A 230,686-nucleotide genomic window follows, 5' to 3' on the forward strand; every position below is an offset into this window, starting at 1 on the left:
GGTAGCTTCTGACCCGCTGCGACACGAGCCCAGTAGCCTCTCTCAGGGGCCGGGATATCCATCCTGCGGCAGATCTTTGCCAGCGCGACATCGGAGACCCCATAACGCGTGGAGACCTTCGTCATCGCTTCAGACCAAACCTCGGCATACAGCTGATCTCGATCGAGTGTGTGACCTTTTGCCATGCCGGTACGCTAACAGGGAGAGAGCGTGCAAAGCATGATCGATAGAAGAGGGTTCTATCGATCACTTTCGTGACTGAAGTTGATCGATAGGTGGCTCACAAAAGAATTGGCGGGATGACGATTTCGGCTGACCGGAGGCACGCCGTTGCACAGAGACGCATCGCGGCAGAAATGGAAATCCCAAAAACAAACAGCCACCAAAACAGCCACCAAACGATTTTTGCCTCTCGATTTTCGAGAGGCAAAATGAGCATAAGTCCTTTGTTTTGTTGGTGCCGGGAGGGGGGGTCGAACCCCCACGACCGCAAGGGTCGGCGGATTTTGAGTCCGCTGCGTCTGCCAGTTCCGCCATCCCGGCTCTATTCAAATAACAAGTTATCGAGAAAGAGCATGCAAAGTGCACTGCCAACTTGTCTTTTTCAGTATCGCATAACCAAGCCGTCTGGGGTGTCTAACGAACAATAGGCCATAACCACGCGGCGCCACGTACACCACTCGAATCACCAAATTTCGCCTGTAGAATCGGAGTGTCCACTTCTCCTCCGAACACATACGTCGGAAGACGTTTCGGCAGACTTTCATAAAGGTGCTTCGTGAGCGAGAGCCCTCCTCCAAGCACAAAGACATCAGGATCGAGAATATTAATAACATTAGCCAGACCGCGTGCAAGGCGATCCTCCAGGCGTTCGACAACCGCTAACGCCTCTTTTTCTCCTGCTTCAAATGCCGCGATCACCTCTCGCGCCGTGCGTTGCTTTCCTGTCGTCGCCTGATAGTCCCGTGCCAACCCTGTTCCAGAGACCCACATCTCCATGCAGCCAGGTTTTCCGCAATAGCAAACAGGGCCCGGATTTTCTTCTGCGCTCGGCCAGGGTAGAGGATTATGTCCCCACTCCCCACCAGTTCCATTTGGCCCTGCATGTACACGGCCGTTCACCGCCACGCCACCGCCACATCCGGTCCCCAGGATCACCCCGAAGACAACACGCTTTCCTGCAGCCGCTCCATCCGTTGCTTCTGAAACCGCAAGGCAGTTCGCGTCGTTGGCAATCCGTACCTCGCGCCCTAACACGGCAGAAAGATCTTTATCTAAAGGACGTCCATTCAGCCACGTCGAGTTCGCGTTCTTCACCAGACCAGTCTTCTCCGAGATACTTCCTGGAATTCCCGCGCCCACGCTTCCCTTTTTGCCCGTCTTCGACTCCAAAAGGTGAACCAACCCTGTAATCGCGGCGATCGTTCCTTTGTAGTCGTCTCTAGGGGTATCGATGCGATGCCGGGCAAGTTCTACACCCTTAAAATCAAGGGCCAGCGCTTCAATCTTCGTTCCACCTAAATCGATCCCGATACGCATCTCCGGCTCAACCGCCGAAGGCAAATTGTTCTGCACGTCCTCGTTTTCCTCCTGCTCTCTGACTCCAAACATCCAGAACGCCCTGTTTACTGCACCTTTCCTGAAGGCCGTAACCGCCTAAGTTCTGCGGCACAGGCAATGGCGTGATCGGCTGCCAGCTTAAGATTATCGGCGGCCAACCACAGCCAGAAGCGGGTCCCTTGCTCAGCTCCTTCAGACTCTCCTGTAACACGAACCATAATCTCTTCCTGTCCTGCCGCGCTCAGGTTGCTCGGAGGCTCAGATTCCCTGGTGACGACATCAATGTGCTCACCTGTCAGCGCTTCTTCAACCTGGGCCACAGTTGCCGCCTTCTCTGTCTCTACAAACACAGACGCTACATAACCATGAAAAACCGGCGCCTGCACCATCTGCATCGATAATTCAGGAAGAACTCCGTGCGAAAGCGCCTTGTACTGACGACGGATTCGACTCTCGATTGCATCAAGGTGAACCTTCGCCACTCCACCTAAGGATGGCAGCAGGTTAAACGAAACCTGGGCATCATATTGTTCCCTGGGGAGCGTCTGGAAAGATAACAGACTCACCGTCTGCTGATGCATTTCGTCCATAGCATCCCGACCATGTTCTGAAGCCGGCTCCATCACCGTTGCCGTCAACACCCTAACAGGGAGCTTGGCCTGAACCCTCGCTGCCACCAGCGCCAGCATCATCGCCACAGGATGCGCGGGAACCACAGCTTGGGTCCCCAGATCCACTCCCGGAGCAGCAGGCGCCTGCCTGCCCTCAACTTCGCTCACCCAGGGCGACATCACCACAACGTCCTTTTCGCCTTCAAGCACGTACGTCAAGTCAAGAATACTTGCGCCGGCCTTCCGGGCCTCCTGCCAATGCCTTCTGGTCTCATCCGGAGTGCCCACAAAAAAGACAAAGTCCATCTGCTCAAACGAGGTGCTGTCGATCTTCTGGATGAACGCCGCCTCATCTCCTGCAGCAGTCAGCTGCCCCGCAGTCTCTTCTTCCTCTTCCAGCAAGGAGATATTCGATGCAGCCAGCAAAGACTCATTCAGCTCTCCGCTCAGCTCTTTGCCCAGCAGCGATGAAGCTCCAACAATTGCAATTCGATAAATCCTGCTTGTCATCTCCACCTGCATGACCAATAGATTTCATCCCTTCATCGGGACGCGCCCGCTTGCCGCCTTTTCTGTCCCCACGAATACGCCAACCGAGCCAGAACTCCTGAAACCAGATAACCCAATGCAACCACAATCAACAGATACTCTGAATAAAGCGCGATCAGCGCTCCTACGGCAACGATCACTGCCACAAGCTGGAAGGGATGCCGCTGCCCCAGGCTGATCTCCTTGCCGCTCCAAAACCTCCATGTGCTCACCATCAGAAACCCGGTAAACAGGATCAGACACAGCCAAACAATTGACCATCGCGGATCCGTAATCGGCGAGCCATTTTCAAAGTGCACCACCGAAGCAATCACACCAGCCCCCGCTGGAATCGGCATCCCGACAAAATATTTCTTCCCTGGCCTTCCCGGATTCCTTGGCTGAGGGTTAATGCTGATATTGAATCTCGCCAGCCGGCTTGCCCCACAAATCAGAAACAGGAAACAGACAAAGACTCCAAGATGAATGATGCGGTCCCGCAGTTGCGGAAAGTCCGTCATTGGAAGCATCCGGAAACCCCAGCTATAGGCCAGCAGGCTAGGAGCAACTCCAAACGTAATCACATCTGCAAGTGAATCCAGCTCGCGTCCAAAGTCGCTCGCAGTATTCGTAAGCCGTGCAATCATTCCATCCACGCCATCGAACAACACCGCCAGACCAATCGCAATCGCGGCGCGGTCAAAAAAGGCCGGGGCCGCCTCAGAACCCTGGATGCTCTGCATAATCGCGTAGTATCCAGCAGCAATATTCCCAGCCGTAAATAGCGAGGGCAACACATACATTCCCCGGCTGGGGCGACGCTTCTCACGGGCGTTCGTCCCCATCGGCTCTATTCCCGACATTCCCGCCATCAGATCACCGCAGCCGTGTTCGAAGGATTCGCATTCCCGGTGAACTCCGCAAGTACGGTAGACCCACCCCGAACCCGCATTCCCTTCTTCACCATCAGGTTGACCTCTGCCGGCAGCAGTACATCCACTCGCGATCCAAATTTAATCAGTCCAATCCGCTGTCCGCGCTCGACTCGGTCTCCCGCTTTCAGATTGCATACGATACGCCGGGCCAACAGACCGGCAATCTGCTTGAAACTCACCTCGTAGCCACCTGCATCCACCACAATCAGCGTCTGCTCATTATTAAGAACGCACTCCGCATTCATAGCGTTCAGAAACTGCCCTTTGCGGAACTCTACCAGCCGAACTGTTCCAGATACAGGAGAGCGGTTGACATGCACATTAAACACACTCAGAAAGATGCTCAGTCTCAGTCGGCTTCCCGACACTGTTTCAATCCACTCAGCATCCGTTACCACGCCGTCAGCGGGAGATACGATGGCACCGGAACCAGAGGGAATTCTCCGCTCAGGATCCCGGAAAAACCACAGAAAGAAAGCTGCTAGAAGAAGCGGAAGCGCCACCAAAAGATAGGAATGGGTAAGCAGCCAGACCGCAGCCGCCACGACTCCCAGACCCAGCGCATAAAAGTATCCATCTCGAACCATAAGTGACTCGATTATACGGCCATGCGCACACGAAGCCTTCAGCCTTCTCCCATCCTCTGTACGGAGCCGTATGTACCCGGATCAGTGTTGCGTTTCTACAACATCATTCTTCGCAACCGCTCCATCTCATCTTTCAAGCTCAGCTTTAGCTTCTTCAGCCGAACTTCCTCCACCTTCTCCTCTTCGGTGAGAAACAGCTTCGATCGCAGCGTGTCCAGCCGACGATCATATAAGCTGTGTTCCTGGGCAAGCTGTTGCATGGATGGATGCGGGGCGGTCTTCGGGAGCTCCGTGAATTTGGCAGTCTGCATGAGACAGGCACCTCCAGCTCAAACGACATCCCAACTTGGCTCAACAAGCTAACACAGCCAGCTGAACGGAGGCAAAGCAGTTTTTCCACTCTTTCCGTAGGAGAACGAGGGGATAGCCTTGATCTCTATCCCCCCTTAGCCAAAGTCGCACTAAAATGACTCTCCTACCAACTCTTCACTCTTCTTCCAGAGAGCCTCCGCACTGTCGGAATCCAGGGCATATCCACGCACTCCCTCGTTAACCGGACTAAGAACAACATCATCCGGGACGATGTCACTGACATGGCAGTTCTCGCAATAGCGGCCTCCAATCTCCTCACCCCGAGCAACAACTCCAGCCCACACCGAAGTTGCTGATCCCTGCGCAACCGTCTTCCATTGCAGCTCCTTACCCTCTGCAGCTAGCTGCTGAGCGATCTGATCCAGCCTTGCCTGAAACTGCGCAGGGTCCATATAACGAGTCAACTCTGTTCGTATGACTCCCGGATGCACCGCCGCTGCGCGCACGCCGCGCTCTCGATGACGTTTATCGAAGGCGACCGCAAAGAGAATGTTGGCCGTCTTTGAACGCCCATAAGCGACATAGGGTTCGTATGGCGTTCGCTCAAAGTTGGGATCATCAAGATTGACATTAGAAAATCGGTGGCCTCCCGAGGACAGGTTGATTAACCTCCCGCCTGCGCGAAGAAGTGGCGCAATCCGATTGACAAAAACAAAATGTCCCAGATGGTTCGTGCCAAACTGCCTTTCAAAACCGTCCTTCGTATGTTCAAAAGGAGTAGCCATTACTCCCGCATTGGCAATAATTACATCGAAAGGCTCTCCCTTCGTTAGCAGATCATCAGCGGCAGCGCGCACGCTCTTCAAGCTACCCAAATCGAGTGTGACGATCTCGAACCCTCCAGCATTGGCCGCCGCATCTTTTCGTACCTGAGCAGTCGCTGCTTCTGCCTTCGCCAGATCCCGTGCCGCGCCCACCACATGCGCTCCATGCTCTGCAAGCGATCGCGCCGTCTCTATTCCGAGTCCTGCCGAAACACCCGTTACCAAGATCCGCTTGCCTTTAAGATTTACCCCGGACAAAACATCTTCCGTGGTTGAAGTTGCGCCAAATACCTTCGCCATTTCTCTTCCTCCCTGGATTGACCAGTTATTACGGCTGTACTAAAACGGAGAGTGTCTCCGTCATAGAAAGAGATAAGCGGAGATAGTCTCCGGTTGCAATATTTTCGGATGGTCACGAAGCCTCCACAACCCGCACATCGCAAGCAGCGCGCCGATGCGCAACAAAATCGTGAGCGCATCCTGGAAATCGCCCGAAGAGCCTTCACCCTCTCTGGTGCAAATATCAGTCTGGACGAGGTCGCCAGGCAAGCAGGTGTGGGGCCAGGAACTCTCTATCGTCATTTTCCTACCCGAGAAACTCTGCTTGAAGCCGTCTATCGCTCCGAAGTAGAAAAACTAGCCGCCGCAGAGCGTGAGCTTTCTACAAAGATGCCCCCAATCGAGGCGTTGCGGGCATGGATGCTGCTCTTTGTCGATTACATCGCAGCAAAACATATCATCGCACCTGCCCTGAATTCGCTCGTTGGTGACTGCTCGAAGGTCTTCGAGTCATCCCGTGATCATATCTGGCGTGCAAGTCATGCGCTGGTCGGTCGAGCCATCGAGAGCGGCGATATACGCGACGATCTTGATCCAATCGATCTGCTTCGAGCCCTTATAGGCGTCTCTAACGTAGCCTCTGGGACAGACTGGCAACAGAGCGCAAAGAGACTGGTCGATATCCTCATCCTCGGCTCACGCCCCATCTCCTAAGCCATATTGAGATTCATCAACACCGCATCATCCCCGGGCGAGTGATAATACCTCTTCCTCACACCCACCTCGACAAAGCCCAAGTTCCTATAAAGAGCCCTCGCAGGAGCATTCGCAGAACGTACCTCCAGCTCCACGTCTACCGCTCCCTCACCTCTAGCCCAGGCAATCACCTCTTCGCACAGCGCCCTCCCCACTCCCATGCGGCGAGCCTCTTGGGCAACCACCACACTTTCCAACTCTGCAACAGCACTAGCTCCCGTGTCGATCACCTTGCCCACAGCCAACCCCACTAATTCGCCTGCGTGCTCTGCAATCACAAGCAATCTACGAACAACACCAGGTTCATCGCGAATAGTAGACGCATATTCCTCCTCATTCCAGTGTGGAGCTTCCTCTACACCTCGCTCCAGCGCCATCACCGCTCCCAGGTCGCTCATTTGACCCCGCCGGATCTTTACCTCGCCACTCACCGTGAAGCGCCCTTCGCTACCTTTGCAAAGATCTCCAGGTCCGTCCGGCGAAGGTAGTTCGCATCGATCGTCGCCGGATCATCAAACTCTTCTCGCGCAATCTTCTCCAGCGCAAAGGGCAACGCATCGTCTGCCTTCGGCTCCCCGACCAGGTGCGGGCCCAGAGCGCTCAACACCTCCACCACCTTCGGCTCACAGGACACTAACGCACTCACTCCTTCAGCAGCTCTTGCCACCTCCTCGGCCGTAAGAAGAGACTCACTGATCTTCCGCTGCCCCGCATAGACTCCGCAGTAGAACTCCCCCCGGCCGGCATCCAGCACCGCGCAGACCTCGCCTTCCATCTTTCCCACCGCATTCGCTATAAGTGCCAGTCGCGAAACCGCAATCAGCGGAATCCTGCCTGCCTCGCATAGCCCTTTGGCTGCGCTCAGCCCTACGCGCACTCCAGTAAACGATCCTGGCCCATGCACCACCACAATGGCCATCAGATCGCTCAGCCTCCAGCCCTTGTCCTCCATCTCCTGCCGGATCGCCGGAATTAGCCTCTCCGAGGCGCTTCGCCCAGGCAACACCTCCGATGCCACCACCTTCGGAGATTCACCCTCTGCCAGGGCCACACTCCCCTCGCCTCCACACGTATCGATCAACAACAGCCGCATCATCCCTTGCCTACAATCTCCATCAGCACGCCTCCAGTGCTCGCCGGATGCACAAAGAAATACCTGTGCCCACCTGCACCCACGCGGACCTCGTCATTCACTAACCTCACTCCATTCTCCTTCAGTCGCGCAAAGGTCGCATCCACATCCTCCACCTTCAGGGCGATGTGATGCAGCCCCTCCCCTCGTTTGGCCAGAAATCGTCCGATCACCGAATCCCCATGCGTAGGTTCCAGCAGTTCCAATCGGCTCTCCCCCATTGCAAGCATCGCTACACGAACCTGCTCATGTTTCACCGTCTCTTCATGGGAGACTTTCATCCCCAGCATCTCGTAAAAATCGCGCGCGCCGGCGATACTCTTCACCGCCACTCCCAGATGATCGAGTCGCAACTGCGCGCCTGTAATACCAAAAGATGTCTCATCTTGAGCGACTCCAAGCGCAGCTGAGGCGGAGTCAAAGAGCCTGTCCTGAGCTTGTCGTAGGGATCTGCGGTCTGCCGCGGAAGCACGTTTCACCTCCGCGCATCTCTGTACTGTCTCCATCAGCCCGGCAATCCCCTCACCCGTCGTCGCCACCGTCCGCACTACGGGAGCAACCCAGCTATCTTGCCTCTCAGCCAGTCCTTGCATGGCGACGATCTCTGCCTCCACCTGCTCCGCACCACCGCAGTCGCTCTTATTCACCACGAAGATATCGGCAACTTCCATCACACCGGCCTTCAGAGCTTGTACCTCATCCCCCATCCCCGGAACCAGCACCAGGACCGTCACATTCGCCAGCTGGGCCACCTCCACCTCGTCCTGCCCCACGCCCACCGTCTCAATCAGTACGATCTCTCGTCCCGAGGCCGCGATCACATCGCAGACCCCTCCCACGGCATGGGCTAATCCGCCCATCGCACCTCGCGATGCCATGCTCCGCACATAAACATCCTCATCTGTCGCAAGCGACTGCATCCTGATTCGGTCGCCCAGCAACGCGCCTCCGGTATAAGGACTCGTCGGGTCTACTGCCACGACACCCACTCGCTTCCCCTGGTCGCGTAGCCATCGCGCCATCTGGTCCACCAACGTGCTCTTCCCCGCCCCCGGAGAACCCGTTACCCCCACCCTCAGAGCATTACCAGTAAATTTTCTGCACTCCGCCAGAAGTTCCCCGGCTCCTTCCACGCCATCCTCTACGAGAGAAACAGCGCGCGCCAAAGCTCGGGCATCCCCCGCGCGCAATCGTTCCACCATCCGCCGCGCGTCCATCGCCCTCCCCTCTACGCTCACCAGAGCGATCATACCCGCACGCCCACCCCTCTCTCCATAACTCCCGCTCCTCCGTCATTCTGAGCCGCAGACGAAGAATCCCCGTATTTTGATGAAGCAACATACCTCGCCGCGCGTCCAGATGTGTCATTTCGAGCGGAGTGCAAAGCACGGAGTCGAGAAATCCCCCGCATTATCCAGAACAGAAAATCGGGTGCCCCATCTTCCGACCGGCCGCGAAACCGTGGTTTCCCTGAGAGCTTGCTCGCTGGGCTGGAGAAATCCCACATATCGCCTCCCTCTCGACTTGTATAAAGCCCGAGGAAATCGAGAAATAAATTTCCAAGCATGAATATAACCTTTCACCTATAATTCCTTCCTGTCGTAAATCAACCGAGAAAGGTGATTCTGTGAAGCTCCTGCACCGTAGCATTGCCACTGGTCTTCTCTTCGCATCCGCATCCCTCAGCTATGCTCAGCTGCAGGGTTCCAAGCCTGACGAAACTCCCACTCGTCATCCCGTTCCCTCTATTCAGGACACCGAAACTCCCGCGCAGCGCGACGCACGCATGGCCTGGTGGCGTGAGGCCCGCTTCGGCATGTTCATCCACTGGGGGCTCTACTCCATCCCCGCCGGCGAGTGGAAGGGGCAGCGCACTCCGCACAATAACGGCGAGTGGATCATGAACGACCTCTCCATTCCCGTCGCTGACTATAAAGCCTTGGCTAAGCAGTTCAATCCCACCGGATTCTCCGCACACGACATCGTCGCTCTCGCCAAGAATGCCGGCATGAAGTACATCGTCATCACCTCAAAGCACCACGACGGCTTCGCCATGTTCGACTCCAAGGCCGATCCTTTCAACATCGTCGACGCAACTCCTTTCAAGCGCGATCCCCTCAAGGAGCTCGCCGAGGAATGTCGTAAGCAAGGCGTCAAGCTTGGTTTCTATTACTCGCAGTCACAGGACTGGACCGCTCCAGGTGGCGGGGCCGCAGTCCGTCCCGGCCACAATCAGGACACTGGTCATTGGGATAAAGCTCAGGACGGCTCCTTCGACGAGTATCTCCACAAGAAGGCGATCCCCCAGATCAAGGAGTTGCTTGAGAACTACAAAGGCTATCCCGTCGTCGTCTGGTTCGATACCCCCGGCAAAGCAATGACGCCAGAGCGCGCCGCCGAAATCGTTAAGGTGCTCAACAAATACCCCAACCTCATCTGGAACAACCGTCTCGGTGGAACCTATAAGGGCGACACCGAAACCCCCGAGCAGTACATCCCCGCCCAGGGCTTCCCCGGCCGCGACTGGGAGGCCTGCATGACCATCAACGACACCTGGGGTTACAAGTCCTTTGACATGAACTTCAAGTCCTCTGAGACCCTTATCCGCAATCTCATCGACATCGCCTCCAAGGGCGGAAACTACCTGCTCAACATTGGCCCCGACTCCAAGGGGATCGTCCCTCAACCCGAGGTTGATCGCCTGCACGACATGGGCAAGTGGATGAAGGTTAACGGCGAAGCCATCTACGGAACCTCCGCGACCATCTTCGATGTCTCCACCGGAACCTTCAGCCAGACCGAAAAGGACCGCCGCGGAAATCCGAAGTTCACTCCCACCTGGGATTGGCGCTCCACCACCAAGGGCAACAAGGTGTACGTCGAGATCTTTGACTGGAAAGGGCATTTCCACGTCGACAAGATGCCTCGCAAGGTCACCGGAGCCTACCTGCTCGCGGACCCGGCCCACAAGGCGCTCAAGTTCACTCAGAACGGCAGTGCTCTTGATGTCGAGCTCCCGGCCAAAGCTCTCGACCCCATTGCCACCGTCCTGGTGCTCAACACCACCAAATAGCCTCGCTACCAGGGTGCCGAGTGAAGCTCTCTTCATTCGGCATCTTTATTCCATCTGCAAAGTTACAAGAGATCTAACTCTAAGCAACGATTGGACAGACCAAATTTCCACCTGTTGCTCTCGTTTGTGCCTTGACATACCTGACCTTCCAACAGCTATCCTCATCCAGAACATCAATACATTCACCTCAAACGGCCTTCGTGGCCCATACCCGGCAATGGTCAGACCAACGTTGCCGCCGGAGCTTTGATTTCATGTCGACGAATTCCGCTACCAGTCCCTCCACGGGCTTCACCGCAACAGCTCCGGACAAGTCCAATGTCCGTTGGTTTGTGTGCTTCCTTCTCTTTCTGGCCACAACCATCAACTACATGGACCGGTCGGTCTTCTCGCTTATCGAGCCTCTGCTTCACCTCAACTTCATGGGCTGGGTTCCCGGCGTCGATGCCGCCCACCAGACCGTTTACAACATCAACTACGGTCGCATCCTTATCTGTTTCCAGATCGCCTACGGCGTCGGCTTCCTCTTCGCCGGCCGTCTCATCGACAAACTCGGCACCAAGACCGGATACGCCATCGCCATCCTCGTCTGGGGATGCGCCTCCATGAGCCATTCCATCGTCGGCAGTGTCGCCGGCTTCTGCATAGCACGTGTCTTCCTCGGGCTTGGAGAATCCGGAAACTTCCCCGCCGCCATCAAGGCCACCACCGAGTGGTTTCCTTCCGAAGAACGCGCCCTGGCAACTGGCCTCTTCAACTCTGGCTCCAACGCCTCAGCTTTTATCGCTCCGGTCCTCATCGCCGCCGTCACTCTGCGCTGGGGATGGAACGCGGCCTTCATCACTACCGGCTCCATGGGCCTCATCTGGTGCGTTATCTGGCTGCTCTTCCCCTATAACAAACTTCGCCGCGGCACGACCCAGACCCAGGAAAATCTCGCCCCCGTCACCAGGGACAAGCCCATCTACTCTGTCCTGCTTCGTCACCATGGCTTCTGGGCCTTCTGCATCGGCAAAGGGCTCACCGACCCTATCTGGTGGTTCTATCTCTTCTATCTCCCCAAATTCCTCAACGACAACTACGGTCTCGATCTCAACCACGTCAAATATCCGCTCATCGTCATCTACACCATGGCTAGCGTCGGCTCCATCGCGGGCGGATGGCTCTCCGGCTTCCGCATGAAGCACGGACACAGCGTCAATTCAGGCCGCAAGTTCGCCATGCTTGTCTGTGCCCTCTGCGTGTTGCCTATCATGTTGGTGCCCCACATGCACGACCTCTTCCCCAACAATGCATGGCCGGCGATCGCGCTCTTCTGCCTCGCTACCGCCGCGCACCAGGGATGGTCGGCAAACCTCTTCTCGACTCCAACCGATATGTTCCCCTCCACCAGCGTTAGCACCGTGGTGGGGATTGGCGGTGCAGCAGGAGCCGCCGGAGGAGCCATCTTCACCTGGATCGTCTCTCACTACTTCTCCCTTCACCCATTGCCGATCTTCGCGATGGCAGGTTTTGCCTACGTTACTGCGTTGCTGATCTTCCAATTCCTCGTTCCTCAACTAGGCCAGCCACGCACTGCGTAAGCGCAAACATAGAAACGCCGCCACTCCTTTTGGAGTGGCGGCGTTCTTCCGTTTTGCCCTAATTGTGCAGGTACATCGGCCATCCCAGGTACTTCTGGGCTGCTTCTTTCACTGCATCGGCCACGTGTGAGAAATTTGCGGCTACATGATGCTCGAATCCGTTCTCGCAGATATAGTGCAGTAGCTTCTGCATATTCGGAATCTCGACAACCCCTGCACCACCAAAGGTCTGCAGAGGATCATCCGTAAAGCTTCCCTGTCCCGCATATCCCTTGATCGTTCCTTCAAACTCATCTGTCGAGAACCGAACAAAGCTCATCGCCCCCGACTTCACTCGCCCATCCAGCGTGCCGAACGTATTCTCTTTCCCAACCGTTCCCGCAATGATCTGCTGGAAATCCATCTTCACTCCCTGACGGAAGAAGTGCTTCGGCAGGTTCGAACAATGGAAGCAGACTGCCTTGTTCGGGTCCGCTCCATAGTTGTTGTTCCAGTCCAACAGAGCCGAGGGGGTCTCGCTCGCCAGCGAAAGCGCATGCATCGAGAGCGTTCCCATCGTATCCACCTCGCAGGCGCTGGGCAGCAGCTTCTCGCTCATCATGCTCATCACCGTACACGGCACCACACCAAAGAACTCTTCCATCGAAGTCCAGCACTGCACGGAAGTCACATCCAACGCATTCGACTTCATCCAGTCGTCGATCACCACCCCCAGCTTCGACATCTTCAACAGCGCTGCCTCAGGAGTCTCGTTCACCGGCAGATAACTCTTGATCGCACTCAGCTTCTCCTGAACCTTGGCTTCACTATCCGCAAGCCGTTGAATTCGCCCCATTACCTCGCTCAAATCCAGCGTATCCACTGTGATGCCGCTCTTCTCCAACAGCTTCTCTGAGTAGCGCACCGTATTGAACGCCGCAGGCCGTGCTCCAATCGCACCGATGCGAAGATTCCTGAATCCGCGCACAATTCGGCAGGTCGCAGCAAAGCTTTGCAAATCCTTCGCAAACTGCTCCGAGTCCGGAGCCTCCGTATGCAGCGTTGTCAGCGAATACGGAATCCCATACTGGCGCAGGTTATTGCAGATCGACATCTTTCCGCAGAAGCTGTCACGCCGGAATGCAATGCCCATCTTCCCTGCATCATCTGGCGTCGCCTGAATCAGAATTGGCACCTGCAAATTCGCCAAACGGATCGCATCGGCAATGCCGCGTTCCTCTCCGAAATTCGGCAGCGTGACGATAATGCCATCGATCTCGTTTGCATGCTCGCGAAACAACTCCGCACAGATCTTCGCCTCTGTGTATGTCTCCACCGCTCCAAAAGCCGTCTGCTCCGCAGTCGTTACAACTGCTCGGTGTCCCTGCCGCTCCAGTGCGGCGATCATCTCCGTACGCCCTGTAGCCGCCAGGTGGCTTGGAAAAAATCCACGATTCCCTACAATGACGCCAAAAGTCATCTGCCTTCCCATACTTCCACTTCCCCCATTCCTTCAAAACCGCTCGCAGCGGCAGTAAGTTAATTCAGCCTTTCCCCGGCCGAAAACGAATTACATAAAACGCTCCGAAGAGCAGCAATAGAATTCCCCACCACAGCGTCGGATGTAGTTCGTGCAACACCGTCGGAGCCTCATGCCCCAATGCTTCATAGATCCCGTACGGCACAAGAATCAGGCCATACAGCAGCGGCAGAAGCCCCACAAAGAACCAGATCGAAAGATTCTCACCTCTTCCTGTTCCTTCAGCCATCTCTACTCCCTACCAGAAGATCAGATTCAACACAAAGAACACTACAATCACCACGCACGCCCAAAAGATCGGCTTCTGCCACAATGACGTTGCACCATCATCCGGCAATTCGGTCGCGCCATAGACCAGTCCCGCAAGCTGCGCATCAGGAATCGGCTTCGTTGCCATGCTCACCCCATAGGTGACGATCACGCAGATCAGAAAGCTCCACAGCGCTCTGTACAGATTCTCCGCCATCGGTTTCGCATCGTCCGAAAGCGCGATATACCGCAGCGCACCACCATCTCTTTGCACCCAGATCCACATTCCAATCGACGCTACTGTGCCAGAGAGCAGTCCCCAGAACCCTCCTGCCCTCGTCGCTCGCTTCCAAAGCATGCCCAGCACCACCGTGCCGAACAGCGGAGCGATAAAGAAGCTGAACAACGCCTGCACATAATCCATAATGCTGGCAGCATGAGCAACAAGGTATGCCGTTCCAATCGAGACCAGCATCCCCACAATCGTTGACCAGCGCCCCATCGCAACATAGTGACGATCCGACGCATTCTTCTTCATATACGCGCCGTAAAGATCGTAGGTCCATACCGTGGAAAATGCGCTTACATTTCCCGCCATACCGCTCATGAAGCCCGCCACGAGCGCTGTAATACCCAGTCCCAGCAGCCCTGGCCCGCAATAACGAATCAGCATCAGCGGTAGCACTTCGTTATAGCTGTGCTGTCCTGTTGCTGCGGCAATATCCTCTCCCACCAGATGCATTATGCTGCCGTCAGGATTCTTCAGCACCGTCAACGCCAGCAGGCCAGGAACAATCACAATCAGCGGAACTGCCATCTTGAACGCCGCGCCGATGATGGGAGCCATCTTCGCCGACCGCAGATTGTTAGCCGAAAGCACGCGCTGTACAACCAGGAAGTCCGTCGTCCAGTAACCGAAGCTGATGACGAATCCAAGCCCAAAGACAATTCCTGTCCAGTGAACTCCCATCGGGTTATCGCGGAAGTGCCCAAGCGTACTCCACAGATGCGTGTAATCGTTCGATCCTACATTCGCTGCAATCTGCGCTTTCAGGTTTTGCCAGCCACCCGCTTCGATCAATCCCAAAATCGGAATCAGCGCGGCACCAGCCCAGATCAGCACAAATTGTAGGACCTCGTTGATGATGGCCGAACGGAGTCCACCCAGCATCACATACACCGCAACCGTAATTGCTCCCACCCAGATCGAAAAGCTGATGTTCCAGCCCAATACCACCTTCATCACCAGCGCCATCGAATACATGTTGACGCCGCTCATCAACACCGTCATCAGCGCAAACGAAACCGCGCTCACCCCGCGGGCGCCCTCACCGAACCGCAGTTGCAAATATCCCGGAACCGAGTGCGTCTTCGAGATGTAATAGAACGGCATCATCACGATGCCCAGGAACAACATCGCCGGAATCGCACCAATCCAATACCAGTGCGTCGCCAGGATTCCGTACTGATAGGCTGCGCCTGCCCACCCCATCAGCTCCAGCGAGCCAAGGTTGGCCGAGACAAAACTCAGCCCGGCAATCCAGGCCGACATCTCCCGGCCCGCAAGAAAAAACTCTTCGCTGGTGTTCGTCGATCCCTTTACGTAAAAACCAATAAAGATCACCACGACGAAGTACAGCGCCAGCACCGCAATATCGATCGGCGCGAGTGCCGTCAGTTGGCGAGACAGAAAAAGCAGCGGAAATGCGCAGGAGATGGCCATCCAAACAACCTTACCTGGTGCAAAGTCTTTTTATTATTCGTCTCGAAATAATATGAATCCCGCGTGATTCCTGTCAATTACTATCGAGATAGAGTCGTTCCAACCCCTCGCGGTACCGCTCCATCGCCGCTTCGTACCCCGCTTTCCGGTCGGCCCGCGGAACACTCTGTTCCTCCGTGGAAATCTTCACACAGCGATCTGCAATCGCGGCAAAACTCTCTGCCGCACCCGCAGATTGGCCATAGGCAAACATCGCCTGCATCGCCGCGCCTAGGCAACCCGCCTCTTCTTCCACCGGAACCTGAATCGGCACGCCGGTCGCATCGGCCAGCAGCTGCCTCCACTCCTTCGAGCGCGCTCCACCGCCGATCAGGAAGATCACCTCAGGTTTCCTTCCCGCCAGAATCAGCTCCAACCCGTTCAAAACTCCGAAGCTCACACCCTCCACCGCCGCGCGAATCAGGTTCTCGCTCGTATAGTTATTCGCCGAAATCCCGACCAGCGAACCCCGCGCCTGCGGCAGATCTGGTGTCCGCTCTCCATTCAGAAATGGCAGAAACACCAACCCGTCGGCTCCCGGCTGCGTCGCTTCCAGCGCTCCATCCAGGTCCGCAACCGTCTTCCCTACCAGTCCCATCGTCTGCGTCACCACATTCGTCGCATTCATCGTGCAAACCAATGGCAACCATCCCCCGGACGACGAGCAGAATGAAGCCACGGAACCCGTCGCATCCGTCACCGGCCGCTCACAGAACGAGTACACGGTCGACGAGGTCCCCAGGCTCATCGTCACCACGCCTTCCTTCACATTTCCTGTTCCGATCGCGCCCATCATGTTATCTCCGCCACCCGAAGAGACCACGCAAGCCGCAGGCAGCCCCAACTCTTTCGCAACCTCCGGACGGAGCCGCCCGACAAGCTCCTCCGGTCCCAATAAACGAGGCAACGCGCCCCACAGCTGCTCCGTGCCTCCATCAATCTTGCCCAGAACCTCCTTCGACCAACTCCGCGATCGCACATCGAAGAACGCTGTTCCCGAAGCATCTCCATACTCTGCGCACAACTCTCCTGTCAGCCAGAAGTTCAGATAATCATGCGGCAGCAGAACATGACGTACCCGTGCAAAGTTCTCCGGCTCAGCCTCTTTCAACCACAGCAGCTTCGAGACCGTGTACCCCGTCAGCGGAACAATCCCAATCTTCTCGATGCACCCCGCCGCCCCGCCCAACTCGCGGACAAGAGCCGCATTCTGTGGAGCCGTCTCCGTGTCGTTCCACAACTTGGCTGGACGAATTACCTTCTTCTCTTCATCCAGCACCACCAGGCCATGCTGTTGCCCCGAGACTCCCAATGCCTTCACCCGCGCACCCGGAACCTGTACCAGCGCCTGTTTCACCGCCTCTTTGAGAGCCTCCACCCACCAGCTCGGCTCCTGTTCCCGCGCCCCATTGGCTCGTTCGATCAATGCATGGCGAGCATATCCTCGCCCCAGCGGTTTTCCCGCTTCATCGATCAGCAGGGCCTTCGTTCCCTGCGTCCCACAATCAATCCCTAAAAACATCCCACCCTCCACCCTGCAGCTCTAAGCCTTTGCCTTCGCGCGCCGCGAGATATGTGTCGATCGGTGATAATGCGAGTGCCGTTGCAGCAGTAAAGCAGCGCTTCCGCTTAAGCGCGCCAGATAGCCGTCGCCGGCAGTCGTCAATCGCGGAGCCGCCCCAGCCAGCATCCCCGCCTCCAGCTCGCGCTGCACAATCGGTCCGCAGATCTCCCAGCACGAAGTCAGTTCTCCCGTAATCAGAATCCTCTCTGGAGAGAGCGCAGCCGTCACCAGACGAAGCCCATGCCCCAGTGCCTCCGCCTGCGCCTTCACAGCCTTCAGTGCTGCTCGATCTCCATCCTGAGCCAGTTGCAGAAGTCCTCGAATATCGCTGACCTGCTTCCTGCTCTGCTTTCGATAGGTCTGCAGCGCGGCCCGCGACGAGGCAAACATCTCCCAGCATCCTCGTTTTCCGCACCCACACACCGGCCCCTTAGGATCAATCGGAATATGCCCGAACTCCCCTGCTAACCCGTTGAATCCCGAGTGCAGTTGCCCCTCTGCCAGAATCGCAGTTCCCAATCCTTCCGCCACCGCAACCAAGACCGCGTTCCGTACTCCCTCCAGCCGGCCAAACCACAGCTCCGAAAGAAGGCACGCATTGGCGTCGTTATCGATCTCCACCTGTAGGCCCATCGCCTTCTCCAACGCCGAGCGAAGATCGTATCCCTCCCAACCCAGGTTTGGAGCCATCAGCAGCCGCTGCGTCACCGGATCGACGCGTCCCGGAACGCTCACTCCGATCCCTTCAAAGGTCTTGTCGCCATGTCGCTTACGAAGCGCGTTCATCTCCTTCACCAACTTCGCAGTCGCGGTCTCCGGATCCTTCGCAGTCGTGATGGTCTCATGGGATAGAAACCTTCCACTTAAATCGACCACCGCAACAATCGCCTGGCTGGGGCGAATATCCAGCGCCAGCGTCACCAGATCATCATTGACCAGCAGCATCGTTGAAGGACGCCCGCGCCCGCTGCGCACAACAGCTCCCTCGCGGACCCACCCTTCCTCAATTAAATCTTCGACAATGGCCGAGATCGTGCTCGGCTGCAAACCCGAAAGCCGCGACAGATCTACGCGCGAAACAGGCTGCCGGAAGCGGATAAACTCCAGCACAATATCGCGGTTGATATCTCGCGCCATCTCGCTCGACGCAAGCTGCGCCGACGACAAATCAAATCTTCTCACCGTATCAGGACGCATCCTGCCGGAAGACGAAGAACCACTGACACGTGCAATCGAACGAGGGGCCATTAATTTGGCCTATCATAATATTTCCCATTCAACATGAAAAGACTCTTGTCGAAAGCAGGCTCTTTCCCTGTCCTCACAGCCCTTCTTCAGCGGTCGCAGAAAGCTTGTCTTCAGGCGCGCTGACTATGGGCGAAATCGCCGCAAGGCTCTCCCTCTGCCAGTACACGCCAAACCCATCAATCGCCTGAATTGGCGCCTCGATCCCCCTCTGCCTTCGGAAATCGCACACCGCCTGCCGACATCCTTCCACTGCTCCGTAGTCGTCCACAATGATGAAGCCCCCAGGAGACACCCGGTCGTATAACTCCTCCAGTGCATCCATCGTCGACTCATACATATCTCCATCCAGCCGTAGGATCGCCAGTCTCTCAATCGGAGCCGTCGGCAGCGTCTCCGAAAACCATCCCTTCAGAAACTGGACCTGCTCATCCAAAAGATCGTACTTTCTGAAGTTCTCCTGCACCTGTTCCAGCGAAACCGCTAGCTCCGAAAAAGTATGGTGCACATCCCCCGTATCCGCTGTCACATCAGGATTTGGCTCTGGCAATCCGCAGAATGAATCCGCGGCCCATACCCTCCGGTCTGTCACACCATAAGCCTTCAGAATCGCGCGCATCATGATGCACGCTCCTCCACGCCATATCCCCGTCTCAATAAAATCTCCCGGAATCTCTCGCTCGATCACAAACTCGGCGATGCTCCGCAGGTTCGTCATCCGCGCATTTCCAATCATGCTGTGTGCCTGCGAAGGCCAGTCCCTGCCAATCTCCCGCAACTGGCTCTGATAAACATGCGGAGACCAGCGATCTTGGTTCGGGTCCTCATACACCGTGCCAATCAGGCATCGCTGCACCATATCCAGATACAGCCTTCGCAGCTCAGGCACGGGATTTGCAGGCAGAATCTCCCTCAACACCCGCACTGTAGACTGCCGCGAAAAGTGCTCAAACCCGCGTCTCTCCAGCTCTCTCCTCTTCGCATCATTGCGCAGCAGCTCAAGACACCCCTCCACAATCTCCTCCGGAGAAAAAGCCGCCACGGCCTCCGCATATCCTCCAAGATCGGGAGAAACCTCACTGACCACCGCCTTCGAGTTCGCCAGCAGATAACTCACTCGAACAATCTCAAAGAGATTCGTCTCGTAGAAATGCGTATTCAAAACAATCTTGGAGCGGGCGATCAGCGCATCCCTCTCCTTCCCATACACACCAAAGGCCACATGCGCACAGACCCCGGCCCGCTCCAGTCCTTCAAGAACCTTCTTCCTGCGCTCATTCAAAGAGCCATAAAACAGAACATCGATATCCTGTTCTGCCGCCGCCGCAATACGACGAAGCACAGGCATGTACCCAATCTCCACCAGACGCGGCGGATACAGACACTTTCTCTCCTGCCATCTCACCAGGTTGAGAGGGCTGTAATCCCATATCCAATGACTCTCCGACAAACGTAGATACGCTTCCGAAAGATGCGCGCTCCCCAACTGCTCCAGGTTGTAGACAATCGTTCCCGAAGGTAGCAACCGCATCTCCTCCTCGGTCAGAAGATGGGCCCCTAGCAAAATGTTCGTCGCTTGCCGGTCAACGATGTTCTCGACAATCGCCGCCCTGTTGCCCAGCTCGCGCAGGGCCGCCTCCAGCGTCTCAGCAACCTCTTGAAAACACGAACTGTGCAGATAACCATTCGGGCGAATGATCGAGATCAGATAGTTGGCCATAGGTCCTCAAGCAGGACAAGGCATCTCTAAGGCCATCCTGTGTAGCAGTCTCTATGAAGTTTCTAATCTCCCCCACACTCTTCCTGCCGTCATTCTGAGTCGCAGACGAAGAATCCCTGTATCTTCTGGACATCCCTTAGTCGTGTCATTTCGACCGAAGCTGTCGTCGCAGACGAAAGCGAAGTGGAGAAATCCCCGCATTTCATGCCGTCGCAGAAATCCCAGTCAGTCCCCTACGCCGTCGCCACCTCTTGCTCAGCCCTGCGCCCGCCCAGATATCCGAACAGCGCAATGTACACATAGCAGATCACCGGAATCACAAACGCGTGCTGCACTCCGATCGCATCCGCCAGATGTCCTTCAGCCAGCGGAATCAGCGCGCCGCCCACAATCGCCGCCACCATCAGGCTCGACCCCTTGCTGGTCAGCGGTCCCAAGCCGGTCAATCCCACCGTAAAGATGCTCGGAAACATCACCGAATTGAACAACCCTACCGACAGAATCGCCCACATCGCCGTATGTCCGTGCGTCAGAATCGAAGTCACTACCAACAACCCCGCCACCACCGCAGCCGATCCCAGCACCACACTTGTCCGCACCTTCGTCAGCAGCCACGACCCGATAAACCTTCCTATCATTGCGCCACCCCAGTACAGCGCAACATACTTCGCCGCCGTCGCTTCCGAAAAGCCCGCAATCTCCGGCAGACCAAAGTAGTTCACCAGAAAACTTCCAATCGAAACCTCTGCGCCAACATACACAAAAATTCCCAGCGCCCCCGCCAGCAGCACAGGATGCTTCCATATGCTGTCACCCGCCGCAACATCCATCTCACCCGGCCGGATGTCGCGCGTAAAGTCCATCGGCGGCAGCTTCACCATCGCCAGAGCAATCGCCAGCAACACTAGCATCAACCCGATCCCTAGGTAAGGCAATCTTACCGACGATGCTTGCTCCGCTCGATACGCCTGAAGCGCAGCCGCCGAAAGCGACTTTAGTTTCGCAGGAGCCATCGGGGCAGCAGCCCCCAGGATCAGCGCGCTTCCAAAGAATGGAGCGATAAAGGTTCCAAATGAATTCAACGCCTGCGCCAGGTTCAGTCGTGACGATGCCGTCTCCGGCGGCCCAAGGTGCGCGACATAAGGATTCGCCGCCACCTGAAGACTCGTGATTCCAGCAGCCAGAATCACCAGCGCCGAAAGGAACAGTCCGAAGGATGCCAGCCCCGCGGCCGGAAGAAACAGAAACGCTCCTGCTGCCATCACCAGCAGCCCGATCACCATCGTGCCTTTATATCCACGCCACTCCACTAGCTTTCCCGAAGGCAGCGCAAAGATGAAGTACGACGAAAAGAAGCAGAACTGCACCAGCATCGCCTGTGCGTAGTTCAGCTCGAAGATACCCTTCAGGTGCGGAATCAGAATGTCGTTCAGGCAGGTCAGAAACCCCCACATGAAAAAGAGCATCGTTGCGATGCTCATGGCCCGGACGTCGGTCTTTTGCGCCCCTGAATGTTGTGTACTCGTTGAACTCGCGCCGACGCCAATGGCCATCTTTTGTAAGACCTCTACAGGAAAAATCCAATGCGGTTCATCTCACGAAACCGCGCCTCTCCCATCCTAAATCTTGCCGCACCTTGAGTGTCATTCCTGAACGACTCGGAGGCTCCATACAGAGGTGTCATTTCGACCGAAGCTGCCATTGCAGACGGCAGCGAAGTGGAGAAATCCCAGCATTTTGCCCGCCCAAAAGATGTCATCCTGAGCGAAGCTGCGCAGCAGCGAAGAGCCTGCCCTGAGCGAGTGCAACAAGTCGAATGGGAAGGACCTGCGTCTTGCGTCACCTCAATGTCGCGTCATTTCGACCGAGCGTGCAACGCGAGTGGAGAAACCTGCTTCTCTACCCACCCGTTCCACACCAACAACTTCACTCGCTCCTCAGCGCCACCATCGGTTCCACCCCGGCTGCACGCCGTGCAGGGATCAGAGACGCCAGCAACGCCGCCAAAGTCAGCAATAGCACAGCCGTGAAGATCATCACCGGGTCCCACGGCCTCACCCCAAATAACTGATCGGTCATCAGCTTGCCTGCTCCGACTGCCATCGGAATGCCGAGCGCCAGCCCAACCCCTACCTGCGAGAAGGCGTTGCCCAAAACCATCCGCGCCACATGACCGCGGTCCGCTCCAAGCGCCATCCGTACTCCAATCTCTCCTGTTCTCTGCTCCACCATGTAAGCCATCACGCCATACAAACCAACCGCAGCCAGCGTCAGGCCAAGCACACCGAAGAGCATCGTCAAAGTCGCGATCATGTTCTCCTGCTGGAAATCCCGGCTCACCACGTCTTTGTAAGAATCGACGCCGTAGAGCACAAGGTCTGGATCGACACTGATCAGCGCCTTGCGAACTCGTTCTTCCATCCCCGGAGGATTCCCCGGGGCCCAGATCACAATGTTGTAGAGATAGTGCGACCAGATCTCCCCGCTCTTATAGGCCGGATCGTCGTACTCCACAGTTTGACTCTCTGCAGGCCAGAACATAGGACGCACTGGATCTTTGTAGTCATACGTCATGTAGCGCATATCTTTCACCACGCCGACGATCTCGTAGGTGCCTGCATATTTGATCTTGTTGGTTCCAAAGTGCTGACCGATGGGGTTTTCGTTCTTGAAAAACCTCTTGGCGAAGGCTTCGTTGACCACGGCTACGTTGCGTGTCGTCGCGGTATCTTCTTCCGTAATGGGTCGCCCCAGAACCATCTGCGCGCCGATTGCCTCAAAGAATCCCGGCATTACCCGGGTCCATCCCGCGCTTGTGTCTTCCTTGGCCGGAGGCTCTGGTCGGCCCTGAATACGAATGCCATCATTCCAACTGTCGCCCGACATCGGGGCATAAAGCACCGGAGCAACCATACGCACACCGGGAATTTGAATCAGGCGATCATCAATCTTGCGGAACAGCGGCTCCAGCTGTTCAGGCTTGTAGTTGCTCAGCATCGGATTGATCTGCGCAAGGTACCGGCCCTCCGTCTCAAATCCGAAGTTCTGATGCTCCAGATTCCGAAGGCTTCGAGCCATCAGCGCCGCTGTCGATAGCAGAACCACGGACATTGCCGCCTGGCCGATGACCAGTGATTTCTGCGCCCAGGAGCGGCCTCCGCCTACCGAGCGATTTGCGCCGCGAAGAGCTTCGACGGGATTAGCGTGTGAGGTCATCCACGCAGGTGCAATCCCAAACAGGATTCCCGTCAGTACAGAAATCGCCAATGTAAACAGCAGCACCGGCATCGCTGGCGTGGCACTGATAGGCACATAGTTGTCCGGACTCCCGTTCTGAAAGGCCAGAAACAGAATCAACTTCGTGCCGCCATAGGCCACAACGATGCCCGCAATTCCACCGATGATCGCCAACAAGACCGACTCGACGAGGGCCCTCCGTATCAGGCGACGCCGCGATGCACCCAACGCCATCCGGATAGAGGTTTGCGCGCGCTCCTTCAATCCGCGCGCCAACATCAGATTCGCCAGATTTCCGCACGCCACCAGCAACACGCAGCCCGCCGCGATCAGTAACAGCCTCAGTCCATTCTTGTACTGGTTCCGCATGTCCGCCACACCCGCCCCGCCAGGGATCAGGTGCAGCGTCTGTTGCTGCCACAGTTGCTTTTCCCCCGGCTCCATGTCTGGCACGTGACTTGCCAACCAATCGTGAAACTCAACCTTCAGCTTTGCTTCAAGCGAATTCGGATCGACTCCCGGCTTGACTCTCCCAATCAGGTCCAGAAAATTTCCGTTGGGGCGCTTCAATCGCGAAGTCGCACCATCAATTAGCAACTCGCTCGTTAACGGAAGCCAGAAATCCGGCATATCTCCGCCCGATAGCTTCGCTCCGTAAAATCCCGGCGGCGCCACGCCGATCACCACAAAAGGATGACCATTGATCTGATAGCTAGCACCGACCACGGACGGATCGGATCCATACTTCTCCTGCCAGACATGAAAGCTCATCACCGCGACCGAAGGCGCGGACTCCTGATCGTCAGCATCCGTCATCAGCCGGCCAATCCACGGCTGCACGCCCATTGTTCGGAAAAAGTTCCCCGAGACATACTCTCCGTTCCGCGTCTCTGCCTGCCCTTTAGATCCTGCCCTGCGAACGCCAAGCGCCGCATTTCCTGCCTGCAAGGCCGCAAGGTCGCTGAACTCCGGAGTATGCTCGCGAAAGTTCTTGTACGCCTCCCACGAGAACAGCGAAAAATCACCGTCGTCGCCCTGCGTATATCCTCCCCAGTTGCAGCAACGGATCTTGTCCCCTATTCTCCAAAGTTCCTCGGGCTTCGTAACCGGCAGGGACTTCAACATCACCTGATGCACCAGCGTGAAGATCGCCGTCGTCGCTCCGATCCCTAGTGCCAGCGTGATCACCGCCGTGGTTGCGAATACAGGTGCTTTCTTTAATTGCCGAAACGCATCACGAAAATCCGCCAGCATTGATTTCCTCCAATGGAGCTTGGAATCACAAAAGGAATGCTGCTTGCTGTACGAAACGAATCGCACCTCGGTTCCTTCAAAAGAAAAGCTCACAATTTTAAGAAAGTGTCATGCTGAGCGAACGTAGTGAGTCGAAGAGCCTGCCCCCGGAAGGAATCTGCGTCTCACAGCACTTACCACTCTCCCAGAAGTGTCATTTCGACCGAAGTTGCGTAGCAACGAAGCGGAGAAATCCCCGCATTTACCAGTCAGCCACAACCACCCACCCATCCTGTCAACCCCCAAATCCTCCCAACCCTTAACAGGCCAATAACATCCGCTGTGCAGATTCACCCACTTCCCCTAGCTATACTTAAATAGGAGGAACCAATTGACATCCGCCATCCTGCCACACGGAGGTCCGGACTTAAGTCCATTGTTCCCAAGACTTTGCCCACTTTTGACATAGGGGGAGGGGTACCACTCCCAGGAGCCAGATGACTACACCTCGCGACCGGAACTTTCGTATGCCCGCCGAATGGGCTCCCCATACCGCCACCTGGATCGCCTGGCCCCACAACGCCGAGGACTGGCCCGGTAAGTTCCAACCCATCCCCTGGGTCTACGCCGAGATCGTTCGTCACCTCTCCAGCGTCGAAGACGTCCACATCCTCGTCAACGACGAGACCGCCGAAAAGCGCGCCCGACGCATCCTCCTCCGAGCTGGAGCCAATCTCGCTCGACTCCATTTCCATCCCTGGCTCACCGACCGCGTCTGGCTCCGCGACTCCGGCCCCATCTTCATCAAAAATCCGCAAGGCGAACTCGCACTCACCAACTGGCACTTCAACGCCTGGGCGAAGTACGACAACTGGCACCGCGACGACCAGATTCCGCACCACGTCACTAAGCTCTATGGAATGGAAGAATTCCAACCCAAAGTTGGAGATCACCGCCTCGTCCTCGAAGGGGGCTCCATCGATACCAACGGAGCAGGAGTCCTCCTCACCACCGAAGAATGCCTCCTCTCCGAGGTCCAGCAGCGCAACCCCGGCATCTCCCGCCAGCAGCTCGAGCAGGCCTTCCACGACTACCTGGGCATCGATCAGGTCCTCTGGCTCAATCGCGGCGCAGCCGGCGACGACACCCACGGACACGTCGACGACATCACCCGCTTTGTCTCCGAAGACACCATCCTTACCTGCGTGGAGCCCAATACCCACGACGAAAACCACCTTCCCCTGGCCGAAAACCTCGACCGGCTCCGCTCCGCCCGCAACCTCTCGGGCAAGCCCTTCCGAATCGTCGAGCTCCCCATGCCCTCGCCCGTCTCCTTCGATAAACAGCGCCTCCCTGCCAGTTACGCCAACTTCTATATCGCGAACGATCTGGTGCTCGTCCCCACCTTCAACGACGCCAACGACCGCCACGCGCTCAACATCATCGCCAACAGTTTTCCGAATCGAAAGATCGTCGGAATCCACTGTGTTGATTTCATCTGGGGCCTCGGCGCGCTACACTGCATGACGCAGCAGGAGCCGGCGTAAAACGAATCTTCTAACACAGGCATCCAAAGATGTTTTACTGTTTCATTTCGTAAAAAGAACTTCTGGAGACCTGATGCGAATTACAGCCTGTGCCTTTATGCTGTCCGCAACCATCACAGCCTTAGCCCAACAAAAGCCCGTCCTCCTGCATAACGCCACGCTCGTCGACGGCACCGGAGGACCTGTCCGTCAGCATGTCGACATCACCTTCCGCAAAGGCTATATCGAGAGTGTCAGACCTGCATTTACCAAGGAAAAAGACACTCCGAAAAACACCGACATCGTCGACTGCTCCGGCAAGACTGTCATCCCGGCGCTCATCAGCGCCCACTCGCATCTCGGTATCCTGCTCAACAACACCGACGCCTCGCCGGATGCCTATACTGCCGAAAACGTCACCGCCGCTCTGAACCAGTACGAGCGCTACGGGGTCACCACCATGGTCTCGCTTGGAGTCAACCGCGACCTCGTCTACGAGCTACGCGACCAACAGCGAGCAGGCAAACTCGGCGGAGCCACCTTCCTCACCGCAGGCCGTGGCATCGGCGTCCCCAACGGAGCCCCCGGACTTAACGTTGCGCCCGACCAGGTATATCGCCCTGCCAATCCCGAAGAAGCCCGCAAGGATGTCGACGAGATGGCTTCACACCACGTCGATCTCATCAAACTCTGGCTCGATAGTGGACACGGCAAAATTCCCGCGATGGATCCTGCGGTCTACACCGCCATCATCGACGAGGCGCACAAGCATCACCTCAAGGTAGCCGCGCACGTCTACACCCTGGCCGATGCCAAAAGCCTGGTCAACGCCAATGTCGATATCCTCGCTCACTCCATCCGCGACCAGGTTGTCGACCCCGCCTTCGCCACCTCTCTCATCTATCACAAGGTCTGGTATATCCCCACGCTCGCGCTCGACGAAGCGTTCTATCTCTACGCCGCAGACCCCGACGTCATGAAGTCGCAGTTCTTCCAGCAGGCTGCTGGCCCACAGCTACTCGCAAAACTACAGGCTCCTGACTACGCGGAGAAGACCCTCGCCTCACCGCAGACCGAACAGGCGAGGAAAGACCACGAGATCGCCATGAAGAACCTCAAGGCTCTGCGCGATGCTGGCGTTAATGTTGCCTTCGGGACCGACTCTGGCGCCGTAGCTGGCCGCATCCCAGGCTTCAGCGAGCATCGCGAACTCGAGGACCTCGTCGCCGCCGGTCTTACGCCACTTCAAGCCATTACATTAGCAACCGGAGAAAACGGACGCCTTCTTCACGAGATCAATCCAAAGCTAAGCATCGGTCTCATCAAACAGGACTACTCCGCCGATCTCATCATTCTCTCGGCGGATCCTCTGATGGACGTCCGCAACACACGACATATCGATGCCGTCTATCACCACGGCGCTCTGGTCCCCAACACTCCTCCACAGAACTAAAGACTTTCCGATGCAAAGAAAGAGGTCTGAGGCATGCCTCAGACCTCTTTCTGCTTGTCTTGAAGGATTAGAAGTGAACCCGAAGCACAAACTCCATCGTGCGCGGATCAGTTGTGCTGGTCACCTGTCCGAAGGCGTTGTTGAATGTTCCATCAGCGTTGTAGTTGGGCTTATACGTTCCGTCAGCCTGTTGAGCGCCGAGAGCTGGACTGGTTGAGCCACCAATAACGAAAGGCGACAGGTGGTTCGGAGCATTGAACATCTCAGCGCGGAACTCCAGTCCGACCTGTTCGTGAATCGCAATGTTCTTCTGTAGCGCAACATCCCAATTGTTGTACAGCGGTCCCTTGATCGCATCGTAGCCAAGGTTCCCGTAGGTTCCCGGAGCCGGTGCACGGAAGGCAGCGGGATTCAGATACTGCTTCCCCTCACCGGTATGGGAATAGGGGTTGCCCACCAGATTGGGGCGCTGCGCAACGTTGGCAGTCGTGACCAGGTTGCCTGCGACCGACAAGCCGGAGGGTTGAACCACATTGATAGGCAAACCGCTTGAGATACGCGTAATGCCTGAGAGTTGCCAGCCGCCAAGCGCCTGCTTATACCAATCGTGCTCTTTCTGCCAGAAAGGGATGGGATAGACATAGCTTGCGACGAAGATTGATGGTTGGCTGTAGTTGGCCGGGCCGTAATCAGCATGGAGGTTCGTGCTGTCCTGCGGCTGGTAATCAAAGGTGGAACCGTTGGTCAGCGTCTGAGACCAGGTGTAAGACACCGTGGCAATGCCACCATTGCTGAAGCGGGTCTGCAAACGCGCCTGCAACGAGTTGTAATTGGCTGTTGCGCCATTGGTGTACTGGTAGATCTCTCCATAGCCTTTATAAGGGCGAAGAGCGTTGCGTTGCGCAATCGTTGGATTGGCCTGCTCCGTACCCGCCGGCGCTTGGTTGAGGTTCTTGCGATAGGTCAGATTCGTGGAACGCGAACCCACATAGTTCACCTCAAGCGAGGTATTGTTGAATAACTTCTGTTGAATACCCAGGCTGTAGTTGTGAATTCGCGGTGGCGCGAGATTCATAGCCGCTGAGTTGCCAATATTGGTTGGGGTTGCGGCAGTACCGATGCTGCCAAGACTATCTGCGTTACCGGCGCTGGCGAGTGAAGCCACGGCAGTGAATGGTAGCTGTGAGGCAGCACCGTAGATGTAGTTGCCTTCAACGCGTTCGTAAGACATGCCATAGCCCGCATGGAGCACGGTCTCCTGCCTGCCCGTCAGATCATAAGCAAATCCAACACGCGGAGCGAAGGTATTGTAAACGGTGTTTACGATACCGGGGGGTAGGTTATGGAAGAGGGCCTGCACCTGGGGATTGTTGTAAACCGCGGGGGCGACAACCTGCTTTGCTTTGTCGGAAAAGCCGGTGCCCGGGAGAACAAGGCCGTTGTACGGCGATGGGTTAGAGGTAATAGATCCGTTTGAGCCGATAGTCGCGGCCTTCGATTGATCAAACCGGGTTGGGTCGAAGAAGGCGGTGTTGTTCGGCCAGCTTGAGATCGGCGGCATATATTGCCAACGTAGACCGAGGTTCAAGGTCAGCCGACGGCTTACAGTCCAGTCGTCTTGTACGTAAGTTTCAAACTGAAGAAAGCGAGCTTGAATCTGTGGAATGTTGCTGCCTTCTGTATAGCTGGCGAAATTGCCTTGTACCAGATTGTTTAAAGCTGACGTAATAACCTTCTTTGTCACCGGATCTGTTGTGTCAGCAAATGTAAATGCGCCATTCAGCTGCGGCGGAGCAGTCTGATTCTTACGGGCGCGCCAGAAGTATGCGCCTACCTTGAGCGTGTGATTGCCCAGTACGCGGGAGAAATCATCTTTCAATGCGTAAATGCGCTGGTAATTATCGAACTGTCTCGGTGTCACTCCTGGATTGCCATATCCGGTAATCGAGATCTGCGGGATGAAGTCTGATGCGTTATACAAAGTCGCATACGTCAAACCATAGTCGGCGCGTTTGATGGACCGATTACCAAACTGCGGATTCGCCCGGATGTTTCCGCCTTCGTTGATGATATTTCCAGAGTATGAGCCCGTCGTGGTATTAACGGTCTTGGAATTGAAGGTGTGCGTCCAGGAGAGCGCGCTGGTAAGGCCCGGGATTCTGCGGTCATAAATGACGTAGTTGGTCGGATTACCGATGTTCTGCACATTGTCATGGACAAAGTGTCCACTAATCGTGTTCTTCTCGTTGAGGTTGTAATCGATCTTGACCAGGTACTCGGACTGATTGTTGTTGCCCAACTGGAGGTAACGGTAGCTACCACTGGGGTCCTGTAGCACAGATGAGGCGAGAGCGCGACCGGTTGCGGTTGACCCTCCAGCGGCGATGGCGGCTGCAATGTCCACCGGTTTCGGAACTGTCACGCCCGTAGTCGTAGACGTACGCAGACGTTTGTACTCCTGCGCGGCAAAGAAAAAGAGCTTATCTCGATTGCGGTTGAAAACACCGGGAATCCAGACAGGGCCACCGATGGTGTAGCCGAAGTCGTTATACCGCAATGGCGGCTTTACGAAGGGGTTAGCGGCCGTAATGGTTGGGTAGACACTCAACGCCTTGAAGGGATAGGCCTGAATCGCATCGTTACGGATGTACTCGTATGCGCTGCCGTGGAAGTCTCTGCCGCCGCTCTTGATGGCAACCGAAACCGTCGCACCAGAAGTACCGCCGTAGCTGGCATCGTAGCTGGATGCAACATTTCGGAACTGCTGCAGCGAATCGGGAGAGATGTTCACAAAGTTATTGCCACCACCACCGTTGTCCTTGTTATCGACGCCATCGATGAAGTAGTTCGCCGAATCCGTACGGATTCCGTTGACCGACTGAGAGCTGCCGCTCACGCCATAAGTGCCGAAAAGTGCGAAGCCGCCCGCGATCGTTTGCGACACACCGGGCTGCAGTGTCAGCAGTTGAATATAATTTCTGCCATTCAGCTGAATCTGTGTAGCTTCCGTGCTCGTGATCACACCACCAATCTCAGCGCTCGTGGTCTGGATCGCAACCACCCCAGCCTGCACCTCAACCGACTCACTCGCCTGGCCGATTGCAAGTTGCACAGGAACATCGGGCTTGCCACCGATGTCGACGTTCACGCCAGCCAGCACCGACTTCTTAAAACCGCTTGCGGTGGTCGTAACGGTGTAAACCCCTACAGGAATGTTGAGGACCGTGAAATTGCCATCGGCATTGGACTTTACGTTCCGAGTAACGCCGGTGGCCTCGTTCGTTACCACGATGTCCGCCTGCGGCACAGATGCCCCAGTAGGATCCGTAACCGTACCTGTAATTTGCTGACGATCGACAGCCTGGGCGAAACAAAAGCCCGCCGGGATCAACAACACAGCAACAAAAGTAAGAAGCAAACGCCTCATACGACCCTCCCTCGAATATGGAACAACCTGACAACACAGCCTTGAGCAACTTCTCTTCAACTACGGCAATTTCGCTCCAGCTGTTTTGAATCTCTTTTTTGGATTATTTATTACGCGGCCCAAAATATATATGAACCTCCCGAGTAGCTGTCAACAGAAATTAATATCCGTATGGAGGAAATTCGCAGTCCGGGGATTCTTCTTCCCCTCGAAATTGTGGCAGCAGAATGAGAAAGCCGCCTCTCCGACGATGGCGAGGCCGCTACACTGGAACAGATGCAGCCTCCTAGCCAATCCGATCTCGACGAACGTTTCATGCGACTCGCAATTGCTGAAGCTCAGGCCGCAGAAGCTGCAGGCGAGGTCCCCGTGGGAGCCATCGTGCTCGCCCCCGACGGCGAAACCCTCCTCGGCTGCGGTCAGAACCGCGTCCTACGCGACAGCGACCCCACCGCGCACGCCGAAATTGTTGCTATGCGCCAGGCCGGCAAAACGCTCGCGAACTATCGGCTTCTCTCTCCCGAAGGCGCGGGCTGCACGCTCTACGTCACGCTCGAACCTTGCGCCATGTGCGCCAGCGCTATCCTCCACGCACGCATCACTCGCCTCGTTTATGCCGCCGACGACCCCAAGGCCGGGGCCTGCGGCAGCGTCCTCTCTGTCATGAACCATCCCCAGCTCAATCACCGCGCCGAGGTCTGCACCGGTGTCCTCGCCGACGAGTGCAGCCAGATGCTGAGCAATTTTTTCGTGGCCAGACGCAAAAAAAGACCCACCGATCCGCATCTGATGGATCTAGAGGAAACTCTTCTCGGAGAGGGCGATTCCAACTCAAAGAAGGTAACCCCCAAGGGGTAAAACCGATGAGCCACCTTTGGTCCCCGTTGTGAAACAGGACATCTGTTCGAAAAGCAGCCTGGAGTCGAAAACTTCGATACACTGGACGCGAAAACGGGCCGTAAACCTCTCCACCCGAAGGGATAGAACATGACAGCGCGTTATCGAACTCTCTTGATCATCCTGGGCAGTCTCATCGCCCTCATTATTGTTATCGGACTGGCAATACCGATGTTTCTTAATGCCGATAACTTCCGCGCCCGTATTGAAAGCGAGCTCTCCACCTCGTTGGGCCGCAAGGTCACTCTTGGCAAGCTCGACCTTTCCGTATGGTCAGGAAGCCTCGTCGCACAAAATGCTACGGTCTCCGACGATCCCTCCTTCAGCAACGAGCCCTTCCTTCAGGCCTCTTCCGTCAAGATCAACATCGAGCTGATTCCTCTCGTCCTCACTCGTCAGGTCCACATCACCGGCTTCTCCATCGACACGCCGAAAATCAATCTCATCCGCCACGCCAACGGCACATGGAACTACTCCACCATCGGCTCGGCCCAGTCTTCTAAAAAGTCTTCCAGCGATGGAGCCAGTTCGATGACCGGCCTCACCGTGGGTCGTGTCTCCGTCAAAAACGGACAGCTCAGTGTCTCCACAGAGTCTGCTCCCGGAACACCTGCAACTCCGAAGCGCACCTATGACCAGGTCAACATCGAAGCCAAAAACTTCGCCTTCGACAAGCAGTTTCCCTTCACGGTCTCTGCGCACCTTCCCGGCGACGGTGCGGTTACTCTCAACGGCAACGCCGGACCTATCAATCCCACCGACGCTTCCCTCACCCCCTTCGGTGCGAAGCTCTCCGTCAAACATCTCGATCCAGTCGCCGCAGGCTTTCTTGAGAAGTCCTCTGGCATCAGCGGAACGATCAATGCGATCGATGTCGAAGCCACGTGGAATGGGAAGGATCTTCACGTCGCCAATCTGACAGTCGACACTCCCAATCTCAACGTTGTCCGCACAGGGACTCCAACAACCACCGCCGCTCCTCCGAAGGCGCCCGACAGCAACGATATGTTGAGCACTCTCTCCGCGGATCATCTCCAGATTAAGAACGGGACTCTCTCCCTTTCCACCGCGGGTCAATCAAAGCCTGCCGTCTATCAGCAACTCAATGCCGAGGTCACCAATCTTTCCCCAACGGCCTCCTCCCCCTTCAAGCTCACCGCGCAGGTTCCTGGCGGAGGCTCGCTGAACGCCGACGGCAACCTTGGCCCCATCAATTACAACGATGCTGCGGCCTCCCCGCTCAATGCTCATGCGACTCTCAACCATATCGACCTTGCCTCCAGCGGTGTCGTCGCACCCGAGACCGGAATCCACGGTATCGCCAATGTCGATCTCAGGGCCATCTCCGATGGAAAAAATCTGAACGCCAATGTCTCTGCCAATGCACAGAATCTTCAGCTCGCTCGCAATGGCTCCCCTTCGGCCAAACCGGTCAATCTGGTGATGACAGTGAACCAGAACATGCAGTCGCTCACCGGACAAATCCAGAACGCCACCGTCTCCGTTGGGCAGGCTGCGATACAGATCGCAGGAACTTATCAGACCAGCGGGCCAACTACAGCCGTCAATCTCAAAGTCAGTGGCAATTCCCTCTCCATCGACGAGCTCCAGTCTTTCCTGCCCTCCGTTGGAGTACACCTTCCTACCGGCTCTCGTTTACAGGGCGGGACCCTCACAGCCAATCTTGATGTAACCGGCTCTACAGCCGACCCCATCATCAGCGGTCCCATCCGTCTCAACAACACGAATCTTGCCGGCTTTGATCTCGGCTCCAAGTTGCAGGCGGTCACTGCCCTTACCGGAGCCAAAACCGGCTCGGTGACTGCGATTCGCTCCCTCAGCACCAACATCCGCGTCGCCGGTGGAAACGTCCGCACCGACAATCTTGTGCTCGATGTTCCTGCCCTTGGCACGGCCACGGGTGCCGGAACCGTTGCAGCCTCAGGCGCACTGAACTATAACGTCATCCTCAAGCTCACAGGTCTGGTCGGAGGCAAGACAGGAAGTGCAGCGGGAGTCGGAGGAATCACAGGGCAGCTCATGGGAATGATCCCGGGCGGGGGGGCAGGTGGCGCAGTGGGTAACATCGCCACCAGCGCACTTCGCAATGGCATCCCGGTCGCCATCGGAGGAACCACTTCCAATCCAACCTTCGCTCCGAACCTCGCGGGAGCAATGAGCAGCGGCGCCTCTGCCTTTACCGGAAAAGCCGCCGGCCAAAACAAGCAGACACCAGCCAATCCTATCGGGAACGTCCTCGGTGGTCTTCTCAATCGCAAGCGTTAAACGATTACTTCCCCCGCATCGCCATCACAACTTTTGTCGTTGTGATGGCCTGCCCTACATGGCGCTGCGTATGATCTGCGCAATGCACTAACAGACCACCAACAGTCGTAGGTAGCTTCTTTCTTCCAACCGCGCGAGGCTGATCGTAGCTCTTTTCTGAAAATGCGAGCACTCGTTTAAGCGCGACTTCGATCCCCTGGGCAAACTCCATCAAGGTCGCCTCCCGGTCCACGAACTCTTCTTCACTCTTCAGCAACTTCAGTTGTCGTTCCGTCAACTGTTGGCCATCCGCATAGGTCAGTAAACGATCAAGCGATCGAACCATGTGCCGCAACTGAAATCCAACCGAGGGAAGCTCCATCGGTCGCGCCTCCATCTCCTCGCCGTTCAGTCCTTCGCACCAGCGAGCGATGTCTTCTGCTGCCAGTTCCAGTGCATGCAGCACAGCGCGACGAACGGCATCCACCTCAATGTGCGTCCCACGCAGCCACGGTTCAATTTTCTGGCTTGCCATTCGTCTGCCTCCAGTTGCCTCGCTCTTTAATGCGCATACCCGATAGATGCTTTTCTTATAGGTATCTTCACCCTCCGTCCGCAAAGCCCGCTATACCGCTTCAATCGCTGTGGATTTGGGAGGCGCTTCTTTCTGTCAAGCTAAAAAACATCATCTTCTTATATATCAGCAATTTATATTTACAGATTGAATGTTGTACATCCGATAAAATAGAGAGTAGTGGCCTGATCGGCTTTTCTCTCTTCATCCAAAATAAATGACAGGGCTGGTCCAAATCTAAACCGCCTATTTCCAATACTTTGCACATAAAAGTACGGGGGAGGGGGTGCGGCTGCGACCCGCGAAAGGAGGAATAGAATAGACCGCATGGCCACCGCAGATATCGCCGCTCCCCTCGCGCGTACCGCTGAAACACCCTTCGCCAACGAGCCGTTCATCGATTTCTTGAACGCTGCTAACAAACGCGCAATGGAGTCCGCGCTCGTCGACGTTGAAAGCCAGCTCGGTCGCGAGTACGACATCATCATTGGCGGCCGCCGATTGAAGACGGAAGGCAAGATCATCTCCGTCAACCCGGCAAAGCCGACGCAGGTCATCGGCATCCACCAGCGTGCGGAGGCCGCTCTCGCCGAATCTGCCGTGCAAGCCGCTCTCGACGCGTTCCCAGCCTGGAGCCGCAAGACCGCTGACGAGCGTGCGCAGTTGCTCTTCCGTGCCGCCGACCTCATTCGTGAGCGCAAGTTCGAGTTCTGTGCCTGGCTCACCTTCGAAGTAGGCAAAAACTGGGGCGAGGCCGACGCCGATGTTGGCGAGACCATCGACTTTCTCGAGTTCTATGGCCGCGAGGCTCTAAAGCTCGACGCCACAACCACGCCGATTCAGTTTCCCGGCGAACGCAACCAGCTCCGGTACATTCCTCTCGGTGTCGGAACCGTCATTCCACCCTGGAACTTTCCCTTTGCCATCATGGCAGGAATGACTGCTGCGGCCATCGTCTGCGGCAACACCGTTGTGCTGAAACCATCCGTCGATGCTCCAACGATCGCCGCCCGTTTCATGAGCCTTCTCGAAGAAGCAGGACTACCCGATGGTGTCGTCAATCTCTGTCAGGGTGAAGGCCCCGGCTTCGGATCAGCCCTGGTGGCTCACCCTCAGGTCCGTTTTATCGCCTTCACTGGATCGAAGGCCGTCGGCCTCCAGATTCACGAGAGCGCCGCGAAGACACAGCCCGGCCAAATCTTCATCAAGCGCACCATCCTCGAAATGGGCGGCAAAGACTCCATCATCGTCGAAGGCGACGCCGATCTCGATACCGCCATCGAAGGAGTCGTCGCCAGCGCCTTCGGCTTCAACGGTCAAAAGTGCTCAGCCTGCTCCCGGGCAATCGTCGATGCCAACATCTACGATGTCTTCTGCGACCGCCTGCAAGCGCGAGTTGCGAAGATTGCTACCGGTGATCCAGTGAAGAACGTCTATACCGGCCCGGTGATCAGCGAGAAAGCCTACAAAAAAGTTCTCGACTACATCGAGATCGGGAAAAAAGAAGGCCGGCTGCTCAATGGAGGGGTAACCATCAAAACCGAAGATGCTGGTTATTACATCGCGCCGACCGTCTTTGCCGATATCAGCCCCACGGCACGGATTGCACAGGAAGAGATCTTCGGCCCCGTACTCGCCATCATCAAGTCTCAGAACTTCAATGAAGCGCTGTCCATCGCCAACAACACGGAATACGGACTGACCGGTTCGGTCTACTCCAGCTCACGAGAGAAGCTCGATCGTGCAGCCCATGAGTTCCATGTCGGCAACCTGTACTTCAATCGCAAATCGACCGGAGCGATGGTTGGAGCTCATCCTTTCGGCGGCTTCAATATGAGTGGAACCGACTCAAAAGCCGGAGGCCCGGATTATCTTCTGCTGTTCACCCAGGCCAAGAGCATCGGCGAAAAAATCGGCTATGCAGGGCAGGAGGCAGAGAAGCAAGCCGAGCAAATGGGATTGTAAGAAAAAAGATTTCCTCCAAAAAAGCACCGGCAGTTGCCGGTGTTTTTTTATGGAAAAGAAGTCTGCTTCAGGCGCTCCTCATCTCAATCAGGTTTCCTGCTCTGGCAGCTGCCTCGGCCAGCACGCGATGATGGATCGTAAATAGCGCCAACTCCAGGCGGTCCGAGACGCCGGTCTTGTCATAAATTCCGCGCAGGTAGTTTTTGATGACCTGCTCTTTGGTCCCCAACTGATCGGCGATCTCCTTGTTCTTGCAACCCTGCACGATCAGGGAGACGATCTGCATCTCTTTTGGCGTCAAACGATCTCTCACTCGTGCCCCTACACTATCCGTAGCGTGAATGGCCGTAACGTTTGCCCGCTGCATATAACGCTGACCACGGGCGACGCTACGAATCGCATCCACAAGATCGATTCCACTGACATTGCGGCAGACAATTCCATCGAGGAGAGCAACCAGGCTGTCCGATACCTGCTCGGTATTTTCCGCCACCAGGATGACCCGGCTGTCCATGGACTTCGCACGCTCCACGAGCGCCAACACATCCGGATGCAGGCTCGATGCGACCAGAAGGATGGTGCCACGAAGGCTTTCGAGCGCGCTCCAGAGCTTGGCCAGGTCCTCACATTGGGCGACGAGACGCATCTCCTCCTCCAACGCCAGAATCCGGGCTGCACCGGCCCGAAAGATGACCTGATTGTCGGCAAGGATGATACGGTTCATATGTCGCTCCTGAGACAAGGCTTTTCCGCCTTTGCTCCTTCTATCGGCACCCTTGGCCGGGGGCAACTTCCGTGTCTTCAATCTGGACATATTGCTCTGCGGGTCCATTGCGGGCATTTCGGTCTTCCAATCCTTCCATTTCCAGCTTAAAAATCCCCTGTTTTTTGAGTCGGAAGGGATTTTCTTTCCATCAAAAATACCGGCGGTGTGCATCGGCACCGGTCCGCGAAGTATAACAAGGGTATGCCGAAGCCTATCTTACTAGCCATCGACGACGATACCAGCGTTCTGGAAGCTGTTGTTCAGGACCTGCGGCGCCATTATGGCCAGGATTACCGGATCGTTCGCGCGGCCTCGGGCGGGGCGGCACTGGATATCTGTCGCCAGCTCAAGGAGAGGAACGACACCGTGGCGCTGTTTCTTTCCGATCAGCGTATGCCTGGAATGACGGGCGTAGATTTCCTGCAACAGGCGCTATGCATCTACCCGGACGCCAAAAGAGTTCTTCTGACGGCTTATGCCGATACGGAAGCAGCCATCCGAGCAATCAACTCTGCCAAGATTCACTACTACCTGAATAAACCCTGGGATCCGCCAGAGGAGAAGCTCTACCCTGTTTTGGACGACCTGCTGGAAGCCTGGAAGCAAGGGTACAGACCGCCATTTGAGGGCATCCGCGTCGTGGGTATGCGGTGGTCAGCAAAAGACCATGCGGTGCGGGATTTTCTCTCCCGAAATCGCATCCCCTATCTCTGGCTAAACCCGGAGCAAAACCCTGACGCGCTGAATCTCCTCAAAGAAAAGGGCGCCGACGACGCGAAACTTCCTGTTGTGCTGTTTGGAGATGGGACAGCCCTGGTGCAGCCAACCTCAACGGAGTTGGCAACCAAGTTGGGAATGCCAACCCAGGCTCAGCAGAAGTTTTATGACCTGGTCATTATCGGGGCAGGGCCAGCAGGTCTGGCCGCGGGCGTCTATGGAGCCTCTGAGGGGCTGCGCACCCTCATTGTTGAACCCAACGCTCCAGGTGGACAGGCAGGCTCCAGCTCAAAGATCGAAAACTACCTGGGCTTCCCTTCCGGGCTCAGCGGAGAGGAATTAGCCAAGCGCGCCTATCTGCAGGCAACCCGATTGGGCGCTGAGTTTCTTCTGCAACGCGTTACCTGTATTCGCTCGGAGAACAACTACCACATCGTGGTGATGAACGATGGACAGGAGGTGACCTGCCATGTCTGCCTGATTGCTACGGGTGTCGACTACTGCATGCTCGATGTTCCTGGGGCGGAGCAGTATTCGGGAGCGGGCGTCTACTATGGTGCTGCTCTAACCGAGGCCATGGGTTGCGCGAACGAGACTGTATATATCGTCGGTGGAGCCAACTCTGCCGGACAAGCTGCAATGCACTTCTCTCGCTATGCAGAGAAAGTACACATGCTCGTTCGAGGAGATTCCCTGACCAAGAGCATGTCTAAGTACCTGATTGATCAGATCGAGGCGACTCCAAACATTGTGGTAGAAACCAAGACTGAGATCGCTTCCATGTCAGGGAACGGCCATTTGGAGCATCTGTCGCTGAAGTCGCCGCAGGGTGAAGAAAACCGCCCGACGAGTTCCCTGTTCATTTTCATCGGCGCCGCCCCCAAGACGAACTGGCTACCGCAGGAGATCGCCTGCGACAACAAGGGCTTTATCCTGGCTGGACCCGATTTGAAGATGAAGGCTCCGGGGACATGGAAGCTTGATCGCGACCCCTATTTGCTGGAGACCAGCGTCCCGGGAGTCTTTGTTGCCGGCGATGTCCGCTACAACTCAATCAAACGATGCGCTTCCGCCGTTGGCGAAGGCTCGATCGCAATTCAGTTTGTCCATCAATATCTCGCCACACTGTGAAAGGTCGAATTCCTCTAACCATGAACCCAATCTCCCAAACCGGACAGTCAGCAACAGAAACCATCAGTGATGTTCTCTTTGCCGAGTTGAGAACAACGCCGATCTTTTCCTCTCTGAAAGATGAGGAGCTGCGCTGCCTGAGTGGATTGGAGGAGGTTCAGTTAACCAAGGGAGATATCCTCGTCCGACAAGGAGAGATGGCACATAATTTCTGGATCCTTCTGGAAGGCCATATTGTTTTGTCTCAGACCACACCGGATGGCCGAGAGTTCGAGATCACTTCCATTCCCAGCGGAAACGCTTTTGGAGAGCTTCCTCTCCTCGCTAATATTCCGAATGCGGTCAACCTCAAGGCAGATGAACCCTGCCGCCTGGTGCAGATCAGTGAAGAAGGGTTCTGGAGCTTGATGACGACCTGCCCGGGAGTGCGCAAAGCGATTCTGGGGAACATGGCCAAACGCGTTCATAAGATGCAGAGCATGACGGTACAGCAGGAGAAGATGGCATCGCTTGGCACACTGGCTGCTGGTTTGATGCATGAACTGAACAATCCAGGTACTGCTGCTAAACGGGCGGCTTCGCAACTCCGCTCCAATCTGATGCGAATGCATGAGATCTCTGCCAAATTCAGCAAGACCGAGCTGAGTCAGGAACAGAAACAATGCCTTCACGATTTACAGGAACATACGTTGCAAGCCAAACAACCCCTCGTGATGAACTCTTTGGAACAGAGTGATGCCGAAGAGACATTGGCGGAGTGGATGGAAGCCTCGAATATAGAAAATGCATGGAAAATCTCTCCGATCCTGGTCTCGATTGGCCTGAAAGCTGAAGATCTGGAGTGCGCCAAAGCAGAGTTTCCCGGATCAACACTCTCCGATGCTCTGAATTGGATTGAAGCTATGGCATCGAGCATGCAATTAGTGGGAACAATCGAAGAGAGTATTGGACGAGTTTCCGACCTCGTGATGGCCGTCAAATCGTATGCCTACGAAGGCAAAGGATTGAAGCAATCAATCGATGTCAATAGCAGCATTCATGCAACGCTGGTGATCATGAGCCATAAGTTGCGAGAAAAAGAGATCACCATAGAAAAAAGTTTTGCCCAAAATCTTCCTCCTCTGCAAAGTGACTGCACCGGCCTGAACCAGATCTGGACCAATCTTCTGGATAATTCGATTGATGCGGTAGGGCAACACGGAAAGATCAGCATCAAGACGTGGGCAGAAAAATCACCGACGAACGATCAACGAACCGACATCTGCATTCAGGTCTCCGATAACGGAAGTGGCATTCCTCTTGAGAGCCAAACCCATATCTTTGATACCTTCTTTACGACGAAACCCCTGGGAATTGGAACCGGTTTGGGGCTTGGGATTGTGCACCGCATCGTAGACCAGCTCGGTGGAATCATCCGTTTTTCTTCTGTTCCCGGCAATACGCAATTTATTGTTCGCCTTCCTGCTCAACCCCTACAGCACAATTGAAACGGCGGAGCGTCAGTTCCTGACGCCGATGTCGATAGTTCGCAACTCTGCCGGACGTGTTTGTTTATAAAGCGTCAGAAGATCTGTGCCTCGAAAATCCCACAGCGTGAGAGAGGGTGTATGTATCATTACCCGAGATTTGTTCGAGGAGAAATTAGCTGTGAATTCCCGCCGAATATCACGCCGTAACTTAATCTTCGGAAGCGCCTCAGCAGTGGCGCTCAATGCTCTTCCATCTGGAGCGATTCAATCCCCTAAGCAGATGACCGCATCGCATCAAACCGATCCAGGTGCCAATCGTGCGCTTTGGATGCAGGACCCACGTTATCGCTGGGGTGTAATGACTCATTATCTTGCTGATTGGCAAGCTCGCGATCACAAACTCGGAATGAATGTCGAGCTCTGGAACAAATTGATCGACAATTTTGACGTCGAGAAGATGGCCAGCAGTCTTGAATCAGTGGGGGCCGGTCATTATCAGCTCAGCATAGGTCAGAACTCCGGATTTTACCTTTCTCCCAACGTCATCTACGACAGGATTACTGGAATTCACCCAAGCAAATGTTCCCAGCGCGACCTGGTCGCTGACTTTTATGAGCCACTCCATCGAAGAGATATCAAGCTGATGGTTTATCTACCATCCGGTGCTCCTGCGCAGGACAAAACTGCTGTGGCAGCTTTGGAGTGGTCGAACGGTTCAAATCCTAACAAGAACTTTCAGGTCAAATGGCAACAAGTTATTGAGGAGTGGTCTCGACGCTGGGGAAACAAAATTGCCGGGTGGTGGTTTGATGGATGCTATTTCCCGAATATCATGTATCGCTCCGCAGCTTCTCCTAATTTCTCCAGCTTCGCGGCTGCTGCTCGAGCTGGAAATCCTGACTCCTGCGTAGCCTTCAATCCTGGCGTGATCTATCGGATTTTATCGATGAGCCCAGAGGAAGACTTTACTGCCGGTGAGATTGATAAACCGGATATGGTTCGTGTTCGTCGCAGCGAAGACGGTCGAATCGATGGGACACAGATCCACATGCTTAGTTTTCTGGGAGAAAAGTGGGGTTCTGGCGCACCCCGTTTTACTTCAGAACAGGTGGTAGCGTTCACGAAACAAATCATCAATGCAGGTGGTTCTGTTACCTGGGATGTACCGGTTAGTACAGATGGGATAATCTCTCAGCCATTTCTTGATCAATTGAAGGCCATCGATAGAGCCTTCCCAAAAAAGAAATTAACGTGAACCAGATGGCGGCTCAAAGCACAAGTCGTTGATAGATCCATCTGTCAAGCTCCACAAACCTGCAAACCGTTCGTATCTATAACAAAAAAAGCTAGTAACCGGCCTCGTCAGTTTTGCGAATCCACCCCTTCTACTGCTCTAAAATAGACAAGAGAAAGTCCCCGTCTTCAGGCGGGGACTTTCTCTTGGACGTTGAGGATACTCAGTCTAACCTTAACTGCAATGATTCGAATACTTTGCGCAAAAACAAGGGGGAGGGCCCTCTCAAAATGCTCTTGGGAATCCGGTTATCCGTCCTTGCTGGAAGCGCAGTATGTCGATGGAACCGGAAACCTTGAGAATCACATCCCGAGCGGCAATTATTTTGTATTGGTGGAGGCGGCGGGAGTCGGATTAATTCAGGGTTTTGAAAGTAAATAAGTTACTGATTTTTCAATGATGCACGAAGCGCAGGAAGTGCACGAATCACGGTATCTACACACGCCACACACACGCGGATTTCTCGACGACATGAGAGCATTGTCGGTATGGAGAGAAAGCGATTATCGAAGGCACTTCTAATGGTCGCGGCGTGGCTTTTATCCATCCTCGCTCTCTGGGCGGCATTGGCAATACTCAATACGATTTTTCTCGTTTCTGGCGACCACATATGGACGTTCAAGATCGTAATGGCAGTGAGCTTGGCCCTTCTATCCGTGATATTCGCAAAAACAGCTAGTTGGTGCTTTCGAAAGCGAAGGGCTCTCTGAACCTCCCAGACTGCAATACCCCCTTGCAATCCCCAGCCAGTGTGGTTTAGTGAAGCTGTGATTCATTGATGGAGATAGCTTGGCGGTGGCGACTAATCTGCTAGCGTGAAATGACTCAGGAACCGCCCAGTAAAGTTGGTCGCCCATTCTCCATCATCGAATCGCTCATTGAAAACTTGGGGCATTAACATAATTCATTTTTTATGCACTATCGCAACGGGAGAGAAGCGCAGAACGGGGATAAGATCGTGAAGCTAAATGGTGGAACAGTAGTATCGTTTGGAGTTCTTCATAGCGCGACGGCTGGGAATGATTATTGCAATGGCAACATTGCTCCAGTTCAGCCGACCAATGACGGCGCCTGTATGGTGGACTGCCTTCATGTTGACGACTTGGCGGCAATTCTCGCGGAAAAGGGTTTGGACAAGCGGCCGGAAGGAAAATAAAAAGAAGCCCCAAGTTTTCAGTGAATGGAAGTAGTGGCATTTGGCGGGTTCCCGCCCATCTCCACTAAATCAAAAAGCACACGCAAAACACACATACCTAGGGCGTCATAGCTTGCAACTATAACGCCATCAGCAACTTAGGCTGGTGGAGGCGGCGGGAGTCGAACCCGCGTCCGAAAAAACCTTCGACAAAGAGCTTTCATGCTTTTTCCGGTTCTTTTATCTCGTCACTGTCGCTTAGAACGGATAAAGATACGACAATGACCAGCCTGATCGATCTCGCCATTCCCGCGCAGACGGAGCAGGTTTGGCCAGCCTACTGTGCGACGATCGGTACGGGCCCGTAGGCGAAGCCCGAGCGATCGGCTACTTAGTTAATTAAGCAGCAAGCGCGAATTGAGGTTCGGCACTTATAGTTTTGTGAGCGATTACGGGTGTCCACACCCCGGCATGCCTCTCTGCCGCAAGCAATCCCGTCGAAGCCGTGACGCCCCCATGTGGAGCTGGCACCAACTATGTCTTGGGCGGTGCAAAGAACTATCTCCATTATATCGCTACATGTGGAGATATTCCTTACGACGAACAACCTCAACTGGCTCTACAGCGAAGCACTTTCCAGGTCGACAGAATCCCAGTCTCCGCGCACGATTCCAGCGCGAATCTGTGCAGGGGTTTTCCCTTTCTTCGTCTGCTGGTAAGCATAGACGCCCTCTTTAAGACAGGTGAGGCAAACAGCCCCGTGGGTACCTTCAAAACAGCTGTGAAGGCTGTTGTGCCCGAGAGCGCGATCGCAATGGCAATAGCAGGGTTGCTGATGTAGCACCGCAGGAATCTTCGCCGCCATCTTGTAGGCAGTAACCTGATATGGATGCGTGAAATAGGGCCCTTGCAACTGGGTACCACTTAGGATTGGAGGAAGCGGCTTGGCCGGAGGCTTCGCGTTATAGGCAGGAATATCCGCCGCAGGATTACTCCATTGGGCTGAGGCAGCAACTGTAATCAAACCTAACGCAAAAAGTCCTAGAATCCGCTTCATGTCCACAATCGTAAATCAAAGCCTGAGCAATGGATGAGTACAAACTGATTTTTAGAGATGTTGCGGAGTAACGAGATTTAGACAAAAAAGACGGCACGAACAATGTTCGTGCCGGGAGGCCAGTGACGCAACTTGTGTCAGCCGAGGACTTACACTCAAAGGCTGAAGATCTGTCCGGGATCGCCTGTCCTTCATCCCGTAAAGAAAATATACCACAAACTGTAAGATGAATTTCAGAAAATATGCTGGATCATAGAAAAATGGCCTCACATCTTATGTCGCCTAATGGAAAATTCTATATTAAGTTATTTGTTTTCTTTAATTTAAAAGAAAACACAAAGAATCTGGATTTTCTCTCTCCCCGTAATGGAGATGCTACAAAAATTGGTATCCAAAGAAGTTTTCCACAGCCCAATGCATCTTCTTGAGATCAAAAAACGCCTCTTCTCTGACTAAGAGAAGTGAACAGTAAAGACCTCTCCGGCTTTAACGGGCAGTACAAGTTCGTCCGGGCCTGCACCAGGGATCGGCTGAGTTGATGTGGGGGAGACGGACGCGATCCGCTGGCCTTTCGGTGCGATGATGTGGTGCGTTAGATCGAGATGCGCCCGCAAAGTTGCCACTGTGGCTTTACCATTCTCCCATTCCATATCTACTTCAAGGCTTCCGCGGGCACGCAAACCACGGAATGAACCGTTTGGCCATGCCTTGGGAAGGGCCGGGAGGAGGCGGATGACATTTGCAGCAGATTCAGCACCTCGCATCTGGGCTGCCTCACCGCTACCACCGCTGGCATGAGATTGCAGCAATATCTCGACCATTCCCGTAGGACCACCAAGATTGCCATCCATCTGGAAAGGAGAGTCGTCCTTCGTCCCGCAGATGTCGAAGAGGTTTCCTCGCGTCGAATCCGCAAGCAGCCGTAGCAGGTTCGAGTACGCTGCATCTCCATCTTCCAGGCGAGCCATGCAGCAGACGATCCAGGCACGCGACCAACCCGTACTGCCTCCATTGGCAGCCAGTCTTCGGTCGAGAGTGACTCGCGCTGCGCGCGCCATCTCGGGTGTACGGAACGGCGTGATCTGGTCATCAGGAAAGAGTGCAAAAAGATGCGAGATATGCCGATGTCCTGGTTCATTCTCTGTGTAATCTTCTTGCCATTCCTGCAATTGTCCGGCTTTGCCAATCTTATAAGGTGGAAGTTTAATCAGTGCCAGACGCGCACGATTATGAAGATCTGCATCTGTCGTTGCTTCCCAGTTCGGAGAAGTAGCGAGTACCGACGCGGCCTGGAGCAGGCGCGTCAGTACGGCACGGACGATCTCGATATCCATCGTCGGTGCCATGCAGATGTTATGCGCAGTTCCATCCGGCAGTTTGTATTTGTTCTCTGGAGAGCACGACGGGCCGGTAACCATCCGTTCCGTCTTCGGATCGGTCACCATCGAGTCGAGCAGGAAGAGAGCATTTTCGCGGAGCCTCGGATAACCCCGATCTCGTAAAAACGCTACGTCGCCTGTGTAATCAAAATGATCCCACAGATGGAGTGACAACCAGGCTGCTCCCATCGGCCATACACCACCACCAAGAGCATCCACAGGGCTGGAGTCTCCCCAGATATCGGTGTTGTGATGAACGACGTATCCTCCGGCGTTGTAATACTTTTTTGCCGTAATATATCCAGGGTTGCGAGTGCGATCAATCAGATCAAAGAGAGGAGCGTGCAGGTCCGAAAGTCCTGCTCTCTCAGCAAGCCAGTAGATCATCTGGATATTAATGTTGACGGTATACTTCGAGCCCCAGGGTGGATCGACTGACTCATTCCAGATTCCTTGAAGATTTGCTGCAAGAGTGCCCGGCCGTGAGCTCGAGATCAGCAGATAACGTCCGTACTGAAAATAGATCCCCAATAGACCGGGATCTTCTTCACCAGCCTTCACCTGGGCAAGACGTTTATCTGTAGCGATTACAGCCTTAGGGTCCTGAGGCAGACCGATGGTAATTGCCGCTCGCCGGAAGTACTTCTGATGGTCCACCATGTGACGCACGCGAAGTTCGGCATATGGACGCGATGCGGCTGCAAGAAGATTCTTGACAACTGCATCGTGCATCATCGATTCACCAGATGGATAGCGATAGCTCGTTGCGCAGTCCAGAAATAACGTAACAGCCGTCGCGTTCGCCACAATCAGAGCATTGTTCTTTGTGGTAGTAGCACCATCAGTCGAGACAGCCAGCAGTTCGGCGTAGTATTGGATACCGACCTGTCGTTCCTTGATAGGAAGGCCGGGGTTGTCATTAACAGGAAGAGCTGTGCCGAAGAGTTTCAGGCGGTTCTGAGCCAATGCGGCAGTCTGAAAGTGCGCCGGACGATCCAATGTAGCCGTAAAGCTGATCTTGCCGAGTTGATCGGCGGTAAGCCGGATTACGATGACCTGATCGGAGGCAGAGCTGAAGACCTCTCGCCGGTAATGAACCCCACTGTGCGTGAAAGTCGTCGTTGCAATTGCAGTGTCCAGATTCAGTTCCAACCGGTAGTCGCTGACATTCTCCATAGGGCCGAAATCCAGATGAAGATCACCAAGCGTTTGATAGCAAGGGAGACGGCGTGGAATGGAAAGATAGTCGTCTGGAACCAAGGCCTCGGCCTCTGCGACTTGGCCCGCAAACAATAACTCTCGAATCTTCTGGACCGTCTCTCCTGCCTTAGGATTATTTCGGTCACGCATCTCGCCGTCCCAGATGGATTCTTCATTCAGCTGGATACGTTCTTTACTAGGCTGCCCAAAAACACAGGCTCCTAACCGGCCATTTCCAACGGGCACGGAATCGGGCCACGATGCTGCGGGCTGATCAAAAAACAACTTGTATGGAGTCGCGCCCTCGGACGGAGCCGAGTCCTGCCACGGAAGAGCGAAGGTCCTCGCATGGGAGAGCGTCGTGGCAGCAGCGGCAGAAGTGGCGATAAAACGACGACGCGTTGGACGATTCGACATCTTTCGATAGGCTCCATCGCAGGCTAAACCCGTGTTTGGCCTGCATCTTCCTCTTCGACATTCGTTCAGCGCATCAAGGTTCTTGTGCATCACTTTGCGCACTGATCATTGTAGAGCGTTTGTTGTGTAGCAGTCTTATTTCGCAAAGAGTTGGGCCGGGTCGGCAAATGCTTTAAATTCAAGGGCGTTACCGGCAGGATCAAGAAAAAACATGGTCGCCTGCTCCCCCACCTCACCCTTAAATCGAATATACGGCTCGATCACGAACTGGATACTCGCTGCACGTAGTCGATCGGCAAGTAGCTGCCAGTCTGACATGGAGAGCACGACACCAAAATGAGGAACGGGAACATCGTGGCCATCGACTGGATTGTGATGCTGCTGCTTCGAATCTTTCGACAGCTTCAGATGGGCAACAATCTGGTGTCCGAATAGATTGAAGTCAATCCATTGCTCAGAACTGCGTCCCTCCGGACAGCCAAGAAGCCCTCCATAGAACGCGCGGGCCACCTCCAGATCATCAACAGGAAATGCGATATGGAAGGGAGTAAGAGCCACGAAATCTCCTTCGATCCATCCTTTTGTAGAAACCTAGCTGGCAAGTATATTGCTACTGAGATTGAAGTCTGCTCTCCAAATTACCTTCCGGCAATTTCTGTGGGTTATTTTTCTCGGAGAAAGCAAGGGAAAAACCAATCAGTACAAGCACAGAGATGATACCGGAGATAAGCCAGATCGATCGCCACTCGTAGGTGGCTCCGCCGACCGGAACAGCCAGATGATAGTGATCAACCACTGCTCCGGAGAGCCAGGCACCCACGAACATCCCCAGGCCGTAGGTGACGAAGGTGATCATGCCCTGCGCAGCGGCGCGTATTCCTACGTTTGCTTTGTTGTCGACATAGATCTGTCCCGTAACGAAGAAGAAGTCGTAGCAGATGCCGTGCAGAAGGATGCCTGCCCATAGCATCCACATCCCTGCGCCTATATTGCCATAGGCGAAGAAGATATAGCGCAGCACCCACGCGGCCATACCGGAGATCAGCATGTACTTGACGCCCAACCGTCGGAAGAACCACGGAATGAGCAGCATGCAGAGCATCTCGGACATCTGACCGCCGGTCATCTTGCCGGCAGCGTTCTCAACGCCGATCTGGTTGAGATAAAGGTTGGTGAAGGCGTAGTAGAACTGTAGCGGAATGCAGATACCGAACGAGGCCAACACAAAGACCAGCATCGAACGCTCGCGCACGAGGTCAATTGCTTCACGGGGGAAGATGCTGCTAACGGTGAATTTCTGCCCACGACCGAGCAACGGAGGCGTTTTGGGCAACGTGAAGCAATACAGTCCCATCAAGAGTGAGGAGAGCGCAGCGATTCGCATCGGTGTCGCTGTGGCCTCAACACGCATATTGCCAATGATCAGGCCAGCGATAATCCACCCAATAGATCCGAGAACACGGATTGAGCCGAAGTCCTCCTTCGGATCGCGCATCTGCCGGAACGAGAGTGAGTTGGTCAGCGCCATCGTCGGCATATAGCAGAGACAGTAGATAAGCAGAAGTCCGTAGAAGAGGCTGAACGACACCTGTGCGGAGGCCACGAAGAGAAGTGCTGCACCGAGCAGATGTAGCAACCCAAGTAGCTTCTGCGTATCGAAGAACCGATCGGCGACGATACCAACGAAGAACGGGGCCACAATTGCGCCGATGGCTGTAGTTCCGTAAGCCACGCTGATCTGCTGACCGGTAAAGTGGAGCGGCCCGGCGAGCCAGGTTCCCATCGTGACATACCACGCTCCCCAGATAAAGTACTCCAGAAACATCATGACGCTCAGTCGCGCCCGCATCTGCAGCTTCATCAACCTCTCCTCATCCTGCAATTTTCGCAGTGAACGATTCTTATCCTGTTCTCTGCTTGCTGTGCCTGATCCTCAATACGAACACTATAAAGTCTGGGCTTTCCATTCCTGCAACCGTTCAATCGCAGTATGGATATCGGCAGTCCTTTGATCAAGGTTGGGTTCTTCCCTTTCGATCGTCAAGGGGCCAACGTAGTTCATCTTTCTGAGCTGGCGAATAAAGTCTGGGAAATTGACCTCTCCATCGCCTAACCTGCACTCATTTCCTAATTTTCCGGTTCCTGGTATAGGTGACCGGCCATCCTTGCAGTGCACGGAAATTACATGCTGCTGCACCTCTCGAAGCGCCTCGACCGGATCGCCAGATCCATAAAGGATCATATTGGCAGGATCGAAGTTGATCTTCAGGTTTTTACGATCGACATCCGCAAAGAACTTCAACAATACGGCCGCAGACTCATGCCCGGTTTCGAGAACGAAGTTCTGGCGGTTTTTTGCCATTGCATCGCACAAGGTTTGCGCGACATCGATCAGTTCCTTATAGAGAGGGTCTGCTGAATCGTCCGGGATAAATCCAATATGACAGGAGACTGCGGTGATCCCAAATTCATGAGCGAAGTTGGCGATCTCGATCGTCCGCGCGATGCGTTCCGAACGATACTTTGCATTCGTAAATCCGACCGACTCATGGACCTGTTGATAGCTGGAATAATCTTCGCCGGTATAACAACACACGGCGCTGGTTAGGATGAACGGCGAATTGGAGAGCGCCGCCTTCCACTCTTGCACTGCCGCAATACAGTCAACGGAAGGTGGAATCCCAAGCTGAATTGCACGCAAGCCAAACTGCGAGACATATTTCAGGGTCTCTTCTGCTGTCTTCTCGGCCCAAACTACAAGGCCAATCTCCATCGGTTCTACTGTTGCCATTCAAGCTCCTGTCCATCGGCTTCGCGCGAAGTTTTTAATAGAAGTGAAAGTTTAACAGCCTGCGCAGATTCGGACGGCAGGCATAATGCCGGCGGAGTGCGATTCCGACAGCAGTCTACAAAATAAGCAATCTCATCGAAGTAGGGATCGTGCACGGGAATCTCGACAGAAGTCTCTACTCCACGAAGGCTTCGGATTAGCAGATTGTCTTGATGAACCAATCGCGCATCACCGGCCTCGATCTCAAAGCCAGCTGAGAAAGCAACCTCTGGATCAAGCCATCCCCCTTCAACAATTACGTCCGGTCCCGACGAATACTGAAGAACAGCCCGCATCGTATCCACGGGACCTATGCTGGCAGCACTTACCGACTTTGGCTGACCAAAGAGGCTAAGGGCTTGGTCGAGGTCATGACTCAACAGGTCGAGAATGGCGCCTCCGCTTCGCTCCTCTTGTGTGAGCCATCCTCCCCACTGCGGATAGCCTGTACTCCGACGAAGCACGCAATGCGTCACCTTATCTCGACCAATCTCGTTGATGAATTGCGCCGCATAGCGATACGGATACATGAAGCGAAGCACCTGTCCAATCATAAAAATGCGCCCGCTTTTTTCTGCTGCAGCTATCAATTCATCACACTCAGAAACATTTCGCGCCAACGGCTTCTCACACAGCACATGCTTCCCTGCCGCGAATGCGGCCAAAACAACCTCGCGATGCATGTCCGTAGGCAGGCAAATATCGACAGCATCAATCTCCGGATCTGCAATGACTGCACGCCAATCGGGATTCCAGACCACAGTTTCCGGCAACGGGCCGCTTGCCAGGTCCATATTGCCGCGCGCAGGGGCGTCTGCAGAAGGACGTGTGCGCGTAGAGACTGACTTTACTTCGACTCCGGGGATGCGCTGAAGCGCCGCTAGATGTGCGCCTCCCATAAACCCATAACCAAGCAGTGCAAACTTCATTCCGTCTATTCTCTCTTATATTGAGCAATCTGCAATGGAGGCTTCTGCAAAATTCTGAATCGGCCAAAGAAAAGGGGCAGCTCAATGAGCTGCCCCTTTCACCATAAAACTACAACTAGAACTTCACACGTGCCGCGAACTGGATCAGACGCGGGTTATAGGCATTGGCCGTTGATGTAATAGCGCCGAAGGTGGAGGGAGGTTGAAATCCTGCAACTGGATATTTACCTGTACAGGGAGCGGCAGCCGTACAGGGGTTAATTTGCAGCGTTGCGTTCGGATTGAAGAATTGTGTCGTATTCAACACATTGAATGCCTCTGTACGAAACTCAAGCTTTACCCTTTCAGTGATGTCAAAATTTTTGAACAATGAAAGATCGACCCGTTGTAAGCCGGGCCCAAAGAGTTGGTTGCGTCGCTGTGTTCCTACGGTACCAACTTTTTGGAAGACAAAGTCATTCACATCAAACCATTGACTGACACTCGGATGAGACACCCTACCGTTGCCAATCATATTCGGACGATCACTGCCCGAGTTTGGGCGGGTACCGCTTCGGTTGATATTATTGACAACCGAAAATGGCATACCTGTATTCCAAACAATCAGCCCATTGGCCTGCCATCCCCTTGCCAAAACGCCAGTGAATCCATGCTTGCTCTCCCCAAATGGAAGTGCGTAGTTGAAGGTTCCCGTAACACGGTGACGTATATCCTGATTGCCGTTTCCATATTCAATGATTGGAATCTGTTCAGGATAAGAGCCGAAGCCATTGCCGCCGTTGTTACTAATCGATTCAGAATTATCTAACAGACGTGCCCACGTGTAACCAAGCTGCAGGTCCAGCCCCTTGCTGAAGCGACGTTTCAATACAGCTTGCATCGCATGGTAACTGCTGCTTCCTCTGCTTGTGTAGTATGGGATCGATGTAACGTTCGGCACCGAGCCAGCAAAGCGCCGATAATAGTTGTACGAGACTGAGTACGGAACACCATACTTAGGATCGATAGCCGAACTCAGCGCAGGCGTATTGCTGGTGGTGTCGTTCGGATTCGCATACACGAACGATTCCGGAGCCAGCGTGTTGTAGTCAGAGATATAGAACGCATTGCGCCGGCCAAGTTCTCCAACATAGGAAAGACTGCCTACGAATCCCCCAAATTCGCGCTCCAAGGTTAGATTGAACTGCTCAATATAGGTCGATTTGAAATGTGGATCCAAAGCTGCAGTAATAGTGCCACTGGGATTTGTAGCACTATTCGGTAAGGGTGTTGGAAGTCCACCAGCGAATTTCTTGAATTGAGCTGCAGCAGCTGGACTGTACCCTAGATTGCTTTGCGCAAACTGAGCAGCCTGTGTCGGATTGTAAGGCCCCCAAGTCGCTGTAAAAGGCTGGTTCACCAGAGCTGAACCCGAAGTCGTATTCTCGGGAGCGTAGGTCAAGCCAAAACCACCACGGATAACGGTCTTATCAATCGGAGTGTAGGCGAAACCAAATCTAGGAGCGAAGTTACTGTAATCCGTACGGATATTTCCGTGACCATCGATTCCATTTTGACCTGCGATCACAATACGTGCGAGATCGGTATCAAAGTTCGACAGAATATTTTTGGTTTCGGTATACGGGGTGAAGAAATCATAGCGAGCACCTATATTAAGCGTCAGCTTGGAACTGATGTGCACATCGTCCTGAAAGAAGACGTGCGGCTCCCAAGTACGATTGTTTGGCGCATATAGAATCCAGTTGCGCCCGCCTGATACATAGTCTCCCGCCAGAAGCGTAGAGAAATCCTGAAAGCTCCAGTTGCCATTCGCAGTATCGGTCTGGGTGACACGATCTTGGCGACGAATGACACCTGCTCCGATCTTGACGGACTGCTTGCCACGGATGTAGTTCACAGCCCCTTCATACTGGAAGGTGTTCTCGTGATAAATGATTGGAGGACGGTTACCAAGATTGGCACCTGTTCCCTGACTGATCGAAACCGCAGATAACTCTGCCGTACGAGAGTCAACGTTGATATTGGGCTGCCCCATAGCAGTGTTAATTGCTTTTCCGAAATTCAGGGGATACTGCCCATTATTCAGCAGCGTATAACCCGCTTTAAGTTCAATTAGAAGGTTAGGCGTAAAACTGTGAATATAGTTCAATTGCGCCTGATGCGCCCGAGTTATTGCCGGCCCTGGATAGCTCCCCAAATTGCCGCCCGGCAAAATTGCTCCAGCTGCAGAGTTTACGGATGGGAAAAGGCTACCGATAGTGCTATCTACAGCGTTATAGGTATAACGAAGATAAGCCATATCACCATTGCTGAACCGATGATCGACACGGCCATCTGCAGTCTTATTGAACTGGGAGTTCCTAGAAGTTCCCACATAATTGCCGGAGGTTACAGCATTGTTTGTCGGCAGAGGGAACAGATTGAAGTATTGCAGGCCTATCTTGTCAATATTTGTAACGGTGGGATTGGTTTGCGTACAGGTCGTCACACCATTAACAGTCGAACAACTATCCGTGAAGTTACCTGGATTATTGCGCTGAAACAGAGTTGGCACAGTCGTTGTCGTCGGGTTCAGATTGCGAACAATGTTCAACCCTTCATAATCGGCAAAGAAAAACGTCTTCTCCTTCACAATCGGTCCACCTAGACTTCCGCCGAACTGATTCTGGCGATACTTCGGCTTAGGGATGTTGGCCCCAAATTTGTAAGGATTGGCATTCAACACATCATTACGGAAAAATTCATAGGCCGACCCATGAAATTGATTCGTGCCGGACTTGGTGATGACATTGATGATCGCTCCAGCAGAGCGGCCGACCTCGGCAGTAAAGACGTTGGTCTGCACGCTGACTTCCTGGATAGCATCCACTGAGGGGCGAACACCAATGGAGCCGATGACGCGCTCATTGTTATCGATACCATCGATCGTCTGATTGTTCATCATGTCGGCCTGTCCGTTGACCGAAACTGATGAAGTCTGACGTCGATCGTCAGGTCGATTACCACTGGCCAAGCCGTTGTTTAATCCCTCGGTTGCACCGGGAGTTACCTGAACCAGATTGATAAAATTACGGCCATTCAGAGGAAGTTCCTGCGTTGCCTTTTCGGTCACGGTCGTGATCAGCGCTGCCGAGTCTGTATGGAGTGCTGGAGGTGCCGCATCCACTTCGATCGTTTCTCCGACCCCACCAATCTCTAGACGAGCATCTTCGCGGGCCCGGTCGCCGGCAGCAAGCGCGAACGAACTAATCTTGAATACTTTAAATCCTGAGGCCGTGACAGTAAGTGAGTACCGGCTCGGCTTGAGAAGGGTAAAGGTAAACTCTCCTCCCCCGCCCGAAGTGACGACGCGCTTTTCCTGTGTGTTGACATTGGTGAGCTCCACGGTAGCTCCCGAGACCATGGCGCCTGAACTATCAGTCACCGTACCTACAACATCTGCGGTCGTGTTTTGTGCAAATGCCGCTCCGGTAAAAGCAAGCATCCATACCAATAGCGATAGGAACAAGGTATTTCGACAGATTTTCCCTACTCTGCCGGTTCTATTCATCGTCTCGCGCTGATCACATTCGGTCAGCATCTGCTTCTTAAGCGCCACGCACTTCATAGGGCCTCCTAAGCTCCTCATAACTCCACACTGCTAAGCAAATACCACCCGCGGTACAGCTATCCACCGCAGTTCGAATTTATTTAGTAACCGAAGCAAATAGAAGAATTCTTATATCGGAGAAGCGAACTACCGTAATACTCGGAAGGAGACGAACAATATTTCAGTAGGTGGATCATATTGGCATTGAATCTGGGCGTCAAGACAACTTTTTCGTAGCTTCCCGAAGAAGCAGGCAATAGGATCAAACCCAACTGAGAGGAGAGATCTTCGAGAGTGCGTTCAGCAGAAAGATCGACAAAGCAACAGTTCCGTTCAGCCCGCAATGGTGTTATCGCCAGCCTCCTACGCTCTGTGCAGCTCTCCCGCTCAGAACTCAGCGAGATCACGGGAGTAAGTCCGGCGGCGATCACTGAAGTGACCCAAGTGCTGCTGCAACGAGGCTTACTGGCAGAACTCCCGTCCTTATCGACCAATGGGCGGCGCGGACGCCCCATCGTACAACTCCAGCTGCAGGCGTCACACTGCTACTTTGTCGGGATATCCGTGGGGGAATCGTCCATGCCCATGGTACTCACAAATCTTCGCGGAGAAGTCGTTGAGCATCATAATTTACCTGCGTGCAAAACTCCTTCGGATCTGGTCAAAGCTGCCAGCAATGCTTTCCAGAAGATTCTCATCTCATCAAGGATTCCACGAAGCCGCATTCAGGGAATCGGTATTACCATCTCCGGGATAGTGGATGCTAAAGAAGGTGTATGCCGCTACTCAGCCGCATTGAATTGGCGGGACGTTCCCGTAGCTCAGTTGATCGCAACGGCTCTCCGGATTCCGGCCTGGATCGATAATGACGCCAACGCCATTGCGATGGGTGAAAGGTTTTTTGGTAAAGCTCGCGATATGGAACACTTCTCAAGCATTGTCCTGGGACGAACGATCGGCTCCGCTCATTTCATGCATGGGATGCTCTATCGCGGCCATACGGATAGCGCAGGCGAGATTGGACACATCACGGTTACTCCCAGAGGAACTCTTTGCAGATGCGGCCGCAGGGGATGTCTCGATACGATCGCTGGCGGTTTTGCTCTTCGCGACGCAGCAAAGTCTGCCGGGCTCTCCATTCGGACTATGCGAGAACTCGAAGAGATGGCTCTTCATGGAAACGCGAAAGCCGTAAAATTGCTCCGCAACGCGGGGACATCTCTGGGCATCGCGGTTGCATCCCTCGTTCATTTGAATAATCCACAGTGCGTTCTGTTCATGGATTTTGAAGGCTTCGGCAATGGAGTCTTCCGTACAGCAACGCGTCAGGCAATCGAAAACAATGTCATGGCGCGCTTTCTTAGCGCGACGCAGGTTATTTTTAGCGACGCCGACCGAAACCTTCTGCCTCGCAGCGCGGCTTCTATTGCCGCCTTCGAATATCTGAACTCCCTCTAGACCGGAATCGCCACAAGCTATTGCTTTGTCGTTTCTTTCGTCGGCAAAGCAAAGGCGACATAAGCCCCACGGATTGGATCGGTGGACGCGGGATGTCCGGGAATGGCATGTGTGTGCGTGGTTGAACGCGCCGCAGCACAAAAGACAACATACTCACGTCCGTCTATTTCATACACAGCAGGCATCCCTTCCAATGCGGCATCGACCTCTGTCTCCCAGAGAACTTTACCGGTGGAAGAATCTAAAGCGCGGATCTTGCGATCGCGACTGCCAGTAAAGATTAATCCACCTGCCGTCACAACTGGATTGATCTTCGGAAAGTGAGACCCGGTATTTTTGATCCCTTTCGCTGCGAGTTCCGGAACTTCGCCCAGAGGAATCTGCCAACGGATATCCCCACTGTTGAGGTCATAGGCTGTTAATGTTGTCCATGGTGGAGCAATCACGGGCAATCCACTCTCTGCGAACATGAATCCAAAGCTACTGCGATAGTGGGCCTTTATGGGGTCGGTTACGACGGGCTTTGCCTGTGCTGGAGCAGTTACAGTCTCCGGCGCCCGCTCGGGATGAGCGAGATAGGCAAGAAGAGCATCAATCTCGGGATCTTTCAGTTGGCCAAACGACGGCATCGCTCCTTTTCCCGATCGTATCGTTTTCCGTATCTCATCATCGGAAAGACGGCCACTGACTTCTGCTAATGATGGAATCGCCGGTGGTTTTCCTGCGCGGTTGTCTCCATGGCATAAACTGCAGTTTGCCTCATACAACGAACGGCCGCGCACCTCAGATGTGCCTGTCTTCAACGGCTCCGCCGCCAAAGTCAGCTTCAACATCGCCGGCAGGTCCTTCGATACTACGTAGAAATAACCGCGAACTGGATCGATAGCCGAGCCACCGTAATTCGCGCCACCGTTATTGCCAGGCATCTCAACTGTATCGGTGGTTGATGGAGGCGTGAAGAGACCTCCATTGCGCGCTGCTGCCATCTGCTTCAGCAAGCTCTCACGTTCCGCCGGCTCCAGAAAAGGACTGAGATCTTTTGCTGTAAACGATTGCCTCGCGAAAGGCGCTGGCTTCGTCGGAAATGGCTGAGTAGGCCATGTTTCTTCGCCGGGCATATCCGACTTCGGTACCGGACGCTCTTCAATTGGCCACAGCGGCTTGCCTGTAGTACGTTCGAAGGCCCAGACAAAGCCTTCCTTATTCGCAACCACAACAGCATCCACCATGCGCCCGTTCTGACGCACTGTCAGGAGCTGCGGAGTGGTTGCGTTGTCATAATCCCAGATGTCGTGATGGACCATCTGGTAATACCAGATCAACTTGCCTGTGCGCGCATTAAGAGCTAACAGGCTATCGCCGTAAAGATTCTTTCCTGGCCGATTCGCACCATAAAAGTTGTACTTCGGGCTGGCCGTGGGAACGAAGACGATGCCTCGCTTCTCATCCAACGCCATACTACTCCAGTCATTAGCTCCGCCTACAGACTTCCACGCATCCTTCGGCCATGTCTCATAACCAGGCTCGCCTGGGTGCGGAATCGTATGGAAGATCCACTCCATCTTCCCAGTCAACACATTGTAGGCTCGAATATCTCCTGGACCGGACGCATACTCCTCATTCGTCGCCGAACCGAGGATCAACAAATCTCCATAGATGCGACCGGGGTTATACGACTGCACTAACGTCAAACTTTCAGGATTGCGCCCTAATCCCTCTCGCAAATCGACACGGCCGCCTACGCCAAAACTTTCAATCGGCTTTCCAGTGGTTGCATCCAGCTCTCTGAGAGCGTTATCCACAGCGAAGATAAGACGGCGATCTTTTCCATCTTTACTCTGCCAATAGTTCAACCCACGATTGGTAATCAGCAGTGTCTTGGCATGCAGCGGCTGCGACCATAGCTCTTTTCCTGTTGCCGCATCGAGCGCCACAACAGAGTTGTTATGCGCCAGTACATACATGGTTCGCCCAATCACCAGCGGATTAAAGACATATCCGCGAGAGTCTCCGGTCGAAAATGTCCAGGCCTGTTGCAGCTTACTTACATTCGCACGATTGATCTGACGCAACGATGAATACTGCGCACCATCGGCCGATCCCCCATATTCGCGCCATGTGTTATATGTCTGAGCGCTGGCAGAGACTGCCGTCAATGCCAAACTGCTCGTCAGCAGAACTGAGAGACGATGCTCTCTCCCGAAACACTTCCAGAATTCCATCCTTGCTCTCAGTTCTGCCGCATCGGCCCTTTACATTTAGCGTTTGGAAAGATCGCGGATCCAGATGTCTTTGAACTGCATATTGCCCTGTCCGCCTGCATGGAGTTGCAGAGCAATCTTACCGTCAGGAGCGCCCGGATGAGGATCGGTAAAATCTACCATCTCCACGCCATTCAATCGTGAACGATAGCGATTTCCGATCACCTCCACGAAATAATCGTTCCACTCACCCTTACGAACGACACCTTCGTTCTCGGGCGAAGGCCAAACAACCCACCCGCGTCCATCTTCGGCATAAACGCCAGCGGTGTGATGCATCATGGTGCAATCAATCTCGAATTGCATCCCCTGCGTCGTATCCACAGAGTTTGGCTTAAACCCTGTATGGAAAAAGACCCCGCTGTTGCCATCGCCAACACACTTAAAACGAAGGGACAATTGAAAATCTTTATAGTCGTTTGCAGTCTCAAGATAACCGTAAGCCTTGGTCAAACCGCGGCCATGGATGAGTCCATCCTCAACCGTCCAGCTTTCAGCACCAATCTTGTTCCAACCGGTAAGATCTGTGCCATTGAATAACTGAATCCAGTCGTTTCCTGGAATCTTAGCCTTTGCCTGCGCACCTGCATCCAGACCACATGATGTTGACAGTGCAACGAGTAGCAGGCCTCCAAAGATCCTGCCCATTATTGCAACTCTGCTTTTACGTTCACCTGCCCAACGGCCATGCCGGGAAAAATCAGCAGTTCGATTCAATCTCATAACATTTACCCTTCCGTGAATACGGCGGCTTCTACAACGCCGCCATAACCTGATGATAGAGATACTGTGCTCCCTCGATACCGTCCCAGGGACCATCTTCGTACTCAAGAGCAAAGACACCGGTGTAATTGTTGTTCAGCATGATACGCACGCCACGTTGAACATCGGGCTCTCCAAACCGATCCCAGAATTTCGCATGCACGGTGGTATGCGCATAAGGCGCAAGATCATTCAGTGCGTGATACAGCAGGTACTTATGTTCCCAGTTGCAAAAATCCGGACTGGCCTCGCAAAAGACGTTATTGACCTCTTCCACAATAATGCGGATATTGATCGGATTCGCCGTCAGACCCCAATGATTTTCAAGAGTCACCTTAACGCCGACCTTAGCGCCATAATCCGCCATCTCTTTGAATGACTCGATACATTTATCGAGATATTTCTCGATCTCTGGATTCTTCGGATAGCTCGACTCATCCGGATTAGGCCATGGAGCAATACGTGGACCGCCGCTGTTTACGCGCATCGATTTGGCACCGAGAATCGCCGCTCCATCTAACCATTTCTTGGCAATTTCAATCCCCTCTTTGCGTTTTGTGTCATCGAGTTCGCAGATATTGCGAGGAGCATTATTCGAGATGTGATGACAGAACACTCCTTCTTTTACTTGCACATTCGCCATCTTCTCCAACCAACGCTTACTGGAGGTAGCAGAAGGATCAAACTCAGTCACCTGGCGCTGTTTGCCGTTAAAAGTGACGGTTTGCTGCACGTATTGGCTTTTGTCGTCCATGTCGCCGAAGAGACTGGACCACATATCCATCTTGGTCACGCCAGGAAAGGTCTTCTTTGTGAAGGCGGGAAAATCCAGCATCGTGATTTCGCCATACTTCGCCTTCATCTTGGCGACGACATCCTTCGTGGTTAGCTCGCCCCGCCCCTTAAATATCCAGCGAATCGGATAACTATTCGAAGCAATTCGCGCCACCTTCTCGCTGTCTGTTAGCGGACGAAATGCACTCGCATGTGTGATTGGTTCAGGAGTCGCCTGCTGACCAGTTTCTGCCTGAGCAACGGTTGCAGATTTCCCTAACAGAGCGCTTGCGGCGAGACTGCTTCCAGCGCTACGAAGAAAGTTACGACGATCCAGCAAGCTGCGCGTTACCTGGTATGGCATAGCTACAGATCCTTTCTGTTATAGAAATGGTTCCTGAAACTTCTGAGCACCTGGATTGCGACATCTGGTGGGAACCATTACTACACGAGCTAAGGACCCCTGTACAGAAATTTATTCAATAAATGAATTAATTCCTTCCAAGACAATTCTGCCTTTACAGACAACTTTCGATCGCACGAAAAACCCCTCCCAGAGAAGAAATCACTCCTGAGGAATCAATGCAAAATGAAAGACCACATCGTGTCGCCAGATGCGCAGATCACGTATTGATGGCCGTCCATCTCGAACGTCTGTGGCGCGTTTGAAATATTTCCTATGCGTGTATTCCAGAGTAGTTTGCCGTCAGTCGCATCGAAGGCCACAAGATTACCGGCCCCATCGCCCGTAAACACCAGGCCCCCGGCAGTTGCCAAAAGACCGCCACCGCCGATACTTCCAGAGTTATAAAACTTGTGACGCCAGCGTGCTACACCTGTGCGATAGTCGAGAGCGCTGAGATAGCTTCCCGTACTTCCGACGAATAGTTCTTCCTTGCCACCCAACCCCATCGAGCCACGTGGATCGGTATCGGTCAGATGCAGAATCGAGAACGAATTCACCTCATAGGTATAGAAAAGATTCGTCATAGGAGAGAATGCTACGGGTTCCCAATTAATAGTCCCTCCAGAGGTAGGAGAAGCAAGCGAGCCTGGGACTGTTGCGTCCTTATCTGGGTCGCGCTTTGGTCCGCCTGCTGGAGTCAACCCTTTGGCCCAGTTCGTCATTTCGCCATACTTGCTTGTCACCAGATGCTCCCCGGTGACACGATCCAGCAGAAAGTAGTAGCCGTTGCGCGCCGCGGTTGCCACCATCTTCCGCATCTTGCCTTTGAATATGCCATCAATAAAGACTGGCGTTTGCGCCGAATCATAGTCGTGCATGTCATGCGGGGATGTCTGGAAATACCAGGCCATCTTCCCCGTATCTACGTTCACTGCAATCAGCGAGCAGGTAAACAGATTGTCAAGATCGCCACGTAACCCGGTCGTATAAGCCGGAGTTGGATTCCCCGTCCCGAAGATGTAGAGGTTTGTCTCTGGATCATACGCGCCGGTAATCCACGTCTGCGCGCCACCATGTCGAGCCGCATCGATACTCTTCCACGTATCGGCGCCAGGGTCATCCTTCTTCATCGGCACCGTATAGAGCTTCCATTGCAGTTCGCCCGTCTCCGGGTCAAACGATTGGAGAAATCCTGGAGAATCGATATCGTTGCCGACCCCAACTAAAACATGATTGCCAATAACGATCGGTGCTGGCGTAGCAAAGTAACCCTCTTCTACATTGGCAATCATTTTGTGCCAACGCTCTTTGCCCGTCTTTGCATCCAGAGAGACCAGGTAGTCGTCAGGCGTCTCCATGAAGAGATAGTCATTCCACATGCCAAACCCGCGATTGCCGATGTGGGTCCCACCCTTGGTCTTCCAGAAGTAATGCCATAGCTGATGGCCATCACGGGCATCAATCGCCCAGGCGTTATCCGGCATCGTCACATATAGCGTGCCATCGACCGCAAGCACCGATCCCTTGATCGAACCTGCGCGAATATTGATGTTCCCCGGTCCTTCGCCACCAACAATCAACGGCACCTGCGGTCCCGCCGTAGGTGCTGTGCTTCCAGAAGAATTGTCTCCGGGAGTCAGACGGGAGAACCACGACAACGAGAGATTCTTTACCGTCTGACGATTCACCTGCGTTAGAGCACTGTACCTCTTACCGGTGTAATCGCCGTTGTAGGTTGGCCAATCATTCTTCAGCGGCTTCAGGAGAGATTCCGGAGAAACCCCTCCTCCCTGTGCGAATGAAAAGACAGAGGAAAACAGCAGCGATGCAATTGAGAGCGTATGGATACGTTTCACTTCAGGGTCACCAGGTATGCAGTCACATCGTGAATATCGCGGTCTGTATAGTGCGGCAGCATGTCTCGATGCGCCTGCATCGGATTATGCACTACCACCGTTGGCACAGAACCCTTCCGCGTAAAGCTACGTTGCGTGCCATCGCTTAGTTGCAGCGTCACAATAAAGTCATCGATGCGCACTAGTTTGCCAGAAATCTTCTCCCCCGGTGCGACTGTCACATCAACGGTTGCCTTACTGGGAGCATTGCGATTGTTTCCACCGCCAGCGACCCAATGCGCCTGCAACTGTACGGGGTCTGGATATTTTGTCGCAATATCCTTCAGATCCCCTGTGGCCGAATGGCAGCTTGCGCAGTGCATGGCAAAATACTCCTGCCCGCGTGTCGCATCTCCCACCACGATGTTGAGTGGCTTGGCTTTTTCTCCAGGAGGCGCGCCTTGACCGCCTATCGTCGCAATTACCGAACGAATATAGGCAGCAACAGCTCCAGCATCCTCATCGTTCAGCCCAATATTCGGCATCCCCTGCGCCATGCGGGCTCCCTGAATAATGGGAATGATCTGCTCTCCATGCTGATCGGTTAATGCCGCCTGCGAACGAAGGAGATTTGGCCCCCCCATATCGCCTCCACGAAGGTCCGCTCCATGGCACGCCTGGCAATTAATGCCGTAGAGCGCTTTACCGTGAATCACCTTTGCGGGGTCCTCCGGTGGACGAACCTGGCCTGAATTAAAGGCGGAACGCCCCGCCTGTCCCGCGGCAGAAGCGGTCTTCAAACCGCCAAAATAACAAACTGCAGTGGCAACAACCACCCACGCTGTTCCCACAGCAATGCAACGCGAATAAAAAGTTTTCATTCCACCTTGCCAGTAAGAGCTAAATCAACCTGCGTAAAACAAAAGTGCGCCCATTTGCGAACACGCGAAAAAGCAATATTTGTTCTGTCGAAAATAAGCTCGGAAAATGAAGCAGTGCAATCGTTCTACGAAGTACCCCCTTTGTAGCATGAGGGCCAGATATCTGTACAGATACGCGCAGATCTGTTCCTTCCCCTAAAAGAAAGAAAAGACCTCGGCTCAACTGCTTGGAAATTTTCCTCTTTCACGCGGTCAGAAGCTCCTTCACCGCAAGCTGTAGCCGTTCTGTAATCGCGGTTTCCGTTTCATTCGCACCAAAATAGAGTGGCTGACCGATATGGATCTCAATGCGCCCTGAACGAAACCACCTGCCTCTTCCCATCTTAAGATTGCCCAGCCCGCAAAGCGCCACGGGCAAAACGGGAGCGGAAGATTGCTTCACCAGAAGGCCGATCCCGCGTCGAAAGTCTGCTAAAGTTCCATCTGGCGAACGTCTGCCTTCTGGAAACAGAATAATGTGAAAACCGCGATCCAGAACTCTTCCCATGTGATCAAAACTGCGTTGAAAATCTCGCTGTCGCGGCAACGGAAAGACATTGAACAGGGCGGAGAGAAGGAACCATGCAATAGGTCCTGCGGGATTAGGCCAATGCGATCCCTGTCGTCTGGCGCGGCGGAAGTCTTCAAGCATTTCTCCCGCCATAGCCACAGCTGTGTGAGTGCGAATTGATCGCTGTAATGCAAAAAACAGCAATGGCACATCATAGGTGCTCACATGGTTCGCAACAATGAGCATGCTGTCATCTGCAGTCGACGTTCGCGGAAGAGAGGGCTGCACAATACGCGGCGCGGCGAGTAACCAAACAAGTGGACGAAGCACGACCTCCAGAAAGACACTACGCAGCCATCGCACAGGCCATGACCATGGCCAGCGAGGATACACATAATGCGACACAGATGTAGGCGATGTGCGCTCTGATCGCGATCGCGTTTCCTGGTTGCTTGTTGTCAACCGGGAAGCATCGATATTCTGAGCGTCCCGCGCTCTTTCACTGGGCCAATCAAATTCAGCATTTAACCTGCCCGATTGCATTACAAATTGTCGAAGCTCTTTCAGCGTCTCGACTTTGCTCGATTCCTCCTCATTAATTGGTAATCCCAGCCTCTGTTCAAGCGCACTGAATAATTGCACGCGCCCCAGGCTATCTAAATGCAGGTCTTCCGTAAGTCGTAGATCTTTCTCCCCCTCAGCGGGTGGATTCTCTCCGGTGATACGGGCAATCAGCCTCAGAAGCCAATCTTCATCCGCGACTTGCTCTTTCTCCTCGCTTTTGACTTCTTTGTTAGCTAACCATGCGGTAATCTCCGCTCGCTTCACCTTCCCCGTTGAGGTCCGAGGGAGATCGGGATCAGGCCATAGAGCATATCTGCGTATGCGCTGAAATTCAGCCAACTGCGCATTCGCCCGTTGCAGGATCGTGTCCGCATGCGCATCTGATCCACGCATAGCCAATACAACACATGGCTCACTTCCTGAAGCTGTCTCCATAGGAACAACCGCGCAAGCCCTCACCTCTGGTTCTTGCTCAAAGGCGACTTCGAGGTCTTCAGGATGAAGATTGACTCCCGAACCAGTAACAATGGTCTCGCTCTTTCTCCCAAGAAAGCGAAGCGCTCCATCGGACTGCATCTTCGCCAGGTCTCCAGTGGCCAGCCATTCGCTCTCCCGAGGATGCAACGAACCGCCGCTCCAGGTTGCAGACGAAACCATTGGGCCGCGAACCAGCACCTCGCCATCAGGCTGCATCTTAACTTCTCGACCTGGAAGTGGTTTTCCCATGCTGCCGCCTGATATATGGAAGGGGTGGTTGAGAGTGATCAGTGCAGCAGTTTCTGTCATGCCGTACCCCTGAACCACTACAAAAGAAAGCGTGGTCCAGAAGCGCTCGGTTGAAACCGACAAGGCGCTGCCGCCAGTCACAAAGGCCCAGAATTTCCATCCAAAAGCCGAATGGATATCGCGGAAATACCACCACCGTCGGATGGAGGACTTCTCTTGCGCCTCTGCCAGACGCATCGGCAGATTGGGATATTCCGTTTCCAGATGGTTCTTGAGCATCGCAAGTACCCGAGGCACCGCCGCAACAACTGAAATGCGCTCTTCACGAACTGTTTCAATCAGCCGAGCGGATACAAGGCGGCTTTCAAAGTGAACCTCTGCAGCAAAGACCGCCGGGACCCACAATCCCATCATCTGCCCAAAGACATGGCTCAACGGTAGCGTATGAAGAAAACGCAACGGATGGACCAGACGCTCATAACGCATATAGCCGCGGGCAGCCTGCTCGATCGGCTCAAGGCTGGCGAGAATGTTTCCATGGGTATGGACGATGCCTTTCGGATCTCCGGTTGTTCCGGAAGTAAAGAGAATCTGCAACGGTGTATCGCGCGAAAGATTGGCAGCCGCCACCATCTCTTTCGCAGGCAGTACATCCAGCCAATCTTCAAACGCAAGCTGAGACCACTCTCCTTTGAGCGAACGAAGAAACTCCTGATCACCCACAATCAATGACGGACGCACATCAGACGCTACTCGCGTCGCAAACTCGACCGTTCCATAGACATCCAGCGGAACAGCCAGTACCCCCCGCAACATACATCCGTAAAACGCACTAATCCATTGGGCGCTGTTCTCCGCCCATATTATGACCCGATCACCGACCAGAATGCCGCGCTCGTCCAGCAGCGCCGCAAAACGCCCGGCTAATCTTGCAATCTCTTCGTAGCTAGTACTCTTGCGTCGATTACCGGTATGGCGAACAACGGCCCTCTCGCTGCCAAAGCGACGAAAATCCTCCAGCAACGTAGCCAGATGAGAGCGCATGGGTGCCTCCGCTCACCGTAACTATATTGGATGCCGGTCGCCTGCCGGAATTATGACCCTTCTTATTTCGACTCCCGATGCAGCCACAAAGCGGGAAGCGCTCACCGCAAAAGAAAAGGTGCATGGACACCTGCCATGCACCTTCTGCATTGACCAACACTCGGTCTCAATTTGGTTTGCGATAGCAGATATGTCCATCCAGGAGAAAATATTCCGCGGAACATCTCTCAGAACCACAGATCATGGATTCTAATCCAACACACTGGTGCCGAGTGATCAACCCGAGCGCTCCACATGAGGGGCAAGCCAGAACAGCACAGTAGGGGTTATCCGATTTCCCCAACCCATTCGTCTCGTCCAACAAAAACATCGTACCCGGTTCCATTTGTTCCGGGATCCACTCATCGAGGAAGTTCAACTCTGGAACCATATCTCCACCTCTTTGCATTGCGGACAGTTAATCTGCGTAATTTCCATTGGCATGTTTCCAACAGAAACTCTTCTTTTGCGGTTTCTTCAACCTCTCGATCAGAATTGCACCAACTATGGTGCAAAGCATATCCCAATTTCGTCACGTGTCAATGAAGAATTCAGCGGATGATTCCTTCCTGATTCCTAACGTTTTCCGTAAAGGGCCTGGTAGATTCTTCTATTTCGCAGAATCGCTTGGACATACTCTCGCGTCTCCGTATAAGGAATGGATTCAACAAACTCGGCAATATCCTGGTACGGACCTGCCGCCATCCACCGGCGTACCGGTACATCTCCCGCGTTGTAAGCTGCAAGAGCATATTCCGCCTGTCCGCCGTACCGGGCAAGAACCTGGTTCAAATTGAGGGTTCCTAGTCGAAGATTGGTACCCGCATTCAATAGATCGGATGTCTTGAAATTATGCATTCCTTGTTTTCTTGCCAGCGACTTGCCCACGGAGGGAAGAAGCTGCATCAACCCATAAGCATTTGCTCGGCTGACGGCTCCTGCATTGAACTCCGATTCCTGTCGAATCAACGAAGCAACCAGGTAAGGATCCAGCCCATTCTTCTCTGAGTTCGCCACCAGATCGTTCCAATAGGCTCGAGGAAAAAGAAGCTGCCAGTAGAGGGTAGGTACCTGATCCAAAGGCAGAGCAAAGAAGGAGATCTTGCTGCGCTTCAGGGACTGAAGTGTGCGGGTCGTTTCCCCATAAGAGGCATAGATGCGCGCTTCCGCAAGCGCACCCCATTCAGAAGAATCTGGCGCAGCCTGAATCTCTGGACCGATGTACTCATTCAGCGCAGCATTCGCCACCAACCGCGCTTTGATCAGATGGGGCTCGTTTTCCGGAATCTCATCGATCAGCGACGGGATCTCACGCTTCTGTATCGAAGCCAGAACTGGAGATGCCAGAACATTGGGCGCTTGCGTTCCAAGGATTTCAAGACGTTTCCGTGCCAGTTCTGCGTAGTAGTAGTTCGTGTAATTCGCGCTCAGCGCACGATAGTAATTTGCAGCTTGACCGGGATTATGTTCCTGCTCTTCAAAGATGCGTCCGCGCCAGTAAAGGGCTGTGGGAGCTTCAATCCCTGCGCCATACTGGACGATCTGCTCATCCATCAGCCGGGCAGCTTCCCCAAAGTTCCGCATCCGGTAGTTCATCCATGCCGCGCGCCAGTGTGCAGAAGGAGCATAGGTGCTGCGGGGAAACATCTGTACCAGCAGCTTGTAGTGCTTGATCGCCTGCTCGGAATCTTGCTTGAGCAGGTACATATTGCCACCAGAGTAAAGGGCCTCCTCAAGCCACCGGCTTGTAGGAAAGCGCTTGATCATTTGATCGAGGACCGTCGTATGGGCCGCAGTATCACCTTCACTCCGCGAAAGCTCCGCAAGCAGATAAAGTTTGGCGGACGCCGCATCATCGTTCGGTTCCGGAAGACGCTCAACGTCCCGACGGCTGATCCGCTTGAGCTTGTAATCGCAAACCGCAGCATAAACCGCCAGAGCATCACGATCCATCTGAGAAAGGCTGGAATCATTCCGGGCAATCTCGTGGTACTCCTGCCCGGCTTCGTTGTAACGCTTTGCGTTGAAGAGCTGGTCAGCATGCGACTTACGCTCCGTCGCATTCAGTGGAACTCCCATTGCATCCAGCTGTGCGCGAGCCTGACCGGCCTCATAACTGAACGGAAACTTCGCATAGATGTTCCGATAGATTGGAGCGGCATGGCCAGCATCGCCTGTCAGCTGGTAAGCGCGACCCAGAATGTAACGGAAGTCGCTGTGGCTTCCAACCGGGGTATCTTCCAACGGATGCAATGCTGTTAGCGCACCCTGTGGATTGTTCTGCTGAATATATGCATTCGCAAGCAAAACCGGAGCATTTGCCACAAAAATACTGTCGGGATAGTGTTCGGCGAAGTGATCCAACAGAGCATAAGCATCCGCGCCGCGGTTGGCTTGGAGCGCAGCCTGTGCCCCTAGATAGTCCGCATAATCGTTCAGCACTTTACCACTTGTTTTCGCTTGTTGGAATGCTGTGTACGCCTCGTTATAGCGGCGGTCGAGCATATAGGCATGCCCCAGCGCCAACCATGCCGTAGCCGATCCTTCCCCCGGATGTGTACGAGCATAAGCCTGGACACCCGCATAAGCAGCAGCAGAACGCGTCGCATTAAGCTGTTGCGCCATTGGACGAAGCTGTTCCGTAGCACGAAACACGCTCGTCAAACGAATCGTCTCGGCCGTTGGCTTCTTTGCAGTTCGCCGATGTGCCTTCGTCTTCGCACTCGTTTTGCTTGATCTCCGAGCCGAGGAAGACTTCGCTGCCGTATGCGAAGAAGGCTGCGGGGTCTTCTTCTTGGCGCTCGTAGAGCTTTTAGAAGAATGCTTCTTGGCTGACGGTTTGGAAGAGCTTTGGGACCACGCAGGAAACCCTGTGCCCAAAACAAAAGAACCAAGCAGAAATGCCGTCTGAAATCTCGTACAAACCTTCAAAATTGACCCTCTTGCGGATGTCCACATCTTTTACTGTAAGCCGCTCCTCCCCCGCTGAGGGTTAGACTCCGCAAGGTGGAATCTGTACAGGTACACTCTTTCTTCTGCTTCGGCGGTAGGCCTTTGCCCGGATACAGCACGGCATTTACTATGGTTGAAGCGCATGAGATCAAAACTGAGTCATATGGGCTCATTTTTGATTTGCGCACCCTTTTGCCCATGCCCGCCATCCAATCTCCAGGAACGGAAGAGATTCATCCCGACGTAGCGTTAGTTGCGCGCGCTCGGGAAGGGGATACAGCAGCCTTTGAGCAGCTGGTCCGGCAATATGAACGCCAGATCTTTCGCGTAGCGCAGCATATTACGCAAAATCGTGAAGACGCTGAAGACATTACGCAGGACACCTTCCTCAAGGCTTACGAGAAGCTGGACCAGTTCCAGGGAAACTCGAAGTTTTCGACTTGGCTTGTCCGAATTGCAGTCAACGAAAGCCTTATGCGGCTTCGCAAGCGTAAGACCAGCAAGACCGTCTCTATGGACGAAGATGTCCAAACCGAAGAAGGATCGATCCCACGGGATTTTGCCGAGTGGCGCCCGAATCCAGAGCAGATCTTCGATCAGAACGAGCTTAACGACATTCTTCGGAGAACCATCCAGGGACTCCCTCCGGGTTTCCGCACCGTCTTTACGCTGCGGGATATCGAAAACCTCTCCACGGAAGAGACCGCGGAGGCACTTGGTTTGAGCATCCCCGCCGTCAAATCACGCCTTCTGCGCGCTCGTTTACAATTGCGCGAGCGTTTAAGCAGATACTTCCGCCAGCGGAAGGAGGGACAACCCGCATGAACTGCACCGATTTCCTGAGCCAGCTTACGGATTACTTCGATGGCCAGATCAGCCCCGAGCTTCTAGAGGAAGTCCGCGCTCACCTCTCTGGCTGCAAGCATTGCGAGGTTGTGCTCAACACCACCCGGCAAACGATCGAGGTCTATCGCGGCAACGAAGTTTACGAGATCTCCGACGATCTGCGCGAAAAGTTGCACACCGCTATTATGACGAAATGCCTCGAGAAAAAGCGCGCCTGACTCTTCCTCGCACAGAAGTTCCCAATCAAAAGTAGACGTGTCGTCTTGATCTGTTTACCCCAGCGACGTGTCATTTCGACCGGAAGCCCATAGTGAGTCGCAGGCGAATCAAATAGGCCGAAGCGAGAAATCTCCGCATCTTTGTCTTCCACCCATCGCACATCTCAAAAATTTGTCACTCTGCGAACAGCAACGCGCGGCAACCCGCGCAAGCTCGAGCCATCTTTAACTTGTCAAGCCCACGGCCCACAAAATTCCCTTGGGGGAATCATCTCAACTTCAACAAATCAAAACCTTTATAGTCCAAAAACAAATCTGCTCCGAAGTGCAGATTCACCCAGACTACCTCGTTAGAATAGAGATAGAGATAAAGAAGAATAGAAACGATAAGAGATAGGGCCAGGAGATCAATTCTGGCCCTATCTCTTTTTAAATCAATATTTTGAGGTCTAACCCTTTTGCATACAATATTTTACATCACAAAAAACAGATAACTCTTTGAAAAAAAGCTACTTACAAAACGCGTCTGGGGGGGCTATTCTCCACAAGAACGCGACGGATTCGGAGACATCGCACTAAAAAGCCTGACGTCCCTGAACCTGAAATGCGCACCATGCTGAAGTGTCATCCTGAGCGAGCAAACGGCAATTCGAAGGAATCTCCGGTTGACCTTCGGATAAATGCAATGGACTTCAGATCCAGGACACTAGATCCGCCCTGCCGTTCTTAGTGCCGCGATCTCGTCATCGCCGAATACCTTTGACCGGATCAGAAACCGCAATCCTTCTGGCCCCTCCAGCGAAAACATTCCTCCACGCCCTGTCACCACATCCAGAGTGAGCTGTGTATGCTTCCAGTACTCAAACTGGCTGCGGCTCATGTAGAACGGAGTTCCACCAATCTCCCCCAGTAAAACATCGCTGTCGCCGACAAGAAACTCGCCTCTCGGATAACACATCGGGGAGCTGCCATCGCAACAGCCCCCCGACTGGTGAAACATCAACTCTCCGTACCGGGCCTTCAGCTTCTCGATCAGAGCTAATGCACTGGGAGTCGCCGTCACCTGCAGCGGAAGTTGAGTTGCTGTCGTCATCGTTTAGAAAAATCCCATCGCCTTCGGGCTGTAACTGATGAGCTGGTTCTTCGTCTGCTGATAGTGGTCGAGCATGATTTTGTGGTTTTCGCGGCCAATACCCGACTGCTTATACCCGCCGAAGGCAGCATGGGCTGGATACAGATGGTAGCAGTTCGTCCATACCCGGCCAGCTTGAATAGAGCGGCCAAAATGATAGGCACGATTGAGATCGCGAGTCCAGATGCCGGCTCCCAGTCCATACAACGTATCATTCGCGATCGCCAGTGCCTCGTCATCATCCTTGAAGGTTGTCACTGAAACCACGGGGCCAAAGATTTCCTCCTGGAAGATACGCATCTTGTTGTTACCCTTGAAGACCGTCGGTTCGATATAGAAACCTTCCGCCAGATCTCCTTCCAGTTTTGCGCGCTTGCCACCCGTCAAAACCTCTGCCCCTTCCTGGCGGCCGATGTCGAGATACGAAAGGATCTTCTCCATCTGCTCTGTCGAAGCCTGCGCTCCAATCATGGTTGTTTTGTCTAGCGGATTACCCTGCTGGATCGCCCTCACCCGCTTCAACGCCCGCTCCATAAACCGGCCATAGATCGACTCATGAACCAAAGCACGCGATGGACAGGTACAGACTTCTCCCTGGTTCAGCGCAAACATTGCAAAGCCTTCAAGAGACTTGTCGAAGAAATCGTCGTCTTCGCGCATTACGTCGGCAAAGAAGATGTTGGGTGACTTGCCACCGAGTTCCAGCGTCACTGGAATAATGTTCTGCGACGCATACTGCATGATGAGTCGGCCAGTTGTCGTCTCGCCGGTAAACGCGATCTTGGCAATACGCGAACTCGAAGCTAGAGGCTTGCCGGCTTCCAGGCCAAAACCATTAACGATGTTCAGCACTCCAGGAGGAAGAATGTCCTGGATGAGTTCGGCAAAGACAAGGATACCGAGTGGTGTCTGCTCGGCGGGCTTCAGTACAACCGCGTTGCCGGCTGCAAGCGCGGGAGCCAACTTCCAGGCTGCCATCAATATTGGAAAGTTCCACGGGATAATCTGGCCGACAACACCCAACGGCTCGTGATAGTGATACGCAACTGTGGTCTCGTCGATCTCGCTGATCGAACCTTCCTGCGCGCGAATCGCTCCAGCAAAGTAACGGAAGTGATCGATCGCGAGAGGAATGTCGGCCGCCATGGCCTCGCGAATAGGCTTACCGTTGTCCCATGTCTCCACAGTGGCAAGCATTTCTAGGTTGTCTTCCATACGCTGCGCAATCTTCTCAAGCATGCGCGCACGCTCAGCGGGCGCAGTCTTGCCCCATGCAGTCTTCGCCGCATGAGCAGCATCCAGAGCGCGATCGACATCTGCTGCATTCGACCGCGGAATCTCGCACAGGATCTGTCCCGTAACTGGTGTTACGTTCTCGAAGTATTGTCCAGAGGCGGGAGCCACCCACTCACCACCAATAAAGTTGTTGTACCTTGCCCGAATTGATACGGGATAACCGTAAGCGCCGGGTCGCAGCGCAGTCATCGTTGCCATACTTCACACTCCTTCGCAATCGTTTTTCACGACGCGCGGTGAATTGTAGCCCTCAAGAACCACGGATGTCATAGAAAGAATGTTTTCGTCGCGGCTGTTTTATCGAACAAAACAGAAGGGGCAGCCGCAATGGCTGCCCTTCCTTCGCTCTTCTTCGAGATTTAGGGTTTACGTCGTGGCGAAATCTTATTCAATTCCGCAAGTAACGTGCGTGCTGAAGCCGGAGCCTTGACTTCATGCTTGAAGACGATGTCCTGCGCAGTAAGATCTTTCCCGTAGAGGTTCTTGTTAGCGCCATTGTCAGGACGCATGCTTGATCCCGACAACGAAATACCAGCGAAAAGTCCCTGTGCCCGAGACCAGGAGAGTATCTCGGCCTTCAGCATGACGTCCGTCTCTGCACTGGCATTGCGGCCCACCGGACCAGCCGCAGCCGAGGCATCGGCTCCGATCTTCACTTTGCTTGAAAGTACAGAACTAGCACCACGCTCATTCATAATCAGCAAAACGAAATCAGTTGCCTGACCGCCGATCTGAAATCCAAAGCTGGCGCCTTCCAGGGCCATCATTGTTGGAGCGCTCCACGGCCCCCTGAAATTCTTTCCCGTTCGGCAAGTCATCACGCCGCGGCCATAACTTCCGCCCACAACAAAAGCTGCTTTCTTTACGGAAGGATAAACAACGACGCACTCTGCCTTATCGATCAAGTCCTGAGGAATTCCTTTGTCAGGAGCTTCCAGGATGTCTCGTAAAACCAGGCCTGACTCTTTGACGCGATCTTCTTCTTTCTCCTGCCCTTTCGCCATCAGGGGTAGCACCAGCAGAACGCCTAACGATAGACATGCAATTTTCTTCATCTTCCTCTCCTCAACTCCTTAATTTTTTCTCTATTACTTGATGCGGGAGATCCGTGAACCCTTTTGCAGCCGAAGCCACTATACGCTACTAGGAAGCCTCCACAAATACGACGTCTCATTTTTTATTGCAGTTGCTCGAGTTGCGTTATCCAGCGATGAAATTCATGGTTTCAGGACCTGTCCTTTACCATCCCTAACTCTCTCCATACACCGGAACAGACGCACCATGGACAACCCGCGCCTCATCGCTGGCAAGGAACAAAATGACGCGCGCAATCTCCTCCGGCTTTGGCCATCTGTCAAAATCGGCGTCTGGCATCCCCTTTCGATTCGCTTCCGTATCAATGATGCTCGGCAAAATCGAATTAACCCGTACCCCTGTTCCTTTGACATCGGCTGCAAGACAGTCCATCAGAGCCACAGCAGCAGCTTTAGACGCCGCATATGCTGAGGCTCCAGCTGCGTGATCAAATGCAGCCTTCGCTGCGACATTGATGAGTACTCCCCTTCCCTGCTGAACCAGCGCCGGGATCGTGGTACGTCCAAGTACAAATCCAACGCGCAGATTCAAATCCAACATCCGTTCGAATACCTTTGGCTCTAGCTCCCATAGTTTGATTCCGCCTGCATAGCCACCCACGGTATTAACCACGACATCCAATCTGCCATGCTTTGACAAAATACTAGAGACTAAGGCCGATATCGCAGATTCATCCGTTGCATCCGCCTGCACACCTTCAATGAAACCGGCCTTCTCCCCTGCGGCCTGCTTCAATGCGGTGAGCTCGGCCGCGTTGCGATAAGTTGTAGTAACCTTTGCGTTCTCCGCGGCAAAGGCCAGAACAACACTGCGACCAAGCCCACCTGTTCCTCCGGTCACCAGAACAACTTTGCTTGCATGACTGATCTGCATCTCTCGAATCTCCCTTCTTCAGACGACTTTATCAAGTGCGTAGATTGCAAGAGAACAGATCCTCCTCCTGCCACATTTGATCGAATGCTATCGCTAACCTGAACGAACTGGTACCCTCAATCGATGATGCCAACACCCTTCGATGCCATCATCATCGGGGCTGGCCAGGCCGGTCCCTCCCTCGCAGGCAGACTCGCACAGGCAGGTCGTAAGGTCGCCATCGTCGAACGCAAACTCTTTGGCGGGACCTGTGTCAATACCGGTTGTACTCCTACCAAAACACTGATTGCCAGCGCCTATGTTGCCCACAAGGCCCATACCGCCAAGATGTATGGCATCGATGTCTCAGGTCCGGTACATGCCGATATGAGGGAGATCAAAGCCCGTAAAGATTCCATTTTGCTCAAGTCTCGCGACAACATCGAATCATGGTTGCGCGACATGCAGAATTGTACGGTCTTCACCGGCCATGCTCGCTTTGAGTCTCCCACGACCATCCGAGTCGATAAAGAACTTCTCTCTGCTCCGCAAATCTTTCTCAATGTCGGCGGACGCGCCTCCGTACCTCCAATACCAGGCGTCCATGAGGTGCCCTTCCTTACCAACACCTCTCTCCTCGACCTTGAAGAACTTCCCCGCCATCTTGCGATCGTAGGAGGAAGCTACATTGGTATCGAATTTGCGCAGGCTTTCCGGCGCTTTGGCAGCGAGATCACTATCATCGAAATGGGGCCGCGTCTTGCGCAACGCGAAGATGACGACGTCTCCTCAACAATCAAAGAGATCCTCGAAAAAGAAGGTATCCGCATCCGGCTTAACGCCGAATGCATCAGTCTGGATCATTCGCCTGAAGGTGTGTCTGTACATGTCAACTGCAACGAAGACAACAAGCCCCTCATAGCATCCCATGTCCTTCTTGCAGTAGGCCGCCGCCCCAATACCGATGACCTCGGTCTCGACAAAGCAGGAGTCGCCACCGACCAACACGGCTATATCAAGGTCGATGACCAGCTCCGCACAAATGTGTCCGGGATCTGGGCACTGGGAGATTGCAACGGCAAAGGAGCCTTCACCCACACCGCCTACAATGACTTCGAGATCGTCGCTGCCAATCTGCTCGACAACGATCCCCGCTGTGTCAGCGACCGTATCCCCACGTATGCCCTCTTCATGGATCCTCCCCTGGCCCGTGTCGGCCTCACCGAGCGCGAAGTGCGTCAGTCAGGTAAACCAGCACTCATGGGGACTCGCCCGATGACCAAAGTAAATCGCGCTGTCGAGAAAGGCGAGAGCGAAGGCTTTATGAAGATTCTGGTTGATGTCGAAAGCAAGCAGATCCTTGGAGCCTCCATCCTCGGAACCAGTGGCGACGAAGCGATTCACTGCATCACAGATGTCATGTATGCTCGAGCGCCTTACACGACGATCCAGCGCGCCGTGCACATCCATCCCACCGTCTCCGAACTGATTCCTACAGTACTCGGCGACCTCCAACCCCTGTCGTAATTTCAGATTCTGGAATGCGTACAAATAATGCTCCTGCCCACAGTATGAGCAAGGGGAAGAGTTCCAACGTGTACCGTGGCTCTGAGTTATCGAGTGTCAGTAGTAGCGCACATCGTAACGCAAAGAATGCAATCATCGACCAGGCCAGCACCGCGTGTCCACCCCATCCTCTTCGCCTCCAACGCCACAGCCCGATCGCTCCGGCCGTGAAATACACAAGATTCAGCAAGGCATACGTTCCCGCAAAGATAGTCTGCTTTGGGTGCCTCCACTTCCACCACTCCAAATCGGACTCCATCATCTCCGTTCGCGGGCGGAAAGCCATATCCACCAACCGCGCGACTGGCAGAACCAGGTAATACCGCACCGGATCGTCAGCGATCCTCTCCTCAGCCAATGCGCCAAATCCCGCATCCAGCTCTGGTGTCGCATTGAAATCCTGATTGTGTTTGTTCAGCAATGCCTCTACCCGGCTGTACTGCTCCTCCGTATCAAACGCTCGGGTCGGAATATCGTCGATGTCGATCATTGCAGTGTTCCAGTTCCAGTACACATCCTCCGTTGAGACAAACTCGATTGCCCAGGTGCGATACCAGCGATCGAATCCGTGCGGAATTAACTCGCCCGGGTCAACCGCATCCTTCGGAACCAGTGGCTGAAATACATGGAAGGTCCGCCAGTTACGGACTGTCCACGGCATTAGCGGTAGAACCACGCAAAGCGCCGCCACAGCAACCGGCGCCGCATTCCTACCCTTAAACCCACCCCGCAAACTGACCCACCCCATCGCAGAAAGAATTGCAACTGATAGCAACCCCTGCTCTGGACGCAGTAACACAGCGTAAGCCAGCGCCATTGCAATGGCCCAAAGCCAGCGATTCCACCCCCCCTCCAGTTCTTTCCATCGAACCAACCCGTAAAACGCAACTACGATGCAAGTCAGCGTAAGGGTCTCGGTTAAAGGAGCTGCAACATAATTTGCGGTAAAGGGACACAGTGCCGCCATCCACAACACTGCGATTCCAGCCCGCCGCCCAAAAATGCGTCTCGCTAAATCGCCCAGCAGAATACACGTACCCAGATCGATCAGGCATTGTGCCAACATCACTGCCGAATATCTGTCATCGCCAAATACCCTAAAGCATAGGGCCAGAAACATCGGGTATCCCGGTAGCCGGATCAGCGTCGGAAGCGGCCCTGACGCTGACTCTGCAAAGCCATAAACGCCGTGATGCATCCAGTTCTTCGCGATATCTCCATAGATCAGCGTATCCCCGGCGATTCGCGGGGTATGCAACACAAAGGCCAGCCGCAGCGCCAGTCCCAGCACCACTGCGCCCCAGAATAAAATCAACCCTTTTCGTCGAGGAATTAGCATCCAAACTGCATCATACTGCGAACTTTATCCCCTTCAACCGTTTCGTTGACTCTAGACTCTTCCCTGCTTAGGATGGAGCCTGAGGCAAAGCCCATCGCGAAAAGCCTCACTCCCTGATGGCCAAACAGATCTTCTACGACCCGCAACGCAAGCGCTGGAAACGCCTCCGGGTCATCCTTGACTCACTTGCATTCATCGGCCTAATTCTCGCCATTATTTTTTTCGTCGGACTGATCCGCATGAAGCCCCTACCAGAGCTCATGCTTGAGACGCAAAAACGGAACTACCGTGCTCTTGCGAATCAACCGCAGAAAAATCAGAAGCTTCGCCGATCTGCCCATCGTAAAACGGATATTAAGCCTTCAGACGTCCCTCTAAACTCAGGCGAAGGCCTACGCGCTGCATACTATGTCGAAGACGACCCCGCCAGCTATTCCTCCTTCCGCCAGCACATCTCTCAAATCGACATTCTCTTTCCTGAGTGGCTTCATGTTGTAACCCCGGATGGAAACCTGACTGGATATTCCCTCGACAACCGGCCCTATAACATCATCGAAAAAGGCACGGTTCACTCCGTCGATCGTGACGGCAAAGTGGCATCTACCATTGCAACGACTCGTGTCAACCTCGATGTCGTTCCACTGGTAAACAACTACAACCCAGTTAAGAACCAGTTTCTCCCCGAAATCGGGGATTTCCTTCTTAACGAGACCGCACGCGCCAACTTCATCCATCAGATCGACGCCTTTCTCGCTGCGAATCCTTCGTACCGTGGGCTCTCACTTGACTTTGAGGAGATTCCTACTAATGCGCAGCCTGGATTCAATGCACTCGTCGCTGGCCTTTATAACGACTTCCATCCACGCAACCTGCACCTCTACATAAACGTCCCGGTCCGCGACGACGATTTCGATATGAAATTCCTCGCCGATCACTCTGATGGGCTGCTCCTGATGAACTACGACGAGCATGAGTCTGGCGGAGATCCCGGGCCCATCGCCTCGCAGGATTGGTTCACCGACAATCTCAAAGCAATTCTTAAGGTTGTTCCGAAAGAAAAGATCATTTGTGCGATCGGGAGCTACGGTTACAACTGGACCACGACCCTCCCTTCCCCAACAAAGAAAGGTCATAAGCAGCAGCCAGAAAAGGTCTTATCCGCAGTTCCGCTCTCAACTCAGGAGGCATGGCAGAATGCCTATGACTCTGGATCTCAAATCGATCTCGATGACGATTCGCTAAATGTCCACTTTGCTTACGATGACGTCGACTCCCACGTTCGGCATTACGTCTGGTTTCTGGATGCCGTCACCGTCCTAAACCAGATGCGCGCGGCCCGCGCTCTTGGGATCCAGACCTACGCCCTGTGGCGGTTAGGACAGGAAGATAATTCTCTGTGGAAAATATGGGACCGTCCTCTCAACGCCGATCCCGAGCATGACCTCGCGCATGTTTCTCCTGGCTATGACGTCGATACCGAAGGGGAAGGCGATGTTCTGCGCATCACTCGTCGACCTCAAGATGGAGCACGTGACCTTGCGATGGACGACGATGACTCTGTTCCGTTGCGCTATCGCATGGTGGTACAGGAATCGATGCAGTCATATCCACTTTCCTACACCATCACGCAATACGGCTATCACCCCAAAAAAGTCGCGATCTCCTTCGATGACGGTCCAGATGCCAAGTGGACGCCTAAAATCCTTGACGTCCTGAAACAATACAATGTCAAAGCTGTCTTCCTGATGATTGGAGAAGAAGCCGAAAAGAACGTCGGGATCATGCAGCGCGTCTATCGCGAAGGCCATGAGATCGGAAATCACAGCTTCACACATCCCGACATCAGCGTAATCCCCAAAGCCCAGGTCGATCTCGAGCTGAATCTTACAGAACGCCTCTTCGGTGCCAAACTTGGAGTCCAGCCACTCTATTTCCGTCCCCCCTATTCCATTGACCAGGAACCTGACACTAATGATCAGGCTGCCCCTGTAGACCGGATTCAGAGCCTTGGCTACGTCATCCTCGGGAACAAAATCGATACGAACGACTGGGATGAGACTCCGCGAAAGACCCCGCAGGAGATCACCGACAGCGTCTTCAGCCAGATTGCCGACATGGAGAAAAACCCCTGGCAGCGCGGCTCCATCATTCTGATGCATGATGGGGGCGGTGATCGCTCCGCAACCGTGGCCGCACTCCCCATGCTGATTACCCAGCTGCGCGCTCGCGGTTATGAGATCGTTCCTGTCGCAGAGCTGATCGGAAAAACTCGTGCTGAGGTTATGCCTCCCCTGACACCTCACCAGCGCTGGCAGGCCCGTGCCGATTCCATTACTTTCTTTCTTATCGGATTTTTCAACAACTTTGTAGTCGCTGTCTTTTTTGTCGGTGACATCCTGATGAGCGGGCGACTCATCATCATCGGGGCATTTGCGCTGATTGATCGTCTTCGCACTCGCAAAAACTACGCCGGCCCAGACTACAATCCTCGCGTTGCCGTTCTCATCCCGGCATATAACGAAGAAAAGGTCATCGCGCGGACGATCCGTTCCGTGATGATGTCGAATTACAAGAACCTTCGTATCATCGTCATCGACGACGGTTCCTCAGACAACACCGCTAAAGTCGTCCACGACACCTATCCTGTAGATCTCGCTTCCGGGCGTCTTACGCTACTCACGAAACCAAATGGCGGCAAAGCTGAAGCCCTGAACTTCGCTCTGAATCAAACCGACGAAGAGATCTATGTCGGCATCGACGCAGACGGCGTTATCGCCCATGACGCTATCACCCGCCTCGTCAGCCATTTTGCTAATCCGAAGATTGGAGCCGTTGCTGGAAACGCCAAGGTTGGCAATCGCGTCAACCTCTGGACGCGCTGGCAGGCCCTAGAATACATCACCAGTCAGAATTTTGAGCGACGCGCCCTCGATCTCTTCGATGTCGTCATGGTTGTCCCGGGAGCCATTGGAGCATGGCGTACCTCTGCTGTTCGCGATGGCGGCGGGTATCACCCCGATACTGTCGCCGAAGATGCGGACCTTACGATGAACATCCTCGAACAAGGATATTCGGTCATCTACGAAGACCAGGCGCTCGCCTTTACCGAGGCCCCAGTCAACATGGATGGCTTGATGCGCCAGCGCTTCCGTTGGTCGTTTGGCATTCTTCAGGCGGTCTTCAAACATCGTGGAGCCATCACCAAACATCTCGCCATGGGCCTCTTTGCGCTGCCCAATATCGTGGTCTTCCAGATTCTTCTTCCCCTGGTTTCGCCTCTAATCGATCTCATGTTCGTCGCGGGCGTTATCAATTACTTTGTCGATAAGCATTTCCATCCCGACTCGGCTTCGGCAGCCAGCTTCCATAAGCTGCTCATCTTCTTCACCGCCTTCCTGGTCATCGACTTCCTTACCTCGGCCCTTGCCTTTGCGCTCGAACGCAAACATCCGGCTAGCCGGGGTGACGCATGGCTCCTGGTTCATATCTGGATTCAACGATTCAGCTACCGCCAGGTTTTCTCGATCGTGCTGCTGAAGACCATTAAACGGGCCATCGACGGCAAACCATTCAACTGGGACAAGCTTGAGCGTACCGCCCAGATGTCAAAGCAGACAGAAGCTCTAGCCGAACGAAAGTAACCTCGCGCACCAAAAGATCTCTTATGCCCTAGAGTCCCTTGCTTTTCCTGAATTCGCGGACAACCGCAGATACATCCCTGTGCTGTCCATCCACGGCGTTATTCATCTTACGAATTTCCTCTGCGCTTATCTTTCCAGCCAGCTTATCCATCGCAAGCTGGATTCCAGGATGCCGTCGTAACGAATCTTCGCGCACCAGTGGCACAGCCTCATACGGCGGGAAATAGTGCTTATCATCTTCCAGCACTACAAATCCCATGGCCTGAATCGGACCATCGGTTGAATTTCCTGCCACCATGTCCACCTGTTTGGCCGAAAGTGCTCGATACAACAGCCCTAGATCCATCGTCCGAGGATTGCTATTAAACTTCAGTCCGTAAACCGATTCCAACCCCCGCAGTCCATCTGGACGCTGTTCAAATTCGTAACCGACTCCAAGCTTCATCTGTAGCGCATGAGGCACGGCATCGGAGATTGTCTTCAGCCCAAGTTTCCTAGCCTCGTCGCCACGCACCACCATCGCAAAGGTGTTCTCGAAGCCCAGCCCCGGTTCTACGCGAACGCGATAACTTTGATCGTAGAACTGTCGCACTGTCTCAAAAACATGCGCTCGATCACGCTGGCCAACAGGAGGTAGCGGCTGCTTCAGAATCGCGGTAAGCGCTGTACCGGTGTACTCCACATAGCCATCGATGCGGCCGCTCACTAGCGCTTGCTGGCACAAATAACTTCCCGCTAAATAGAATCTGCGATCAACAGGCTGACCGGTAACCTCTTCGATCTCCTGGGCCAGCAACTCCCCCAGTACAACCTGCTCAGTGAAGTTCTTCGCTCCAATAACAATGCGCGAAGAACGTGGAGGTGCACAGGCAACGCAGAGAAACAAACAACAGACCATCCCAGCCTGCAAGCATCGCCCCAACCAGTCGCTCCGTGACTGGCTAACCCGCTGACTGACTACGCCACTGACTTGCAGAGTCATCTCCGCACCGTTAACTTCTTCTCCACCCACGCCAATGCCCCATCCGCAATCAAGGCCAAGAGGGCCGCGGGAGCTGCACCTGCCAGCACAAGCTGATTATCCACGCTGGCAACTCCGCGAAAGATCAGCTCTCCCAGCCCGCCTGCACCGATGGCTGCGGCAATGGTCGCCACCCCAACACAAATTACGGTCGCGGTCCTCACCCCGGCCAGAATCACGCTGGCCGCCAACGGCAGCTCTATTTTTCTGAGTCTCTGCCAGCCAGTCATCCCCATCGCATCCGCGATATCGGCCAACTGAACATCGACACTCATGATTCCCGCATAGGTGTTTCGCAGGATGGGCAGCAGAGCATACCCAGTTAGCGCAACAATGGCAAGCCGAGCAGCATTCTCTCCCATCCATGGCACCGGTAATAGAAGCCCGAAGAGCGCCAGACTGGGAACTGTCTGGATGACATTGGCAAATCCGATCACGGGCTTGGCTAATCGGGGCCTGCGCGTCAGCAGTATCCCCAGAGGCAACCCGATAGCAACAGCGAATAGCATTGCGCTGAAAGTCAGCCACAAGTGCTCAAAGGTAAGCCTGCCGATCTCCCATCCGTATTGGTTCAGGAACTGCATCATCCCTGCACCGCGCGACGGATCGAAGCAATATAGTTTTTTACATGAGAATTTTCAGACCGAAGAAACTCGTTGGAGGGTGTATCGGCCACCACCCGTCCGTTCTCAAGAATCACAATGCGGTCTGCAAGGTATAGCGCCTCTTCAAGATCATGGGTGACCAGCAGGACAGTCTTTCCCATGGGCGCCAGCAGCCCCTTCAGCATCTCTTGCATCTCGCTCCGCGTTAGTGGATCGAGAGCACCGAAAGGCTCGTCCATCAATAGCACAGGAGGCTCCAGAGCTAGTGCCCGGGCCAACCCCACCCGTTGCCTCTGCCCGCCTGAAAGCTGCCAGGGAAACCTTCCCCGAAGCGCATCAAAATTCAATCCCACCTGCTCCAGAATCTCACGAGCTCGCGCCACGATCTCCGCTCTTAGCCGTCCCTCCAGCTCCAGGGCAAGCCCTGCATTCCGCTCGATTGTCATGTGTGGAAAGAGGCCGGCCTCCTGGATCACATAGCCAATTCCGCGCCGCAGATGGACCCGGTCGTCCGCACACAGCAGCTCGCTTACTCTCTGGCCGCGAACCATCACTTTCCCTGCTGTGGGCTGCGTCAATCCATTCACCATACGCAGCAATGTGGTCTTTCCTGAACCGCTGCGCCCCAACAGTGCGGTCGTTGTTCCGGCAGCAAGCGCAAGAGAGATGTCGTCCAAAACAAGATGCCCACCTGCAGGCGTATAGCTCACTTTTGCGAACTCAACGCCTACTGTGGGCATGTCGTTTCCTTTATCCGAGGGATTACAGCGCAGCTTCCGGATCGGCCTCCGGACTATCACTGCCGCCAACTGGAGCACCGCCACCACTCCCTGGCTGTCCCTTTACTCGAACGATCGTGATCTTATCGAAGCCTTCCTTGAAGGAAGGCGCACGCAGACGTTCCGACATCTTCTGCATTACCTCTTCGGCAACCGCGCGATCGCGCTTGCGATTCCGCTCCAGGCATACCGCCAGCGGAACATCGAAGAAGACTGCCTGCACCTCGTAGCCAAAGCTCTTCGCCATGCGTATCCACTGTCGCCGCTCATGAGGCGACAAATTGGTGGCGTCGACATAGTTCCACGGCATCTTGGCGATCAGCCGAGCCCGCAAAAGGCTACGCAATGTAGAAAATACCAGCCCTTGGTAGCGTTGCTCCGTAATGTCGTCGAACAGGATCGTCCGCAGCAGGTCGCTTGAAAGTGGGGTGACTCCACGACGTTTATACCAGGTCGTCTTTCCAGACCCGGGCAGTCCAATCGTCAAAACCACATAACCTTTGGGCGACCTCGCTGGAGGCTGTTCCGCAGGTGGAGTGGTCACCGAATCCGGCTGAGTCTCCACTACAACCTTCTGCTCCGGAACAACGGGAGCAACCAGAGCAGGCTCAGAGCTTTCTGTGCTCTCTGAGCCAGCCACTATCTCAGGCTCAGCCGCCTGTGGCGGAACAGGGTCCGGGTAAGAGGGCCTCAAGGGCGCAGGTTGATTTGCGGGCAGCTCCTGCCCGCTCTTGCCCGTGGACTCCGAATCATTCGGTCCACGTCTTGGGCGTCGTCTCATCTTGTCGCTTATCCAATCGCGCAGATCGCGCATATGTCGCTTGTAACACAGGGTCAAACCCGCCCGCAAATCAGTACGAAACTTCTCCCGGTTTGCGGGGCCTTCATCTTTGTCTCTTTACCGACAGGTGATACCATCCGGTGCTGAAGGCACACAGACCTCTTTCTGCGTTCTACAATAGATAAAACGTATAAACCTCAGCATCCACACGATAGGAGCAACTGGAAATCATGGCTGTAAAGGTAGGTATCAACGGCTTTGGCCGCATCGGGCGGAACGTCTTCCGCAGCGCTCTGGGAAATCCTGACATTGAGTTTGTCGCCGTCAACGACCTGACCACGCCGGCCACACTCGCGCATCTGCTCAAGTACGATTCAATCCTCGGCAATCTTCACCATGACATCAAGCATGGACCCGACTTCATCTCCGTCGACGGAAAGCAGGTCAAGGTCTTCGCGGAGCGTGATCCCTCCAAGCTTGACTGGGCCTCCGTCGGAGCTCAGGTGGTCGTTGAATCCACAGGCTTCTTCACCGATGCCGAAAAAGCCAAGGCCCATCTCGGCTCGACCGTCAAAAAAGTCATCATTTCGGCGCCTGCTAGCAACGAAGACATCACCATCGTGCTCGGCGTCAACGAAGGCAAGTACGACCCTTCCAAGCACAACGTCATCTCCAACGCGAGTTGCACGACAAACTGTCTCGCTCCCGTCGTCAAGGTCCTGCATGACACTTTTGGAATCGTGAACGGCCTCATGAACACGATCCACAGTTATACCAATGACCAGGTCGTGCTCGATGCCCCGCACAAGGACCTTCGCCGCGCACGCGCCGCTGCGCTCTCGATGATCCCCACGAGCACCGGCGCCGCCAAGGCTCTCAAGCTCGTCATCCCTGAGATGGCCGGCAAGCTTGACGGCTTCTCTATCCGCGTCCCGACCCCAACCGTCTCGGTTGTCGATCTCACCTTCCTGGCAGAGAAGCCTGTCTCAGTGGAGAGCATTAACGCCGCCATCAAGGCCGCCGCTGAAGGCCCGATGAAGGGAATCCTCGGCTACACCGAAGAGGAGTTGGTCTCCAGCGACTTCCGAGGAAACCCGCTCTCTTCGATCTTCGACTCCAAACTGACCAAGGTCATCGGGAACACCGGCAAGATCATCAGCTGGTATGACAACGAGTGGGGTTATTCCAACCGCGTCAAGGACCTCATCCTCTTCCTCGAGAAGAAGGGTCTCTAATCCCATAATCATTCGCCATCCGCGTGGGGCATGTACCTCTCGTTGCCCCACGCATCTTCTATCCCCTGTTCGCGTTATCTGCCCTACTTCATTTTTGAGATAGACTCCACCTATCGTGACGACCGAACAGCTACTGGAACACGGCTTTGTTGCCAACCCCAATGTGCGGACGCGCCGCCCACCATTGGATGCACTTACTGGATTACGTTTTTTTGCAGCATTCTATGTAATGTCGTTCCACTATGGCGCTGCGTTCACCCATCGGGCGCATATGCCCAGAGCAGTAACTAATTTTCTCGAGCATGGTTCGCTAGGGGTTTGCCTTTTCTTCCTGCTCTCCGGATTCATCCTTTTCTATACATATGCGGGCAACCTGAAAACTGGACGGGATCGCTATCGCTTTTTCGTCGCAAGGTTCTGCCGTATCTATCCGGTCTATCTGCTTGCAGCAGCCGTGACATGTTTCGCAGTACGAGGGTTGCCCACAGGTCACAACCTCATGTACTTTACCCTGTTGCAGAGCTGGACTCCCGCTGCCTCTCCAAGCGGCTATGCATGGATCATGCAAGCGTGGACGCTCTCTGTTGAAACATTCTTTTATTGCAGCTTTCCACTTTTATTACCTCTCGTGGAACGTCTGCGGAGCCGTCATCTCACTTGGATGCTTTTATTTATTGTGGGAATAACAGCGGGCCTTCTCGAACTTCCATTTCAGCACGCCGGAATGACAAGTCCGGTTCAGGGAATCTTTCTCCCTCTGCTTCGTCTACCCGAATTCATTCTGGGCATGCTACTCGGTTCTCTGTTTCTTCACCGTACCACCGGTTCAACACCCTGGTGGCAGAACGACTGGATTACCTTAATCGTAATGTTTCCTCCGATCGCCTTGATCGCTTCGGGGAAGTTTTCAAAAGCAGTTGCACTGGCCTGCCTCTTCTGGTTCATCTGGGCGATCTACCGGCTGGCATCTGGCAAGGGATGGCTTACCAAACTTCTTTCCAGTCGCATCTTTATCCTTCTAGGCGGCGCAAGCTACTCCATCTACTTATTGCAATGGCCGATTCGTGATCTGATGCGGCAATATGTTGCTCCTTTACACCCCGGTCTGGATGCTATTCTCTCCCCTGTCATTCTTATCACACTCTCTATCCTGATCTTCCTCTACTACGAGGAGCCCTTGCGAGAACGCCTGCGAACGATCCTCGCGAGTTCGAATCGTTCCTGACTCTCCGTGATAATGGGGATGCTACCCCCAGATAGCATCCCCATAGGGAAACGGCCTCTTCAGCTTGCTTCTCCAGAAATACGCCAGGATGATCACGCTCGCTGCAGCCGCATAAGCGCACCAGAGCGAAGTAAAGGCATAGCGCTTTACTGCCATTACAACCAGCAGAATGGCGAGGTTCGCTGCACCGAAGATGACCATGTCACGCACCTTCGAAAAGAACAGAGAACCGCACGTTGAGACCACATACAGCACGGCAAGCGCCGTATTGTTGGTTCCTTCGTTGATGTAAACGATGCTATGGCTCTTGACGAAGATATCCAACGGATACGCAATCAACGCCCACAGCATGTACAGCGTCGTCCCAGTACCCAGCGCCAGGAATGGAAGCATTCTTTGTCTGCTCTTACGGTCCGGTTCGAATAACAATACGGCCAGCGGAATCAGAAAAGGCAGCAGTCCTTGCGCATACAACACAAAGGCTGCTCCCATCTTATGCGTCACCTCTGGTGAGAGCCTCCCATCTAGACCAAGCCAGACAAATCCTTCAATAAATTGGTGTACGGCAAAAAGCGTTGGGAGCGATGCAAATAGCAGCTCTCGCTTATGCTTCACCTTCGTGAGGGTCATCACCCCGACAGCCCCGAGCACACCGCTGCCCACAAAATTCGCTGCTGCTGAAAAACACACTGTGCGCACCTCCCAAAATGCTGTCGACGATAACCCTACCAGCAGCCGTACAATTCATCTATGACTCGCATGAACATTCCCGGCACCAGCCCCTACGAGCCCATTATCGGATTCTCCCGAGCTGTTCGCCTCGGTAATCACGTTCACGTCTCGGGGACCGGCCCGGTCGGCGCCGATGACAAGGATGTGGCTGAGCAAACCGATCAATGTCTTACTCTCATCGCTACTGCTCTTAAAAACGCCGGTTCCTCGATTGAGCACGTCTACCGCACCCGCATGTTTCTTACCCGCACCGAGGATTGGGAGACCATAGGCCGTGTCCACGGAAAATTCTTCTCTCTCATACGCCCTGCTGCCACGATGGTCGTCGTCAAAGAACTGCTTGACCCGCGCTGGAACATTGAGATCGAAGCTGACGCTCTTATCCCGGAATAACAACCCGGCCACAATTCCAACCGGAATAAGGTCTCTCTGACGATATGATGGATTGTCGAAGGGTATTTCGAGTTTTGCGCCTGCAATAAAACATCAAAGGAAATCAAATGTCGAAGCTGTCCATCCGTGATCTGGATCTCACGAACAAGCGCGTCCTCATCCGTGTCGATTTCAACGTTCCCCTCACGGTGGATGGCTCTGACAGCGCCGCGCGCATCACTGACGATACCCGTATCCGCGAAACCATTCCCACGATTGAATACGCCCTGCGCCGTAAGGCCCGGGTCATCCTCTGTTCCCATCTGGGCCGTCCCAAGGGCAAGGTCGTTCCCACAATGAGCCTTCGTCCTGTCGTCGATCGGCTGCGAGAGCTGCTCGACCACGTGCTCGGCGAAGATGAGAACGTCGCATTCTCTCCTGATTGCGTCGGAGACATCGCTACCGAGATGGTCGGAAATCTTGAGCCTGGCCAGCCGCTGCTACTCGAGAATCTTCGTTTCCACGCTGAAGAAGAAAAAAACGATCCTGTGTTTGCACGTCAGCTCGCTACTCTCTGCGACATCTATATCAATGATGCCTTTGGCAGCGCACACCGAGCCCATGCATCAACTGAAGGCATCACGCATTATGTCCCTGTATCGGCTGCTGGACTGCTCATGGAAAAAGAGCTCACTTATCTCAGCAAAGCCGTCAGCGATCCCATCAAACCTTTTGTCGCTATCATTGGCGGCGCCAAGGTCTCCGACAAGATCGAGGTTATCGACAGCCTGCTCGACCGAGCCACATCGCTGATCATCGGCGGAGGCATGGCCTACACCTTCCTCAATGCTAAAGGTCAAAGCACTGGTAAATCGCTTGTAGAAGCCGATAAGATCGACATCGCAAAAGCTGCGCTCGATAAGGCCGCAAAAAAGGGAGTCAACTTGCTTCTCCCTATTGACCATGTGCTCGCCGATAAGTTCGCCGCGGATGCCAAAACTCAGATCTTCTCCGGCAGTGGATCATTCCCCGCCGATTGGATGGGCCTCGATATCGGTCCCGAATCCATAAAGCTTTTCAGTAAAGAGATTGCCGACGCCATCACAATCGTCTGGAACGGCCCGATGGGTGTCTTTGAGATGCCAGCTTTTGCCAAGGGCACCAACGCCATCGCCAAAGCCGTCGCGGCCAACCACGATGCCACTAGCATCGTTGGAGGAGGCGACTCCGTGGCCGCCGTACAACAATCCGGTGTAGCCGGCAAGATCTCGCACATCTCCACCGGCGGCGGAGCTTCGCTTGAGTTCCTCGAAGGCAAAATCCTGCCTGGCGTCGCTGCACTCACAGACAAATAATTCTCATATTACGCGGAAGAGTAAATCTGACTATGCGCAAACTCCTGATCGCTGCCAACTGGAAGATGTATAAGACTCCCGTAGAGTCCACGGCCTTTCTTACCAGCTTCTTTCCCCTTGTCAAAAACAATACTTCCACCGAGATCGTCCTCTGTCCTTCTATGACCTCGCTTCCTGCGCTCGTCGATGCGGCGCGCGGCAAAACCGTCTCCATCGGAGCTCAGAATATGCACTGGCTCGCTGAGGGCGCATATACCGGCGAAACCTCGCCCACCATGTTGACCGCCATCGGAGTCACACACGTCCTGATCGGTCACTCCGAGCGACGCCAGTACTTCAACGAGACCGACACCACCGTCAACCTCAAGCTCAAATCTGCTCTCGCTCACTCACTCCTCCCCATCGTCTGCGTCGGCGAACATCTCAACGAACGCGAACAGAACCTCACCGCTGATGTCCTTAATCTTCAGGTCTCTGTGGCCCTCGAAGGCATCAATCCGGCGGCTCTTGGCTCGCTCGTTATCGCTTATGAGCCCGTATGGGCCATTGGCACCGGCCGTACCGCCACTCCCGAGATCGCAGAAGAGGCCCACAAGATTATCCGCGCAAAGGTCGCCTCCATCGCAGGCTCTGACATCGCCGCCTCTACCCGCATCCTCTATGGCGGCTCCGTCAAACCCGACAACGCTCAAACGCTGTGCTGCCTTGAGGACATCGACGGCGCGCTCGTTGGCGGAGCCTCTCTTGATCCTGCGTCCTTCTCGCAGATCATCGCCAATGCCACCCAAACTGCATAACAAACCTATGCGCAGGGGATGCCGTTCGGCATCTCCTGCCGCCCTAAGATGAAATCCCTCGCACGTCTATTCGACTCGATCAGTGCGTTGTGTTTTCCTGCCTTTACCAGCGTTCTCTCAATCTGTTCCTACGATCGAAACTTCCCGGAAATCGAACCTGAAGAAGAGCGCGAGCTAGAAACTGCGCTCTATGTGCGAAATCACATACCAATCCAGTCCAGTTCGAGATGGAAATTACTGCAAGATTGTCATCCCGGCTACAAAGCCAGGACTAAACGTCCGGGCAAGAACAGGGTAATTTGCCCACTAAAACACGCGCTTTCTTAGTGGACGACGCCGACTTGTTCCATAGGCCAATAGACAAATGCCGCTTTGCCATAGATCAGATCGCGATCGACGGGCCCAAAGTCGCGACTATCGCTGGAAATCGAACGATGATCACCCATAACGAAATACTCATGCTCTGGAACAATCATTTCCGGCAGCGAGCGACTGTCCTCAAAGCGGGGAGGAACATACTTTTCGGTCAATGGCGTCCCATTCACATAAACTCGCCCATGATCAATCTTGAGATCGTCACCGGGCAACGCTATCACGCGCTTGATATAGCTCTTCTGGCGATCCCGAGGATAGAGAAAGACCACGACATCGCCTCGATGGATCTCTCCTACCCTATAAGCAAGTTTGTTGACGAAGAGGCGGTCCTGATCTTCCAGAACCGGCAACATGCTGGTACCTTCCACACGAACCGGCTGGTACAAAAAGATGATGATGAAAGCCGATACAGCGACTGAGATCACCAGATCTCTCACCCACGAGGCCATCCCACCACGGTGATTTTTAGGGGAGCGCTCGCCCCCATTGGAAGGGGATTCATGCGCAGTTTTCTCTTCCATCTGCACCGTCTTGCTCACTTCTCCTGTTATTTAGACGAACCCACGTTCGATCTGGAATCCAATCCAAGCCCGGGAACCAGATTCTTACCGTCCAATCCCTCCGGCGACCAGGCTTCGACAATCTCTTTTGCCAGCCTTGCAATCATCATCTCAGCCTCATTGTCCGCAGTCCAGCTTTTATCCTCATTCTCATAGGTAAAGATCGAGATCACCATCGGCCCACTCTTGCCCGCCACAATGGCGACATCGTTCCGCACTGCGTTCAGACTCCCCGTTTTGCTGGCAATTCCTGACCCCTCTTCACTTGAATCCAATTTCTCCAGATATCGCGGTATCGTATTGCGATAGAACTGGTTACGCAACATCGTCAGAGCCGCCTGACAGATCGCTGCATCGCCTGGTCGTGACGATTCTCCCGGTCCCGCGAGTTGGCAAAGCCCAATCCTCTCCATAATCGTGGCCATCTCCCGAGCGGTTGTTTTTCCAAGTCCGAATTTCGGCTGATCCGCAGGCATGGGCCCGCTTGCCGGCTTACCGATCTTTTTATAGAGATGCGTATCTTTGAGGCCCAGCCATGCAATTCTGGCATTCACCGTATCCACGCCAAATCGATCGATCGCCAGATTGGTCGCCGTATTGTCACTGACGATCACCATCATGGTCAGTACATCTTTCAACGTCAGGGTCAGGGGCGTATCGAAAAACATCAGAACTCCAGAACCGCTGACACCATCGTCTTTTGCCAGCGTCAGCTTCTCGTCCCAGTGGGCCTTTCCGGCTCTTACCTGCTCCATGGCTTCGAACAGAATGGCCAGTTTGATCACGGATGCCGTTTGCACCGGCCTGTCCGCATCCAACGCAATGGTCTTGCCCGTATTCAGCTGGGTCGCGTACAGCGCGACATGACCTTGATGAGTCGCAGCAATCGTTGCAATCTTCGATTCAAGCGACGAATCCGTCTTCGATTTTGGCAATGAAGCCGCCCAGAGCATTCCCTGCCCCATCAGGATTCCAATCGCACCAGAACAAATCAGTCTGCGGAGTAAACTATTGACCATGTGTTGCATCTTACAAATCACGCAACGGCTCTGTAATTATTAAAATGTGGCGCCTGATCGCCACGCTATCAAAACGCGCTTTTGGGACCGCGCAAAATACAACAACAGAAAGACAGATGCAAGACCAAAACGCCAACCTTTGTATACGCATCTAAGCCGGATTAGGACTAGAATCGATTACAAAGAGCTGCAGCATCACTTGTAACAGGTTTCTCCTATGGCAACCCTTACCATGCTCGACCCAGTCCAGACACCAAAATCCGTACCTGACGGCCCCGATGAGTTTCTCAGCTTAATTACAGAGACCTCCAATACAGCCTCTGAGGGTCTGGACACAAAATCCGCACTTGAAATCGCCCGCATCATCAATCATGAAGACGCCAAGGTCGCCGCTGCCGTCAAGAAGGCGCTGCCTGAGATCGCTGTCGTCATCGATACCGTCGCCCGTTGCCTCCGTGATGGAGGTCGGCTGATCTACGTTGGCGCAGGCTCTTCGGGTCGCATCGCCAGCCTTGATGCATCCGAGTGCCCTCCGACCTTTTCCACTGCGCCAGCTCAGGTGCAATACATCATGGCTGGCGGCCCCAAAGCTCTTGCTTCGGCATCTGATGTCAATGAGGACTCTCCTGAGCTAGGCCAGCGCGACATCGCACGTCGCAGACCTACACGAAAAGACATCGTCATCGGCATCTCCGCCTCTGGCCGCACGCCTTACGTCATCGGCGCAGTTGATTATGCTCGCGCCCGCGGAGCGAAAACCGCTGCCGTGACCTGCAATCCTAACACTGCTCTTTCCGAAGTGGCCGACACCACCATCGTCGCCGAGGTCGGTCCAGAGGTTATCTCCGGTTCAACCCGCATGAAGTCCGCCTCCGCCCAGAAGATGGTCCTCAATATGATCACTACGGGAGCCATGACGCGACTCGGCTATGTCTACGACAACCTGATGGTGAATGTACACATGAAGAATGCCAAGCTCGTCGAGCGCGGCATCCGCGTGCTCATGAAGCTCTGTAATATCGATCGCGAAACCGCTATCCGCACAATTAAATCCGCGGGAAAATCCATCCCTATCGCCGTCGTCATGTTGAAAGCGAACGTCGACAAGATGGAAGCAGTCCGCCGTCTCACCAAATCCGATGGCAACGTCAGGCTCGCTATCGAAGACTCTCGTCTCGAACTTTAGCTGCCATCATCCTGTAAAAGAAACCCCCGCAGATTGCGGGGGTTTCTTTTACATCCGCCCACCTTAGACGGTGCTCGAAATCTTCAGCTCACGCTTTTCTTTAATGGATTCGTTGCCAACGATAACTCCCAGCGCCGATCCTAGCCCTACATGGACATCGGCAATCGGCTTTGCTCCCGTGCGCAGACACTCCACAAAAGACCGGCACGCCGTCGCTGTCGGATCCTCTGCCACCGCAATCTCCAGCTTCTTGCCAGGACCGCGATAAGGCATCTCACCACCAGAACGATACGAAGCCCCTGTCGTAATGCCCTTTTCCGTCACAGTCGCATTTGCCGGCAGCTTTTCCGCATGCCTCGGCTCATAGAAAAACACCGCATCCTGCAGGGTTAGATTCACACTTCCCTTCGTTCCATAGATCCACAACTGATCGCCCATCTTTGCATTGTTTGTCATTGAGCTGAAGACAAACCGGCGGCCCTTCGAATATCCCAGGATCGCCTGTACGTTGTCATCGTTCTCGCGCCCATCGTGATACTCGACAACACTTCCGGTCGCCATCGCTGTCTCCGGCTTCTCTCCAAAGACCCAATTCGCAATATCAATGTGATGCGAAGCCAGCTCAGCCAACAGGCCTAGCGAATACTGGTTATACAACCGCCAGTTGATCAGCCGCTCTAGAGAAGGCTGCGGAACCGGCCGTCTCCAGTCGCTATTGCGATGCCAGTAGCCAAACACATGAGTTACATCGCCGATCTCTCCCTGCTGCACCTTCTCGATTGCAGCACGAATCCACGGCGCATAACGATACTGATGTCCCACCTGGAAGATCTGCTTGCCTCCATCAACCGTCCGGACGATCTCCTCCGACTCCTTCACCGTGAAAGCCATTGTCTTTTCGCCATAGACCGAGTGCCCTGCCCGAAGAGCTGCCAGAACATGCTCCGCATGAAAACTCAGAGGCGTGGACACGACCACCGCATCCAGATCTTTGCGATCCACCAGAGCCCGATAATCTTTATGCGGCTCCACCGTGTAACCGCAGACCTGATTCAGCTCGGCGAATCTTGGCTCATACACATCAGCAGCAGCAACGATCTTTACTCCTGGAACTCGCAAAAAACTCCGAACCAGTTCTTTACCGCGGCTACCCGGCCCAATAATTCCCAACCGCATCGGCTTTCCCGCAAAAGCCTCCGCCAGAGAGCCTGCCGACTTTGCCACCAGTGTCGCCGCTGACAGTCCCTGCACAAACAAACGCCGATTTATCATGCTTCTCAAAGTCCCTTCGCACCGGAGCGCCCTGAGGCCCGGCAACACTCTCAATTTTCATTGACAGTCATTTTCTTTCATTCTAAGCGGATATGGCCAGCGGACGCTCCGGACGCAAGGATGTTCCGTATCCCCCGATACCAGCACTGCCGCCGCTCGCTGGAACGTTTTCACCATCTGTGCCGCTTTTGCTGGCTCTAGCACGAACGTCGCCGTCGAAATCGCATCGCTCTCCGTTGTCGAAGGAGCAATAATCGTTGTCTGTAAACGGCCCTCCACCGGGTGCATTGTGTGCGGATCAAGAATATGGCAATATCGGTGCCCATCCTTGATAAAGAACTTCTCCGTGCACGCTGAGGTCGAAAGCGAAGTGTCCTTCAGGATCGCCTCCGTCATCATGGAACCCGCGTGTACCGGATCGGGCACATTTACCTTCCATCCAGCTTCTCCTGGAGGAGCGCCCATTCCATAGATACTGCTCGAGCCGCCCGAAATCAATGCTGCCCGCACTCCCTGCTCCCGCAGGAATGCGACAACCCGGTCCACGGCATATCCCTTCCCAATACCCCCAGGATCCAGTTCCATGCTCACACCGTTGTCGAACCAGACTGTGCGCGTCGCAGGATTCAACTGGATATGCTGCCATCCTGTCTTCGACCTCAAAGCATCTAACTCGGCATCCGATGGGATCCTGCCTTTATTGAAGAAGAAGCCCCACGCCCGCATCAGCGGACCTACCGTCATGTCGAATGCCCCTTCCGAACGGCGGCTCAGTTCCACCGCTTTCTCAAGAAACGCAAAGGTCTCCGGATCTGTCGTCACCGGTCCCTTCGCTGCCTCTCTGCTGATGCGTGAAAGCTCACTTGTCGGACGATAATTACTCAGCAGGTCTTCCAGACGATCGATCTCGTCGAACGCGCCCTGCATCCACTCCTCAGCTGTCTCCTGATTCGGTGCATAGATGTCGATCGTGAACTCCGATCCCATCGCCGCATGCGCCTCGTGGAATAGCTGCGGTTTATCCTGTGCGTAAAGCGGCTCACACCATAACAGCCCGATCCCAACCGCGAGCCCAGCCGCCCGCAACAAACACCGCATACTTCTCCAACTCTTCGTGCCGATTGGCAATGCCACACCTTCTGAGCATTCGCCTTGACCAATCGGCTCAACCATCTAATTCCACCGCCTCAGATGCCTGCCAGCGCGTTCTTCATTCCTGCCCAGCTCTCTCGTGTCGACTCCTCTGGAGTTCCTCCGCCATGCCAGTGCGTCTCTAGGCTAACCGCATCGTGGTACCCCACCTTTGCCAGTGCTTGGAATTGTCCTTTCCAATCAATGATCCCCTTTCCTACAGGGGCCCAACCCACCTTTCCGTCTTCACCTTTGACTGCATTCTTTACATGGCAGTGATGGATTCTGTCCTTCGGAAGCAAATTCCACGCGCCGGGATATGCATCGAACTCTCCCCGCATCACCGCATTTCCCGGGTCCCAGTTCAACGCTAAATACTTCGACTTCACCGCCCCAAGTGTACGCGCCGCCTCACGCCCTGTAGCCGTGTTGCAGGCAAATTCGTTCTCCAGTACCAGTATCGTTCCCTGCTTTCCGCACGTCTCTGCCGCTTCCGCAAGCTTCTGATCAATCGCCGCACGATAAGGTGTGACATCCTCAATTCGCCAGAAGTCAAACCCTCTCACTTTGTTTGTCTTAAATCGCTTCGCCAGCGCAATACTCTTCTCCAGAACAGCATCCTGCTCTTTCAGAACGTCTCCGGTGCTTCCTTTTCCAGAACTGTTGGAACGCGGAGCACCCGGCCAATCCACCTTGAACAATGGGCTAGCAATGTCGGTCACCTGAAGGTCATGCCTTTGCAGAATCTTCTCCACTTCCCCAAGTTCTGCATCCGACAGATCCAGCAGGCTCTTCTTCCACATTCCGCGAAGCTCTACCCAATGCATCCCGAACTCGTTCGCCGCGACAGAACACGCATGATCGAAGTCTTGCGAGATCTCGTCCGTAATAACAGCTACTTTAAACCGGGAGATCTGTGCCAACCCGCTTCTTCCCATCCAGGCAGTCAAACCCATCATTCCTCCACCCAGAACAAACCCACGTCGCGAAACCGTATTCGTAATCATTAGTTCTCCATTCCTCAAAGCATGACAGGCCTCAGGATGAGGCCTGTCGTCACCGCTTCATACATACTAAAAGGTGATTCGCGCCGAAGCCTGAAGGCTACGCCCGCCACCTACCCCGTTTACGCTTCCCTGACCACTGCCCAGCGTGTTTGTGATGCGTCCAAAGCTTCCGGATGTAAAGATATTGCCGCTACCGGAGTTCGGAACAGCAAACTGTGGTGTATTGCTGAGCTGGAACGCATCGAGTTTCGTCTCAAGAGCAGCCTTCTCACGCCAGAGAGGGAAGCTCTTGGAAATCGACACATTGTTCTGAATGAAGCCCGGCCCACGGAATTGGTTCCTTCCTGTATTGCCCAATTGAACGTTCGAGGCATTGCAGCCCGTCGGGCATCCTCCTGGCTGCGAGAATGCCGATACATCCAGCCATGGGCTGTTCGGTCCAAGTCCTCCTAACACTTTGTACACGCCTGACAAGTTCGCCAGCTGCGCCGTTCCCGGCGTGTTCAAGCTACCGCCGTTCGCATACACAGAGAACGGCAGACCAGAGACTGCAGAAATGGTTCCCGCCAGCTTCCAGCCGCCCAATACATACGCGCCCACTCCCGAACTCAGGTATCGATGTCCATGCCCCACCGGAAGTTCGTATGTAAAGCTCTGCTCAAAATTCAGCTTTCGGTCAAAATCATTCGGAGCATAGTTTCGCCGTAGGGTCGCAGCCGTTAGGAAAATTACGTTACCATCATCGCCTGTCACGTACCCAAGCCCCTTGCCCCATGTAAACGCAGAGTTGAATCCAAGCCCTCTGGCAAATCGCTTGGTCAACTGCACCTGCAAAGACTGATAGTTCGAAGAAAAGCCCTGGAATATCTTTGAGGTTGTCGCCGTGCGATGAACCGCGTTCGGTCCGGTTGCCACACATCCTGTGCAGTAATACTCCGGCTTCGAAACAGCTCCGTTCCCCCAGGTGTTCGCTAACGGGTTGCCATTGGCGTTGTCTGGAATTCCTGTTGGATTGTTGATATCGAGATTTGAAGGTATACCCGTGCCATGATTTGCGACATACGCAACCTGCAGTGACATGTCATACGGAAGCGCCTGTTGAATCGCAAAGTTCCACGACGCCACGTAGGGGTTCTTGTAATCCAACGGAACATAAAACAGATTCTGATTCGCAAGAGTCGATGTGGTCACAGGGATGATGCCATTCGACGGGATCGGAACTGGAACTGGAGCCGGAAACCCCGCCTGGAACGTTGCTACATTACCGTTGGCCAACACTGCCGGCGTATACGCACTTCCCCCTGTCGGGTTATACGCATTGTTTGAGCGGACGGGATAGTTGTAGGCATAGTTGTTATCCGCATAGGGCATATAGCTCACACCGAATCCGCCGCGAATCACCGTGTTATCCGTAGCGCGATACGCGAAACCCGTGCGCGGAGCCCAGTAGCGATACCGTGTCTGTATTCCCAGGTTCATCGGATTGCCACCCACGCCTGCAATCACCAGGTTGTTATTGACCGGATCATAGTTTGTAAATCCGCTCGCAATCTTCGGAGCCGCCGGAGGATAAAACTCCCAACGAACTCCCAGGTCGAGAGTCAGCTTGGGTGTCACCTGCCATTTATCGCTTACAAATGCAAAGAACCACCATTGGCGATACGCCGGAAAGAACGTGTTAACATCGCGGCCGACCTGGCTTGGCTGATCGAGAAGGAAGCTTGCGATGTTATTCCCCAGATTCGTTCCCGCACTCGCCGCATCCGATGTCTGCTGATCGGCAAAACGGAAGATACCGCGAGGGCTGAACGTCTGGTCCTGCAACAGATCGTCACGAATTCTGCGAAGGTCTCCTCCAAACTTGATCGTGTGGTTGCGAATGATCTTCGTCCAGTTGTTGACGAAGTCGATGTTCGATTCACCGCGGATCCACGGTACGGAAGCGGAGTAGCCGATCAATGGATTATCTGCTCCCGACTGGCCGAAACCCGTCAGGAAGATCCCCACCTGACCACTTGAAAACTGATTGATGTTGACCCCTGGAATCCCCAACGTATCGGCATCATTCGACCCGTAGTTGCTGGGCTGAGCATTATTCCGCAGGTGAGCCACCCCGAACCGAACCTCCGTAAACAGCGTCGGCGAAAAGACATGATCGTAATTCACACCCGTGCTGTACGAGGTCTGTGTACCAACACCTTGGAAGCCACCTCCTAAGGGGCCTCCCAGGAACGCTCCGAAGGTCGGTGCCTGGAATGTGTTAACCCTCTGCCAGCTGAATCGTCCGCTAACATGGTTCCGCTCATTCAGGGTGTAATCAATTTTTGTATCCCAACTGTTCGTACTCTTGGTAAACGGCAGGGTTGTCGTGTAATTGTTCGCGGGCGTCAATAACGATGCCGAAGGCGTCAGCTTTCCATACTGTGCAGCTGCTTTATTCAATCTATTCAAAATATCTAGCGATACTGGATTCACACGGCTGATCGGAATCTGGTTATTAACAAATGCTGTACGCGGAGTTCCGCCTTTCGCCACGGTCTGACCATCACCTGTGGCGGGATCGTAGATAACACCAATCTTGTTGCCGGTTTTTGGATCAATCGTGATCGTAGAACTCAGATCGATATTTCCCTGGGCATTCGGCGTAAAATACCGAGAATCCGGAATCGTAAACGTACCGCCCACCGTCTCGTGATCAGAGCTTCCCTGATAGTCGCCAAAAAAGAATAGCTTGTCTTTGAAGATCGGACCGCCGATCGACCCTCCATAGTTGTTATACGAAAGGTGTCCCAGCGGAGGTCCAAAGTAACTCCGCGCGTTCACCGCATTGTTTTGGATGTACTCGAACACAGAACCATGAAACGTGTTCGTCCCCGACTTCAAGATCACATTTGTTACCGCGCCAATTGCACGCCCCAATTCGGCATCAAAATTGTTTGTTGTAATGTCTACTGACTGAATCGCATCCGCAGGAGGAATGATGATCTGCAGAAGACCTGTACGTTCATCGTCGTCAATGCCTTCGATCTGATATAGGTTGCCCATGCGCGGTATTCCATTCACGCGCGTCTGAAGCGCACCCTGCGCATTGAAGAATTGCGAATGCTCATAGGTCGCAGGCGTTGAACCTGGAACAAGATTTAGCAATGACTGGAAGTTCCGGTTCGTTGACATCGGAAGCTCCTGGAGTTGACGCGTCTCCAGTTTCGTCGAGATATCCGCCCGATCCGTCTGCAGCAAAGGCGGCGCTGTCGTCACCATCACCTCTTCCGAAACACTCCCCGGAACCACATTGAAATCAGCTCGCGTCGAAGAGTTGATCAGAATATCGATATTTTGGTGCGTCTCCTTCTTGAAGCCTTGGGCTTCAACCGTTATGGCATAAGTACCCGGAGGAAGATTCGGGATCGTATAGTTTCCGGCACTGTTTGTTACAGACTGGTAAACCGCCGCAGTCGCCGCATTCATTGCCGTGACCTTCGCGTTACCGATCGAAGCGCCAGTTGAATCCTGAACCGTTCCCAATAGAGTCGCGTTGACAGCCTGCCCGAAGAACGAGCTGGGCCACATCAACAGGCACAACATCACGCTGAACAAAAACTTATGTCTCATCGAAGCTGCCTCCACAAAAAGATCAGGATCCCTGCGTACACAATTTCTTTTGTTCTAACTTCGAACATGCACGTTATCAGCCTCTCTAAATCGTGTCAATATGCAATTCAGTAATCTGTGGACAGCCCAGAATCGCACTCACTTTCTAACTGGACGACCACTGCTCAGGACAGCTACTATGCCCTGCATGACGTCAAACATCTCGCGCCGCAGCCTCCTGAGTGGCGGAACTATGCTCGCCGCCTCGTCGCTTCTCTCCAACTCTGCCATCTCCTTCGCTGCACCTTCCCCCCCTTCATCTCCTATCCGACTAGGCATCGCCAGTTACACTTTTCGCAAATTCGATCAGGCTCATCTCATCGAGTTTATGAAAGAGCTCAAGACGCCCTATCTCAATCTGAAAGATGTTCATCTACCTATGACTCCGGCTGACCAGGTCGCACCACGCGCTGCCGAGTACCGCGCCGCAGGCCTGACTCTCACTGCCGCTGGAACCATTACTTTCAACAAAGATGATGACGACGACATCCGCCCCAAATTCGAGTACGTCAAGGCCGCCGGAATCCCCATCATCGTTGCCGCTCCCACGCATCAGGTCCTTCCTCGTCTCGAAAAATTCGTAAAGGAATACAACATCAAGCTCGCCATCCACAACCATGGTCCGGAAGACAAGAACTTCCCTTCGCCTTTTGACGTCCTTGATGCTGTCAAGAATCTAGATCCACGCATCGGCTGCTGTATCGACGTCGGCCACACCATGCGTACCGGAACTGACCCTGTTGCAGCCATCAAGAAGGTTGGCTCTCGTGTCCACGACATCCACATGAAGGATCTCGCGCAGAGCAAGGTTAAGGAGTCTCAGGTTGCTGTCGGTGACGGTCTCATGCCCGTCCGCGGCATCTTCCAGGCGCTCATCGGCATCGGCTACAAGGGCAATGTAGACCTTGAGTACGAGATCATGGAAAACGATCCCATGCCCGGAGTCATCAAGAGCTTCGCCTACATGCGCGGCGTCATCGCCGGCATGGGCCTCAACGCTTGATCGATCACATATCAACCTTAAGTCAAAACGAATGCGGTCCAGAAGTTCTGGACCGCATTCGTTTTCATTCGCGATGATCGCTCTATAACTTCACTCTTCGCAACCGCAATGCATTCGCAATCACCGATACCGAGCTGAAGCTCATCGCCGCAGCCGCGACCATCGGATTCAGCAGCCACCCAAACAACGGATACAGGATTCCCGCAGCCAGCGGAACGCCAGCAGCGTTATAGACAAATGCGAAAAACAGATTCTGCCGAATATTCTTCATCGTCTTCTCGCTCAATCTGCGTGCCCGTAATAGTCCGCGCAGATCACCACTCACCAGCGTGATTCCACCCGCAGCCATGGCAACATCCGTTCCCGTCCCCATCGCAATCCCTACATCCGCCGCCGCCAGCGCAGGAGCATCATTCACTCCGTCTCCTGCCATCGCAACCCGCCTTCCTTCCTTCTGCAATCGCCGCACGACCGCAGCTTTGCCCTCAGGCGAGACCTCTGCTTCAAAATGAACTCCCAGCTTCTCCGCAACTGCGCCAGCTGTAGTGCGGTTGTCTCCAGTCACCATCACAACCGTCACCCCGCCTTTCTTCAATTCATCCACCACCTCACGAGAAGATGCCTTCACCGGATCGGCCACTGCAATTAGCCCTGCAACTCTTCCATCGATTGCAGCCAGCATGACTGTCCTTCCATCGTGACGCAAAGCTTCAGCTCTTTGCACCATTGCATTCGCATCGAGCCCTTCGTCCTGCAGCAGAGCAGCGCTTCCTACCGCAACACGCTGAAAATCAACAAAACCTTTCACTCCCTTTCCCGTCACCGATGCAAACTCTCTTACGTGTCCCAGAGCGACACCTCTTTCCTTCGCACCTGCAACAATTGCACCTGCCAACGGATGTTCGCTCGCCTGCTCCAGGCTCGCCACCGCTCGCAGTAGTTCTCCTTCGCTCATTCCCTCTGCCGCAATCACCTCTGTCAACTTCGGCTTGCCTTCCGTCAGGGTCCCGGTCTTATCGACGACAAGCGTGTCGATCTTCTCCAGCGTCTCCAACGCTTCGGCATTCCTTACCAGAACTCCCTCATGCGCTCCTCGTCCCGTCGACACCATAATCGACATCGGCGTCGCCAGTCCCAACGCGCAAGGACACGCGATCAGCAACACTGAAACCGCAATCACCATCGCATGCATCAGCTTCGGCTCCGGACCCCACACCGCCCACGCAATCGCCGCCAAGGCTGCCACCATCAACACCGCAGGCACAAAGTACGAAGCTACTTTGTCTGCAAGTCTCTGGATCGGGGCCCGCGATCGCTGAGCCTCGCTCACCATCTTCACAATCTGCGCCAGCAACGTGTCTGCGCCTACATGCTCGGCGCGCATCACAAGCGACCCAGTGCCATTTATCGTGCCGCCCACCACGCGCTCGCCCGCCGTCTTCTCCACGGGAACCGGCTCGCCCGTCACCATCGACTCGTCCACTGCGCTACGCCCATCCTCCACCACGCCGTCTACCGGAACCTTCTCGCCCGGACGCACTCGCAGCATGTCGCCAACGACAATCTCATTCAGCGGAACATCCATCTCCGCCCCATCCGCTGCAATCCTTCGCGCCGTCTTCGGAGCAAGTCCCAACAGCGCGCGAATCGCCTCACCCGTCTTGTCCCGTGCCTTCAGCTCCAGCACTTGTCCCAGCAGCACGAGTACGGTGATGACAGCCGCCGCTTCGAAGTACAACCCAAGCTGACCGCCATGCGTGCGAAACGACTCCGGAAACATCCCCGGAGCAACCACAGCCGCCACGCTGTACAGGTAAGCCGCACCCGTACCCATCGCAATCAGCGTGAACATATTCAGGCTGCGATGCACCACCGAGGCCCACCCTCGCTCGAAAAACGGCCATCCGCACCACAGCACCACGGGAGTCGCCAGCGCCATCTGCGCCCACCCCATCCATCCGCTGCTCAACAACTCCATAAACGGATGCCCCGGCCACATCTCCAAAACCATCACAGCCAACAGCGGAAGCGTCAATACCGCTCCCACCCAGAACCGTAGCAACATGCTCTTCAGCTCAGGGTTCTCCTGCTCTGCGGTCACCTCTTTCGGCTCCAGAGCCATGCCACAGATCGGGCAGCTTCCCGGTCCATCCTTCACCACCTCCGGGTGCATCGGGCACGTGTACTCCACTCGATTCAGCACCGGAGCTACAGGTTCCAGTGCCATCCCACACTTCGGACACGATGCCATCTTGTCTGACATCACTTCCGGGTGCATCGGACACGTATACTTCCCGCCTGCGAGTTGCACAACAGGAGCCTTCGCAACTGCCGGGTGAGATCCACCACCTCCACCGCAACAACTCCCCTTCGCCGGGCTCATTCCGCCAATCGCCACCAGCCCATCCGCTGGACGCGATCCGTCATACTTCGCTGGATCAGCCGCGAACTTCTTCTTGCACCCTTCGCTGCAGAAATACCATGCCTTGCCCTCATGCTTGCTCGTCCACTTTGCAGTCTCCACTTTCACCTGCATCCCGCAGACTGGATCTTTCACCATCTCGCTCATCTCAACAATTCTCCTCTATCTCGCAGACGAACGACCTTCCTTCGCATTACACCCTTCCTTCAAGTCTCCTTTCTCTCCTCGGTATCTCACATATTTTGCAGCTCGTTAGACGTCATTCGTCATGAGACTTCGCTGAGAATCCGGCCTCAGCCTTGCCATTCCTTCGCTCCGAATGCTCTCATCTATTCCTAAGATGTCTTCTACTCCTGACATCCAGCGCTCAATCGATGCCATCTGGCGTATCGAATCGGCAAAGCTCATCGCCGCGCTTACTCGTGTCGTCCGCGATGTTGGTCTCGCCGAAGATCTCGCCCAGGATGCCCTCGTCGTTGCCCTTGAAAAATGGCCTCAGACTGGCATCCCGGATAATCCGGCTGCCTGGCTCATGGCGACTGCAAAAAACCGCGCCATTGATCTCCTTCGCCGCTCAAAACTTCTCGACCGCAAGCATGAGCAGCTTGGCTACGAGCTAGAAGCTACCCGCCAGCTCACACCCGACCAGATCAACGCTGCCATCGATGATCCCGTCGGCGACGACCTGCTCCGTCTCATCTTTATCTCCTGCCATCCCATCCTCTCTCCCGAATCCCGCGTTGCCCTCACTCTGCGCCTTCTTGGAGGGCTTACCACCGACGAGATCGCCCGCGCCTTTCTTCTCTCCGAACCTACCGTGGCTCAGCGTATTGTCCGCGCCAAACGAACTCTCGGAGAAGCAAAGATTCCCTTCGAAGTTCCCCGAGGCGAGGAGTTCACTGCTCGTCTCTCCTCTGTTCTCCAGGTCATTTACCTCGTCTTCAACGAGGGTTACTCTGCCACCGCCGGTGACGACTGGACCCGTCCCGCGCTCTGCGAAGACGCTCTCCGCCTCGGCCGCATCCTCGTCGAACTCGTCCCCTCCGAACCCGAGGTCCGTGGCCTTGTCGCGCTCATGGAGATTCAGGCGTCACGACTGAACGCTCGCATCGGCCCCGCCGGCGAGCCCATCCTCCTCCTCGATCAGGACCGTTCGCGTTGGGATCAGATCCTCATCCATCGCGGTCTTGCGGCTCTCGAACACGCCGAAAACCTCCTCCGACAAAGAGCCAGCTCCGCTAATTCGAATGTCGCTTCGGGCTCCTACGTTCTTCAGGCCTCCATCGCCGCCTGCCATGCCCGCGCGATCACAGCTGAGGCTACAGACTGGCATCGCATCGCTGCTCTCTATGCCCAACTTGTCAGGCTGACTCCATCGCCCATCGTCGAGCTCAACCGCGCCGTCGCGGTCTCTATGGCCTTAGGGCCTGCCGAGGCGCTCCCCCTTATCGACGCGCTCACCGAAGATCCCGCGCTCAGGGGCTACCATCTCTTACCGAGCGTGCGCGGCGATCTGCTGATGAAGCTTGGCCGACACTCCGAAGCGCGCGCCGAGTTCGAACACGCCGCCAGCCTCACCCGAAACACCCGCGAACGCAACCTTCTCCTCACCCGCGCTCAATCCTGCGTCCTCGATTAGTGGGAGATGTATCCAAAGGGGCAATACCCAAGTGCGTACCTGAGCGTTGTCATTCCGGTTTTCCCGGAGGATGATGTACAAGGGCCTATTAGGGCTTAGGAATCCAGGAGCAGCAGTGAATTCGTCCATTGTTTTAGTTTCGGCCGTGCTGGCATCGTTAGCGGTGGGAGTATTGACGGCCTATAGCATCTGTTTTTCGATGTTTCGTCTCTTCCGTATCCATGCGAGACAGGTTGCCGCCGAACGACAGGAGCGGTCCATGGTGGGTTCCAATCGGGTGGTTGAGGGTTGACCCACCCCCGCACATATTTTTATAAAATATTGATTATAAACGACTTAATCCAAGATCGAGATTGTAAAATATAGAAAATAAACCACTTTACGCGCAAAATATAGAAAACAAGATACTTATAAAAGGAAAGCCCCGAGAGGTCGTCTCTCGAGGCTGATTTCATTTAAGGGCTGATTTAATTGTAGCGAAATGGAGAGGGTTGTTCTGCAACGAGGATCTCTTCTGGCATGAGTACGTTAGAGGAGAAGGGGTCTTGACAGCAAATTATCAGAGCATTTTTTGTACGTGGTTCATGCCAGCTTTTTGTAAAGAAGCACCTTGCAAAAACCACAGCTCCTTCGACTCCGCCTTTGCTGCGCAAAGACTTCGCTCAGGATGACACTTCATAGAAATCTGGTTGTCTTTTGTCTCCATAGTCCTGGTTGGTCTTTTTGTCGCTTAGTCATTGATACGACCTAGCAGGTTTCTCCGCAGCCCGGATGCCGTATTCTAGATACTTGGCCGCAAAGCCTCCAACACCGTCTATGGGCACGCAGCGAACATCTCCCCGAACCACACCGGGAATTACACATATCACCGTGCGCGGAGCGCGGCAGCACAATCTGCGTAACGTCTCGGTTTCCATTCCGCGCAATACCCTGACCGTTGTTACCGGCCTCTCGGGCTCGGGAAAGTCTTCTCTCGCCTTCGACACCATCTACGCCGAAGGACAGCGCCGCTATGTTGAAACCCTTTCGGCATACGCCCGCCAATTTCTCGACCAGATGGAACGTCCTGATGTGGACTCCATCGACGGTCTCTCGCCGGCCATCTCCATCGAGCAGAAGACCACCTCACGCTCCCCTCGCTCGACCGTCGGAACCATCACCGAGATCTACGACTACCTGCGACTGCTTTACGCTTCCGTTGGCCAGCCGCATTGCCCCAACTGCGGTCGCTCCATCTCGCGACAGAGCGCCGATCAGATCGTCGAGCGCATCGTCTCTCTCGCCCCCGGTGAACGCATCACCGTCTTCGCCCCAATCGTCCGGGGTCGCAAAGGTGAGTTTCGCGAAGAACTCGAAGCAATCGACCGCCAGGGCTTCCGCGTTCGCATCGACGGCGAGATTACCGAAATCACAGAAGGCATGCGCCTGGAGAAGCGCAAGAACCACACCCTCGAGGCCATCGTCGACCGCATCATCCTGAAACCTCTACCGCCGGAGAACACCTCGGCTGCGCTCGCTGGCGCTCCGCCAAAATACGACACGCGCCGCCTCGAAGCCGCCGTTGCCAAGGCCCTGCAGATGGCCAACGGTCTGGTCCTCATCGGCATACAGGACCCGGTCACACGCCATCAGGAAGAGACACTTTACTCCTCCTCGATGGCCTGCCCGGACTGCGGAATCAACGTTCCCAAGCTCGAACCACGCAGCTTCTCGTTCAACTCCGCCTACGGAGCCTGCCCGGAGTGTCACGGCCTCGGTTCCATCTACGACTTCGATCCAGCGAAGACCATCACTGACTGGTCCAAGCCGCTGCTCGACGGAGCCATGGGCCCCGGCTCCGCCTCGCAGTACCTGCTGCGACTCATCAAACTCGCAGCGGAGAAGTACAAGATCAACATCAATCAGCCGTTCGAGAAGCTCACAACGGAGCAGCAGAACCTCTTCCTTTATGGTCCCCCGAAGGGTGAGGCTGGACGCACCGGCTTCCATGGCATCTTCAGCTATCTCCGCGCCAATCTTGAAGACACCAAATCCGAAGGCTACCGCGAGTACATGATGCAGTACATGTCTGCATCTACCTGCCCGCGCTGCCAGGGCAAGCGCCTGCGGCCGGAATCACTCGCCGTAACTGTCGGCGACCGATCGATTGCCGATTTCACCGCGCTCTCGCTGGAACGCGCACTTACTGCGGCGAAGACCATGAACTTCACGGGCCGAGAGAGGATGATCGCAGACCGGCTGCAGCGCGAGGTGATTGAACGGCTCGAGTTTCTGAACGCCGTCGGCCTCGGCTATCTCTCACTCAATCGTTCTGCTGCGACGCTCTCAGGCGGCGAAGGTCAGCGTATTCGCCTCGCCACGCAGATTGGTTCACGTCTCCGTGGAGTCCTCTATGTTCTCGATGAGCCATCGATCGGACTGCATCAGCGCGATAACCAGCGACTGATCTCAGCGCTTGAAAACCTGCGCGACCTCGGCAACACCGTCCTGGTCGTCGAGCACGACGAAGATACCATTCGCAAAGCCGACTATGTTCTCGACCTCGGTCCCGGAGCCGGGAAAAACGGTGGCATCCTCATTGCGGATGGCACTCCGCAGCAGATCATGGACAACGATGCATCGATCACCGGCAAATATCTTGCCGGCAAGATTGATATCGTCACCCGGCCTACGCCGGGCCAGGCTCCGCGCCCACTCACCGGCAACTGGGTTACGGTTGAAGACGCCCGCGCCCACAACCTCAAGAACGTCACTGCTCATTTCCCACTCGGGGTGATGACCGTCATCACCGGCGTCAGCGGCAGCGGCAAGAGCACGCTGGTGAACGATATTCTTTACCGCGCACTTGCCAAGGAACTTTACGGCTCGCGCGAAGAACCCGGTCAGCATGGCCGCGTCCGCGGCATCTCGCAGATCGACAAGGTTATCGAGATCGACCAATCGCCCATTGGCCGGACACCGCGCTCGAACCCGGCGACGTATACCGGAGTCTTCTCCGCCATCCGCGACATTTTCGCCATGCTCCCCGAGTCGCGCGAGCGTGGCTACAAGCCCGGACGCTTCAGCTTCAACGTACAGGGCGGACGCTGCGAAGCCTGCCAGGGCGAAGGACAACGCCGGATCGAGATGAACTTCCTGCCCGACGTCTATGTGTTGTGCGAGGTCTGCAATGGCCGCCGTTATAACCAGGAGACGCTCGCCGTGAAGTTCAACGGCTACTCCATCGCGGACATCCTCGATCTCAGCATCGAAGACGCTCTGCCTGTACTCAAAGACATTCCTGCGGTCAACCAGAAGCTTCAGACTCTCGTCGATGTCGGTCTCGGCTACATTCATCTTGGCCAATCTGCCACCACGCTCTCAGGCGGCGAAGCCCAGCGCATGAAGTTGGCCCGCGAGCTGAGCAAACGCCAGACAGGCCGCACGCTCTATCTACTCGACGAGCCTACGACTGGCCTCCACTTCGACGATGTTCGGAAGCTCCTCGAAGTACTGCATCGCCTTACAGACCTGGGCAACAGCGTCATCATCATCGAGCACAATCTGGACATCATCCGCAACGCCGACTACATTCTCGACCTCGGTCCTGAAGGAGGAGAAGGCGGCGGGCAGATCATCGCCCACGGTACTCCGGAGCAGGTCGCGACCGTAAAAGGCTCTCATACCGCAGAGTTCCTGGCCCGCCATTACACACCGGACCAGCTTGCTGCCAGCCGGAATGGAATCAGCCACTCCGGTCCGCAGCCCACGAATATCGGGGCCGCACCCGATCCTGAAAAGAAGGCCAAGGGTAAGTTTGTGCCGCCGGAAAAGAAAACCGGAGTCCCGACCGCGCGTGCGACTAAACTGGCCGAAGCAGACAACTCGGCTCGTTCGAAGAAGACCGCAACCAATACTGCCGCGAAGACAAAAAAGAAGAAGGCATGAATCATCCCTCGACACCTCCGGTCCCCAATGATCTTTCCCGGGAGTATTCCCAAGCCCCGTCGGCTGACGCCCCTCCCCCTTCGCTACCGGTAAGGATTACCGACGGACCGGCCATCGTGATTCCAGCGCCTCCCCCCTCCAATGCGGCAGGCCCTGGGGTTCCCGCGCGAGTGCCGCATCTTGGCCACGCGATTCTTTTCGTCTCGTTCGCCGGTCTGACCCTTGTCCTGAGCCAGTCGATCCTGCTCGGCCTGAGCCATATTGGTCAAAAGGCAGCAGCCTCTGCGATGCATCCCAAGCTGCTGGTCGCGGCCATGGCGATCAGCTACCTCCTTACTCTGACGACGTCGTACTTCTTCTTTCCACTGCTCTGGCTGCGTTCGTTCGGCAATGGTCTTCAGTGGAACTTCGATGCGGCCTGGCGCAACGCATACAAACTGATTCCAATCGGCCTGATTACCGGTTTCGCTGTACAAGGAATCTCCTCGCTGATCCCGGTCCCGAAATCCATTCCCATGGATAACTTCTTCCGCACACCCTCCGATGTCTGGCTGGTGACGGCCTTTGGAACATTGCTCGGTCCATTATTCGAAGAGGTCGCCTTCCGCGGCTTTCTTCTGCCTGCCTTCGCGATCGCTTACGACTGGCTCTCTCTGCCCAAGACCCCTGCAGCCCGTGAACGCTGGCACAACACTACCGGTCTCACCGTCGCTTCTCTCATCTTTAGCGCAATCGTTTCCAGCATCTTCTTTGCTCTGTTGCATGCAGAACAACTGGCTCATGCGTGGGCCGCACTCTTTGTGCTCTTCTGCGTATCCCTGATTCTGACTCTGGTTCGCATCCGTACCCGGTCTGTGGCCAGTTCCACACTCGTGCACGCTGCTTATAACTTTTCGGTCTTCCTTACGCTCTTTATCGCCACCGGGGGATATCAGCACCTTGAACGCATGACGCGGTGAGAGCAATCGCCAAGAATTAACATCTCGTAAATTCAATTATCAGGAGCTACACTCATGCGCTTCATGATCCTTCGTAAAGCCGACAAGCACATGGAACAGGGAGCGGGACTTCCCAGTAAAGCTCTTCTTGGAGCCATCGGGAACTACTATCAGGAGATGCGGGATGCAGGGGTTCTGCTTGCGGGGGAATGGCTGCAACCCAGCGCCAATTCATCTCGCATCCTTGTGAATAAGGGGAAGCAGACCGTAGTCGACGGCCCATTTACCGAGCTGAAGGAGCTGGTTGCCGGATTCATCGTCATCGATGTGCCATCGAAGGAAGAGGCTATCGCCTGGGCGCGGAAGTGTCCGACGCTTACGGGGGAATGTGATGTCGAGGTTGAGATTCGGCAGGTGATCGAAGCCGCAGACTTCCCCGCCGACTATGCCAAGGAGCTGACCCGGCATGTCTCGAAGACAATGGCGACGGATGCGGAGAAAATTCTTCGCACAACGGGTGTCGCTTAAGTCTTCGGAAAATATTTTTATAAAAATTTCAGAGGCGTGTCGATTTCCATCGTCTTCATTCGACGTATCAGTAAAGCGGCAAGAAAAAGCCGCTTTGCCAAACGCGAAGGAGATTGACCATGAAGATCCACCCCTACCTCTTCTTTAAAGGCGACTGCGAAGAAGCCTTCAAGTTCTACGAGCATGTTCTGAAAGGCAAGATCCAAGGCATGCTTCCTCATGCCGGAACTCCCGCCGAACAGCACACTGCGCCGGAGTGGCGCAACAAGATCATGCACGCCTGCCTCACCGTCGGCGATGCGGTCCTGATGGCTTCCGATGCTCCGCCGGAGCACTATAGTGCCCCTCAAGGCTTCTCCGTCTCGCTCCAGATTGACGATGTTGCCGAAGCTGAGCGCGTCTTCAAGGAACTCTCTGCCGGCGGCAAAGTTACCATGCCCATCCAACCCACCTTCTGGGCAACGCGCTTCGGAATGTTTACCGATCGTTACGGGATCGCCTGGATGGTCAACTGCAATCAGCCCAACGCTTAATACGCCCATTTTCTAAACACTTAGCCACGCATATTTTCTATAGGAGTGATTCATGCGCTTTCTTATGCTCTACCGCCCCGCCGATGTTGCCAGCGTTGAAGCTGGTCTTCCACCCACGCCCGAGATGATGATCAAAATGGGCAATCTTATCCAGAAGAAGATCGCGGAGGGGAAACTACTCTCCACCGAAGGCTGCGCCGAGACTAGTAAGGGAGCCAAGGTGCGGCTCTCCAAAGGAAATCTCTCTGTGACGGATGGCCCTTTCTCCGAAGCGAAAGAGCTGATCGCCGGGTTTGCTCTCTTCCGGGTCAGTTCAAAGCAGGAGGCCATTGAGGAGGCTCGCGAGTTTCTCGATGTCGCCGGAGATGGCGAGGTAGAGATTCGTCTCATTCACGATTCGGACAATTGCATCGAGTCGATCAAATTGAGCCACCAGACTCAAAACGCGTAGGAGCTGACCATGCGATTCATGATGCTGATGATCCCCAAAGGCTACGAGAGCGCCGCACCGGACGCGATGCCGAGTGCAGAGGCCGTAGCTGCCATGATGAAGTACAACGAATCCCTGCAGAAGGCCGGCGTTCTGCTGGCCCTCGATGGGCTTCATCCACCCTCAACAGGAGCGCGGGTAACCTTTCCGAATGGAAAGCCTCACGTTACCGATGGCCCCTTTGCAGAGGTGAAGGAGGTGCTGGGCGGCTACTGGATGATCCAGGTCCGCTCCCGCGAAGAGGCGATCGAGTGGGCGAAACGCTGCCCGGGCTCTGCCAACGAGACGATCGAGATTCGCCAGGTCCAGGAGATGGCAGACTTTCCACCCGATGTTCAGAAGGCCGCCGCCGGGTTTGAAGAGATGCAAGCCTATGCGCGAAAGACTTCCTGAGTTTCAAGGCAATCCACATCTGATCCGAGAAAGGAACACTCCATGCGATTCATGATCATCATCAAAGCCACGCCTACCTCCGAAGCCGGAGCCATGCCCGATCAGAAACTCCTTGAGGCGATGGGCAAGTTCAACGAAGAGCTCGTTGCTTCAGGCATTATGCTTGCAGGCGAAGGGCTCCAAGCCAGCTCAAAGGGTGCTCGTGTTCGCTTCAGCGGAGACAAGCGCACTGTGGTTGATGGCCCCTTCTCCGAAACCAAGGAGCTCATCGCGGGCTTCTGGATCTGGCAATGCAAGTCGAAAGAAGAAGCCCTTGAATGGGTCAAGCGATGCCCGAACCCTTTCAACGAAGAGAGCGAGATCGAGGTACGGCAGGTCTTTGAACTGGAAGACTTCGGTTCCGAGATCACACCCGAATTGCGGGCCAGCGAGGAGCGTTTGCGCGCCGAACTGGAATCTCGTCAGAAGAAGGCCTAATCTCTCAACCCGAAACGCCGCGACACACCCAAGTGTCGCGGCTACTTCAAGAGAAAGCAGATCAAACCATGACCGTCGCTCTCCAAACCGCACCATCGAAGACGCGCCTCTATACCGGCTATGTCCTGAGCACCCTTGCCATCTTCTTTCTCGTGATGGATGCGTGCATGAAGTTCACGACCAATCCACAAGTGATCGCGGCTCAGACTCAGCTTGGTTGGCCCATGCAGCTCTCTCCTGCCATTGCCATTCTCGCGTTGATCTGCACTGCACTGTATGCCCTTCCGGCAACATCGGTGCTGGGCGCATTGCTGCTGACCGGCTACCTCGGCGGAGCGATTGCACTCCATCTCCGCGTCGATAATCCGCTCTTTTCGCATACGCTCTTCCCTGTCTACGTTGCTCTTTTTATCTGGGGAGGTCTCTGGCTGCGCAATGCTACTCTGCGCGAGGTCCTGCCGTTAGCTAGCCATCCTATCGCGAATACCACTTCCCAAAAACAGCTCTGGACGGGCTACATCGTCACCGCAATCTCGGCGCTTCTGATCCTGTTCACCGCGGTAATGAAGTTTGTCTACGTCCCGAAGCCCGGCGAGCCGATCCTTTTCCCTCAGCATCACATTCACCATCTCGCCTACATCGAGATCCTCTGTACCATTCTGTACCTGCTTCCGAGCACTTCTTTTCTAGGAGCGACTTTGCTTGTCAGCTATCTTGGTGGGGCAACCTGCATCAACCTTCGTGAAGGACAACCTCTCGGTACGAGCCTCATTACAGTGGTCATAGGAATTGTGGTGATGGCAGGCCCATGGCTTCTCGACTCCCGCCTGCGGAGGCTCTTTCCGATTCGCTCGACCTCCCGCTAGCGAAGATGAGGCATTAGCTTGAGGGCGTTCTCGCGGTACACCTTACGCAGAACGTCGTCCGGCAGAAATACACCGTAGATGTTCCAGCGGCCCTGCCGGGACGCATGGGATGGATATTCGAAATACTCGTCCGCTGTTTCAAGGAAGCGGAAGTACAGGCGGTACATCGCATCGTCCGGCAGAAGGTCTGTTCCGAACAGAATGCGATCGGCGTATTTCAAGAAGAACTCGCGGGCGCTGTAGGGTTGACGTCCCAGTTCCGGGGTTCGTGCACTAATATCCACCAGCAGATTCGGAAGCGCATCAAGCTGCTGAGATAAGAAACCAAGATCCTCGGGGCTCTCGGCACAGTGCGCCCCCACGAAGGTAACCTGTGGATGGCGAGCGATGACTCGGTTCCGCTGCTCCAGAAGCTCACGCTTGGGAACCGGCGAATTGGAGAACCCCCAGTCCGGGTGAGCGGCCAACTCTTCATAGCGCTCGTTGTACTGATCGATAGGTTCAAAGAACGCCGTTGGATCAGCTGTATGGAACATCACTGGCAAGCCAAGTTCTCCACAGGCGACAAAGATCGGCGCAAAGCGCTCGTCGTCGATACGGAGCAGCGAGCCATCGGTATCCTTCAAGGTCAGCCCGAAGTCCTTCCAGAACTTAATGCCGCAAGCACCGTGATCGATCATTCTCTTCAGCCGATCGATGGTGACCTGGACAAAGTCCGGGCGATCGACGCCGCTCCAGTCCATCCAGCCGATGGATGAAAACCGTCCCGGCGCGGCCTGGTGGAAGCGATCCATAATATCGAGCGCGGTCTGTCCCACCTGCATCGTAATGTTGACTACATGCTCGACTCCACAACGGTCCATAATCCCCAACACCTCACGAGGATCGGTTGAATCGAGATGGTTGTGATAATCGATGGCGGGATATTTGGGTTTCAGAACGGTGTGTTCCGTCGCATTAAGGGAAGAACGCGGATGGAAATCACTCAATCGCAGGTCAACATCCGCAGTTGCCGTCACCATATTGACGAACTTATCGCTCGAAGCCATTACCCAATCTCCCTAAAAGAGAACTTTTCGAAAGATAATGAAATCTTCGCAAGGCGTCAAAAGAAAACCTTTTTTCGCCGCATTCCCTTGAGATTCGATATAAGTATCAGGGGAATGTAGGATAGTCCCACCCATACGACCTATGAAGAAACGCATCGCAAAGAACGACAAGAACGCTAACCCCATGCTGATCGAGGAACGGCGCCAGCACGTGCTGGCGCGGATACAAAAAGAAGGCCGAGTCCTCGTTGCGGAACTATCCGATTCCCTTGGAATCTCTCGCATTACGATCCGGAAGGACCTCGATAATCTTGAGCGTCGCGGCCTGGTGCAGAGAACGCATGGAGGCGCTCTGGCTCCACAGACCACCTCTTTGCTTGATCCCACGTTGCAGGAAAAGCAACGTCATCGACTCAACGAGAAGCAACGAATCGCCGAAGCAGCAGCCAAGCTGGTCCGCGATGGACAATGTGTTCTGCTCGATTCCGGCACAACGACAACTGCGGTGGCCCATGCGCTTCGCCGCTTCAAGAACCTCACCATCGTCACGAATGCCGTCAACATCGCCGCCGATCTTGCCAGCACGAACTTCGAAGTGATCCTGACCGGCGGAACCATGCGGAAGAATTCTTTTTCTCTCGTCGGTCCTTTGGCTGAAGAGACCCTCGCAGAGATTCACGCCGACATTTTTTTTCTGGGCGTCGATGGCTTCGACTCGATCGTCGGCGTCACCACGCCCAACGTTCTGGAATCGCGGGCGAATCGGGCCATGGTCAAAGCATCCCGTCGCGTCGTTGCGGTATGCGATTCCACAAAGTTCAATCGGCGAAGCCTCGCGCTGATCGTTGCTCCTCATGCAATCCATACGGTGATTACTGATACTCAGATCTCAGAAAACGATGCGGAAGCACTTCGAGGTGCGGGTATCGAGCTGATTCGCGTTTAGGGACGCATAAAGGGATTTTCTTTTTATTTCTTTATGTTTCGTTTACAATCTTTACAGCGATTCAAATCAAGAGCGCGCGAGGGCACCCGATTCATGAGCCAGGAAATCTGGACACTCCAAGAGATTCATACTCAACCTGAGGTATGGAACCAGTCTCTCGACCATCTTTCTTCCGCGGACCTAGCTGGTCTTACCTCTGGCTACGATCCGCAGAACACGGAATGGGTCTTTGTCGGCTGCGGAACCAGTTTTTACCTGGCCCAGGCCGCAGCGTTCAGCCTGAGCCAAATAGCAGGCGTCTCAACGCATGCGCTTCCTGCTTCGGAGATTCTCCTCTTCCCTTCGCTTTCGCTCCCTCGCGGCCCCAAGGCATATTTCCCTGTCCTCATCTCGCGCTCCGGACATACCTCTGAGGTTCTACAGGTCGCTGAATACCTCCAATCGCAGAAGGTCGAATTCCTGGCCATTACCTGCGATGGACAGGAACTGGCGAACATGACGTCCCGTGTGCTCAAGCTTCCGACTCATGAGAAAAGCACCGTGATGACCTCTTCGTTCACATCGATGCTTTTAGGCTTGCAGTTTCTTGCTGCAACGCTCGCAGGGGAAACGTCGTTCCTAGACTCCCTGCGCTCGCTTCCCAAAGATCTGAGTCGCCTGCTGGACACCTATTCCTCCAAGGTTCAGGACTTCGCGCAAACCAATCTGGACGATGTCGCATTCCTCGGACAAGGGGCTTTGTACCCAATTGCGTCGGAGACTGCATTGAAGGTCATGGAATCCTCCAGCACCTATGCGCAGTACTTCCATACTCTGGAGTTCCGTCATGGCCCCAAATCGATCGTGGGGCCAACGACTCTTGTAGGTGCTCTTGTTTCGGAGAGCGGCTATAAGTTCGAAGCACCTGTGCTACGCGAGATGAAGGAGCTGGGAGCGATCACGATGGCTGTTGCGAACGCCGCTACCGACGATCTGCGGGGCTCCGCCGATCTACTGATTGAGCTCAACCTTACTGCACCAGAGCTTGCACGACTTGTTGTCTATGTCGTCTGGGGACAACTCTTCGGAAGCTATCGTGGACTTGCAAAGGGACTCGATCCCGACAATCCTAAAAATCTGACTCGGGTCGTCACTCTGTAATTCACGATGAAAACCTTCGATATCACCATTGCAGGCGACATCAACCTTGACCTCATTCTCTATGGGCTTCCACAGAAGATGCCGTTAGAGCGTGAGTTGTTGGCTAGCAATTTTCAGCTGACGCTTGGGGGGTCATCGTCGATCCTCGCACATAATCTTGCTGCGCTCGGAAGAAAAGTTGGCTTCGTTGGCAAAATCGGCGCGGACGAGATGGGACAGGTCGCGCTGCAACGACTTCAGCAGGTCGGTGTCGATGTGTCCCACTGCATTCAAGCGAACGATTTAAAAACCGGAGTCACCATTCTGCTTCACCACGGTTCCAACCGGCACATCATGACTTACCTTGGAACTATCGCCGAATTGGCTCCAGAAGATCTCGACATCGACTATCTCGCCAACGCGAGGCACTTTCACGTCTCCGCCTTTTTCCTGCAGAAGAAGCTGCAGAACGGCTTGCCCGACGTCTGCCGCAACCTTCGTTCACGCGGTCTGACGGTTTCGCTGGACACCAACGACGATCCTGACGATCAGTGGGGAGAAGCATTCACGACTATGCTTCCCGTGATCGATATTCTCTTTCCTAACGAAGATGAGGCCAAGCGCATGGCCAAACGCGATGATCTGAATGAGGCCATCGACTGGCTTGCGGAACGAGTGCCAATTGTCGTCGTCAAGTGCGGATCTCGTGGTGCAATCGTCCAGCAAAAAGATCGCCGTTGGAGCGTCCCCACCATGCTGGAGAAGCCCGTAGACACCATCGGTGCAGGCGACAGCTTCAACGCAGGCTTTCTTTCACGTTTTGTCGAAGGAGCATCTTTGGAAGAGTGTGCCGCTATGGGCAACCGGACCGCGGCTCTTTCGACGCTACGGCCCGGCGGGACTGAATCATTCCGTGATACTGAGCTTTTGCGGCGTCTGCAATCTGACCGCTAGCTCACTTCGAACCGGTCACCACGCGCCGGACAAATCACCTCGAGCTTGTAGCGTCGTTCAATTTCCTCTTTCAGAGCTTGTTGCGCCAAAGGCTCGCCGTGCACCAGGAAGACCTTCTTCACGGTCTTCACCGTCGGCTCCATCCAGGCGAGCAGTTCATTTTGATCAGCATGTCCACTTAGTTCACCGATCGAGTCAACCTCTGCGCGCAGCCGCATCGGTTCGCCAAAGATGTTGACCTCGGGAAGCCGTTCTACAATCTTCCGGCCCAGAGTATTGGCCGCCTGGTATCCCGTGATCAAGACCAGATTGCGTGGATCCTCAATTCCATTCTTCAGATGATGAAGGATTCTACCTGCTTCGCACATACCCGAAGCCGCCATTACGATAAACGGAACGCGCAAGTCATTGAGCGCCTTGCTCTCCTGTACAGTCTGCGTATATTTCAGCCTCTCCCAATCGAAGGGATCGTGCCCCTGATGATAAAAATCGCAGATCTCCTGATCCCAATCCTCGGTATGTTTCCGGAAGACATCGGTCACCTTGGTGGCCAGAGGGCTATCGACAAAGATCGGCATATCGGGAATTTGCTTCTCATTGGTCAGCTCATGCAGAAGCATCACCAGCTGCTGTGTCCGTTCCACGGCAAATGCCGGAACGATGATTCTTCCGCCGCGGGCAGCTACGCGCTTCACCAGTGCTGCCAGCTTCTGCTTCACCGGGCCGGGCGGCTGATGCAAGCGATTCCCATAGGTACTCTCCATAATCAGGTAATCCGCTGCGGGGGCTTCATCCGGGTCCTGAATAATCGGAAGGTTCTTTCGTCCTACATCTCCTGAAAACAACAGACGGGTCTTCTGCCCGCGCTCATTCGCTTCCACCAGGACACAGGCCGATCCCAGCATGTGCCCTGCGTTCGTCAGCGAGATGCTAAACCCTTCGTCCTTCGTCGAGCCATTCAGGATGGACGACTCATGCAACTTGACGGGACGCATCTGCCGCAACACCTGTTCGGCATCGTCCTGCGTGTAGAGCGGCTCGAACGGCTCCGCGCCAGGCGCCACCCCCACCATCTTCCGGCGACTTCTCCGCCGGTTCATGAACTCCGCATCGCCTTCCTGAATATGCGCGCTGTCCTTCAACATTGGGTCACACAGATCGATGGTTGTAGGAGTGGTATAGATCGGTCCGCGGTATCCTTGCTTGATCAGGCCTGGCAGGTTTCCGCTATGGTCAATGTGCGCGTGGGAGAGTACAACGGCACTCAGTGCGCTATTCGCAGCTGCAAGCTCCTCCGGCTTCAGCGCCAGATGCTTGTTGATCTCCTGGGCTTCCTGCCGTTTGCCCTGAAAGAGCCCACAGTCCAGAAGGATCTGTCGTCCAGCGCACTCTAAATGATGTGAAGATCCGGTAACTGTTCGGGCTGCACCCCAGAAATGCAAACGAATTCCCATGCCTTAATCTCTCCTGTTCTGCAACAACCACACACAATCCATGAAGATATCCTGCGCAGGACTTCGTGACAACCTGACATCTCCGATTGCATCTCACGCATACGTCCCATACACTGGATAAAGAGTGGGCGGATAGCTCAGTTGGTTAGAGCGCCTGCCTTACAAGCAGGATGTCGGGGGTTCGAGTCCCTCTCTGCCCACCAAAAATCACTTACCTTCGCGTTGCGTCTGCTACCGGAACTTCATGTCCTCCCGCCTCATCATCAACGCAGACGATTTTGGTCTTACCCACGGCATTAACCGCTCCATCGCTGAACTTCATCAGGCAGGCGTGCTGACCTCTGCTACGCTGATGGCGACCGGGCCTGCTTTCGACGATGCAGTTGCGATCGCCCAGGACACACCTTCTCTTGGCGTGGGTTGCCATGTCGTGCTCACAGACGGAGTGCCAGCCTGCTCCCCCGAGAAGATTCCCTCGCTGCTGGGCCCTGATGGAAGGACCTTTCGTCCTTCTCTGCTCGATTTTGTTCAGGCATTGCTGCGCGGACACATTCGCGAACCTGACATCGAGCGCGAGGCCGAGGCGCAGATCCATAAGCTGCAAGATGCTGGCATCATGATTACGCACGTCGATACGCACAAACACAGCCATCTCTTCCCTGCTGTAACACGCCCTCTTCTTCGCGTGCTGGAGCGCGCAGGCATTCGCGCAATTCGCAACCCATTCGAGCCTGAATTTACGCGCCGCCTGGCGCACGCCGGCTTCAAACGTCGCTTTCAAATCAGCCTCCTCAATCGCTTCCGGCCAGCTTTCCTGAACCATCCTGAAGTGAAAGAACATAAGGTTTTCACCACCGATGGCACTCTCGGGGTATCCGCTACGGGAAACCTCAATGCATCGACGCTTTCCGAGATCCTCGACACTATGCCGTCCACCGGAATCTTCGAACTGGTTTGCCATCCGGGGTATAACGATCACGACCTGGACCGCGTCACCACGCGGCTTCGCGCGCATCGGGAGATTGAGATGCAGGCGCTGCTCTCTGCTCTTCCTCGCGCTTTAGCGCAACCGAACCGCCTTGCGCTCATCCATTATGGAGAGCTGGCGACAAAGACACCGACCTCCGTTGTCACTCGTAGTCAGACAGTCCAGTAGGAGCCTTCGATGAAGATCGGCATCACGTGCTATCCCACCTATGGGGGCTCCGGCGTCGTTGCCACCGAGCTCGGAATTGAGCTCGCCGCGCGCGGTCACCAGGTCCACTTCATCACCTCGTCGCAGCCGTTCCGGCTCACTGGACGTGAGGCCAACATCCACTTCCATGAGGTCTCCGTCTCCACCTACCCTCTATTCGAATATCCCCCCTACGACCTTGCACTCGCCACCCGCATGGCTGAGGTCGCTGACTTCTACTCTCTCGATCTGCTGCATGTTCACTACGCCATTCCGCACTCGGTTAGTGCGCTGCTTGCCAGCCAGATGATCGAGGCTCATACGCAACTTTCCCGTCGCCGCAAGCTGCCCTTCATCACCACGCTGCACGGAACCGATATCACGCTTGTGGGCCTCGATCCCTCGTATCTACCCATCACTCGCTTTGCGATTGAGCGTTCGGATGGAGTGACTGCGATCTCGAGCCACCTTGCGGAACGCACTCGCGAGGCCTTCGGAGTGGTCTCTGAGATCGAGGTGATTCGCAACTTCGTCAACTGCGATGTCTACGTTCGCAAGCCAGAACTTGTGGCAGAGATGCGCCCGCGCTTTGCGGCTCCTGACGAACACCTTTTCGTCCATCTCTCGAACTTTCGCCCTGTAAAGCGAGTGACAGACGTGATAGAGGTCTTCGCGCGCGTAGCTCATGCTCTTCCTGCGCGACTCATGCTCATCGGTGATGGCCCCGATCGCAGTGTCGCCGAGCAGCTTGCTCTACGCTACAACGTGCAGGACCGCATCCATTTCCTTGGGAAACAGGATGCCGTGCATGAGCTGCTTCCGCTTGCAGACCTCATGATCATGCCCAGCCAGATGGAGTCCTTTGGACTGGCAGCTCTCGAAGCGATGGCCTGCAGGGTCCCTGCGATTGCCACTCGCGTTGGAGGAGTTCCTGAGCTCATCGATGACCAGGTAAATGGCCTTCTCTTTGAGCTTGGCGATGTCGATGCAATGGCGGAGGCTGCAATCTCGCTCCTCAAAGCCCCAGATCGTCTGCAAGCGATGTCGCAAGCGGCGCGGCATACAGCCCAGGAGCGGTTCTGTACAACCCGCATCATTCCGCTCTACGAAAGCTACTATCAGCGCGTGCTGGACCGCGTGAAATAGAGCTTGCAACCGCTCTCATCCACCCAGCCGAGTGGCCCGGCGCATCACACTGTCCATTGCGTTCACAGCAGCCTCAATCACCTGCTTTCCGCTCTGCGACCAGGTTTGTGATTCCAGCACAGGCATCTTCAGCGTCACTTTGGTTCCGCGCCCAGGTCGGCTATTTATCTCGACGGTGGCCATACTTCCGTATTGGACCTCCATACGTTCGCGCACATTCTTCATTCCGATTCCAGAACCCTGACGAACCAGCGACTCCGCACCAGACTCCTGATTGCGCTCAATCGACATGCCAACGCCGTCGTCTTCGACCTCAACGATCAGCGTCCCGTCTTCTTCAATGCGGCTTCTGAGAGTGACCGTTCCACCACTGATCCTCGGTTCAAGACCATGCTTGATGCTGTTTTCAATCAGCGGCTGAAGAAGCATTCCTGGAACCATGACATCGAGCGTCTCCGGAGCAATCTCTTTGACGACCTTCAGCTTCTCTCCAAACCGTACCACTTCAATGTCGAGATAGTCGTCGGTAAAGACCAGCTCTTCTCGCAGAGGAACAAACGCATCGCGATCCTTCAGCAGAACACGAAGGATGTTGGCCAGCTTGACGATCATTTCTCGCGCCAGCTCGGGCTGCGAACGAACGAGGGACGTAATCGAGTTCAGCGTATTGAAGAGGAAGTGAGGATTGATCTGCCGTTGCAAGGCTTCGAGCCGCGCCTCGAGCAGGAGGCGCTCCTGCTCTTCGAGCTTTCTTTCCACACGGATCGCGTTCCAGATCTTCAGCGGGATTCCGACGACTATGGGAGCAGTGGCGCAGATGAGGAGCTCGACCCACCACTCTCTTGAATACAGGCTGAAGTATCTTCGCGGATTGAACCATGTAATGGCGCTTGCGCAAAGCTGCAGAACCGCGATTAGCACCAGCAACAAGACCTGTCGATCGAGATGCGGCCGTTGAAGATTTCTGGTGATCCAGCGATAGATGCTGAGATCAATCATTGGAGAGAACGACCATACGTCTTCCGGCTCCAGGAACTTGCGGAAGGCTCCGACGATAGCCGCGATGATCAGGTTGATGGGCAGTGCCCAGTATTCGTGATGCAGCAAAGCGGGCACAGCAAGCGCCGCTCCCCCGGCCATGGCTCCCAGGGGTCCAACCAGGATGCCCAAAAGCGCCGTCGTCGCCAGCGAGAGATCGGCTGCCAGAAAGTTCGGCACCTTGACGCGAATCAGCACGCCGAGAACCAGTGGCGCGCAGATCATCGCTACCAGCTCGATGGTCTGGCGTGACGTCCGGCGGGGAGACAGCAGAACATCCTTGAACTTCCTTGACCGCGCGAGAGAGCTTGAAACCGCCGCAGCTACACCGAGCTCCACCAGAAGCGTGATCAGGATCAGGGACTGTGAGATATGCATCACCTCTCTAATCTACGCTCTCAGCCGCCGCGGAGAGGCTCAGCCGCATCCGAAGGAAAATCCTTCTTTTCCGGCATGCGGTCGTCAGGTGAGCCAGAAAGAGGCTCTGCACCAGTGGAGCGTGCGAGGGTATCGAGCAGTGCCGCGCCAATGGGTTTGGAGAGGCGACGCCAGACAGCAGGAGGGGGAGTGAAATCGACTCGGTTTTCGGGTTGTCCAGTGGAGGGGTGATCGAAGTCCGGAGTCGGGCCGGAGCCATAGTGGGCAGGGATTGAATCGGGTTCTGGTGAAGTATCTGACCCCAGATCTTTCCCGTTCGACTCGCCGTTGGCTCGCTCAGGGGAGGCTTTTCGCGTTTCATCGTTTCGCTCAGGATGACACTTTTGTTGATGGGAGGATCGCCGGAGTGGAGCAGCTTCAGTGGGCTCCAAGTCTTCTGGCTGCGTGAGCATTGCTACCGAGGCGGCAGTTGGTTGGGAGTTGGGCTGAGTGGCGGTGTTCTGGTGCTGGAACGCAGTGAGGTTGGAGTTGGCGATCTGGAGAGCGTAGAGAAGGAGTCCAGCACGACGGAGGTCGATGTCGTTGTTGGCTATGCGAAGCATGATGGTGCCGATGGCCTGTTGGATCTCGGCACGAGAGCTGGGCTCTGGAAGAGAGAAGTTCGACTGGCGGGCGCGGCGCAGGCGAAGATTAGCGATGGGACGGCGGGTCTGGTGATGGTGGTAACAGAAGTTCTCGCCGCGCATGGCGGGACTGCCGCAGCGACGTCCCTCCGGCTCATGATGATGGCAGCGGCGAGATGAGGGTATGGGTTGCTCCGGGATATGGACTTCAGTTGTGTCGTGCATGATGCCCCCTGGTATTGTTTTTTGCGCAAAATATTCCAAACAAAAGAGTTGAACCCGGATCGACGTGGGCTCAGGCGTTAAAACGAAAAAGCCCGGCACAAGGCCGGGCTTTCTTCTGCTCCTGATTTAAGGCTAGCAGGCAGTGTCAATAATTTGACTGTGGGAAAGTGATTCAGGGGTGCGGTTTTACTGGGTGCACAAGAGGTGTTGTGCTTTTAATCTGCGGTTATCTGGCCTTTCGGTAGAGAAACGCATATCCACTCAAGAGCGAGGGATTCGAGCTACATTCGGGTTCCACGGGGGCACATACCTTTCGAGCGGTTAGTTAAGATTCATATGTGCTCCAGCCAAACTCTGATGGTACGCAGTTGCCGAGCAGGAGAAGAAAAATGATGAACGGTGATATCTTCGCACCCTTCAATGAACTCGCAAGCAGGCTCCTGCCCGTGCTGTCCGTAGGCGATGGCGCCCATGACCTCTCTCATCTCATCCGAGTATGGCGGAATGTAAAGGAGATCCAACGGGGTGAGGGCGGCGATATGGAGATCTTAGCTGCGGCCGTTCTACTGCACGACTGTGTTGATGTACCCAAGAACTCACCAATGAGGTCACAGGCATCAAGACTAGCCGCAGCCGAGGCGACGACTCAGCTCAACGCCTTAGGGTGGCAGGCGAGCCGAACGCACTGGGTGGCATCAGCGATTGAAAGTCACAGCTATTCGGCAGGAATTACACCAGCGACTCTCGAGGCCTCTATCCTGCAGGATGCTGACCGTCTCGACGCAATAGGCTATACAGGAATCGCGAGATGCTTCTACACGGCGGGACGGATGGGATCTTCCCTTTACGAGCCTTCTGACCCAAGCGGCGAACAACGCCCCTTAGACGATGCCGCTTTTGCACTGGATCATTTCGCCGCAAAACTGTTGAATCTGGCAGAAGGCTTCAGAACAGCTACTGGACGCTCGATCGCGGCGCAACGACATGAGGCAGTCCACAGTTTCTATGTGGGGATGTTGCAGGAAGTTGGATAACTCTTCGGGAATGCGCATCTGATGGCTTGCGTGCAGGGCTGAAATTCTCACTGACACTGTAGTTCTTCGCGTGATCTTCGGTCAGATGTCTTCATGGGAGGCTCGATCAGGCGTGAATTCGCCGATATCAAGCTGGAATGGAATTTCGATCAGAAGACCAGATCGTGACGGCATGATCGACAAGTTGCCGCATCTCGATGAGGATGCCTTTCCCTTTGCCTAGCGGGCCGACGGCGGCCAGACCTGCGCGCAATACACTGGCTCCGATGGGAAGAAAAGCATTGCTATCCATCAGTCGCGGGACTTCGAACGAAACCCATTGCCTTTCGCCGTCGATCATCAGAGGAGCTCCCTCCGAGACCTTGGGTCGATCGGGCCACACGATGCGTTCGGCAAGATGCAAGGCCGTACATTTGTCAAAATCAACCCCGATCAACAGGACCTTCGCACCAAGTCGATACAGTTTTCCGAGAGGGGAACTTACGCCCAATGGGTCGCTTAAGCTGTGGTTGCTCGTAATCTCCTCTGCGAGAAGTCCAAACGCAGTGAATGAAGTCGAAGGGTGTTTGCTGCGGATTGCACCGGGCCAGGTTCGAAAGAGTTCAGCAACCTGCCCCATATCCTGTGTTGGGGTGATGCGAGGATCAAAGACTGGCATGGTGTCTCGGATCGTCTCCAACCATTCCTTAGGAGCAAAGGGTGCTTCCCAATTTTCTGGATTGGTCAGGCTGTTGGATTGGGTGGGCATGACAATGGTGCCGTCATCCCCCACCGCTCGAAGCAAGGCCTGTATGACGGCAACGGGACCACCGTTCACCCATCCCAGGGATTTCAGTGACGAGTGGACGAGAACGATGTCACCTGTTCGAATCCCCAATGTCCTCAGTTCTGAAGATAGGCTTTCAACGGTGACAGGCATCATGGGATAGGAAGAAATGGTGCGCCCGGAGAGATTCGAACTCCCGACCTACTGGTTCGAAGCCAGTTGCTCTATCCAGCTGAGCTACGGGCGCATCCCGACACTACTTTATCGCAGATACGACTATTGATGCAGTTATTTTGCAGCCGGAGGAGCTGCAGGAACTTCCGCAGGTGGCGGAGGGGTGGTATAGAGCACAACCTTCTCCACGATGTCGAGACCGGCGCGGCGTAAAAGCTGATGAATCATCGCTTCGTTCAGACGCGTAGCGTCGTATTCGACGCGAACGGTCTTTTCGCGTTCGTCAAGCGTAATGGCACGGACGCCGTATACTTCGCGGACCCTGGCGATGGCCAGCATGCTTGCCTCCGTCGGCGGTACGCCGTAACGGTACAGAACATCAAGCTGTGTCATGTCTTCCATGATACCAGCGGGGGGATGGAGTGAGGAAAGGCTAACCGCAGATCCTTCGACTCGCTCCTCTCGCTCAGGATGACACTTCAAAGAGAGGGGCTGCTAGCGGGCGGAAGCGCGGGCGATGAGAGTGGCGGTGTAGGCGGCTCCGAAGCCGTTGTCGATATTGACGACGGTGACGTTCGGCGAGCAGGAGTTGAGCATGCCGAGAAGCGCGGCGGCCCCTTGAAAGGAGGCTCCGTAACCGACCGAGGTGGGAACAGCGATGACGGGGACGCCGACTAATCCTCCGACAACAGAGGGGAGAGCACCTTCCATGCCGGCGCAGACGATGACGGCGTGCGCTGTGTTGAGCTGTTCGCGGACAGCAAGCAAACGATGGATGCCTGCGACTCCAACATCGTAGAGGCGAGTGACACGGATGTTGAAGAGCTCGGCGGTAACGGCAGCTTCTTCAGCAATAGGAAGATCGCTGGTTCCAGCGCAGACGACAGCAATGTGGCCTTGCGCGTCTTTCGGAGCAGACTGACGCAGAGTGAGTGCTCGCGCCTGCGGATGATGCACCGCGGTAGGCATAGCATCGAGGACAGTTCTGGCTGTGGGCGCGTCAACGCGAGTGGCGAGGACATCGGATCCGGCTGCAGCCATGCGGGTAAAGATTTCGGCTGTCTGCGCAGGTGTTTTTCCAGCAGCGTAGATGACCTCGGGAAGGCCAGAGCGCAAGGCACGATGATGATCGATACGGGCGTGGCCCAGATCTTCAAAAGGGAGATGAGTGAGGCGGTCGGCGGCTTCTTGCGGGCTAAGGCTGCCGCGTTCGATGGAGGCGAGGAGTTCGAGGAGGGTGGTTTTGTCCATCGCGCCCCTATCTTCCCTGACTCGCGTGATACGCAGCGATGGCTGCCTGCTGTACCTGTTTGACGGGAACACTATGCGCCGCGGCGGCGGTACGGCAGTCCTCGAACTCGGGCGCGGCGTTGAAGATTTCACCATCGCGCGAGCCAATCTTGATACGAATCTCGCCGTAAGGAGTGTTCACCGTTACGTAGCTGCGATCGAGACAAGCGCGGCGTTCGTGATGAATCCGGACGCCGAGCGTGCTGGTCTCGCGCAGCAGGAGGTCTTCGAGGGCACGGACTTGTGCGTCGTCGGCGAGGATGGTGATGAGAGTGCCGAGGCGTCCCTTCTTCATCTGTACTGCGGTGGACATGACATCGAGAGCGCCGAGGGCAAAGGCCCGCTCGGTAACGTGCGCGAGGATCTGAGGCGAGATGTCGTCAAGCGCGGTTTCGAGCACGGCGACTGCGGAGTGCGTGGCTTCTCCTGACTCTCCGATGGTGAGACGCAGAACATTGGGGAAGCCTTTGGGATTACGCGAGCCTGCGCCGTAGCCGATCTTTTCGGCACGCATAGCGGGCTGAGTGCCAAAGGTGGGTGCGAGGGTGCGGATGAGAGCGGCTCCTGTAGGAGTGACCAACTCCTGCTCGATGTGCGCGGAGTAGGTGGGGATACCGCGCAGCAAGTCGGCGGTCGCGGGTGCAGGGACGGGGAAGCGTCCGTGGGCGCAATCGACCATGCCGCCGCCGACATTGAGAGGAGAGGCGTGCCACGCATCGACGCCGAGCGCATGGATTCCTGCGCTGACGGCGACGATATCGACGATGGCATCGACGGCGCCGACCTCGTGGAAGTGAATATTTTCGATATCGACGTTGTGGATCTTCGCTTCGCTGGTGCCGAGAAGCTCGAAGGCCTGTATCGCTGTTCGCTTGATGGGATCGGCGAGCTTCGCGGATTCGATGAGATTGCGGATCACCGTGAGGGAGCGGCCATGCGAGTGCGTGTGCTGCTTACTCTCGTCGTGATGATGATCGTGAGAGTGGTTGTGTGTGTGGCTTGTTGCTTCGGTGGGCTTGCCGTTCTCAAGGACATGGATGTGCGTTGCGGAGATTCCGCTGCGGTCGACCTTGCTGAGAGAGAGCGATGCACCGAGATTGAGCGCCTGCACGGCATCGTGAAAGACTTCGGCGGGAACACCGGCGTCGATCATGGCTCCGAGAAACATATCGCCGCTGATGCCGGAGAAGCAATTAAGATAGGCAATCCGCATGGAGCTATTGTTTCACGGTCGCGGGAGTGATGGCGGCAGCCGGAAGGACGTCGTTCATGGAGCCTGAGCGATAGCCTTGCGTGTCGAGTGTGACGTAGAGGAATCCAGCTGGTCGAAGCGCTGCGGTGATGTTGTCGAGCATCTTGAGATCGAGTGCGCGCGGAAGCTCAGAGCGCGAGATCTCGATGCGAGCGAGATTGCCATGATGCCGCACGCGCACCTGGCGGAATCCGAGTGCGTGCAGAGCTTCTTCGGCCTGTTCAACCTGAGCGAGGGCCTCGCGTGTTACCGGGCGACCATACTCGATGCGTGAGGAGAGGCAGGCGGAGGCGGGTTTGTCCCACAGCTCAAGGCCGGATTCACGTGCAAGCTGGCGAATCTCGACTTTGGTGAGCTCTGCTGTGACGAGAGGAGCAAGCGCGTGATGAGCGAGTGCAGCCTGCTGGCCGGGGCGGAAGTCGCCACGGTCGTCGAGATTCATCCCGTATGCAAGATGCTGGAAGCCGCGTGCAGCTCGCTCGGCTTCCATGCGGGTGAAGAGCTCGTCTTTGCAGTGAAAGCAGCGTTGCGAGTCGTTGCGCTGGTAGTCGGGGTTCTCAAGCTCGGACGTAGGCAGGATGTGCGTTGGGATGCCGTGGCGCGTAGTGAACTCGAGAGCCGCGGCCAGCTCTGCGCGGGGCAACGAGGCAGAGTCGGCGATGACCGCCAACATGCGATTGCCGAGCGCTTGATAAGCTGCCCAGGCAAGAAACGCGGAGTCAGTTCCTCCAGAGTAGGCGATCATCACGCTGCCTAAGTCTTTGAGGATTTCCGTAAGCCGAGCGCGTTTTGCCGCGAGTTCCATACTCTCTGTGTAGATGCTAGCGAAGTTGGATGCGATTAGCGAGTAGCCCTTAGATCGCGCTGATTCGCTGCCAGATCTCGGGATCGACCGGAACTCCAAGCCGCAGATTCTCTTCCCGGAGATGGAGGGTCTGCTCGCCGGGATAACGCACGGGGCGGCTGGGATCTACGGGTGTTGCCTGATGAAGGTGCTCGAGGATTCCGTCGGCGATGTGATTCAGTTCACCGGTAGCAGCGAGGTTTGCGGGATCGATGGTGATGAAGATCTGCGACTGTCCGGTTTCGAGAGTTGGCTCCATCGGAAGTTGATAGGTCGCGAGTCCGCCGGAGAGCATGGCGGCGATCATGTCGAGGACGAGCGAGAGGCCTGAGCCCTTCCAATAGCCAATCGGAAGCGCACGCTGCGAGGCTTCGATGGCAGAGGCATCGGTTGTGAGATGGCCTTCGTTATCGAATCCACCGGGAACGGGCAAAGGCTCGTTTCGCTTTGCGTAGGAAGAAAGTGCTCCGTAGGAGAACTGGCTCATCGCCATGTCGATGATGACGTGTTGTCCGTTTGGGCGTGGGACAGCGATCACCAGAGGATTGTTGCCAAGGGTGGGCGTTTTCGCTCCCCAGGCTGGGAGATTGGCTAGCGTGTTGGACCAGCAGAGGGCGAAGAGACCTTCGTCGGCAGCCTGCCAGCCAAAGGCTCCACCACGCATCCAGTGATTGGTATTGGCGAGCGCTACGGCACCGATGCCGTTTTTTCGTGCGAGTTCCATGGTGTGCTGCATGGCCAGATAGGCATTCACATTTCCTACTCCGCGATTGCCGTTCCAGCGCTCGATGGCTCCAAACACTGCGGTGCGAGTAGGCCTGGCTTTGACATCGACACTGCCGTTGGCCACCATGGCCTCGAAGCGAGGCAGCCGGTTCAGGCCGTGGGTGTAGACGCCGTCGCGGGTCGTCTCCGCGAAGAGGCGCGCAGAGAGCTGAGCCGACTCTGGAGGGAGGCCGAGATGCAGCATGGTCTTTTCAAGGACGGCGTAGAGATCGGCAAAGGAAACGCGGAGCATAGGAGCAGTGTAAGGGGTGTTGGCTACTAAGGTGCTGTACGGCAAAGGCTAAATGCGGGGATTTCTCCACTGCGCTTCCGCCTACGGCGCCAGCTTCGGTCGAAATGACACGGATGGGGGAACCGCAGATCCTTCCCATTCGACTCGTTGCACTCGCTCAGGGCAGGCTCTCCGCTGCTACGCAGCTTCGCTCAGGATGACACCTTATTGGGTAAATCAGCTCTTTGTAATCTCGCTATTCACGGTAAATACGGTCTATCGAACCAGAGCCGGCAGCTTGTCGCTCATTCCGAAGAGGAAGATACTGCCCAGAACAAAGCTATAGACCGCAGTGAGAGAGGTCACGAACGTCTGCAGCCAGGGGCGTTGTTTGCTGGAGGCGAAGATACCGGAGGCTGAGGCGGTCATCAGGGTATTCATGACTAGCAGGCCGGAGATGAAGCAGAGCAGTCCGAGAAAGCCTCGGCTGGTTCCCCCCAGATTGGCTGCAAGCAGGAACAGAAGGAGCTGCGAGGGGGTTTCGGCACCCAGGCCGTGGATGATGCCGACGACAAAGACCGAGCTGCGGTCGTACCGGAAGCGAAAGGGATCGGGTTGAGGGAGGTCGGGATTGATAAAACTACGGAGCTTCCACCTCGTATAACGCGCGCCGGAGATGAGAAGTGCGATCCGGCTGGCGGGAAGCACGTGCTGGTGCTCTCCTGACTTGCGGGTGGAGAAGGTGAAGAAGACATAGAGCGCCAGAACGATGAGGGTTGCACCGACGAGACGCTCGCCGATGGCGTCGAGATGCGCTGGAAGCCCCATGTGAAGGAAGATGACGGCGGCTCCCAGGATAGCGACAGTCAGGGCGTGACCGAGAGCGTATAACAGCCCAAGCCGCATGCCCTCGCGCCAGTTGCGCTGCACGCTCGTGATATCTGTGATCGCAGCCAGATGATCGTAATCGAAACCGTGGCGGAGCCCGAGCAAAGCACAGGACAGCAGAGCGAGTTCAAGCGCGGAAGACATCTCTCTGGTAGGGTACGGGGTGCGGCAACAGGGCTGCAAACGAATTGTTTTTCAATGAATAGAGGTTTTGTTTATTTTTTATAGGTAGAATTTTTATTGATTTAGCAAAAGAGGTTTACGGCAATGGATTTGGAGAAGATCATCCGGGAGGCAGCGCCACCGCGTCCCCGTTCCCCTCGGCCCATCCTTATGATCGGTTCCGGTGGAATCGTTCGGGATGCGCACCTGCCTGCTTATGCGAAGGCAGGATTTCCTGTAGCCGCGCTGGTCGATGTGGATGCAAGCAAGGCGGAAGCTCTGGCCAAGGAGTTCGGAATCGCTCGCGGGTTTTCTTCGATCACGGAGGCTATCCGGTTCGCGCCGAAGGATTCCATCTTCGATATTGCGACGCCGGCGAAGGTGCTGCCCTCCATTCTGGAACAGCTGCCGGACGGAGCTGCGGTGCTGATGCAGAAGCCCATGGGGGATACGCTTGCCGAAGCTACGGAGATTCTGCACATCTGCCGCAGAAAAGGACTGACAGCCGCAGTGAACTTTCAGCTTCGCTGGTCACCCAATATGCTTGCCGCACGCGCCATCACCACCTCTGGCGCTCTGGGCGAGCTGCATGACATGGAAGTAAAAGTCAGTGTTCACATGCCATGGGAGCTGTGGAGTTTTTTGAGCGCTGCGCCACGGCTGGAGATTCTGTATCACTCGATTCATTACGTCGATCTGGTCCGGAGCTGGCTGGGAAATCCTCGAAGAGTGTATGCAAAGACGGTGAAGAGCCCCCGCACACCGAAGCTTGCAGCGACAAAAAGCGTGATCATTCTTGATTATGCGGACGATAAGCGAGCCTTTGTCGCAACCAACCATAGCCACGACTTCGCGCCGGAGATGCAGCGCAGCTTTGTGCAGTGGGAAGGAATGACAGGAGCCATGCGCGCGCAGATGGGAGTCAACCTGAACTATCCAGCAGGACTGCCAGACAATCTCCAGTATGTATTGCGCGATGGAGCAGGCTGGGAGCAGGCCACAGTGAGCGGCAACTGGTTTCCAGACGCTTTTATGGGATCGATGGGTTCTTTGCAGACGTACGTACAGGGTGAAGCCGATTCCCTGCCCACCAGCGTGGAGGATGCAATCGACACGATGCGAACGGTTGAGGCCGCTTATCTTTCGAGCGAGCGCGGAGGCGAGGAGCTGCCGGGGATTGCATAGCGCGTCCCTTGCGGAAGAAATACAGGGATTCTTCGCCCTCGCGATGCTCTGCCAGAATGATGTGAAGAATCAACCGCAGATCCTTCGACTACGTTTGTTACGCTAATGCGCACCAAACTCCGCTCAGGATGACATCTTCAGAAAAACGTCTTAAGACGGATCAGATCAGCGTCCCATCCAGCCGCCGTCAACGGTGAGCACGGTTCCAGTGACGTAGTTGCTCGCAGCACAGCTCAGGTAGAGGGCAGCTCCTGCGATATCGACCGGCTCGCCCCAGCGGCCAGCGGGAATACGTTCAAGAATCTGGCGATTGCGGGTCTCGTCGTTTTGAAGTGGCTCGGTATTGGTCGTGGTGATATAGCCGGGGGCGATGGCGTTCACCTGAATATTCCTGGCGGCCCACTCGTTGGCAAGGGCCTTGGTGAGCTGGGCCACTCCGCCTTTGCTGGCGGCATAGGCGGGGACGCGGATGCCTCCCTGGAAGCTGAGCAACGAGGCGATGTTTACGATCTTGCCGGGAGCGTTGCGCGCGATCATATCGCGTCCGGCAAGCTGCGAAAGTTGAAAGACGCTGGTCAGGTTAACCTGCAGAACGGTCTGCCAGTCTTCCAAGGGGTATTCGGTGGCATTGTGGCGGATGATCGTTCCCGCATTGTTGATGAGAATGTCGATCTTGCCCAGCTTGTCTTTCACTTCGGCAAAGAGCTTTTCGGCGCCTTCGGGGCTGGACAGGTCGGCCTGGAAAGCGACTGCCTTCGCGCCGATCGCCTGGGCAGTTTCTGTCGCCGGGCGACGGTTTCCATGGACTGCGACGGTTGCTCCTGCCTGCGCGAGGGCATCGGCAATGGAGGCTCCAATACCAGTAGCCGCACCGGTGACGAGGGCGACTTTGTTCTCCAGACGGAAGAGATCGAGGATGTTCTGCATGGTTCTGTCAACTTTAACGAGGGTTATGGTGCTGGAGCAAATCCGGATGGCAGAAAACACTGCGCAAGTACGAAAACATCGTGCATTTCCTGGCAATCGATTGACTGCGCTGAATTTGGTTTCGTATCGTTAGAGGGGTTGGCAGGCAGCCTGGATCGCAAGCGCGAGAACGGCTTGCATCGTTGTGCTTGCGATTCCATTAGGTCATATGGCTTATCGATAACGCGGGTGGGGGCGATATGCTTAAACTTCGTTCCCGTTGAGCGTGCCTTGCTTTCCGAGGCCGCAAAAATAGAGGAGAGATGCGATGAGGCTGTACCAGATGGCGGATCCAGTCCGTTACGGACTGATGAACACGGACGAGCTGCGCGAGACGTTTCTCCTGGAAGATCTATTTGAGCCCAATGAAATCGATCTTGCCTATGTGGACCTTGACCGGACGGTGATCGGCTCGGCTGTACCAGCGGATACCCCGCTGACTCTGGAGACGCAGCCGGAGTTGCGGGCGGGCTATTTTCTGGAGCGGCGCGAACTTGGCGTATTGAACATCGGTGGATCGGGTTCCGTTACGGTGGATGGAAAAACCTTCGAGATGGATAAGCTGGATTGCCTCTACATCGGTCGCGGATCGCGAGATGTCACGTTCAAAAGCAACGATTCGGGCACGCCATCTGAGTTTTACCTGCTGAGCTATCCGGCGCATGCTGAGTATCCGACCAAGATGGTGAAGTTTGCCGATATGAAGCCGGTCGAACTCGGATCGTTCGAGACATGCAACAAACGCAAGATCTATAAGGCCATCTATAAGGACGGCATTAAGAGCTGCCAGCTTGTGATGGGATTCACGATGCTGGAGCCAGGAAGCAACTGGAACACGATGCCTCCTCACACCCATATGCGACGCAGCGAAGTTTATTTCTACTTCGACGTAGACCCGGCGCATCGCGTGTTTCACCTGATGGGACCGCCGGATGCGACGAGCCACCTGGTGATGAAAGATAAAGATGTTGTTGTTTCGCCTGGCTGGTCAATCCATGCCGGCGTCGGCACGAAGAACTACACCTTCTGCTGGGGTATGGGCGGAGAGAACCAGGTGTATGACGACATGGATGCAGTAGCAATTACGGAGCTTCTATAAATGAGTACAAGTCTGAAAGTCAGAAAAAAAGAAGAGTGTAAGTGGGATCTGGTTAGCCTGGGCGAAGTGATGCTTCGTCTTGATCCGGGCGACGTTCGGGTCGCGACGACGCGACAGTTTCAGGTGTGGGAGGGCGGTGGCGAATATAACGTCGCTCGTGGCCTTCGTCGCTGTTTTGGCCTGAAGACGGCCATCGTGACCGCGCTTGCCGATAACCCTGTCGGCCGCCTGGTCGAAGACCTGATGAATCAGGGTGGTGTGGATCAGAGCCACGTGCAGTGGGTGAAGTACGACGGCGTAGGTCGCACGGTACGCAACGGATTGAACTTTACGGAGCGCGGTTTTGGCGTGCGCGCTGCGCTGGGTTGCAGCGACCGCGGAAATACTGCCGTCTCGCAGCTCAAGCCCGGACAGATCGATTGGGACGAGATCTTCGGCAAGGAAGGCGCTCGCTGGTTCCACACGGGCGGTATCTTCTGCGCGTTGAGCGAGACGACTCCTGAGGTCTGCAAGGAGGCCCTGGTGGCCGCCCGCAAGCATGGCGTGATCACCAGCTACGACCTGAACTACCGCGACTCCCTCTGGAAGTCGATCGGCGGCAAAGCCAAGGCCACTGAGGTCAATCGCGACATCGCTCAGTATGTCGACGTGATGATCGGCAACGAAGAGGACTTCACCGCTGCTCTCGGCTTCGAGATTGAAGGCGTTGGCGATGATCTTGGCGAGTTGGATTCAGCCAACTTCCGCAAGATGATCGAGAAGGCTGTTGCGGCGTATCCGAACTTCAAAGCGGTCGCGACCACTCTGCGTCATGCAAAGACGGCAAGTGTCAATGATTGGGGCGCGGTCTGCTATTACGAGGGCAAGTTCCACGAGGCTCGTCCGATGCCTGATCTGGAGATCTTCGATCGTGTTGGCGGCGGTGACTCGTTTGCTTCAGGCCTGATCTACGGCTTCCTAAACGAGAAGGGCGCTGACTGGGCTGTAAACTGCGGCTGCGCTCATGGCGCTCTGGCTATGACCACCCCCGGCGACACCACGATGGCGACCTTCGACGAGGTGCAGCGTGTGATGAAGGGTGGCGGCGCTCGCGTTCAGCGATAGTTGGCAGTTTTTTTAAACACAGGCCCGGCTGATGAATACTCAGTCGGGCCTCAAGACTTCAGAGAAAGTGAGATTCAACATGAGTAAAGCCGCTGTATTGGCTTCCTTGAAGAAGATTGGACTGGTTCCGGTGCTGCGCGCCGAGTCAGTCGAGAAGGCGCTGGCGCTGGCTGAGGCAATTGCTGCCGGTGGCGTAACGGTACTCGAAATCACGATGACAGTCCCTGGAGCCATCCAGGTGATGCGCAAGCTGGCGGAGCAACGGCCGGACATTCTGATCGGCGCAGGAACGGTGCTTGATCCGGAGACGGCGCGGGCCTGCATTCTGGAAGGCGCGAAGTTTGTCGTCAGCCCGGCGCTTAACGTGAAGACGATCGAGATGTGCCACCGCTATTCCATCGCTGCCCTACCCGGCGCCCTGACTCCCACCGAGGTGGTTACGGCGTGGGAAGCAGGCGCAGACGTGGTCAAGATCTTCCCTGCCAGCGCGCTGGGTGGAGCGAAGTATCTCGGTGCACTAAAAGCTCCGCTGCCGCAGGTGGAGATGATCCCGACCGGAGGTGTCTCTCTGGCGACAGCGAACGACTTCCTGCAGGCTGGAGCATTCGCCCTGGGAGTAGGCGCCGATCTGGTTAACACAAAGGCGATGGCAGAAGGCAAGCCCGAGATCGTCACAGAGAGTGCGAAGAAGTATCTCGCCATCGTGAAGGAATTCCAGGCAAAGGCTTCTGCATAAGCGGGGATTCTGATCTGTTGCCCGCCCAAAGAGAGCTCCGAAAAAGGAGCTCTCTTCTATTTTGGCAACCATTCGCGAGATTCTCACGATAGAACTCTCCGAGAGTTGCTCTAGCACGCAAAATTCGGTATCTTAAGAAGGTTGCACTAAAGCAATGTGCGCCCGTAGCTCAGCTGGATAGAGCAACTGGCTACGAACCAGTAGGTCGGGTGTTCGAATCACTCCGGGCGCACCATATCTTCAAAATTCCCCTTATTAAATTTCCTTTTTATCGCCCTTCCGAAATTCTCATTTCGATATAGTGCCGCAATAAAAATGCGCTCTCAATGAGCGCATTTTCCGTTCCAGTTATGGAAATAAACCGATTGCAGATACAAGTTCTGTTGAGCTTACACGGCGATCGTAAAAGTATCTTCCGTTCTGGTTACGGCGCGGTACATTGTGTCGCGCTCAAATGGCTCTCGCCCTGCTTCGGTGATAAGACGAACAAGATCTTTTCGTCTAAGTCCTTGAGGAGTCGTTGCGCCTGCATCGTGATAAATCTTCTCTTCAATCACCGTGCCGTCGATATCATCAGCTCCAAATCGCAGCGAGATCTGCGCCATCTTGGGCGAAACCATCTGCCAGTAGCTCTTGATGTGAGAGAAGTTATCGAGCATCAGGCGGCTTACAGCGATCTGCTTGATATCCAACATGCCGGTGGTTCGTGGAATGTGCGCCAAGGCTGTGTTGTCGGGATGGAAGGCCAGCGGGATAAATGTCTGGAAGCCACCCGTGTCGTCTTGAACTTCACGCAACCGCAAAAGGTGGTCGACCCGGTCTTCATCATTTTCAACATGTCCATAGAGCATGGTGGCATTGGACCGTAGACCGAGCTTATGGGCGGTCCTGGCCGTTTCGAGCCACTCGGAACCATCGATCTTGTGGTCGCAGATGATATGACGGATGCGATCTGCAAAGATCTCGGCACCGCCTCCGGGGAGTGAGTCCACGCCAGCTGCCTTCATGCGCTCGAGCGTCTCAGGAATAGTCATCTTGCCTCGTTTGGCGAGGAAAGCAACTTCGACCATCGTGAACGCCTTGATATGGACCTTTGGGAAACGTTCCTTCAACCCCCGAACCAGATCCATGAAGTACTCAAAGGGAAGATCCGGATGCAGGCCACCGACGATATGGAACTCTGTTACAGCCTCTGTATAGCCGTGTCCAGCAGTCTCCCACGCCTCTTCCAACGCCATCGTATAGGTTCCAGCATCGCCCTTCTTTCGGCCAAATGCACAGAGCCTGCAGGAGGCTACGCAGACGTTGGTGGGATTGATATGCCGGTTGACGTTAAAGTAGGCCACGTTGCCGTGCAGCTTTTCTCGAACAACGTTTGCCAGCCAACCCACCGCGAGGATATCGCCGCTGCGATAGAGACGGACGCCATCTTCGAAGCTCAGCCGTTCGCCGGCCAATACTTTTTCTGCGATCGGTTCGAGAGCTCGATCCTCTGTCTGAAAGGAATGGCGTGGCCGTATCGGCCACGCCTGAGAGTTCTTCGAAGCGGTTTCTGCGGTCCCGGTCGCGTTTAAGCTCATGGGACTATTCTAATCCTTCGCTCCCGATCAATTTCCACCCTTTGCGACATCGTCAGAGTTCACCATTTGTGGCTGAATGACCACACCATCAAACAGGGTCGCAGCCACAAGGTGATCGCCCATGGGGCGCAACAGGCGAAGGTTCCATCCTGTATTCCAGTAGGTCACCTTCTTGTCGGGCAGGTGGGCAGAAAACGCGATGGTGGTCGAGCTGTTGGCTGTAATCAGCACTCTCTGATCTTTCTCGTCATAGAAGATGCTGTTCACGTCCCGCACAAAGAGATTGTGGACGACGTGCCAACTGGCTCCCTTATCTTCTGAGTGATAGATTCCTTCGCGTCCTCCGATCCAGAGGCCGCCAAAGCCATCAACCGCAACGGCTGTAATCTGGGTCAGCTCCGAGGGAGCAGTAACCGGGTTCCACGTATGTCCATCATCAACCGAGAGGAGTGCCTTGGAGAGTGAGGCGGCCAGGATGGTCGATTTCGAGGATGCAATCGAATACCAGACGTGTCCCTGTGGATCAGTGACGATGTTCCAGGTCAGGCCGTTGTCCATGCTCTTGAGAAGCCCGTCGGCGGTCGCAGCAAATGTCTGGGCTCCGTCGCGGGTAAAACCAAAGACTGATCCATCGAAGAGCTTTACAGGCACTGGAGCTTTTTTAGGCGGTGCAACTTTCACAACGACCTTACGTCCGTTACGGATCACCGTTTTTGTAACGGGTGGAGGTGGAGGAGGCTCAGGAAGAGCCAGGGAAACTTTATCGACTTTGCTCCATACTTCGCCATTCAGGCGGTAGATTCCGTGTCGGGTTCCGGCGAGCAAAGTTCCATCCGAAGCTTGTCCGAGGCTCAGGACATCATGGGCCTCGAGTCCGCCGTTCTTCTGGGCCCAGGTCAGGCCACCATCCTTGCTGAAGAACACCCCACCCCACGCCTTGTCATTGACGAGGCCGACGTAGATGGTTCCAGGCTGCCGGAAGTCTTCTACATAGGAAGTAATCTGCCGGGAAGTAAACCCATTGTTGGTCGGCCTGAAACTTGCACCGCCATCGTTTGAGACAAGAACACCGCCACGATCCGTCGCCAGAAGCATGCGGTTTGTGTTCTTCGGATCGATGAAGACGTCATTTACGATCAACTCCGGACCTGTCGTGCGAATCCAGGTCTTTCCAGAATCTGAGGTACGGTACAGACCTTCCGTCGTACCGGCGAAGACGATGTTCTGATGCTGTGGGTCCTGCATCAGGACGCGGGTCCTGCGGGCCGTTGAGGGGATTCCCTGGATCTTCTGGAATCGGGCACCGGCAGTTTCGCTCTTGTAGATTCCGGAGCACGCGCTGGCATAGACCACATTGGGATCTTTGGGATCGATAATGATGGAGAACACGTCAGAGTCATCGATCACGCCTTCCTTAATGTTCGACCAGTGCGCCCCATCGTCCATCGTCTTCCAGGGAAGATGCCAGGTTCCGGCATAGATGATCTTTGGATCACGAGGATCGATCGCGATGGACTCGACTTCGTGGATCTCGATGCTTCCCTCCGGGCTGATGAGCTTCCAGTGATCTCCACCGTCGGTGCTCTTGTAGACGCCTTTGAGGGTTCCGGCTACAAGCGTCTTCGGATCGGAGGGGGCACTGACGAGAGCACGGACAGACTGACCTTTCATCTCCGCGTCAACGTTCCACGTCACACCACCGTCATTGCTGACATATAGACCTCCGTCGGTGCTGCTCAGCACCCACGCGCCTACGACGATGTGCTTAGGATTGGAGGAATCGATGATGATGTCATCCAGAACGAGGTCATCCCGCTTTCCTACAAGAGCGAGACGCTTCCAATCGGCACCGCCGTTTCGTGATTCATAGATCCAACCGTTGACCGAACCAAGGTAGAGATGCTGCGAGTCCTGGGGATCGGCAGCAAAGGAACGGGCATCTCCGCCATTGGGCCCAAAGGAGAGCCAGTCGTGAGAGGCAGCTTTTGACGGGACGGAAAAGCCGATCAGAGTCAGAAAGAGAGCAAGAAAGGGTATTTGTCTATATGGGCGTCGCATAGGTCCTATGAGCGTTTAACCGAGGCTCAGCCTTAATGTTAGCGAACAATGCAACAAAAAAGGCTGACCGGGTTGATTCCCGGTCAGCCTTGATTGCTTAGCGATTGATTTGATTACTTCTTCTTGTGGTGAACCGCTGCACGGCGGGTCCGCGGAACAGCCTTGACGCTCTCGCTGACTGGCGTGAGGCCCGTCTCGTCGAGTGTTGCGCCCGTCGGGATCAAGGTCGAGGTAACGGTCTTGCCATCCTGCGGTCCGGTGTAGACCGAGATACGGCTCGAGTCGATGCCCTTCTCCTTCACAAGGTAGTCCTTCGTGTTGACAGCGCGGGAAGCAGCAGCCTTATCAGCGCCCTTCTCGTTGCTGGCGGAGTGACCAACCACAGCGAGCTTCGCATCCGAGGAGCGCTGCAGGTTGAGAGCCACTTCGTCAAGGCAGGCCTTCGCTTCATTGTCGACGCGGGTCGGACGACGCTTGTCACGCTCGAAGTTGATCGAGCAGAGAGCCGAGGTCGTGGGAGCCGGAGGAGCCGGAGGAGCGTTGACCGTCACAGTCGCAGTGCAGGAAGCCGACTGGCCCTTGTCATCCACCACGTTTGCCGTCACCGTAATCGTTCCGGGGGCTGCACCAGTGGTGTTCAGAGTTGCGGTGGAAGTGTTTCCAGTAACCGATCCAGCCGTGGAACTATAGCTGTAGGTCAGAGGACGGTTCTGTGGGCTGACACCCTGAGCCGTGATCGTCGAGGAGTCGCCAGGAGCCACAGTCGACGGGTTCGCCGAGCAGGTGACCGTCGGCGGCTGGAACTGCTGGATCGTGAACGGGGCCGAGCAGTCTGCCATCTCGCCAGGCTTGTTGCCTTCGGAGACATGGCCCTTGACGTTGTAGCTGCCAGGAGCAAGGTTCGTAGTCGTCACGTTGGCGGTGTTCTCCGTGCCGGAAACAGTGCCACCGTCGGTCGTCCAGTTGTAGGTCGCCGTTTTCTTCGGGTTCAGATTAGCAGCGGTTCCCGTTACGGTGATCGGGTCACCCGGATAGGCCGTTGCAGGCGAAGCCGAGCAGCTAAAGGTAACCGGAGGAGGAGGAATGATGTGACCGAAATGCGTCACGATACCCGTGCTTAGATCCACGCCGCTGAGGTTGGCGCGTCCGCCGGTCGGACCGCTGGGCGGAGGATTGTAGGGGCCAAAGTTGGCATGAACGTAGCGGTAGTCAGCCTCAAAGAGACGGAACGAGAAGCGGTTATTCCAGAACGGAAGATCGTAATCCATTCCGCCGCCAGCCGTAAGGGTCGGTCCCCAGGTCCAGGGGTTGTGATACTGGAATGAACGATAGGAGTTGGGACCTACCAGCTTTGCTCCGCCGGCCAAGCCGTGAGCAAAGAGAGTGAAGTTCTGCATGGGCGCGCGGAAGATCGGACCCGCCGAAGCGCTGTACAGACCATCATTCTTTCCATCGGGATGGGCAACGAAGTTGACCTCTCCGCCGAAGTACTTATTAAAGTAGTATGCGCCGCTGCCAATGGCTCCCAGATCGATGGAGCTGTAATTGACTCCCAATGGCTTCAACTGGCCGTGGGCTCCAAAATAGGAGTATCCCGTGAAGAGGTCAAAACGGGAGGGGTTCGGCCCCGCAGGGGCGGCTGTGCTGGGAGTCTGCGCACCCAGACTCGCGACTCCAAGGCTGACTGCACATGCAGCCAGTACGAACCGGCCAAAACTACGTAAAGGGCTATAAACCATTAGACTTCCTCCGCTCAAAATTCCTTCCAGATTTTCAGGAGCTTTTTCAGCTCGATGTTTGTTGGCTATGTTGCTTCGATTCAGTAAAGCTTACCGCAGTTGCTAACCGTACCGGTAAAAAATACTCTCCGGAAACTATATTTTCAATGGTTTACCCATTGTGCACTGGGTAACTCTCCAGGGAGAATCTTCCCAGTTATTATGGTGGCGTGCAATATCAGGCAAGATTGAGTGTCTTTTTCACAGTTCCGCGTTCGTGCTGTATCTTCTCTTGTAACAATGTGATAGCGTACAACAGCTGCTCCGGGCGAGGCGGGCAGCCTGGCACGTAGATATCCACAGGAATCACCTGGTTGACCCCCTGAAGCAGGGCGTAATTGTTGAATACCCCGCCTGAGGTGGCACAGGCTCCCATCGAAATGACCCACTTCGGTTCCGGCATCTGCTCATAAAGGCGTCGGATCACCGGTGCCATCTTTTGCGAGACGCGGCCGGCGATGATCATCAAGTCGCTTTGGCGAGGAGATGGCCGAAAGACTTCTGCCCCAAACCGGGCGATATCGTATCGCGAACCACCCATCGACATCATTTCGATCGCGCAGCAGGCCAGACCAAAGGTCATCGGCCAAACCGAGTTCTTTCGTACCCAGTTGATGGCAGCATCCAGTGACGCCAGAACGATTCCCTCTGGCTGGTCGTATCCCCAGTTGACCTCCTTCAGTTTTTCCTGGTTCTTGGCAAAACTGTCGAGACTGCCAAAGAGATACCGGTCTCCCTTTTGGGGAACTTCAGTGGGGCGCCCGCTACTCGTATTTTCTGCCGATCCTGTACTCATACATAAATAATAAAGCTCTTACAGAGCTCCGGCGCGATCATTCTTCCTTCGGGAGAAAGAACTCTTTCCTTTTGTCCTTTTATCGCGCATTTTCTTCCATCGCTTGGAGCAGAGTTGCCCGGAGGGCTTGCTGCTGTCCTTCGTCCAGCTTGCTTCCCTGATAAGTCAGGTAAAACACATCGATTGCAGTTTCTCCCTCGGTGTCCACCAGGGCCACTTCAATGTTGCAGCCGCGGGCTGCGATGGTGAGACTGAGTGCGCGGAGAAGGCCCGGCAGGTCCTGGGCGATCACCTCAAGCAATGTGCTATGAGAGGAGCCTTCGTTATTGAACTCCACTCGCGATTCAACAACCACCTTCGGCTTTTTTCGAGACCGTCTACGACCGCTAAGCAGCTTCTCCACCGGAACAGTTCCAGTCATTACGTCGTAGATGCTTCGCACAAATCTTTCATGCTCAGAGGTATTCATCTCCAGCGTTCTGAAGCTGTCCGTAAACCGAAAGCTGTCAACGACGATTCCCTGCTGGTTCGAGAACGCATCTGCCGTCACGATATTCATTCCCCAGGCAGCAAGGGCACCGGTCATGTTGGCAAAGAGGAGCTCCCGATCCGGCGTGACGACCGTGAGCTCGCTGGTGGTGGGGCTGTACCGAAAGTCCAACTGGACGCGATCTTTCTGCAGTCTCTCTGCCATATGAAAATGCGTGCGGGTCTGCTCGGGTGAACGCGTGAGCACATAGCGTTCGGGAAAGCCTTCGAGAAACTGTGCCACCTCTGCCCGCTGATCTGGAACGAGAGCGGATACACGCGCGACAAGCTCCTTGGCTTCCTGGGCGACGACACGCTCATCATCGACGCTGCGGTCCAGGTAGTTTGCCGTAGCGATATAAAGTCGCCAGAGGTTCTCCGCCTTCCACGGAGTGAGCGCATCGGGATGCACGGCCTGAATATCCGCATAGGTGAATAACGCCAGCATACGAAGACGTTCTGGCGTGTGGACCCTGGCCGCGAATGCCCGTACCGTCTCCATGTCGAAGATGTCGCGCCTCAAAGCGAGGGACATCTCAAGATGCCCTTCAATCACATTCAGAACCAGCTCGCTCTCGTAGGAGTCCAGCTCGAGGCGGGCTAACAGGCCGCGGGCCATGTGTGCACTCTCCTCGGCGTGGCTGCCGGTATCGCGCCCTTTGCCGGTGTCATGGAGCAGGGCCACCAGATACAGCAGGCCGGGATGAGGAAGTTCGCGCAGGACCGATCCAAAACGGAACTCCCATTCTGTGGATGATCCTCGCTCCAGCTTCGAAACGGGAGGGGCTGCTTCAAGTTTGTGCAGGGTATCGATGAGCACAAAGGTATGCTCATCCACGGTGTAGCGGTGATAGGCATCGCGGACAACGAGCGCATCGATTCCATGAAACTCCGGAACCAGAAGTTCCAGAATTCCCATTGCATGCATGATGCGAAGAGCGTCTCCTGCATATTGCCCAAGCAGAATTTTCTGGAGCGCATTCCATAGCGCCGGACCTTCTTCGAGGTTAGTGGAAAGCGGGGCTAACGCATGAGAAAGTCTCTCCTCCGTCTCTCTCTCCAGTGCGTATCCGGTATGCGCCATCACGACAAAGAGAGCAAAAACGACCTCAGGATCGTGCTCCGGAACCTGTCCCGGACGCTGCGGTTGATCCAGGATGATCTGTCCGCGCTCGACTCTGAGTCCGGGAGCAATGTGTTCGACTTTCTCTCGCTTCAGGCCAAATTTTTTCGGTGGCTTTGTTGGAAATAAGTCCTCCACGCGGCGTTTGAGGGTTCTTTCGATGCGGCGCGCATAACGGAAATAAAGGCGCATCCAATACGCTGCATCCACTGGCTGACTATCATGGTTACCGAGCCCGATCGCGGCTTCAGCGGCGGCATCCTGCGCCTGCCAATCCAAGGTGTTGTCATCGCGCTCATGGCGATAGTGAAGAAAGCATCGTACCAGGCGCAAAAACTCGATGGCCTGCTGAAACTCTGTGTGCTGACTGGAAGATGCAGGGTCGTGAGAAGGATCGAGCAGATTCAGCCAGCCAACGACGTGAACATCACGAAGCCCACCGGGACAATCCTTAATGTTGGGTTCGAGATGAAACAACGTGCTGCCATATTTGGCATGGCGCTGGCGCGTCAGCTCCAGCAGGCGGCTGATGATCTCTCGTCGGTCACGCGACAACAGCTTTGGAATCGTCTCGCTGTGAAGCCGTGAGTAAAGCTGGCTGTCTCCGCAGAGCAACCGATGATCCATCAGTGCAAGGGTGAACTCCGTATTGTCCTCGGAGAGCCGCTCACACTCGTTCAGCTTACGGATCGTCTGGGAGACTCGGATTCCGCAATCCCACATCTCCTGTCCGATATGCCGGATCGACTCTTTGACCTCCTTCTCATTCGCCTTTGCATCAAGAAGGAAAAGAAGATCGACATCAGAATAGGGAAATAGTTCCTTCCGGCCATAACCGCCAATGGCCAGCAGGGCTACACCGCTGGCAAGCAGCGCACTGCAATCTGCTGCCTGCTGCCAGAGTCCGAGCACCAACTCGTCGACTGCGGCGGTTCGCGCAGCGAGGACGGTCGACCCCGAGGATCCCGCCATGAACGAGCCCCGGATCTCGAGCATCTTGCGCTGATATGCGCTACGCCCTTCATCGCCTGTGGACTCGTTTGCCTGCATTTCCTCTCCAAGTCTTCAGGACCTGTTGGCCCGACGTCCGCTCACGCTTAACGGTTGCCCGCACAGACACTACTTAGAGCGCGATCTCGCCGCGCTCATCATTTCGGATTCGGATCGCCTCATCGATCTTCGAGATGAAGATCTTTCCGTCACCGATTGTTCCCGTCCGCGCCGCCGCGATAATTGCATTCACGGCGCGATCGACCATCTCGTCGGTGACCACGATTTCGAGTTTGACCTTAGGCAGCAGGTCCACCGAGTACTCTCGTCCGCGATAGACCTCGGTATGTCCCTTCTGTCGGCCGTGTCCGCGAGCCTCAAAAATCGTCATGCCATCGACGCCAATCTCCACCAGCGCATCTTTGACGGAATCCAGCTTGGATGGCTGAATCACTGCTTCAATCTTCTGCATATCCGTGTCTTCCTCTCAGGCCCATGCCCTGTTTTTAGTGTGCCCAATCGTAACCTTCTTCGCCGTGTTGCGACAGGTCTAGACCATCGCGCTCGTCATCTTCGTTAACACGAAGCCCCATCAACCGATCGACGGCGAACAGAATCACGAGCGTACCAATGATCGAAATCGTCCATGCGATCGCCACACCGGCGATCTGGTTGAACAACTGGCGCCAGTTCCCTTCGAGCAGGCCTGTGGCCTTGCCTGCACCGAGAATGGGATTGATCGAGCTGTTGGCAAAGATGCCTGTCAGGATGGCTCCCAAGGTTCCACCTGCGCCATGAACGCCGAAGGCATCGAGCGAGTCGTCGTAACCGAACCACACCTTGACCTTCACGACCATCAAGTAGCAGAAGACACCCGCAAACAGACCAATCCACAGCCCCGAGATCGGAGTCACAAAGCCTGCTGCCGGGGTAATAGCTACCAGCCCAGCTACAGCGCCCGAGATTGCACCAAGGGCCGAGGCTTTACCCTGTCGTATCCACTCCGCCGCGATCCAGCCCACGGCTGCCGCTGCCGCTGCAAAATGAGTGGCGACGAAGGCCGAGGTCGCCAGTGTGCCTGCTGAGAGAGCCGACCCTGCATTGAAGCCGAACCAGCCCACCCACAATAAGCACGCGCCGATAAAGCTCAGCACCACTGAGTGTGGGGGCATTGGCTCTTTCGGATACCCAACTCTCTTTCCCAGGTAGATCGCGGTCACCAAGGCAGAGACACCGGACGTAACGTGCACCACCGTTCCGCCAGCAAAATCGAGACAGGGGATTCTTCCTCCCAATGCGGCGTTGAGCAGACCACCCTTCCCCCAAACCATGTGAGCCATCGGGCTATAGATGAACAGGGTCCAAAAAAACATGAAGACCAGCATCGAAGAGAACTTCATTCTCTCTGCAAATGCTCCGGTAATCAGAGCAGGTGTGATGATGGCGAACATCAACTGATAGACCATGAAGGTCTGCGCTGGAATCGTCGGCGCATACTTCAGATCGGGAGCAAGTCCAACACCATGCAGAAATATATGGTGAAAGCCTCCGATAAACGCATTCCCTTCTCCGAAGGCCAGAGAGTAGCTCAGCAACGCCCACAACACTGTCACCATCGCCATCATGGCGAAGGTCTGCATCATCGTTCCCAGCACGTTCTTCTTCCGAACCAGACCGCCGTAGAACAGAGCCAGGCCCGGTCCACTCATCATCAGGACGAATGCCGCTGAAACCAGCATCCACGCGTTGTCTCCCGAGGTTTGTGCTGTCGCAATTGCCGTTGTATTTTCCGCTGTCTGCTTCTCAACACGATCAAGCCGGTCAGTCTGAGATAAGGTTGTGGGAGCAGCAACTCCTGGAGTCTGTGCCATAACAGTCTGGCCGGCCAGCATGGGCCCACCCACCCCTATGGCCAGTAAGAGGGCTAAAGACACCTTCACTACGGCAACGCGCATGGATCACCTGTTCAGATAAAGTTTTGGGAATTCGGAAGAAGAGACATGCAGGCAGAATCGTTCAAAGAACGGAAACTGCGGTCATGGCCTCGCTGCGGCGGGGGAGCGGAGGCAGAACACTGTTCTTATGCTTTTAATCTACACAAGCAGAAGCGCATCACAAAGCAGGAAATCGCCTCCTGCTGAAATTTATCCGCTGGATCGCAGGATGGGAGCATCCACACACAGTAGATATCTTGCTCACCCCTTTGCCAGCAACGCTTCTACAATCGCAGACCACTCGTAGTCGAGATCGCCCTGGGCAGTTCGACGCCCTGCACGCCGGTACCAGTAGGCGGCATTTCCAGAATCTCCTTCTTTGCGATGCAGGTATGCGTGCACCCAGGAGCCATTGGGATCTTCAATCTCCTGCGCGACTTCGTGAGCGCGATCCCAGTTCCCTTGCGCACCCCACCAAAGCGCTAGCAGGGCTCCGCTTAGTTCCTGCTCTCGTGCCGCCTTGAATTCATCCAGCGTCATGGCATTCCCTTCATTGCGCAGGAGCCGCATAGCCGCGTTCGCGCATCCATTTGATCAGCAGATCGGGCCATACGCTTAGCTGTGGGTTGGCAGCAGCTAAACCCGCTCCATGGGCACCATGCTGGAAGATGTGCATCTCCGCCGGTACACCAGCCCGCACCAACGCCTCGTAGAACATCACGCTGTTGGCGATAGGAACCGTTTTGTCATCTGTTGTCGAAAAGAGGAACGTCGGCGGCGTTTGCGGCGTTACCTGTTCTTCCGCGGAGAGCGCCATGACAAGCGCAGGATCCGGATTTTCTCCGAGCAAATTTCGCTTCGATCCAAGGTGCACGGCCGGACTGGTCATTGTGATGACCGGATAGGACAGAATGAGGAAGTCGGGCCTGCAACTCTTCCGTTCAACAGGATCATTCGCGTCTGCATCCCCTGCATCGAATCGAGTGCCAGCGGTCGCAGTGAGATGTCCCCCGGCAGAAAAACCCCACATCCCAAGATGGTCTTCGGCAATGCCGTATTCGGCGGCGTGTGCGCGTACAAGGCGTACGGCTCGTTGCGCATCTCCCAGCTCCACGGGATGGTGATATCGCGGCCCCAGCCGATACCGCAGGACAAACGCTGCCACGCCATGGTCATTCAGCCATCGGGCGATAGCGAATCCTTCCTTCTCTATGGCCAGATGTGCATACCCACCACCAGGAACAACCACGACCCCTGTCTTCGTTGCATTGGGCCCTGAAGGCAGAAATACAGTCAGTTCTGGTTTGTCGGCATCTTCATTCCCCAAAGCTCCGGGAGCTCCCGTCGGCCAAAGAAGGACCTCTTTTCCGGGATTCGGGTTGGCTGCGGGCGTCTGTGCCCAGGCTCCGCTTGAGATCACTACGAATACCGCAAAGCAGGCTTTGGCGAAATGCACGGATTCAGCTCCTTTATGGGTTGGCTCGTATTGCTTTTACAGCGATGGCATTGGGCGACGAACCCGCAGGCAGGATGGTAAACAAAGCAGCTCCCTGTTTTCCCTGGGTCCGTATTACGGATACGTCGCCAGAATGAGCATCTGCGGCGAGGAGCAGGTGCTCGTCCGCAGTGAAGGCGAGAGCATCAGGAGCAGAACCGGTATGGACCGTAGTGACCAGCTGCCCATCGTCGATGCTGTAGATGCTAATGAGGTCAGAGCCGAAGTTCGCCACCCAGAGTGTCGAGTTGTCGTGAGTGATGATTCCATGAACAGGTTTGGTGCCGATCATGTAGGTTCCGAGGACCTGGTTATTCCAGGTGTCGATCTCGGAGATGGAATCGGAACCGAAGTTAGAGGCAAAGATCTCGCCGCCATCGGGTTTCATGGCAAGGTGAACGGGAGCGTCCCCCACAACAAGCATGGTGAGGAGGTGGTCCGATGTTGCGGTAGGATCTTGCCGGGCAGGCCAGGAGCCGGGCGCGGCAGCCAATGCGACAACCATCACCTGACGTCCACCCGAACAAGCAATAAATGCCTTGGAGGAATCAGGAAGGATCGCAATATCGGTGGCGCCGGGGCAACCGGAAAACGTAGAACGGAACTTCAGAGGGGGTCCGGACTGTGGGCTTTCAGGGGCTTCCTTTAAAGGAACGTTTGGACTGGCATAAGAGGCAGCATCGTAGATCGAGACACTGCCTGAGCCCCGGTTGGAGACAACAACCGAACGCATATCGGGGGAAACACGGGCGAGCCCAGGCTGTTCACCCGTACCCACAACAGCGATTTCGCGACGGCGGTCCAGGTCGATCACACTGATGGAGTTCGATCCAGCGTTCGCAACATACGCTCGTCCACCCGCAGCGTCGACGCTGATGAAATAGGGCTGGCGGTGCACTCCAATCGTCGAGACAACGGTGTTCGTTGCAGCATCGATGACGGTTACGGTTCCAGAGCGGGTATTAACGGCATAAACCTCATTCCGCTTTGGATTTGCAGCGATTCCTGTAGGATTTTCGCCCACCCGAAGTGTGCGGTCTGAGCGGAGATTGACCAGGTCCAGAACGCTGACGGTATTCGAATTTCCGTTCGTGACATAAGCAAACTCACGGTAGCCTGCCGGGACGTCGGGGAAACCGCTCCGACGGCAGCCAATAGGCATCCAGAGGACGAGGGGGAGTAGAGCGAGTAGAGTTGCTCGCGGTTGATTTCGGCGTGTGGACACTAAAGCGAGTCTATCGGTCAGAATTGCGCGGTCGCAACTCGCAAAACGGCAGAAGTGGAAAAGTTTTCTTGAAACCGAAACTTTTCGTCCGAAGAACGGGTCTACGCAATTGATGCCGAGAGTTGCCAGATGGGGAGCTCTTGCATCGTCTGTAAATCCTTCTCGGACAACGAAGCTACCTTCGTGTAGCTTCGTTGATTTTTTTAGATTCCTCCCTGAGTCGAACTGGATCCCAGATTCAATTTGCGGATGTGTATCGGTGCCGTGGTCTCTGGAATGGTGCCGTCGTTCACCTGGACCTCCTGTGGGGTGCCCTCGAAGAGAATCCGGGTCGAAACACTTGAGTGTGGCGGAATATGGACCCGCTCGGTCGAGGTGAGGCTGCCGGAACGAACTGTAACGGGAACATCTACATTCACCGCGCCAGCGTTATGCACCTCGACTGCGACCAACCAGCTTACGCCTTTGCCGTTACGGGCGGGCAGATCGCGTGGCGTGACATTCACGATGGAGAGATCGGCCAAACCACGATCGTTGTAGACCCAGTCATCAAAGACAGTAGATAAGTCTTTATGTGCGGCCGCTTCCAGAACGCGCTGAAATGCATGTGGATCTTCAGGGGTATCGGGTTGGGCATGGCGCACTTCGTCCCGATAGAGCTGCAAGGCCTTCTTGAGGGGAGCGTCGCCCGTAATAGACCGAAGCAGCCAGAGAACCGCTGCGGCCTTGGCACGATAGTAAACCTCATCATGCACGGCGATCAGGCTTTGATCGGATACTGGAGGCGTCTGGGTTGAAGGTCCCGCACTACTGGATTCAGTGCTGCTCTGAGGGGAACGAGCGGAGGGGTCTGGACCTTCCGGTTCAACCAGCGTGAGCGGATTGATGAGCTGGCGAAGCTCAACGAGGGCCTTCTCCCGGCCATCAGTCGATTCTGTATAGAGCAGCGAGACGAACTGGGGAACTCCCTCATTCAGCCAGGGAAGCGAAGAGCGGAACCAGGCATGCGCAAGTGAGTGGACCATCGCCGGAGTGACTTGCCGCGCATCGGTGGCGGTCAACGGAACGGCGAGAAAGGCATCGTCCTCAAAGGGTTGGCCTGCGTGATCGATCAGGGTGAGCGAACTCAAAGGGGCGTCACCCAGCCAGTCGCGGAGTACGGGAGCAACGTTATTGGAGGCAGCAGTATAAGGAGCCATTGCCTCGGGATGGATCGTCGTAATGGCCAGGAGCTGGTTCTCTGATGGTCGTGAAGCGCTCGAAGTAATAAAGAGACTGGGAGTGCGGAATCCCAAAGGAGCATTGGCAAAGTCGGCCGTAGCGACACCGTGAGAAGAGACGACGGGGGTGTCGGGCTGCTCTGCCACGTGATCCAGTGGCTCGCGACGACCGTTCAAAAATGCGTCAACTGGAGGCTCTCCAACGTATTCCACCGTCAGGCGTAGACGCATCGAAGAACGGGCCTGCTGGAGACGGGAAAGACCAATCGCCTGAAAGAGCTTTGCCCCATCCCCGAGGAAGAGTGGCGGCGAAGAAACGGGGTACCAGAGCACATTTCCGAATCCACGGAGAGCTGTTTCCTCAGGAGAGATCTGGTCCCAATCGGCATAAACCGCCTGGTCTGGAGGGGCGCCGATGCGGGTGAGTCGCGCAGACGAGGCCGCCAGGGTTCCGGAGTAGAAGGTCGTCAGTGTGAGGGACGAGCCAGGCGAGATTGGCCGAGAGAGGGTCACGAGCGCCTCGGTCATCTGCCCCGTATGGTCGGCATCGGTGGCGACCGTGTGCTCGGTAAACGTAAGCGGAAGGGGGGCATTGATGCTCTCCCAATGCAACGTAGAGGAGAGTTGCAAGGTCAACCGGGTCAGCGGAGCCGATGAGATATTCCGGATGGTCACCCGGGCCTTTGCAGCCATACCGGAGTTTGCCGGCGTCAGGTGAAGATCAAGGTCCCATTGGATGATGGCAACGGAGGAACGCTCGGCATCCGTAATCGAGGCGACAACCTTTTCCGGAGTCCGCGCGGCACGATGAGAAGACGGGCTTTGATTCGGCTGCTCATCATTGCGGTGAAACAGGACCTGTCCCTGAGATTGAGATTCAGAATGTCCCGGTTGCTGCGCTGCGACAACCGCTGGAGCAGTAAGGAGAATGGCCCCAGTGGCCAGATTTAAAAACTGTGTCACGACACAAGACGAAGCTGAAAAGCGAGAAGAACGATTCATTCAGAGGCTGCCGAGACCTTTACGCGGTTTAACCGGCCTGGAAGGGGCTGCGGTCTTTGGTTGGACGGACGCAGCGCGCCGTTGGCGCATCGCCTCATACATAACGACAGCTCCGGCCACGGAAACATTCAGCGACGAGACCTGGCCACCCATAGGGATACGAAGGAGATAGTCGCAGGTTTTTTTGACCAGATCATGTAAACCAGCCCCCTCGCGGCCTAGAACGAGGACGCAATCGGTGGCAAAGTCGAAATCCGTATAGTCGGGGGTTCCGCGCTCGTCGAGGCCAATGACCCAGATATTTGACTTCTTCATCTGCTCCAGTGAGCGAACTAGATTGGTGACCCGGGCAATGCGAACATGCTCCGAGGCCCCGGCAGAGGTTTTAGCGACCGTCGCGGAGATGGGAGCGCTACGGCGTTCGGGCAGGATCACGCCGTCAACCCCAGCTCCATCTGCAGTACGGAGAAGCGCTCCGAGGTTATGGGGGTCCTCAACCCCATCCAGGGCCAGAAAGAAACGATGACGGCCAATTTCCGCGGAAAGGAGGTCTTCAATGGAGAGGAACTCGCGATCGCGAAGAAAGGCCAGAACTCCTTGATGGGTATCGGTCTTCGCGATTCGGGTCAGCTGTTCGCGGGGTTCGAGCGAGACACGGACCTTGCAGTTCCGGGCCAGCGAGAGGATCCGCTCCAGTTTTTCATCACGGCGCTCACGGGCAACAACCAGCCGGTCGAGACGTTCGGAGCCAGAGCGGAGGGCCTCTTCAACCGGGTGGAGGCCATACAGAACTTCCATAGACCGAGTTTACCCTCTGAAAAGCCGAGACGCAGACTGGCGAACGCCATAGAATGGTTGCATTGGTTTTTCCGGTTCCCCGGGATCCCAAATGACCCCTTTTACAACAAAACGGGTTTTTTCAAAGAAGTCGTTCCGGAATCGAGACTTTTTGGAAGGAAGTCGCGTCACTACCTCTGTGAGCAGCCGAGCCCTATCCATAACGACAGCGCAGGTCGCGCTGACCCAGGAAGAGAATGCGGCGATCGCCCGTGGCCTGAAACGTCAGGATCCGGAGCTGCTCGACCATCTGATCGAGCAGTACCAACATCGCCTGCTACGTTATCTTCTCTTCTTGACGGGCCGTCGCGAAGTTGCCGAGGATCTCTTTCAAGAAACCTGGATGCGCGTGTTGGTTCGGGGTACCCAGTACAACGGGCGAGCAAGATTCGATACATGGCTGTTTACGATTGCTCGCAATCTGGTCATCGACCTTTCGCGCAAGCGAACGATGTCGAGCCTGGATGAGATGAGCGAGTCGGATGAAGATGATCGTCCATTTGAAGTAGCCACCACAGGCCCTTCTCCTTTGGAGCAGTTCACGTCACGGGAAGATTCGGCTGAGGTGGGTGAAGTTTTATTGACGCTCGATGCGTCTTATCGTGAAGTCCTTGTACTGCGGTTCTACGAAGAGATGTCTCTGGAAGAGATCGCCAGCATGACCCACGCGCCGCTTTCAACCGTGAAATCGCGTCTGTACCGTGGCCTGGCATCCTTGAAACCAGAGTTGGAGAGACTGCGAAATTATCGTCCTGGGGTGGCGGAGGCGAGAGGATGAACGAATTTATTCATGGAGGATCTGAGCGAGAGGTAGCTCTCGCCCGGCAAGCGATGACATCGCTCCAGGTAGGAGCACAAACATCTCTTGTGAACCGAACTCATCGTGTCGTGCGTGAACGCGCCCGGCAGATGTCGGCCCGAAGAAAAAAGATGCGTAGCCTTTGGGCACCTCTGGCTGTATGCGCCTCGATGGTGGTCATTCTGGTGACAGCAGTATGGACGATGCTGGACCAATATGAGTTGAACCCTACCGGGATGCCGGATGCGAGCGACCAGTACATGGTACTTCTGCTGTGGTTTCTTCCGGCCTCTGCAGCTCTGTTGGCCATGGTATGGTTCCACCGCAATCACGGCAGACGCTCTAAGGGAGAGATTGTGCGATGACCATGTCGTCGACATCGAACGAGAATCGCGTTACCCAGGTACAGGGAGGCCAGGAAGATGAACTGAGCCTGATTCCGGCCTGGTCCATCGTTCTCGCGATCCTTGTCTTTGCTGCCGTCCAGTATCTCTTTCATGTTGTAATGCCCCACCACAAGCACGAGATGCTGCCGATGCGGCTGCTGATGAGCTACTCGTGGGGAACGGCCTTTGCCAGTTATGTTCTGCTGGTGGGCTACGTCAGCCGCGACGTCAAACGCCGCAGGATGCCGGCTGGACTCTGGATGCTGATTGTCCTGCTGATGCCAGGCGGAATCGGTGCCGTAGTCTACTTCTTGTTGCGGCAGCCCTTGCTGCGTCCCTGCCCGCATTGTCGAACCGAGATTCCTTCAAGCTGCCACTTCTGCCCGCAGTGTCAGTTTCAGATGGCCCCCGTATGCGGCCGCTGCTTTCGCGGAGTCCAAATTACAGACGTGTACTGCTCACAGTGCGGCCATGATCTGGCCGAGGACCACGCTCCTGCGAGACTTCGAGCGTATAGTGACTAAAGGCAGTTCTTGGTAGCCGGTTGTCAGTTCACTGTTGTCTGGCAACTGACGATTGAGAACTGAGAGCTCCTTTATGGCCCTTACAGCATTGATCATTGATGATGAGCCACTTGCGCGGCAGGAGTTGCAATACCTGCTGGAACACGCGGGAGGCGTCGAGATTCTTGCTCAAGGCACCAATGGAATCGAAGCCGTAGATCTGATCCGGACGCATCGGCCAGATGTTGTCTTTCTGGATGTCCAGATGCCCGGACTGGATGGATTCGGAGTCCTCAAAAAGCTGCTGGACCGGAAGGTCCCTTTGCCTCAAGTCGTCTTCGCAACGGCCTATAACCAATATGCGGTCCGGGCGTTCGAAGTGAACGCGGTTGACTACCTGCTGAAACCATTCGATCGAAAACGTGTGATGCAGACGCTCGAAAAAGCCCAGGAGCGCTTGGCTAGTCATGCGGAACGAAGCAATGGAAATCAGGTGTCCGCAGCTCCCGACACCGAATCTAAGCTCGATGCCCTTTTGCGGCTGGTCGAAGAGCAGGCTCAGACACCGACAGCAAGACAGCATACCGGCAAAGTGATTGTTAGAGCACAGAACCGCCTGCTGTTGGTGGACCAAAAAGAGATCTGCTTCGCGGCGATCGATGAGGGCACCATCACAGTGGTAACCCCTACGGTCGAAGGACACTCGAATTGCCGGACGCTGGAGGAGCTACAGGACCAGCTCGATCCCGAAGCATTCTGGAGAGCCCACCGCTCTTTCTTGGTAAACATCCAACACATCCGCGAGGTCGTGCCCTGGTTCAAATCGAGCTATCAGCTTCGCATGGATGATCCGAAAAAGACAGAAATCCCTGTCAGCCGGGCACAGACCAAACGTCTGAAAGAACTTTTCAACCTTTAATTTTCTACCGAACCGGAGACAGATTCTCTGCGTACCTATACCTTGACTATCTACATAAATGATATGTAGATAAACATAGTATGGGAAAACCAAACGATCTTGTCCAGGGAACACTCGGTTTGCTGATACTCAAAACCCTTTCGCTTGAGTCAAAACACGGCTGGGCGATTGCGAAGAGGATTCAGCAGATCTCGAACGATGTGTTGCAGGTGCAGCAAGGCTCGCTATATCCAGCGTTACAACGGCTGGAACAGCAGGGATGGATTCGCTCCAAGTGGGGCGAAACAGAGACAGGTCGACAGGCACGGTTCTATTCGCTAACGGCAGCTGGACGCGCACAGCTCGAGAAGGAACGAGAGATGTGGTCGAGGCTATCGGCGGCGATTGATCTTGTCGTCGAGAGCTGAAGACGAGGAGAGCGATATGCGCTGGGTGGATCAGATACGGAAGACGATAGCGACTCTCTTCCGGCGACAGCAGGAGACTGCACGGCTGGATGAAGAAATGCGGTTCCACCTGGAGCAGGAGATCGCAGAGCGGATTCAGCTTGGCGCTTCTCCTGAAGACGCTCGTAAAGCTGCAATGCGCGACTTCGGCAATCCTACGCTGCTGCGCGATGAAGCAAGACGCGGCTGGAACTGGGGATGGCTGGAGACGCTGGGCCGCGATCTTCGCTTCGGTGCACGTGCGCTGATGCGTTCGCCGGGATTTACCGTAACCACAATTGCGGTAATGACGCTCTGCATTGGAGCAACGATCTGCCTGTTTACTGTAGTGCGGGCGGTCCTGTTAGAGCCACTTCCCTTTCAGGACCCAGACAACCTAGTGATGGTGTACGAGCACTTCCGCAGCAATACATTGGGAAATCCATACAACGAAGTTGCTCCGGGCGACTTCTACGAGTGGCGAGCGCAAACGCATGGGTTCGCGGATATGGCCTCATATCACTACTCCAGCCTGACGGTTACTGGCGACCACGGAGAGATGCCGGAGATGGTGGCAGCGCAGAAGGGAACGTGGAATCTCTTTCCGTTGCTGGGAGTGAGACCCGTGCTTGGCCGGACGTTTCGTGAAGACGAGGATCAGGTGGGAGATCACCATGTCGCCATACTGACCTGGAGCTTCTTTCAGAGGCGCTTTGGCGGCGATCCCTCGATTGTAGGAAAGACGTTCCGTATGGCAGCGAGGCCGTACATGGTCGTTGGCGTACTGCCGGAGTGGTTCGCGTATCCCGATGCGCGGACGCAGGTGTGGGTCCCGTACTCAGACGGAGAGACCTACGAGAATCTGCATGCGCACGACAATCACAATCCGTTCGTGGTCGCGCGGATGAAGCCGGGCGTAAGCCTGAAGACGGCTACGGATGAGGTGAGCGCGCTACAGTATCGGATGCACATGCAGTATGCAGGCAAACCGGTAGCTGAAGATGTCTTGTCACGCCCGATGATCGACGACGTCGTGCAGGATGTGAAGACGCCGCTTTTGATGATGATGGCGGCGGTGGCGTGCATGTTGCTGATCGGATGCCTGAATGTCTCGAACCTCCTTGTCGCTCGTGGCGCGGCGAGGCAGAAGGAGATGTCGATTCGCGGCGCTCTTGGGGCAGGTCGTTTTGCTTTGCTGCGTGAGCAGATGACGGAGACGGTGATTCTATGCGGATGCGGCGGATTGCTTGGACTGCTGCTGGCGATGGCAGGAACGGCATGGCTGAAGCTGCATTGGAAGGGTCTGCCTCGAGCCGCTGCGATTCATGTTGATGTGATCATCGTGTTGTTCACGTTTGGAGTGGTGGGCTTGACTGCGGTTCTCGCAGGCTTGCTGCCTGCGTTGTCTTCGACACAACGAGGAGTTCTGGAGGGGCTTAAGGATTCTTCTCGTGGATCAGGAGTTGGTGTGTCTAGGGCGAAGCTGCGGAAGACGCTGCTGAGCATCGAGATTGCGCTGACGGTTGTGCTGCTGCTTTCGTCAGGATTGCTGCTGAAGAGCTTTGTCCAGTTACGGACGACGGACCTTGGCATCTCCGGCGATCATCTGCTGACACTACGATACAACCTGCCGATGGAGGTATATACCAAACCAGAGCAGAGCCTTGCGTTTTCGCAATCGCTGCTGGAGCGCGTGAGGCGCATTCCAGGGATAGAGTCGGCAGGGCTGGGTTCAACGGTGCCAGGGGCAGGATGGGATGGAGACCAGGTCTTCATCATTCCAGAGCGCCCGAACTATGAATCAAATAAGCAACCCGATGCGATCGTCCGGTATGCGGACCCATCGTACTTTGCAACGCTCGGCATTCCACTGATTGCAGGAAGAGTGTTCAACGAACACGATCGGCTCGACCAAGCCAATAAGGTCATCGTCTCGGAGGAGCTGGTGAAGCGATATTATCCAGGCGAAAATGTGATTGGGCGCACGATCGTGATTGGTACAGATATCACGAACAAGAAGAGAACCTACGAGATCGTGGGCGTTGTGGGCAACACGCTGTGGCGTGTGGGTAAGCCGACGAAAGCGACAACATATTTTCCGGTCTTCTCCGGTAATACAGGCTACAGGTCCACATTGGTTGTACGCACGTCCGGCGATCCGTTGAGCTATGCGGTTGCGATCCAGAAGGAAATAGCTGCGCTCGACCCCCAGCTGCCTGTCGTCGATGTGCTGACGATCCCGCAAATCGTCGGAGAATCAACAGTGAACCAGAGCTTTTCTGCATCGCTAGTGTTGGTCTTTGCCGTACTTTCGTTGCTGCTGGCCGGCGTGGGACTTTATGGCGTTCTGTCGTATGTGGTGACGCAACGGGTTCCTGAGATTGGTATACGCATTGCGCTAGGCGCACAGCGGGGACAGGTGCTGGGACTAGTACTGCGCGATGGACTACGACCAGTGGTATTCGGCCTGGTTATAGGAGTCGGCGGCGGTATTTCAGTCGGGTACGTAATCCGTTCGCTGCTGTACGAGACAAAGCCTCTGGACCCAATCGTCTTTGCTGTGATGGCGACTCTGCTGTTGGTCGTAGCTGCACTCGCAAGTGCAGCGCCTGCATGGCGGGCCTCAAGTATAGACCCGATGCAGGCGCTGCGCACCGAATAGGAACTTGTACTTCCCTGCTACTTTGGCTCCTGACCGGGTTTCGCTCCCTGGATCACAAGTTCGTTATCCACGGCGAATGCTCCGGGCGCAGAGTTTGCCTGCATAAACGCGATCGCTGCATCGCTCTGGTTGAGGACGGCTCCGTATAAAGTGACGTGGCCATTGTTCACAATGATGTGAATCGCGTGATAACCGATGGGAGGATTATTGGTGATGCCACCGGCCATCAATGCCACGCCTGCTCCAGGCCCAATCGCGCGACCAAGCGATCCTTGGTTGGCGTTGTACTTTCGTAGCGCAGGCTGCGTGTAGATGCGGTTATAGACAGCGGCACGGATGCGATCATCGTTCGGCGAAAGCGGAAGGACCTTGATCTCGTTGTCGACTCCGGCAATTCCCTGGATGTCTTTCACCGCACGCCCCGCATCATCCTTAAGGACCGGCCTTGAGGCATAGCCGTTCAAAACCAGCGTTCGCCCTTTGAACCCAAAGGTGATCCAGTCGAAGACCGCATAGTTGTTCAGGCCGAGAAGTTTCTTGCGGACTTCTGTCACGATGCGGATGCCATCTTCTTGTGACATCGGCGCAGCCTGTTGCACATTCTGCGCCAGGACTGGTGTTGGAGATGAGAAAGGAAACGCGAAAAATGCCGCTGCAAGACAGATTATGCTACGTCGTACCATAAAATCTCCCTTTCGATACAGAGGTCGTCGTTGCCAACTTGAAGATAATCCAAAGGATGAGCTTGGTCTAGGGCAATTACAGTCGCCCTTCTTTCTTTTGTGCCATAACCAGACCGCGAGGTGTGGGAAGCAGGATGCACGACAACAGGCCTTCGGATTCCATCTTGAGCGCGGCATCGCGAACGACTTTGAGATGCGAGCTTGCATCATGCATCAGCACCACTCCTGTTGGACGAATCTGGGGGAGGAATCGCTTCACTTCGGCTTCACGAATAGGCATATCAGAGTCCGAGAAGAAGAGATCGATGGTGCCTTCAATGTGCATCTCAAGTGAGGATTCGTTACGAAGTTCGATCCATTCCGATAGCTCTGAAGCAGCAATCTTCTCTTTCGCCTTAGCAAAGACGAGTGGGTCGAATTCACAAGAGATAATTTTGCCGAACCCGTTCGCCTTAAGCGCCTTCGCGATCCAGAGCGTTGAGACACCAAGAAACGAACCGGTCTCAACGACCAGGGTTGGCTTAATCGTCGTAACGAGCGTGTAAAGAAACTCCAGAACCTCCGCCTCGGCCGTCATGGAGTCGTACATATGCCAACGTTCCGGATGCGGGCACTCTGGCGTTGGACGATGATATTCCGGCAGGAGAGTTCCGCCTGCGCGTTCTGCTTGGAGCATCACCTTGTGCTCCTGCTTGATCTTCTTTTTGAACAGACCCATTCAGCTACCTTTCGGTTTCATTATAGGTAGCCAACGGGAAGATGCAGGCGCCATTCCTCATTTTGGAGATTGGCTCCGAAGGCTATGGATCCCTTGCAGCCAAACTTTAGCACCGGTTTTACGTCGTACTTTGAAGAATCCACGTCGGGTTGCTGATTTCGCCGGATATACAACAAATCGCAAATCGTGAGGAACGATCAACATTGAAGATCGAAGACTATGCACTGATCGGAGATTGCGAGACGGCCGCGCTGGTTGGAGATCATGGTTCCATTGATTGGCTGTGCTGGCCGAATTTTGGTTCAGCCGCCTGTTTCGCCAGCCTGTTAGGGACAGAAGAAAACGGCTTCTGGCGCCTGGCACCTTCAGAGCCGCATCGCAGTTCTCGCCGCTATCTGCCGAATACGCTGATTCTCGAGACCACGTATGAGAATACGCAAGGCGTCGTCAGGATTCTGGACTTCATGCCGCCCCACAATTCGCACTCGCATCTGGTACGGATTGTGCAAGGGCTACGTGGAAAAGTCCCCATGCGGGGTGAGCTTGTGCTCCGTTTCAGCTACGGATCCGCCGTCCCTTGGGTGACACGAACCGATACCGGCATCCGCGCAGTCGCAGGGCCGGATGCGGTCGATCTCCACACCACTGCTCCCTTGAAGGGAGAGCGGCTACGGACAATGAGCGATTTTGAGATCAGCGCAGGAGAAGAGGTCTCCTTCGTTCTTACGTATGGGACCTATGGCGATTATCGAGAGAATTCCACAGGAAACCCGATCGATGGAGCGAAGGCGCTGCAACAGACAAAGGATTTCTGGACCGACTGGGCCAATCGCTGCAAGTATCAGGGCCCCTATCGCGAAGAAGTTCTACGGTCGCTCCTGACGTTGAAGGCATTAACCTTTGAACCCACGGGGGGCATGATCGCCGCCGTGACCACCTCTCTGCCCGAAGATATTGGCGGCGTCAGGAACTGGGACTATCGTTACTGCTGGCTGCGCGACACGACGTTTACCCTTCTGGCCCTGATGAACGAAGGTTATTTCGACGAAGCTACGCACTGGATGCAATGGCTTCGCCGCACCATCGCAGGAAAGCCGGACCAGTTGCAGATCATGTATGGAGTTTTAGGCGAACGCATCCTTACGGAGTGGGAGGTGAAATGGCTTCCGGGATATGAAAACTCTGCCCCAGTGCGCGTTGGGAATGCGGCTTCCGAACAGTTGCAGCTCGATACCTATGGCGAGGTACTGGACGCATTTTTCTCGATGAACACAGCGCTCGATCAAGAGACACGCTCCTCTGACTTCGCACTGCTTCGAAACCTTGTTCAACATCTCGAATCGATATGGCATAAACCTGATGAAGGAATCTGGGAGGTTCGTGGCGGTCCAAAACACTTCATCTATTCCAAGGTTATGGCATGGGTTGCTTTTGATCGGGCCATCAGAATTGCTGAACAAAGTGGATATGATGCTCCGCTGGACCGATGGAAGAAGACACGCGATGTCATTCATCAGGAAGTCTGCACCCGTGGCTTTGATCAAGAACAAAACAGCTTCGTGCAGCACTATGGAACTACCCAGTTGGATGCTTCGACGCTGTTATTAGCTCTCGTCGGCTTCTTACCTCCAGAAGATCCGCGGATCCAGGGAACGATTCATGCAGTAGAACGGCACCTGATGCAGGACGGTCTGGTTATGCGCTACGACACATCGAAGACCGAGGATGGTTTCCCCGGCGATGAGGGCAAGTTCCTTGCATGCAGCTTCTGGCTCGTAAGTAATCTGCAAATGATTGGGCGGGAAAAAGACGCTAACCAACTCTTTGAACGGCTGCTGTCTCTCGCCAATGATGTTGGGCTCTTGTCTGAGGAATATGACACGAAGCGGCATCGGCTGGTCGGTAATTTTCCGCAGGCACTCTCGCATATCGCCTTGATTGGAGCGGCATATCATCTGACACGTGCCAAAACGCAATAATCGAAACGAAGGATGCAAGCTACGGCGCTTATAACGTGAGCTTTGCAATTGTAGCCAACTGCATAAACGAAGTACCTTCGTAGATCTTGCCGATCTTGGCGTCGCGGTAAAGCTTTTCGACGGGATAGTCCTTTACGAATCCTGAACCGCCATAGACCTCCACAGCAAGCGAGGCTACACGTTCTGCGACCTGCGAAGCGAAGTACTTTGCCATCGCTGCTTCTTTCAAAAACTCCTGGCCTGCATCTTTCAATCGGGCAGCGTTATAGACCAGAAGACGAGCGGCCTCGATCTCAGTCGCCATCTCAGCAAGTTGAAATTGCATCGCCTGAAACTCCACGATCGGCTTGCCGAATTGTTTGCGTTCCTTGGCCCATCGAAGCGCATGTTGCCATGCCCCTTGCGCGAGACCCAGCATTTGGGCACCGATGCCGATGCGTCCTTCGTTGAGAGTTTCGATGGCGATCTTGTAGCCCTTGCCCGGCTCTCCTAGTACCTGCGAAGCAGGAAGAACGCAGTCACGGAAGATCAGTTCGCATGTGCTGGAGGCGCGGATACCAAGTTTGTCTTCTTTCTTGCCAAGGGAAAAGCCGGGGGTATCTTTCTCCACGAGAAATGCGGTGATCCCCTTGTAGCCCGCAGCGCGGTCGATTGTTGCAAAGACAATAAAAATACCCGCCTCTTTCGCATTTGTGATCCAGAGCTTCTGGCCATTTAATACATAGCGATCGCCCTGCCGGGAGGCGCGCGTCTCCAATGCGAAAGCATCTGAGCCGGAACCTGCTTCGCTCAACGCATAGGCTCCGATCGTATCGGCAGCAAGCCGGGGGAGATATTGCTGCTTCTGCTCTTCCGTAGCCCATCGTCGAAGAGCGTTGATGCAAAGCGTATTCTGCACATCGACAAGAACGCCAACCGCCGGATCGACGGCCGAAATCTCTTCGACGGCAAGAATGGCCTCAAAGAATGTCCCCTCAGGACCACCATACTGTTCGGGAATCTCAATTCCCATCAACCCAAGCTCAAAGAGCTGGCGAAGGAGCTTTGGGTCCATCTGCTGTGCTTCATCCATGGAACGGACGAGCGGCCCGATTTCAGCAGCAGCGAACTTTCGCACCGTCTCACGAAAGAGCTGTTCGTCCTCGCTCAGGCGCGTTAGTGCAACTCGGTTGGATGTGGCAGACTCACGAAGATCCATAAGGAAACTGAGTCTAGCATTGCACCAACAGACAGAACAGCAGACCGGCCTTTCTGCAAGGATTCAACAAAAGGTTTTACACTGGAGTTTCTGGTCTTTTACGGATGACGAAGAAGCCCAACCCGACTCCCCGAACACCCCTTCCCTTCCTTGGAATAGCCTGCGCAGTCGGGGTTTCAACAATGTATTACAACCAGCCTTTGCTGGAAGAGATCGGACGCACGTACGGTGCGACAGCCGGGCGCACAGGATTTATCGCTGTCGCCACGCAGGTCGGATACGCGATCGGCCTGTTGTGCTTTGTTCCATTAGGCGATGTGCTGGAGCGACGCGCGCTTATGATGCGCATGTTCGCTGCGGTTGCGGTCGCACTCATCTTTGTCGCACTGGCTCCGACGCTTGCCTGGATGATTGTGGGTTCGGTTTTGATCGGCATTCTGTCCTCCGTAACTCATGTTGTGCTGCCGATCGCTCCGGACCTTGTCAGCCACGAAGAACGCGGCCGCGCCATCGGCACAGTAATGACGGGCCTGCTGCTGGGAATTCTGCTGGCCCGCACCTTTGCAGGCTGGATCAGCCATCTGACAGGTTGGCGCTACGTCTTCGGTATCGCCGCTGTGATGAATGGAGCTTTTGTACCGCTGCTCTGGCGCATTATGCCGAAGCTGCCTCCAAAGCAGAAACTCGGTTACGGCGAAGCGATGCGTTCTCTCTGGACGCTTTATCGCACCCAGCCCTTGCTGCGCGAGTCTGGTGAGATCGGCGCGCTGGTCTTTGCCTCCTTCAGTTGCTTCTGGACGACGCTCGCGTTTCTGCTCGAGAGTCATTACCATCTCGGAGCAGGAGTGGCGGGAACGTTTGGGCTGGTCGGCGCAGCTGGAGCGATGGTCGCGCCGCTGGCAGGCAAACTTGCAGACCGACACGGCTCCCGATGGGTAATCTCCGTCGGTATGGCGTTGCTGGCTTTCTCCTACTTCTTCCTTTGGGGCCAGGAGCGAGCCCATGCTGCCGTTACGGTGCATCTGATCGCTTTGGCCATTGGAGTCATTGTGCTGGATATCGGAGCACAGATGTGCCAGGTGGCCAACCAGACACGCATCTTTGGATTGCTTCCTTCGGCACGCAGCCGGCTTAACACCGTCTATATGACGATCTACTTCACGGGCGCTGCGCTAGGATCGGCCCTTTCGACAATCGCCTGGGTACATTGGAAGTGGAATGGCGTCTGCGCACTCGCCCTCGGATTGGTAGGGCTGGCAGCGCTTCGTCACCTCTCAGGACGTCGCGTAGCCAGCGAAGATCATTGCCATCCCACTCGTGAAGACGAGCTGATGGAAGCCTAGAAAGCTACAACCATTAGGCAGAACGCGTGTGGATGTCCAACATCAACCTAGCCAGGCAAACATATAAACCAGACCTAACATCCCCAGAGCAATCCAAAACAGCCATTCTTCTGACTTGATTCTGATTCCGGAGCGTTGAGGAATTTCTCGAATCCAAACAACAATGTCTCGACATGTTTCTCTAAAACCAGCTCTATCGAAAGCATCTGTCATCACGAATACCTAGTCCTCTTACTTTTAAGTTCTTCCGATCCTCTTTCACAAGGGATCTGGAAAGAACAAGACAGGGGCTGGCCGACAGATGCAGTACTACCGCGTTTCGCAGACATCCTACCATGCAAGCCGCTTTCCGCTTCTTCCGCAATTCCCTGGCGCGCTGAAGTCCCCAGGCGCTCTCCTGTCCCCGGCAAGGACAATTGCTCTCATCCCCGAATGGCGTTACAGTCTAAGTGTGAAGCACTGGAGCCATCGTCGCCATCTATTGACCCTGCTCCTCGCCTGCTTGTGGATTGCGACAGCGGCTTTCGCTGAGCATGCTTCCGCAGAGTTTCCGCTATGTCAGCCTGAAAGAGCGCCTTGCTGCCCGCCACCAGTCAACACGACGAATACGTCCTGTCCTACCTGCAATCTGTCTGCGCCCATTGCGGTAAAGGATGAAAGCAAACAGGAGCGCTCACGACCTGTTCTGCAGACTAGCAATACGCAAAGCGATCGCCCGAGTCTGTCTGTCGTCGCATCGATCCGCGAATTAACTCCGGGCCTCAGATATCAACGAATCGTATTTGCTCTCAAAGACGACCTTCGCATCTAGAGACGATCTTCCTTTCCTCTGAGCAGCGCACCGGAATATTCGGCATGCGACGTCCCTCAACAGCTCGATCAAAAGGAGATCATCACCATGAAATTCAAAGCATTCTCATTCGCGGTTATCGCAGTTCTATTTCTTTCGCTATCAGCACAAGCCGCAACCGCCTTCAACTGTTGCGATAAGCCTGCCTGCTGCGATGGCAGCAGTTGCTGCAACTAAACAATAGCGAATGATCGAGGCCCACATTCTTCTGGTATCAACCGAGAGAATGTGGGCTCGTTAAAACACAAGCACTTTTTCTAAGTATGCCCACAGGATTGTCTCTAGCCACGATCCCTAATGAGTTGGCGCACTCGGCACAAGGGACATTCCCACGGAAAGAAGCCAAGACGTCCAAGAATTTTTTCTTCCCAAAATCCGTGGCTACGCAATCGGCGCATAGGAGCAGAGCATTTGCAGATTTGCACCTGCAACAAATAGTTTGCGACAACAAGATTAGTCAAGTGTTTTTAGCCCATTCATCGGATGGCTCTTGAATGGGACCACCGCCATAAATTGGTTTGAAGTTCGCGGCGCTGAAGGTAGTGTCGAACGGCGTGCCCCCAAAGGATTCAAAATGATAATCTGGGCCACGCGCTTTGCCGGTAGTTTTCTTTCATGTCCAGTTACGAAAGGATATTTCATGTTGAACTCTGTCCGCTGTTGGGTTACGACCACAAGCTTGTTGTTGGTCGCCTGCACGCCCTTCCTTGCTGCGCAGGAATCTTCTCAACACGGTTGGTATACGCCACTGACCAATGGTGACGGACTGCGCTATCCACTGGAAATCGGACCGCTCACATCACACCTTGTCGGCACCGGCATTCATCCGGTGAAAGGCTCCGACGGGCTGATCCATGTTGCGTATGCACTTCAGCTCACGAACTCCTGGAGCCTACCGGCAACCATCAAATCCGTTGAAGTGGTCGACCCGGCACATGGCAATCAGGTAAGCGGCAAGAACCGCGTTCTCGACATCAAGAACGAAGACGTAACCGGTCAGGTGAAACTCTTCAGTTTGCCGGGAACGATGAACAAGGAGAGCTACACCACCCAGATTCCGAGTGGACAGTCCGGTGTAATGTTCTTCGACATTACTTATGACGACATCAGCCAGGTACCAAAGGCGATTGCGCACCGGATCACGGTTACGACTCCTCCGACTCCGGTAGGAACGGAGCACACGACGACTGGCCACTCCATTCCGATTGGTCGCGAAGCAATAGTGATCAGCCCGCCTTTAAAAGGGAGCGGTTGGGTGAACGGCAACGGATGTTGCCTGGAGGTCGGCCCACATCGCTTCGTCACCAATCCAATGAATGGCACGCTCGATCCCAGCGAGACTTTCGCCATCGACTGGGTACAGGTTGATGCTCATGGTTTCGCATACCGGACAGACGGCAAGAAGCCGCAAGATTGGATTGGTTACGGCGCAGAAATTTTGGCAGTCGCGCCAGGCACAGTGGTTGAAGTCGTGAGCGGCCTGTCAGACGTAATTCCGGGGAAGAATCCCGAAGGTTTGACGATCGCGCATATTGCAGGCAATCGCGTAATCATTGACATGGGCTCGGGACGCTACGCAATGTATGCACATCTCGCGCCGGGCAGCATTCAGGTGCACGTCGGCGACTACGTCCGGCAGGGGCAGAAGCTCGGCCTGTTGGGAAATACGGGTAACTCCAGCGCGCCGCATCTCCATTTTCAGATCATGGACCGGCCATCGAGTCTGGACGACACATCCCTTCCGTTCGTATTCGATCAAATGAATCTAGAGGGACGTGTGCTGCTGGATCTGACAACTTTGGACGAAAACACGGACAAGAAAATCGCGCTACACATCGACAAGAACGATGCAAAGCCGCTCACCCGCACAATGCCACTCTCACGCGATGTTTTGGGGTTTCAGTGAGGAAGAGCCTTCTTGGACCGAAGTGTCATCAACCTCAACATTCTGCAACCATGCAGCGTTTGTGAATTTCGAACGAGTTGCTACATTGTTGTAAGAACCTGTAACGAACAGGATCCAATCACCTTATGAAAAAAGACCAAATCGACATTGCAGCCAGGGCAGTAAATTCACTCCCAATCACCAAGACTATGGAGTCGAACTCCGTCTTCACTCGACGTGAAATGTTGGGACTAACCGGGATGGCCGGGATGGCGGCTTTGACCGGTATCGTACCCAATGCTGTTGCGCAGACCGCACAAAAGCGGCCTCGCATCGCCGTTCTCGCCAGCTATTGGGGTCTGCCAACCTCGCATGCGGACTGGATCGTCAACAAGCTCATCGACGGCTACTGGTGGCATGGCGCCCACACGCCTTCGCAGATCGACGTGGCCGGCGTCTACCTCCATCAGTTCGACACCAGCCTGCTGGCGCAGAAGATCTGCAAGGCCAAGAACATCCCCATCTTTAAAACGGTCGGCGAAGCCGTCACGCTTGGCGGCAACGAGCTCGCAGTCGATGGCGTCGTCATCGTCTGCGAACATGGCAACTATCCAACCGACCTCAAGGGGCACTGGCTCCTGCCGCGCTGGTGGATCTATCAGCAGGTCATCAAGGTCTTCGAGCAGAGCAAACGCTCCGTGCCCGTCTTCAACGACAAGCACCTCTCCTACAACTGGGACGACGCCAAGTGGATGTTTGATAAATCGCGGGAGCTGAACTTCCCCCTCAGCGGTGGTTCTTCCATCCCGGTCTTCTTCCGCAAGCCCGAAATAGACCTTGCTGTCGATACGCCGATTAAGAACTCGATCGTCGTCGGGGCCGCTCCAGACGAGGGAGCCATCTTCCATTGCATCGACACCCTCCAGTCCTTTCACGATCGCCGCAAGGGCGGTGAGACAGGCGTAAAGTCGGTGCAGTCCATTCGCGGGCCCGAGACATGGAAGTGGGTCGCTGAGAACCCCTGGGCCAACAACCTGCTTGAAGCTGTGCGAAAGAGCTTTGACCGCAAGCCCGGCTACTACCAGGAGACCAAGCGGTCAGCCGTCTGCATCGTGGAATACAACGACGGCACCAAAGGCGCCGTCATCTCCGGCGAGGGCGGTGGTTGGACCTACGCCGGCGAGATCGAAGGCCAGAAGGACCCGACCATCATCTCCATGGTCGACTTCCCCATGCCCATCGGCCAGTACCACGCAACCAACGCCTTCGCGCACTGGATCATCGAGATGATGCTCACCAAAAAGGAGCCCTTCAACGCCGAGCGGCTGCTCCTCTCCACCGGCATCACCAACCACTACATGGACTCCAACTGGCAGAACGGCCAATACTCCGCCGTGGGCCGCGTCGTCGAGACGCCGTACATGAACATGAAGTACCACTCGACCCACGGCGCGATGTATGAAACCGCCCCCCGCCCACCGAACAGACCCTACATCCGCGGCTTTACATCTTAGGTCAACATATAAAGCATTTCGGGGGAGTTAAGAGGGCCACATTAACATGGACGCCAATGGACAACATATAAATATATGTTGTCCATTTTTCATTGACTTACAGACTTTATTGAACGTTCCTGGAAGGGTTTGTGGTGAGCGAGGCAGGGATCGAACCTGCAACCCCGAGCTTAGAAGGCTCGTGCTCTATCCGATTGAGCTACTCGCCCACGTACCGTGGTCTTTCTCTTTGATTGTAACCGCGATAACGGAAAATCAGGATTGGGCGGGAATCCCAGGGTTACTGCATCCGTAAGCAAATTCTGTACTTCGGCTGGATCTTCAGGTTCGAAACGCTCCAGTACAACATATCGTGATACGATATGTATAGTGAAGGGGACGAAAGAACAAGATATTTCTGAAGGACATATTCAGACCTTGGCGGATTTCCGCTTTGTTTTGAGGAACTTTCTCCACTTCAGTGAATCTGCAGCATTACGAGTGGGCCTGACCTCGCAGCAACATCAGCTTCTTCTCCAGATAGCAGGAGCTGCGCCCGATACTGCCCTTACAGTGGGCTATCTGGCCAGCAGACTTGTCCTTCGACACCATAGCGTCGTGGAGCTATGCAATCGATGTGAGGAAGCGGGATTGATCGCAAGAGAGCGAAATCCTCAGAACCGCCGAATGGTCGTGTTGAAGCTGACGGAGGCCGGAAGAGAGGTCTTGCGAGAGCTTTCCATTGACCACTCGCGGGAGCTGAATCAGCTTGCACCCCAACTCATTCGTTCGCTGGAGATGCTTTCCAATGCGGCACATTGCCGTACCTCAGAAGAAGAAGAAAGAAATAGCGGGAATCCTCGATGCGACGCCTGAAAAAATTAACGAATTATCCCTTGCTCCGCCGCCACCTTCCGCTGGTCCATGAAGACCTTGCGACGACGTATGCCCGCAATCTTCACAAATGGCTTTTAATTGCGCCGATGATTGGCGTCATTGCTGGACTTGCGATCACGGCGATAGCCGAAATCCTGCTGCGAAAGATGTGGCCTACGGTTCTGGCCTATTACTTCCAGCACCACTGGATGATTATTCCGGGTCTCGTGCTGGGCTGTGCAGTCACCGGTCTGATCATGCAGTACCTTACGCCTGATCCAAATCAGCACTCCACTGAAGAGATCATTCAGTCGTACCACGAGCATGAAGGCGTGGTGGACATGCGCTGGTTTCCCCAGAAGCTGCTGGCGGCCATTACAACTGTTGGCTCGGGTGGAAGCGCCGCTCTGGAAGGACCGAGCATCTATGGCGGAGCGGCGATTGCATCGTGGCTCTGGACTAAGCTGCAACGCTTTCCGCGATTTCGTCTGACGAAGCGGGACCGTCGGATCATGCTGATCTGCGGTGCCGCTGCCGGTATGTCGGCAGTGTTCCGTGCTCCATTGACGGGTATCGTCTTTGCGCTGGAGATGCCCTACAAGGACGACCTGGCGCACGAAGCGCTGCTTCCCTCGCTAATCGCATCGGTCGTTTCGTATATGACACTCGGGGCCTTCTTTGGCAGCGAGCCACTGTTCAATTTTGCGAATGTAAGCGGCTACACCATGCGCGACCTCCTCTGGTCTTCATTGCTTGGCCTGGCGATTGGCCTGATTGCCATGGTGTTCGTCATCACCTTCCGCAGGCTCCGAAAATTCGTGGTTCAGTGGGATCAGCCTCACTGGATCAAGTTGACTCTGGGTGGATTCCTAACCGCTCTTTGCGGACTGGCCTTTATCAATCTGTATCCCGGAACTCTGATTCCGCTTGGACCAAACTATGAGGCCGTGCGCGAGATTCTCACCTCGGCCCACACCTCAAAAGAACTAGTCACGTTCGGAATCTTCAAGCTGGCGGCAACGGCGTTTACACTCGGCGCAGGTGGCGTTAGCGCCATGTTTGTTCCTCTCTTCCTTTCGGGCGGAGGCTTTGGAATTGCCTTTGCGCAATCGATCGTGCACAGCAGCTCACTGGGCCTTTATGCCGCGGTCGGCATGGCAGCCTTTATCTCCGCCGCCTATAAGACTCCTTTGGCCGCCGTCGTCTTCGTGGCGGAAGCAACGGGCGGACACGGCTTTATTATTCCGGCACTGGTCGGTGCAGCTATCGCTTATGCGGTATCAGGAGATGCTTCCGTTTCGGGCGACCAGCGGCTCCATGGCGCAATGCCAGGAGATGAGACACTGCACGATGAACACCATGAAGAGGAAGAGGCCCTACTAGCTCCTCACTCTTAGACAGGAATATTCCTTTCCGCTTTTCTTATCGCCCTTTTCTCTCTTCTCGGTTCCGAACAGATGGAAGGAAAGGGCGATGAAATTTCCTGATTTATTTTGAATCAAAAAATTATGTTGCCACACGACAGAAAATACCGGTAACATTCCTCTCGTCCTTCGCCCATGGCTACAGGAGCGCTGTCGTCTTCAGCGATCGGACACTTTTGTTTGTGTGGACGAAGAATGAAAAGAGCGCACCTTCGAGATCTGGTTCTACTGGGCAGCACAGTTGCAGGCGCCCTGTGGTTGGGGCAAAGTTTCTTTCCTTCCGTTGTGGCGGCTCAGGCGTCGTCTGCGCAGGCGGGAGTTCGCAAACAGGCTCCCATCAACAATGAGCACGTTGCGGCGGGAGATACTCTCTTCCAGCAGCGGTGCGCCTTTTGCCATGGGCGTGATGCCAGCGGTGGAGAATCCGGCCCGGACCTCACGCGTTCGAAGATCGTGCTGAACGATGTGAATGGAAGCACAATCGCAGACATTGTACGGAACGGACGCGCGGGCAAGATGCCTCCCTTCCAGATGAGCGAAACCGAAATGTCCGATCTGGTCGCCTTTATCCATGCGCAGGAACAAAAAGCCAAAGCATCTGGCAACCGGAAAGGCGTGGATGTTGCCGATCTCCAGACTGGCAATGTCGCCGCCGGAAAACAGTACTTTGAAGGAGCCGGAACCTGCTCCAGGTGCCACTCGGTGACTGGCGATCTGGCCCATATTGCGACGAAGTATCAGGGTCTTCAGCTCGAGATGCATATGCTCTATCCGCGGGACGCCAAGGGAAAGGCCACGGTTACTCTTCCTTCTGGCGAGAAGCTGACCGGCACGGTAGAGTATCACGACGAGTTTTACCTGGGCATCAAGCTACAGGATGGAACTTATCGATCCTGGCCCGTCTCGAAGATCCATTACACGATCGATGCGCCGCATGAGGCCCACGCTGAACTCTTCAGCAAGTACACCGACGACGACATTCACAATTTGATGGCCTATCTGCAAACCCTTCGCTAATCGCGATCAAAGGCTAGAGAGAGACTATGAACCCATTGAAGATGAGAGGGAACCTGGCGCGCTTTGCCTTGATACTGGCATTCTCTTCCGCAGGCATGGCTGCGGCACAGGCTCCTGACAACGCAGCTCTGTTAAAGCCAGGACCAGATAGCTGGCCGCTCTACCACGGAGACTACACGGGACAGCGCCATACCCGCCTTGCTCAGATCACTCCGCAGAATGTGAAGGGACTGACACTCGCCTGGGCGTTTCAGACAGGCATCCAGGGAGAGCTCAAGTCCAGCCCTCTTTTGATCGACGGCGTTCTTTACTTCACACTGCCGGATCATGTGTGGGCCATCGATGCGCGGTCTGGTCATCTGCTATGGCACTACACCTATCCGCCCAACAAAGGCCTGCATATCGGGCAGCGCGGCGTAGGAGCCTATAAAGGGGCGATCTACTTCCTCTCCCCAGACGGTCACCTGGTCTGTCTCGACGCCAAGACCGGCACGGTCAAATGGAATGTCGAGGTCGCCGATGTCAGTAAAGGTTACTGGACAACCATGTCGCCGTTCGTCGTAAAGAACCACGTAATCATTGGGGTCTCGGGCGACTTCGACAACCTGCACGGATATCTCAAATCTTTCGATCCAGAGACAGGCAAGCAACAGTGGCAGTGGGACAGCACACCTCCCAATCTGACGGGCGGCATGACCTGGATGACGGGGACCTACGATCCAGAATTGAACCTGATCTACTGGGGCACAGGCAATCCTACACCGGTACTGACGGCTGCCACGCGGCCGGGCGATGATCCTCACACATGCAGTATCGTCGCCCTGAACCCCGACACAGGAGAGCTGACCTGGGCCTTTCAGGTTTCGCCGCATGACACCCACGATTGGGATGCAGCAGAGGTTCCAGTGCTGGTCGACGGGACCTTCAAGGGACAGCCGCGAAAGATGGTGATGCAGGCCTCGCGCAATGGATACTTCGTTGTGTTGGATCGAACCAATGGCAAAAATCTGCTGACGGTTCCCTACAGCGCCGTCAACTGGTCACTTGGTCTGGATAAAGATGGGCGTCCCATTCCAAACCCGGCGAAGGAACCCGCGCCGGACGGACGACTGATTGCTCCCGATGAGGGCGGAGCAACGAACTACCGGTCGCCGAGCTTTGATCCGAAAACCGGCTTGTTTATCGTCAGCGCACGAGACGCTTACAGCATCTACTTTTCGAAGCCAGCGGATGGAACGTATGGGTGGTCAGGCGCTGACTATGGCGTATGGGGTAAGGGAGCGATCAAAGCCATTGACTATCAAACCGGCAAGATTCGCTGGACCCATGAGATTGGCAGAGGGGCTTCGACAGGAGTTCTGACAACCGCTTCGGGCCTGACCTTTACCGGCGACTCTCTTGGCAATGCTCTCGCGCTGGATACAGCTACAGGAAAAACGTTGTGGCACGCCCAGACGGGTTCCGGGATCGCGACTTCGCCCATCAGCTACGAGCTGGATGGACGACAGTATGTCATCATCGGCAGCGGCGGAGTTCAGTTTGCCTGGGTACTACCAGAGGGTTCCAACACAAAGTGACAGGAATCCTCACCAGGTCGATCTCCTGCGTGAAACATCTCTGAAGGCTCTTAGCCTTTATAGGGCCGAGTTCTGTTCTTTACTTTAATTAATTGTCCGAAGCTGGTGTCATCCTGAGCGAGCCGTAGGCGAGTCGAAGGGTCTGTAGTTTGCAGGATGTCTCTGACGACGAATTGGTATAAGCAAACGCAGGTCCCTCGACATCCTTGATGTGGATGACTTGCCCTTAAAAGGGCATAACGTCTCTAACTCTTCAGAAAGTTCTTCATCAGGAAGAGAACATTCGCGGGCCTTTCCGCCAGGCGGCGCATGAAGTAGGGATACCATTCCGGGCCGAATGGAACGTAGACGCGAACTCCGAAGCCCTGTTTCACAAGCCTGCGCTGAAGGTCGCGACGGATTCCGTACAGCATCTGAAACTCGAAAGCATCCTTAGGAACATGCTGTTCGCGAACGAAGGCCAACAGCTTTTCGACGATCGCTTCATCGTGTGTTGCGATTCCACAAAAAACTCCCGAAGTTATCAAGCGCTGCGCCAGCTTGACGTAGTTGGCGTCAACGTCTGTCTTGAGCGGAAACGCAATCTCGGCAGGTTCTTTGTACGCACCTTTGCAGAGGCGAATGCGGATTCCCTGCTTCAGCAAACGTTCGGCATCGCTTTCGGTCCGAAAAAGGTAAGCCTGCAGCACGGTCCCGACACAACCGGGGTACTGTGCATGAAGCCGTTCAGTGATGGCAATCGTCGCTTCCGTGTAGGGGCTGCCCTCCATGTCGATCCTGACAAAGGAGCCAACACGCGATGCGTGCTCCACCATCTCTCCCACGATCCTCTCGGCGAGCGCGGGATCGAAATCCATTCCCATCTGAGAAAGCTTTACGCTGACATTCGCCTTCAGTCCGTGGGGTGCAATTGCATCGAGCATCTGGTGGTAGACATCCGCCGAAGCCCGCGCCTCCGATTCCTGGTTGACGCTCTCTCCCAATGCATCCAGCGTGACAGCGATCCCTTCACGGTTGATGCGTTCGCAAACGTTAAGCGCCTCTCCAACTGTCATACCAGCGACAAACCGGCTCGACATGGTTCGTCCGATCGAGGAACGCTCGGCGAATCTTCTCGCCACTCTGTTTTGCGAGAGGCCGATGAAAAAAGATCGAAGCAAGGGTAGACACCTCAGTGCGGCACACCAACAGGCCGCACTGAGTATTGTGCCACGTCTATGAAGAGAGGGCCTTGATTGCCTGAGTCAGGGAATACCCGAAGAAATATCTCTTAGGGCCTCTTCCCCATCTGATTGTTTTTTACCGCAACCTGCAACGGAGTCACGGTAGGAGTAGCAACTCCGATGTACTCGAACAGGCTGTTGACAGAGTTGTCCGATGTCCACACGTTCCCCGAAGCATCGATAGCGATCCCCACGCCAGCGGTCGCGCGATCAGCGATAAATCCCGTTGCAGGTGAAAGCAACATACCTGAGTTCGCGAAGTGACTGATGGAGCCATCGGAGTTCGCAGTCCAGACAGTGTTGCCTCCATCAACAGCGATGGAAGCTGCTCCCGCCGGAATCGTATATCCCGAACCAGAGAGTGGTGTACCGCTCGAACTAAACTTGCTGACAATAGGGCTGTCGAAGCTGGAGACCCAGACATTTCCATTGCCATCGAGAGCAATACCAACCGCACCATTAATGCCTCCGCCGGTATAACCATTCGGAGCGATCACGGTTCCATCGTTTGCGAATTTGCTGACGCTATTGCTGTAACCGTAGTTTGCGACCCAAAGATTTTTGGAAGTATCGACGGCTACCGCATAAGGGAAGTCGAGTCCTCCCTGCTGGAACTGTCCCGCGGAACCACCGGAGGAGTTCAGCTTCGTCACCGTGTTATCGCCATTGGCAGTAAAAACATTCCCATCACTGTCGAGAGCAAGAGCATAAGGCAGCTTGAGTCCGCTGGTTGCGAAGCCGGAGCCAGACAGCGGCGCTCCGCTTGCGCTGTGTTCGCTCACAGTACTGTTGCCTTCATTCGCGGCCCACACATTGCCGGCTTGATCGATCGCCACGGCCAGGGGATAGCTCAGGCCGCCGCCAGTAAATCCTGCGTTTCCGGAAAGTGGTTCGCCGGCGGGACCAAACTTACTCAGAGTCCCTGGATCAGAGGAGTTCGGAACCCAAATATTTCCCGAGCCGTCGGCTGCGATGAGCTGCCCATAATTGAGACCGCCGCCAGTGTATTCGACGCTGAGCGTCCAATCGCTTGGCGCGCCTGCAACGGGATTCTGATATGGACCACTCAGCGGGAGTGAGCCCTGATTTAATTGCAGACTCAATCCTGGATGAAGCGCTATGTTCAGAATTGCGGCAAAGGTATTACCGGGATTCGATCCTCCAAAGGAGGTGGCCTGGAAAAGGTTCAAGCAGCTGGCCGCTCCGCTTACAGACTGAACACAGTTGGCGAGCAGATTCGCAAGAATATTGATCTTGTTTGTAGGAATGGTCCCGTTGCCCGCTAGTGTCTTCGCACGGATCTGACCCGTTGCACCATCGTAGAGGTTATTCGCAGTCCGAAAGGCATTCAACAGGCCAATCGCATTACTGCTACTACTCCCAACAGCGGTACCGACGGAACTGAGAAATGGAGATAAAGCAAAGGCGCTGGCAACCGTGGTGATCTCGTTCACTACAATGGTCGAAGAAGCGATGTTGCTGCATGCTCCAAGCGCAGACAGCAGTGTGATGCCGGAATTCGCTCCCGTTCCCGCATTGCCACCAGTCGCTACTAAATAGACCTGTGTTGTGGCTGACGGACAGGTGTATGCGCCATCAAGGGAGAAAGACCCATCGCTTGCGGTAAGAATCGACGCGCCTTGAAGCAGCGAGGTAGCTCCTGCACCATAGCCAGAGGTTCCTACGGCATAGAGCGAGATCGTTGCTCCCGAGATGGGATGATTACTCCCTGGCCCGCTATATACGTGACCTGAAATTGCAGGGGGAACCGTAACGGGAGGCGTTGTAGTTCCAGAACCACCAGACGAAGGTGGTGTGGTACCGCCACCTCCGGATGAGGGAGGAGTTGTAGTTCCCGTCGACGGAGGTGTCGAACCGCTTCCGCTCGAAGGTGGCGTTGTGGTTCCCGTTGCTGGCGGAGTCGTTGTACCGGTTGTTGGCGGCGAAGGAGTTCCTGTCGACGGAGGAGTCGTTGTACCCGTTGAAGGCGATTGCCCTCCACTCGCGGCCGGTGGATCAGAGGGAGCTCCCGTTGAAGGTGGCTTCGAAGGTGTCGTTGTGGTCCCACTGCTTCCAGACCCACCAGAGAGCAGTGAAGAGGTTGGAAAGACTCCGGCGCCACAGCCTGTAAGGGCCAGGGCCACACAAACATACATCCCACCCAGGGATTTCTTCCAATACATAAAGCTCCTTGGCTAACTCGTCTTATCGTTCAAGGCGACTCAAGGGAAAAGTGCAACAAAGATGCGCAAATAAAACATAACCAAGGAGAAAACACACGTTGGCGGGATGCTCGATCGATCCGGAGAAAGCCAAGTTCAACAATCCTGCGCGGTAGAGCGCGTGCAAAACTCAGCGGGGGAGGAATATGGAGAGTTTACATAAATAATGCAGGCCTTTGCAGAGGAAAACTAAAAAAGAGAATTAATTTCCTCTGCGCAGTTACTTGACCAGGCTGGAGTCCTGGGTTGCGGAATGCACAGGAGCCAGCGGGACCGGCCGCGTGACCATCGACGTAGTGTCGCGCATCGCGGCGATGGCTTTGTCGTAACGCCCAGCCAGAGAGTTGGAGCGAATGTGGGCCATATCCTGCAGCATCTTCATACCATCTTTCAGATAGCTGATCCTGCTGCGCTCGTCATGCCCCCAGGTCACGGGAACCTCGCGAATCTGATATCCCAGCTTCCGCGCGATAAACAGAATTTCAGGATCGAAGCCCCAACGCTCAATGGTCTGCAACCGAAAAATGACCTGGGCCGCAGAACGCTTAAAGGCTTTGAACCCACACTGCGTGTCTTTGAAAGGAAGCCCCATCACGGTGCGAGTGATCCAGTTGAAACATCGCCCGAAGAACTGACGATAGAGCGGCTGATGAATCGTCTGCCGGGCGCGATCGAGCCAACGCGAACCGATGGCCACATCCGCTCCTTCGCGGATAGCAGTAATCAGCCTTTCGGCCTCTTCCATGGGGGCGGAAAGATCGGCGTCTGTAAACATCACGATATCCCCGGCTGCCTGCAGAAGACCATTGCGAACGGAGTAACCTTTTCCACGATTCCCCGGATTCTGAATCAGGTGGAGGCGCGGATGGGTCTGCATCCAGTGCTGCACGATCTGAGCGGTATTATCGGACGATCCATCATCCACCACCAGGACTTCGGCGTTCCACCCCTGCTCCGCGATACAGGACGTAACACGTTCCAGCGCACTCTCAATGCGAGCGCTTTCGTTATAAGCGGGGATCACAATGCTCAATTCGGGGTGCGCCATTGCGCGAAGCCAGCCTTCCTAGGGAGAAAAAGTCCTGCAGATTACAGTATGGTGGGGACCGATATCGCCGTTCATCATACTGCAATGATTGGACGGATGAATATCTATTTCTGTTTCAAATCAACAGATCTCCCACTCAAAATAAGGTCTTCCGGAGCGATTTCCTTGTAGAGCTTCAGTGTTTGGAGAGTGCCTGCTACACTCCACAACATGCCGGACGATTATCCGCAACAGCCACCTTCACCTCCGCCGCCCCCGCCGCCGCAGTTCGGAGGATATGCTCCTCCGGCGAATCCCTATTCCTACGCGGGGAGCCCACTCCCCCCAGTGTACCGGCCTGCGCCCAGAGTAAACCGCTCACCCTGGTTCTATGTTCTGGCCATTGGTGGATCGTTCGCCGCAATCTGCCTGGTGCTCAGCGGCATGTTCTGGCTCATGATGCGGTCGGTTCAAGGTGGGAACGGTTCCGGTCTGGGGCTTGGAGAAGACAGGATCGCCGTCATCGACATCACCGGGGTGATCCTTTCTCCGGAAGCAATCAATGCGCAGCTCCGCAAGTTTGGTGATGACTCTTCCGTCAAGGCCATCATCCTGCACATTAATTCTCCTGGTGGCGGAGCCGCAGCGTCACAGGAGATCTATCACGAGGTCCTGCGCGTCCGGAAGGAAAAGCACAAAAAGATTATTGCCTCGGTAGAGAGCGTAGGAGCTTCGGGCGCATACTACATTGCCAGCGCATGTGACCGGATCTATGCCAATGAGGCATCGGTCGTGGGTTCGATCGGTGTCATCATGGAATGGATGAACTACGGCGACCTGCTCAAATGGGCCAAGCTGAAGAACATCACAATTACGGCAGGAGAACTAAAGGACGCCGGCGATCCAAGTCGCGATCTGACTCCCAAGGAACAGGCTTATTTTCAGGGGCTTGTAAATAACATGTACTCGCAGTTTGTACATGATGTTGCCATCGGGCGGAAGACGACCGACGACAAGATCAAACCTTTGGCTACGGGGCAGGTTTGGACTGGCGAGCAGTCTCTCTCGCTGGGGCTGATCGACCGGGTAGGAGGATTCCGTACTGCCCTGATGGATACAGCCCGCGAAGTTGGAATCTCAGGGGAGCCCTCCATTGTGCGACCCGCCAAGAATAAGCGTGGATTGCTCGCAGTTCTGACGGACGACGGCGAAGATCTCTTCCCCAACCCGAGCCAGCTTCTGAACCGAGCCCCCGGGTTCTATTTCATGTGGAAGTAAGTGGTAGTCCGCTGGTCTTTAGAGGGCGTGGTCAGACCTCTAAAGACCTCCTACTGTTAACTGTTAGAGGTCGGGCCGGGAGATATTCTTTCAGATTCCGCATCACTTCGAGTTTCCTTTCAGTGATGAGATGCATCCCATTTATAATCAAGTCAGTAGGCCGGTGCTTTTGGGAATTGCCTGCTCGACCCTCCCTGATTGAAAGGACCCGCTCATGACCAAGGCCGATCTTGTCGACAAAGTAACCGCCCTCGGCGACCTCACACGGCGCGATGGCGAGGTGATCGTCGATACGCTCTTTGAATCTGTCATCGGAGCCCTGAAGGCTGGTGACAAAATTGAGATTCGTGGTTTCGGAAGTTTTCGTACTAGGCAGCGGAATGCGCGCACTGGCCGCAATCCAAAAACCGGCGAGAAAGTCGACGTGCCGGCTAAGCGAGTTCCCTTTTTCAAGCCTTCAAAAGAACTGCGCGACCTGGTCAATCCGAGCGGCGTAAAATCGTCGCCACGGTCTGCAAGTACGAATAAGGTCGATCCACACCATCCGCCAGCGATGTAACGAATTTTGATTTTTCACCGAGAAGGTCATGGCTCACACAACGTAGAGCCATGACTTCGTTGGTTAAAGTGCTCCTGTCCCGTCGTACGGGATGCTCTATACTGTGAGGGCGTGGAGCTGTTTCTCAATTTTGTGTGGTTTTCTATCTCGCTCACCATGATCCTCGTGTGGATACAGGCTGTTCGACGTGGACACACAAAATCGAACTGGAACACCTTCATCGCACTGATTCTTCTGCTGGTTCTACTTTTCCCCGTCATCTCGATCACCGACGACCTTGGGGCAATGGGTAACCCATCGGCTGAGTTCGAGCATTTGGTTCGTCGCAGCGAGATGCCTCCGCTACCCCTGACACAAGATATCTCCGCTCTCCTCGAGATTGGAATTCTCGCAATTCTGCTTTGCTTCTGCCTGGCAGTTCTTTTCATCTGGATGTCGCGATTCAGCATTCAGGCCTCTCTTCGGAGACTGGCCGATGGCTTTGCCCGCAGTGTAGGGGTCCGCCCTCCTCCCATGGTTTCTCTGTCCGCTTAGCTCTTCTTACAGAGAATTTTTAAGTTTTCCCTGTTTTCTCCCTTTTTTCTAATTCGAAGGTAGGCATGATTCTGAAAGCATTTCGTGCTGTCGGTGCCGTCGCCCTTTTGGTCGCGCCCGTGCTTGTGGCACAAACCCCTGCTGCCGCATCTCCGTCTACGCCGCTTACGCTGCAGCAGGCCGAGGCGCGTGCGTTAGCTGCAAACCCCATGCTGCTCTCGGCACAGCAACATGTCTCCGCAGTCGAGGCCAACAAGATCACAGCTGGACTCCGTCAGAATCCGAATCTCACTCTCTATGGACAGGGCGTTACGCTCCCTGAGATTCCGCCACCAAATGGAAATCCATTTTTCTATTCAGCAACAGTGTCTCGACTCTTCGAACGTGGGCAGAAACGTCGATGGCGGTTGGAATCGGCGACAGCGACGGCTGACTCGACACAGAGTGCATATCACGATCAGCAGCGGCAGCTCGTGCTGGCTGTTCGTCAGGCCTTTACCAATATGTTGCTGGCCAAAGACTCTCTCGCAGTGGCCCAGGAAAACCTGACCGACTACCGCAAGACCGTCGATCTGAGCCGGGCAAGGCTCGATGCCGGAGACATCACCCGCACCGACTTTGAACGGATCGACCTGCAACAGGCGCAATTCGAAGCCGATGCGGATAACGCTCAACTGGCACTGCAACAAGCCTCCGCGCAGCTTCAACTGCTTTTCGGCATCGATCATCCAACGAACACACTGGATATCGTGGGGAGCCTGACTCCACCACCGATCCCTGTCACCCTTACTGAGGTGGAAAACCAGGCCCTTGCCTCGCGTCCGGATTATCTCTCAGCACGACAGGCCCTGACCGCCGCTGAGGCCGAAGCGCGCCTCGCGATCGCAGGCGGAACTACGGACCCAACGCTTTCAACCGAATACGACCGCAACGGTATCGACAACTCCTTCGGTGTAAGTCTTGCCATCCCGTTACGAATCTTCGATCGCAATCAAGGGGAGAAGGTGCGGACGCGTTACGAGGTCGAATCCAGCCGCCTTGCCGTTACCGCGGCGCGCAACCAGGTCGTCTCTGATGTCGATCAGGCATGGATGGCCCTCGATACCGCGCAGAAGATGTCCCATCGCTACAACAGTCACTATCTCGACGAAGCTGCGCATGTCCGCGACAACTTGCAGTTCAGCTATCGCAACGGCAATTCAACTCTGCTCGACTACCTCTCGGCGCTGCGCGACTATCGCGCCATCCGCCTCAGCAGCCTTACAGCCAATGCTCAGGTCTGGCTGGCCATTCACCAACTTAGCTTTGCCACTGCGACGAACATCGTCCCATAAAGGACCGCATGAATACGATACGAATTGAATCCCTGCTTCTGCTTGCGCTTATTGCGATGCCTATCGTTGCATGCAAATCATCTGCGCCAGCTTCTACTGATGCACAGCAGCCCGCAAATGCCGGAATCGAAACGGCGATTGCGCACATGAAACAAGGCACCGACTTTCTTGAGCTCCCGGCGCACATCGAAGCCGATCCCTCGCGTGTAGTCCGCGTCTTCCCTCCCCTGAGCGGACGAATGCTCGGGCTGCGGGTGCTTCCAGGCCAGGAGGTCAAGAAAGGAGATGTCGTCGCAACGCTCCAGAGCAGCGATATCGCCGCTGCCCGTTCGGACTTCGAGAAGGCAAAGATCGAAGTACTTCGCGCAGACCGTGCTTTAACACGAGGCAAATTGCTGCTCGACCACGAAGTGCTGTCGCAGGCCGACTACTACGAGTTGGAAGCAACCGATCAAAGCGCTCATTCCGAGTTGGATCGGGCACGCCAGCGCATCCACGAATTAGGGTTCTCCGAGAACAACACTTCGGATGAGGTGGCGCTACGTGCGCCAATCTCCGGCGTGGTGCTCGACATCGGCACAGCAACCGGCGAGATGCAACGATCGCTCGATAACGCAACTCCCATTGCTACGATCGCAAACATTGATTCGGTCTGGACCGTCGGCGACGTCTTCGAGCGTGACCTGGCAACTCTGAAACCGGGCCGCGAGGTGCAGGTCGTCGTTCCCGCTTATCCCGGGCTGGACCTCACAGGACGCATCGCCAATATCGGCGATGCCATCGATCCCAATACCCACACACTCAAGCTGCGCGTAATTCTTCCGAATCCAAAGCACACGCTGAAGACAGACATGTTTGCGACGATTCGCATCCCCGGAGCCGAACGCAACACCATCATCCTACCGGCGACCGCTGTACTGCACGATGGCGAGAAAACCTCCGTCTTTGTTGTGAACGCATCCGGCAAATACGAACAACGCCCGGTCACGATAGGCCGCAGATTTGATTCAGGAACGATCAAGAGCGTCGAGATCCTGACCGGCATCAACGACGGCGAAAAGGTTGTCACATCCGGCGGAGCACTGCTTCGTCCCAACAACGGGGAGTGATCGCGTGCAGGCATTGATTCGTCTCTTCATCCGCTACCGCGCTATCATCCTCATCCTCTTTGCGGTCATGCTTGCTGCTGGAGGCTTCGCGCTTTCACGCCTCGATATCGAGGCCTATCCCGATCCTTCTCCACCGCTGGTCGAAATCATCACGCAGAATCCGTCGTGGTCCGCCGAAGAAATGGAACAGCAGGTGACCGTTCCTGTCGAAACAACACTGAACGGCACGCCACATCTCGCTCAGGTTCGCTCTATCTCGATCTTCGGGCTCTCCGATGTGAAGCTCTACTTCAGCTTTGACTCGGACTACTTTCGCGATCGCCAGGAAGTGCTGAATCGCCTGCAAACTTTGCAGCTTCCCAACAACCTGCAACCGCAGCTTTCCCCTTGGTCGCCCATCGGCGAGATCTATCGCTATCAACTCACAGGTCCGGGTTACACCCTCAACGAGATCAAAGCCACGCAGGATTGGCTGGTACGCCGTGAGCTGAAGCAGGTTCCTGGCATTATCGATATCACCACCTTTGGCGGAACCACGCGCCAGTATCAGGTCGAGGCCGATCCAAACCGCCTGCTCAGCTATGGCGTTACACTCCCGCAGGTTCTCAACGCCATTCAATCGTCGAATGCGAATGCCGGCGGAAACTACGTTCAGCTAGGAAACCAGAACATCAATGTCCGCGCGCTGGGCCAGGTACACTCGATCGAAGACATTGCCCACATCGTCGTTGCAGAAAAGAATGGCGCACCCATTACGGTTGGCGATATAGGAAACGTTCGCGAAGGCTTCCAGCCTCGCCTCGGTCAGGTAGGACGCGGTAAAGACAACGACATCGTCCTTGGAATTGTCCTTCTGCAAAAAGAAGAGAAGTCACTTCCAGCGCTGAAGGCGCTTAAGGAAAAGATCGCCAGTCTCAACTCCGGAAGTCTCCTCCCGCCAGGAATGCACATCAGCACTATCTACGATCGGACAAACCTCATCAATCGTACAACGCACACGGTTCGCGAGGTCATCTTCACCGGACTTGTTCTCGTAACACTGGTCCTGCTCTCCATGCTTGGCGATCTGCGCATCACCTTCATTGCCGCAGTCACGATTCCCTTTGCCGTGCTCTTTGCCTTCGGCATGATGGTGCTCACAGGCCGTTCAGCAAATCTTATCTCTATCGGCGCAATCGACTTCGGCATCCTGGTCGATTCGTCGATCATCGTGCTCGAGAGCATCTATCGCAAACTCTCCCGCCGAGTCCCCGGAGAACAAACCGGCGATCTGATCGTCGAAGGCGTAACCGATGCTGCGCGCCCTGTTCTGTTCTCAACGGCGATTATTCTTATCGCCTTCATCCCTCTCTTCACCATGCAGGGAGTCGCGGGGCAGATCTTCTCGCCCATGTCGGTCACCTATGGCTTCGCATTGATGGGCGCATTGCTGTTCGCGCTGATCTTCGCTCCAGTGCTCGGATACATGACGGCTCCAGCAGAGCAGAAGGTCGGTGACGGATACACATGGCTCAGCCGTCGCCTGAAGAATGGCTACGAAAGCACGCTGCGTCACTCCCTCCGCTTCCCTCGTCTAGTCTGGATCGGCGCTGCTGCAATGCTGGGAATTGGAGTGCTCTGCTTTGTCCTTGTCGGAGGCGAATTCATGCCTCCGCTGGAAGAAGGCAATCTCTGGATTCGTGCCACGCTTCCACAGGATGTCTCGTTCGACACCTCGGTGAACATTGCAAATCAGTTGCGTGCTCTGATCGCCGAATCTCCTGAAGTCACCCAAACGGTTTCGCAGATGGGACGCCCCGATGATGGAACGGACGTCTCTACCTTCAACAATGTTGAGGTGTCGGTCACGCTTAAGCCTCAGGAAGAATGGCGGCCTGGTCTGACCAAGCCAAAGCTGATCGATGAGATCAACCGACGCCTCTCGCGCTTTCCTGGCATTGAACTCAACTTCTCACAGAACATTCAGGACAACGTGGAAGAAGCAATGTCTGGCGTAAAAGGCGAGAACTCGCTGAAGCTCTTCGGCGACGATCTCGATACGCTGACATTTCTTTCGAGCAAGATTGAGAAGACCATGGAATCCATTCCTGGCGTTGCGGATGTGGGCGTCTTCAAAGTCGGAGGACAGCCCTCTCTCGTCATCCAGATCGACCGCGCACGTGCAGCACGATACGGCATCCTCTCAGGAGATATTAATGCCGTGGTCCAGGCCGCCGTCGGCGGAGCACCTGTCACCCAGGTGATCCAGGGAGATCGTCGCTTCGACCTTACGGTACGTTATCCCGAAGCCAATCGCTCTACGCCTGAAGCCGTTCGCGCCATCCTTATTCCTACTGTCGACGGCGGTAAGATTCCGCTGGCACAGATTGCGGATGTCTCGATCCGCGAGGGCAGCTTTCAGATCTTCCGTGAAGGAGGCCGCCGTTACATCCCCATCAAATTCTCGGTACGCGGACGAGACCTCGCGACCACCATCACCGAGCTACAGGCGAAGCTCAAGCAGCAGGTTCCCATGCCGACTGGCTATGACTACACCTGGGCGGGCGAGTTTGATTCACTCCGCAAGGAACAGGCGAGACTCGCAGTCATCATTCCCATCTCGCTCGTGATTATTGTCATTCTGCTCTATATGCAGTTCGGCACATGGAAGGACGCACTCATCGTAGTCGCAACACTTCCCTTCGCGGCTGTGGGGGGCACCGTCTCACTCTTCCTCACCCATACTCCCTTCAGCATCTCCGCAGCAGTTGGCTTCACCTCGCTGATCGGCGTAGCCACGCTGGGTGCTGTCGTCTTCATGTCAGGAGTGCGCCGCGCCCAACGTGAAAGCGTCGATGGAACGGGACTCGAACACGGATGCGTTGACGAGATGCGCCCCGTTGTCATGGCCTGCATGGCCGCTGGCCTGGGGCTGCTCCCTGCTGCTTTATCCAATGGCATCGGCGCCCAGGCACAGCAACCACTCGCGCGCGTCGTCGTAGGAGGCATGGCAACAACCATCATCGCAATTCTGTTCATCATGCCTTTACTGCTGCGTAAGCCGCCAACACGACCCTTCACAGCCACCGGCAGCATTGAGGCGGAGTAATCCGCCTCAGTGCCCGCCAGAGGGCTTGCCGCTAAGCTGAAACTTCTGGAGGAAGAACAGCAGTGGCGTAACCGCGAGCGTCACCCAGCCGATGGCGCGAAACACATCCATGAACCCCAGCAGGCTGGTCTGCGCCGTCAGTTGGTTGTAGTAGCGCAGAGTCGCGGCTCTCACGGCATCTGCATGCGAATACCCTTGCGTCATCAGATAATTCGTCGTCTGACGAATCGAATCTTGTAGCCATGCTCCTGAAGCAGGCAGATTCGCCGACATCACCGACTGGTGGAAGCTCTGCCGCCGTTCGCTCATCGTGGTCGCAAACGAAATTCCGAAGCTGCCACCCCAGTTGCGGAAGAGGTTAGTCAGACTCGATGCGCGATTGTTCTCGTTGGGTTTTAATTGCGAATAGGCAACGACCGTGAGCGGCACGAAGAAGAAGGCATAACCCAAACCCTGAAACGCTCTGGCAAACGCGTAGTGCCAGTAATCCGTCTGAAGAGTCAGGCCACTGTAGTAGATCATCGAGGCCGAAATCGTCACCAGGCTGAAGGCCAGCAGCATTCGAGGATGTACGATCTTCCGTTGAACCAGCTGTGCTCCCACTGGAGCCAGTACCGTAATAACAAAGGCTCCCGGCCCCAGGACGAGTCCTGCATCGACAGCCTGATATCCATAAAGCGATTGCAACATCTGGGGGATCATGGCCGCTGTAGCAAAAGACCCGAAACCGAAGATGAAGTAGAACACCGACGCAATCGCGAAATTCGGATAACGCAGCAGACGCAGTTCAATAATCGGATCATCCGTCTTCAGCTCCCAGTAAATCGCTACCGCAAAGCACACCAGAGCAATAGCAAACAACCAGCAGATAAAGCGGCTCCCAAACCAGTCATCGATCTGGCCGCGGTCCAGCATAATTTCCAATGCAGCCGAACCCAGAGCAATCAGGCCGATTCCAACACCATCAATCTTGAACTGACCATTCTTCTTGGCTTTCTCCCGCTCTTCTTTGAAGACAGGAGGATCACTGACAAAACGGTTCGTAAGGTAGAGCGAGAGAATCCCCACCGGAATATTGATCAAAAATACCCATCGCCAGTTGTAGTTGTCCGTGATCCAACCGCCGAGAACAGGTCCAATCGCAGGAGCCGTCACGATCGCCACCGTATAAAGAGCAAAAGCCGAAGCTCGCTTCGCGGGAGGAAACGTATCCACCAGGATCGCCTGTTCTACCGGCGCAAGCCCTCCCCCACCAATCCCCTGCAACACGCGGCTCAGCAGCAGCACACCAAGCGACGGAGCAATGCCGCAGAAGAACGACGTCAGGGTAAACAGGGCCACGCAGGCCATGTAATAGTTCTTCCTTCCGAAGACCCGGCTTAACCACGCACTCATCGGCAGCACCACGGCGTTGGCCACCAGATACGTCGTCAGAATCCAGGTCACCTCGTCGAAGCTGCGCCCCAGGCCACCTGCGATATGCGGCAAGGACACGTTCGCGATGGACGTGTCCAACAACTCCATGAATGTCGCCAGCGTTACCGTAAGGGCGATCACCCACGGGTTGACGGCCTTCTTCGCAACCGCTGCGCGCGGAGGAGCCAATACCTGGACTGCACCCATCTCTGCCTTCTTTCAAAAAGCGACCAATTGGTCGCATCAAGAGATAAACATGGGATGTAAGCTGCCTCTGCCAGGATTCTGCAAAATTCAGTTTCTGTGACGAAAGGGACTGGAGCCTTGATTAAGCCCGAACCTGGGATTCGAGATAGATATCCAGATGCTCCATCGCATCCTTGAGGGCCTGATCGTTCTTCTCGATGCGGCTTACGAACATACCGCCTTCCAACGTCGTGATAATCAGCCTCGAAGCCTTTTCAATATCAACGTTCTTCCGCACTGTTCCCGCAGCGATTCCATCAGCCAGAACAGTTTTGAGCATGCTTTGCCATTCCCGCAGCGCATTTCGCACTCGTTCTCGCAGAATGGGATTCCCATTGTCCGAATCCACACCCGTATTCAACAGAGGACATCCACCCGGGATGCTCGACCGTGTCCCAAATCCCGCAATGTAGTGCTTCAGGCGGTCGACGTGGTTCGGAATCTCATCCATGCCGCGACGTCGATGAGCGGAGCTCACCGTCCAGGCATACTCGAACGCTTCGGCAGCGATCTCTTCCTTGCTCTCGAAGTGCCGGTAAATCCCACCCTTCTCAAGCCCCGTCGCAGCCATAATGTCCTTGATCACGCATCCGGCATAGCCCTGCTTGTTGAATAGAGGCGCCGCCGCCGCAATGATCTTCTGCCGTGTCTCTTCCCCTTTGTTCATGTGTCCCATCTCTCATATGGATGACAAAAGAAACCGTTTGGTCTCATATTATCTTCCCTGCTGCCCGCTCTCGACAATCCCGATCATATTCAGCATCCGTCCGGTCCGTCCAGCATCGGCGCGATGCGAAAAATACTTGCGCTGTCCGGAACGATCCACAGCGCACGACGTGCACTCTGCCACCACTGTGATTCTTTCCTCAGAAACTCCCGCCGCCATAAGCTGCCGCCGGTTCGCTTCCCACAAATCAACTCTCAACTGCTCCGCTCCATCCTTTGCCTGAACTACGTGGAATAGCTCGGCGGCGTAAGGAAACTCCGCGCCAAATTTCTCCCTGACCTCTTCCCCGACGGTGTAGCAGCAGGAGCCGATGCTGGGCCCTACGGCCGCCAGAAGGTCTTCCGGTCGTGAGCCAAACTCCCTCCGCATCACTTCAACGCCATGCTGCACAATTCGCGCCGCCGTCCCTCGCCATCCGGCATGGAAGGCCCCTACGGTCCGATTTGCAGCATTCACCAGCAATACCGGCACACAATCGGCAGTCCCTGCCCCCAGCAGGATTCCCGAATCATTCGTGACCAGGCCGTCCCCTTCAAGGACCGCCTTGCCCTCCGGGGTCTCCAGACGGTCTGACCAGGCATCTTTTGCTTTCACCCGATGAATCACGTTTCCGTGGACCTGGCGAACCGTCACTAACTTCATAGGAGGTTCCTCTTTCGCTACCCTGCCCACCTGTTCAACCAAAAGCCTTCTATTTTCAGCAACTTTAGCGGGATCATCTTCTTTGGTCCATCCCAGATTCAAGGATGGAGTCCCGTAAACCGCTGAAACTCCACCGCTTCGGGTACTGAACCCATGCCGTAGCCAGGAGAGATTTTGCCATTGAGGAATCTGTATTACTTCAATTTCTGCCATAATCTATTCATTCTAAGTTTGATAAAAGATGACCTCTCTCCGTGCTTCCGTCTTTCCGCTGAAGGGCTCAAACTGCCGAAATGATCATCTTGTTTATCAATAAAAATTTGCATCTGAAATCGATGCTTTGTAAGATACCGCGATTGTAGAAAATGAGAGCGAACGTGCCTACTCCCACCGCAGCCACACAACTTCTCCGTACCCGCATCGGCAAGATTTGCGTTGCCATTATCGGATCGACCGCCGCCGAAATGATTGAAAAGGCGAATGCTGTTGTAAAAGAGACCTCCTTCCTCGAGTTCCGATTGGACTACTTGGAAAAGCCCCTGACCGCGCTCCCGAAGCTTAAGCAATTTTTTGCCGATAATAGCGCCGCCACCGGCATTGCCACCTGTCGACGCGCCCCGAACGGAGGCAAATTCAAGGGTCCTCTTGCAGCCGAAATGGAAGTCCTTATCAAAGCAGCCTCGTCAGGCTTCCATATCGTCGACCTGGAGCTTGAGTCGGCAGAAGTCCTTAAAAAGGGAGAGTTTCAGAAACTTCGCGATACAGGCGTCGGACTGATTATTAGCCATCACGATTTCAACTCGACCAAGGACCTCGACAAGGTCTACGAGCGAATCGCCCCCTTCCAGCCAGACTTCATCAAGATCGTCCCCACAGCCAAAAGCCTCTCCGATAACGTCACTCTCATGCGTTTTATGGAGCGCATGAACGATAACGCCAACATTATCGGCATCTGCATGGGAGAAGCGGGCCTTATCTCCCGCGTTCTGGGATTGCGCGCAGGATCGGCTTTCACCTTTGCCGCAGCCACCCAGGGCGAGGAAACCGGCCCAGGGCAGATCGCCGCCCGTACACTGATTGAAACCTATCGGGTCGATCAGGTCGACGCGGCCACAAAGGTGTATGGCGTTGCCGGAAACCCTGTCCGAAGCTCTCTTTCACCCATCATGATGAACACTGCTTTTCGCCGCGAGACGGTCAATGCGGTGTATCTCGCTTTACAGGCCACGAAGGTAAGCGACCTGATGAAGCTCGTGCAGGAAATCCCAATCCAGGGGCTCAGCGTCACGATGCCGCACAAGCAGGAAATCATGTCCTACCTGGCGAACACCGATCCACTCTCCGCAAAGATCGGAGCCTGCAATACCGTGTTGCGCGCGCAGGATGGCAAGCTCTACGGCTTCAATACCGATGTCGCCGGAATCGTGGGTCCGCTGGAAAAGCGGATGTCTCTCCGTGGCGCGAAGGTGTTGGTACTCGGAGCCGGTGGAGCCGCGCGGGCTGCTGTCTTTGGTCTGCGCGATAAGGGCGCGGAGGTCTTTATCCTGAACCGCACCCCTGAGACAGCGCAGAAGCTGGCTCGTCAGTCTGGTTCCAAATCGATCAAAAAAGATGCTGTCGCAAAATCGGCGTTCGACGTCGTGATCAATGCCACTCCAGTCGGTATGGCAGGACAGAAAGGCGCACAGCTTCTTGATGCGAAGGACCTCAATACCAGGCTCGTCTTCGATCTCGTCTATAACCCGCTTGAGACTCCTTTGATCCGCCTCGCCCGTCAGAAAGGCATCCCTTTTATTACCGGAGTGGAGATGTTTGTTCAGCAGGGCGCTCGCCAGTTCGAGATCTGGACAGGAAAACCAGCACCCGAAGAAGAGATGCTTCGCGTGGTCATTCACGCACTGCGCCAGCAAGCGGAAGCAGCGGCTACATCTGCCGAACCAGCCCCCGCTGCGGCTAAATCCTCCGCTACGACCAAGGCTACGGCTGCAACCAAGACTACGACTGCGACGAAGGCCACATCTGCAAAGCGGAAGAAGGCCTCCTAGACGTCTTTCAGAATCACAAAAAAAGAGCCACCCCATTTGGGGTGGCTTATCGTTTGAAACAAAGGAAACTAGGAACGCTGGCCGCTCGCCGAGGCGATCTTCTCTTCCGCCTGGCGGGTCAGAGCATAGGCCTCGTCATACTTCTCGCCATCATCTCCTGCCTCCTGCCATAGCTTCTCGCCTGCGGCGAGCTCGGCCCGGGCCTCGTCAAGCTTGATCTCCTCTGGACGAAGAGCATTCTCAGCAAGAATCGTGACACGTTCCGGAAGCACTTCCACAAAGCCCCAGGCGACGAAGAACTTCTGATTTCCCGAAGCGCCGCCGTGCAGCCGGACCTCGCCTGCTCCCAGCTCGCCCAGCAAAGGCGCGTGGCCGTAAAGAGCCTCGATGTAGCCGGACATGGAGGGCAACTCGACAGCTTCCGCAGTCGTGTCCACCAGAACGCGGTCCGACGTTACCAGACGGACAACTAGAAGACCGGATTGGTTTGTATCTGCCATGGATCGCTTCTAACTCTTCTCTCCTTGCGTATCAACCGCGATACGCTTGCTTACCTTAGGCTGATGCCTTCATCTTCTCGGCTGCCGCCAGAACGTCCTCGATGCCGCCCTTCAGGTAGAAGGCCTGCTCGGGAATATCATCGTGCTTGCCTTCGATGATCTCCTTGAAGGAACGGATCGTGTCTTCCACCTTCACGTAGGCGCCGGGAATACCGGTAAAGATTTCTGCTACGTGGAAGGGCTGCGACAAGAAGCGCTGCACCTTGCGGGCGCGGGCCACCGTAATCTTGTCCTCTTCCGAAAGTTCGTCGATACCGAGAATGGCGATGATGTCCTGAAGGTCCTTATAGCGCTGCAGAATCTTCTTCACACCCTGAGCAACGTCGTAGTGCTCCTGGCCCACAATGCGGGCCGAGAGAATACGCGAGGTCGAGGTCAGCGGGTCCACAGCGGGATAGATACCAAGCTCAGATAGTGGACGCGAGAGAAGCATGGTCGCGTCGAGGTGAGCAAAGGTCGTCGCCGGGGCCGGGTCAGTGATATCGTCGGCCGGAACGTAGACCGCCTGCACCGAGGTGACCGATCCCTTCTTGGTCGAGGTGATGCGCTCCTGCAGCTGTCCCATCTCCGTCGCAAGGTTCGGCTGGTATCCCACGGCCGAGGGCATACGGCCCAGCAGCGTAGAAACCTCGGAACCGGCCTGCGTGAAGCGGAAGATGTTGTCGATAAACAGCAGGGTGTCTGCACCCTCGTTGTCGCGGAAGTACTCAGCGACCGTCAGGCCGGTGAGAGCAACGCGCAGACGGGCTCCCGGCGGCTCGGTCATCTGACCATAGATCAGTGCGGCCTTGGACTTGTTGTAGTCTCTCGGATCGATAACGCCGGACTCCTGGAACTCGTGCCAGAGGTCATTTCCTTCACGGGTACGCTCACCCACGCCGGCAAACACCGAGAAGCCACCATGCTTCGAAGCAACGTTGTTGATGAGCTCCTGAATGACGACGGTCTTGCCTACGCCGGCGCCGCCGAACAGACCGATCTTGCCGCCCTTCAAGAAGGGTAGGATCAGGTCGACAACCTTAATGCCGGTTTCGAACATCTCTTCCTGCGTCGACTGCTCGTCGAACGCGGGGGCCTGACGGTGAATGGGCAGATGGTGCTTCGCATTGACCGGGCCGAGTTCGTCGACGGGCTCACCGAGAACATTGAGCACACGGCCCAGCGTCTCACGCCCCACGGGAACGGTGATCGGTGCGCCTGTGTCAATGGCCTTCATGCCGCGGACCATGCCTTCGGTCGCCACCATGGCGATGCAACGCACACGGCCTTCGCCCAGGTGCTGCTGCACTTCGACAACGACGTCCATCGGGTGAGGAACATCGAAGCCATCGCTGACGATCCGAACAGCCTGATAGATCGCCGGCATCTTCGACTCTTCGAACTGAATGTCAACGGCTGGGCCGCTGATCGATATCACTTTTCCAATATTCTCTGCCATAGGTCTCTTTCGTTAGAGAGCAGCTGCTCCGCTCACAATCTCGATAATTTCCTTTGTAATCGCCGCCTGACGCACACGGTTCATCTCCAGCGAAAGCGCGTCGATCATCTCGCCCGCATTGTTCGTCGCCGAATCCATCGCGGTCATACGCGCCGCATGTTCCGCCGCAACCGACTCCAGCAATGCGTGAAAGATCTGCGTCGTCACATAGCGCGGCATCAGATGACGGAACAGCCTCTCAGGAGCCTGTCCGAAGATGTAATCCACCTCGGCTGTACCAAACTTCTTCGACTCCGACTCGATGACGGACTCTTCCGGAACCGTCAGGCTCACGCCTGCCGTCTTCGCCGCATGAGCAGCGGCTTCCTTCTGCTCCTCCGACATCTCCTCAGCCACAGTGATCTCGTGTGTACCGAGTTTGCGAATCGGCAACAGCTTTTCGACGACGACCCGCTGTGCAATCACAGACTTGAATTCGTTGAAGACCAGGTAGACCGAATCGATCTCGGCGCGGGTGTAGCGCTCAATGATCGAATGGGTTAACTGGCTGACTTCTTCGATGGAAACCTTATTCAGCAGTCCGGGATGATCTCCGCTCATCTCGATCGGGGCCGCACGATGACGGATCACCTCGTAGTGAGTGGAAAGCTCGTTATCGTAACGCTCTTCTTTCTTCTCGTAGACCGCTGCGGGATATTTCTTGCCAATCAGATCACGCGCCTTGCGTCCAATCGGCTCGATGTCGATGTTCTGGCCCCGCGCAGCACGTTCCTGAATAAACTTCAGTGCGGCCTTCGTGATGTTGGAGTTGAACGCACCGGCAAAACCCTTGTCTCCGGCGATCACAACCACCAAGGCACTCTTTTCCTCGCGCTCCACCAGAAGGGGATGACGAATATCACCCGTGTCCTCGCTGTACATATCGGAACGACGCACCAGCGATTCCAGCACGTTCGAGATCATCTGCGCATAAGGCCGTGCCTGCAATGCACGCTCCTGCGCGCGGCGCAGCTTGGCCGCCGAAACCATCTTCATGGCCTTGGTGATCTGCCGCGTGTTCTTCACGCTGCGGATGCGACGACGTAGATCGAGTACGTTTGCCATGGTTACTTGGCCTTCGCCGTCTCTTTCTCCTTGCGCTGCGCCAGGAAGGTCGCCTTGTAATCGTTGATCCCGGCAGTCAGGCGGCCCTTGATGTCATCGTCAATCTGCTTCTTGGCGACGATGTCGGCCAACACAGAACCTGTCGACTCAAGATAAGGATAGAGGCCATCTTCGAATGCACGAAGATCGGTGACGGCAACATCGTCCAGCAGGCCGTTCGTTCCAGCGAAGATAATCGCAACCTGCTTCTCAAACGGAAGCGGCTGGAACTGGGGCTGCTTCAGCAGCTCGGTAAGCCGCTGGCCGCGGTTCAGCTGACGCTGCGTCACTGGATCGAGGTCCGAACCGAACTGCGCGAATGCAGCCAATTCACGATACTGCGCCAGATCCAGCTTCAGCGTGGAACCGACTTGCTTGGTCGCCTTGATCGCGGCGGCGAATCCTACACGCGACACCGACAGACCGACGTTGACCGCCGGACGAACACCCGAGTTGAACAGGTCCGTCTCAAGGAAGATCTGTCCGTCTGTAATCGAGATCACGTTCGTCGGAATGTAGGCCGAAACGTCACCAGCCTGCGTCTCAATGATCGGAAGGGCCGTCAGCGATCCGCCACCAAGCTCGTCCGAAAGCTTCGAGCTGCGCTCCAGCAGACGCGAGTGCAGATAGAACACGTCTCCTGGATACGCTTCACGTCCTGGCGGACGACGGAGCAGCAGAGAAATCTCGCGATAGGACGCTGCGTGCTTCGAAAGATCGTCGTAGATCACCAGTGCGTGCTTGCCATTGTCGCGGAAGTACTCACCAATCGCGGTCGCGGCAAACGGAGCCAGGTACTGCATCGGAGCGGGCTCAGAGGCCGTCGCTGCAACGATGATGGTGTACGGCAGCGCACCATTCTCTTCCAGGGTCTGAACCACCTGAGCCACCGAAGAACGCTTCTGGCCGATCGCGCAGTAGATGCAGATCAGGTTGTTCTTGGCCGAGTTGATGATCGTATCCAGAGCAATGGCCGTCTTACCCGTTTGGCGGTCGCCGATAAGCAGCTCGCGTTGACCGCGGCCAATCGGGATCATCGTATCGATGGCCTTGATACCGGTAGCCATCGGCTCACGAACGGACTGACGAGCGATAACGCCGGGAGCAAGACGCTCCACCGGATTGAACTTGTCCGTATTGATCGGCCCTTTGTCATCGATGGGCTGACCAAGAGCGTTGACGACGCGGCCAATCATGGCCTCGCCGACCGGAACCGACATGATGCGACCTGTCCTCTTAACCTGGTCGCCTTCCTTCAGCTCCGTGTAGTCGCCCAGAAGCACCGCGCCGACCTGGTCCTCATCGAGGTTCATGGCGAGTCCCGCAACGTTGTGCGGAAACTCGATCAGCTCACCAGCCATGACCTTGTCGAGGCCGTGAATGCGCGCAATACCATCGCCCAGCGAGATGACCGTGCCGACCTCGTCGACCTGGATCTTCTGCTCGTAGTTCTCAATCTGCTGGCGAAGCAGCTCTGTTATCTCACCTGCATTGATCTGTGCCATGTCTTCCTTCTACTCGCTTCGTATCAATCTCTTTCGTGAATCTGACCGCTACGCGGTCACCAAACGATGCTTCAAGCGTTCCAGCTGAGCTCGAATGGAACCGTCATACACCTGAGAACCAATTCGAACCACCGCCCCGCCCAGCAACGAGGAATCTTCGGAGTAGGTCGCACGAACCCGGCCACCGGCCAGCTTCGCAACCTGTGCCTCCAATGCAGAACGCTCTTCCCCGCTCAACGCGCGAGCGCTGACAATCTCCGCCTCGGATAAACCAGCTTTTTCGTCCGCGACAGCATAATACTCATCCAGAATCTCTCCGAAATTGGCAAGCCGGTCATGGTCCATAATCACGGCCACAAAATTCCGCACCTGGGGAACCATTCCGATCTTCGCAGCAACCGCATCCAGAACCTTCAGTTTCTGCTCGCGAAGAATCGCCGGATCCGTCAGGACCTCGCGAAGCTCACGACTCCCCTCGAAAGTACCAAGAAAATCCTGAAGCTGCTGCTGAACCGCCCCTGCATCCAACTTCTGATCTGCAACCACGGCGGCAAAGGCATGAGCATAACGAAGCGCAACGACGGACATCAGTTCTGCCCTCCTTCTCCACCCAGCCTGCGAGCAAACTCCTGCACCAGCAAGCGGTCGGTCTCTGCGGAAACCACCAGCTTCTTCGCAGCCTGATCCACCGCAAGATCGGCGGCATACTGCTGAAGTTGACGACGCGCCTGAGCTGCCGCAGCGGATATTTCCTGCTCCGCCGATGCCAGAATCTTCTGCTTCTCCTCCTCAACAGAGGACTTCATGCGCTTCTCCTCGGCCTGAGCATCTTTCTCCGCCTGTGTGCGCATTGTTGCAATCTGCTCATCCAGGTTCTTCAACCGGGCTTCGACTCCGCTCAAACGAGAGCTCGCCTCTTCGCTGACCCGTCGCGCCTCGACAAGATGCTTCTCCAGCGCAGAGCTGCGATCGCGAAAGACCTTCGGCAGCGTCTTCAGCATGAACCACCCGATAAGAGCGGCGAGAATAATAAAGTTCAAGAGGGTAAATGCATCAGCAGCCTGTTCAGCATCCAGGCCGAGCTTCGCACCTAGCGCCTTTACCGCAGCCGAGTGACGATAAGCATCATTCTCGTCCTCTTCCTTTTCGTGCTTCTCGGCCTCAGCCGACTGCGAACCCTCATGTGCGCTCTGTGCTGCAACAGGAGTCGACTCCTGGGCAAATACGCGAGGTGCCGGACCGGCAAGAAGCATTCCCAGCACGATCGCAGGCAACAAAGCCTTGCATGTCATCCGAAGGTCCTTCACCGCGCCACCTCTCTCGCGGAGACCTCCGCCGGCAAAACGGCGGCAAGAATCTTCGAGCTCAATTCGTTGCTTGCACCTTCAATGTGGACCTTCGCCTCGGAAACGCTGCGCTCAATTCCCTCACGCGCAGAAGCCACACGCTCCTGAGCACTCTGGCGAACCTGCCCCAGGGACGCCTCACGCTCCTCAGCCCACTGCTTCAACCGGCGTTCGCGGGCTTCAAACAGCTCTGCCCGGGCTTTGCGAAGTTTCTCTTCGTACGCGCTGGTCTCCGCCTCCGCAGCAGCAATCGCGCCCTTCGCCTGCTCTACGGCTCCTGCCGTACGAGCATGACGCTCCGCCAGAACGCGGTCCAGAGGACGACGCACCAGCAGGCCATACGCGATCACAAGAAGGATGAAGAGAACCATCGTCGGCACAGCGCCGAGCACAAGTCCACCGAGTTGATTAAGTATCGAGTCCATGTAGGGGTTCGGCCGCGTTCGCTCCGAAAATCTTGTCTTCTAAAACCAGTTCAGGCAAGCATATTTTTGTCTTCGAAGCGTTACAGGTTGGGCCTGTTGTGAAGATTGCGGTACACCTAGTTTTAGCAAAGCGTTGCGCGGAGTGTCAATGCGGAAATCTGCGATAATCGAACGAATGGGCGTTCATCGGCCCTCCCCTTCGCACCCCCAACTTTCTTTGACTTTCCTCACAAAAATCGTAGAATTTTAAACACCACCCGGACCCGATTCTCTGGGTCACATAGGTCGCGTGGTCGGGGACACCACCTCCGCTCCCCACCAGGCGGCCTATGCTATGTCAGGCACCCCTTTGTATCGAGATCTGGCCCATAGAAGTACGGTCCATAGAAACCCGGAAGTCCCGGTATCGGCTTAAAAGCGAAACCGGCCCCCGAGCGGTGAGGTAAACCAGGTTCCCTTCAAACCGCCGCCGGCTCAACAGCGCACCCGCTTCCAGAGCAGCCAGGGCGGCCCCTTCTGACTGTGGAAAACGGAACTCCATCTCGATCACCGGGTCTGCGATCAGATGCCGGTCGACCGCCTCCAGCAGCTCCCCCAGTCCCTCCCCGGTCAGCCCCGAAACCAACACTCTTCCCTCTCTCGCCAGGGCCTGTTGCTCTTCCGCATCCAGCAGATCGATCTTGTTCATCACCTCGATGACCGACTTGCCTTTGACTTCCAGTTCGCCCAGAACCTTCTCGACCTCTGTCTTCTGTTCTTCCAGCATTGGACTCGAAGCGTCCCGGACATGCAGCAGCAGCTCTGCGCGCTCGACCTCTTCCAACGTCGCGCGAAAGCTTGTCACCAAAGTATGAGGAAGATTCCGAATAAACCCGACCGTATCCGACAGCAAAATTCTCCGTCGCGATGGAAGCTGAAGCTGCTTCAGCTTTGGGTCCAGCGTTGCGAACATTCGCGACGACTCCAACACGCCCGCCTCGGTCAGAGCATTGAACAGCGTGCTCTTCCCCGCATTCGTGTATCCGACCAGCGCGACCACAGGAACCGGGACCGCCTCCCTGCGCTGGCGTTGCTGCCTTCGGACTCGCCGCACCGACTCCAGCTGTTCTTTGACATGGTCGATCCGAAGGTTGATCTTTCTGCGGTCGGTCTCCAGCTGCGTTTCACCCGGCCCGCGGGTTCCAATTCCGCCGCCAAGCTGACTCATTGCCTTTCCCCGACCCGCCAGTCGTGGCAACTGATATTCCAGCTGCGCCAGCTCCACCTGCAACTGTCCTTCGCGGGTTCGCGCATGTCGGGCAAAAATATCGAGGATCAGTTGTGTGCGGTCGATCACCCGCACCCCCAGCGCTGTCTCCAGATTGCGCATCTGCGAAGGGCTCAAATCATGGTCGAACAAAACCAGGTCTGCATTCGTAGAAGCGGTGACGCCTGCAATCTCTTCCAGCTTTCCCTGTCCTACCAGGGTCGCCGGATCGGGCCTGGCGCGCCGTTGTACCAAAGTCGCAGCAATCTCTGCGCCCGCACTTCGAGCAAGCTCCTTAAACTCTGCAAGAGAGGCGTCGAAGTCCAGATCGATGGCTTCCGTATTTCTAGACACCCTCTCCGACGCAACTGCATCGGTCGCAGCATCAGAACCTTCCCGCAGAAGAGCTGCCTTTCGCGCCTGCGACACACTTTCCGTCAGTCTGCGGCGTGCTCCCGTAAACTCCACGGCAACAAGGACGGCCTGCTCTTGAGCAGACCTCTCCTCTTTCATGGAAAGCTCTTGTGCTTCCACGAGTGTTCTTCGAATCGGTTTCCGGTTCTTCACCGTAGCGCTGTGATCCCCTTCGGCCGTTCTTTCGTAGGTACTATAGGACCCGTTGTTCTCAGATCAGCGGCTGGTTGCGCCGGCAACCTCAGCGGGCTGCGCAGAGCCTACCGAAGCAGGGCTCGGAGCGGAAGAGCGAAGTTCTCCCTTTGCCTCTCCATGAATCGCACCCATGCGGCCACTCACCACTGTTGAAATCGCGTGCTTGAAGATCAGCTGTTCCTGGCTGTTGTTCTCCAGCAGAACAGAGTACTTATCGAAGGAACGAATCTTTCCTGTCAGCTTTACGCCGCTCACTAGATAAATCGTGATCGGGCTCTTGTCCTTGCGGACCGTGTTAAGAAAAGTGTCCTGAATATTCTGTGCCGGCTTTGATTCCATGGTGCCGATCTCCTTAACTTATAGAAATTTCCAAAATAAAGATCCCGCCAAACTTCATGTCCTGCAAATCGAACGCGTTAGACGGACAACCTGCAATCTCTGAAGCCAAGAGGTTCCACGATACGAGCATCCCCTGCATTTTTCAAGGCAGCCTCTGCCCATAACGCGTTAGACGCATGAAACTACCATGAAGACTCTCATTCCTGCACAACGATTTACCATGGCTAAGTGCCGCCCAAAACCCCTCCGTCCGCCGTCCCCATGTTCGACTTCTCCCGACAATACGCGGAGATTCGCGAAGAAGTTCTCGCCGTCATCGAACAGGTCTGCGCTTCGCAGCAATTCGTCCTCGGACCTGCGGTTATCTCCTTTGAACAGGCGGCTGCGCTGGCCTGCCAGGTTCCCCACGCAGTCGGCTGTGCCAGCGGCACCGATGCCCTCTGGCTTGCCTTCGCCGCCGCCAATATCGGCCCAGGGGATGCGGTCATCACCTCTCCTTTCAGCTTCTTCGCCAGCGTCAGTTCCATCCTCCGTGTCGGGGCCCAGCCCCTCCTGGCCGACATCGATCCCCTCACCTTCAATCTCTCCGCCGATTCCGTCGAACAGCTCCTGCGCAAACACCCCGGCAAGAAGATCAAAGCCATTCTCCCCATTCATCTCTATGGGCAATGTGCGGATTGGGATGCCTTTCAACGCCTGAAGGAAAACTACGGAGTCCTGCTCATCGAAGACGCCGCTCAGGCCTTCGGCGCAGCATGGAAAGGCGTTCCCGCAGGCGCTCTTGGAGACCTCGCCGCCTTCAGCTTTTACCCCACCAAAAATCTCAGCGCCTTTGGCGAAGGTGGCCTGCTCACCACCCCATCTTCCGAATTGGCCGAACACGCCGGCATCCTTCGAACACACGGCATGAAACGGCGTTATTACCATGACGAGATTGGCTGGAACAGCCGCCTTGATTCTCTCCAGGCCGCCGTGCTCGAAGTCAAACTTCGCCATCTCTCCCGCTGGAACGAACAACGACGCCAGATCGCCCACCGCTACGATCAGCTCTTCACCACTGCTGGACTTACCGCCTCCAGTATCAACGAGGGTATCGTTCTCCCTATCACCGATCCGCGCGCAACCCACGTCTTCCATCAATACGTCATTCGCGCTCCTCGCCGGGATGAACTGCGTCAATATCTCTCGGACCGCAGCATCGGCAGCGAGATCTATTACCCACTCCCCCTACACCTGCAACCCAGCCTCGCCAGCCTCGGTTATCAAAAAGGAGATTTCCCGGTGAGCGAGCAGGCGGCTCTGGAAGTCCTTGCCCTACCCATGTACCCCGAGCTTCGCGAAGACGAGCAACAGACCGTCGTCGACGCCATCCGCTCCTTTTACTGTTAAACCACCTCCACCCTGAGGTGTCATTTCGACCGGAGTGGCGTGAGCCGCGCAGTGGAGAAATCCCTGTATTTGGGTGCCCTATTCATCGAGCGAAGTGAGATGAGTGGGCTCATTCGCGCTTCAGCGCGAACCGTATTGTTAAGGACACGGCTTCAGAGCCTGCCCTGAGCGTAGTCGAATGGGTGCCATCGATCAACTGCAAAAAGGGGCTTCAGCCCCTGAGGCCCTACAACCCCTGCACTGCGAAATCCCCAATGCCCACGCGCCTTCTGTGCACTTTTCCCTCTCAAAAACTTGACACCTCCTGCTACTGTTAAATCAGGGAACAAGAAGCCCGGCCCTGGCCGGGCTTTCGCATTTAAACTGCCGGAGATTGCCGCCCGCCAACCAACCGGGTGCCCCATCTTCGCGACGGCTTCATCGTCGCTAAGGTGGGATATTCGAGCGCAGCTCGAACAGGTTCCGGGTACCCCATACATAGGGCATCACCACCGAAGTACGAACCTAAGCCATCTCTTTCGAATACTTTGCGAACAAAACCACCCAGGGGAGGGACACCCATGACCGACCACGCCATCGAACGCCACCGCTGCCGCCACATCTTCGTCGACGGACGACGCTGCGGCTCCGCCTCACTCCGCAACGAGCACTTCTGCTACTACCACCACACCACCCGCCGACCCGTCACGAATCCGCACACCCGCAAAGCCCGCCGCGCCTCCGTCAACTTCCCCATCCCCGAAGACCGCGCCTCCATCCAGTTCTCCATCGGCCTCGTCCTCGAGCGCCTCGCCTCCAATGACATCGACCCTCGCCGCGCCGGCCTCCTCCTCTACGGACTCCAGATCGCCAGCTCCAATCTCCCGCCTCACCAGAAACTCCCCTCTCACGCCCAACCTCTCCCCGAGCAGCCCCTCGAAGAGATCGTCTCCGACCCCGACCACGGACTCCTCGCCCCTCCTGCCGAAGCCCTCAAAACCCGCCAACAGATGTGGGACGACATCGACCGCGAACGAAAGATCCTCTCCCAACAGCAGGACGATCTCCGCGAACGCGAAGAAAAACTCCACAAGCAACAGGTCCGCCTCGCCCAGGAACGCATCCGGGCCGAACAACTCCAGCAAAAACAAATCCCCACAACACCACCCACCTGCGATCTCCCCACGGACACCAAACCACTCGTCCTGCAAAACCTCAATGCACACGCACGAACCCAGGGAAAGCCGGGCGCTTCTTTCACAAAGGCATATTGCCGAAAACCTTATAAGGTGTCATTTCGACCGAAGCGTACGCTGCAAGCGAACGCGAAGTGGAGAAATCCCCGTATTGACTTGTCTGCACAATTTGTCCATCCCAAAACTAACAACCAACAACGAACAACTAAGCGGACAGCAACGCTTCCACATCCGATCGCAGCTCTGCCTCGCGAATCGCCCCCGTATACACCTTGGCCACGCGACCGTTTCGATCGACAAGCAGAGTCGTCGGCAGTCCCTCCATCCCGTAAGCAATCTGCGACATCGGAGAGATGATGGCAATGGCATAGGGGATCTGAAACCGCTCTACAAATCGGCTCACGCCTGCGGGAATCTCATCGGAACTATGTTCATCCGTAGCTACTCCGATGACAGTAAAACCTCGAGGCCCAAGCTCACGGCTGAGCTTCACGAGCATCGGAGTCTCCTGCCAGCATGGAGCGCACCAGCTTGCCCAGTAATTGATCGCGATCACTTCGCCGCGATGATCGCTCAGCTTCCAGGTCTCGCCATTGAGCAGCTTCTGAGTCATTGCAGGCATGGCCCTTCGCTCCTGCTCTGCGATCAGATGGTTTGCAGGTTTCAGGCTGCGAACGGCTGAGAACGCGATCGCGAGGATCAGCGCAGCGCCTGCGGCATAGAGAACCTTATGTCTTTCGATCGAATGACTCAATTGCAGCATTGCATCACTCAATATAAGACGCAGCTCGAAGAAGAAGCGAACCGGAGAATATCGCTCGCCGCGGCATCTCAAACGAATAAAATCAGCATCTTATTGGCCTGTTACTCAGTATCAGGAAATAACTTCAGGAGTTAAAAGATGAAATCCGTCTCGCCGCTGCCAGATGCGCGCATGATGAAATTCGCTTGCTACAGTTCCCTCGCTGCCGTACTGCTGCTCTCCGGGTGCAACTCAAAGACAAAGGCCACTCCCGAAAATTTCACCCAGGCCATCAATAACTACTACCTCGATCGCTCCGAATGTCTTTTCCCCGACATCCGCTTTCCTTATGCCACCTCAGACCCTGAAGTGACGAAGCAAATGAACACGCTGGTCAAATCGCATCTGCTCGAATCCAGCTACGAATCCTCCGTCAAGACAACGCGCTATACCGTAAGCACCGTAGGAAACCGCTTCGCTCCGCGCTTCTGTTATGGACACCGATCCGTAACCACGATCGATAACTTTACCCCTCCCCAGAAAGGGCCCAGCGGTTTCCCTGAAACTGAGATCACCTATCACTACACTCTCAAGGATGTTCCCGTATGGGCTCAATCTCCAGACATCGGCACAGCCTATCCAAAGATGTCTCGTGCCGTGAGCGACGGTGGCACCGATAAGATCTCACTCGCTCAGACGCTCGCCGGATGGCAGGTACCAGAGCGCTAGTGCGCAGATACCGTATCCATTGACACCAGTAAAAACCGATCCATCCATTCATTCCATTGAATGGATGGATCCAGTGCCATATTTCAGAAACATTTAGCGATTCTCTTGGCCACGAAGAGCCTGACTTCTGCTAAACTCAATCTTGTTGTTCCGTTTGACAGATTTTGAGTCCAGCGACTCGACATCCAGTCCAGAACAATCTTGAGAAGAACGCGGATGGCACGACAATCGGCGCTTCTCATTCCAAGTTGTTGAGAAACAACCTGGGGACGTAGCTCAGTTGGTTAGAGCGCTGCCCTGTCACGGCAGAGGTCGCGGGTTCGAGCCCCGTCGTCCCCGCCATAGATTCTAAAAGACTTAGAAGCTATGGCGACCTACAGTGAGAATACCGGTTGATATGGTTTGAGACGTGATTTCTTCAATCCTCACGGAACGACCGCACCTGCGGCATTGATGCACAGGAACCCAATAGGTTTTCATCGTTAGATCGAACCGGAACTGGTATAGGCAAGCTCCGAAGTCTTGAGTTCTTAAAACGACTGCGGCCACGAGAGATCGCGTTAACCAAGCAGGTGGCTTGTAGATGTTGTCAAGCATCTGCATTCGAACTTTCCCGACATTTCATAAACAAGAGCGTCGCACTCCGCTTAGTGGAGATGTCTCAATTTGTCAGGATTTCGCATCACATAGATTGCTGCGATCTTCCCATGTTCTACCCCTAACGCGGTTGTAGAAAGCTCGCCGTCGGGATCAAGCGAGACGAATCCAGGCAATCCGTTGATGAAGCTGGTACGAACAAGTTTCGAATCGTCCTTCTGGAACAATGTACCCAGATACTCAAATAGCTTCATTACGGCGTCGAAACCGAAAACAGGCTCTACCGATGCCGGACGCTTGCCGCCTCCGTCGGCATGGAGACTGACATCCGCCGCGAGCATCGCACCCAGTGCTTCCATATCGCCACTGCGTGACGCTGCGAAAAAGGCTTCGGCCAACGCCAGACCATGCTGCTTCTCCAATTGGAACCGTGGTCTTGCCTCGCGAACATGTGCACGAGCACGAGCAGCCAATTGGCGGCAGGCAGCCCCGTCGCGTTGAATGATAACGGCGACCTCCTCGAACCCCATTCCGAAGACATCGTGCAAGATGAAGACAGCGCGTTCGAGCGGCGAGAGCCGTTCCAGCGCAAGCATGAGTGGCAAAGTCACATCTTCCACTTCCTCTTCTTCCACTAGAGGTTCGGGGAGCCACGGACCAATATAAGTCTCACGTCGGCGCTTGGCGGATTTGAGTTGATCAAGGCAGAGCCGCGTGACGGTGCGACACAGAAAAGCCTCAGGATCGCGCACCTTGTCATGATCAGTCTTCACCCATCGGATGAATGTTTCTTGAACCATATCCTCGGCATCCTGGACCGAGCCAAGCATGCGGTAGGCAACACGCATGAGCTTTGGACGCAGCGGGCTGAAAGCCAGCGCTGCGTCCTCGGAGATTTCATCTGCGCTCAAGCGGCAGCTCCCGCCTTGGCTTTGATGGCAACCGGGTCGGCAAAACCGCCGAAGCCAACGGAGATGCGGTTCCATCCGTTGATGATGACAATGGCTAGTGTGAGCTTGACCTGCTCCTCCTCGGTGAAGTGGGCCTTCAGGGCTTCATAGGCATTGTCGTGGTCATGCCTCTCCGCGAGTCTGGTCATTGCTTCGGTCCAACCGAGGGCGGCACGTTCGCGGTCGGTATAGCATGGAGCCTCCTGCCAGACAGAAAGCAAATTGATGCGCTGTTCCGTTTCTCCTTTTTCACGCGCGAAGATTGTATGAAGATTGAGACAGTTAGCGCAGCCATTGATCTGAGAAGCGCGGATCTCGACAAGCTCGACAAGTTTAGGATCGAGACTGGAGACGATGGCAAACGCCGTGCGATGCCAGTCCTTCATGAGTGAAGGGGCGGCGGCAACGGGATCAAGTCTGACATTCATAGGGCAAAATCCTTTCGGTACTGCTAAAAATCAAGACGAGATCGGTGCCTCAAAATGTGACATTCATAGCAAACACTAATCGTGACTAAGCTACGTCTGCTCCCGCAACCAACCCTCGCAATGGGTTCCTCACGAAATACCTGGCATAGCGAAATCAGCCACCAGACCGAAATGGTCACTGGCCCACACACCATTGATCGGCTTATCGAAGATTCGTGCGCACTGCACAATATCCAGAGCCTGTCCTCCATGTGCGCCAAAACGCACGAAGATGTAGTCAATTCTCCGAAAAGGCCAATCACGGAACGGGCGCATATCTTTGACGACTTGGTCTTTTACGACCGGGTTAGCAGGAGTAAAGGTATGTCCTGTATCGTCATTCGAATGCGTGCTTGCCCACGCATCGCGATAGCATACGCTGATACCATCGAGCGACTGGCGTCCTGACCAGAAACGTATGCTGGCAGCATCCGGGTCTGCGTCGAAGTCCCCAGCCAAAATGACTTGCCGAGAGTTGTCTCTTATCTGATCTTCGATGAACCGGGCTGCAACTACTGCCTGAAGCTCTCGTTCGCGCTCAAAGCTCAATTGAAAATGGGGAAAATGATTGACGAACAGGAATGATCCCAACGGGGTCGGTGCCCGTACCTCCGCGATCAAGGTTCCAGCCGGAAACCCTGCACAGCGAAGAGTCACGTTCAGATCCAGTTCCTGCACTTCTCCGAGTGGCCAGCGACTGGCGATGGAGATGCCCATTCCCTGTGGGCCTCGCTGCTTTTGATGGGCTATGTGAAACCCCGAACCAAGAAGATCATGAACCTGGTCATACTCGTCGTTTTGATCGACTCTTGAAAGGCCACAATGTCGGGTTGCAAGGCACGCAATCCTTCGATGAGTAGAGAGCGGCGGTCCGGCCAAGCCCCGTACTGTTGCCATAGATTGAGGGTAAGCACCCGCACATCCCCGCTGCGCGTTGCGATTGTGGAGTACGGCTCGGTCAGCATGGAATTCCCTTCAAACAAGATTCAGATGCGCGGATTGCAAGAGACGCTCGCCTTGTTATCCGTGATGAGATCTACTTCGCGAATCCGCAGCCGATCCAGGAATGAGGCGAGCATGTCTACTTGAGAATTGGGAGTGATGGCGACATCATCGCGGATTTCGGAGCACCCCATGCCCATAAGGTCCGGAGCAATGCATCGCCTGAGGGTGTGAAGCCGCTCCAGCGCACCGCGCCACTGATAGCCGTTCAACGGAAATCCATGGAGAAAGAGTGCGGGGGGACCATGCCCTTTTTCTAGATATGCAACTCTCCCTTGATCCACATCAAGAAACTTACGATGACGCCGGTAGTATTCCGCGTCGAACTTTCTTGCCTCGGCTAAGAGTTCACGAGGACTGATCGCGACAGAAGCAGCAAGATTCATTGTAGATAGAATGAACGATCTGCGATTCATCGGAAACGACTTGGATGTATCCATGAAACTCCTATCAAGGTGAAATGGCTTACGATTTGGTGACAATCTCCCGTTTGATCGTGCCATCGAATAGGTTGACTCTCTCGGTCTTGAGGGCTCCTTTCTGACGATGCAATAAGGTGACGAGATAGGGTTCCCAAAATGTGACATTCATGTAACATTTCCTACTTCTTCACCGCCTTCCTATGTTTTTCATCCTTCCAAGTACTTACCTCTGAACGCCAAGGGACCGCCACATTCATTGCGAAGAACAGGAACTGAGTCGTCCAGGTTGTAAACCTCCTGCGCCCCATTTCTATGTCGCAGCGAGATTGTGCGTTCCCGTGCATCGCGCGCACCGAGAACGATCATCAGCGGAATACACTTATCTCGCGCGTCCATAATCTTTCTTCCTAGGCGTTCTGCCCGCGTATCGAGGCTGACGCGTAGCCCGGCAGCCTTCAAATCCGCCGCCACTTCAAGGGCGTAAGGGATATCAGCCGTGGTGATTGTCGAAACGACTAGCGGTTCAGGCGCCAGCCAATTCGGTAACCACCCTTCATAGTGCTCTAGGAGAATCCCAATGAAACGCTCGATGCTGCCGAGAATTGCGTGATGAATCATCACAGGGATTTCCTGCCGACCCTGATCGTTGATAAATCGTGCATTCAAGCGTTCTGGAAGAAAGAAGTCCAACTGGACCGTTCCACATTGCCAACTTCGTCCTCGACCATCCATCAGGTGGAACTCTAACTTCGGTCCATAGAACGCACCTTCCCCTGGACGCAATTCGAACTCCACCTCAGCAGCGGAAGCAGCATTTGCCAGAGCTTCTTCGGCTCGGTCCCAAATTTGTTCGGAACCCATACGGTGTGGCGGTCGTGTGGAAAGCGCAACCGTATAGCTACCAAACCCAAAATCCTGATAGACACGTCGGAGTAACTGACAGAACCGACCGATCTCCGTTACCAATTGGCTTTCCGCGCAAAATACATGAGCATCGTCTTGCGTGAATGCACGAGTGCGCATCAGACCGTGAAGCGAACCAGACGGCTCATCCCGATGGCAATTTCCGAACTCGCAATACCGAAGCGGTAATTCATTGTAAGAACGAATATGTTTGTTAAACAGTTGGATGTGGCAAGGACAACTCATTGGCTTAAGACAAAGCGCCCGTTCGGCATCATGGTCGGTCACGGAGTACATGTCCTTGCCGAATTTATCCCAATGGCCACTTTCTTCCCATAGTGAGCGCGCCAGCAATTGGGGAGTCCGCACTTCGCTAAATCCCATCTCCCTCATGCGATCCCGGATGTAATCCTCGATAATCCGGTATAGCTGCCACCCTCTCGGGTGCCAGAAGACCATTCCTGGTCCTTCGACCTGTTGATGAAACAGGCCAAGTTTCACTCCGATAACTCGATGATCAATTTCAAGCATTATGGCTCTCCATGGGGTAGTCGAATGACGAAGCACAAAGCAAAGGCCCCGCCAAATTTGGCGAGGCTTTCAGGGGAAGTCGTTTCGAGATCGAAGCGCACTAACCTGACGACCCGCCGATGGCGGTGGTAGTAGTAGTGCTAGTGTGCGTGATGGAAAGTTCCAACATAGTGATAAATGGCTCGCTCTAGCAGCGTAATAGGAAGACGAGTTTGCGTATTGATATGTGACATGTTCATCACATTTTCTTCCTTCTTAATCGTCGCTTTTGCCCCTCGTCCTCTCAAGCGTCCCTTTCTGAAGGCCGATCATCGACATATCTTCTTCCATAGCAGCTTGCGGACATGACGACTTTCGTTCGAAAAATCTCCCGATCCCCGTATCCTTGCCGGTCTCGAAACCGTTTTGTGCTTAGACAGGTTCAGTGAATCACCCTCGGAAGGACAAAAATGGAAACGAAGCTGAAACGATTCCAACTTTTTATCAAGTTATGGAGCATCGCATCTTTAGTGCTCTTTACAACTCTGCTGATCGCTTTCACGCTTCGCGCCCCGGTTATTGATCTTGGAGGATCGATGCACTGGGCGATTTGGGATGAAGTCAACGGCCATGTCGGTCCGATGCTGTTTGTTATCTACATCACCTGGGCGATCTTCCTGATCAAAGCATCAGCAGATCCATGGCGCAATGCGCTCTTCTTTGACTTCACCATGTGGGCCAACCTAGCTCATGGTCTACTCATGGCGATTCAGATGGCGTATTCACACCATGATGCGTGGAAGATGCTGACCGACGTACCATGGGTTCTGGCCCTTTCTGCCGGCATCGCTTGGCTCAGGCCGAATTACAACAACGCGGAACGACCGATGAAGGTGCAGCATGCCGAAAACTGAAGCGGATGAGAATCCAGTCTTGATCAACGAAGATGTGGAACTCGTTCAGGCTGCACTTCGAGATGCTGCAGAGAAACTACGGCCGGCGCTTCACGGTTATTGCGCTCGGATGCTCGGTAGCACGATCGACGGAGAAGACGCCGTTCAAGACACGCTACTGCGAGCGTACACTGCCATTGTGGCGGGCTCCCGGCCGCCTGAAATGCGCTTTTGGCTGTTCCGCTTGGCGCACAACTGCTCTGTCGATTTGCTGCGTAAACGGCGGCCAGAAGTGAGTTTGGATATGGAATACCTTTCTGAAGCGGCAGACCCTCATGCACATGATCCGCTGGAGATTGCAATGCAGAAGGAGTCGGCCCAAGCAGCCGTTAGCTCCTTTTTGCAGTTACCGTCTGCGCAGCGAAGTACGGTTATCTTGAAGGATGTCTTCGATTACGAGCTTTCGGAGATTGGCCAATTCCTTCATATGCCGCTTACGGCCGTCAAAGCGGCCCTTCATCGCGGACGCGCTCGGCTTGGAGAACTTGCAAAGACGCCTGTGCAACGAACGCAAACTTTATCGGCTTCGCCGGAGCTCAGACGTTTTGTTGAAATGTTCAACAATCGTGACTGGCCTGGTCTGATCTCCATGTTGAGCGAGGATGTACATCTTTCGCAGACAGCACGAGCCGAACTGCGTGGGCGACAACAAGTTTCATCGATCTTCTATAAGGGTTACGGTGAGGTACAAGGGTGGCGTCTCCAGGAAGCCAGCATAGAGGGATACGAATGTGCAGCGGTCTTCCTGGACGATCCAAACACACCCGCATACTTCATGCTGCTGCATTGGCAGGGCGATGTGCTCAAGTCCATTCGAGACTTTCGTTACGCGCGCTATGTGATGAATGGGGCCGAGATCATGTTCTAAGCAAGCCCGAGAGTTTCATCAGGGATGAAGATGGGAGGTAGCTACCGGGATGCAGGCATACTCCTTTGTTTCCAAACGCCATAGTTGCGTCGGGCACAGCCTTCATGGCCCAAAACGACAAACCTCACGTCGAGGCTACCTCGGATAAATCTCCGTTGCGAATCCGTTTTCTGGGTCGAAGACAAGATATGGAAGACGCCCTAGAAAATCCTCACCAAAGAGGACAAACTCATAAGCGGTTTCGCCTTTATGCCCTTGTTGTAGATGAATATCTTGCGGGGGTGGCGGTAACACCATCACATCACCCACTGTGAGAACCTGTTCCTCCAAAAGTCGGACCTCTGCTGGCCCGGCACCCTCTCCATCGTCTTCACGCCTCCAGCGTTGATATCGGTCCCGGCCGCGGATGACGGCAACCACACCCCACGTACCGTGACTGTGGACTGGGGTCGGTTCTTCCGGAACGACAATGCCCCACGTGAGAGTGATTCCACCACTCTCAACGTAGATTGGATTTAGTCCGCGTTCTGGTCGCACACTTTCTCGAAGGTGATCTCCTAGTATTTCCTCGCTATGGGGGAGAAGCAGGCGCATCATGTCGGCGATGCGCTCTAATCCCACAACCGATGGGCCTTCCTTGTTCAGAATCGTTCGGATTTCCTTCATGGTCGTTAAAACGATCGGAACCGTCATACTGAACTCCTTCTCAAAATGAGCGCTCTTTAGTGCGACACACTCCTTGCGAGCCGCGTCCAATCAGGAATGCGGCCTGGTTTAGACGGTGAGAGTGTCGGCCTGACGATGCGGGAGCTTCCATTCGTTACCTTCTTTTCGAAACAACTCCATCACCCGCAATTTGAAGGTGATTTCGCCTCTATCGCTGACAGTAGCGGTTCCATGCTGAAAGCCCACCCAGTAAGCGAGATTGTCACTCACCTCAAGATGAAGAATCTGGAAATGAGTTTTGCCGGATCGAAACATCGCTGCATCACGTTCATATCGCGCCCGCATGTGATTCGGCTCCTGAATGTAATCTCCCTGTAGGCCGAAGAAGCTATGCTCAGGACCCATAAATTGAGTGAAAGCGGCAGATGACAACGTCGAGCTCTGAGTGGACATTCTCCCTCAAACACTCTTAGGTCTATCTCAGCCGGAAGCGCTGGCTTTTCACCGCCTTTCCGATTGCTTCGCAGGTTTCGTCAGCGCTTAGGCCTGCCACCGACAGCGAATGGTTCTTCAAAACGCCCAAATTTCCGAACTGCTGGTGCAGCGCAGAGATTGACACGGGATCTGAAAGGGTGTCACCGCCTCGTTCGCGGCATCGTCTGATTGCCTCCTCCAGATCGGGACGAAGGACGATATAGTGCAGAATTGCTCCAATATTTTGGAACGCGTCCAGAAACCAGGGCCCAATGATGCCATCCACCAGTACGAAGTAGTCGCCCTTCGCATAGCGGGCCGCAGCCCCGGCCAGGACGTCGATCACTGTTGCATTCTGGCTGTGGGCGTCGGATTGCCACGGTGGAATCGAACCTGCTTTGATGAAATGCCAGAAGTCGTCCGAATGCAGGTGGACCTTTGGGCTGCCGGGCAGTTGCGCGATGTTATTCGCGGCGGTCGTTTTGCCTGAACCAGGTGTTCCGGTCAGGATAATGATTTCTCCGGGTCTGAACATCTTGCGCTCGTGTATCTGGGATGTTTTTGCTACTACAACCAAGACGACACAGAACTTGGCGATGTGACATGTACGCCTTGCTCTTCTGTCCGCGGCTCCCCGAGTGAAGAGGGTTTTTGCGCTTTCCTTCGCACGCATGTCACATCGATCACGGCTAAGTCGTCTTGACAAGTAGAAATCATCAACTCGGAGCGGAGAATCTTCATGTTTAGCAAAATCATGTTTTCGACGGTGTTCGTATCGGATCAAGATCGGTCTTTGAAATTTTACGAGTTATTGGGTTTTGAGAAACGCGCAGACAACCCTGGACCAGAAGGCAGATTTGTTTTGATTGGTCTCAAAGGCGGGGACCACAATGTGATTCTCTGGCCAGGCACTGGCGGCAAAGGGACTCCAACTCCGGACCTTCCCGCGAATGCGGCTGCTGGCGTTATCTTCCTTCAGACCGATGACTTACGAAAGACCTTCGAGGAGCTGAAGGCGCGTGGTGTAAGTTTGCTCGAAGCCAAGCCGGAGAGCTATCCATATGGCCTGCGTGCAACCGCAGTGGATCCGGATGGCAATCGTGTTTCGCTGCGTCAGGTTTCGTTCCAGTAGTCGTCTTGGAAATGCATGAGCAAATCTGGCAGCATTTCCCCGATTATTCAATGACCAACTCGGATGGGTGGTTCGTATCTCTAACGGTAGGTCAACCGCATCGTCCGCCAAACAGTCTCTTGTTGGAGAAGTAGAATGTCCGATATCCAAAAAGCAGCTTTCGATGTTTACGTGCCACCATCCGATGAGCAGTTGGCGGCAGCGCGTGACATCGTAGCCCGCTTCGCAGCGAGATGGAATCGGCCAGATGCCGACGCTCTGCGCGATCTCATGCACCCTGATACGAGAAACCTCATTCCACCCATGACCGTACCAGCCGACCGCGAGGGCGTCGTGGAGCACTTTCGGGGTATTCTGCAGACGCTTCCAGATCTGCGGCTGGATGTCGTGCGATGGGCACCCACCGGGGACACCGTGATGGTGGAGTGGAAGGCAGAAGCGACTGTTGCCGGACAGCATCTGGCGTGGACGGGCGTGGACCGCTTCAACATTCGTGGCGACAAGATGTACGAGGCATGCGTTTACTGGGACACTCGCGATTTGGCGGAGCGCATGGCTGCGGCGGTACAGAGGGCAGAGAAAGTCGCGATTCAGCCAGACACACTGATGGAGTGATGATGCAGGTCTTCCGTATTGAAAAGACACACTCAACGATTCGGAACAATATGATTGTGGCAAGTGGAAGGGGATAACAGATTGCTTCTTCGAAGTTGTACTCTCCTTGTTAGAGCAGCGGCGCTGCTATGTTTGGTCTCTCATCTCCGGATGCCACTCTACGCGGCGACTTCAGGTGAAGACGCTTTGCCCACAAGCAAACCGGATCTCTATGTAAGAGAGTTCAGAATGGGAGAGCTTGAAGCATCCCTGCGAACGATGAAATCGGGGCCTGAACGCGATTACTTTGAGGGCGTGCTGGCAAACCGCACCGGCCGGGTGGATGAATCGATTCGATTACTGAACCGCGCCTTACTCGCTATTAGGGCATCGCGCAAAGATCGCGCCGCAGTGGCTTTGGAACATCTGGCGGACGATTACAACAAGACTTTCCGCTACGCCGATGCTGCCAAAGTTTACGACGATCTGTTGGCACACTTTTCCGACCAGTTGAGCGGAGATCAGTTGAAGGGAACAAAAGAGGATGCAGGCGTGGCCCATCTATTGGGCGGCGCTCCAACCCAGACAATTACGTGGCAAGGATCGACTCACCTGAAGACGGAACGGAACGCGATTGGCTCCTTGGTAACTGAACTCAACACTAATGGAGTTCGAGAGAAGTGGCTGCTGGATACTGGTGCGAACCAGTCCGTTGTCAGCCGAAGCTTTGCCAAGCGGCTGGGGCTTCATCCTCTTCCGGGGTTTGGTCAGGTAATGTCAGGCGTGACCGGAATGGAAAGTCCGCTGCAAGTAGCTTTGATCCCAATGCTGAAAGTGGGCGGCGCTATGATGCGCAATGTGGTTGTGCTCATTCTGGATGATGTTGACTTGAACATTAAACTGCCCGATAAGACATATCAGATCAATGGGATTATCGGGTATCCGGTATTCCAGGCAATGGGTGTGATCACCTTTTCCCACGACGGTTCTTTTAAAGCAGGCCCTACGGCTAGTCCCGGAATGGCCGGAACACAAATGTACATGAAGTATTTACAACCCGTGATTGAATGCAAAACTCAGGGCGTGGTTTTGCCATTCCCCCTCGACACCGGTGCAAGTGGCACTGTTCTTTCGATTCGCTATTACGAACAGTTTCACAGCAATTCGAAAGATTGGAAGGCGGCAGAAAATACCACCGGAGGTGGTGGTGGGACGCTACGCAGAAAAGTCTTTGTTGTTCCACAGCTCGACTTGCAAGTTGGAACACGGGTCGCAACATTGCACAATGTACCGGTCTTTCCAAAAAAAATTGGATCGGATAGAGATGAATTGTATGGAAATCTCGGACAAGATTTTGTGGCAGGTTTCGAAAGCTTCACACTGGACTTCACCAAAATGACATTCAGTTTAGGGGCACCGCTTAACGTTCCGGCGAAGCATTAATCCTCGGGTTTACCGGTCGCTATTTTTGCCTCGATCCCTAATAAACTTAGAGTATTTCCCCGAGATCGCCTGGCAATAACGGGTCTTCTCGTGGAAGGCCCCATTGCGGTGATAGCAGGCAGCAATTTCGATCTCTGACACTGTATGAACGCAATTCTCGCGTCGCCCTGAAGCCGCTGGAATTCGCTCCTGATCTGGCTCTGGTTTCAGCGGGCTTCGACGCCCATGAGCGCGATCCGTTGGGTAACCTCAACTTCGTAGAAGAAGACTATGCATGGGTAACCACCAAGCTGCTTGATCTGACGGCCAAGACAGCGGATGGGCGTATCGTCTCTGTGCTCGAAGGTGGCTATGGCGTTACCAAGTCTCTCCCCGTCACATTTCTGATTGATCGTAAGGTGTGATCCGGAAGGTGAAAGAAGGTTTGGCAACAAGGGCGAGTTCACGAAAGCAATCGAAGCCTTACTAGAGAAATGAGATCACTGAGATGCCGAAATCTTTGGCGTTTGAGTTGATGTGAATTTGAATCCGCTGACAAATGCCGATACACGGCCATTTGTCAGCGACATCCGTTCTCGCACTTGCCAACACAGTAAGGATGCGCTTCAATCAAGCTATTGCGAAAGCTCTTAGCCATTGCGTTGCTGGCCATGTTCGGCTTGCCGTTCGTATCATCGTTCTTCGCGATATCTGAGACGAGCGAGACGAACCTGCCTGCGTGCTGCCGGCGCAACGGTCAACATCACTGCATGATAAGCATGAGCGAGCATAGCCAGCTTGTTCTGGACGATCCGCAGTTCAGCGCTCCGATTCAGAAATGTCCTTACTATCCCGGAGTTGCAGCTGTTCCGCACTCAGAGCTCTACACAGCCCCTCCAGTAGGAGCCATCTTCGCATCGCTAGTCCGTCATCCTTGTGGTGTAGCGCAGACGGAATCTAAACGGCGCATCTCTCGCGACCGTTCTCGCTCAAAGCGTGGACCTCCCACAATCCTCTCTTAACGTTTCTCCTGCAGTAGCTTAGTTTCGCTCTTCGCCTTCCGAATCGGCATGCAGCAAGCTGCTGCTATGGATTCGGAATACAGATCGTCACATCTCCGTGACGAGGAGATCGTTTCATGCGCCGATTAGCGTACTACCTCATCTTCCTCTGGCTATTTCAAAGTCAGGCTGCTCACGCCACTATCTTTGGACAAATACAGGGCATCGTTCACGATCCTCAGCACCGCCCTGTCAGCGGAGCGAAAATCACGATCCACGCGGTGCATTCGGATTTCGCGGTGTCCGGACAAACCGATCAAGAGGGCAGCTTCCATCTGACCGCCATTCCACTTGGAGAGTATGTCATCACCGTCAGCCAGACTGGATTCAGTACTCTTGAACAAACGATTACACTGGCATCGAATACCTCGCCCCTTCTGCATTTTGAGTTGCAAGTTGGGAGCGTAAAGCAATCTGTTACGGTCTCGACTCAGAGTGGAACGGCAAATGTCGACTCCGTCACACCGACCACGCTTGTAGGCCGTATCGATATCGCCCGGACTCCGGGAGCTGACCGAACCAACAGCCTGCAGATGATCACCAACTTTGTGCCCGGGGCCTATATTACTCACGACATGCTGCACATGCGTGGCGGCCATCAGGTGAGCTGGCAGATCGATGGCGTACAGATTCCCAACACCAATATCGCGAGCAATTTAGGCGCTCAGATTGATCCCAAAGACATCGACTATCTCGAAGTTCAGCGCGGAAGCTACAACTCCGATGTAGGTGATCGAACCTATGGAGTCTTCAATGTCGTGCCCAGAACCGGCTTCGAACGAAACAATGAGGGCGAAATCGTACTAAGTCTTGGCAGCTTCTTCCAGACGAATGACCAGATAAACTTTGGCAGTCATACCGAAAAATTTGCGTACTACACAAGCGTGAATGGAAATCGCAGCGATTACGGCCTCTCTCCCCCGATTGCCAAGGCGTATCACAATGCAGCGAACGGCTATGGCGGCTTCGCTTCGTTCATCTACAACCGGACTCCACAGGATCAGCTCAGGCTTATTACTCAACTCCGCACTGACTATTACCAAATCCCATACGATCCCGATCCGGACAGTGCAGAGAACCAGCAATACGATTCCAGTGGTTTGCGCGACGGACAACATGAGACAGACGGCATCGTGGCCTTTACCTGGGCGCACACCTTCAGCGCTTCAACATTGCTGCAGGCATCACCCTTCTATCACTACAACCGGGCAAACTACCAGCCGAACATCAATGATCTACCGGTTGCTACTACATCCGATCGTGTGTCCAGCTATGCCGGCGTTCAGGCGTCCATCACCACAATCATCGCGGGTAATACGTTGCAGGCAGGTTTTTACTCGTTCGGCCAACATGACAGCTACGCGTATGGCTCTATCTTCAACGATGGGAGCTATCCGAACTTTAAGCTCAACGATTCTGCGACCGGCGGCGTGTTCGAGGAGTTCGTCTCCGACAACTATAAAGTGACGTCGTGGCTTACTCTGATCGCCGGCTTGCGTCAGTCTCACTTCAGTGGCACCTTCACTGAAGACGCGACAAACCCTCGCGTGGGCGCCGCACTCCAAGTGCCGAAGCTCCACTGGGTCTTCCGCGGTTTCTATGGACGCTTTTACCAACCGCCGCCGTTGCTGACCGCTTCAGGCCCCATCGTTAATTACGCTAACAGTCAGAACACTACCTTTCTGCCATTGCACGGTGAGCGCGATGAGGAACATCAATTTGGGGTGCAGATTCCTCTTCGCGGTTGGCTGCTCGATGCCGACACCTTCAAGACGCGGGCCAACAATTTTCTGGACCACTCGAACGTCGGCGAATCTAGCATCTACTACCCGATAACCATCGATGGCGCGCTCATCCGAGGATGGGAACTAACACTCCGTTCTCCGCGTCTATGGCATGGCGGCCAGGCACACCTTGCCTACTCTAACCAGATTGGTGAACAACGGGGAGCCATCGCGGGCGGCCTTGTATGCTATCCAATCGCATCACGGGACTGCGCGGCAGATTTTACCTACAGCCCACTCGACCACGACCAACGCAATACGCTTAACGTAGGCTACAGCACGTCATTACCCTTTCGTGCGTTTGCCTCGACCAATGTGTACTATGGCTCAGGCTTTCACAATGGCTCGCCCAACGAACAATACCCAGACGAGTATCTCTCACAGCATACGACCCTCGATCTCGCCATTGGGAAGAGCATCGGTGAACGGACAATAATTTCAGTGAATGCGCTGAACGTTGGCAACCGAAGAGTTTTACTGGACAACAGCCTCACATTTGGCGGCTTTCACTATAACGATCCACGTGAAATCTATGGCGAGATTCGCTATCGCTTTCACTACTAATAATCTGAATCGATCTAGCCAGAGCAACAACCGGCGAGTTGCTCTTCGGGCCGAATTATTTCAGCGTCCCCACCAGACAATTCTTCTGAACGATGTAACTGAAGATGTTTTCAACACGAGGCTGGAAACGACGCTACACAAAGTGGGAAACACCAGGCATAAGCGCGCGGTCCCCCTTCGCTTGAATCCGGCGGGCCCGTTCTGTCCTGATCACGGGAAGGTATCACGAGCATCGAAGATATTGTTTCTTACAAATTCCGAGGCTGCACTGTGAAGCGGATTTGTTCGCTCCTTGTAGCCATCTTGATGATTCCACCGAATACAATTTCATACTTGACCTTATCGTCGTGAGACTGCACTTTGAACTCCTGCATCGCATCAACAATAGGAGGGATGACACAAACGTTGCTCGCCATCTCAGTAATGATTCGAATCCGAGAGGACTGTAGACATGATGTATTGAGACGATGGAGTTCTGTCCATCGTGTTTCAATATAGTTAAAGTAACCAACGGAAGATTTGATCTAACGTACATCGTTGCGTTGAGACAGTATTTTGCGCCATTCCGGGAGCAATTACCATAGCAACACGTTGATTTTCAAACCATGCCACAAACATGGAACTCGCAGCGCCGGATAAACGATTCAGATTCAACCATGTATAGTAGGCACCCATGTCGGCATCGATCAACGATCCTGCGGGGTCCAACTCTTGCGCATTATGGCTGGCTTGCACAAGATCATTCATGGGCTGTTCAACCTGCCTCGGCTGATAGCGCAACAACACGGTCTGAGGCTGGGCACGTCGCAGAATCTCTCGAGCTGACCACTGTACGAACGTCGTGCTGAAGAGTTGGGTTCCTGAACCTTCTGTAAGAAGACTCATTTGAAAATGTTGTAGAAGAGGACTCTGCCCCTCGACCGATCGTGCAAGATGAGATGGCTCTAACAAAGCCAACATACTCCGAAGTTCTTCTGGTCCACTTGTACCAGAGAGGCGAACACGATGCATCTCGCTAAGTATGGCTTCTCGGAGAGGTGCAAGGGCCGCATAGGAGAGTGTTGTGATGGTACCGTCCACGAAGCCTTCTGCCTCGGCGATACCTCCATCCACATACCAATGACCATACGGCATACGATTGGCCATCGCCCTTTCGTGAAGAACAGCAAAACATTGTTCGAGTCCGCGACTCGGATCAATATTGGCAAAGTAGGTGCCGTATGGTCTCAATTTACTGAATAGCCGCACTTCATCTGGTTGAGCATCACGGCCTATCACGACAACACAAAGTCTCTTCTGAGTTGGAGCCGCTGCAGTCTGAAGTTCATCAACGAATCGACCGTATTGGATCGCTGCAGTTCGGAAGGCGTCGATCGAACCCGAAGTCCATAGATAGGCAGTCAGCTTCTCTACGAATAGCTTTGGCTGCGAAAGCCATGGATAACGTTGCAGCTCAGGTGAAATCACCAATCGGCTGAAGCTATCCAGAATCTGCTGCAACCGTTCTTGTCTCGGCGGTTGCAGCCACTTTAGTTGGGCCTGTAACGCAGCCTGTTCCACCGGAAACCTCCAGTCATAAGAACTAATTTCCTGAGCGAGTAGAACAGCAAATGAAATTGGCAGAGAACATAAGAGAGATAGCTGTTCCGACATGAGTTGCCGTGCTTGCGGTGGGTAAGAAGAAAAGTCCGGGACTTTCGTTGATCCGATCATCAAAGAACCTCATGCAGAGGGCGTCCCTGGGCAAAACGGGCGTTGCATTGCAACATCGCTGCAAGCGTCGGAACAAGATCGATAGATTCAACGGGGCGATCGATGGTTATATTCTCCCGAATATTTGGGCCGAGAGCCATCATCCAGGTTGTGCGCGAGAGAGCATCACCGGTACGATGGTGCTGAAAACCGTTGCCACCAGCATCTGTATCGCTATCCCGCCCGAAATCCGGCAGTATGAATAAAGCGGTTTTCCCTTTATATTCGGGATGATTCTGGATAGATTGCCAGAGTTCGGCACAGAGCCGGTCTGAACGTCGGATCGCATCGGTATAAAGCGAGAAGGCGCCGGAATGTGCGATGTCGATATCGTGGAACGTGATCCACATGAAGCTCGGTGCGATCTTTTGCATCACATGCTGTGCGATATAAAGTGACAACTCATCCGGACTTCTAATCGTCCGCGCGTGTGCAAGAAAGTCGGCCATTGAAAATTGCAATAACTCTGTCAGATCACGCGCAGACATCACATGCTCGCTATCGGATGGGAGTTGGACAATCGATTCATAGTTATCCCGGAGTAAATGCTCGTAATCCATCCCTCGATTACCGTTCGCCACCTCTAAAAGCTGTTTCGGCAGCACTACTGTTGCTCCCAAGCCTTTGCCGTAGAGACGGTGCCTACTCTCTCCAATGTGATTGAATCCATTGCTTGGAGCAATGACCCAAGCATCGAAGGCTCGACGACGCCGATCACGACGGTAGTATTCAAAGATTGTGGGATTGGCAGGTGAGATCGGAGCAAAGTTGTTGAAGGTTTCATAACAGCCGGTGGCTAGGCTGGCCGTAGCCACATAGTGGCCAAGAATGCCGCGGTTCACGACCTGAGTAAAAAATGTCGCTTGGGGAATTAACTCACCCACGAGGTGAGGAATGTATTGCTGTCCTTCTGGAGCAAAGGTCTCTTCGTCACGCGCACCTCCCCCAAAGGTCACGACGATAACCTTTTCGGGACGTTCGGGAGAGATTGTTGCCCGAAGAGGCGAGAAGCTCATCCATGCTGAAGCCGCACCAACCTTAGCCACCGACTGGAGAAAGCGGCGTCGGTTGAGCGCTTGTGCAGCTGAAATGATCGAATCATACGGAGCCAACGTAACTCGATTCAAAATTGGATCTCCTACCAAAACACAAATCCATCGGCCTGATAGTCTAACGCGCGATGCGTCTCTCAAGGAGGAGCAAAATAGAAGAAGCAGAAAGGAGACGCTGTTCTTCGCAAAGCCCAGAGACGCATCGGGATGAGAGAAGTGGCCATATGAGCTTTGGTTAACGGGTTTCCGTGGACATAAGGCTACCCACGTCTGCTCCGTTGTTGGCCGAAAAGATCGCGCTGACGCGATAGGTCTGGGTGTCCTGACAGAGTGGGGAGAAGATCACGGGCAGATCAATCCTTCGGGTGGCACCGCTTGAAATTACCCCGAGTGGGAGTGGCGTAGGAAGACCGAGTTTCGCCTGACAGCCAGTCCCCTCCATCGTTGGAACAAGGATGAAGCTGTTCAACCAACTGTGCTGTGCAGGCGCGTTCCCAGTATTGGTGATCGCGAACTGCCAGACGCGGAGTCGATCGACACCAGTCTTACGGATAATGGATGCCGCAAGGTTGGAAGATCCCACCATCGGTCCGACGGTAATGCTGTCGAGCCCTGGCGCATAGCCCCCAGTATTGGGATTGGTGATCACGATCTTGTTCGCTCCAACGTTCAACTGAACAGGAAGTAAGACAGGGACAGGCGAATCGAAGGTACTTCCGTTCACCTCCAAGGCAGTTGCTGGGCCATTATTGACAGAGATATAGAACGTGCGTGGGCCACTGGTGGTGTAATCCACCTCAAGCTGGTACATGCCAGCTTCAGCCACCGTAACGTTGGGAAAGGTTACCGCATTCTGACTACCATCGCCGTAATTCCCCACATAGGCTCCTCCGGAACAGAAGCTGCATCCCCCAACGCTGGCTGTGCCACTAAGTTGTGCTGCCTCCGCTTCGTAGGTCGTGAAATCCGGCGCAATCGCATTTCCATTCCCCAAGATGACGATGCGATCGAGATCTGCAGCGTAGGTTCCGGGATTGCCAAAAGTGATCGTATTATTCCCGGCTACCAGCGTAACGGGCACCGTTATGGCTTGTGGCAGATTGAAGCTGCCTCCCCCCATGTTTAGTGTCGCCGGGTGAGTTCCATTCACGACGTATACCAGAGCTCGGGGGCCTTGTGTCATCGCATCCACTTCCATGCGATAAGTTCCAGCATTCTCCACGTAGACATTGAAGGTCGCATTGTTGCTCGTAGGTGAAGCCCCGAGATAGCTCAGCTTCGCTCCACCAGAACAAGCTGAACAGGAGGAAACATACGTGGAGCCACTCAAGGTTGCCGATTCCGCTTCATAAATCTGGCCAACCGGGGTTGTCGTCGTACCAAATGGGGTGACCTTTAACAAACGCGAACCATGACCGAGGACCGTCGTCGTAAATGCGACGGGAGATGGATCGAGGTTGATACGGTTCCACACATCGCGCACGGCCACGGCAGCGCGAAAACCTAGATCGCTCCAACGGACCGTGACTTTGCTAGGGAGGCCATTCAAGTTATAGAGAGCAACATAGATGCTGCCGTCCTCTTGTTTGGAGATCCATACGGGCTGGGAACCTCCCGTCACCTGCACTGCAGGACGACCCGACTGATCAACAGCGATGAGTTCATCGTTCGTGAAAGCCGCTTTAGCGAAATCATCGAGCTTAGTGAGATCCCCACCGAGATACATCGGGGAGTTCGCCATAGCCCAGATGGTAATCGCGGTCTGTTTTTCTTCATCGGAGAGGCCATCGAGCGTGCCATCGCCGACATCAAGCGTGTCCATGTCATTCCATCCAAGAGCGGTGCTCGCTTCATGTTGCCACCCTACATCGTCATACTCACGAAGGACGATGCGCGGCCAGTTGGTGAGCGTGGCGCAACGTCCTTCACATTCCACATCATCATCAATACGACGCGCATTCGACCACTGTTGCCAAACGGAAGCATAATCCTGGGAAAGTTGCCAGGAAACAGTCAACCAGATGGGTCGTCCGGTTTTGGCAATCGCCTTCGACCATGCCTCAACATCGGCTCGGTTATCGATAGAAAGGTCGTTCGAATAGGAACCTGGCGTCACTGCATCAAGCTTGATGAAATCGAAACCCCAAGACGAAAAGAGCGCGACGACCGAATCGATATACTCCTGTGCTCCCGGCTTGGTGAAGTCTATCTTGTCGTGATAAGGATAGGGCGGGTTACCAGCAAAGGCATTTCCCTTCGCAAGCGGTGTCACGACGATATCCTGCGTGTGATAGGGTGTGCCAAGGATGGGGTAGTTGCCGTCGACCGCCGGCTGCTCGATACCAGGTATCCAGTAGATCCCGGCCTTCTGACCATTGGCATGAATATGGTCCACCAGTGCCTTGATATCCGGGAAAGTTGTGCTGTTCGGAATAGGCCGTCCGTTCTGGTCGAAGCTCCCTTGCCAACCAGAATCGAGATTGATGTAGACAAAGCCATGCTCCTCAAGACCTGATGCTTTGAGTGCATCGGATTGCGTAATCATGTTCGCTTGGGTCAGAAAGTTCCCTTGGACGGTCTGCTGGCTGAAACTACTCCAACCGAGATAAGGTTTCTGGCCTGAGTTATTGACCTGCGCGCTCGCACAAGGCAGGAAAGTGGCAACCCCGGTCACTACGGTAAGAAGGGAGAAATAGCGCAGTCTCATACAATCACGTCCTCTGATAGCAATAGGAGTACAACCTCAGCAGACACGCGAGACTCGCCTGCCATCTCGTTTTTGACCGGGAGCAGAGAAACTTCTTGTGATCCGAAATACTAGAGGTTTCCGGCTTTCAATTCGGTTAACATGAAACGTGTACGAACACGTTTTGTCAAGATATTAATCCACATATACCAATAAAAACATATACGTGTACGCTACCGTTTTCATCAAGAAAAGCTTTTACTGGTCAGCCTCGTCCCTTGCCCCGCTGTAACCGCCAGGTCGAGGACCCGATTGCCATAGCGAACAGGAATCTTGCCCGATCGCTGGCTGTAGATTGCCGCCGACAGGAGGGTGCCGTTCCTCCATTCCATATCGACCCGATATCCGCCGCGAGCACATAACCCATGGATCCGACCCGCTGGCCACGCGGCCGGAAGCGCGGGCAGAAGATGTAATTCTCCTGCTTGGGACTGGAGAAGCATCTCCGCTATGCCGGCGGTTCCTGCGGTATTTCCATCCACGGCGAAGATATTCTGTTCTGCGCCGGCGACGCCACCGCTGGAAAAAGTCAGCAGATTATCATCCGTCGCTTTGGCCAACAGGCCAACAAGATACTTGCAGGCAAGATCGCCTTTGAGTAATCGCGCATGGTAAAGAACCAGATTCGCTCTCCCCCACTCACTTTGCTCCCAATTCGGCGCATTCATTCTGCGTTGGATCGTAACTTCTGCAGCTCGTGCTAATGCTGGGGTAGTCCGAGGTGAAATCTGATCTTCGGGATATAGGGCGATGAGGTGACTCGTATGACGATGATTTGGTTCCGCATCCTCAAAGTCTTCGAGCCATTCCTGCACTTGCCCGTGCCTCCCTATTTGAAACGGAGGCAGCTTGGAACGCGCCGCTTCGAGTTCGGAGCGAAACTCCTTATCAATGTCAAGAACCAACGATGATTCAATACACTTGCTGAACAATGCATACACAAGAACGCGATCGCAGGTGTTTCCCATCGACTCTGCACAGCGCTGGCCATCTGGGGTGAGATACCAGTTTTCAGGAGAGTCCGAGGGCCCTGTCACAAGCCATCCATGCCTCGGCTCAGGGACCATATATGCAAGAAAAAACTGCGCCGCCTCGCGAAATACCGGATAAGCTCTCGTTCTCAGAAATTCTATGTCTCTCGTGAAAGCATAGTGCTCCCACATCTGAAGCGCGATCCATACACCTCCGGTTACAAATAATCCCCAACCCAACCCTGCGCCTGGAGCTGTATATTGCCATGCATTTGTAACCGTATGACAGACCCATCCGGGGGCTCCATACATCTCTTGCGCCGTGCGGCGGCCCGATTGGCGCAAACCATCGATCAGGCTCCAGAGCGGCGTTTGACATTCTGAGAGGTTACACACCTCAGCTGCCCAGTAATTTTGCTCCGTGTTGATATCTAGGTGAAAATCATCGGTCCATCCCATCGAACTCGCTAGACCGTCATTCCATATCCCTTGCAAAGCCAAGGGGAGAGGAGAATTTGTACGTGAGCCCGCAATCGTGAGATAGCGGCCATATTGAAAGAAAAGAGCCAGAAGCTCCGGATCCGCAGTCCCTCCTTCGAGGTTTTTCCGGCGTACATCCGTCGACTGGGTTCTCACCTCATGGCTACTTGTTCCGAGGTCCAACGAGACTCGTCGAAACAGCCTTTGATGGTCCGCGATGTGGTCCCTTTTCAGTTCTAAATAACTTTTTTTTGCGACCAGTTCTAGAGTCCGCTTCGATTCCACCTCGGGATCTTCTCCCATAAAACTGGTCGCAACTGCAACCAGAATTGTGACGGCATTGGCATCCGTAATCTTAAGGCCTTGATCGAGCGCAGTAGAGTCTCCCCCGTCAAGGAGGACCTTGAGCCGAATTTGAAAGGTCACCCCGTCGTGGCCGCTACTATGCAGTCGCTCATAGGCGTGGCCACGCATAAGAAGAAGGTCCTTTCCTTCGGAAAGAACCTCAATAGGCAAATTAGATTTTCCGAACCCGAGATCAAAAGAGATCTTGCCGGATCGATTGGCTGTCAATCGAATCGCGATCACAGAGTCCGGATGCGATGCAAGAACCTCGCGTTGAAACTGCACGCCCGCTTGCTGAAATTCTACGCGTGCCACCGCTTCATCTAGATTGAGAGAACGCCTGTAACCCTTATGGCCCTTCTTACCTTGGAAGTTCAGATGCAATTCAGGAAGTGGCAAATTCGTACCGAAGGAAGAAGCCTTGACCAGCAGATATTTCTGACATAGCTCTCTAGCTTCAACATATTTGCCGTCAAATAGCAGTTGTCGAACCCGCGGGATATGTTCACGTGCTTCTGGATTCATGTCGGTCGAGCTAAAAGAACCTGACCATGCAGTCGATTCTGAGAGCGCAAGGCGCTCTTGATCCACTCCTCCAAAGATCATTCCTCCGAGTCGCCCATTCCCGACAGGAAGTGCTTCAAGCCAACGACTCGCTGGCAATGTATACCACAGCTCATGGGTCACACTCGTGTCTTTAGGCGACAACTTCATCATTCCCGACGGAAGAACCGTCATAGCGATTCCGGCTTGTAAAAATTCGCGCCTTGTTGTCGACAATGAATGCTTCCCTTTCATCCCTCACCACTAGGATCGGATTATGATTCTCGCCGGGTCTCTGAAGGGCCGTGGTCGTTATCTCTTCATTTTTACTGCCGATCGAGAATAAACATGGCCGCCTTAAAGTCACCTCTCAAGTCGACATCAGCACCGTGATGCATCCAATAAGCTCCTGTCGCTTGTTGAGGTGTATCTTCATGCATCTTCCCGTCGACGATATTTAGCTTGTAGGTTGCATCCTCATCAAGACCGCGCAGATAAATACGCGGAAAAGGATACAGTTGAGAACTCGAATGAAGAAATGCAAAGGTTACGACCTGTTTACCGTCGCGCGAGACACTCTCGGTCACTGATTGCTCGCCCTCGCGAGGAGACATCAAGCGGTAGAGATCGCCTCGCTGCACAGTCTCTCGAATACTCTTGTAGGTAGCAATCATCTTCTTCGCGATGGCAAAATCTTCTGCAGTCCATTTGTTCAGATCTGCACCGATGCCAAGTGAGCCCTGCATTGCCGAGAGAAAACGATAATCCAGAGAAAGCGTACGGTGGTTAACCCATGTTGGCGATTCGGTTACCCAGGCCATCATAACGGCTGGAGTATAGGCATACGTGAAACCTTCCTGAAGGAAAAGCCGATCGTAGGCATCTGTGTTATCCGACGGCCAAACCTCGTCTGTGAGATGTAAAACGCCGAGGTCCACGCGGCTGCCACCGCCGGAGCAGCTTTCAATCTCAAGATTTGGATGTTTCTCGCGGAGTTTCCGAAGAATGTCGTAGTAATTGCGGGTGAAGTCGACATACACATTCTTCTGTTCTTCGATGGGAACCGCAGGCCATCCTGGCTCAGACCAGTTGCGATTGTAGTCCCATTTTAGAAAGGCAATATCGTTTTCATTTAGCAGTTTATCCAGAACCTGGAACACGTAATCGTGCACGTCTTTCCGAGCCAAGTTCAACACAAGCTGATTTCGGCCTTCAGTACGAGGCCGGCCTTTGAAATTCAAAACCCAGTCAGGATGCTTACGATAAAGATCGCTGTTTGGATTGACCATCTCCGGTTCGACCCAGAGCCCGAAATCCATATTCAACGAATGCACCTTATCGATCAGTGGCTTCAATCCATGAGGAAACTTCGCAGTGTTGACAGTCCAATCACCAAGTCCAGCATGGTCGTCATTACGCTGGCCAAACCATCCATCATCCATAACGAAACGCTCAACGCCGATGCTGGCTGCTTTTTCAGCGAGCGCCATCTGGCCGGCCTCGTTAACGTTGAAGGTTGTCGCTTCCCAGGAGTTGTACAGTACTGGCCGCAGCTTAGGATGTGGGGCGTGAGGCAGCAAAGAATCAACCTCGAAACGATGAAGCAAGCGCGAAGCGCCTCCTACACCATGGTCGGAAAAGCCTCCATAGAAGTAAGGCGTCTGGAAGGTTTCACCGCTCTTAAGGTAATAGGAGAAATCGAACGTATTGGGTCCACCTGTAATCCGTACTCCCTTCACTGCGTCCTGCTCGATAGCGATCTGCCACGAACCGCTCCAACCGAGTGTGGCGAACCAAACGTCTCCCTGATCCTGATCATGATCAGTCGTGTGATCAATCATGACCCAAGGATTGTTTTGTGAACCCGTTGTTCCTCGGCGGCTCTCGAGAACAGTCTTCCCTCCATGAATAGGTTGCGCTTGTAAGTCCCATTCACCGGCCCAACGTCCGGTCACATAGTGCAATTGATAATTGTTGGCGCGTGGCAAATGATATGTTCCGCTCGCAACCTGTTCGATCGCGATCGGTGCTCCCGTACGGTTTGAGACTTCCGCAGATCGACGCACAATGCCCGTCGCGGGATCCATATGGTATCGCACTTTTACATAGATCTCGCGAGAGATATCTTTCATGACGACATCCAGTTCATCCTTGCTCGCCGTATGCGATGCATATTTCAAGACAAGATCCCGGTTTCCATCGGGAAAGGTGATCTTGAGATCCGGTTCGACATAGAGACCTTCTCCCCATCCAGCAAATTCCTGAGGTGTTGTGTTCGAAGACATGTCAAATGACGAAGCACTCGGAACTGGTTTGGGAGAGGCAAATTCTTGCGTAGCAGGAAGTCGCTTCCCCCAGTAGACCATCTGCAATTGACCAGAATCATTGATCCCAACAACATAAGTCACGTCACCTCCGTCCAATCGGAAAACGCGCTGTGAGGCTTTCGCCGTCTCACCGGAGCTTTGGAGGCCCAAAGCCGTAGTCGCAATAAAAAGAATGAACCAAGTGAGATATTTCAAATCGCGCTCCATTGTTTATTCGCCAAGTATGGCAATTGAGGTAATCCGTAATGCAAACACACTGTCGCCAGCGCATCCATATTAATTGGGGCCAATACGACAGTCGCTATCGATCTTTCCTTGAGAAGTGGATGGCCGCTCCACCACCTGGCGCCAGTTGCAAGGATAAATTGCTTCTACTTGATACAGATTTAGTAGAGATCCGTAGGTGTTTAGGCTGCGTTGCCGCATCCGCTGCATCCTCATACATTTCAGCCGTATAGACACCTTTGCCAAGAAAAGTGAGGGGTACGGTAAGGGTCTTGGGTTGCCAGTTCGTCATGGCACCGAGATACCAGTCATCGTTGTGGCGACGGGCAATGACGGTATCTTCCCCGGGTGTACTGGAGACGACACGGGTCTCATCCCATTCAACCGGCACATCTTTTAAGAATTGAAAACCGGGTTGATTCTCGTAGTTTTGTGGGCTGTCAGAAAGCATCGGAAAAGGGGTTTCATAGATCACGTAAAGGGCAAGCTGTTGTGCTCGGGTCCCCATCGCCATGGGTGCTTCATTCCGCGCAACGAAAGCGTCCTCCGTCGCATTGTCAAATGCACCAGGAGTGAAATCCATCGGGCCGGCCAACAGACGTGTCGATGCAAAAATTGTACGATCAACGGGGCTATCCCTTCGTCCAACTTTATTGTTCTCCAATCCTAGGACAGCCTCATAACTCAGAACATTCGGATAAGTACGAAGCAGGCCCCACGGGGTCCGGCAGCCGTGGAAATCGACCATGAGATGGTGCTCTGCGGCTAGTTTGGCAACATCGTAGTAGAACTGAATTCCTTCCTGGTCATCGCGATTGACGAAATCAATCTTCAACCCCGCGACACCCCATTTTTCGTAAAGTGGAAACGCTTCTCGCATCTGTTTCATGACGGAACCGGAGTAGAGCCATATCCAGACCTTAACGCCTTTGGCTGTTCCATAACGAACCAACTCCGGGATATCGATCTTACCGTTGAGTTGGGTGATGTCATCCGACTTCGACCATCCGGCATCCAACATGAAATACGGCAACCCGTTTGCAGCTGAGAAGTCAATGTATTCCTTCATGACCTCCGTCGTGAACTCAGATCGTCCCGTCTTGCTGACGTTATCCACCCACCAGTTCCAACTGGCCTTCCCGCCCTGGATCCAACTCGTATCGGAAATGCGCGACGGTGGATTAAGGTTTGTCAGGAGATTCGATTCGATCAGTTTTCCCGGAGTATCGGCGATGCCAAGAACCCTCCATGCTGAATAATGTGGGAGGCTTCCAATAACGGCGAACGTTGGATCATCCCATCGCGGAGAGAGTTTCACGGTTAACAAATGGCCCTCCCAGTTCCCCGAAGGGTTAGTGAGGTACATCGAACTATTCGTCTCCAGGTTAGATTCCATGAGTGATATCCAAGCCACACCGGGTTGATGCAGTAAGACTGGAGTTCCGATCAGGAAATGGCTGGAGACGCCTCCTTGATTGCTTAAAGAGGATAGGTTGAGACGCACATACTCACTCTCATAGCTGCTGCGATAGTTCGGTAGGGCCAGTACCCAGGCTGTGTCGTCTTCCGCAAAGCGAAACTCCGTTTCCTCTGTCTTTAGCTTGAAATCGGAGATATTGTTCTGTTCGGGAACAAGGTAGCGAAAGGCAATACCGTCGTTATACGCCCGGGCTTCGATATCCAGTTTTCGATTCGCGCCCACGGATTCCACCGTGCGAATACGGATGGTGTTATATGCATCATGCACCTTACTCGTCTTCGTATTGCGCAAGGGGTAATCGTCTATCCCAGACGATGAGGTAGCCCCCTCGATTCGTACGTCGGATCCAAGTGGTGGCCCACCTTCAAGATTGAGGCCAAGCGCAGATTTATTGATGACGCTCTTTCCGTTAAAAAGGACAGAGTACTCGAGAGAACCTGAGTTCTTCGTTGCATCCTTCACATCAAATTCCATCTTGATGCGACCATCCGGTGACATGACCGAGAGGGTTTCCTGTGAGACTAGTGGCATTACAGGTAAGAGAAAGAGGACAGTGGAAAGAATGACAACAGGCCGCAATTGCATCTTTGGAAAGCTCCATGAAACAACTCTAAATTCAAGTCAATCTTCGACCTATCGTAGAAAATTGGGCAGAGTGCCTAACTTCCTCTGCCCAATAAAGATTCGATCTTTCTAGAAAACGTATTTCAATGAAAGTTGTAGGAATCGAGCATCAGGGGCGTTCGCCTGCAGATTCTTGGGGCCCGTAATCTGACCGCCATTGCTTCCGTTACTCGTATTCGACGGATTGTTCAATGTTGGATGGTTGAAGACGTTGAACGCATCAGCACGGAACTGAAGGTATTGCTCGCGGAAGGTAGCGAAATTCTTGAATAGCGATGTGTCGGCGCGCCAATACCCAGGTCCGTAGATCAGATTCTGTTTGTCACCCAGATAGGCGAGCGCCTGAGTAGGATCAGTGATCAATGTCTTTGCCGAAATGGCATTTCCAGGCAACGGATTCGCGAACGCACACGGGTTATACCAATTATCCTTGGTTCGCACCTTCGTTGGACAGGAACTAGCTCCGCCAGTCGGGGCCGTCCCTC

188 protein-coding genes, 6 tRNA genes and 1 other RNA gene (2 of these 195 running past the window's edge) are annotated in these 230,686 nt (G+C 54.8%); 77 read left to right on the plus strand and 118 right to left on the minus strand.

The window, feature by feature from the left end:
- The 8 genes from H7846_RS12715 to H7846_RS12750 all read right to left on the minus strand — a co-directional run.
- A protein-coding gene (locus H7846_RS12715) for a hypothetical protein (protein WP_186692548.1) crosses the window boundary here: on the minus strand, positions 1–185 show its 5' portion. The gene continues 919 nt to the left of window position 1, outside the view; the window shows 185 of its 1,104 coding nt (coding positions 1–185); its start codon is at positions 183–185; its stop codon lies off the left edge, out of view.
- A gap of 270 nt (positions 186–455) precedes the next feature.
- A tRNA-Leu gene (locus H7846_RS12720) sits at positions 456–543 on the minus strand.
- A 93-nt stretch (positions 544–636) separates the two neighbouring features.
- On the minus strand, positions 637–1,575 hold the full coding sequence (gene mak, locus H7846_RS12725) for a fructokinase (RefSeq protein WP_255460616.1): 939 nt from the start codon (positions 1,573–1,575) through the stop codon (positions 637–639).
- Between the two features lie 50 nt (positions 1,576–1,625).
- Positions 1,626–2,681 (minus strand): Asd/ArgC dimerization domain-containing protein, encoded by a 1,056-nt coding sequence (locus H7846_RS12730; protein ID WP_186692550.1) that lies wholly within the window; start codon positions 2,679–2,681, stop codon positions 1,626–1,628.
- A 32-nt stretch (positions 2,682–2,713) separates the two neighbouring features.
- A complete protein-coding gene (pssA, locus tag H7846_RS12735) occupies positions 2,714–3,562 on the minus strand; it encodes a CDP-diacylglycerol--serine O-phosphatidyltransferase (RefSeq protein ID WP_255460617.1) in 849 nt (282 codons plus the stop codon).
- A gap of 8 nt (positions 3,563–3,570) precedes the next feature.
- A complete protein-coding gene (locus H7846_RS12740) occupies positions 3,571–4,221 on the minus strand; it encodes a phosphatidylserine decarboxylase (protein WP_186692552.1) in 651 nt (216 codons plus the stop codon).
- Positions 4,222–4,316: 95 nt separating this feature from the next.
- Positions 4,317–4,532 carry a DUF465 domain-containing protein gene (locus H7846_RS12745; RefSeq protein ID WP_186692554.1) on the minus strand — a complete coding sequence of 72 codons (216 nt, stop codon included), beginning with the start codon at positions 4,530–4,532 and terminating at the stop codon, positions 4,317–4,319.
- Positions 4,533–4,682: 150 nt separating this feature from the next.
- The gene (locus tag H7846_RS12750) at positions 4,683–5,657 is read right to left on the minus strand and encodes an SDR family NAD(P)-dependent oxidoreductase (RefSeq protein ID WP_186692556.1); all 975 of its coding nucleotides are present in this window, start codon (positions 5,655–5,657) and stop codon (positions 4,683–4,685) included.
- Positions 5,658–5,750: 93 nt separating this feature from the next.
- Here H7846_RS12750 and H7846_RS12755 point away from each other — a divergent pair, with 93 nt between their 5' ends.
- Positions 5,751–6,350 (plus strand): TetR/AcrR family transcriptional regulator, encoded by a 600-nt coding sequence (locus H7846_RS12755; RefSeq protein WP_370561250.1) that lies wholly within the window; start codon positions 5,751–5,753, stop codon positions 6,348–6,350.
- Here the strand turns inward: H7846_RS12755 and H7846_RS12760 are convergent.
- From H7846_RS12760 to meaB, 3 genes are read right to left on the minus strand one after another with little or no spacing between them, the layout of a single operon-like run.
- Entirely contained in the window at positions 6,347–6,790 is a 444-nt protein-coding gene (locus tag H7846_RS12760; RefSeq protein WP_186692558.1) for a GNAT family N-acetyltransferase, read from the minus strand. The two genes, H7846_RS12755 and H7846_RS12760, sit on opposite strands and share 4 nt — an antisense overlap.
- A 29-nt stretch (positions 6,791–6,819) precedes the next feature.
- Positions 6,820–7,488, minus strand: a complete 669-nt coding sequence (gene tsaB, locus H7846_RS12765) for a tRNA (adenosine(37)-N6)-threonylcarbamoyltransferase complex dimerization subunit type 1 TsaB (RefSeq protein ID WP_186692560.1) — start codon at positions 7,486–7,488, stop codon at positions 6,820–6,822.
- Positions 7,485–8,741: a methylmalonyl Co-A mutase-associated GTPase MeaB gene (gene meaB, locus H7846_RS12770; protein WP_186696365.1), complete on the minus strand. Its 1,257-nt coding sequence runs from the start codon at positions 8,739–8,741 to the stop codon at positions 7,485–7,487. Before meaB ends, tsaB begins: the two co-directional genes overlap by 4 nt.
- Positions 8,742–9,151: 410 nt before the next feature.
- On the opposite strand from meaB, the gene H7846_RS12775 reads away from it, so the two are divergent.
- Together H7846_RS12775 and H7846_RS12780 are read left to right on the plus strand one after the other, a co-directional pair.
- Positions 9,152–10,597 carry an alpha-L-fucosidase gene (locus H7846_RS12775; RefSeq protein WP_186692562.1) on the plus strand — a complete coding sequence of 482 codons (1,446 nt, stop codon included), beginning with the start codon at positions 9,152–9,154 and terminating at the stop codon, positions 10,595–10,597.
- A gap of 254 nt (positions 10,598–10,851) precedes the next feature.
- On the plus strand, positions 10,852–12,180 hold the full coding sequence (locus H7846_RS12780; RefSeq protein WP_186692564.1) for an MFS transporter: 1,329 nt from the start codon (positions 10,852–10,854) through the stop codon (positions 12,178–12,180).
- Between the two features lie 58 nt (positions 12,181–12,238).
- On the opposite strand, the gene H7846_RS12785 is transcribed toward H7846_RS12780, so the two are convergent.
- The 8 genes from H7846_RS12785 to H7846_RS12820 form a co-directional block, all read right to left on the minus strand.
- A complete protein-coding gene (locus H7846_RS12785) occupies positions 12,239–13,639 on the minus strand; it encodes an L-fucose/L-arabinose isomerase family protein (RefSeq protein ID WP_255460618.1) in 1,401 nt (466 codons plus the stop codon).
- A 64-nt stretch (positions 13,640–13,703) separates the two neighbouring features.
- A complete protein-coding gene (locus H7846_RS12790) occupies positions 13,704–13,928 on the minus strand; it encodes a hypothetical protein (protein ID WP_186692567.1) in 225 nt (74 codons plus the stop codon).
- Between the two features lie 9 nt (positions 13,929–13,937).
- Positions 13,938–15,671 (minus strand): sodium:solute symporter family protein, encoded by a 1,734-nt coding sequence (locus tag H7846_RS12795; protein ID WP_186692569.1) that lies wholly within the window; start codon positions 15,669–15,671, stop codon positions 13,938–13,940.
- A gap of 73 nt (positions 15,672–15,744) precedes the next feature.
- On the minus strand, positions 15,745–17,232 hold the full coding sequence (xylB, locus tag H7846_RS12800) for a xylulokinase (RefSeq protein ID WP_186692571.1): 1,488 nt from the start codon (positions 17,230–17,232) through the stop codon (positions 15,745–15,747).
- A gap of 21 nt (positions 17,233–17,253) precedes the next feature.
- Positions 17,254–18,522 (minus strand): ROK family transcriptional regulator, encoded by a 1,269-nt coding sequence (locus tag H7846_RS12805; protein WP_370561251.1) that lies wholly within the window; start codon positions 18,520–18,522, stop codon positions 17,254–17,256.
- Positions 18,523–18,595: 73 nt separating this feature from the next.
- Positions 18,596–20,239, minus strand: coding sequence for a TylF/MycF/NovP-related O-methyltransferase (locus H7846_RS17910; RefSeq protein ID WP_222597502.1), 1,644 nt, complete (start codon positions 20,237–20,239; stop codon positions 18,596–18,598).
- A gap of 233 nt (positions 20,240–20,472) precedes the next feature.
- Positions 20,473–21,792, minus strand: a complete 1,320-nt coding sequence (locus H7846_RS12815) for a sugar MFS transporter (RefSeq protein ID WP_186692573.1) — start codon at positions 21,790–21,792, stop codon at positions 20,473–20,475.
- 373 nt (positions 21,793–22,165) lie between these two features.
- Entirely contained in the window at positions 22,166–24,730 is a 2,565-nt protein-coding gene (locus H7846_RS12820) for an ABC transporter permease (RefSeq protein WP_186692574.1), read from the minus strand.
- A 476-nt stretch (positions 24,731–25,206) separates the two neighbouring features.
- On the opposite strand from H7846_RS12820, the gene H7846_RS12825 reads away from it, so the two are divergent.
- Entirely contained in the window at positions 25,207–26,256 is a 1,050-nt protein-coding gene (locus H7846_RS12825; protein WP_186692575.1) for an agmatine deiminase family protein, read from the plus strand.
- 73 nt (positions 26,257–26,329) lie between these two features.
- Complete coding sequence (locus tag H7846_RS12830; RefSeq protein ID WP_186692577.1) at positions 26,330–27,688, plus strand: amidohydrolase family protein; 1,359 nt, start codon at positions 26,330–26,332, stop codon at positions 27,686–27,688.
- A 67-nt stretch (positions 27,689–27,755) separates the two neighbouring features.
- Here the strand turns inward: H7846_RS12830 and H7846_RS12835 are convergent, their stop codons facing one another.
- On the minus strand, positions 27,756–31,115 hold the full coding sequence (locus H7846_RS12835) for a carboxypeptidase-like regulatory domain-containing protein (protein WP_186692578.1): 3,360 nt from the start codon (positions 31,113–31,115) through the stop codon (positions 27,756–27,758).
- A 276-nt stretch (positions 31,116–31,391) separates the two neighbouring features.
- Here H7846_RS12835 and tadA point away from each other — a divergent pair, with 276 nt between their 5' ends.
- Complete coding sequence (gene tadA / locus H7846_RS12840; protein ID WP_255460621.1) at positions 31,392–31,973, plus strand: tRNA adenosine(34) deaminase TadA; 582 nt, start codon at positions 31,392–31,394, stop codon at positions 31,971–31,973.
- Between the two features lie 129 nt (positions 31,974–32,102).
- Entirely contained in the window at positions 32,103–34,298 is a 2,196-nt protein-coding gene (locus tag H7846_RS12845) for a DUF748 domain-containing protein (RefSeq protein ID WP_186692580.1), read from the plus strand.
- A gap of 4 nt (positions 34,299–34,302) precedes the next feature.
- On the opposite strand, the gene H7846_RS12850 is transcribed toward H7846_RS12845, so the two are convergent.
- Positions 34,303–34,812: a DinB family protein gene (locus H7846_RS12850; protein ID WP_186692581.1), complete on the minus strand. Its 510-nt coding sequence runs from the start codon at positions 34,810–34,812 to the stop codon at positions 34,303–34,305.
- A 366-nt stretch (positions 34,813–35,178) separates the two neighbouring features.
- On the opposite strand from H7846_RS12850, the gene pruA reads away from it, so the two are divergent.
- Complete coding sequence (gene pruA, locus H7846_RS12855) at positions 35,179–36,816, plus strand: L-glutamate gamma-semialdehyde dehydrogenase (RefSeq protein WP_186692582.1); 1,638 nt, start codon at positions 35,179–35,181, stop codon at positions 36,814–36,816.
- A 67-nt stretch (positions 36,817–36,883) separates the two neighbouring features.
- On the opposite strand, the gene H7846_RS12860 is transcribed toward pruA, so the two are convergent.
- The gene (locus tag H7846_RS12860) at positions 36,884–37,540 is read right to left on the minus strand and encodes a response regulator transcription factor (protein ID WP_186692583.1); all 657 of its coding nucleotides are present in this window, start codon (positions 37,538–37,540) and stop codon (positions 36,884–36,886) included.
- A gap of 243 nt (positions 37,541–37,783) precedes the next feature.
- On the opposite strand from H7846_RS12860, the gene H7846_RS12865 reads away from it, so the two are divergent.
- From H7846_RS12865 to H7846_RS12875, 3 genes are all read left to right on the plus strand, one after another.
- The gene (locus tag H7846_RS12865; RefSeq protein ID WP_186692585.1) at positions 37,784–39,430 is read left to right on the plus strand and encodes a response regulator; all 1,647 of its coding nucleotides are present in this window, start codon (positions 37,784–37,786) and stop codon (positions 39,428–39,430) included.
- 20 nt (positions 39,431–39,450) lie between these two features.
- The gene (locus H7846_RS12870) at positions 39,451–40,917 is read left to right on the plus strand and encodes an ATP-binding protein (protein ID WP_186692586.1); all 1,467 of its coding nucleotides are present in this window, start codon (positions 39,451–39,453) and stop codon (positions 40,915–40,917) included.
- Between the two features lie 160 nt (positions 40,918–41,077).
- Complete coding sequence (locus H7846_RS12875) at positions 41,078–42,154, plus strand: hypothetical protein (RefSeq protein ID WP_222597503.1); 1,077 nt, start codon at positions 41,078–41,080, stop codon at positions 42,152–42,154.
- Between the two features lie 1,338 nt (positions 42,155–43,492).
- On the opposite strand, the gene ssrA is transcribed toward H7846_RS12875, so the two are convergent.
- The 8 genes from ssrA to H7846_RS12915 form a co-directional block, all read right to left on the minus strand.
- Positions 43,493–43,844, minus strand: a transfer-messenger RNA (tmRNA) gene (gene ssrA, locus H7846_RS12880).
- Positions 43,845–43,947: 103 nt separating this feature from the next.
- On the minus strand, positions 43,948–44,385 hold the full coding sequence (locus H7846_RS12885; RefSeq protein WP_186692588.1) for a CYCXC family (seleno)protein: 438 nt from the start codon (positions 44,383–44,385) through the stop codon (positions 43,948–43,950).
- Positions 44,386–44,837: 452 nt separating this feature from the next.
- Complete coding sequence (locus H7846_RS12890; protein WP_186692589.1) at positions 44,838–47,381, minus strand: glycoside hydrolase family 95 protein; 2,544 nt, start codon at positions 47,379–47,381, stop codon at positions 44,838–44,840.
- Between the two features lie 135 nt (positions 47,382–47,516).
- Positions 47,517–47,939 (minus strand): VOC family protein, encoded by a 423-nt coding sequence (locus tag H7846_RS12895; RefSeq protein WP_186692591.1) that lies wholly within the window; start codon positions 47,937–47,939, stop codon positions 47,517–47,519.
- A gap of 52 nt (positions 47,940–47,991) precedes the next feature.
- Positions 47,992–49,242 (minus strand): nucleoside permease, encoded by a 1,251-nt coding sequence (locus tag H7846_RS12900; protein WP_222597504.1) that lies wholly within the window; start codon positions 49,240–49,242, stop codon positions 47,992–47,994.
- An 84-nt stretch (positions 49,243–49,326) separates the two neighbouring features.
- Entirely contained in the window at positions 49,327–50,172 is an 846-nt protein-coding gene (locus tag H7846_RS12905) for a sugar phosphate isomerase/epimerase family protein (protein WP_186692593.1), read from the minus strand.
- Positions 50,160–51,140: a Gfo/Idh/MocA family protein gene (locus tag H7846_RS12910; protein ID WP_186692595.1), complete on the minus strand. Its 981-nt coding sequence runs from the start codon at positions 51,138–51,140 to the stop codon at positions 50,160–50,162. The genes H7846_RS12905 and H7846_RS12910 overlap by 13 nt, the downstream gene beginning before the upstream one ends.
- A gap of 115 nt (positions 51,141–51,255) precedes the next feature.
- The gene (locus H7846_RS12915; protein WP_255460622.1) at positions 51,256–54,747 is read right to left on the minus strand and encodes a TonB-dependent receptor; all 3,492 of its coding nucleotides are present in this window, start codon (positions 54,745–54,747) and stop codon (positions 51,256–51,258) included.
- 276 nt (positions 54,748–55,023) lie between these two features.
- On the opposite strand from H7846_RS12915, the gene H7846_RS12920 reads away from it, so the two are divergent.
- Positions 55,024–56,187 carry an ROK family protein gene (locus tag H7846_RS12920; protein ID WP_186692597.1) on the plus strand — a complete coding sequence of 388 codons (1,164 nt, stop codon included), beginning with the start codon at positions 55,024–55,026 and terminating at the stop codon, positions 56,185–56,187.
- A gap of 17 nt (positions 56,188–56,204) precedes the next feature.
- Here the strand turns inward: H7846_RS12920 and H7846_RS12925 are convergent, their stop codons facing one another.
- From H7846_RS12925 to H7846_RS12955, 7 genes are all read right to left on the minus strand, one after another.
- Entirely contained in the window at positions 56,205–58,409 is a 2,205-nt protein-coding gene (locus H7846_RS12925) for an outer membrane protein assembly factor BamB family protein (protein WP_186692599.1), read from the minus strand.
- A gap of 36 nt (positions 58,410–58,445) precedes the next feature.
- Positions 58,446–59,096: a 3-keto-disaccharide hydrolase gene (locus H7846_RS12930; protein WP_186692600.1), complete on the minus strand. Its 651-nt coding sequence runs from the start codon at positions 59,094–59,096 to the stop codon at positions 58,446–58,448.
- 106 nt (positions 59,097–59,202) lie between these two features.
- Entirely contained in the window at positions 59,203–60,348 is a 1,146-nt protein-coding gene (locus H7846_RS12935; protein ID WP_186692602.1) for a sugar phosphate isomerase/epimerase family protein, read from the minus strand.
- A gap of 215 nt (positions 60,349–60,563) precedes the next feature.
- Positions 60,564–62,246 (minus strand): acido-empty-quinoprotein group A, encoded by a 1,683-nt coding sequence (locus H7846_RS12940; protein WP_186692604.1) that lies wholly within the window; start codon positions 62,244–62,246, stop codon positions 60,564–60,566.
- Positions 62,243–63,106, minus strand: a complete 864-nt coding sequence (locus H7846_RS12945) for a c-type cytochrome (protein ID WP_186692606.1) — start codon at positions 63,104–63,106, stop codon at positions 62,243–62,245. Before H7846_RS12945 ends, H7846_RS12940 begins: the two co-directional genes overlap by 4 nt.
- A gap of 244 nt (positions 63,107–63,350) precedes the next feature.
- Complete coding sequence (locus H7846_RS12950) at positions 63,351–65,990, minus strand: AMP-binding protein (RefSeq protein WP_186692607.1); 2,640 nt, start codon at positions 65,988–65,990, stop codon at positions 63,351–63,353.
- Between the two features lie 615 nt (positions 65,991–66,605).
- A complete protein-coding gene (locus tag H7846_RS12955; RefSeq protein ID WP_255460624.1) occupies positions 66,606–68,960 on the minus strand; it encodes a transglycosylase SLT domain-containing protein in 2,355 nt (784 codons plus the stop codon).
- A gap of 219 nt (positions 68,961–69,179) precedes the next feature.
- Between H7846_RS12955 and H7846_RS12960 the strand changes: the two genes are divergently transcribed.
- Complete coding sequence (locus H7846_RS12960; RefSeq protein WP_186696371.1) at positions 69,180–69,806, plus strand: RNA polymerase sigma factor; 627 nt, start codon at positions 69,180–69,182, stop codon at positions 69,804–69,806.
- Complete coding sequence (locus H7846_RS12965) at positions 69,803–70,045, plus strand: anti-sigma factor family protein (protein WP_186692611.1); 243 nt, start codon at positions 69,803–69,805, stop codon at positions 70,043–70,045. The genes H7846_RS12960 and H7846_RS12965 overlap by 4 nt, the downstream gene beginning before the upstream one ends.
- 706 nt (positions 70,046–70,751) lie before the next feature.
- Here H7846_RS12965 and H7846_RS12970 read toward each other — a convergent pair.
- From H7846_RS12970 to H7846_RS12985, 4 genes are all read right to left on the minus strand, one after another.
- Positions 70,752–71,138: a DUF779 domain-containing protein gene (locus H7846_RS12970; protein ID WP_186692613.1), complete on the minus strand. Its 387-nt coding sequence runs from the start codon at positions 71,136–71,138 to the stop codon at positions 70,752–70,754.
- 3 nt (positions 71,139–71,141) lie between these two features.
- Complete coding sequence (gene adh / locus H7846_RS12975) at positions 71,142–72,671, minus strand: aldehyde dehydrogenase (RefSeq protein WP_222597505.1); 1,530 nt, start codon at positions 72,669–72,671, stop codon at positions 71,142–71,144.
- Between the two features lie 161 nt (positions 72,672–72,832).
- Entirely contained in the window at positions 72,833–73,528 is a 696-nt protein-coding gene (locus H7846_RS12980; protein ID WP_186692615.1) for a lipid-binding SYLF domain-containing protein, read from the minus strand.
- Positions 73,529–73,721: 193 nt separating this feature from the next.
- Positions 73,722–74,441 (minus strand): SDR family NAD(P)-dependent oxidoreductase, encoded by a 720-nt coding sequence (locus H7846_RS12985; RefSeq protein ID WP_186692617.1) that lies wholly within the window; start codon positions 74,439–74,441, stop codon positions 73,722–73,724.
- A 123-nt stretch (positions 74,442–74,564) separates the two neighbouring features.
- On the opposite strand from H7846_RS12985, the gene H7846_RS12990 reads away from it, so the two are divergent.
- A complete protein-coding gene (locus tag H7846_RS12990; protein ID WP_255460625.1) occupies positions 74,565–75,947 on the plus strand; it encodes an FAD-containing oxidoreductase in 1,383 nt (460 codons plus the stop codon).
- Here the strand turns inward: H7846_RS12990 and H7846_RS12995 are convergent.
- Positions 75,913–77,301 carry an ArnT family glycosyltransferase gene (locus tag H7846_RS12995; RefSeq protein ID WP_255460626.1) on the minus strand — a complete coding sequence of 463 codons (1,389 nt, stop codon included), beginning with the start codon at positions 77,299–77,301 and terminating at the stop codon, positions 75,913–75,915. The genes H7846_RS12990 and H7846_RS12995 overlap by 35 nt on opposite strands.
- A gap of 140 nt (positions 77,302–77,441) precedes the next feature.
- Between H7846_RS12995 and H7846_RS13000 the strand changes: the two genes are divergently transcribed.
- Positions 77,442–80,966 (plus strand): glycosyltransferase, encoded by a 3,525-nt coding sequence (locus H7846_RS13000; RefSeq protein WP_186692620.1) that lies wholly within the window; start codon positions 77,442–77,444, stop codon positions 80,964–80,966.
- Between the two features lie 28 nt (positions 80,967–80,994).
- Here the strand turns inward: H7846_RS13000 and H7846_RS13005 are convergent, their stop codons facing one another.
- The 4 genes from H7846_RS13005 to H7846_RS13020 are packed head-to-tail and all read right to left on the minus strand — an operon-like array spanning position 80,995 to position 84,152.
- Entirely contained in the window at positions 80,995–81,948 is a 954-nt protein-coding gene (locus H7846_RS13005) for a glycine betaine ABC transporter substrate-binding protein (protein ID WP_370561253.1), read from the minus strand.
- The gene (locus H7846_RS13010) at positions 81,945–82,574 is read right to left on the minus strand and encodes an ABC transporter permease (protein ID WP_186692621.1); all 630 of its coding nucleotides are present in this window, start codon (positions 82,572–82,574) and stop codon (positions 81,945–81,947) included. Before H7846_RS13010 ends, H7846_RS13005 begins: the two co-directional genes overlap by 4 nt.
- Complete coding sequence (locus tag H7846_RS13015; protein WP_186692622.1) at positions 82,571–83,332, minus strand: ATP-binding cassette domain-containing protein; 762 nt, start codon at positions 83,330–83,332, stop codon at positions 82,571–82,573. Before H7846_RS13015 ends, H7846_RS13010 begins: the two co-directional genes overlap by 4 nt.
- Positions 83,333–83,354: 22 nt before the next feature.
- The gene (locus tag H7846_RS13020; RefSeq protein ID WP_186692623.1) at positions 83,355–84,152 is read right to left on the minus strand and encodes an ATP-binding protein; all 798 of its coding nucleotides are present in this window, start codon (positions 84,150–84,152) and stop codon (positions 83,355–83,357) included.
- Between the two features lie 230 nt (positions 84,153–84,382).
- Between H7846_RS13020 and gap the strand changes: the two genes are divergently transcribed.
- Together gap and H7846_RS13030 are read left to right on the plus strand one after the other, a co-directional pair.
- On the plus strand, positions 84,383–85,387 hold the full coding sequence (gap, locus tag H7846_RS13025; protein ID WP_186692624.1) for a type I glyceraldehyde-3-phosphate dehydrogenase: 1,005 nt from the start codon (positions 84,383–84,385) through the stop codon (positions 85,385–85,387).
- Positions 85,388–85,502: 115 nt separating this feature from the next.
- Positions 85,503–86,612, plus strand: a complete 1,110-nt coding sequence (locus H7846_RS13030) for an acyltransferase family protein (RefSeq protein WP_186692625.1) — start codon at positions 85,503–85,505, stop codon at positions 86,610–86,612.
- A gap of 21 nt (positions 86,613–86,633) precedes the next feature.
- Here the strand turns inward: H7846_RS13030 and H7846_RS13035 are convergent, their stop codons facing one another.
- Positions 86,634–87,302 (minus strand): DUF6629 family protein, encoded by a 669-nt coding sequence (locus H7846_RS13035; RefSeq protein WP_186692626.1) that lies wholly within the window; start codon positions 87,300–87,302, stop codon positions 86,634–86,636.
- A 60-nt stretch (positions 87,303–87,362) separates the two neighbouring features.
- Between H7846_RS13035 and H7846_RS13040 the strand changes: the two genes are divergently transcribed.
- The 3 genes from H7846_RS13040 (at position 87,363) to tpiA (ending at position 89,868) form a co-directional block, all read left to right on the plus strand.
- Positions 87,363–87,737 (plus strand): RidA family protein, encoded by a 375-nt coding sequence (locus tag H7846_RS13040; protein WP_186692628.1) that lies wholly within the window; start codon positions 87,363–87,365, stop codon positions 87,735–87,737.
- Positions 87,738–87,844: 107 nt separating this feature from the next.
- Positions 87,845–89,071 carry a phosphoglycerate kinase gene (locus H7846_RS13045; protein ID WP_186692630.1) on the plus strand — a complete coding sequence of 409 codons (1,227 nt, stop codon included), beginning with the start codon at positions 87,845–87,847 and terminating at the stop codon, positions 89,069–89,071.
- Between the two features lie 32 nt (positions 89,072–89,103).
- Positions 89,104–89,868 carry a triose-phosphate isomerase gene (gene tpiA, locus H7846_RS13050; protein WP_186692631.1) on the plus strand — a complete coding sequence of 255 codons (765 nt, stop codon included), beginning with the start codon at positions 89,104–89,106 and terminating at the stop codon, positions 89,866–89,868.
- A 323-nt stretch (positions 89,869–90,191) separates the two neighbouring features.
- Here the strand turns inward: tpiA and lepB are convergent, their stop codons facing one another.
- Complete coding sequence (lepB, locus tag H7846_RS13055; protein ID WP_255460998.1) at positions 90,192–90,692, minus strand: signal peptidase I; 501 nt, start codon at positions 90,690–90,692, stop codon at positions 90,192–90,194.
- A gap of 98 nt (positions 90,693–90,790) precedes the next feature.
- A complete protein-coding gene (locus tag H7846_RS13060; protein ID WP_255460627.1) occupies positions 90,791–91,822 on the minus strand; it encodes a serine hydrolase in 1,032 nt (343 codons plus the stop codon).
- A gap of 217 nt (positions 91,823–92,039) precedes the next feature.
- Here H7846_RS13060 and murQ point away from each other — a divergent pair, with 217 nt between their 5' ends.
- A complete protein-coding gene (murQ, locus tag H7846_RS13065; RefSeq protein ID WP_186692632.1) occupies positions 92,040–93,008 on the plus strand; it encodes an N-acetylmuramic acid 6-phosphate etherase in 969 nt (322 codons plus the stop codon).
- Positions 93,009–93,071: 63 nt separating this feature from the next.
- Here murQ and H7846_RS13070 read toward each other — a convergent pair whose 3' ends face one another.
- The 4 genes from H7846_RS13070 to H7846_RS13085 form a co-directional block, all read right to left on the minus strand.
- Entirely contained in the window at positions 93,072–94,280 is a 1,209-nt protein-coding gene (locus tag H7846_RS13070) for a Gfo/Idh/MocA family protein (protein ID WP_186692633.1), read from the minus strand.
- Between the two features lie 57 nt (positions 94,281–94,337).
- Positions 94,338–95,378, minus strand: coding sequence for an FAD:protein FMN transferase (locus tag H7846_RS13075; protein WP_186692634.1), 1,041 nt, complete (start codon positions 95,376–95,378; stop codon positions 94,338–94,340).
- 89 nt (positions 95,379–95,467) lie between these two features.
- Complete coding sequence (locus tag H7846_RS13080) at positions 95,468–96,418, minus strand: sugar phosphate isomerase/epimerase family protein (protein ID WP_255460628.1); 951 nt, start codon at positions 96,416–96,418, stop codon at positions 95,468–95,470.
- Between the two features lie 66 nt (positions 96,419–96,484).
- Positions 96,485–100,030: a TonB-dependent receptor gene (locus H7846_RS13085; protein WP_186692635.1), complete on the minus strand. Its 3,546-nt coding sequence runs from the start codon at positions 100,028–100,030 to the stop codon at positions 96,485–96,487.
- 178 nt (positions 100,031–100,208) lie between these two features.
- Between H7846_RS13085 and H7846_RS13090 the strand changes: the two genes are divergently transcribed.
- Complete coding sequence (locus H7846_RS13090; RefSeq protein WP_370561254.1) at positions 100,209–101,072, plus strand: sugar phosphate isomerase/epimerase family protein; 864 nt, start codon at positions 100,209–100,211, stop codon at positions 101,070–101,072.
- Positions 101,073–101,154: 82 nt separating this feature from the next.
- Here H7846_RS13090 and H7846_RS13095 read toward each other — a convergent pair whose 3' ends face one another.
- On the minus strand, positions 101,155–103,641 hold the full coding sequence (locus H7846_RS13095; RefSeq protein WP_186692636.1) for a heavy metal translocating P-type ATPase: 2,487 nt from the start codon (positions 103,639–103,641) through the stop codon (positions 101,155–101,157).
- Between the two features lie 193 nt (positions 103,642–103,834).
- Between H7846_RS13095 and H7846_RS13100 the strand changes: the two genes are divergently transcribed.
- From H7846_RS13100 to H7846_RS13145, 10 genes are all read left to right on the plus strand, one after another.
- Positions 103,835–105,133 (plus strand): RNA polymerase sigma factor, encoded by a 1,299-nt coding sequence (locus H7846_RS13100; RefSeq protein ID WP_186692637.1) that lies wholly within the window; start codon positions 103,835–103,837, stop codon positions 105,131–105,133.
- A gap of 115 nt (positions 105,134–105,248) precedes the next feature.
- Positions 105,249–105,425: a hypothetical protein gene (locus H7846_RS13105; RefSeq protein ID WP_255460629.1), complete on the plus strand. Its 177-nt coding sequence runs from the start codon at positions 105,249–105,251 to the stop codon at positions 105,423–105,425.
- Positions 105,426–105,949: 524 nt separating this feature from the next.
- Positions 105,950–109,060 (plus strand): excinuclease ABC subunit UvrA, encoded by a 3,111-nt coding sequence (gene uvrA, locus H7846_RS13110; protein WP_186692639.1) that lies wholly within the window; start codon positions 105,950–105,952, stop codon positions 109,058–109,060.
- On the plus strand, positions 109,057–110,019 hold the full coding sequence (locus H7846_RS13115) for a CPBP family intramembrane glutamic endopeptidase (protein WP_186692641.1): 963 nt from the start codon (positions 109,057–109,059) through the stop codon (positions 110,017–110,019). The genes uvrA and H7846_RS13115 overlap by 4 nt, the downstream gene beginning before the upstream one ends.
- Before the next feature lie 54 nt (positions 110,020–110,073).
- The gene (locus H7846_RS13120; RefSeq protein WP_186692642.1) at positions 110,074–110,526 is read left to right on the plus strand and encodes a YciI family protein; all 453 of its coding nucleotides are present in this window, start codon (positions 110,074–110,076) and stop codon (positions 110,524–110,526) included.
- A gap of 119 nt (positions 110,527–110,645) precedes the next feature.
- Complete coding sequence (locus tag H7846_RS13125) at positions 110,646–111,059, plus strand: VOC family protein (protein ID WP_186692644.1); 414 nt, start codon at positions 110,646–110,648, stop codon at positions 111,057–111,059.
- Between the two features lie 52 nt (positions 111,060–111,111).
- Positions 111,112–111,510, plus strand: a complete 399-nt coding sequence (locus H7846_RS13130; RefSeq protein ID WP_186692646.1) for a YciI family protein — start codon at positions 111,112–111,114, stop codon at positions 111,508–111,510.
- Positions 111,511–111,519: 9 nt separating this feature from the next.
- Entirely contained in the window at positions 111,520–111,942 is a 423-nt protein-coding gene (locus H7846_RS13135; protein WP_186692647.1) for a YciI family protein, read from the plus strand.
- A gap of 42 nt (positions 111,943–111,984) precedes the next feature.
- Complete coding sequence (locus tag H7846_RS13140; RefSeq protein ID WP_186692649.1) at positions 111,985–112,419, plus strand: YciI family protein; 435 nt, start codon at positions 111,985–111,987, stop codon at positions 112,417–112,419.
- Between the two features lie 68 nt (positions 112,420–112,487).
- Entirely contained in the window at positions 112,488–113,285 is a 798-nt protein-coding gene (locus H7846_RS13145; RefSeq protein WP_186692651.1) for a DoxX family protein, read from the plus strand.
- On the opposite strand, the gene H7846_RS13150 is transcribed toward H7846_RS13145, so the two are convergent.
- Entirely contained in the window at positions 113,282–114,334 is a 1,053-nt protein-coding gene (locus H7846_RS13150; protein ID WP_186692653.1) for an amidohydrolase family protein, read from the minus strand. The two genes, H7846_RS13145 and H7846_RS13150, sit on opposite strands and share 4 nt — an antisense overlap.
- Positions 114,335–114,476: 142 nt before the next feature.
- On the opposite strand from H7846_RS13150, the gene agaR reads away from it, so the two are divergent.
- The 3 genes from agaR (at position 114,477) to H7846_RS13165 (ending at position 117,353) form a co-directional block, all read left to right on the plus strand.
- Positions 114,477–115,280 (plus strand): transcriptional repressor AgaR, encoded by an 804-nt coding sequence (gene agaR / locus H7846_RS13155; RefSeq protein WP_255460630.1) that lies wholly within the window; start codon positions 114,477–114,479, stop codon positions 115,278–115,280.
- A gap of 93 nt (positions 115,281–115,373) precedes the next feature.
- Entirely contained in the window at positions 115,374–116,420 is a 1,047-nt protein-coding gene (locus tag H7846_RS13160) for an SIS domain-containing protein (protein WP_186692655.1), read from the plus strand.
- A gap of 6 nt (positions 116,421–116,426) precedes the next feature.
- Positions 116,427–117,353, plus strand: a complete 927-nt coding sequence (locus H7846_RS13165) for a carbohydrate kinase family protein (protein ID WP_186692657.1) — start codon at positions 116,427–116,429, stop codon at positions 117,351–117,353.
- Here H7846_RS13165 and H7846_RS13170 read toward each other — a convergent pair.
- Entirely contained in the window at positions 117,350–118,807 is a 1,458-nt protein-coding gene (locus tag H7846_RS13170) for an MBL fold metallo-hydrolase RNA specificity domain-containing protein (RefSeq protein WP_186692659.1), read from the minus strand. The genes H7846_RS13165 and H7846_RS13170 overlap by 4 nt on opposite strands.
- A 126-nt stretch (positions 118,808–118,933) precedes the next feature.
- Here H7846_RS13170 and H7846_RS13175 point away from each other — a divergent pair.
- The 3 genes from H7846_RS13175 to bshA all read left to right on the plus strand — a co-directional run bounded on the left by H7846_RS13175 (position 118,934) and on the right by bshA (position 121,127).
- Positions 118,934–119,010, plus strand: a tRNA-Val gene (locus H7846_RS13175).
- 41 nt (positions 119,011–119,051) lie between these two features.
- A complete protein-coding gene (locus H7846_RS13180; protein ID WP_186692660.1) occupies positions 119,052–119,963 on the plus strand; it encodes a ChbG/HpnK family deacetylase in 912 nt (303 codons plus the stop codon).
- 9 nt (positions 119,964–119,972) lie between these two features.
- Positions 119,973–121,127 carry an N-acetyl-alpha-D-glucosaminyl L-malate synthase BshA gene (gene bshA / locus H7846_RS13185; RefSeq protein WP_186692661.1) on the plus strand — a complete coding sequence of 385 codons (1,155 nt, stop codon included), beginning with the start codon at positions 119,973–119,975 and terminating at the stop codon, positions 121,125–121,127.
- Between the two features lie 15 nt (positions 121,128–121,142).
- Here bshA and H7846_RS13190 read toward each other — a convergent pair whose 3' ends face one another.
- Together H7846_RS13190 and H7846_RS13195 are read right to left on the minus strand one after the other, a co-directional pair.
- The gene (locus tag H7846_RS13190; protein WP_186692662.1) at positions 121,143–122,543 is read right to left on the minus strand and encodes a histidine kinase; all 1,401 of its coding nucleotides are present in this window, start codon (positions 122,541–122,543) and stop codon (positions 121,143–121,145) included.
- Positions 122,544–122,563: 20 nt separating this feature from the next.
- Positions 122,564–123,391, minus strand: coding sequence for a hypothetical protein (locus tag H7846_RS13195; protein ID WP_186692663.1), 828 nt, complete (start codon positions 123,389–123,391; stop codon positions 122,564–122,566).
- 389 nt (positions 123,392–123,780) lie between these two features.
- Here H7846_RS13195 and H7846_RS13200 point away from each other — a divergent pair, with 389 nt between their 5' ends.
- The gene (locus tag H7846_RS13200; RefSeq protein ID WP_255460631.1) at positions 123,781–124,425 is read left to right on the plus strand and encodes an HD domain-containing protein; all 645 of its coding nucleotides are present in this window, start codon (positions 123,781–123,783) and stop codon (positions 124,423–124,425) included.
- Between the two features lie 127 nt (positions 124,426–124,552).
- Here the strand turns inward: H7846_RS13200 and H7846_RS13205 are convergent, their stop codons facing one another.
- From H7846_RS13205 to H7846_RS13240, 8 genes are all read right to left on the minus strand, one after another.
- The gene (locus H7846_RS13205) at positions 124,553–125,302 is read right to left on the minus strand and encodes an aminoglycoside N(3)-acetyltransferase (protein WP_222597506.1); all 750 of its coding nucleotides are present in this window, start codon (positions 125,300–125,302) and stop codon (positions 124,553–124,555) included.
- A 59-nt stretch (positions 125,303–125,361) separates the two neighbouring features.
- Positions 125,362–125,438, minus strand: a tRNA-Arg gene (locus H7846_RS13210).
- A 41-nt stretch (positions 125,439–125,479) separates the two neighbouring features.
- Positions 125,480–125,758 (minus strand): hypothetical protein, encoded by a 279-nt coding sequence (locus H7846_RS13215; RefSeq protein ID WP_186692665.1) that lies wholly within the window; start codon positions 125,756–125,758, stop codon positions 125,480–125,482.
- Between the two features lie 102 nt (positions 125,759–125,860).
- The gene (gene larB, locus H7846_RS13220; RefSeq protein WP_186692666.1) at positions 125,861–126,616 is read right to left on the minus strand and encodes a nickel pincer cofactor biosynthesis protein LarB; all 756 of its coding nucleotides are present in this window, start codon (positions 126,614–126,616) and stop codon (positions 125,861–125,863) included.
- 7 nt (positions 126,617–126,623) lie between these two features.
- Complete coding sequence (gene larC, locus H7846_RS13225; RefSeq protein ID WP_186692667.1) at positions 126,624–127,868, minus strand: nickel pincer cofactor biosynthesis protein LarC; 1,245 nt, start codon at positions 127,866–127,868, stop codon at positions 126,624–126,626.
- 4 nt (positions 127,869–127,872) lie between these two features.
- Entirely contained in the window at positions 127,873–128,712 is an 840-nt protein-coding gene (gene larE / locus H7846_RS13230; protein ID WP_186692668.1) for an ATP-dependent sacrificial sulfur transferase LarE, read from the minus strand.
- Positions 128,713–128,761: 49 nt separating this feature from the next.
- Positions 128,762–129,769, minus strand: coding sequence for a 3-dehydro-L-gulonate 2-dehydrogenase (gene yiaK / locus H7846_RS13235; RefSeq protein WP_186692670.1), 1,008 nt, complete (start codon positions 129,767–129,769; stop codon positions 128,762–128,764).
- A gap of 255 nt (positions 129,770–130,024) precedes the next feature.
- Positions 130,025–130,780: a hypothetical protein gene (locus H7846_RS13240; protein WP_186692672.1), complete on the minus strand. Its 756-nt coding sequence runs from the start codon at positions 130,778–130,780 to the stop codon at positions 130,025–130,027.
- A gap of 123 nt (positions 130,781–130,903) precedes the next feature.
- Here H7846_RS13240 and H7846_RS13245 point away from each other — a divergent pair, with 123 nt between their 5' ends.
- Positions 130,904–131,983, plus strand: a complete 1,080-nt coding sequence (locus H7846_RS13245; protein WP_186692673.1) for a Gfo/Idh/MocA family protein — start codon at positions 130,904–130,906, stop codon at positions 131,981–131,983.
- 165 nt (positions 131,984–132,148) lie between these two features.
- Here the strand turns inward: H7846_RS13245 and H7846_RS13250 are convergent, their stop codons facing one another.
- A complete protein-coding gene (locus tag H7846_RS13250) occupies positions 132,149–132,910 on the minus strand; it encodes a glucose 1-dehydrogenase (RefSeq protein WP_304487880.1) in 762 nt (253 codons plus the stop codon).
- Between the two features lie 307 nt (positions 132,911–133,217).
- On the opposite strand from H7846_RS13250, the gene kduI reads away from it, so the two are divergent.
- From kduI to H7846_RS13270, 4 genes are all read left to right on the plus strand, one after another.
- Entirely contained in the window at positions 133,218–134,048 is an 831-nt protein-coding gene (gene kduI / locus H7846_RS13255; protein WP_186692675.1) for a 5-dehydro-4-deoxy-D-glucuronate isomerase, read from the plus strand.
- The gene (locus H7846_RS13260) at positions 134,049–135,152 is read left to right on the plus strand and encodes a sugar kinase (protein ID WP_186692677.1); all 1,104 of its coding nucleotides are present in this window, start codon (positions 134,049–134,051) and stop codon (positions 135,150–135,152) included.
- 79 nt (positions 135,153–135,231) lie between these two features.
- Positions 135,232–135,888 (plus strand): bifunctional 4-hydroxy-2-oxoglutarate aldolase/2-dehydro-3-deoxy-phosphogluconate aldolase, encoded by a 657-nt coding sequence (eda, locus tag H7846_RS13265; protein WP_186692679.1) that lies wholly within the window; start codon positions 135,232–135,234, stop codon positions 135,886–135,888.
- Positions 135,889–136,046: 158 nt separating this feature from the next.
- A tRNA-Arg gene (locus tag H7846_RS13270) sits at positions 136,047–136,123 on the plus strand.
- 154 nt (positions 136,124–136,277) lie between these two features.
- Here H7846_RS13270 and mqnE read toward each other — a convergent pair.
- The 12 genes from mqnE to rlmB all read right to left on the minus strand — a co-directional run bounded on the left by mqnE (position 136,278) and on the right by rlmB (position 152,415).
- On the minus strand, positions 136,278–137,468 hold the full coding sequence (gene mqnE, locus H7846_RS13275) for an aminofutalosine synthase MqnE (RefSeq protein WP_186692680.1): 1,191 nt from the start codon (positions 137,466–137,468) through the stop codon (positions 136,278–136,280).
- Between the two features lie 27 nt (positions 137,469–137,495).
- Positions 137,496–139,526 (minus strand): WD40/YVTN/BNR-like repeat-containing protein, encoded by a 2,031-nt coding sequence (locus H7846_RS13280; RefSeq protein WP_186692682.1) that lies wholly within the window; start codon positions 139,524–139,526, stop codon positions 137,496–137,498.
- A gap of 113 nt (positions 139,527–139,639) precedes the next feature.
- On the minus strand, positions 139,640–141,265 hold the full coding sequence (locus H7846_RS13285; protein WP_186692684.1) for an OmpA family protein: 1,626 nt from the start codon (positions 141,263–141,265) through the stop codon (positions 139,640–139,642).
- Positions 141,266–141,482: 217 nt separating this feature from the next.
- On the minus strand, positions 141,483–142,100 hold the full coding sequence (locus tag H7846_RS13290; protein ID WP_186692686.1) for an NADH-quinone oxidoreductase subunit B: 618 nt from the start codon (positions 142,098–142,100) through the stop codon (positions 141,483–141,485).
- A gap of 79 nt (positions 142,101–142,179) precedes the next feature.
- Positions 142,180–144,801, minus strand: coding sequence for a [protein-PII] uridylyltransferase (gene glnD / locus H7846_RS13295; protein WP_186692688.1), 2,622 nt, complete (start codon positions 144,799–144,801; stop codon positions 142,180–142,182).
- Positions 144,802–144,874: 73 nt separating this feature from the next.
- Positions 144,875–145,213, minus strand: a complete 339-nt coding sequence (locus tag H7846_RS13300; RefSeq protein WP_186692690.1) for a P-II family nitrogen regulator — start codon at positions 145,211–145,213, stop codon at positions 144,875–144,877.
- A gap of 34 nt (positions 145,214–145,247) precedes the next feature.
- Positions 145,248–146,696 carry an ammonium transporter gene (locus tag H7846_RS13305; protein ID WP_186692692.1) on the minus strand — a complete coding sequence of 483 codons (1,449 nt, stop codon included), beginning with the start codon at positions 146,694–146,696 and terminating at the stop codon, positions 145,248–145,250.
- A gap of 240 nt (positions 146,697–146,936) precedes the next feature.
- Positions 146,937–147,245, minus strand: a complete 309-nt coding sequence (locus H7846_RS13310; RefSeq protein ID WP_255460632.1) for a hypothetical protein — start codon at positions 147,243–147,245, stop codon at positions 146,937–146,939.
- Positions 147,226–148,131 (minus strand): alpha/beta hydrolase, encoded by a 906-nt coding sequence (locus tag H7846_RS13315; protein WP_186692693.1) that lies wholly within the window; start codon positions 148,129–148,131, stop codon positions 147,226–147,228. The genes H7846_RS13310 and H7846_RS13315 overlap by 20 nt, the downstream gene beginning before the upstream one ends.
- 13 nt (positions 148,132–148,144) lie before the next feature.
- A complete protein-coding gene (locus H7846_RS13320; RefSeq protein WP_255460633.1) occupies positions 148,145–149,395 on the minus strand; it encodes a YncE family protein in 1,251 nt (416 codons plus the stop codon).
- A 203-nt stretch (positions 149,396–149,598) separates the two neighbouring features.
- A complete protein-coding gene (locus H7846_RS13325) occupies positions 149,599–151,617 on the minus strand; it encodes a M1 family aminopeptidase (protein WP_186692695.1) in 2,019 nt (672 codons plus the stop codon).
- Positions 151,618–152,415: a 23S rRNA (guanosine(2251)-2'-O)-methyltransferase RlmB gene (gene rlmB, locus H7846_RS13330; protein ID WP_186692697.1), complete on the minus strand. Its 798-nt coding sequence runs from the start codon at positions 152,413–152,415 to the stop codon at positions 151,618–151,620. It abuts the gene before it with no gap.
- 178 nt (positions 152,416–152,593) lie between these two features.
- On the opposite strand from rlmB, the gene H7846_RS13335 reads away from it, so the two are divergent.
- The 6 genes from H7846_RS13335 to H7846_RS13360 all read left to right on the plus strand — a co-directional run bounded on the left by H7846_RS13335 (position 152,594) and on the right by H7846_RS13360 (position 158,148).
- On the plus strand, positions 152,594–153,232 hold the full coding sequence (locus tag H7846_RS13335) for an RNA polymerase sigma factor (RefSeq protein ID WP_370561410.1): 639 nt from the start codon (positions 152,594–152,596) through the stop codon (positions 153,230–153,232).
- Positions 153,229–153,618 carry a hypothetical protein gene (locus H7846_RS13340; protein WP_186692701.1) on the plus strand — a complete coding sequence of 130 codons (390 nt, stop codon included), beginning with the start codon at positions 153,229–153,231 and terminating at the stop codon, positions 153,616–153,618. Before H7846_RS13335 ends, H7846_RS13340 begins: the two co-directional genes overlap by 4 nt.
- Entirely contained in the window at positions 153,615–154,163 is a 549-nt protein-coding gene (locus H7846_RS13345) for a zinc ribbon domain-containing protein (RefSeq protein ID WP_370561260.1), read from the plus strand. The genes H7846_RS13340 and H7846_RS13345 overlap by 4 nt, the downstream gene beginning before the upstream one ends.
- A 73-nt stretch (positions 154,164–154,236) precedes the next feature.
- Positions 154,237–155,061 carry a LytR/AlgR family response regulator transcription factor gene (locus tag H7846_RS13350; RefSeq protein ID WP_186692702.1) on the plus strand — a complete coding sequence of 275 codons (825 nt, stop codon included), beginning with the start codon at positions 154,237–154,239 and terminating at the stop codon, positions 155,059–155,061.
- Positions 155,062–155,141: 80 nt separating this feature from the next.
- A complete protein-coding gene (locus tag H7846_RS13355; protein WP_186692703.1) occupies positions 155,142–155,468 on the plus strand; it encodes a PadR family transcriptional regulator in 327 nt (108 codons plus the stop codon).
- Between the two features lie 16 nt (positions 155,469–155,484).
- The gene (locus H7846_RS13360) at positions 155,485–158,148 is read left to right on the plus strand and encodes an ABC transporter permease (RefSeq protein ID WP_186692704.1); all 2,664 of its coding nucleotides are present in this window, start codon (positions 155,485–155,487) and stop codon (positions 158,146–158,148) included.
- A gap of 17 nt (positions 158,149–158,165) precedes the next feature.
- Here H7846_RS13360 and H7846_RS13365 read toward each other — a convergent pair whose 3' ends face one another.
- Positions 158,166–158,831 (minus strand): BON domain-containing protein, encoded by a 666-nt coding sequence (locus H7846_RS13365; RefSeq protein WP_186692705.1) that lies wholly within the window; start codon positions 158,829–158,831, stop codon positions 158,166–158,168.
- A 76-nt stretch (positions 158,832–158,907) separates the two neighbouring features.
- A complete protein-coding gene (locus tag H7846_RS13370) occupies positions 158,908–159,549 on the minus strand; it encodes an O-methyltransferase (protein WP_255460634.1) in 642 nt (213 codons plus the stop codon).
- 203 nt (positions 159,550–159,752) lie between these two features.
- On the opposite strand from H7846_RS13370, the gene H7846_RS13375 reads away from it, so the two are divergent.
- Entirely contained in the window at positions 159,753–161,528 is a 1,776-nt protein-coding gene (locus H7846_RS13375) for a glycoside hydrolase family 15 protein (RefSeq protein WP_255460635.1), read from the plus strand.
- A gap of 28 nt (positions 161,529–161,556) precedes the next feature.
- Here H7846_RS13375 and H7846_RS13380 read toward each other — a convergent pair whose 3' ends face one another.
- Positions 161,557–162,726, minus strand: a complete 1,170-nt coding sequence (locus tag H7846_RS13380) for an acyl-CoA dehydrogenase (protein ID WP_186692706.1) — start codon at positions 162,724–162,726, stop codon at positions 161,557–161,559.
- A gap of 182 nt (positions 162,727–162,908) precedes the next feature.
- Here H7846_RS13380 and H7846_RS13385 point away from each other — a divergent pair, with 182 nt between their 5' ends.
- The 3 genes from H7846_RS13385 (at position 162,909) to H7846_RS13395 (ending at position 168,318) form a co-directional block, all read left to right on the plus strand.
- Complete coding sequence (locus H7846_RS13385; protein ID WP_255460636.1) at positions 162,909–164,069, plus strand: MFS transporter; 1,161 nt, start codon at positions 162,909–162,911, stop codon at positions 164,067–164,069.
- Positions 164,070–165,559: 1,490 nt separating this feature from the next.
- Positions 165,560–166,825 carry a M23 family metallopeptidase gene (locus H7846_RS18070; protein WP_186692709.1) on the plus strand — a complete coding sequence of 422 codons (1,266 nt, stop codon included), beginning with the start codon at positions 165,560–165,562 and terminating at the stop codon, positions 166,823–166,825.
- 125 nt (positions 166,826–166,950) lie between these two features.
- Positions 166,951–168,318: a hypothetical protein gene (locus H7846_RS13395; protein WP_222597507.1), complete on the plus strand. Its 1,368-nt coding sequence runs from the start codon at positions 166,951–166,953 to the stop codon at positions 168,316–168,318.
- A 132-nt stretch (positions 168,319–168,450) separates the two neighbouring features.
- Here the strand turns inward: H7846_RS13395 and H7846_RS13400 are convergent.
- Positions 168,451–168,527 (minus strand) — tRNA-Arg (locus H7846_RS13400).
- A gap of 229 nt (positions 168,528–168,756) precedes the next feature.
- Between H7846_RS13400 and H7846_RS13405 the strand changes: the two genes are divergently transcribed.
- From H7846_RS13405 to H7846_RS13420, 4 genes are all read left to right on the plus strand, one after another.
- Positions 168,757–169,173, plus strand: coding sequence for a MarR family winged helix-turn-helix transcriptional regulator (locus H7846_RS13405; RefSeq protein ID WP_186692711.1), 417 nt, complete (start codon positions 168,757–168,759; stop codon positions 169,171–169,173).
- Entirely contained in the window at positions 169,161–170,570 is a 1,410-nt protein-coding gene (locus tag H7846_RS13410; RefSeq protein WP_186692712.1) for a chloride channel protein, read from the plus strand. Before H7846_RS13405 ends, H7846_RS13410 begins: the two co-directional genes overlap by 13 nt.
- Positions 170,571–170,792: 222 nt before the next feature.
- Positions 170,793–171,614, plus strand: a complete 822-nt coding sequence (locus H7846_RS13415) for a c-type cytochrome (RefSeq protein ID WP_186692714.1) — start codon at positions 170,793–170,795, stop codon at positions 171,612–171,614.
- Positions 171,615–171,640: 26 nt separating this feature from the next.
- On the plus strand, positions 171,641–173,191 hold the full coding sequence (locus H7846_RS13420) for an acido-empty-quinoprotein group A (protein WP_255460637.1): 1,551 nt from the start codon (positions 171,641–171,643) through the stop codon (positions 173,189–173,191).
- 245 nt (positions 173,192–173,436) lie between these two features.
- Here the strand turns inward: H7846_RS13420 and H7846_RS13425 are convergent, their stop codons facing one another.
- The 3 genes from H7846_RS13425 to H7846_RS13435 form a co-directional block, all read right to left on the minus strand.
- Positions 173,437–174,312, minus strand: coding sequence for a proline dehydrogenase family protein (locus H7846_RS13425; protein WP_370561265.1), 876 nt, complete (start codon positions 174,310–174,312; stop codon positions 173,437–173,439).
- Positions 174,313–174,461: 149 nt separating this feature from the next.
- On the minus strand, positions 174,462–176,597 hold the full coding sequence (locus H7846_RS13430) for an NHL repeat-containing protein (protein ID WP_186692718.1): 2,136 nt from the start codon (positions 176,595–176,597) through the stop codon (positions 174,462–174,464).
- 259 nt (positions 176,598–176,856) lie between these two features.
- On the minus strand, positions 176,857–177,684 hold the full coding sequence (locus H7846_RS13435; protein WP_186692720.1) for a dolichyl-phosphate beta-glucosyltransferase: 828 nt from the start codon (positions 177,682–177,684) through the stop codon (positions 176,857–176,859).
- Positions 177,685–177,873: 189 nt separating this feature from the next.
- Here H7846_RS13435 and sppA point away from each other — a divergent pair, with 189 nt between their 5' ends.
- The 6 genes from sppA to H7846_RS13465 all read left to right on the plus strand — a co-directional run bounded on the left by sppA (position 177,874) and on the right by H7846_RS13465 (position 185,565).
- Positions 177,874–178,941 (plus strand): signal peptide peptidase SppA, encoded by a 1,068-nt coding sequence (sppA, locus tag H7846_RS13440; RefSeq protein ID WP_255460638.1) that lies wholly within the window; start codon positions 177,874–177,876, stop codon positions 178,939–178,941.
- 214 nt (positions 178,942–179,155) lie between these two features.
- On the plus strand, positions 179,156–179,500 hold the full coding sequence (locus H7846_RS13445; RefSeq protein ID WP_186692722.1) for an HU family DNA-binding protein: 345 nt from the start codon (positions 179,156–179,158) through the stop codon (positions 179,498–179,500).
- Between the two features lie 132 nt (positions 179,501–179,632).
- Positions 179,633–180,034 carry a hypothetical protein gene (locus tag H7846_RS13450; RefSeq protein ID WP_186692724.1) on the plus strand — a complete coding sequence of 134 codons (402 nt, stop codon included), beginning with the start codon at positions 179,633–179,635 and terminating at the stop codon, positions 180,032–180,034.
- Between the two features lie 65 nt (positions 180,035–180,099).
- Positions 180,100–181,368, plus strand: coding sequence for a TolC family protein (locus H7846_RS13455; RefSeq protein WP_186692725.1), 1,269 nt, complete (start codon positions 180,100–180,102; stop codon positions 181,366–181,368).
- A gap of 8 nt (positions 181,369–181,376) precedes the next feature.
- Entirely contained in the window at positions 181,377–182,477 is a 1,101-nt protein-coding gene (locus H7846_RS13460) for an efflux RND transporter periplasmic adaptor subunit (protein ID WP_186692727.1), read from the plus strand.
- A 4-nt stretch (positions 182,478–182,481) separates the two neighbouring features.
- Entirely contained in the window at positions 182,482–185,565 is a 3,084-nt protein-coding gene (locus tag H7846_RS13465; RefSeq protein ID WP_186692729.1) for an efflux RND transporter permease subunit, read from the plus strand.
- Positions 185,566–185,571: 6 nt separating this feature from the next.
- Here H7846_RS13465 and H7846_RS13470 read toward each other — a convergent pair whose 3' ends face one another.
- The 3 genes from H7846_RS13470 to pgeF form a co-directional block, all read right to left on the minus strand.
- Complete coding sequence (locus H7846_RS13470) at positions 185,572–187,188, minus strand: DHA2 family efflux MFS transporter permease subunit (protein ID WP_186692731.1); 1,617 nt, start codon at positions 187,186–187,188, stop codon at positions 185,572–185,574.
- 121 nt (positions 187,189–187,309) lie between these two features.
- Entirely contained in the window at positions 187,310–187,894 is a 585-nt protein-coding gene (locus tag H7846_RS13475) for a TetR/AcrR family transcriptional regulator (protein WP_186692733.1), read from the minus strand.
- Between the two features lie 48 nt (positions 187,895–187,942).
- On the minus strand, positions 187,943–188,809 hold the full coding sequence (gene pgeF, locus H7846_RS13480) for a peptidoglycan editing factor PgeF (protein ID WP_186692735.1): 867 nt from the start codon (positions 188,807–188,809) through the stop codon (positions 187,943–187,945).
- Positions 188,810–188,973: 164 nt separating this feature from the next.
- Between pgeF and aroE the strand changes: the two genes are divergently transcribed.
- Complete coding sequence (gene aroE / locus H7846_RS13485) at positions 188,974–190,641, plus strand: shikimate dehydrogenase (protein ID WP_255460639.1); 1,668 nt, start codon at positions 188,974–188,976, stop codon at positions 190,639–190,641.
- Between the two features lie 68 nt (positions 190,642–190,709).
- Here aroE and atpC read toward each other — a convergent pair whose 3' ends face one another.
- The 9 genes from atpC to hfq form a co-directional block, all read right to left on the minus strand.
- The gene (gene atpC / locus H7846_RS13490; protein ID WP_186692738.1) at positions 190,710–191,141 is read right to left on the minus strand and encodes an ATP synthase F1 subunit epsilon; all 432 of its coding nucleotides are present in this window, start codon (positions 191,139–191,141) and stop codon (positions 190,710–190,712) included.
- 55 nt (positions 191,142–191,196) lie between these two features.
- Positions 191,197–192,639: a F0F1 ATP synthase subunit beta gene (gene atpD / locus H7846_RS13495; protein ID WP_186692739.1), complete on the minus strand. Its 1,443-nt coding sequence runs from the start codon at positions 192,637–192,639 to the stop codon at positions 191,197–191,199.
- A 12-nt stretch (positions 192,640–192,651) separates the two neighbouring features.
- A complete protein-coding gene (locus H7846_RS13500) occupies positions 192,652–193,743 on the minus strand; it encodes a F0F1 ATP synthase subunit gamma (protein ID WP_186692740.1) in 1,092 nt (363 codons plus the stop codon).
- A gap of 2 nt (positions 193,744–193,745) precedes the next feature.
- Positions 193,746–195,287: a F0F1 ATP synthase subunit alpha gene (atpA, locus tag H7846_RS13505; RefSeq protein ID WP_186692741.1), complete on the minus strand. Its 1,542-nt coding sequence runs from the start codon at positions 195,285–195,287 to the stop codon at positions 193,746–193,748.
- A gap of 48 nt (positions 195,288–195,335) precedes the next feature.
- A complete protein-coding gene (gene atpH / locus H7846_RS13510) occupies positions 195,336–195,875 on the minus strand; it encodes an ATP synthase F1 subunit delta (protein WP_186692742.1) in 540 nt (179 codons plus the stop codon).
- Complete coding sequence (locus H7846_RS13515) at positions 195,875–196,579, minus strand: F0F1 ATP synthase subunit B family protein (RefSeq protein WP_186692743.1); 705 nt, start codon at positions 196,577–196,579, stop codon at positions 195,875–195,877. Before H7846_RS13515 ends, atpH begins: the two co-directional genes overlap by 1 nt.
- An 11-nt stretch (positions 196,580–196,590) precedes the next feature.
- Positions 196,591–197,058 (minus strand): F0F1 ATP synthase subunit B family protein, encoded by a 468-nt coding sequence (locus H7846_RS13520; protein ID WP_186692744.1) that lies wholly within the window; start codon positions 197,056–197,058, stop codon positions 196,591–196,593.
- A 337-nt stretch (positions 197,059–197,395) separates the two neighbouring features.
- Positions 197,396–198,817 carry a GTPase HflX gene (gene hflX / locus H7846_RS13525; RefSeq protein WP_186692746.1) on the minus strand — a complete coding sequence of 474 codons (1,422 nt, stop codon included), beginning with the start codon at positions 198,815–198,817 and terminating at the stop codon, positions 197,396–197,398.
- A 117-nt stretch (positions 198,818–198,934) separates the two neighbouring features.
- Positions 198,935–199,252 carry an RNA chaperone Hfq gene (gene hfq, locus H7846_RS13530; protein ID WP_186692748.1) on the minus strand — a complete coding sequence of 106 codons (318 nt, stop codon included), beginning with the start codon at positions 199,250–199,252 and terminating at the stop codon, positions 198,935–198,937.
- A gap of 228 nt (positions 199,253–199,480) precedes the next feature.
- On the opposite strand from hfq, the gene H7846_RS13535 reads away from it, so the two are divergent.
- Entirely contained in the window at positions 199,481–200,641 is a 1,161-nt protein-coding gene (locus H7846_RS13535) for a DegT/DnrJ/EryC1/StrS family aminotransferase (RefSeq protein WP_370561270.1), read from the plus strand.
- Between the two features lie 358 nt (positions 200,642–200,999).
- Here H7846_RS13535 and H7846_RS13540 read toward each other — a convergent pair whose 3' ends face one another.
- The 3 genes from H7846_RS13540 to H7846_RS13550 form a co-directional block, all read right to left on the minus strand.
- Positions 201,000–201,284, minus strand: a complete 285-nt coding sequence (locus tag H7846_RS13540; protein ID WP_186692749.1) for a hypothetical protein — start codon at positions 201,282–201,284, stop codon at positions 201,000–201,002.
- A complete protein-coding gene (locus H7846_RS13545; protein ID WP_186692751.1) occupies positions 201,274–201,765 on the minus strand; it encodes a hypothetical protein in 492 nt (163 codons plus the stop codon). The genes H7846_RS13540 and H7846_RS13545 overlap by 11 nt, the downstream gene beginning before the upstream one ends.
- Positions 201,766–202,021: 256 nt before the next feature.
- Positions 202,022–202,579, minus strand: a complete 558-nt coding sequence (locus tag H7846_RS13550; protein ID WP_186692753.1) for a TlpA family protein disulfide reductase — start codon at positions 202,577–202,579, stop codon at positions 202,022–202,024.
- A gap of 138 nt (positions 202,580–202,717) precedes the next feature.
- Between H7846_RS13550 and H7846_RS13555 the strand changes: the two genes are divergently transcribed.
- Both H7846_RS13555 and H7846_RS13560 read left to right on the plus strand, forming a co-directional pair.
- Complete coding sequence (locus H7846_RS13555; protein WP_186692755.1) at positions 202,718–203,287, plus strand: hypothetical protein; 570 nt, start codon at positions 202,718–202,720, stop codon at positions 203,285–203,287.
- A gap of 265 nt (positions 203,288–203,552) precedes the next feature.
- Positions 203,553–203,629, plus strand: a tRNA-Asp gene (locus tag H7846_RS13560).
- A gap of 305 nt (positions 203,630–203,934) precedes the next feature.
- Here H7846_RS13560 and H7846_RS13565 read toward each other — a convergent pair.
- The 7 genes from H7846_RS13565 to thrS form a co-directional block, all read right to left on the minus strand.
- Positions 203,935–204,795: a sigma-70 family RNA polymerase sigma factor gene (locus H7846_RS13565; protein WP_222597509.1), complete on the minus strand. Its 861-nt coding sequence runs from the start codon at positions 204,793–204,795 to the stop codon at positions 203,935–203,937.
- Positions 204,792–205,262, minus strand: coding sequence for a carboxymuconolactone decarboxylase family protein (locus H7846_RS13570; protein ID WP_186692759.1), 471 nt, complete (start codon positions 205,260–205,262; stop codon positions 204,792–204,794). The genes H7846_RS13565 and H7846_RS13570 overlap by 4 nt, the downstream gene beginning before the upstream one ends.
- Positions 205,263–205,391: 129 nt before the next feature.
- Entirely contained in the window at positions 205,392–206,147 is a 756-nt protein-coding gene (locus H7846_RS13575) for an endonuclease/exonuclease/phosphatase family protein (protein WP_255461002.1), read from the minus strand.
- Positions 206,048–206,266, minus strand: coding sequence for an endonuclease/exonuclease/phosphatase family protein (locus H7846_RS13580; RefSeq protein ID WP_186692763.1), 219 nt, complete (start codon positions 206,264–206,266; stop codon positions 206,048–206,050). The genes H7846_RS13575 and H7846_RS13580 overlap by 100 nt, the downstream gene beginning before the upstream one ends.
- A 21-nt stretch (positions 206,267–206,287) precedes the next feature.
- Positions 206,288–206,743, minus strand: a complete 456-nt coding sequence (locus tag H7846_RS13585; RefSeq protein ID WP_186692765.1) for an alpha/beta fold hydrolase — start codon at positions 206,741–206,743, stop codon at positions 206,288–206,290.
- Between the two features lie 25 nt (positions 206,744–206,768).
- Positions 206,769–206,894, minus strand: coding sequence for a hypothetical protein (locus H7846_RS18010; protein WP_255460640.1), 126 nt, complete (start codon positions 206,892–206,894; stop codon positions 206,769–206,771).
- A gap of 38 nt (positions 206,895–206,932) precedes the next feature.
- On the minus strand, positions 206,933–208,159 hold the full coding sequence (gene thrS, locus H7846_RS13590; protein WP_186692767.1) for a threonine--tRNA ligase: 1,227 nt from the start codon (positions 208,157–208,159) through the stop codon (positions 206,933–206,935).
- Between the two features lie 449 nt (positions 208,160–208,608).
- Between thrS and H7846_RS13595 the strand changes: the two genes are divergently transcribed.
- Both H7846_RS13595 and H7846_RS13600 read left to right on the plus strand, forming a co-directional pair.
- Complete coding sequence (locus tag H7846_RS13595) at positions 208,609–209,052, plus strand: hypothetical protein (RefSeq protein WP_186692769.1); 444 nt, start codon at positions 208,609–208,611, stop codon at positions 209,050–209,052.
- A complete protein-coding gene (locus tag H7846_RS13600; RefSeq protein WP_186692770.1) occupies positions 209,039–209,959 on the plus strand; it encodes a sigma-70 family RNA polymerase sigma factor in 921 nt (306 codons plus the stop codon). Before H7846_RS13595 ends, H7846_RS13600 begins: the two co-directional genes overlap by 14 nt.
- Positions 209,960–210,094: 135 nt before the next feature.
- Here H7846_RS13600 and H7846_RS13605 read toward each other — a convergent pair whose 3' ends face one another.
- From H7846_RS13605 to H7846_RS13615, 3 genes are all read right to left on the minus strand, one after another.
- Positions 210,095–210,652, minus strand: coding sequence for a cupin domain-containing protein (locus H7846_RS13605; RefSeq protein WP_186692772.1), 558 nt, complete (start codon positions 210,650–210,652; stop codon positions 210,095–210,097).
- Between the two features lie 81 nt (positions 210,653–210,733).
- Positions 210,734–211,078 (minus strand): YybH family protein, encoded by a 345-nt coding sequence (locus H7846_RS13610; protein ID WP_186692774.1) that lies wholly within the window; start codon positions 211,076–211,078, stop codon positions 210,734–210,736.
- Positions 211,079–211,100: 22 nt separating this feature from the next.
- Positions 211,101–211,634 carry an AAA family ATPase gene (locus H7846_RS13615; protein ID WP_186692776.1) on the minus strand — a complete coding sequence of 178 codons (534 nt, stop codon included), beginning with the start codon at positions 211,632–211,634 and terminating at the stop codon, positions 211,101–211,103.
- Positions 211,635–211,853: 219 nt separating this feature from the next.
- Between H7846_RS13615 and H7846_RS13620 the strand changes: the two genes are divergently transcribed.
- From H7846_RS13620 to H7846_RS13645, 6 genes are all read left to right on the plus strand, one after another.
- Entirely contained in the window at positions 211,854–212,231 is a 378-nt protein-coding gene (locus tag H7846_RS13620; protein ID WP_255461004.1) for a VOC family protein, read from the plus strand.
- 135 nt (positions 212,232–212,366) lie between these two features.
- Positions 212,367–212,846 carry a nuclear transport factor 2 family protein gene (locus tag H7846_RS13625; RefSeq protein ID WP_186692780.1) on the plus strand — a complete coding sequence of 160 codons (480 nt, stop codon included), beginning with the start codon at positions 212,367–212,369 and terminating at the stop codon, positions 212,844–212,846.
- A gap of 228 nt (positions 212,847–213,074) precedes the next feature.
- Positions 213,075–214,268 (plus strand): aspartyl protease family protein, encoded by a 1,194-nt coding sequence (locus H7846_RS13630; protein WP_186692782.1) that lies wholly within the window; start codon positions 213,075–213,077, stop codon positions 214,266–214,268.
- Positions 214,269–214,444: 176 nt separating this feature from the next.
- Complete coding sequence (locus H7846_RS18015) at positions 214,445–214,672, plus strand: arginase family protein (RefSeq protein ID WP_255461005.1); 228 nt, start codon at positions 214,445–214,447, stop codon at positions 214,670–214,672.
- 354 nt (positions 214,673–215,026) lie between these two features.
- Positions 215,027–215,269 (plus strand): hypothetical protein, encoded by a 243-nt coding sequence (locus H7846_RS13640; protein ID WP_186692784.1) that lies wholly within the window; start codon positions 215,027–215,029, stop codon positions 215,267–215,269.
- Between the two features lie 116 nt (positions 215,270–215,385).
- Positions 215,386–217,656, plus strand: coding sequence for a TonB-dependent receptor (locus H7846_RS13645; RefSeq protein WP_186692786.1), 2,271 nt, complete (start codon positions 215,386–215,388; stop codon positions 217,654–217,656).
- 498 nt (positions 217,657–218,154) lie between these two features.
- Here the strand turns inward: H7846_RS13645 and H7846_RS13650 are convergent, their stop codons facing one another.
- The 7 genes from H7846_RS13650 to H7846_RS13680 all read right to left on the minus strand — a co-directional run.
- Positions 218,155–219,216, minus strand: a complete 1,062-nt coding sequence (locus H7846_RS13650; protein ID WP_186692787.1) for a hypothetical protein — start codon at positions 219,214–219,216, stop codon at positions 218,155–218,157.
- 152 nt (positions 219,217–219,368) lie between these two features.
- Positions 219,369–220,535, minus strand: a complete 1,167-nt coding sequence (locus H7846_RS13655) for an alkaline phosphatase family protein (RefSeq protein ID WP_255460641.1) — start codon at positions 220,533–220,535, stop codon at positions 219,369–219,371.
- A 160-nt stretch (positions 220,536–220,695) separates the two neighbouring features.
- Entirely contained in the window at positions 220,696–223,167 is a 2,472-nt protein-coding gene (locus tag H7846_RS13660; protein ID WP_186692788.1) for an alpha-galactosidase D, read from the minus strand.
- Positions 223,168–223,391: 224 nt separating this feature from the next.
- A complete protein-coding gene (locus tag H7846_RS13665; protein ID WP_255460643.1) occupies positions 223,392–225,740 on the minus strand; it encodes a glycoside hydrolase family 95 protein in 2,349 nt (782 codons plus the stop codon).
- A gap of 131 nt (positions 225,741–225,871) precedes the next feature.
- Complete coding sequence (locus tag H7846_RS13670) at positions 225,872–228,067, minus strand: alpha-galactosidase (RefSeq protein WP_255460644.1); 2,196 nt, start codon at positions 228,065–228,067, stop codon at positions 225,872–225,874.
- Positions 228,068–228,173: 106 nt separating this feature from the next.
- Positions 228,174–230,162 (minus strand): glycoside hydrolase family 97 protein, encoded by a 1,989-nt coding sequence (locus tag H7846_RS13675; protein ID WP_186692791.1) that lies wholly within the window; start codon positions 230,160–230,162, stop codon positions 228,174–228,176.
- A 108-nt stretch (positions 230,163–230,270) separates the two neighbouring features.
- On the minus strand, positions 230,271–230,686 hold the 3' end of the coding sequence (locus tag H7846_RS13680) for a carboxypeptidase-like regulatory domain-containing protein (RefSeq protein ID WP_186692792.1). Its footprint extends 3,103 nt past the window's final position; only the last 416 of its 3,519 coding nucleotides appear in the window; its start codon lies beyond the right edge, outside the window; the stop codon is at positions 230,271–230,273.

Origin of the sequence: Edaphobacter sp. 4G125 (genome assembly GCF_014274685.1) — a bacterium.
Classification (GTDB): Bacteria; Acidobacteriota; Terriglobia; order Terriglobales; family Acidobacteriaceae; genus Edaphobacter.

Bases quoted from the DNA above. Each gene is read 5' to 3' on its own strand.
- H7846_RS12730 (WP_186692550.1), bottom strand. From the start codon at position 2,681: ATGACAAGCAGGATTTATCGAATTGCAATTGTTGGAGCTTCATCGCTG.
- pssA (WP_255460617.1), bottom strand. From the start codon at position 3,562: ATGTCGGGAATAGAGCCGATGGGGACGAACGCCCGTGAGAAGCGTCGC.
- H7846_RS12740 (WP_186692552.1), bottom strand. From the start codon at position 4,221: ATGGTTCGAGATGGATACTTTTATGCGCTGGGTCTGGGAGTCGTGGCG.
- H7846_RS12745 (WP_186692554.1), bottom strand. From the start codon at position 4,532: ATGCAGACTGCCAAATTCACGGAGCTCCCGAAGACCGCCCCGCATCCA.
- H7846_RS12750 (WP_186692556.1), bottom strand. From the start codon at position 5,657: ATGGCGAAGGTATTTGGCGCAACTTCAACCACGGAAGATGTTTTGTCC.
- H7846_RS12760 (WP_186692558.1), bottom strand. From the start codon at position 6,790: ATGAGCGACCTGGGAGCGGTGATGGCGCTGGAGCGAGGTGTAGAGGAA.
- tsaB (WP_186692560.1), bottom strand. From the start codon at position 7,488: ATGATGCGGCTGTTGTTGATCGATACGTGTGGAGGCGAGGGGAGTGTG.
- meaB (WP_186696365.1), bottom strand. From the start codon at position 8,741: ATGGACGCGCGGCGGATGGTGGAACGATTGCGCGCGGGGGATGCCCGA.
- H7846_RS12780 (WP_186692564.1), top strand. From the start codon at position 10,852: ATGTCGACGAATTCCGCTACCAGTCCCTCCACGGGCTTCACCGCAACA.
- H7846_RS12785 (WP_255460618.1), bottom strand. From the start codon at position 13,639: ATGACTTTTGGCGTCATTGTAGGGAATCGTGGATTTTTTCCAAGCCAC.
- H7846_RS12790 (WP_186692567.1), bottom strand. From the start codon at position 13,928: ATGGCTGAAGGAACAGGAAGAGGTGAGAATCTTTCGATCTGGTTCTTT.
- H7846_RS12795 (WP_186692569.1), bottom strand. From the start codon at position 15,671: ATGGCCATCTCCTGCGCATTTCCGCTGCTTTTTCTGTCTCGCCAACTG.
- xylB (WP_186692571.1), bottom strand. From the start codon at position 17,232: ATGTTTTTAGGGATTGATTGTGGGACGCAGGGAACGAAGGCCCTGCTG.
- H7846_RS12805 (WP_370561251.1), bottom strand. From the start codon at position 18,522: ATGGCCCCTCGTTCGATTGCACGTGTCAGTGGTTCTTCGTCTTCCGGC.
- H7846_RS17910 (WP_222597502.1), bottom strand. From the start codon at position 20,239: ATGGCCAACTATCTGATCTCGATCATTCGCCCGAATGGTTATCTGCAC.
- H7846_RS12815 (WP_186692573.1), bottom strand. From the start codon at position 21,792: ATGGCCATTGGCGTCGGCGCGAGTTCAACGAGTACACAACATTCAGGG.
- H7846_RS12820 (WP_186692574.1), bottom strand. From the start codon at position 24,730: ATGCTGGCGGATTTTCGTGATGCGTTTCGGCAATTAAAGAAAGCACCT.
- H7846_RS12825 (WP_186692575.1), top strand. From the start codon at position 25,207: ATGACTACACCTCGCGACCGGAACTTTCGTATGCCCGCCGAATGGGCT.
- H7846_RS12830 (WP_186692577.1), top strand. From the start codon at position 26,330: ATGCGAATTACAGCCTGTGCCTTTATGCTGTCCGCAACCATCACAGCC.
- H7846_RS12835 (WP_186692578.1), bottom strand. From the start codon at position 31,115: ATGAGGCGTTTGCTTCTTACTTTTGTTGCTGTGTTGTTGATCCCGGCG.
- tadA (WP_255460621.1), top strand. From the start codon at position 31,392: ATGCAGCCTCCTAGCCAATCCGATCTCGACGAACGTTTCATGCGACTC.
- H7846_RS12845 (WP_186692580.1), top strand. From the start codon at position 32,103: ATGACAGCGCGTTATCGAACTCTCTTGATCATCCTGGGCAGTCTCATC.
- H7846_RS12850 (WP_186692581.1), bottom strand. From the start codon at position 34,812: ATGGCAAGCCAGAAAATTGAACCGTGGCTGCGTGGGACGCACATTGAG.
- pruA (WP_186692582.1), top strand. From the start codon at position 35,179: ATGGCCACCGCAGATATCGCCGCTCCCCTCGCGCGTACCGCTGAAACA.
- H7846_RS12860 (WP_186692583.1), bottom strand. From the start codon at position 37,540: ATGAACCGTATCATCCTTGCCGACAATCAGGTCATCTTTCGGGCCGGT.
- H7846_RS12865 (WP_186692585.1), top strand. From the start codon at position 37,784: ATGCCGAAGCCTATCTTACTAGCCATCGACGACGATACCAGCGTTCTG.
- H7846_RS12870 (WP_186692586.1), top strand. From the start codon at position 39,451: ATGAACCCAATCTCCCAAACCGGACAGTCAGCAACAGAAACCATCAGT.
- H7846_RS12885 (WP_186692588.1), bottom strand. From the start codon at position 44,385: ATGAAGCGGATTCTAGGACTTTTTGCGTTAGGTTTGATTACAGTTGCT.
- H7846_RS12890 (WP_186692589.1), bottom strand. From the start codon at position 47,381: ATGTCGAATCGTCCAACGCGTCGTCGTTTTATCGCCACTTCTGCCGCT.
- H7846_RS12900 (WP_222597504.1), bottom strand. From the start codon at position 49,242: ATGAAGCTGCAGATGCGGGCGCGACTGAGCGTCATGATGTTTCTGGAG.
- H7846_RS12905 (WP_186692593.1), bottom strand. From the start codon at position 50,172: ATGGCAACAGTAGAACCGATGGAGATTGGCCTTGTAGTTTGGGCCGAG.
- H7846_RS12910 (WP_186692595.1), bottom strand. From the start codon at position 51,140: ATGAAGTTTGCACTGCTTGGTTATGGGTTTATGGGAGGCGCACATCTA.
- H7846_RS12915 (WP_255460622.1), bottom strand. From the start codon at position 54,747: ATGAAGTGCGTGGCGCTTAAGAAGCAGATGCTGACCGAATGTGATCAG.
- H7846_RS12925 (WP_186692599.1), bottom strand. From the start codon at position 58,409: ATGGAATTCTGGAAGTGTTTCGGGAGAGAGCATCGTCTCTCAGTTCTG.
- H7846_RS12930 (WP_186692600.1), bottom strand. From the start codon at position 59,096: ATGGGCAGGATCTTTGGAGGCCTGCTACTCGTTGCACTGTCAACATCA.
- H7846_RS12935 (WP_186692602.1), bottom strand. From the start codon at position 60,348: ATGCCATACCAGGTAACGCGCAGCTTGCTGGATCGTCGTAACTTTCTT.
- H7846_RS12945 (WP_186692606.1), bottom strand. From the start codon at position 63,106: ATGAAAACTTTTTATTCGCGTTGCATTGCTGTGGGAACAGCGTGGGTG.
- H7846_RS12950 (WP_186692607.1), bottom strand. From the start codon at position 65,990: ATGCGCTCTCATCTGGCTACGTTGCTGGAGGATTTTCGTCGCTTTGGC.
- H7846_RS12960 (WP_186696371.1), top strand. From the start codon at position 69,180: ATGCCCGCCATCCAATCTCCAGGAACGGAAGAGATTCATCCCGACGTA.
- H7846_RS12965 (WP_186692611.1), top strand. From the start codon at position 69,803: ATGAACTGCACCGATTTCCTGAGCCAGCTTACGGATTACTTCGATGGC.
- H7846_RS12970 (WP_186692613.1), bottom strand. From the start codon at position 71,138: ATGACGACAGCAACTCAACTTCCGCTGCAGGTGACGGCGACTCCCAGT.
- adh (WP_222597505.1), bottom strand. From the start codon at position 72,671: ATGGCAACGATGACTGCGCTGCGACCCGGCGCTTACGGTTATCCCGTA.
- H7846_RS12980 (WP_186692615.1), bottom strand. From the start codon at position 73,528: ATGAAGAAAATTGCATGTCTATCGTTAGGCGTTCTGCTGGTGCTACCC.
- H7846_RS12985 (WP_186692617.1), bottom strand. From the start codon at position 74,441: ATGCAGATCAGTCATGCAAGCAAAGTTGTTCTGGTGACCGGAGGAACA.
- H7846_RS12990 (WP_255460625.1), top strand. From the start codon at position 74,565: ATGATGCCAACACCCTTCGATGCCATCATCATCGGGGCTGGCCAGGCC.
- H7846_RS13000 (WP_186692620.1), top strand. From the start codon at position 77,442: ATGGCCAAACAGATCTTCTACGACCCGCAACGCAAGCGCTGGAAACGC.
- H7846_RS13005 (WP_370561253.1), bottom strand. From the start codon at position 81,948: ATGACTCTGCAAGTCAGTGGCGTAGTCAGTCAGCGGGTTAGCCAGTCA.
- H7846_RS13010 (WP_186692621.1), bottom strand. From the start codon at position 82,574: ATGATGCAGTTCCTGAACCAATACGGATGGGAGATCGGCAGGCTTACC.
- H7846_RS13015 (WP_186692622.1), bottom strand. From the start codon at position 83,332: ATGCCCACAGTAGGCGTTGAGTTCGCAAAAGTGAGCTATACGCCTGCA.
- H7846_RS13020 (WP_186692623.1), bottom strand. From the start codon at position 84,152: ATGAGACGACGCCCAAGACGTGGACCGAATGATTCGGAGTCCACGGGC.
- gap (WP_186692624.1), top strand. From the start codon at position 84,383: ATGGCTGTAAAGGTAGGTATCAACGGCTTTGGCCGCATCGGGCGGAAC.
- H7846_RS13040 (WP_186692628.1), top strand. From the start codon at position 87,363: ATGACTCGCATGAACATTCCCGGCACCAGCCCCTACGAGCCCATTATC.
- H7846_RS13045 (WP_186692630.1), top strand. From the start codon at position 87,845: ATGTCGAAGCTGTCCATCCGTGATCTGGATCTCACGAACAAGCGCGTC.
- tpiA (WP_186692631.1), top strand. From the start codon at position 89,104: ATGCGCAAACTCCTGATCGCTGCCAACTGGAAGATGTATAAGACTCCC.
- lepB (WP_255460998.1), bottom strand. From the start codon at position 90,692: ATGGCCTCGTGGGTGAGAGATCTGGTGATCTCAGTCGCTGTATCGGCT.
- H7846_RS13060 (WP_255460627.1), bottom strand. From the start codon at position 91,822: ATGGTCAATAGTTTACTCCGCAGACTGATTTGTTCTGGTGCGATTGGA.
- murQ (WP_186692632.1), top strand. From the start codon at position 92,040: ATGGCAACCCTTACCATGCTCGACCCAGTCCAGACACCAAAATCCGTA.
- H7846_RS13070 (WP_186692633.1), bottom strand. From the start codon at position 94,280: ATGATAAATCGGCGTTTGTTTGTGCAGGGACTGTCAGCGGCGACACTG.
- H7846_RS13075 (WP_186692634.1), bottom strand. From the start codon at position 95,378: ATGCGGTGTTTGTTGCGGGCGGCTGGGCTCGCGGTTGGGATCGGGCTG.
- H7846_RS13080 (WP_255460628.1), bottom strand. From the start codon at position 96,418: ATGATTACGAATACGGTTTCGCGACGTGGGTTTGTTCTGGGTGGAGGA.
- H7846_RS13085 (WP_186692635.1), bottom strand. From the start codon at position 100,030: ATGAGACATAAGTTTTTGTTCAGCGTGATGTTGTGCCTGTTGATGTGG.
- H7846_RS13090 (WP_370561254.1), top strand. From the start codon at position 100,209: ATGCCCTGCATGACGTCAAACATCTCGCGCCGCAGCCTCCTGAGTGGC.
- H7846_RS13095 (WP_186692636.1), bottom strand. From the start codon at position 103,641: ATGAGCGAGATGGTGAAAGATCCAGTCTGCGGGATGCAGGTGAAAGTG.
- H7846_RS13100 (WP_186692637.1), top strand. From the start codon at position 103,835: ATGTCTTCTACTCCTGACATCCAGCGCTCAATCGATGCCATCTGGCGT.
- uvrA (WP_186692639.1), top strand. From the start codon at position 105,950: ATGGGCACGCAGCGAACATCTCCCCGAACCACACCGGGAATTACACAT.
- H7846_RS13115 (WP_186692641.1), top strand. From the start codon at position 109,057: ATGAATCATCCCTCGACACCTCCGGTCCCCAATGATCTTTCCCGGGAG.
- H7846_RS13120 (WP_186692642.1), top strand. From the start codon at position 110,074: ATGCGCTTCATGATCCTTCGTAAAGCCGACAAGCACATGGAACAGGGA.
- H7846_RS13125 (WP_186692644.1), top strand. From the start codon at position 110,646: ATGAAGATCCACCCCTACCTCTTCTTTAAAGGCGACTGCGAAGAAGCC.
- H7846_RS13130 (WP_186692646.1), top strand. From the start codon at position 111,112: ATGCGCTTTCTTATGCTCTACCGCCCCGCCGATGTTGCCAGCGTTGAA.
- H7846_RS13135 (WP_186692647.1), top strand. From the start codon at position 111,520: ATGCGATTCATGATGCTGATGATCCCCAAAGGCTACGAGAGCGCCGCA.
- H7846_RS13140 (WP_186692649.1), top strand. From the start codon at position 111,985: ATGCGATTCATGATCATCATCAAAGCCACGCCTACCTCCGAAGCCGGA.
- H7846_RS13145 (WP_186692651.1), top strand. From the start codon at position 112,488: ATGACCGTCGCTCTCCAAACCGCACCATCGAAGACGCGCCTCTATACC.
- H7846_RS13150 (WP_186692653.1), bottom strand. From the start codon at position 114,334: ATGGCTTCGAGCGATAAGTTCGTCAATATGGTGACGGCAACTGCGGAT.
- agaR (WP_255460630.1), top strand. From the start codon at position 114,477: ATGAAGAAACGCATCGCAAAGAACGACAAGAACGCTAACCCCATGCTG.
- H7846_RS13160 (WP_186692655.1), top strand. From the start codon at position 115,374: ATGAGCCAGGAAATCTGGACACTCCAAGAGATTCATACTCAACCTGAG.
- H7846_RS13165 (WP_186692657.1), top strand. From the start codon at position 116,427: ATGAAAACCTTCGATATCACCATTGCAGGCGACATCAACCTTGACCTC.
- H7846_RS13170 (WP_186692659.1), bottom strand. From the start codon at position 118,807: ATGGGAATTCGTTTGCATTTCTGGGGTGCAGCCCGAACAGTTACCGGA.
- H7846_RS13180 (WP_186692660.1), top strand. From the start codon at position 119,052: ATGTCCTCCCGCCTCATCATCAACGCAGACGATTTTGGTCTTACCCAC.
- bshA (WP_186692661.1), top strand. From the start codon at position 119,973: ATGAAGATCGGCATCACGTGCTATCCCACCTATGGGGGCTCCGGCGTC.
- H7846_RS13190 (WP_186692662.1), bottom strand. From the start codon at position 122,543: ATGCATATCTCACAGTCCCTGATCCTGATCACGCTTCTGGTGGAGCTC.
- H7846_RS13195 (WP_186692663.1), bottom strand. From the start codon at position 123,391: ATGCACGACACAACTGAAGTCCATATCCCGGAGCAACCCATACCCTCA.
- H7846_RS13200 (WP_255460631.1), top strand. From the start codon at position 123,781: ATGATGAACGGTGATATCTTCGCACCCTTCAATGAACTCGCAAGCAGG.
- H7846_RS13215 (WP_186692665.1), bottom strand. From the start codon at position 125,758: ATGACACAGCTTGATGTTCTGTACCGTTACGGCGTACCGCCGACGGAG.
- larB (WP_186692666.1), bottom strand. From the start codon at position 126,616: ATGGACAAAACCACCCTCCTCGAACTCCTCGCCTCCATCGAACGCGGC.
- larC (WP_186692667.1), bottom strand. From the start codon at position 127,868: ATGCGGATTGCCTATCTTAATTGCTTCTCCGGCATCAGCGGCGATATG.
- larE (WP_186692668.1), bottom strand. From the start codon at position 128,712: ATGGAACTCGCGGCAAAACGCGCTCGGCTTACGGAAATCCTCAAAGAC.
- yiaK (WP_186692670.1), bottom strand. From the start codon at position 129,769: ATGCTCCGCGTTTCCTTTGCCGATCTCTACGCCGTCCTTGAAAAGACC.
- H7846_RS13240 (WP_186692672.1), bottom strand. From the start codon at position 130,780: ATGTCTTCCGCGCTTGAACTCGCTCTGCTGTCCTGTGCTTTGCTCGGG.
- H7846_RS13245 (WP_186692673.1), top strand. From the start codon at position 130,904: ATGGATTTGGAGAAGATCATCCGGGAGGCAGCGCCACCGCGTCCCCGT.
- H7846_RS13250 (WP_304487880.1), bottom strand. From the start codon at position 132,910: ATGCAGAACATCCTCGATCTCTTCCGTCTGGAGAACAAAGTCGCCCTC.
- kduI (WP_186692675.1), top strand. From the start codon at position 133,218: ATGAGGCTGTACCAGATGGCGGATCCAGTCCGTTACGGACTGATGAAC.
- H7846_RS13260 (WP_186692677.1), top strand. From the start codon at position 134,049: ATGAGTACAAGTCTGAAAGTCAGAAAAAAAGAAGAGTGTAAGTGGGAT.
- eda (WP_186692679.1), top strand. From the start codon at position 135,232: ATGAGTAAAGCCGCTGTATTGGCTTCCTTGAAGAAGATTGGACTGGTT.
- mqnE (WP_186692680.1), bottom strand. From the start codon at position 137,468: ATGAGCTTAAACGCGACCGGGACCGCAGAAACCGCTTCGAAGAACTCT.
- H7846_RS13280 (WP_186692682.1), bottom strand. From the start codon at position 139,526: ATGCGACGCCCATATAGACAAATACCCTTTCTTGCTCTCTTTCTGACT.
- H7846_RS13285 (WP_186692684.1), bottom strand. From the start codon at position 141,265: ATGGTTTATAGCCCTTTACGTAGTTTTGGCCGGTTCGTACTGGCTGCA.
- H7846_RS13290 (WP_186692686.1), bottom strand. From the start codon at position 142,100: ATGAGTACAGGATCGGCAGAAAATACGAGTAGCGGGCGCCCCACTGAA.
- glnD (WP_186692688.1), bottom strand. From the start codon at position 144,801: ATGCAGGCAAACGAGTCCACAGGCGATGAAGGGCGTAGCGCATATCAG.
- H7846_RS13300 (WP_186692690.1), bottom strand. From the start codon at position 145,213: ATGCAGAAGATTGAAGCAGTGATTCAGCCATCCAAGCTGGATTCCGTC.
- H7846_RS13305 (WP_186692692.1), bottom strand. From the start codon at position 146,696: ATGCGCGTTGCCGTAGTGAAGGTGTCTTTAGCCCTCTTACTGGCCATA.
- H7846_RS13310 (WP_255460632.1), bottom strand. From the start codon at position 147,245: ATGCGGCTCCTGCGCAATGAAGGGAATGCCATGACGCTGGATGAATTC.
- H7846_RS13325 (WP_186692695.1), bottom strand. From the start codon at position 151,617: ATGAATCGTTCTTCTCGCTTTTCAGCTTCGTCTTGTGTCGTGACACAG.
- rlmB (WP_186692697.1), bottom strand. From the start codon at position 152,415: ATGGAAGTTCTGTATGGCCTCCACCCGGTTGAAGAGGCCCTCCGCTCT.
- H7846_RS13340 (WP_186692701.1), top strand. From the start codon at position 153,229: ATGAACGAATTTATTCATGGAGGATCTGAGCGAGAGGTAGCTCTCGCC.
- H7846_RS13345 (WP_370561260.1), top strand. From the start codon at position 153,615: ATGACCATGTCGTCGACATCGAACGAGAATCGCGTTACCCAGGTACAG.
- H7846_RS13350 (WP_186692702.1), top strand. From the start codon at position 154,237: ATGGCCCTTACAGCATTGATCATTGATGATGAGCCACTTGCGCGGCAG.
- H7846_RS13355 (WP_186692703.1), top strand. From the start codon at position 155,142: ATGGGAAAACCAAACGATCTTGTCCAGGGAACACTCGGTTTGCTGATA.
- H7846_RS13360 (WP_186692704.1), top strand. From the start codon at position 155,485: ATGCGCTGGGTGGATCAGATACGGAAGACGATAGCGACTCTCTTCCGG.
- H7846_RS13365 (WP_186692705.1), bottom strand. From the start codon at position 158,831: ATGGTACGACGTAGCATAATCTGTCTTGCAGCGGCATTTTTCGCGTTT.
- H7846_RS13370 (WP_255460634.1), bottom strand. From the start codon at position 159,549: ATGGGTCTGTTCAAAAAGAAGATCAAGCAGGAGCACAAGGTGATGCTC.
- H7846_RS13380 (WP_186692706.1), bottom strand. From the start codon at position 162,726: ATGGATCTTCGTGAGTCTGCCACATCCAACCGAGTTGCACTAACGCGC.
- H7846_RS13385 (WP_255460636.1), top strand. From the start codon at position 162,909: ATGTATTACAACCAGCCTTTGCTGGAAGAGATCGGACGCACGTACGGT.
- H7846_RS18070 (WP_186692709.1), top strand. From the start codon at position 165,560: ATGTTGAACTCTGTCCGCTGTTGGGTTACGACCACAAGCTTGTTGTTG.
- H7846_RS13395 (WP_222597507.1), top strand. From the start codon at position 166,951: ATGAAAAAAGACCAAATCGACATTGCAGCCAGGGCAGTAAATTCACTC.
- H7846_RS13410 (WP_186692712.1), top strand. From the start codon at position 169,161: ATGCGACGCCTGAAAAAATTAACGAATTATCCCTTGCTCCGCCGCCAC.
- H7846_RS13415 (WP_186692714.1), top strand. From the start codon at position 170,793: ATGAAAAGAGCGCACCTTCGAGATCTGGTTCTACTGGGCAGCACAGTT.
- H7846_RS13420 (WP_255460637.1), top strand. From the start codon at position 171,641: ATGAACCCATTGAAGATGAGAGGGAACCTGGCGCGCTTTGCCTTGATA.
- H7846_RS13430 (WP_186692718.1), bottom strand. From the start codon at position 176,597: ATGTATTGGAAGAAATCCCTGGGTGGGATGTATGTTTGTGTGGCCCTG.
- H7846_RS13435 (WP_186692720.1), bottom strand. From the start codon at position 177,684: ATGGCGCACCCCGAATTGAGCATTGTGATCCCCGCTTATAACGAAAGC.
- H7846_RS13445 (WP_186692722.1), top strand. From the start codon at position 179,156: ATGACCAAGGCCGATCTTGTCGACAAAGTAACCGCCCTCGGCGACCTC.
- H7846_RS13455 (WP_186692725.1), top strand. From the start codon at position 180,100: ATGATTCTGAAAGCATTTCGTGCTGTCGGTGCCGTCGCCCTTTTGGTC.
- H7846_RS13460 (WP_186692727.1), top strand. From the start codon at position 181,377: ATGAATACGATACGAATTGAATCCCTGCTTCTGCTTGCGCTTATTGCG.
- H7846_RS13470 (WP_186692731.1), bottom strand. From the start codon at position 187,188: ATGGGTGCAGTCCAGGTATTGGCTCCTCCGCGCGCAGCGGTTGCGAAG.
- H7846_RS13475 (WP_186692733.1), bottom strand. From the start codon at position 187,894: ATGAACAAAGGGGAAGAGACACGGCAGAAGATCATTGCGGCGGCGGCG.
- pgeF (WP_186692735.1), bottom strand. From the start codon at position 188,809: ATGGCAGAAATTGAAGTAATACAGATTCCTCAATGGCAAAATCTCTCC.
- atpC (WP_186692738.1), bottom strand. From the start codon at position 191,141: ATGGCAGATACAAACCAATCCGGTCTTCTAGTTGTCCGTCTGGTAACG.
- atpD (WP_186692739.1), bottom strand. From the start codon at position 192,639: ATGGCAGAGAATATTGGAAAAGTGATATCGATCAGCGGCCCAGCCGTT.
- H7846_RS13500 (WP_186692740.1), bottom strand. From the start codon at position 193,743: ATGGCAAACGTACTCGATCTACGTCGTCGCATCCGCAGCGTGAAGAAC.
- atpA (WP_186692741.1), bottom strand. From the start codon at position 195,287: ATGGCACAGATCAATGCAGGTGAGATAACAGAGCTGCTTCGCCAGCAG.
- atpH (WP_186692742.1), bottom strand. From the start codon at position 195,875: ATGTCCGTCGTTGCGCTTCGTTATGCTCATGCCTTTGCCGCCGTGGTT.
- H7846_RS13515 (WP_186692743.1), bottom strand. From the start codon at position 196,579: ATGACATGCAAGGCTTTGTTGCCTGCGATCGTGCTGGGAATGCTTCTT.
- H7846_RS13520 (WP_186692744.1), bottom strand. From the start codon at position 197,058: ATGGACTCGATACTTAATCAACTCGGTGGACTTGTGCTCGGCGCTGTG.
- hflX (WP_186692746.1), bottom strand. From the start codon at position 198,817: ATGAAAGAGGAGAGGTCTGCTCAAGAGCAGGCCGTCCTTGTTGCCGTG.
- hfq (WP_186692748.1), bottom strand. From the start codon at position 199,252: ATGGAATCAAAGCCGGCACAGAATATTCAGGACACTTTTCTTAACACG.
- H7846_RS13550 (WP_186692753.1), bottom strand. From the start codon at position 202,579: ATGCTGCAATTGAGTCATTCGATCGAAAGACATAAGGTTCTCTATGCC.
- H7846_RS13555 (WP_186692755.1), top strand. From the start codon at position 202,718: ATGAAATCCGTCTCGCCGCTGCCAGATGCGCGCATGATGAAATTCGCT.
- H7846_RS13570 (WP_186692759.1), bottom strand. From the start codon at position 205,262: ATGAATGTCAGACTTGATCCCGTTGCCGCCGCCCCTTCACTCATGAAG.
- H7846_RS13580 (WP_186692763.1), bottom strand. From the start codon at position 206,266: ATGCTGACCGAGCCGTACTCCACAATCGCAACGCGCAGCGGGGATGTG.
- H7846_RS13585 (WP_186692765.1), bottom strand. From the start codon at position 206,743: ATGGATACATCCAAGTCGTTTCCGATGAATCGCAGATCGTTCATTCTA.
- H7846_RS18010 (WP_255460640.1), bottom strand. From the start codon at position 206,894: ATGAATGTCACATTTTGGGAACCCTATCTCGTCACCTTATTGCATCGT.
- thrS (WP_186692767.1), bottom strand. From the start codon at position 208,159: ATGCTTGAAATTGATCATCGAGTTATCGGAGTGAAACTTGGCCTGTTT.
- H7846_RS13595 (WP_186692769.1), top strand. From the start codon at position 208,609: ATGGAAACGAAGCTGAAACGATTCCAACTTTTTATCAAGTTATGGAGC.
- H7846_RS13600 (WP_186692770.1), top strand. From the start codon at position 209,039: ATGCCGAAAACTGAAGCGGATGAGAATCCAGTCTTGATCAACGAAGAT.
- H7846_RS13605 (WP_186692772.1), bottom strand. From the start codon at position 210,652: ATGACGGTTCCGATCGTTTTAACGACCATGAAGGAAATCCGAACGATT.
- H7846_RS13610 (WP_186692774.1), bottom strand. From the start codon at position 211,078: ATGTCCACTCAGAGCTCGACGTTGTCATCTGCCGCTTTCACTCAATTT.
- H7846_RS13615 (WP_186692776.1), bottom strand. From the start codon at position 211,634: ATGTTCAGACCCGGAGAAATCATTATCCTGACCGGAACACCTGGTTCA.
- H7846_RS13620 (WP_255461004.1), top strand. From the start codon at position 211,854: ATGTTTTCGACGGTGTTCGTATCGGATCAAGATCGGTCTTTGAAATTT.
- H7846_RS13625 (WP_186692780.1), top strand. From the start codon at position 212,367: ATGTCCGATATCCAAAAAGCAGCTTTCGATGTTTACGTGCCACCATCC.
- H7846_RS13630 (WP_186692782.1), top strand. From the start codon at position 213,075: ATGGGAGAGCTTGAAGCATCCCTGCGAACGATGAAATCGGGGCCTGAA.
- H7846_RS13640 (WP_186692784.1), top strand. From the start codon at position 215,027: ATGAGCGAGCATAGCCAGCTTGTTCTGGACGATCCGCAGTTCAGCGCT.
- H7846_RS13645 (WP_186692786.1), top strand. From the start codon at position 215,386: ATGCGCCGATTAGCGTACTACCTCATCTTCCTCTGGCTATTTCAAAGT.
- H7846_RS13660 (WP_186692788.1), bottom strand. From the start codon at position 223,167: ATGAGACTGCGCTATTTCTCCCTTCTTACCGTAGTGACCGGGGTTGCC.
- H7846_RS13665 (WP_255460643.1), bottom strand. From the start codon at position 225,740: ATGACGGTTCTTCCGTCGGGAATGATGAAGTTGTCGCCTAAAGACACG.
- H7846_RS13675 (WP_186692791.1), bottom strand. From the start codon at position 230,162: ATGCAATTGCGGCCTGTTGTCATTCTTTCCACTGTCCTCTTTCTCTTA.